Genomic DNA, 230,686 nt, shown 5'->3' with positions numbered 1-230,686 from the left:
CTTGTTGATCTGCAGGCGAAGCTTGCATTTTTTCCGGCATAGTTGTCCGGAATGGTAAATTGTGTATGATCAACTCCAAAATCGTCATCTGTCTGAGGAACGCTGGAAGCAGTATGAATAACTTGTTTGGTTGCTTCCGGGAAAGCTTCTAAATTCACTCCATACTCTTGAGCCCAATGTTGGATCTGTACAATAGTTGCAGATTTTGGATCTTGCATTAACCAAGGTTCTGGTGCTTTTCTCGGATCTACAGGAGCTTTAAGAACCTGAGCTTTAGCAACAGTAAGAGCCAAACGGTGTAATCTTGAAGGCTCAGGAACCATAAACTCAAACATAGTACGTTTACCATAGTTGTAGATCTGGTTCTTCATTTTCTTGTCAATCCATCTGTAAACTCCTGTAATGTGTTTAGGTTGAGCAGCTTCAGCGTTGTCGGTATTAGTTACTTTTCCTCTGTTATCATATTCATGAACATTGGTTTCTGTATACTCTTTGATGATTTTCTGTACCCTTTCTTCCGAAATTTTAGTCAGAACTCTTTCCATTGCTCTTTCCGTAATTTCTTGAGATTTCATCATGGCCTGTCTTGTGCTGTCATGCTGAGCTGTGTTATTGGCATAGTCTGCTCCGATTTCAAACTTCATGGCACTGTCATTTCCATAGCTGAATCTTGTGTAGGCGGAAATACTTTGCTGCTTCTCAATTTCTTTGGCAACTTCGGTCTGCATATCAGTTCTTGAAGTCTTTGAGGTGTCTGACATTTTCTCTGTTTCCTGGGATTTAGATGTAGTATCCGTAATTTCTGAATATTCTCTGGAAACGGAAGACTTATGTCTCAATTCGCTTGCCATAACATTCTCAATATTGGAAACTTCTCCAGGAACATAAGCATGAACACTTTGTACTACTTTCATATAATCTGCAACCCCAAGTCTTTTTATCCCGAAGTTTTTACGTTTCTGGATCGTTACCGGTTCAGATGTTCCCGGGTTTTCGACGGCCGCACGCTTCAAGGTTAGCATTCCGGTAAGGTTTAGATCTTCTTTTGGGTATTGAATGGCAATATCTCCATAGGCCTGGCTTCCGTTATCAAAAATGATTTCTATTTTGAAACTGAAGCTGCTTCTGAACTTGTTTACCAAACATGCCGGTAAAGTAATTTTATTGTCTACCACAGGAATATTGCTGTAATTTTCTTCAAAAGTTCCGGCAGCATCTGTTGTGGCAGTGATCTTAGCGTTGGCAACACTCCACGAAACATCTTCAACCTCAAAAGAAAAATTAACAAATCCTCTGCTTCCGGATACATTGAAAGAACTGTGTGCATATAAACTATATGCCATTGGAGTTCTGGAAGTATTTTGAATAAGAGGAACTGAAGCTCCACCGATATTTGCATACTGCTGTTCCGGAAGAGGGCTGTTTTGCAGAGCGGTCTCCATGGAAGACGTAATATTGCTTTTTACAACCAGTAAGGCATCAGCATAGCTTTGGATTTCATCATCAAGAACAATGGTCTGAGCGCCAATTTTCAAAGTGTCATGTGAAAGGATCTGAAGGCCTTCTGTATCTTCTGCCAGAGAAACTAATCCCATTGTGGATTCACCGAAAAGCTCAACAAAAAGGTCAAAAGATTCCGGAGAAAGCTTTGCCTGCAAATCTTCTAGATTGATTTCATTTTTGTACGTAAATACGAAAGGAGCCACTTCATATTCCTTTAAACTGCTATAAAGACGTTCTTTTTCTTCTTCAGACATGTCCGGAGTGATTTTGCTGTCTACTTCAGCCAGCTTCTTGTCATAAAGTTCTAAACGCTCTTTGTTTTCTTCCATATATCTGGAATACTCATCCTGGTATGTCTGATGTCTGGATTTATGGAATTTTTTCTGAAGTTTTTCCAGTTCGGAATTCAGAGTGCTTAAAGATTCTTTTCTATGGATAGCTTTGCTGGCAACCAATGAAGCTCTGGCTTCAGATTCCAGTCTTTGAATAGTTTTTGCACCCAGAACCGGTTCAGATGCCTTATTAGCTGTTGTAGAAAATGAAAGGGTCTCAGTATCTTCTGAAAATAAGATGGCTGGTAGTATTATTTTTCCATCCATTGCTTTTTCCAATGGATTTTCTCCATTAATCTTGATAATTTCCTGATCGGTAAGATCCTGATTGCTGGCAAATCCAAGCTGGATAGCCATTAAAATGTGGCTGATTGATTCTTTAATGTAGAAATCTCCCTGGGTAACGATTTGATAGATATAGTTATTCCAAAGTAGGGAAAACGTTGCAATTCCTTCTGTGTTAAGCTGTCTATTGGTGTTAACAAGACTTTTGTAATATTCTGTAACAAAAGCCCAGTCATTGCTGTCTAGTGTCGCCTTTTTAGAAAGCTTTCTTCCGACTACTAGAAGGTCTTTAAATGCTCCTTCCTCAATTTTCTTTTCGCTTTCAAATCCAGCATTGTTAAATTCACCGGCAGCTCTTTTCATTGCTGAAAACTTCAGTGTTTTGGCTGGTCTTCCTACGACTGCTGTATCAAAAACACCCGTTACTCCCTTGGGTCTGTGGATAAATCCCAGGTTTTTGTCTTTGGTTTCTGTTAATTGTGGGTTTCTCAGACTTACAAATCTGAAAAGTGATTGTGATGCATTATTAGTTGTATTCATAGTATCTGTGTCTTTATAATTGATAATTCCTTCTCCTACTAAGGATTTTGCGACGGTAAATGCTGATTTCTTATCTGTTGACATTTTGTTTATTTTTTTGTGTATTCAAGAGTTAGAGTAAATGAATTAATAAGAGAATAATTATAATCTGGAACATTTAATAGTTCAATTATAGCTCGTTCTCTTTCGATGGTGATGTAAGCTTTTGTACGCCACTGATTTCCGGCAAATGCTGCCTTTACATCATCCCATTCTGTAAACATTTCATTGGAAATAATGGTTTCAAGATCTGGGAATTCAGTTTTCAAATCAATTTCACCTGTTCTTGGAATCTGATCCAGATACAGGGTTTTCTTGTAAACAGGTTTACCATTGATCCAGTTTCCGCCTGTTAGTTCCTCTTTGGTACTGTAAGAATGTTGCTTATCTGCATACTGTTTCTGGATATAATCATTTTTCTCAGCATTGTCCCCAAAATAAGTTTTAGAGCTTAATCCCCTAGGATTTGCTGCTTCATGCTCTATAAGTACAGGTTCATCCAAGTTCGGACTTGCAAAAATTCCTTTTACTCCTCCTCCGTTTGTCTGTCTTAAAGCTGCACCTACGTCACTCAACATCAAACGAGAGCCATGACCATATGCGAAAACACCACTTTCTTTACTTACAGAAACACTAGAGGCATTGGTTCCATCTAAGTTACCGGAAGACATCATAGCAGCTTCAGGAAATAAGCCGAGAATATTTTTTACGCCATCAATTTCGTTCGTTCTATAAATAATTCTTTCTTCCGGATCTTCGTCTGTAAACTGTATATTGCCTGTCATAGGAGCTCCGGTCTCCGTTCCTGTTAATGGAATGAAATCGGTAAAATCTGATAAGTTTTTATATCCAAATACATTACCGGCATTCATAACAGCTACTTTTGTATAAGTATTGTCGGCCAAAGGAGTTCTCTTTGCAGAAACCACGGCATCAAAATCTAACGTTCTGGCGGCAAAGTCTCCACCAATTAAAGGCGTAACAAAATCATGACGTCTTGCTACCGGATTTGATTCAATAACCAATTTATTGAATGTTGAGCCTCCCAATGGGGCATTACAGCCAATAACAACATTGTTGTCACCCCAAACACCCATGGCATGAGTGGTAGAAGCAGCATTATACCCAATAAATGTATTGGAACCCCACGCCCCTGAAGTAGTAACTTTTCCGTAATTCTGACCGGCATAAGCTCCGATAAATGTATTTTGAACCCCATGAGTAAGCCAGTATCCTGCTCCAACACCCAGAGTGGTATTGTACTTGCCATCAATATTTTTAACCCCTGCTTCATCTCCAACATAGGTACACCCGAGAGCCGATGTGGAGTTTTTACCGGCTTCGGTTCCCACCATTACATTATAGCTTCCGGTCGTTAAAAGCGAACCGCTATTGACGCCAACAAGAGTATTCCAATCTCCGGTTGTTAAATTTGCACCTGCAAAACCTCCTATAGCAATATCACTTAGCCCGGTTGTTAGCTTTGGCAGAGTATTGTATCCGATTCCGATTCCATATGTTCCGGTATGATCTGTATTCATATTTCCGAACCATAAAGAGTAAGTTGTAGGACTGAAATTTATTTCACCTGCTCTGCCTTCGCCCGGTTGGAAAATAATAGGTTTGGTTGTTCCGTTGCCTCTGTCAATTACATTTTGTAAATTATCATTCCCACTAAAAGTTGGTTTATCAGAAAGATCATTATAACTGCCTGTTACAGCTACTTTTTTCAGAGTGACTTTTTCCTGTCCTTCCTGAGATAAGGTCACACTTCCGTCTGAATTGGTAGTCGGGGTGATACTGAATTCCGAAAGATTGATATGAAAGGCTGATCCATCATTCTGGGTAATGGTAATGATGTTTTGAGAGGCATCATATGCTGCATTCTCAATACTGATATCACGGGTTGCCAAACTGCTTAAGTCTACTGATTTACTTTGCTGCACTCCATTCTCTCCCGTATAAAATACCGTTAAGATATTTCCATTCAGCTGTGGAGCCTGAATAGCTGTTTGAGTTTCGATTTTATTTTTCCAAAGCTCAACATTTTGTGGGCTTAGATTGGAAGCATCTGAATCTGCTTTTTGAGACAGATCATAGTCTAACTTATCTGCTGGAATTTTTTCATCTTTGTGCCAATAAGAGTTTTGCCATTCCCAGAATTCTTCTTGCACCGGAATGTCTCCGTTTTCGAAATACTTTTTTAATTCTTCTTTTGTTTTCATTTTTTGTTTTGATTGATAAGTTTAAACAATAGCTTTTTTGAGAAAGTATTGCTGGAATTACATCATTATTCTGTGAACCTGTCCAGAATAGTTGCTGTTGCCGGAATACCTGCTTCGGTAATATCCAATCCCACGGGTTTTGCAACGGTCTGAAGAGAGGAAATAGCAAATGCATTTTTTCCTACAAACTTTACCGAATTGGGAATGTCTAAAAATGTTATAGGACTTCCTGATAATTGAAATGCTCCGTCTTCAATAGTTTCAATGCCATTCTCCAATACAAGTTTTGATACACTGGCAACCCCACTTGCGAAAGCATATGATTCTACGATCTTACAAGATCCGGGAATGGTCAAAGTCCCTTTCAGATATTGTGCATTGAATGCCCTTGTTCTTATTCTTTCCAGAGATTTTGGAAATACAATTTTTGATATACGTTTGATGGGCATTGAAAAGGAAAAACCTCCAATGATTTTGACTCCTTCGGGAAAAACTATTGTAGATTCTGTACCGGTAATCTCTGTATTATCTGTGGGAGAGTAAGAGAAATCGTCGTAAATTATTAAATCCAATGAGGAGTTGTTTAGCCTTTCACTCTTATGCCAATAGGCATCCTGCCATTCCCAAAAATCTTCTTGCTTTGGGATATCTCCATTCTCGAAATAGAGTTTCAATTCTTCTTTTGTTTTCATTTGTTTAAAATTTAATTGATAAGTTGTCCTCCGGTTATTGTAACTTCAGGATCAAAAGAATACATGTGATACTTTGTGTTTTCTCCTAATATTACTTCTGTCAGTTTGTTGCCTGAAAATGCTCCCGACTCAATATTGAGAACACTGTTGGGGATTTGTACCGCCATAAGAAGGTTGTTTCCGAATGCATACTCTCTGATTTCTGTAACACCATCAGGTAGGGTTACGGAAGTAAGTTTATTAGAGCTGAATAAGGATTTTTCAATAATTTTAAGATTCTGGGAAATGATAAGGTCTGTAAGTTCATTGCCCGCAAATGCACCATAGCCAATCACGGATAGATTTTCAGGAAGCCGGAGGGAGGTTATTTTGTTGCCCGCAAATGCCAGGTTCTGAATTTCAGTGACACTGTCAGGGATGGTAATGGAAGTAATTTGTGAACCTGAAAAAGCGTTCTCACCAATACTTATAATTCCTTCTGGTATTTGTATCTCTGTTATTATGGCGCCCATTGTAAAATAATTAGGGATTCTTAAAGCTCCGGATGGTATGATTACTTTTCTTTTTAAAAAAAAGCCCATTGAAGCATTTTTATCTTTATCCATGTCAGCATAAATGATATTGTATGTACCATTTTCAAGTCCCGAGACTTTTCTCATGTCGATTTTCTCGTCTTTATGCCAATAAGAGTTTTGCCATTCCCAGAATTCTTCTTGCACTGGAATGTCTCCGTTTTCGAAATATTTTTTTAATTCTTCTTTTGTTTTCATAAAACGATGTGTGATTTGTTGGTTAATAAATTGATTGTTATATTCTGTTTTTAGTGAAACAGACTCCGCTTTTATACTATATTTTCAGACATAGTTCTGGCTGTCCAGCATTTTGTGAATGGTGAATTCAAAGATGTTGAGAATGTTTAATGAGATTGCTGTGCGCGTATTAATGAGAATTAAAAGTAGTGCTGGACAGCGTCAGAACTTGTCGTGTTTTATTTTATTTAAAAAGTATCTTCTTCAAGTATACCTTCTTCAAAATCTTCTCTGAAGAAGTTTTCAATAGTGTTGAGATAGTTTTCATAATCTATCTCAGCATTTTCGATATCGCTCCATTCTATGGTATAGAGATCTTCATCGAAGAGTATATCTGTTTTATGATCTGGTGTTTCCATGTTTTGTGTTCTAATGTGTTGGTTATATTTTGAACATATTTCAGGCTGTTCAGCATAAGTGGATGTTGAATTCAAAGGCTTTTTAAAAGTTTTTATGGATTGTTATTTTGTGTCTTTCTGATACTCCAAAGGTAGTGGGGCGAAACGACAAAACTTGACGTGTTTAAAAAATATTTTCTAATTTTTAAATATAATCTTCAAAGCTTATATTGGGTCATTATAAGGTTCAAAGCTTATATTTTGTTTTTGATGAGTTTTTGAACAATCTGATTCAAAGTTTCTCTGTTGTCATCAATATAACTCAGCCCGGCCTGTATCAGATTTTCAATATTAGACCTTCTTACGTTATCCATTGCAGGAGAAGCGTTTTTCAGTGAAGGATTCAGACGGTAATAGTTTTTCTGATTTCTCAAACCAAGGGTCTGAAACATCTGTTCCAGCTGATAATCTACTGTTTCTGCATTGGCAGACATTAAAATATCAATAATCGGGCTTACCCAGCCAATTTTTCCTGATTTTTGAAGCCTTTTAAAAGAATAAGGTCTGGCTTCAATTCCTGTTCCGATAGAAACAATAATCATATCATTTACACCCGGTTGGTTGGCTTTCTGATGGTTTTTTAAAACCTCTGCAAAAGGAATTTTTCTTGCTTCTGCATAAGCACAAAGGGCAGGATTATTGGCAAACATCCCTCCATCAATCAGGCTGAAGATCTGTCCATACATAGATTTGATCTGCACCGGACTAAAATAGGTAGGAGCAGCCGAAGTCGCCCTACAGATATCTTTTACATAGAAGTTATCTGTGCTGAGGTTGGCTTTCCATGAGTTGAAAAGCTTTGCCCTTCTGTTCTCAATATCATAACTTGTTATTAAACATGGTTTTATTAATTCTTTTAGTTCTAAATTTCCAAAAAAGTCATTTAAATTCCTTTCAAGTGATTCCTGTGGAATTTTTTCATTCAATAATCCGAATGGATTAACCAGTTTTTCCCAAAAGGAAACCTGGAAGATATCGCCACCCTTTTCCGCATATAATTCTAGTCCTTTCTGAATAGAATATTTTGCTTTTCGGGTTTCGTCGGGACATAGAATAATAGAAGCAATCAGACCTCCGGTACTGCTGCCTGCCACCAGATCAAAATAATCTCCAAGCTTTGCTGTGGGGTTATCATAATACTGGAGCTGTTCTTCTATGTAGCGCAGAATAATACAGGTGATGATTCCTCGTATTCCGCCCCCGTCCAAAGAAAGAATGGTTGTCTTTTTCATGTTATTTTTTTCATTTTTTTAAGAAACATTTAGCAGCTTTAGACAAGTAAAACCAATAGATTTCCGAAAAATATCTATTGGTTTCAGCTTATTATAAGGATTGCTTTTTTGGTGTTTTCTTATAAGCAAATATAGACGGAGGAAGCGACAGAACTTGTCGTATTATAAATAATTTTAAATGATTTTATCAAAAAAGAGGACTTTAAACCAGAGAGTTATGATGCCTGTGTTTTTTAAATTTTAAATCAATAAGAATTAAAAAACAACATAATTCTGCTTATCTCTAGGCATCTTCAAGAGCGTTCTCCAGCTGGTTTTTACAGGACCTTTTTTAGAGGGAATATTCTTTTTTTCGAAATGGGGAAGATCCTTGAAGGTTTTCCAGTTTCCACCCCAGTCCCAGCCATGGCGGGCAAAGATTTTCACACACTCATACCAATCAGCAACTTTATCATTATCCCAGTCTTTTGCCGTATCCCAGCTTGCCGTTTTTCCGCCAATTATCAGGCAGATATCTACGGCCAGACCATAATTGTGGATGCTTTGTCCTGCCTTAGCATTGGTCACTTTTTTTCCTGAGGTAATTCTTCCGATCGCATAAAGCTTTTCCTGCTCTTCAAAAGATCTTAATCCCTGAGTGATTCGTATCTTGGCTTTTCCGCTAAGTGCTTCATCACATTCTTGTATAATCTGCTTTACTTCATCTCTTACCATTGGGTGAAGCTTCTGAATTCGTTCTAAGGTTACTTTGTCCATATTTCTTATTTTGTTATAGGACAAAGGTATAGCGCGGAAGCGACGGAACTTGACGTGTTTTATTTAAATTTCTATAACATTTTACCTGGAGTAAAAAAGATTACAGTCATCTTTTAAGTATAAAAAAAATAAGAAAAAATTGTTTTTAAATTTTTAAAAATCAAATAGAATTAGTAATATGGTGCATAAAAAACACAATTTCAAATGCATACCATCTTACCCTTTTTACTTGCTATGGTAGCGGCTATTGTATTACTCAATATGTGGGCTGCCAGATTAAAAATTGCTTATCCTATTTTACTTGTTGTATTTGGGCTTTTTGTTTCTTTTATACCCGGTTTGCCGGTTGTAAAGATCAATCCGGATCTTATATTTTTTATTTTTTTACCTCCTTTATTATTTGAAGCAGCATGGTCTATTTCTTTTAAAGAGATGAAAAGATGGTGGCGTATTATCGGGAGTTTTGCCTTTCTGGTTGTTTTTTTTACAGCATTGGCGGTAGCTGTAACAGCTAATTATTTTATTCCGGGATTTACTATTGCTTTAGGATTTCTGCTGGGTGGAATAGTGTCTCCTCCTGATGCGGTAAGTACAGGTGCCATTATGAAATTTGTAAAAATACCAACTACTACATCCGCTATTCTGGAAGGAGAAAGCTTGCTGAATGATGCGTCCTCATTGATTATATTCCGTTTTGCTTTGATTGCTGTAGGAACCGGACAATTTGTATGGCAGGAAGCTTCCTTAGACTTTTTATGGATGATTATAGGAGGAACGGGAATTGGTTTGCTGCTGGCCTGGATTTTTGTTCAGGCTCATAAACGTCTTCCTACAGAACCTTCATCTGATATTGCACTCACACTTATTGAACCTTATCTCATGTATTGGGTGGCCGAGCAGTTTCACTGTTCCGGAGTTTTAGCAGTTGTCTGTGGAGGTCTCTATATGTCAGCTAAAAGGATGATATTTTTAAACAGCAGCAGTCGTATAAGAGGATATAGTGTGTGGGAAAGTTTTGTATTTATCCTGAATGGTATTGTATTCTTAATTATAGGACTGGAGCTTCCCGAAATCGTGGGTGGATTACGGTCAGAAGGAATTCCTTTGAAAATTGCTATCCAATATGGCGTTTTAATAACAGCCATTCTGATTGCTGCCAGAATAATAAGTGCATACGCTGCAATGCTGGCCACTTTGATTTTTCGGCCAAGTGTGGCACCGCGGGCATCTTCTGCAAAAAGGCGGTTTCTGATGCCTCTTATGCTTGGATGGACAGGTATGAGAGGAGTTGTTTCATTAGCTGCTGCATTGGCAATTCCTATCACTCTTGAAAACGGGCTTCCATTCCCCAACAGAAACCTTATCCTGTTTATTACTTTTGTTGTGATCTTGCTTACATTACTGGTACAGGGCCTTACACTGCCGTATATTATCAAATATGGGCATGTGTTTGATGACTTTACTGATGAAGAAAAAGATAAACAGGTCAGGGAAGAAATAAAACATAAGCTGAAGCAGCACATCTATCATTTTCTTAAAAGTAAGCATGAAAACGAACTGAACAGTCATGCCGGATTAGAACGGATGCTGAAACACTGGGAAGAAAAAATAGAGGTCAATGATACCGAATGGATGAATGAAAAAACAAAAGATATCTTTTTTGAGATGCTGGAAAGCCAGAGACAGTTTCTTGCAGAACTCAATAAAGATGTTTCTATTGATGAAAGTATTATTCGTCATCAGCTTTATCAGATTGATCTTGAAGAAGAGCGGTTAAAAATGATTTAATCTGTACGATGGTTATTGAATAATAATGTTTTTGAAAACAAAATTAAAGCACTAATACGACAAAACATGTCGTATTTAAAAATTTTATCCATTTGTTTTTCAGGTTGTTAAATATGATGTTAATTATAGTGTAAAAGATTATTTTATTCTTTAAAAGCTCTAATTTTGTATAGATATTTACTATACAATTGTCATGTACGCTCTGGTAGACTGTAACAATTTTTTTGTTTCCTGTGAAAGGACTTTAGATCCTGATCTTGAGGGCAAACCCGTTGTGGTTCTTTCCAACAACGACGGGTGTGTTGTATCCAGAAGTAAAGAAGCAAAAGATCTGGGAATTCCTATGGCAGCTCCGGCATTCAAATACAAGGAGCTTTTTCAAAAACATGATGTGAAAAGTTTTTCTGCAAAATTTGAATTGTATAATTATAAAAGCCAGCAGGTGATCAATATTGCCAAGTCCTATGTTCTTGATTATGAAGTCTACAGTATTGATGAGCTTTTTCTTGATTTAACAGGATTTAAATATATCGATATGTATGAATATTGTTCTAAAATCAAAAAAGAAATTGATGAGAAAGAAAATATTCCTGTAAGTATCGGAATTGCTCCCACTAAGACTTTATGCAAAGTTGCGAACAGAATCGTAAAAGAATTTCCGGATAATTTTAATGGAGTTTATATTATGGATACTCCTGAAAAAATTGAAAAGGCACTGAAGTGGCTTAATATCGGAGACGTGTGGGGAATCGGAAGAAGGCTGGCCGTCAAAATGAATGACTGTGGTGTTCATAAAGCCTGGGATCTTCTTCAGAAACCTGAAATATGGGTTCGGAAGATTATGGGAATTCATGGAGTAAGGATGATCAATGAACTGAAGGGAATTCGTCAGCTGGAACTGGACGCTCCTTCTCCTAAAAAATCTATTGCTGTTACCCGAAGCTTTATGCAGATGCTTACGAAAAAAGAAGAAGTAAGAGAAAGGGTAGAAACTTTTGGAATGTACTGTTCAGAAAGACTAAGAAAGCAGAATACCTGTTGTAAAATGATTACTGTTTTTGTACAGACCAACCGCTTTAGGAAAGATCTTCCTGAATACAGAAATGCAATGACCCGGATTCTTTCCAATCCTACGAATTCATCAATCTTATTAGGAAGAGTGGTGAATGAACTTTTTGAAGCCATTTACAGAGACGGGTTTCATTATAAAAGAGCAGGAGTGATGGTGAACGATTTTGTCCCCGAAGATCAGAGACAAATAAGTCTTTTTGAAGAAGACATACAAAACCAGCATCTTCCCGTGATGAAAGCTATGGATGCTATGAATAGAAAATATGGGAAGGATAAAGTCCGTCTTGGAAGCATGAGTGGTGAAAACACCTTTGGACGTGCAAAACTGTCTCCGGAATATGAAGCTTTCCTGAAAAATAATACACTGCCGGAAGCCAACTTCAGGTTTCATTAAAACTATTCCTGGTTCAAAAATTCTGTTTATTTTAGATACTATAGCTTTAGGATTGCAAAAAGGAAATATCGTTATCTATATTTCAACATATCACTATTCTAAAAGCAATCATTATGACATCATTATTGAAGAACTCGGGACAGGTAAAATATTGAAATCCGGAGAAAAAATATCCTATAACGAACTTATTCATGACCTTCAGTCTTTTTTCTAATGACGCCTCACAATAATATTTTTCTTTAAAAAGTAGAAATTATTTAAAAATTTCTCATAAAACAGAGTGATGGTTTTATTTTAAATAGTAAAATTCCGTATTTTGATAATGTGAAATAAGTGTTTACTTGTCTTGTTTTCAGTGTTTTATGTGTTTGTGGTTTAAAAGCGGCTATTGTAGGTGATGTGCTTTTACATTTATCTTTGGCCGAGAATTGTACACGTTTTAAAACCACAAATTAAATGAAGAATCTAAGTATTTGGATGAAGGGAATACTGATTTCCTTGTGCTTTACCATAAGTCATTCAAAAGCACAAGTTGGTATTAATACCTCAAACCCTCAAACCGCTTTTCATGTGGATGGGGCAAAAGATAATCCCCTATCCGGAGTTCCTTCCAACACACAGGCAGCTAATGATGTTGTCATAACTTCTACAGGAGAAATAGGAATTGGAACATTATCTCCTGCTGTTAAGATAGATACACGGTCTGCAGCTAACACAGATAATTCAATCGGAATAGGAGAGACCAGCCAGCCGGCTTCATCAGCCGGTGGAGGCGCTGTAAGATATAATCCGCTGAATGGCGGAAAAATGCAGTACTCAGATGGCATTGTATGGCAGGATCTTATTTCTTCTCCCACCAAAGCTGTCGTGGTAGCCAATCTTCAGGCAGCGAATTTTGCCGTTAAAATTCCTTATCAGGTTTCTACAGGCATTGCCGGATGGACAGAAATTTCTGATCCTACAGCAAACTTTACTCCCGGAACAGGTGTTTTTACAGCGCCAAGAACCGGAGTATATCTTGTTTCTTTTACCTATGATTTTGTGAGAATCCCTATAGTCTCAGGCTATTTTTCGGAAGCGAGATATGTAGTGAACGGAAACAGTACTGTTAAAAAATGCGTGAAATCTTTCTCCAATATTTCAAAACAGGCACAGGTTGCAGGTTCTTGTGTGGCCGGAGTTCAACTGAATAAAGGCGATACACTTCAGCCCTATATCTACCAGTCTGTTTATAATGGTAATCTAAGCCTTAGAACAGATCTAACTTCTGCAAGCAATGATTATGGCTTTGTAAATCTTTCTATTTTAGAACAATAACACACTTGATATGAGAAAAAAATTAATACTGGCTTTATTTATTGGTTACGGCATGTGGATGCAGGCTCAGGTAGGAATCAATATGTCTGCCCCGGAAGGAACGGTACATATAGATGGACAGAAAAACACAAATGCTTCAATACCTTCCAGTTATTATGATGATGTAGTTATTACTCCCGCCGGAAATGTAGGAGCAGGAACAAAATCCCCAAAAACAAGACTGGACCTTAGATCAAATGAACGTTTAAATGCAATAGGAATTGGAGGAACTTCACAGTCTGCTTCTGCCGCTAAGGCCGGAGCGCTGAGGTATAACTCAGGAACACAGGATCTGAGCTATTCTAACGGAACCTCATGGATCACACTGGCCCATAAAACGTCCAATGATTTTGTAGATGCAGAAAACTCTTCGGTACAAAGCTTTGCTGACGGAGTGCAGGCTCCTGTTACCAACTGGACTAAAAAGACGGATGTGAATAACAGCTTTAATGCTGGGACAGGAACCTTTATAGCCTCAAAAACAGGAGTGTACATTGTATCCTTTACCTTTTCGCTGGCCTCCGGAAGTATTGCAAATGATTCAAGGTATGAGACTTTGATTCAGACCAATTCAACATCTTCCACCACCAATAAAGTGTTCAAATGTGTAGGAAGTTACCCCGGAACCAATAGCATTGGAAACCGTGTTGCGGGAAACTGTTCAGGAATTTTTAACCTGAACCAGGGGGACAATATTACGGTAAGCCTGAATCAGAAACTGGGAAGTTCAAAAACTTTGGATACTGATGCTACACTTACTTCTTTAAGTATTTTCGGATTATAAAAAGACAGATGATGAAAAAAAATTGTTTACTGATTGTAATGACTTTAAGCTTCCACTGTGTATTTTCACAGGTTGGAATCAATACTCCAAATCCACAGGGTATTCTGCATATTGATGGACAAAAAGATAATCCTGTTTCAGGATCGACATTTACTCCGGCTCAGCAGAGTAATGATATTCTTGTGAGCAGCGCCGGAAAAATAGGAGCGGGAACGCTCATCCCGGTCGCGAAAGTTGACGCCAGGAATTCCGGAAATGGAGCCATTGGCTTTGGAACTTCTTCACTCACTGCACCTGCAGCCGATGAAGGAGCCGTACGTTATAACAGCGGAGTGGAATATTCTAATGGAAATGAATGGCTTCCTTTGCTCACAGCACAGCCCACAAATAATAAAGTAATCGTTATTGCAGCCAAAACCAACAATAATGTAAAGCTGGCAACTCCGTCTATTCCAACAATAACTGCAGGTTTACAAAACAGGGCAAGTAATTATCTTGTAGACTGGAGTAAAACTTTTGAAAGTAATTCCGGTACCAATTTCAATGCTGCTACTGGTATCTTTACCGCGCCCCGCAACGGAATTTATGTAGCTTCTTTCACAACAGATCTTGCCCCATTAGCAATTAATTATACTACGGATCCTTTAAATCCTATTCAGATAGAAGCGATCTGGCAGCTTTATGATAATACAACGGGATTAGCCGTCACCAATATTGTAAATACGGTAAAATGTGTCAATACCATGTCCTCAAACAGTGTAGGAAATATTGATGCAGGAAGTAACTGTACCGCCTCATTTTACATGACAGCAGGGCAGAGACTGATGCCTTACATCTGGTTTAATTTAAATAATTCAATCGTTGCCAATTTTTCATTAAATAATACCGGCGGCTATAATAATCTTACAATAGCGGAACAGTAATCAGGAGATTTCATCCAGTGTTTTGATAAACGCAGACGGATGCAGCCCTGTGATCTTCTTAAATTCAAGAGAAAAAGCGCTGTGAGAAGAATAACCCGTGATTTCAGAAAGGTGATTAATCTTGTACTTTCTGTACTGCGGTTCGTTTTTTAGTTGGTTGACAATGTAATTGATTCTCAGGTGATTAATGTATTGGTTGAAATTAAATTTCTTATGTTTTTTAATAACTGCAGAAAGATATTTTGTATTGATATTCAGTGTGTTTGCAAGATTATAACGAGAAATGTTCTTGTTGTTAAACTCAAGACTTTCCTCAAATATTTTTAGTCCGTGTAATATGTTTTCCTCTACTTCAGGCGAAATTTTTATTTCTGTCGGAGTAGGGGAGTTTTTTGTCTGAATATCCTCAGATGCTTCCTGAGGATCTTCTTCATAAACAACTGGAGAAATACCTTCTTTGTAAATTTTGGCAACAGATTCTTTATGCTTTTTACGAAGACGGATAGTATTGAAAATAACAGCTCCTAAAATAATTATTAAAGCAAGGCAGGCTATGATAAGCCCTTTTGAAGTAGAGTGACTTTCATTGAGCTGCTGATGAAAATTTTCTTCTTTTTTGGATAATGTGTTATTGACGGCCATTGCTTTGTTGTAAGCAATGCTGTCTTTTAATTTAAGATTTTCAATTTTATATTTCTCCGTATTGGAATCGTCATGAAGCAAAGCATATGCTTCTTCAAGATTTTTGGTAATCTCAATCTTTTTTTCATTGAAACCATACTGATCTGCAATTGCCAGAGATTTCTTATAATAAAGCACCGCACTGTCCGGCTTATTTTGTCCTGAAAACAAAAATCCAATATCATTAAGGATGTTTGCCCGGAGATAATAATTGCTTTCTCCCACCAAAGAAAGCGCCTGTCCGAAATAATATTTTGCGTCCTTAAATTTCTTTACTTCAGATAAATTATACCCCATATTGGTATAAGCGGAGATCAAAAGTTCATTTCGCCTGGTTACATTTTTAAGCTTCTGAAATTCCTGAATGGCACTTTTAGAGTAATACTCTTTCTCTTTATATTGATTCCTATTAAGAAGGATCAAAAAAGAATTAAAGATCATCCCTTTCAGCTCATGTCCTTCTTCCGTATTATTGTGTTTTACTTCAGAGAGGGCATTTTGGAGGCTTGTAGAAGATTCTTTGAGCAGCCCAAGCTTTGCATATTGAGTTCCCTGCATTCTGTATGCAAGTGCTTTCCCAATATTATAATTGCTTTTGGTAGATATTTTAAGGGCCTTATCTGCAAAATCAAGACTTTTCTCAGCATCAGATTGTAAATAGCTGTTGAAGGATTTCAAATAATAGGCTTTTGCAAGAAATTCAGGGAGATTTTTTTTCTGTGCTGAATCTATAATCCTATTCAAAACGATTTCCGAACTGTCCGGATTCTTGGATGAAAGAGTACGGGCATATTTGTACTGTCCCTCAAAATCAAATGCCTGAGGGAATGCAGAAATCGAAATAATAAGGAAGAAAAAGAGAATAATTTTTTTCTTCATTGTGTTTTTGTGTTTTATTTTTTTTGGTATTTCCAGTTACGGCTTTTACCCTCCGCTATCCACTCCAAAGACTGTTCCAATCTTTTATTCCGGGTTGCTTCGGTTTTTGCTTCTGTTACCCACGCAATATATTCTTTTCTGAAGGATGGTGAAGCCTTTTCAAAAATATCAGAGGCTTTTGAATGAGCATGTAATGCAGACTGAAAATAATCAGGAACTTCCATTTCTGTTTTGGAGGGCGGGGCTTTCTTCATAGTAACACCCATATCCGTAAGTTCCATGGCTTCTTTAATTGCTTTTTTCAGCTGAGGTTTGGAAGGAAGATCTTCAATTCCTGTTACTTTTCCTAAGCTGAACATTGAGCTTCTTTCAGCTGTTGTTTCTATCTCCTTTAGTGTTTTCATCTCCTGATGCAGCCAGAATCCGAGACTGCAGTATTGCTTGAAAGCGGTAATGGAACAAAGAATTTTGCCTTTATACATGAACGTAGGAAACTTCCATTTGATCGCTTCTTCTGCATCGGGGCAGACTTCGTGAATCGTTTCACGGAGATAATGTAAGATAGGTTTTGCAAAATCCGGAGATTTTTCAATGTATTCATCAACTTTTACGCTGTGTTTATCCATAGTGTTTATTGGAATAATTGTACAATTTCGTTCACAAAGAATTTTACCTGATCAGGTCTTCCTCTGTCATTTTTAGGGTTGTTGGAGTAGCTCCCGGTTTTTACAATAACGATATTGTGCTCCGGAACCATAATAATATACTGTCCCTGTAATCCCAGGAAATAATAATGTTTGATGGGGTTGTCATGATTGATCCACAGTCCCATTCCATAAATGCCTTCAGACTTTTCAGTCGGAGTTCTCATCTGTTCAATGAAGTCAGCGTTAAGAATCTGCTGATCCCCGGCTTTTCCATCATTCAGAAAGAGCTGTCCCAGCTTAGCAAAATCTCTTGCATTGGAATGAATGCAGCAATACGTTTTTTCCATACCATAATCGTCTGTACTCCATTTCGCATTCTGTTCCATTCCCAAAGGAATCCAGAATTTTTCTGATAAATAGCTCGCTAATGGTTGGTTCAGAGCTTTCCGGAGGGCAAAACCAAGAAGTTGGGTAGAACCGCTTTGATATTCGAATCTTGTTCCCGGTTCTTCTTTAAATTTTCTTGAGAATACAGCTTTTACAAGGCTTTTTCCATAATAAGCTTTGGCATTGGGAAGAAACGGATTATTGTAATTTTCATCCCAGTCCAGCCCGGATTCCATTTGAGCGAGGTTTTTAAGGGTAACCTCATTTCCGAATGGTTTATTTTTAAATTCCGGATAGAAATCAGAGAACTTTTCATCAATAGTAGGAATAATACCTTCTTCCAACGCTTTTCCCAACAACATGACAGTCACTGCTTTTGCCATCGAAAAAGAATTGGTTTGTGAAAGCTGGTTATAACCATCCCAATATTGCTCATAAAGAATTTTTCCATTTCGTATCACAATAAAAGCGGCTGTTTTGGAGTGTTTTAAATTTTCAACTAAATGTTTAGGTAAATCCTTTTTGTTGTAATCCGGATCTTCTTCCCAGAGTTCAGGTTCTTCTGTGGCAATAGGGTTGCTCGGGAAAAGATTTCCGTCATCAATATATGCACTTGATTTTCCTTTAAGATAAGTTTTTGAAATACCACTAAATAAATAATCATATCCCAGAAAATAAGCCGCTGCAGCACCAGCTACCGCTCCACCTATCATATACTTTAGTATTCTCATTTTTTCACGAATGGGTCTCTAACAAATTTAGAATAATTTGGCTATAAAAATTAAAATGAATCATCAAATAAGTTATTTTTGTTCTTATTGATGAAAACTATGACCAGAAAACTTATTGTATTGGGGTACTTCCTATTTTCAATCATGGGAACAGCCCAGATTTATAAACCGATAGATACCACAGATTATATACAGAGGAAAGCATTTTTAATGAGTTTTGAAGGAAATAATGAAGCGACTGTGAAGAAATTAAAATCGCAGTATTCCGGGAAAACAGGTTCTGAATTATCCAAAATCTATAAAGAATTCGGAACAGACTTTCAAAAGCAGGTGAAGAATAAGGATTTTATCTTTAAATCGGAATTTGAAACCAGCATACAGTCTATGATTCAACGTCTTAAAAAGAATAATCCTAAAATTCCTCAGGACCTGAAAATTCTGATCGCAAAAGATAATACTCCCAATGCTTACTGTCTTGCTGACGGAACTTTTGTTATCAATATGGGGCTTTACAGCTGGCTTAATAATGAAGAGCAAATTGCAGCTGTGATCTCCCATGAACTGGGTCATAAAATAGAAGAACATTCCCTGAAAACCTTTTTAAAAATTATCGAACAGGATAAATTGGATAAAGTATTGGTTGAGAATATAAAATCAACTACCACCAGCCGAACTCAGAGCCAGAATCAGAAAGCTTTCGATATCTTTAAAAATACAGTGTATAAAAAAGGGGTGGAAAAAAGACAAAGCGAAATGCAGGCGGATTCTTTGGGTTATGTTATTTTTAAAAACAGTGATTTTAAGAAGTCTGAATTTGTAAATGCACTTCAAAGACTGCAGGATTTCGATACGATCTCACCAAGAGAGCTGAAAATAGAAACGTATAAAAAACTTTTTAATCTTCCAAAGCAGGCCTTTAATGAAAAATGGATGAAGAAGGAAGATTTTTCCCTGTACAATTATAATTTCTACAAAGAAAAGCTGAACAAGGATTCCCTCGCATCGCACCCTGAAGTGTCCAGAAGAATTGAGATGCTTAAAAAAACATTTGCTGAACTTAAAAGTTCAATTGCTCCGGAAAAACCTTCAGATCTGTTTGTAACATTAAAGAAAACAGCAAGAATGGAAATTTTGCCCAACTATTTCCACTCAGAAGATTATGGGCAGGGAATTTATGCTGCCATGCAGTTTCTGCAGGATGAAGAGGAAGAAAAATATTATAAAAGCTGGCTGGGAAGATGTTTTTCCAAGATATATGAAGCGAGAAAAAGCTATAATCTGAACCGGTATCTGGATAGGATAGAACCTAAAAATCAAAGTGAAAGCTATCAGCAGTTCCTGAACTTTATGTGGAACTTAAGTTTGGATGAAATTAAAAATATTGCAGACTTTTACCAGACCAATGAAAAGATAGTGAAAGCAAACTGATCTTGATATAAGTATTGGAGATATCAATAGGAATGGACTTTAGCCTGTTTTTTAAATAATAAAAATTCCACTGGCTTTAGCCAAAACTTAAAAATAAGAACCCTGATGACTCATCAGGGTTCTTATTTTATACTAGTAATTTAATTTCTCCAAACGGATCTTATTGAATTTTTCTTTTTCGTTATACTCCCGAAGAAGGATATACCCCTCTTTTCCTACATAGGGTGTTACTGCATAATTGTCTTTTTCGGAAATAGGAATGATCTCCTGTTTGAATTTTCCGTCAATAATGGTATTGATGAATAAATTCCATCTTTTCTGCTTTGTTACTTCATCTTTCTGATAGTCGCGGTAGAAAAATACCACGTCTTTTCCACCGTTGAGGTATTGTGAAAAGAGATAATCACTGTTTACCCATTTAGATTTTTCTTTTTCAAAGACCTGTACATTTTTTACTTTGAAATCTTTATCTGTGTATATGTAAACAAGGTCTGTTGTTTTGGGAGCATTATATTGTCCGGCAGGTTTATATTTTTCGGATAAAATACCTACACTTCCATCGTTCATGAAGTACATGTCTTTGGTCTGAAGCATGTAACCACTTTCTACCATACCATTTCTATTGAGTTTTGGAAGGAAAGCTGAGATATTCGGCTCATAATTGATTGTTTTGGTATCTGCAGTAAAGTTTTTTTTGTCTACCAGCATTCTTGCAAATCCTACTGACTCAGAATCATCATAGTTTCTTCCCAGCAGAACTACTTTATCATCGAAATTTTTATCATTATCAATCTTTCTGTAATTGGAGTAGAAGGATTCAATATTGTCTATGGTATCATCAGATAATCCGGTTACCGGCTTGTTGGATGTTTCTTTTCCGGTTTTCATATCAAGAACCAGGAGACTGAATGATTTCTGCTTTTCATTCACTTTCTTCATGATGCAGTACATATAATTTTCATCTCTTTCCAGAACAGATAAAGTAGAATAAATTTTCTTACTTCCGTCAGTATTGTATTTATATCTCCAAACCTCCTTTTTGTTTTCATCAAATCTCATGAGGCTGTTGTTATTTTCATACTTTCCGTAATCTTTATACTCCACGGCAAAGTAGCCGCCTTCTTTCAGCTCACCTACGGCAGAAACATAGTTGTACCCTTTATCTTTTTTCTCATCACGGTTTTCCTTACGCTGTTCTTTCCAGCTCTTCGGTTCGTTGATTTCTTTGAAAGTACCGTTTTCCAGATAGTCATAATAGATTTTTCTGGTAATAGAATTTGTTTTAGGGTCAATCACCATAGAAACAGGAGTAAATACTTCTCGGCTTTTTACCAGAGAATAATCCATCATTGAGGGCTTTAAGATAATCTGCCCTTTAAAATCAACATATCCTAAATAAGAGGCAGCAGTGATATCACCTTCAAATTCTTTATTGGCAACAGGGTTGAGGTTTTTATCTAATATCACATACTCAAACTTTTTGGTCTTATCACCGGATTTTCCGTAAGAATATAGAGAAACGTAACCGTAAAGATTGTCTTTATCATCGAATAAAGCATTCATTCCCACGTGATCCCCAGCGGCAAGTGTTGTCAGATCCTGGGTTTGGGAAAATGCAAATGTCTGGATCAGTCCAAACACTATGAGTGTTATTTTTTTCATGGTTAAAATTTGAGGGATAAAAGTAATAAATTAACCCATATGTTGATAAAAATAAAAAAGCCCTGAGAACAGGGCTTTTTTTATTATAATTGAGAAAGTAAATTTCTGAAGTTCGTTTTTTCATCAATGATTCGTCTCAAATCTGAAACAGGAACTCTTTCCTGCTGCATAGTATCTCTGTCTCTTATGGTTACTGTATGATCAGTAAGAGAGTCGTGGTCAATAGTAATACAGTATGGAGTACCGATAGCATCCTGTCTTCTGTAACGCTTTCCGATGGCATCTTTTTCTTCGTAGAACAGATTGAAATCATATTTCAGATCATTGAAGATATTTTCTGCATACTCTGCTAAACCGTCTTTCTTCATCAAAGGAAGGATGGCTGCTTTAATTGGTGCCAATGCCGGAGGTAAAGATAAAACTGTTCTTTCTGAACCATCTTCCAATACTTCATCTTTTAAGCAGTGAGAGAATATAGAAAGGAATAATCTGTCTAAACCTACTGAAGTTTCCACTACATAAGGAACATAGTTTTCGTTTCTTTCAGGATCAAAGAACTGAAGCTTTCTTCCTGAGAATGTTTCATGTGCCTTTAAGTCGAAATCTGTTCTTGAGTGAATACCTTCCAGTTCTTTAAACCCGAATGGGAAGTTAAATTCAATATCAGCAGCAGCATTCGCATAGTGAGCCAATTTCTCATGATCATGGAATCTGTAATTATCATTTCCTAGACCTAGAGCCAAGTGCCAGTTCAGACGTTTCTGCTTCCACTTCTCATAGAACTCAAGTTCTGTTCCCGGAGCAACGAAGAACTGCATTTCCATCTGTTCGAATTCACGCATTCTGAAGATAAACTGTCTTGCAACAATCTCGTTTCTGAATGCCTTACCAATCTGTGCAATACCGAAAGGAAGTTTATGACGTGAAGTTTTTTGTACGTTTAAGAAGTTAACGAAAATACCCTGAGCCGTTTCCGGTCTAAGGTAAAGATCCATTGCACTGTCTGCAGAAGCTCCCAGCTTTGTTCCGAACATCAGGTTGAACTGTCTTACTTCTGTCCAGTTTTTAGAACCGGTATCAGGATCTGCAATTTCAAGCTCTTCAATTAAAGATTTTACATCAGCAAGATCTTCATTTTCCAGAGATTTCGCCAGTCTTGAAAGAATAGCTTCTCTCTTTGCTCTGTATTCCAGAATTTTTGGATTCGTGGCAACAAACTGATCTTTATCAAAAGCATCCCCGAATCTTTTCGCCGCTTTTTCAATTTCTTTGTTCTCTTTGTCTTCAATTTTAGCGCAGTAGTCTTCCACCAAAACGTCTGCTCTGAAACGTTTCTTAGAATCTTTATTATCAATCAATGGATCGTTGAAAGCGTCTACGTGGCCTGATGCTTTCCATGTGGTTGGGTGCATCAAAATCGCCGAGTCAATACCCACAATATTCTCGTTAAGCTGTACCATAGCTTTCCACCAGTATTGTTTGATATTATTTTTTAGTTCGGCCCCGTTCTGTCCATAATCATACACAGCGGATAAACCATCATAGATCTCACTCGATGGGAAAATAAAACCATATTCTTTAGCGTGAGAAATCACTTTCTTGAAAACATCTTCTTGCTTTGCCATAATTTTTACATCTGATGTGCAAAAATAATGTTTTTTATTGGGAAAATATTAATACCTGTAAGATCCTACATTAGAGATTGTCATTAAGAAGCATCCTCCCACGCCAATGATAAATAAAACACCAGCCAAAATAAACAGTAATATCTTTGCTATTCTGTATTTTTTTAAGGGCACGAAAAGAATTGTAGCAATCGTTATTATAACAGCGATCACGATCAATTTTACAAAAAAACCAAAATAATCTGTCATTTTTTTAAATTAAGGTAAAACCTTTTACTAATATAAACCTTTTATTTGAAGTTTGATAAAGGAGCCGGGAACCTGCTTTTGCTACTCGCTTTTTCTGGTTTTAGGCGGCGGCGAAGCCGCCGCCTAAAACCAGAAAAGAGCTCAAACATACCGCTCAATCAGGGCTAAATCGGTCGAAAATTTCTACTTTTGCACCATGTTAGAAATTCTTTATCGAGACGAGCATATTATTGCCATCAACAAACCCAGCGGATTATTGGTTCATAAATCTTTCTATGCGGGAGAAGCAGATACTTATGCTATTCAGGAGTTGAAGAAACAGATTGGACAAAAAGTGTATCCTGTACACCGGTTAGACCGAAAAACGTCAGGTGTTCTGTTGTTTACTTTAGATAAAGATACTCTTAGAATCATGAGCGAACAGTTTGCATCACGCGAAGTGGAGAAGAAATATCTGGCAATTCTTCGGGGTTGGGCAAAAGAAGAAGAAACAATTGATTATGATTTAGTTAATGAAAATGAAGTCACACAAAATGCCGTTACATACTATCGCCGTCTGCAGACTTCAGAAATAGATTTGCCTTTTTTAAAACATCAGACTTCGAGATATTGTTTGGTAGAAGCAATTCCTGAAACAGGAAGATTTCATCAGTTGAGAAAACATTTTAAACATATTCTTCATCCTATTTTAGGTTGCAGAAAACATGGCTGCAATAAACAAAATAAGTTGTGGCTTCAAACATTTGAGATCAACAAAATGACGCTTCACGCCCATCAACTGATTTTTAATCATCCTGTTTCTAACGAAAGAATTACAGTAAATGCAACTATAGATGAAGAGTTCAAAAGAATAGGGGATATTCTGAACTTTGATCTGAGTTCCTATTCTTAAGTTATTTGTGAATATTTTTTAACGCAATGTTCACTAAGAGTGTATTTAAATGGATACTTTTCGACCGCTGAGGCACTTCGTTCAGCAAAAGCTAATAGCGCATACTTCGCTTAGTGAAACACCTTTGCGAACCGAAATGTTTTCAGGATAGTCGAAGTATTTTGCGATCATAGCGTTAAAATATCTTACTCATTTTGAGAGTACACAGATTGTTTTCCGGCTTATAGATCTTATATATCAAACATTTTGATAAAATATCATAGGTTAACCGAACATTAATTTTAAAATGAGTATTTTTGTAAAACTTTTTTTCAATGTACAAATCGCTCATTCGTCCAATTCTTTTTAAATTTGATCCTGAAGATGTTCATCACTTTACATTTTCAATGCTTAAGAATTTGGGATTTCTTACCAAACTATTTTTCCCAAAACCTATTGAAGACAAACGTCTGGAAAGAGAAGTTTTCGGATTAAAATTCAAAAATCCTGTTGGATTGGCAGCTGGTTTTGATAAAAATGCAGTGTTGTTCAACGAATTGGGAGACTTGGGGTTTGGATTTGTAGAAATTGGAACGGTAACACCAAGGGCACAGGCCGGAAATCCAAGAAAAAGATTATTCCGTTTGATAGAAGATGGAGGAATCATCAACAGGATGGGGTTCAATAACGATGGTCTTGAAGCAGCGATTGAAAAACTGAAATCCAACAAAGGAAAAGTAATTATCGGGGGAAACATCGGAAAAAATACAGATACAAGCCCGGAAAACTATACTCAGGATTATCTGGACTGTTTTGAAGGTCTTCATCCTCATGTAGACTACTTTGTACTCAACGTAAGCTGTCCGAATGTAGGAAGCCACGCCAAACTTGAAGATGTAGAATATCTGAGAGAGCTGATCACAGAAGTGAAGAAAATAAATCTGTCAAAATCTGTACAGAAACCCATCTTACTTAAAATTGCTCCGGATCTTAATAACAATCAATTAGACGAAATCATTGAACTGATTGCGGAAACAAAGATTGATGGTATTGTAGTTTCCAATACATCAGTGAACAGGGAAGGTTTGAAAACCTCTCCGGAAGTTTTAGAACAGATAGGAAATGGAGGATTAAGCGGAAAACCTATCCGTGAAAGAAGTACAAAAATGATCAAGTACCTTTCTGATAAAAGTAACAGAGCATTCCCAATCATTGGAGTAGGTGGAATACATTCTGCAAAAGATGCTATGGAGAAGTTGGATGCAGGAGCTACACTGGTTCAGCTGTATACAGGCTTTATTTATGAAGGCCCGGAACTGATCAACGAAATCAATCAGGAGCTTTTGAAAAGAGCAAGCCGATTACCAAGATAAAAATAGAAAGAGAGTTTAGATAACTCTCTTTTTTATTTTGACTTTATGACTGATGCATTTTCTAAATCTATGGTAAGAGTATAAGCAGGCGCTGTATCAGATTTACCTATTTTATATTGTATCGTTTTTCTGTCCTTGGACTTAGTTTTGGTAACGTCATAAATATTATCCAGACAACTTTCTATCAGAAATTTCTCATAATTTTTATAATTCCAGTCTTTTGTGAAGTAAAGAACCCGGTATCCTTTTTCGCCTTCGCTGGCACCACATCTTCCACATGCATTAAGATTCGAAGAATGTTCGAAATACAGCAATACCCGGTTCCTGTTTTCTCCCGATGTATAGGAAATCAGTTCATTTCCTCCATATTGATTGATAAAGTCGAATGTATTGATTTTTTTATTATTAGGTAAGATTAGATAGTTGTTGTAGCGGTAAATCATATCATTACTGGTAAAAAGTCTGGCAGGATAAGTTTTTTTATCCAGATAAATATTTCCCTGAATTGTATTTTCTTTAGTTTCGTCCTGATTAAAGCTAATATATTCTTTGGGAGTCAGTAACTGTGCTATTTCATTTGTTTTTTCTACCGTTTGTGGTGACGTGATCTTTTCTTTAAATATTTTGGAATTTATTTTTTGCTGAGCACCAAAGTTATATAATGAGAGTTTACCATAATCATAAACCCCCGTTAGCGGAATTTTCTTCTGATACTTATCGTAATAATACCATCCGTCTACAAAATACTGGTAGAGACTGCAATCTGCAATTCCTGCGAAATGAAGCTGCATAGTAATGGGGACTCCTGCAATTTCTCCTTTGAAAATCTGTGAAGAATCGGTTACTTTCTTTAATTCAACTTTTTGGCAGAGAAAAAATGAGAGGGTTAAAGAAAATAATAAAATAAATATTTTTTTCATGGCGGGTAGTCACTAGTTTTTTAGAGGAAGAAATGGGTGATGGTGTAGATAATAAGCCCGACCAGGCCGCCAACCAGTGTTCCGTTGACCCGGATAAACTGTAGGTCTTTTCCCACTTCCAGTTCCAATTTTTCACTAAGCTCTTTTCCCTGCCAGTTTCCAACAGTTGTACTGATGAGGTTCCCGAATTGGTGGGTGTTTTTCAGAATATATTTATAGGCCGTTACCCGAACCCAATGGTCAATTTTGTTCTGAAGGTTTTCATCTGTCTTTAAATTCTGTGCAAATTCATTCAGGTTTTTAGAAAGATAGTTTTTCAATGCAGAATGCTCTTCCTGAAGCTCTTTCATCAGTGTTTTTTTGATAGAAACCCAGATGTCATTGGAATACTCATCCAGTTTATCATTTTTCAGGAGTCCGTTTTTGATGGTTTTAAATTCTTCATCCCATTTCGGATCCTCTTTCAGATCAACGGAGAATTCATGAATTTTCTGTGTAATCAATCCTCTTACTTCATGCTGAGGATCTTCTTCTATTTCTTTAAAAAAATCAGAAAGTCCGTCGGTAATTTTATCCGCAATTTTATTATCTACAAAAGATGGAATGAATGAATAACTGCCTTTTTTTACACGTTCCTGGATCATTTCATCATTTTCAATGATATATTCTTTGATTTGTTTTGAAAGATTGGTGATGATTCTCTGATGATCATTTTTTTCCAGAATATACCCTATCCCGTTTCCAACTACTTTATTAAGTTTGATATCGTCTGTCATCTCAGACACCTTTTTGCTGATAAACTGGCTTACTGTGGAGTTATCCAGTTTATTGAGAATATCAAGAACAATATCTGAAAGATTTCTAATCAAAATTTCCTGACTTTTTTCCTTTGCCAGCCATTCTCCGACAAAATTGGAAACTTTAAGCTTTTGGATGTAAGGACGTATATTCTGAGGAGAAAGAAAGTTCCCCACTACAAAACTCCCAAGGTTGTCTCCAAGTCTTTGTTTACTGTTTTCAATCAGATTGGTATGAGGGATCGGAAGCCCGAGCGGATGGCGGAATAATGCGGTTACAGCAAACCAGTCAGCAAGAGCTCCTACCATAGCAGCTTCAGCAAAGGCCCGCACATAACCGATCCAATGAGAGTTATTAGACTTCTGTAAAATAGTGGTAACAATGAAAATAACAGCCATCAGAACGAATAATCCTGTAGCAAATGCTTTATATTTTCTCAGTTGTTTTCTTTTTGCTTCGTCATTCATATTCTCAAATTTACTAAATTTGGTTATGAAACCGTTTAATCTTGATAAAAGCTTTTAAACCTCAAAACTTTTGGGGTTAAAGAATGAAATTTACGATGAAATTTTTAGTTTCAATCACCTTATTATTTTTTCTGCAGTCTTGTACGCAGAAATATGAACCTATTAAAACCTCTTCTATGGAAAATACAGAAGCAAAAAACAATCCATACTATTCCAGAACTGATACTGCAAAACTTAATATTTCCAACGAAGAATGGAAAAAAATCCTCGCACCGGATTTATATGCAATTGCCAGGGAAGCAGCAACAGAAAGAGCTTTTACAGGAAAATATAACGAATTTGATGAGTTAGGAGAATATTATTGTGCCGTTTGCGGAAATCACCTGTTCCGTTCTACATCAAAATTTTCCAGCAGCTGCGGCTGGCCAAGTTTTTTTGAAGCTGATAAAGAAGGAGTCTATTATATAAGAGATCAGTCTTATGGAATGGATCGGGTAGAAGTGCTTTGTAAAAGATGCGATTCCCATCTGGGACACGTTTTCGATGACGGTCCAAAACCTACAGGATTAAGATACTGTATGAATTCCGTAAGCCTTGAGTTTGTAGCTGATTCTAAGAAGTAAACATGAAATGAAAGAACCGGAGTTGTTTGAGGAACGTAAACTTGTATGGCTGGCGCTTTCTGATTTATATCTGGATATAGAACTTCAGGAATGGCAATTTCAGTATATGACCGGAATTTTTCTTAAAAGTCCTTTTAGTTTTGAAAAGATTAAAAAGATAGATCAATATGAAATTTTTCCCGTTCTTTTTTCTAATCTGCTGAATCCGGCTGGCGAATGGGCTGGCTTTGAAGAAAAAAGATTAGTTAAAAATATTATGAACTGGATGGAATCCCGAAGTGAGCTGGATATTCTTGCTATCAAATGTATTTATCCAATATATGAACAGGTAAATAGAGATTATTGGAAAAGACTTGAAGAAATCTATCATCAGATAGGTTTCTGACTTTCCAATGGAAGGAAACCTTGAGTGTTTATGAGCCTTGATGTATTTCGAATTCTCAAAAATAAGTGCTTTAATTCACAGAATCAGGACGTTAAAGTTTCTTAAATAGCGTTAAACTTTTTAGAGTTATAACCCCTTGGTAATTATGTTTTTATAATTTTGCCCCACTAATTTGGATTTATATAGTATTGAATGAAAGGATTTTATAGCGTATTAGGCCTTGTTTACATGGTGACGACTTCATTCTACATTTCCCCAAGACTAGCGGCGAAAAGTGAGAATGTAAAAACAACGAAAACTGAAAAAGTAGCTGAAACGAAATCTGAGAAGAGCACAACAGCCGTATCTTCATCAGAAGCATTATACCAATCTATTGCATTTGACCCTGAACACGAATTGAATTATGAAGTGTTCTCAAAAGCATTGACGGGTTATGAAAATTTAAAAAAAGCAGGATTGCTTACCCAAGACTCGCATTTATTGACTATCTGCGATTTTTCTATGTCTTCTAACACAAAAAGACTTTGGATCATTGACCTGGAAGACAAGAAAGTTCTGTTCAACTCTTTAGTGGCACACGGAAAAAATACAGGCGAAGAATTTGCGACGAATTTTTCTAACAGGGAAAGTTCGCTGCAGAGCAGCATGGGATTTTATATTACGGATGCAACCTATCAGGGGGACAACGGATATTCTCTGAAGTTATTGGGAATGGATAAGGGCTTTAATGATGCTGCATACAGAAGAGCAATTGTAATGCATGGTGCGGATTATGTAAGTGATGCATTTGCGGCAATGCACAAAAGAATCGGAAGAAGCTGGGGATGCCCTGCTGTCCCAAGAGAGCTGACACAATCTATAATCAATACGATTAAAGGAAAAAACTGTCTGTTCATCTATTATCCTGATCAGAATTATCTTTCTTCCTCAGAATGGTTGAAAGCGTAAAGATAAAAAGAGCAGTCAGATTTGGCTGCTCTTTTTCTTTTAAAATAGTCCTGCAATTCGAAAATAAGAATTAAATTTATATAAGCCTTTTAGCCTTAAAGTATAACAGAATGATGAATGGACAGCATGAAAATCATAAAAATATAAGTGTAGCTCTGGAAACATTGACAGGATTCATTCCAGCCATAAGACTGATTAATAATCCTGATGGCTCATGTACTTTTGAGAAAGGTAAAATGCCCACCCTTAAACATATCAATGCATCGGTTTTCTGGATGAGTAATGAAACTGAAGAATGGGAAAAAAATGATCATCCAGCGCCCAGAAGGCAATATGTTATTACCATCAAAGGGAATATAAGATTTAAAGTAACAGATGGTACTACATTTATTATTAAACCAGGAATCATCCTTTTAGCTGAAGATCTTAAAGGTGCCGGACACAGCTGGGATATGGTGAAAGGTAAGAAATGGGAGAGACTTTATATCCCGATTTTAGAGAATGAAGGTGACTTTTTCATTCCTGATGATGATTTTATATAACAGTTAAAGATAAGTTAGAATAAAAAATCCCTGTATGATTTCATACAGGGATTCTCAATTATTTTAATTCAAATTAGCTGAATTTCTTGAAAATTAAAGTCGCATTATGCCCTCCGAATCCAAAAGCATTACTTAAAGCATAGGTAATATCTTTTTCTTTTGCTTCTCCAAAGACAATATTGATATCTTGTGGGATATTCTGATCTATACTGTGAAGATTGATCGTTGGCGGAATAATTCCGTTTTGAATCGCTTTAATAGAAATTATGGCTTCTACAGCTCCCGCAGCTCCCAACAGGTGGCCTGTCATGGATTTCGTTGCACTGATATCAAGATTTTTACTTCCTTTAAATAATTTATTAATTCCATTGAGCTCAACCAGATCTCCAAGCGGAGTAGAAGTGGCATGAGGATTAATATAATCAATATCATCTACAGTGATCTTTGCTTCGTTAAGAGCCAGCTGCATTGCTTTGATTGCTCCAACACCGTCGGGATGAGGTGCCGTCATATGATAAGCATCCGCTGTCATGGCTGCACCTACCAGTTCTGCATATATTTTTGCCCCTCTTGCTTTGGCGTGTTCATATTCTTCAAGAATCAATGTTCCTGAGCCTTCACCCATCACGAAACCGTCTCTGTCTGCATCGTAAGGACGGCTGGCTGTTGCAAAATCATCATTTCTTGTAGACATAGCTTTCATAATGGAAAATCCACCGATAGAAGCCGGAGAAATGGCAGCCTCAGAACCACCGCTTACGATCACCTTCGCTTTTCCAAGACGGATATAGTTGAAGGCGTCCATCAAAGCTGTATTTCCGGTTGCACATGCTGAAACTGTTGTATAATTAATTCCCTGAAGACCATATTTCATGGAAATCATTCCCGATGCCATATTGGCAATGAATTTCGGGACAAAGAAAGGATTGAATCTTGGTGTTCCGTCACCAGCTGCAAAGTTCATGACCTCGCTTTCAAAAGTCCACATTCCGCCTTGTCCTGTTCCCCAGATAACACCCACATCAAATGGATCCATGTTTTCCAGTTCAAGTCCGGAATCTTTTAAAGCTTCCGCGGTAGAATACATTGCATATTGTGAAAATAAATCACTTCTTTTGATTTCGTTGTGTGTTAAATGGAGTTTTGGATCAAAATTTTTAACCTCACATGCGAAATGTACTTTAAATTTTTCTGTGTCAAAATGGGTGATTGTATTTGCTCCACTCACTCCGTTGATACTGTTTTGCCAAAATTCTTCGACATTGTTTCCCAAAGGCGTCACCGCGCCAAGACCTGTAATGACAACTCTTTTCATACTTAGTTATTGATTTTGAATAAATTCGAGGTTCCTCTTGCGATTAATCGTGTTTTGTCTGCATTCCATATTTCGCATTGAGCGTTTACGAATTGCTTACCTCTTTTAATGATTTTAGTTTCAGCTACAATATTATCATTTTCTTTTGCAGTTGAAAAATAATCTATGACATTATTTATAGTGGTAATGAAAGAATTTTCATTTAAAGAAAACATGGTGGCGCCAATGATATCATCTATAATTGCTGCGGTAACTCCACCGTGAAGATTTCCTATAGGGTTCAGCCACTCCGGTCTTACTGTATATTGAAATTCCAGTTGGCCTTCTTCAACAGAAAGAACAATAGGGTTGAGCCATTTCATAAAAGGAGATGGGGACTGATCAAATTCTTTTCCGATGAATTGCTGTAATTGTGCTAATCTATCCATACTTTCAACTTTTATTTCTCTAAAATCATGGTTACTCCCTGTCCACGTGCGGCACAAATGGATATAAAACCTTTTCCACTGCCTTTTTCATCAAGTAATTTTGCCAGGGTTGCAATAATTCTTCCACCTGTTGCTGCAAAAGGATGGGCTGCGGCCAGGCTTCCTCCCTTTACATTCAGCTTACTTCTGTCAATCTTACCAAGTGCCTTTTCCAATCCGAATTTTTTGGCAAGCTCTTCATTTTCCCAGATTTTTATGGTAGCTAAAACCTGCGCGGCAAATGCTTCATGGATTTCATAGTAATCGAAATCTGAGAGGTTCATACCTGCTTTTTTCAGCATTCTTTCTGCAGCAAAAACGGGTGCCAGAAGTAAATCCTGTTTATTTTCAACATATTCTATTCCTGCCAGTTCTGAAAAAGTAATATATGCTAAAACAGGAAGATTGTTGGCTTTTGCCCATTCTTCACTGGCCAGTAAAACTGCAGAAGCACCATCGGTAAATGGCGTTGAATTTCCCGCTGTTAAAGTTCCGTTTTGCTTATCAAAAGCAGGTTTTAGCTGTGATAATTTTTCAATACTGCTGTCACGGCGCATATTATTATCTTTATCTAATCCGAAGGCAGGCGTAATCATATCATCAAAGAATCCTTCGTCATAGGCTTTTGCCATATTCTGATGACTTTTTAAAGCCAGTTCGTCCTGTTCTTCTCTCGATATTTTGTAGTATTTAGCAGTAATTTCTGTATGTTCTCCCATTACCAGACCTGTTTTGGGCTCCTGTCCTTTGTAAGGAATAGGCATCCAGTCTTTCAGTTTCGGGCTTAAAAGCTGCTTTATTTTTCCAAATGCTGATTTTTCTTTATTGGCTTTTAAGAGTGCTTTTCTTAATCTGGGAGAAGATTCAAACGGGATGTTGCTCATAGCTTCCACTCCGCATGCAATACCACATTCTATCTGGCCTAGCGCAATTTTATTTCCTATATAAATAGCTGATTCAATGCCCGTGTCACATGCCTGTTGAAGATCACATGCAGGAGTTGCCGGATCAAGAGTAGTATTCATCACGGTTTCTCTGATGAGGTTGCTTTCGGAAATATGCTTAATCACTGCACCGCCGGCAACTTCTCCAAGTCTTTTTCCTTTAAGGTGATAACGATCTATCAATCCGTTCAGAGAAGCGAGCAGCAGATCCTGGTTTCCCTGTTCCGAATAAGCTGTATTCATTCTGGCGAAAGGAATTCTGTTGTATCCTACAATTGCCACTTTTTTTGTTTCCATATTTGTATAATTTATGATGGAAGAATATTGAGTTCATGATCAATCATGTAGATGATTTTATCCAAAGCATGATTTAGAAAACTTTGATCACCCATTGTTTTTGAGAGCAGAATCCCACCTTCAATAAGCATGATGAATAGGGACGCATATTGCTCAGCATTTACTTTTTTATCAATTTCACCCTTCTGTTGTCCCTCCAGAATAGCGGCTGATATTTTGGCCATCCACTGTTCAAAAGATTTTTTAACCTGGTTTTTTAAAGCAGGGAAAGAGTCATCAGCTTCTGTTGCCGCATTCATGATGGGACAGCCTCCGTTTGAGAAAACAAACTTCCAGTTTTTCCGGTAAAAATCTACAAAAGCATGAAGCTTATCCAGGGATTTAGGATATTCATCACTAAAAGAGCGGCTGAGGGTTTTGCCCAGCAATCCGGCATTGTATTTATAGACTTCAATGGCTACTTCATCTTTATTTTCAAAATTTCCGTAAATACTTCCTTTCGTTAATCCGGTTGCCTGAGTAATGTCGGACAGCGATGTGGAAATATAACCCTTTGTATTAAAAAGAGTTGCTGTTTTCTCGATGATATGCTGTTTTGTTTTTTCGGCCTTCGACATTATAAATGGTTAAATACTATACAAATATACAAAAATATACCGCTCGGTATATTTTATTTTAAAATTTACGGATACAGATCTTGTGTGTCTTTAAGTTTTGACTAAAGCCAATAGAATTGTTTTAAAATAAAAAACGGGCTAAAGCCCGTTCCTATTGATGTTGAAATTCATATTTTTATTGCTCCAGAGTAGCATTCAATGTAATTTCAAAGTTGAATGCTGCACTTACAGGGCAACCTTCTTCAGCAATCTTAGCAAATTTCTGGAATTCTTCTTCTGAGATTCCCGGAACTTTAGCAGTTAAAGTCAGTTCAGATTTTGTAATCTTTCCAATATTTGGATCAAGAGTAATTACAGAAGTTGTTTTTAGCTCTTCAGGATTGTACCCTGCCTGTGAAAGCTCTGCATCTAATTTCATGGTGAAACATCCAGCATGAGCTGCTGCCAGCAATTCTTCAGGGTTTGTCCCTACACCATCCGCAAAACGGCTGTTGAAAGAATATTGAGTCTGGTTTAAAGTCGTACTTTGAGTAGTTAAGTGTCCTTTTCCTTCTTTGATGGTACCGTTCCAAACGGCTGTTGCGTTACGTCTCATAATGTTTTGTTTTTGTATTTAATGTTGTTTGATTTTGATATTACAAAGGTATGTCGGTGGTAGGGAGTATTCAATAGATAAAAAGACTTAAATATTGTACTTTTTTCCCGACGAGTAATTTTTTTTAAAATTGGAAGGAGTGTTGCCTGTTTTATTGGTAAAAAGGCGGTTGAAATAGGCCGGATCTTCATATCCAAGATCGTAGGCGATTTCTTTAACAGGTTTATCGGTGTAGAATAGTAACCTTTTTGCTTCTAATAAAATTCTGTTGATGATGAACTGATTGGGAGAATCCAGATTTAAATTTTTAAATTTATGGGTTAAGGTCTTTGGGGCAATGTGAAGCAGGTCTGCATAATCTGCTACATTATGTTTTTCTCTGAAATGTATTTCCAGATGTCTGCTGAAGTCTCTGAAAATATCAAGTTCACTGCCTGGTATTCTGAGTGTTTCATTATCTAAATTCTGTTTTTTCCATTTTCGGGTAGCCCGGATGATAATCTGTTTTACATAGGTTCTGATCATTTCCTCAGCAGACGAATCTTTCCATTCAAGTTCATCCTGAATATTCTGAAACAGATCTTTTATAAGAGTCGCTTCGGAAGGATCAAGCTCTACGAAAGGAATCTCAAATACATTATGGAAGAGAAGTCCATCGCACGCTACTTCCTTATCATGAATCTGAATGCAATAAAAATCACGGTTATAGAAAAGCAGAATAGATTCATCTTTTCCTTTTTGTATGCTTAGATGTTGGTTCGTCAAAAAAAACAGTGAGGGTTTCTTTGTTTTGTAATGATTAAAATCTACCGTAAGTTCGTATCCTGAGGGAATAAAAAATACTTTGATATCAGTTCTGAAATGGTTTCCGTTGAAATTTTCCAGTTTTTCTTCTGAAAATATTTCCAGTCCGAGTCTTTTATAGTGATCTTCAAAAATAAGCTGTTGCGGCATACTTTAACTTTAGTTTAAAGATACAAAAAAGCATGATTTGAGCTGTATTAAATTAATGATACCCAAATTTCTGATGTAAGCCATATGGAATTGGAATAAAATAAATCGGAAATATGTTTTTACATTGATATTATTTTATCATTTTTACAAAGATTTGTATTACGGTCTATATTATTAACCTTTTTTCAAAACTGCCTGCATGAGCGAATTAGAAAATATTCTGAGAGAAATAACTCCACTATCTCCTGAGGACAGTTTTCTTGTGTTTGACAGGATTAAAGCATCATTTGATTTTCCATACCATTATCATCCGGAAATTGAAATCAACTTTATCTACAAAGGAAAAGGATACCGGAGAATGGTTGGAGATCACACCGGAGAAATAGGAAACATTGAGCTGGTTTTAGTAGGACCCAATTTACCACATTGCTGGGCCAATTACAGATGCAAAAACAGGAAAACCCACGAAATCACAATACAATTTAACCAGGATTTCTTTCAACAATCACTGATGGAGAAAAATATTCTGAAACCCATCAACAATCTGATGAAAGATTCCATCAGAGGAATTCTTTTTTCTACGGAAACGGCTGAGAAACTAAAAGATTCGTTTCTCAATCTGTCAAAGATGAACAGCTTTGAATCATTCATAGAAATTATGAAAATTCTGAATGAACTGGCAGTTGCAGAAAACAAAACGCTCTTGTCATCGTATAGTATTGAGCTTGAAACTTTTGCAGATAATGATAAAATGAAGGTCGTTCATGATTTTGTACATAAGAATTTTGAAAATAAAATAACTCTGGACAATGCAGCCTCATTGGTGAATATGAGTAATGTAACGTTCAACAGGTTTATTAAAAAAAGAACCGGAAAGACTTTCATTAATTATCTGAATGAAATAAGAATCAGCTATGCCGCACGGTGGCTGATGGAAAAGAATCTTACCGTTTTTGAAATCGCTTTTGAAGCGGGGTTTAATAATATTGCCAACTTCAATAAGGTATTTAAGTCAATAAAAAAGACAACTCCTACTGAATTTAAAGAACAATTCAAAGGGGTGAAAAAAATCGAATAATACTCATTTAAAATTCATTTTTTCTGTATCATCAGTTCAAAATAAAACACAAAACCGGGTAGTTATATCCGGTTTTATTTTGATAAAAAACTAAGATAAATCCTCTTTTTTTGATAGAAATTAATAAGGTGTATTTTGTTGATATATAAAGGTTTAATGGCTTTTAAATAAAATTGCTGAAAAAATAATATCGTTTTATGATAAAATAGTATTATATCAGACTGGTTACAAAATTTAGATTTGTGAATGTGAATTAAATCTTAACAAAACTTTAAATAATTTAATACATAAACGGCAATTTTTTGCTAAGAAAACAATAATTTTTTTTGTATTGAAAAATAAAGCAATGTAATTGATTCTCAATTAAATCTAACGAATCTATACCTTATGAGAAAAGCAGTTATACCTGTTCTGTTCGTTTTTTCACTTTCTGCGAATGCACAGGAGAAAAAATCGGCCGACACTACGAAGACAAACAGTATTGAGGAGGTCGTAGTCACCTCTTTGGGGATAAAAAGGCAGGCCCGCTCTTTGACGTATTCCAGTCAGCAGATTGGTGGAGATGAGCTTACAGAAGTGAAAACTCCCAATCTATTAAATTCAATCAATGGAAAAGTATCCAACGTACAGATCAACAGAACTAATGGTGTAGGAAGCTCGGTAAGGGTGATTATGAGAGGGAATAAGTCTGTCAACAATGCACAGCCATTATATGTAATTGATGGTATTCCTATTATCAATGGAACAGGAAAATCAGCGGATATCGGTCAGTATTCCAATATGCCGGATCCGGGAGATGTACTGAGTTCTATCAACCCTGATGATATTGAAAGCATCAACTTCCTGAAAGGAGCTTCGGCTTCTGCATTATACGGTTCAGCTGGAGGGAATGGTGCTATTTTGATTACGACTAAAAAAGGACGTGCAGGGAAAAGTTCAATTACTTACAGCTCCAGCCTTACAGTTGACAGAGCTTACAGCCTTCCAAAGCTGCAACATAGTTATTTATCTTATGATCCATCTGTATCTGGATCACAACCAGGACAGGCTGTAGACAGCTGGGGAGCAAAAGGATCCTCCAAGGACTATCTTAAAGATTTTCTGCAGACAGGAACGACATGGGTAAACAGCCTTTCTTTTCAGTCAGGAAATGAGAGATCAACAAGCTATTTCTCCATTGGTAATACAACGAACAAAGGAGTGGTTCCGATGTCTTATTTTGATCAGTACAATGTTTCTTTCAGGAATTCAAGTAAGTTTTTGGATGATAAACTGACATTAGACGCTAACTTTATTGGTTCATTACAGGAAAGTAAGAACAGACAGACTCCCGGAGCTTCTTTTTCTCCTTTGACGAGTTTGTACTGGTTACCGAGAGGAGTAGATTTTGATCAATATGGAGCCGATAATTATTCTTATTTAGACAAAACAAGATTTTTGCCGGCTCAAAACTGGTGGGAAGTAAATCCAGACGGAAGTTTCAAAGGAAATCCGGTAACGCAGAATCCTTACTGGATCTTAAACAGAAACCCTGTTACAGTTAGCAATAAAAATACATACGGAGCTCTATCATTGTCTTACCAGATCAATCCTTGGTTAACAGCGAGAGTAAGAGGAAACTATAGCTGGAATATTTCAGATAGCCAGCGTGATATTGCAGCCTTTTCAGCACCAAGTTTACTGGCTAATGGTACTAATGGTAGAATGCTTAAAAATACGTATGAAAATTCTTCTACTTACGGCGATGTTTTGTTAATAGGTAGTCCTAAAATAAGTGAGTCAATCTCTTTAGATTTTACAGTAGGAGGAAGTATCAATACAACAAGAAATAAAATAGGACAAATTGATAATGCTTATCTGGCAAATCCTAACCTTTTCACTTTGAATAACCTTCAGTGGAATGTAAACAGATCGCCAGGAGATGGGTATCATAATATCTATACGAACATGAAAAAACAGGTACAGTCCGTTTTTGCGAGTGCTTCCGTTGGGTATAAAAATATGTTCTATGTAGATATGACCTTCAGAAACGACTGGGATTCTACTTTGGCATTAACAGGAAGAACAGGCTTTGACTACGAATCTGTAGGTGCTAACGCTATCCTATCTTCTATCTTTAAACTTCCGGAAGTGATTAATTTCTGGAAGGTAAGAGGGTCTTATGCAACTGTTGGTTTGGGATTACCTACCAATATTACTAATGCAATGGTTGAATATAGCAAAGGGTATGTATATGGAGTAGACGCAGGAACAATTGTGTATCCTAAAAGTTCTTTTGCTACAGGTGCTGGTTTTGAAGCATTGCTTCCAAAGCCAGAACTTAACAAAACTTTTGAAGCTGGGACAGAGTTAAGATTGTTGAATAACAAATTAAATTTTGATATTACTTATTATAACTCCAATACCAGTAACCAGTTGTTGGAAACTACAATTCCGTCCTATTTAGGAGGACTGGCACCTGGATCATATTATATCAATGCAGGGAAAATCCGAAATACAGGTTTTGAATCTTCATTATCGTATAAAATATTTGGTTCAGAGAAATTTGGATGGACAACTACATTGAATGCATCAGCTAATAAGAATAAGATTGTTGAATTATTTCCTACAAGTATAAATGTTTCTCAGGAGCTTACTTTCCCATTGACTGGTGGAGGTGATTATACAAAACTTAAACTGGGAGGATCTTTTGGAGATCTTTATGGAATCAAGTTTAAAAGAGATGATCAGGGACGTATTCTTGTGAATGAAAAAGGCGTTCCTTTAGCAGAGGGTATTCCTTCTTATCTAGGAAATCCTAACCCTAAATTTATTATGGGATTCAATAACTCATTTAATATTGGTAAATTGGGAATATCATTCCTTATTGATGGTAAATTTGGAGGTAAAGTTCTTTCTCTTACAGAAAAAGCGAATGATATATATGGGGTAAGCCAGTCGACTGCTGACGCAAGAGACGCAGGAGGTGTATCTATTCCAAATGCAGTCTATGCACCTGGGACACCTAATGCAGGACAAGCTTATACTGGATTGACGAATGCAAAAGATTATTATAAAGCAGTAGGAACAACCGAAGGATTTGGAAAAGGAGTTGATGAAGCTTATCTGTATAGTGCTACAACAATACGTCTACGCCAGGCATCTGTTTCATATATGTTTGATGTCAACTCAAAATATTTGAAAAATGCAACGGTAAGCTTAGTAGGAACCAATTTATTTTTCTTCTATAAAAAAGCACCATTTGATCCGGAACAGGTATCAGGAAATACGCCTGGTGGAGTGGGAGTAGACTCATTCGGTCTGCCGGTTACCAGATCTATCGGATTATCATTAAAAGCTAACTTCTAACTTTTACAATTACGAAAATGAAAATTAATACTATTAAAACATTGGTATTTGGAGCAGCAGTGCTGTTTTCCGCATCAGGATGTACCAATGACTTTGATCAATATAACCAGGAAAAGCTGGGAGGCCCTGAAAATTTTTACGCAGATTTTATCGCCGTTGTTAATCCTATGAAATCTATCCAGAGAGGGCTTCAGGCAGATTATCAGCTGTATCCTAACTTAAGTGCAGATATGTACAGCGGAATGTTCAGTACAGCAACACCATTCAACGGAGGGGTAAATAACCTTACTTATTCTATGATGGACGGGTGGAACAACAGGATTATTGCCAGACAACAGGATATCTTTAACTATTCTATCATTATTGATAATGCCGCCAAAAACAATTATCAAGGAGTTGATTTTACAGGAACATTTGCTGTTAAGAAAATTCTTAAAGTGATTACAGCGGCTAGAGTATCAGATAATCACGGTCCGGTAGTTTACAGTAAATATGAAAAACCGAATCCTAATGGAGTTACTGATTTTGATTCCCAACAGGATGCCTACAATTATTTTATCGCTGACCTTAGTACTGCTATTACAGACTTGCAGAAAGTAATGGCAATGCCGGCGACAAAGAACGTAGAAGATAAAACATCATTGAAAAATGCAGATTTAGTGTATGGAGGAAATATGGCTCAGTGGGCAAAACTGGCAAATTCATTAAAGCTGAGGTTAGCAATGAGAATAAGCTATGCTGATCCTGCAAAATCAAAACAATATGCAGAAGAGGCTTTGGCTTCATCAGCAGGGTTGATTACTGATAACGCAGACAATGCTTTGATCAGTGTAGGACAATCAGAATTGAGCTTCATCATTTATTCATGGGGAGATTGTTTAATAGGTGCACCTTTGATGGCTTATATGAACGGATATAACGATCCAAGACTTCCGGCATATGCTATTCCGGCATCAGATGCTGGTTTACAAGGAAAATATATAGGAATACGCCAGGGGATTGATTTACTAAATGGTAAATCAACGTACGGAGGATTCTCACAACCACAGGCAAAATCTGCCAACGGAGATTATTTTTCCGGTACAGATGGTAAAATGAAATTATTCACTGCTGCAGAAACATGGTTCCTGAAGGCTGAAGCTGCTTTGAGAGGATATGCAGGAGCAGGAGATATTCAAACCAACTATACTACCGGAGTTCAGCAGTCTTTCGGAGAATGGGGAAAAAGTGCCAATGTTGCCACTTATCTTGCTGATACAACTTCTACAGAAGCACCTTATCTTGATCCGAAAAATGCAGACAATAACGTACCTGTTGGAAATCCTCAGTTAAGTACTATCACGATTGCATGGAATAACGGAGATACCAACGAAAGAAAATTAGAAAGAATCATTACTCAAAAATGGCTTTCTCTTTATCCAAACGGACCGGAAGCGTGGGCTGAGCAGAGAAGAACTGGATATCCGATTCTCTTCAAAGTAAGAAAAAATGACAGTGGTGGAGCGATCAGTACAGAAGCCATGATCAGAAGAATTCCTTTTACTATTGATACCAAAACTTCTCTCTATAATTACCAGCAGGCTTCACAGATGCTCAACGGACCTGATACCGGAGGTACTAAGCTATGGTGGGATAAGAAATAAAAAATATTCAGAATCACTCATTAATAAAGAGACATCTCAACATCAGATTTTTATTTGACACATTCATTGAGGCGGGAGAATAGAGTAGAATCTCCAAAAAATTTATAGTTTCGTTTTTTTTAGCCTGAATGAATCTTTGAGATGTTCTCTTTTATTTAGAATCTTATTTTTAAATATGGGAAAAAACAACTCCGGAACCCGTCGGATACAGCCAATTCTTTGGATTTCCACATTGTACTTTGCAATGGGTATACCCTTTGTAACTATTAATGCGGTTTCAGGAATCATGTATAAAGATATGGGAGTTTCGGATTCACAGATCACATTCTGGACAGCCCTTATCCTGTTCTCCTGGACGTTAAAGCCGCTTTGGAGCCCGTTCCTGGAGATCTATAAAACAAAAAAATTCTTTGTTGTTTCTACTCAGTTTGCCATAGGAATTCTGTTTGCATTAGTAGCGCTAAGTCTGCCGATGCATGATTTTTTCAAATACAGTATTGCACTTTTTGCTGTAATAGCATTTTGTGGAGCTACCCATGATGTGGTAGCAGACGGAACGTATATTGGCTTTCTTACCAATAAAGAGCAGGCAAAATATATCGGTTGGCAGGGCGCTTTTTACAATCTGGCGAAGATTATCAGCAGTGGAGCACTCGTTTATTTTGCAGGTATTTTAGAAAAAACAAAAGGCGTTACCAATGCCTGGATGATCATTATGGTGATCTATGCATTACTGTTTTTTGTATTGGCTATCTACCACTATTTCATGCTGCCAAAAGAAAACAAAGAAGAACAGAAAGAAGAGAAAACGGCCGGAAATGTTCGTAAAGAACTGTTGGAAGTGATTACCTCTTTCTTTACCAAAAAGAAGATTCTGTGGTGTATACTCTTCATCATCCTATATCGTTTTGCAGAAGGATTTGCAATCAAAATTGCTCCATTATTTTTTAAAGCTCCAAGAACTTCAGGAGGATTGGGGTTATCCACTTCAGACATCGGACTTGTCTATGGAACTTATGGTTCCGGGGCATTCATTTTAGGTTCTGTTCTGGCGGGATATTTTATCTCAGCCCGTGGACTGAAAAAATCTTTGATCTGGTTATGTTGTGCATTTAATATTCCATTTGTGGTATATGCTTTATTAGCGCATTATCAGCCTTCAGATCTATTGCCTGTGGGAATTGCTGTGGTGGTAGAATATTTCGGCTATGGATTTGGTTTTGTAGGATTAATGCTCTACATGATGCAGCAGATTGCTCCAGGAAAACACAAAACTGCTCATTATGCTTTTGCAACAGGAATTATGAATCTTGGCGTAATGATTCCCGGAATGTTCAGTGGGATGATCAGTGATTGGATCGGATACAAAATGTTCTTTATCTGGGTCCTGATTGCTACGATTCCTGCATTCTTGGCCACTTTATTTGTTCCTTTCCCTTATCCGGAAAATCAGAAAGAACAACAAATCAATTAATAATAATTTAAAAATAAAAAGTAAAAAATACTTTATGACAGCTCAATCAGTAATGATCCCCTGGCAGGATCGCCCGGAAGGTTGCAATGATATCATGTGGAGGTTTTCCGAAAACCCGATCATTAACAGATACGCGATACCAACATCCAACAGTATATTCAACAGCGCAGTAATTCCTTTTGAGGATGGATTTGCAGGGGTATTCCGTTGTGATAACAAGGCAGTACAGATGAATATTTTCGCCGGTTTCAGTAAAGATGGAATCAATTGGGACATCAATCATGATCCTATTGAAATGCAGGCAGGAAATACAGATATGATCGAATCCGATTACAAATACGATCCCCGCGTTACTTTTATAGAAGATCGCTACTGGATTACATGGTGTAACGGATACAATGGTCCTACCATCGGAATTGGATATACTTTTGATTTTAAAGAATTTTTTCAGTGTGAAAATGCCTTTCTTCCCTTCAACAGAAACGGCGTTTTATTCCCTGAAAAAATCAATGGTAAATATGCCATGTTGAGCCGTCCTAGTGATAACGGACATACGCCTTTCGGTGATATTTATATCAGCTACAGCCCTGATATGAAGTACTGGGGAGAGCACCGTTGCGTGATGAAAGTAACTCCTTTTGAAGACAGTGCATGGCAGTGTACAAAAATAGGAGGAGGGCCGGTTCCTATCAAAACAGAAGAAGGATGGCTGCTTTTCTATCATGGAGTGATCAATACCTGCAGAGGATTCAGGTATTCTATGGGAGCCGCTTTGCTTGATCTTGAAGATCCTACAAAAGTATTGTACAGAACGAAGCCTTATCTGTTGGCTCCGGCTGAATTGTATGAACTGACAGGAGATGTACCGAATGTGGTTTTCCCTTGTGCAGCCCTTACAGAAGGTGACAAAGTAACAGTATATTATGGTGCTGCTGATACCGTAGTTGCGATTGCCTTTGGATATATCTCAGAAATCATTGATTTTATGAAAAAGAATTCAATTTAATACAGTAATATAAAGTTTAGGAAAATAGGTTAATCATCTTAATTTTCCCGTTTTCTGGGAATTTTATAATGGTTTTCCTATTTTTAAACAAAAAAATCTCCGATACCTCTCTTATCATGAAAAAAGAACTGATTATCTGCTTTTTTACAGCCCTGTTTTCTGTAGCCAGTGCCCAGCAAAATAAAAATGATGTTTTATCTTGGGTAGACCCTTTCATAGGCACAGGAGGACATGGCCATACGTTTCCGGGGGCAACTACGCCTTTCGGGATGATACAGCTGAGTCCGGATCAGAATACAAAAAGTGGCGACTGGGACTGGTGTTCCGGATATCACTACAGCAGTAAAACGATTATGGGATTCAGTCATAACCATCTTAGCGGAACAGGATGGGCAGACCTTGGAGATATTCTGGTAATGCCTACTGTGGGACAGGTAAAAATGGTTCCGGGATCTGAGGAAAACCCTGAAACAGGTTACCGTTCAAAATTCACGCACGATAAAGAAGTGGCATCTCCGGGATACTATTCTGTAATGCTGGACAGCTATGGAATAAAAGCAGAACTTACCGCTTCTCCAAGAGTAGGATTTCATAAATATACTTTCCCGAAAAGTGATGAGTCTAATATCATTATTGATCCAACGAATAAAATCTTCGGAAATATCTACCACACTTTGATAAGTGTAGAAGGCAATAATAAAATCAAAGGTTACTGTTACAGCAATGGTTGGGGAGGTAAACGATTTGCATACTTCGTCATGGAGTTTTCCAAACCGTTTAAGTCTTACGGCGTTTATGCTGACGGAAAAATCAAAAATGATGAAAAAATTGCCCTTGCCAAGGATGCTAAAGCCTTTGTAAGATTCTCTACAGAAGATCAGGAAAGTATTGAAGTAAAAGTATCACTGTCTCCGGTGAGTACAGAAAACGCACAGGAAAATTTCGATACTGAAGCAAAAAATATTGACTTTGCAAAAGCGAAGGAAACAGCTCAAAAGACATGGAGAGATTTGATCGGCAGATTCCAGGTGACTGGAGGTACAGACAGCCAGAGAAAAATTTTCTACACAGGCGTTTACCACACATTCATTGCACCAAATCTTTATATGGATGCCAATGGAGATTATGTGGCCGCTCAGGAAAACATGAATACAAAATGGTTCACGAATTACAGCACCTATTCCTACTGGGATGGATTCAGAGCAACTCACCCGCTGTTGACCATTATGGATCAGAAACACACAAAAGAATTTGCCAATTCCCTGATCAGCAGATATACAGATCGTAAAGACCACATGCCAATCTGGGAACTTTGCGGATATGATAACTTCTGTATGTTAGGGTATCACAGTGCTTCGGTAATTTGGGATGCTATTTCCAAAGGTGTTCCGGGTATTGACGCGGAAAAAGCATTTGCTGCTATGAAAGATGCTTCTTTAACAGATAAAATGAGCAGCAGTGATGGTGGCGGAGGTCTTAATGATTATATTAAATTAGGCTACACCCCATCAGAAAACGGTGCTTCAGTTTCTGCAACACTGGAATATTCATATGATGACTGGTGTATTCAGCAGCTTGCAGAAAAACTAGGGAAGAAAGAGGAATCAGAAGTATATAAAAAACGTTCTATGAACTTCCTGAACACTTTCAATAAAGAAAACAATCACTTCTGGCCAAGACAAAAAGACGGGAAATTCTTAGCAGATTTTACTCTTAACGACTGGAAAAAACTGCAGCCACACTGGGTTTCCGGAAACATCTGGGCTTACGATTTCTTTGTTCCTCATCAGATTGATGAAATGATGAATCTGTATGGAGGGAAAAAAGGATTTGAAGAAAAACTGGATAAAACCTTTACAGAAGCCCTTCATATGGAAGGAGAACAGCATGTTGATATCTCAGGATTTATCGGATCTCTAGGATTTGGTGATGAGCCGGGACATCATGTTCCGTACCTGTACAATTATGCAGGAAGCCCTTACAAGACTCAGAAAATGGTAAAATTTATCCGTGACAATATGTACGCGGCAAAACCGGACGGAATCGTCAATAACGAAGATTGCGGTCAAATGTCGGCATGGTATATTTTCTCTTCATTAGGATTCTATCCTGTGACACCGGGGAAACCTGTTTATGCTATCGGAGCACCACAGTTCCCAAAAGCTTCTTTACAATTGGAGAACGGAAAAACGTTTACCGTGATTGCAGACAAAATATCTGACAAGAATATCTATGTTCAGAAAATGTTCCTGAACGGAAAAGAATACAAAAGCTGGGAATTGAATCACAGTGATATTATGAACGGTGGCGAGCTTAGATTTGTAATGGGCAGCAGACCGGTAAAATAAGACTAATAAAAATAAACGAAACAAAGTATCAATGGAAAGGAGAAATTTTATTAAAACAAGTGCACTGGCAGGAGCCGGATTGCTGTTTACTCAGAATGTTTTTTCAAAAAATTTAGTATTGGACGATTTTCCTGTTGTCCGCGTTCCTAAAGAAAAAAGACATTTTACCAGCGAATCCGTAGAAAATGCTATCGTTGCTTTTAAAAAGAAAGTTAAAAACAAAGAACTCAGCTGGCTCTTTGAAAACAGCTTTCCCAATACATTAGATACTACTGTTTTCTATAGTGAAACCAACGGAACGCCTGATACGTACGTAATCACAGGGGATATTGATGCTATGTGGCTTCGTGACAGTTCTGCACAGGTTTTCCCTTACCTGCAGTTCTCCAAAAAAGATGAAAAGCTGCACAAGCTGATCTCAGGAGTGATTCATAAGCAGACTACTTTTATCCTGAAAGATCCTTATGCAAATGCTTTCTACAACGATGACCAAAAGATCAGTAAATGGAAAGAATATGACCATACCGATATGAAGCCGGGAACCCATGAAAGAAAATGGGAAATAGACTCTCTTTGCTATCCTATCCGTTTGGCCTATCACTTCTGGAAAACAACAGGAGATACAAAACCTTTCGATGCCAACTGGCTGAAAGGAATAAAACTTACTTTGCAGACCTTTACAGAACAGCAGAGAAAAAATGATCTGGGACCTTACAAATTTGAGCGTACAACAGCATGGGCAACAGATGGAGTTCCTATGGGTGGATATGGTTATCCGACGAAACCTGTAGGATTGATCAGTTCTATGTTCCGTCCAAGTGATGATGCTACCATCTACGGATTCCTGATTCCATCTAACCTATTTGCAGTAGTAAGCTTACGCCAGGCTGCGGAAATGGTTTCTCAGATTAAAAATGAAAAAACACTGGCTCAACAACTGAACAGCCTTGCTGATGAAGTAGATACAGCCATCAAAAAATACGGAATTTACAATCATCCTGAATTTGGAAAAATCTATGCTTTTGAAGTAAATGGCTTTGGAAGCTACAACCTGATGGATGATGCGAACTGTCCAAGCTTGCTGGGACTGCCTTATCTGGATGCGGTGAAAGCTGATGACCCTGTGTATTTGAATACAAGAAAATTTGTGTGGTCAGAAAATAACCCGTTCTTCTTCAAAGGAAAGCTGGCAGAAGGAATAGGAGGTCCACATATCGGATTGGATATGATCTGGCCAATGAGTATCATAATGAAGGCACTCACTACCAATGACAAAAGTGAGATCAGATGGTGTATAGATACCTTACAGAAAACGCACGGAGGAACAGGCTTTATGCATGAATCCTTCCATAAAGACGATGCTAAAAAGTTCACCAGAGAATGGTTTGCATGGGCAAATACGCTATTCGGTGAATTGTTATGGAAAACCTTTAACGAAAACCCGGAGCTACTGACATAGCCCTTCCTTTTATATGGTGTATTCATTTGAGATTCCTTCCTGAAAAAGAAGGTGTCAGGGGAATGCTATATAAAATTCAGACACCAAAAACACCTTAAAAAAATTATACAATGAAAAAAAAATCCATCTTTACTGCACTGATTGCCATGATGCTTCAGTCAGGGTCTCTGATTAACGCACAACAGCTTAGTCCTACCGGAATATGCTATGTAGAAGTGAACAACAACAACCTCCTGAATGCAGGAGCGTACAAACTGCAGACATCAAACAGCTATCTGTTCAATGTGGTGAATATTTTTGCGGCTAATATTAATTATGATACCAGCCGTGGAAGAGCGTATCTGTATTCCAATAATAACGTTACCAAGGTTCTTACCAATGCAGATACCTACATAAAGCCACTTCAGCAAAAAGGAATGAAAGTAGTACTGACGATTTTGGGAAATCACCAGGGAGCGGGAATCTGTAATTTCCCTACCCGTGAAGCAGCAAAAGACTTTGCATTACAGCTTGCCAATACAGTGAATACCTATGGTCTTGATGGAATTGATTTTGATGATGAATACTCAGAATACGGAAACAATGGGACAGGGCAGCCTAATGACAGTTCTTTTGTAATGCTTGTTCAGGAGCTCAGAGCACTATTACCGAATAAAATTATTTCATTCTATTATTATGGTCCTGCAGCTTCAAAACTTTCCTGGAACGGAGCCAGAGTAGGGGATAATGTCAATTACAGTTGGAACGCAATGTATGGAACATTCTCCGCTCCAAATGTACCTCCTCTTACTAAAGCACAAATCTCTCCTGCTGCCGTATGGATGGGAAATACTTCCAATTCTACAACCACCAGTCTGGCTACACAGACCAAAAATGGCGGATACGGAGTATTCATGTGGTATGATTTACATGGAACTAATGAAACGTCACAACTTTCAGCAGGAACTCAGACGTTGTACGGAGAGCCAACTGTTTTAAGCGGTACTTTACAGTCATGGACACAAGGGGCAAATTGTGATGCGCCTATTGGGTTGTACACAAGCAATCTTACAGGAACAAGTGCAAAACTGAATTGGTCAGCCGTAGGAACCAATACCTATGATATTGATTATAAACCGGCTTCTTCAACAACTTGGACGAATGCTGTATCAGCAACAGGCTCCACTTCTGTAACCATTTCCGGATTAACAGCCAATACCGAGTATGACTGGAGAATCAGAACGAATTGTAGTGTGAAAAGTGCCTATATGTTTGCTCCAAGATTTACAAGCACTTCAGGAACGGCTCCTACAGGTTCTTACGCATTATCTTTAGATGGAAGCACTGAATCAGGAACTGCCGGAAATCTTACACTAAGCGGTTCTGCATTATCTTTTGAAGGCTGGATCAAACCTTCATCCTTTAAATCAGCTTCTCCTTATATCTCTTCTATCATGGGAACAGAAGTAAGCGACAGCAATTCTGCATTCTTAAGATTAGGAGATGCCAGCCTGGCAAATAATAAGCTTCAGTTTGTTGTAAGTATTAATAATGTACAGCAAAAACTGGCCTCTGCAACAGCTTTGAATGCCAATACTTGGTATCATGTGGCGGCTACCTATGATGGTGCCAACATGAAATTGTATATCAACGGTGTTCTGGATGCAACTAAAGCACAAACCGGAAATGTGAATTCAACAGGAGCATTCAATGTAGGATATTTATATAATACATCAAGAAACTTCAATGGAAAAATAGATGAGGTAAGAGTATGGAAACGTGCATTAAGCCAAACGGAAATCAGTCAGAATATGTGTAATGTAACAGTTCCGGCAACATCATTAGCTGCCTACTGGAAGTTTAACGAAGGCAGTGGTTCTACTGTTCAGGATACTTCAGGAAATGGCGTGACTTTAACATTGACAGGTGTTGATGCTTCCAATTGGGGAACAGATCTGCCATGTACAACAGGAACTTCATTATTAGCAAGAAATGCTTCGATCCAAAAGGCAGTAAATGCAGGACAGATAAATATTAAAAATCAGATAAAATTATATCCTAATCCGGTAAGCAAGTCTTCATCACTTACAGTTTCTGTTTCGGATGAATACAGCAAAGGAAAATTAACGGTTTATGATTTTAATGGAAGAATCGTAGATACGAAATCACTGAACTCCGGAGACAATCAGTATGAATTGACCATAATTTCTGCAGGAAACTATATTCTTCAGTTTGAGTCTCATGATGGAAGCTTAAAACAATCCGAAAAACTAATTGTAAAATAATAACCACAGTCATTGGGCTTCGGCCCAATGATTTTTCTACTACAAAATTGATATACTATGAGAAAAAAATCCTTTTTTATTCCCTTGATGGCCTTAATGCTTCAGGCTGCCCCATTACTCAAGGCACAGCAGCTAGATCCTTTAGGAATCTGCTATGTGGAGGTGAACAACAATAATATGCTGAACGCAGGTTCCTATACTTTGCAGAATACCAACAGACAGCTTTTTGACGTTGCTATTATTTTTGCAGCGAATATCAATTATGATGTTTCTAAAAACAGAGCTTATATTTCAAACAATAATAACGTCACTAAAGTCCTTAATGATGTCAATACCTATGTAAAACCTTTACAGCAAAAAGGAATAAAAGTATTACTGGATCTTTTAGGAAATCACCAGGGAGCAGGAATTTCTAATTTTCCAAACCGTGAAGCGGCTAAAGATTTTGCGTTACAGGTTGCTCATACTGTCTATACTTATGGCTTGGATGGAGTAGACCTTGATGATGAATATGCAGGATACGGAAATAACGGAACGGGGCAGCCTAATAACAGTTCTTTTGTCATGCTTCTGCAGGAATTAAAAGCAGCAATGCCGGATAAACTGATTACATTCTACTACTATGGCCCGGCTACAACCAGACAAACTTATAATGGAGATTTAGCAGGAAACTATATCGATTACACATGGAATGCGATGTACAGTACATACAATGCGCCTGTAGTTCCTCCTCTTAATAAATCCAAAATCTCTGCAGCGGCAACATGGATTCAAAACTCGAATCCAAGCTCAACTTCTGCCACTACACTGGCAAGCTTAGCGACCAGCACAAAAAATGATCAATATGGGGTATTCATGTGGTATGATCTGGCAGGAACTAATGTAGCCAGCTACCTGAGTACAGGCTCCAATATTCTCTATAATGAAAACACACTTTTAAGTGGTCAGTTGTACTCATGGTCTCAGGGACAAACATGTGATCCGCCATTAGGACTCGATGTTTCAAACGTGACAGGAACTTCAGCAAAACTGAACTGGACTTCCAATGCTTCCCAGTCTTATAATATTGATTACAAACCAGCCAATTCTACAGTATGGACGAATGTGGCCAGTAACTATTCAGGAAATAATATTGTCATCAATAACCTTACCCTGAATACCAATTACGATTGGAGAATACAGTCCAACTGCTCACCGACATTAACAAGTACTTATATTTTTGCACCAAGGTTTAACTCCGGAAGTGGCTGCACTACGCCATCAGGATTAACTTCCGGAAGTTTCCTTGGTAATATTGCTCAGCTATCCTGGGATGCAGGAAATGCAACTTCATATACACTGCAATATAAAACTGCAGCAGCTACAACATGGTCTGAAATTCCGAATATTACAACCAATTCTTACGCACTTCAAAATCTTACCCCAAATACAAGTTATGTATGGAAAGTACAGGCGGGATGTGCCGGAGGAACTACAAGTACTTATTCAGGAGAAGGATCATTCAACAGTGGCTTTGCACCTGTTACAAATCCCGGAGCAAGATCTCTTTCTTTCAACGGAAGCACGCACTATCTTAATGCAGGACAGTTTAACCTGAGCGGAAATGCGATGACATTTGAAGGATGGGTAAAAGTAAATGCTTTCAAAACAGGATTCCCTTATATTTCATCAGTAATGGGAGTGGAAGTAGGAGATAATAACTCGGCAATGCTTAGATTCGGAGACGGAAATCTGGCGAATAACAAACTTCAGTTTATCCTGAGCTTCGGTTCATCACAGGTAAAATTGAATACAAATACAGCATTCAATACCAATACATGGTATCATATAGCAGCCACTTATGATGGGGCAGCAATGAAAATTTATGTCAATGGGAACCTTGATGCCAGCTTTGCAGTAACGGGTAACTTTACAGCAAACGGAATTCTGTATTTGGGAAGAAACTATGACAATTCCCGTACAATCAACGGATTCCTTGATGAATTCAGAGTGTGGAAAAAAGCGTTGACTCCTCAGGAAATATTGAGTAACAGCTGTAATGTTCCTGCCAATTCCACTGGCCTTGAAGCTAATTGGAAAATGGATGAAGGAAGTGGTTTAGGTGCATTAGATGCTACGGCAAACACTCATTTTGCAGCCCTGATCAATATGACAGATGCCAACTGGAGAACAGACGTTGCCTGTGCTTCATCTCTTGCCGTGAAAGATATTGAATCGGTAAAAGAGAACAGTACAGTCTATCCAAATCCTGTGAAAAGAGGAAATGATATTCACTTTGCCATCAGCGACAACTCTGCAAGTGAAGTAGCATTGTATGATGTTTCAGGAAAATTATTCAAAAAACAGAACATTAATCAAAATAATAACGCCGTGAATACACAGGATTTAATCAGTGGTACTTATATTTACAAGATTACATCCGCAAACAGTAAAGTAATTTCAACCGGTAAAATTATTGTAAAGTAAGATTCAGATAATGATATAGTTATCAGGATTATAAATATAAAGTCTGAAATACAAAGCAGACAGACAGGATATGTATTCCTGTTTGTCTGTTTTTTCAGTCACAGGATGGCTTGAATTAAAAATAAATAATAATGCAGAATATAGTAGGAATAGATATCGGAGGGTCACACATTACGCTGGCTCAGGTAAATCCGGAAAAACGTGAAATCATTTCTTCAACCTATGTAAGAGAACATGTAGATGCTTTTGAAAGTAAAGAAGTTATTTTTTCAGCATGGGTTTCGGCCATTGAAAAAGTAGCTCACAATCTGGTAAAGGAAGACCTTTTAATTGGTATCGCAATGCCGGGACCTTTCGATTATGAAAACGGAATATCACTGATGCAGCAGGGAAAATTTATTGATATCTATCAGGTCAATATTAAAGAAGAGCTGGCAAAAAGACTGGATATTTCTCAGGAACGGATTCATTTTGTAAATGACGCGGCGGCCTTCATGGAAGGGGAAGTATTCGGAGGTTGTGCTCAGGGATTCGGTAGTGCTTTTGGAGTGACTCTCGGTACAGGATTGGGAACGACCTTCTTTAATGGAGAATTTGCTTCCGATGAAGACTTGTGGGATTCTCCTTTCAGAGATTCTATCTGTGAAGACTATCTGGCAACACGCTGGTTTGTGAATCATTATAAAGAACTGACCGGAGAAGAAATCTCGGGAACCAAAGATTTGTTGGATAAACCCGCAGAAATACAGACCAGAATGTTTGATGAATATGCAGACTCTTTTTCAGAATTTATCGTGAAATATGTAGATCGTTACAAACCGGAAGTTTTAGTTATAGGGGGGAATATTGCCAAGGCATATCCTCATTTTGAGCAAAGATTTATTCAGAATTTAACAAAGAATAATATTAACTTGCAGGTTAAAATTTCTGCCATATTTGAAGATGCCGCCATTCTTGGAGCTGCCAGCTATGCATTAAAAAAGCTTATATAAATTAACAAACGAAAAGATACAATGAAGTTTATATTTTCTACTTGCTTACTGTTATTACAGGCCTGGGTTTTAGGCCAGAATGTATCTCCCGTAGATTATGTGAATCCTTTGATGGGAACACAATCCAAACCCTCATTATCCAACGGAAATACCTATCCGGCAGTCGGACTTCCATGGGGAATGAATATCTGGACACCGCAAACCGGTAAGATGGGCGATGGATGGGCATATACCTACGATGCAGATAAAATAAAAGGATTCAAACAAACCCACCAGCCATCTCCCTGGATGAATGATTATGGCGCATTTGCCATCATGCCGGGAGTAGGAAAAGTGAAATTTAAAGAAGACGACAGAGCGAGCTGGTTCAGCCATAAAGCTGAGGTTACTACGCCTTATTTCTATAGTGTTTACTTAGCTGATATTAATGTTACAACAGAATTTACCCCTACAGAAAGAGCCTCTTATTTTAAATTTGATTTTCCAAAGACAGACAGTGCTTATGTAGTTGTTGATGCACTGAACAAAGGATCTTATATTAAGATTTTACCGAAGGAAAGAAAAATTCTGGGCTATACGACAAGATATTCTACCGGGAAATATGAAAATTTTAAAAACTATTTTGTCATTCAGTTTGATAAAGATTTTGAACTGACAAAAACCTGGAAAGACGATAAACTGGTGAATGATCAGTTAGAAATTACCAGTGATCATACAGGTGCTGTAGTAGGGTTTAAGCTTAAAAATAAAGAAACGGTTTATGCAAAAGTAGCCTCTTCATTCATCAGCTTTGAACAGGCAGAACTGAATTTGAGAAGAGAAATCGGGACCAAAAATTTTGAACAGGTAAAAACGGATGCCAAAAATATATGGAACAAAACATTAGGGAAAATAGACGTAAAAGGAGGGACGGATCAGCAGATGAGAACCTTTTATTCTTCTTTATACAGGACTTTATTCTTCCCACAAAAGTTATATGAAATAGATGCTCAGAACAAAATAAAACACTGGAGCCCTTACAATGGTAAAATTGCAGACGGAAGAATGTTTGCAGGAACCGGTTTCTGGGATACTTTCCGTGCTTTATATCCTTTCCTGAATCTTGTTTATCCAGGTATCAATGTAGAAATGCAGGAAGGATTGGCCAATGCTTACAAAGAAGGCGGTTTCTTACCAGAGTGGAGCAGTCCGGGATATTCTGATATTATGATTGGAAACAATTCTGCGTCTGTAGTGGCAGATGCTTACATTAAAGGACTTCGCGGATATGATACGGAAGCCCTTTGGCGGGCTGTAAAACACGGCGCCAATAATGCAGGTCCTATCGAAGCGGTAGGTCGTGCAGGAGTAGAATATTACAACACTTTGGGCTATGTACCTTACGATGTGAAAATCAATGAAAATGCCGCAAGAACACTGGAATATGCTTATGATGACTTTTCAATTTATCAGCTAGGAAAAGCACTTGGAAAACCCGCTTCAGAGATTGATATTTATAAGAAAAGAGCTTATAATTATAAAAATGTCTTTGACAAAGAAACAGGCTTAATGCGTGGTAAAAACAAAGATGGTAACTTCCAGAAACCTTTCAATCCTTTCAAATGGGGAGATGCTTTTACAGAAGGGAACAGCTGGCATTACACATGGTCTGTCTTCCAGGACATCGACGGTCTGGCAGAACTGATGGGTGGAAAGAAGAAATTCGAAGCCAAATTAGATGAGGTATTCTCATTACCACCGGTTTTTGATGACAGCTATTATGGAGGTGTGATTCACGAGATCAGAGAAATGCAGATTATGAATATGGGGCAGTATGCCCACGGAAACCAGCCGATTCAGCATATGATCTATCTGTACAATTATGCCGGATCACCTTACAAAACGCAATATTGGGCAAGACAGGTGATGAATAAATTGTATCATGCCACTCCGGATGGATATTGCGGAGATGAAGACAACGGACAGACTTCTGCCTGGTATATTTTCTCAGCCCTTGGATTTTATCCGGTAACTCCGGCTACAGATCAATATGTGTTGGGAGCACCATTGTTTAAAGAAGCAACCATTCATCTTGAAAATGGTAAGAAAATTGAAATAAAAGCTCCGGAAAATAATTCCGAAAATTTATATGTAAAATCTTTGAATGTAAATCAGCAGCCTTACTCCAAAAACTGGTTAAGCCATAAAGAACTGATGAAGGGCGCTGTGTTAGACTTTAAAATGGATAGCAAACCTAATAAAGAAAGAGGTTCACAGGAAAAAGATTTTCCATATTCAATGTCAAAAGAAGAATCAAATAAATAATTTTTAATTTAGAAATACAAGCTGTATGAGTACAGAAAAAAAAGAAATATTCGACAGAGTAGAAAGCATGCTGCAGACACAAGGTTTCAATATCGCAGCAAAAGATGATACAAGACCATGGGGAGGTTTCTTTGTGATTGATGAAACACAGGCGCAGGATTTTGCCAACCAGTATTTCGATGGTATTGATGTAGACAACCTGAGAATAGGAGGGAAGCTAAGCCCGAAAATTCTTATCGTTGCTCCGGAAGCAAGATTAAGCTGGCAGTACCACCACAGAAGAGCCGAAATCTGGCAGGTAGTGGAAGGAACTGTAGGAATCAAAAGAAGCAATACCGATGAAGAAGGAGCGTTGGGAGAATATGGTCCAAAAGATCAGGTGAAACTTCAGCAGGGAGAAAGACACAGATTGATAGGTCTTGCAGGCTGGGGAATTGTAGCCGAAATCTGGCAGCATACCGATGTATCCAATCCTTCAGATGAGGATGATATCGTAAGGGTACAGGATGATTTTGGAAGATAAATAGAAAAATCCGCTTCATTGAAGCGGATTTTTTATTGAGTAAGGAAGCTTGAGGCTGGAAGAAGGAAGTTAAGCACTCCCAGCTTCCAGCTTTTAAAACGTTACATCCAGCCCCACATAGACGTTTGCCTTCATAATGGGTGCATATACCATTCCTCCGTCAAAATAATTCCCGAAAGGATTTTTAAAATCAACAATCGCATTTTTCTGATAATAAGAAGTAAGGTTTTCACCACCTACATAAGCTCTGATCTTTTTATTGAAATTTCTTGAGATCTGAGCATTAAGAACGGCATACGATTCCGAATAGGTTGGTAGCTGAAATTCTGCCGGATTGCTTGAAGTATCAGGAAGTCTCTGTTTTCCAACCCAGTTTAAAGTCGTATCAAAACTCCAGAATCCTCCGTTATTATTTTTATTGGTAGAATATGCTAAATTTACAAATCCTCGGTGCTTAGCCATGAAAGGAACTTCTCTTCTTCCTCCGATATAATCTGCCTGTACATCATAATACTTATAAGCAAGTCTCACATCAAAGTTTTTGAAAGGGGTGAAGTCCCACTGGGTTTGGAATGAATTGGCAAATGATTTTCCTTCCAGATTATAGAATGTCAGCTGTTGGGGAGATTTGTCAAGATCCACCAATACCTGATCCTGGAAATCTGTTCTGAAGAAATCGGCAATGATGCTGGATTTTCTTCCGAATAATTTGAATTCCTGCTGTAAACTTGCCCCATAGTTCCAAGCAATTTCAGGTTTTAATCCGTAAATATTTCCTCCGTTGGATAAAATATTGATTGCTCTGTTCGATGCAAAATACTGCTGGCTTTCCGCAAATACATTCGCTGTTCTGAATCCTCTTCCCGCAGAAAGTCTTAAAATAGTCTGAGGCGTAAAATCATACTTGAAATTTAGCCTTGGCGTAAACTGAGTTCCTGCCAGATTGTGAAAATCCACTCTGGTTCCTGCTACTAATGTATATTTTAATCCCGTTAAGGTATATTCAGCAAAAATACCCGGTACAATTTCATTTCTTTTCAGGTCGTTCAATAAATACGTTTCCTTATAACCGTCATATAAGAAACTTGCTCCAGCTTTATACTTATGGTTGGTATTTCCAATAATACTTTCAAAGATTAAATTGGAATAATACGTATGCTGCTGCCCTGCATAATTTCTCAGTCCGAAGAAACTATCCTGCTGATGATACACATATTGGTTCATCCATCCGATACTTTGGTAAGGTTTTCCTTTAAAAACATACCCTGTCTTATTCCAAACCTGAAACCTTGAAATATCAATTCCTACTCCATAAAAAGGCTGTTTGTCCTGAGCCAGTTTTTTATCAAAACCAACTTGTCCTGCAGTTCTTTCATCACGGATAAAGTTAATTCCGAAGTGAGATCCGAATCCTGACTTTTCGAGGTCGTTATAATTCAACAAATACGCGGCATTGATCTGAGTTCCTTTTGGTCTGTCCAGAAAACCGTCATCATTCATATCCGTGTTCCCGAAAGTTCCGTTTCCGTGAAGAAGGAAAGTTTGTGACCATTTATCGTTGATGGGAGAGACGTTGGTAATATTCACTTCAGCTCTTCCATTAAAATCAGAAAAAAGGTTCAGTGACGTCTCAGGAGTCTTCGCATTCTTCAAAAGTTCAGTATTGATCTGTCCTGTGATGCTTTCATAACCATTTGTTACAGTACTTCCTCCCTTAGTAAGCTGAATACTTTCAATCCATCTTCCCGGAATAAAATTTAAGCCATAAGCAGAAGCCAGACCTCTGATTTCGGGTAACTGTTCCTTCGTTAAGCTCGTATATTTCTGATCCAGACCAAGCATTTTCAGCTGTTTTGTTCCGGTAACGGCATTGCTGAAAGAAACATCTACGGTTGCATTCGTTTCGAAACTTTCAGAAAGATTACAGCAGGCTGCCTTTAAAAGTTCCTTTTTATCGATATTAAAAACAAGACCGGCTTCTTTCTTGCTTAAAGAAGTTGCTGCCTTAGAACCTGTTACCACTACACTGTCAATGTTTTTTTCATGTTGGGAATGATCCTCTTTAGCTGATGAGGTTCCGTTCTCTTTATGATCTTCATGCTTTGTAGCTTCTTCATAATGTACTTTTGGATTAGGTTCACCAAAAGTAAAGTCTCTGTCATACAGACAACATCCCGGAAGACCATTGTAAACAGCATCTGAAGCCTTATACTTTTCATTATCATGGCCAGCATCAGCAATAGCTTTTAAAATTTTATCTGATGAGGTTTTTGAGGGGTCAAAATTTAAAGTAACCGTTTGTTTTTCTGCATTCCATTCTGCAACACTGGCTCCGGCATCTTTTGATGCTTTTTCAATTCTGGCTTTACATGAAGCACAGTTTCCTCTCACATAGAACTCATTTTCTTTTTTAGCGGAAACAGAAGCATCTGTGTGATGATCATGGTGTGTTTCTGCCTGAGAAGGCTGCAGGTCTCTGTCATAATGACAACATCCCGGAAGTCCTTCATAGGTTGTATCAGACGCTTTGAATTTCTCATTATCATGACCCGCTTCTGCTACCTTTTTCAGGATGTCTTCGGAAGGTATTTTGTCTGTTTCTAATGTTAATATCTGAAGATCAATAGAGTAAACTGCTGTTTTTGCGCCGGCTTTTTTCGCGGCACTTTCAATTCTTGTTTTGCACATTTCGCAGTTCCCTTTTACCTTGAACTGATTTTTTGAAAGTGTTTGAGCAGATATAAATTGTGTAAATAGGAATAATGCACCAAGTATTAACCTGGAAATAGATAATTTCATTTTATTTAAAAGTTTAAATTAATTAAAAAACAGCTCATTACATAGTATAATGAACTCGTGATATTTTAATTAAGCTATCTTAGGCGGTTGCCAGATTTCCTTTAAACGGTCTGAAATATATGGATCTGAATATTGAAACTGAGGATTCTTATTCGCTTTGTAATAAGATAGTTCCAAACGTAGATTTTTTGAGAAAGGAGTTTCAATAAAAGTATAGCAGGCAACACATGATGAACAGCAGTCATCATTACATGATTTTGTTTTGTCATGTTTGCTGTCTTTTTTTGAAGAATGATTTTTACAGCAGTCCATTTTCTTGGAAGATTCTGCTTTACAGCATGTTTCCTGCATTCCTTGCGCATAGAAGGCATCCTTGGGAATCAAAAAGACTCCCAGGCAAAATACTATTGCAAGTAGATGAAACAGCTTCATATCTGCAAAAATAAGAAATTTATGGCAAAGGATCACCAACTTTTAGAGAACAGCTGTGCCAAGGTTCACCATGTGCTGGGTTTAGCTTTGGTTTTTCTCCCATCGCCAGATTCTGTGCCGCAGGTGCAGGAGCAGGAGCAGTCTGAACTACATTTTGTGCCGATTGAGGAGCTTGTGCAGGTTTACTGTTTAAAGGCTGTCCTACCGGGATGTCACATCGGTGCCCGGGCTGTCCGTGTGGAGGATTCATTCCCGGAGCTGTTTTTGCCTGTTTTCCGTTGTTGTCAAGAGTGATTTTTCCTGGTGATACTGCATTAGGATCAATCTGGACGATATTATTTCCGTTTGCATTTATGTTTTGTGAGGCCGCCGCTGTTGCAGGTTTACTGTTCAGGGGCTGTCCTACCGGAATGTCGCATCGGTGGCCAGGTTGTCCGTGTGGAGGATTCATCCCTGGGGCGGTAGCCATTGGAGCAGGAGTGGAGACAGATGAAATACCTGCCTGGTCCATTAATGTTGTGTTGGAGGTTGTATTAAGAGCAACGCTGGATTGCCCGGCATTGGCTTCTTCTTTTAAATAAGTGGCTTTCTCATCCTTTTTACAAGAGGCAGCTAATAGTGATACGGCGATCAAACCTATAAATGTATTCTTCATATCCATGGGTATGAAACAAAATTAGCAAAACATTTTCAATTGTTTTGCTAATTTTATACTTATAATTTGATTTTTGGATTAATTTTTTACCAAAAGTCTAAATCCTTCTCCGTGAACGTTGATAATTTCCAATCCTTCGTCATCTTTTAATAACTTACGAAGTTTTGCAATATATACGTCCATACTTCTTGCTGTAAAATAATTTTCCTTTTTCCAGATCTTTCTTAAAGCAAGATCTCTAGGCATGAAATCGTTTCTGTGAATACAAAGAAGCTTCAATAATTCATTTTCTTTAGGAGAAAGTTTGTATTCTTTATCACCTACTTTCAATTGTCTCAGCATAGAGTCAAAGAAAATATTGCTAATTTTAAACTGCTCCTGCTCCTCATTTTCCAATGTAGAGCTTCTCTGTAAAATAGCCTTGATTTTATATAAAAGAAGCTCAGTATCAAAAGGTTTTGTGATATAGTCATCAGCTCCCAACTGGTATCCTTTCAAAATATCTTCTCTCATATTTCTTGCTGTAAGAAATATAATCGGTGTATTTTTATCAATCTTTTTTACATCTTCGGCCAATGAAAACCCGTCTTTTTTAGGCATCATTACGTCAAATATGCAGATGTCGAATTCATTTTCTGTAAATTCTTTAAGTCCCTGCTCCCCATCAGTGGCAAGTGTTACTTCAAAATTATTGATTGTCAAATAATCTTTAAGCACCGCCCCAAAACTCTGATCGTCCTCTACTAATAATATTCTGTTGCTCATAATTTTTAATAATTAATAATTAACAATTAAGAATGAACTTCCTCACTCTATCTTCTATATTTTGATATTTGGTTTAATTTTTCGTCAATGATGATTTATCATTCATCAATGATCATTTTATATATTTTATCCCATTGGGAGTTTTATCGTGAACGTACTTCCATCTCCCTTATTAGAGTCTACGATAATCTGTCCTTTGTGCAGTTCTACAATTTTCTTCACGTAGGAAAGACCTAATCCCTGTCCTTTCACGTTGTGAATATTTCCGGTTTCTTCCCTGAAGAATTTTTCGAAAATTTTGGTTTTATTCTGAGTATCCATTCCCATTCCTTTATCAGAAATTTCAATGATATACCAGTGTCCTTCATTTCTTGTTTCCACATGTATTTCCGGCGCTTCAGGAGAATATTTATTGGCATTATCCAGTAAGTTGACCAGCATATTTGAAATATGGAACTCGTCTATTTTAAAATTATAATGGGTGGCATTGAATTTCTGGGTAAGAGAACCGTTCCTTTGCTTCACAATCAGATTGAAAGATTCTGTTGTCCTTTTGATCAATTCTCTTACATTGGTTTCTTTTAAAAACAGCTCTACTTCATTTCGTTCAAGTTTAGACATATTAAGCACGTTTTCAACCTGCTTTTTCATCCTTAAGTTCTCCTGCTTTATCAGTTCTGAATAATATTTTACCTTATCCGGATTGGTGGCAATTTTGTCATTAGCCAAAGAATCCGTTGCTACAGAAATGGTTGCCAATGGTGTTTTGAACTCATGAGACATGTTGTTGATGAAGTCTGTTTTTACTTCAGCAAGCTTTTTCTGTCTCATCATATAATTGATGGAAATAATGTAAATCCCAAGAATGGTAAGCAGAGAAAGAAATGTTCCTAAAAGCATCGGCCAGTTGTTCATCGCCAGAGAGTATTCTTTCTTAGGAAAAACCAATGCGAGGCTGTACAGTGTGTTTTTTTTGTCTGCAAAAAGAGGAAAGCTGTAGATATTACTGTCTTTTTTCTCTTTGTAGGCTTTATTCACGATGCTTGTAAGCTTGTTGTTGCGGTCAAGAACTCCATATCCGAACTTGGCAGATATTCCTCTTATTTTAAGTTCTTTCGCAATGACAGAATCAAGTGTTTTCGGATCCACTCTTTTTGTGATAGGGAGGTTATTTCCATATACTTTCACAAATTCTTTCATGGAGTAATCTCCGGTTTCAATCTCCTGATTGATATCCGTGGTAAGAAGTTCACGGTTGGTGGTATCTCTTTTTATTTTATAGGCTGCTTCGTCTGTATATAAGGTTGTGAGTTTAATAGAATCCCCTTTTTGAGAAATCGGCAGCTGTGTTTTTTCAATAATGTTTTTAGAATAAATAATCTGTCTTTGAGTTCCAGAGTCTTCTACCTGCTGAATTGTAGTTAGAGACGGCTGTTTACTATTGGCAAGAATATTTTTTCTGAAATCCTTATAATCCTCATTCAGATATTTGTCTGCTTCGATCTCTTCAATACTTTTTGAAGTACTTTCCAAAACTGCATACACTTTATTTGAAAAATCCTGTTCCAGTACACCGTAATAGCCTTTCAACCAATAAAATTGGAGCGTCACAAAGACAATCAGTGAGATCGTCATAAACACTGAAATTATTGGGATGAATTTGTTATTCATTATTTAATTATATATGTTTTGGAAAAATGAATGTTAAAATTAATTTTTTTAAGACTACATAAACAAAAAACGAGCCAAATAATTGTTTTTTTTTTCTTAAAAGAGTGTTTTTTAACAATTATTTATGAATTATCCTTTACTTGTCATATGAAAAGTCCCTTTCAATAAATAAAATGCTAACTTTATTAAAAATAAAAATATATGGAATCTAATATCATTTTCAACAAAGATTTTGATGCTGCCAGTACGTATGTCATGAAAATTTATAAAGCTGATGTTTCAACGGTATGGGATCATTTCACCCAATCCGAATTATTGGATCAATGGTGGGGACCTAAACCCTGGAGATGTGAAACGGTAAAACAGGATTTCAGAGAAGGAGGAATCTGGATGTATGCAATGGTAGGGCCAAACGGTGAGAAAGGACCTCTGTATGCTCAGTCTCAGTATGGCGAAATTACAGAACACAGAAGCCTTGACTGGATGAGTGCTTTTTGTGATGAAAAAGGAAATATTAATGAAGATTTTCCAAGATCAAAATGGCTGCTCGGCTTTACAGGAGTGGAAGAGGGTACTAAAGTGACCATCAATATCCACTACCATTCTCAGGAAGTTATGAGAAAGATTTTGGAAATGGGATTTGAAGAAGGATTTAAAATGGGATTGACACAATTGGAAGAACTGATTGGCTCATAAATAATTGGGCATCTGAAAAAAAAGGAAATGAAAGATGTTGCGGATACATTTATAATATAAAAGCAGGATGTCTGAATGAGCATCCTGCTTTTTTTGTTAAATTAATTCTTCTTCCTGAAAGTAATGAATAATCGCCTTTTTCATAAGCAAGCTTTGCTCATTAGGTCTTAACTCAGGCAGATCTTCTATTTTTTCAAAGTGTGGCCAGCCATCTTCGTAATGTGAAAATTTGTAATATCCAAAAGGTTCCATCAATCTGCAAACTGCGATATGAAGGATATTTAATTTATCGTCTTTTGTATATTTCTGTTGGCCGCTTCCCAATTCCTGAAGTCCAATTAAAAATAATATCGTTTCAATCGGTGGATTTTTTTCAGTCTGGAAGTTGTCTTCAAAAAACTGTTCTATTTTTTTCCAATATTCAGATTCGTTCATATGATTATAACTGTCATTTTTTATCGTGACAATGTATTTTATAAATTATTATTTTCTTTGTTTCTAAGATCTTCTTCTCTTGCTTTTTTCAGAAGGTCCTGTAAGTTTTCCTCTTGTTTGGCCTTAAAGTCTTCTCTTTTTTCCATTCTTGTAATTTTCTGTTTTTGTATTAAATAATAGCAATTGAAATAAAAACTAATAATAACATATACTCTGTATTTGAAAATTAATTAAGAGAATGTAAAAGCTATTTTTCATTTATTTTCAAAAGAAAAGCATACTCTAAAGCATCTTCTTTCAATGATTCAAACCTTCCGCTGGCGCCTCCATGTCCGGAGCTCATGTCAGTTTTAAAAACTAAGATGTTATCGTTTGTTTTGAGTTCTCTCAGTTTTGCAGTCCATTTTGCAGGCTCCCAATACTGTACCTGAGAATCATGGAATCCTGTAGTGATCAGCATATGAGGATAATCTTTAGCTTCTACATTGTCATACGGAGAATAGTCTTTCATATAATGATAATACTCCTCGTCATTTGGATTTCCCCATTCATCATATTCCCCGGTAGTCAAAGGAATCGTGTCATCCAGCATTGTGGAAACAACATCTACGAAAGGGACCTGTGCTACAATTCCGTTGAATAACTGAGGTTCATAATTGACCACAGCGCCTACCAACAAACCTCCGGCACTTCCTCCCATCGCATACATATGTCTCGATGATGTATAATTTTCTTTGATTAAATGTTTTCCTGCATCAATAAAATCGAAAAAAGTATTTTTCTTGAATAACATTTTTCCATCTTCATACCATTCTCTTCCCAGGTATTCTCCGCCACGGATGTGGGCAATAGCATAAATGAAACCTCTGTCTAGAATAGACAATCTTACATTTGAAAAGCTGGCATCAACGGTGTGCCCATAACTTCCATATCCATACAGAAGAAGTGGAGTGTCAGCGGATTTTTTGGTGTCTTTGTGGTATACTAAAGAAATTGGAACTTTTACTTCCCCATCTCTGGAGTCTGCCCATATTCTTTCTGAAATATAATTTTCAGGGAAAAATTTCCCACCCAATACTTCCTGTTGTTTCAGGAGCTTGGTGGTTTTGTCCTTCATATTGTACTCGTAAGTGGAGCTTGGCTGTGTAAGAGATGTATAGCCATAACGAAGAATTTCAGTGTCAAATTCAAGGTTAATCCCAATATAGGCTGTATATGTTGGGTCAGAAAAAGGTAAATAATAAGACTCTTGGGTCTTCTCATCAATAATTTTGATCTGAAGCAAACCTCTCTCTCTTTCCTCAAGTACCAGATAATCTTTGAAAATTTCAAAACCTTCCAGTAAAACTTCCGCACGGTGTGGAATAACATCCACCCAGTTTTCCATACTGCAGTTGTCAATCTTTGCTTTTACAATTTTGAAGTTAATTGCATCATCAGCATTAGTGATAATATAGAATTCATCTTCATAATGCTCTACAGAATATTCGAGATCATCTATTCTGGGCTGTATTGTTATCCATTCTGCAAATACGTTGTCAGAGGGAATAAAGCGGTGCTCATCAGAGATAGTACTTGAACTAGCTATGAAAATATACTGTAAAGATTTTGTTTTAAATACATTGACATCAAAAGTGTCATCTTCTTCGTGGAAGATCAGAACATCATCAGCAGAATCAGTTCCTAACTGATGTCTGTATACCTGGAAAGCACGGAGGCTCTTATCTTTTCTAATATAGAAAACATGTTGATTATCATTCGCCCAAACTGCTTTTCCTGTTGTATTTGGAATAGAATCCGGCAGAATTTCCCCGGTTTTTAAATTTTTAAAATTAAGCGTATAAATTCTTCTTCCTACATCATCTGAAGAAAAAGAAGCCAGTTCATTACCGGGGCTCACGGCTACACTTCCTACTTCAAAAAATTCTTTGCCTTCTGCCAGAACGTTCACGTCAAGTACAATTTCCTCCTCGTTGTCAAGACTTTTATGCTTTCTGCAGAAAATAGGATATTCCTTGCCTTCTTCATAACGTACAATATACCAGTATTCATTAAAGAAATAGGGTAGAGATTCGTCATCCTTTTTATAACGGGCTTTCATCTCTTCAAAAAGCTCTTCCTGAAGAACTTCCGTATCTTTCATGATGAATTCTTCGTAGGCATTTTCCTCTTCAATATATTTGATGACTTCAGGGTTTTCCCTTTCATTCAGCCAAAAGTAATTATCGGTCCTTCTATCGCCGTGGGTTTCTAATATTTTTTCTATTTTTTTTGCCTGTGGAGCTTTCATCCGGATATTTTAATTTTTTATTGAGCAGAGTTTGTCTTTATGCTTTTCTTCTGAAAGTAAGCAATTTATGCAGACGTCTCATTCAATGTTAATTTTCGTTCAAATTTAGGTAAAAAAAAACCATCTTTCCTTTATTGAAAAGATGGTTCATGGTATTTTTATAATTAAAGACTATTTATGAAGTGCTTTAATGTACTTTTCAAGGGCCATTGTCATGGAAGGAGTTTCCTTCGTAGGTGCCATTAAATCTACTGTTAATCCAGCTTCTTCTGCGGCAGCCAAAGTCGTGTTTCCGAAAACACCAATCTTGGTTTCATCCTGTTTGAAGCCAGGGAAGTTTTGTTGTAGCGATTTGATTCCTTGCGGACTAAAGAAGATCAACATGTCATAATCTTTAATGTTGATATCTGTAAGGTCGCTGCATACGGTACGGTACATGATTGCTCTTGTCCAGTCTGCATTAGATGCATCCATGGTTTTCACAATATCCGGACTCAAAACATCTGAAGATGGCAGCAGATATTTTTCAGTTGGGAATTTTTTGAAAAGAGGAAGCAGATCTGAGAAGTTTTTCTCCCCAAAGCTGATTTTTCTTTTTCTGTACACAATATGCTTTTGAAGGTAGTTGGCAATTGCTTCCGACTGGCAGATATATCTCATTGTATCCGGAACGGCAAAACGAAGTTCTTCCGCAAGTCTGAAGTAATGGTCAATCGCATTTTTACTGGTAAAAATAATACCGGTATACTGCGTCAGATCTATTTTCTGTGTTCTGAGCTCTTTATTGTCAACCCCTTCAACGTGGATAAATGGACGGAAATCAATCTTTATTTTTTCCTTCTTTGCTATATCCAAATATGGAGAAGACTCACTAGGCGCTGGTTGAGAAACCAATATAGACTTTATTCTCATCATTGACATTTATTAAAAAAATAACAACTTCCAAAGCAATAATAATGGTGCGATTTGGAGGGTGCAAATATACAAAAATTTATAATACCATTTTTCAGGAAGAATCTTGTTCTTGTGAAATAAGTAGAAAAAAACTTTGAAAATGAATACAAAAGAAAAGAAACACAAATAATACAAAAATATTTTATTTCTGTCTATAGGGAAGTAATAATGGGCTACACAAAGAATTATTAGCAAAAATGTAAGAATGAAATAAAATTTTGTGGAGGTAAAATAAAAAATAGTCCATTTTTTTCCGTCTCCTATACTTTGATAAAATAAAAAACCTAATGTTGATTTTATTAAATAAAAAAACAGCACCGCCAGCAAAGTATACCCGAATTTATTAAGCTGATACCCAAAAAGCTGAAGATCGGCAATATATTTCGGTACAATAGGAATATACTGTGAGATCAAAACAGATAAGGTGAGCGTCGTCACACATGAAGTGATAATCCAGCTGGGAAGGTTGTTGCTTGCATCAAAATACTTTTGAAGCAGAAAATCTTTGAGACTGGCATCCCTTTCTATGACGTTCATCATAAAAACATATAAAAATATACAGCCCACGAGGATAAAGATTACCCAGTCGTTATTCTCAGGTATTCTTACATGATTGATGAAGTGTTGTGATGATGGCAAAATTTAAGTTTTTATTATTTATTATTTAACTTCTGATAGCACAATCCGGCACAGAATTTCCTGTCACCTGTTTCATGTATCCGCAGTTAAAATATTTGCTCTCATCGATTTTACGTATTGTTCAGATCTGTTGAATAAAAGTTTCTGTTTCATCCGCTTAATCCCTGAGAAATATTTTTGCAAAATTATAGATTATTTTGTATAAAATAAAAAGGTTAAATAAACTATCTTTGCAAACTGAAATGAAAAAACTCGTTATTATCCCCACATACAACGAAAAGGAAAATATTGAAAATATTATTTCCGCGGTTTTTGCATTGGAGGACGACTTTCATATCTTAGTTGTAGATGATACTTCCCCGGATGGAACAGCCGAGGTTGTAAAAGAAATGCAGAAGAAACATCCGCATTATTTGCATCTTTCAATAAGACATGTAAAAGACGGGTTGGGAAAGGCATATATTCATGGATTTAAATGGGCTATTGAAAATAAATATGATTATATTTTTGAGATGGATGCCGATTTTTCTCATAATCCTAGCGATCTGCCAAAATTGTTTGAAGCATGCAGGAATGCAGACATGGCCATAGGTTCCCGTTACTCAAAAGGAGTGAATGTGGTCAACTGGCCGATGGGAAGAGTACTGCTTTCTTATTTTGCATCAAAATATGTAAGATTTGTATTGGGACTTCCTATTCATGATACTACAGCAGGATTTGTCTGTTTTTCAAGAAATGTATTGGAAGAAATAGGATTGGATAATGTAAGGCTGAAAGGTTACGGGTTTCAGATAGAAATGAAATTCAGAGCCTTTAAAAAAGGGTTCAGAATTGTAGAAGTTCCTATTATATTTACCAACAGAATTTTAGGAGAAAGCAAAATGAACGGTGGAATTATCCATGAGGCCGTTTTTGGAGTGTTAAATCTAAAGTGGAAATCAATCATCAATAGACTATGAAACAAAGCATGAACAATTCTTTTCAGACGGAGGAATATGTATATGCGAAGTTCCATCAGACTATTAAATAAAAAATATAAAAATAAACTGATGAAAAAGCTGATCTTTATTTTCGTTTTGCTGGGCATGTTTTCGTGCAGCGATTATATTGATAAGCCTAAAAATCTGATCGATAAAGGCGTAATGGCAGAAATCATTGCAGATCTTGCGATCAATGATCAGGCGATCTTTGTATATCCTGACAAAAATATGGAAGCCGGTACAAGAGCTGTCCTGAAGTCACATAAAGTAAAATCTGACGACTTTGTAGAAAGCTTCAAATATTATGTGATCAAAGAAGAAATGGATGGGATTACCAATGATGCACAGGAAATACTGCTAAAAAAAGATCCCAAAGCAGATAAATACGTAAAGGATAAACTGAAACAAAACGGGGCTGTAATACCTTTGGTAAGGTAAAACGGTACTGAAGTTTCTAACCTATAAGAAATCACTGATAACAAGGTGAATTAAAAAAGTAGAGAGATGAAATTTTTTAATATAGAAAAAACCTCTGAAGGAAAAGCAAGAGCAGGGGAAATTACCACAGATCACGGGAAGATTCAAACTCCCATTTTTATGCCTGTGGGAACTGTTGCAAGTGTGAAAACAGTTCATCAGAGAGAATTAAAAGAAGACATTAAGGCTCAGATTATTCTGGGAAATACTTACCACCTTTATCTTCGTCCGGGAATGGAGACGATGCAGGATGCAGGTGGTTTACATAAATTCATGAACTGGGATCTTCCTATCCTTACTGATTCAGGAGGCTTTCAGGTATTTTCACTGGCTAGTAACAGAAAAATGACTGAAGAAGGTGCGAGATTCAAATCTCACATCGACGGAAGTTACCACATGTTCTCTCCGGAAAGATCAATGGAGATTCAAAGACAGATCGGAGCCGATATTTTCATGGCTTTTGACGAATGTACTCCTTATCCTTGCGATTATAACCAGGCAAAATCATCTATGGAGCTTACCCATCGCTGGCTGAAAAGATGTATTGAATGGACTAATGATAATCCTGAATTATACGGATACAAACAAAGACTTTTCCCTATTGTTCAGGGATCTACCTATTCCGACCTTAGAAAAATCTCTGCAGAAGTAATTTCTGAAGCAGGAGCCGAAGGAAATGCCATTGGAGGACTTTCTGTAGGAGAGCCTGAAGAAGAAATGTACAGAATCACTGATGAAGTGACAGACATTCTTCCAAAAGAAAAACCAAGATATCTGATGGGAGTAGGAACTCCATGGAATATCCTTGAATCTATCGGACTGGGAATTGATATGATGGATTGTGTAATGCCAACAAGAAATGCAAGAAATGCAATGCTTTTCACATGGCAGGGCGTGATGAACCTGAAAAATGAAAAATGGAAGCGTGATTTTTCGCCTTTAGACGAATTTGGGACCAGTTTTGTAGATCGTGAATATTCAAAAGCGTATCTTCGCCACCTGTTTGTATCTAAAGAATATCTGGCAAAACAGATTGCTTCGATTCATAATCTTGCCTTCTATCTTGATTTAGTAAAAGTAGCCAGAGAACATATTATTGCAGGAGATTTCTACGAATGGAAAAACTCCGTAGTACCGGTTCTTAGACAAAGACTGTAAGAGAATATGCTTAAAATTGTAGACAGATATATCATTAAAAAATACCTTGGAACTTTTAGTTTCATGTTGGTATTATTGTCTATAGTCGTATTGGTAATTGATGTTCAGCAGAAGATTCCAAGAATAGAAAATGCCAAGGCCATTGATCCGAAACTGGATCTGACCTATTTTCTTATCCACTTTTATCCCTTCTGGATTATCAATCTTGTGGTTACCTTCCTTTCCATTCTGGTGTTTATTTCGGTGATTTATTTTACCTCCAGGATGGCGAATAATACTGAAATTGTTGCTATTATTAGTAGTGGGGCCAGTTTTCACAGGTTTTCCAAACCTTATCTGGTAACTTCCATTTTTATTGGATTGATTGCCCTTGTGGTATACCATATGGTTCTTCCATGGGCCAATATCAAGAAAAATGAACTGGAAGCGTATACCTATAATGCGGCCAATAAAGAAAAGATTTTAGGAACTGCTCCAGCCTCTTCACAGCTGAGCAAAACAGAATATATTTTTGTTGATTCCTGGAACAAAAGAGAAAAAAGAGGTTCTAGTTTTGTCTATCAGAAATATGATAAAGACAGAAAAATGACTTACGAGCTTAAAGCAAGCGAAGTGTATTGGGATAAAGCCAAAAAGCAGTTTGTTTTAAATAATTATCTGGAAAAAACAATCAATAAAGACAATACCGAAAAACTCGGCAACGGGATAGAATTAAGGAAAAACTACGGTCACTCACCGGAAGAGCTTTTCCCTAACGAGCTTTTGGGACAAAATAAAACCACTCCGGAACTTTTAAAGTTTATTGAAAGAGAAAAGGCAAGAGGAAACAGTAACCTGAATTCTTATCTGAATGAGCTTCATCAAAGAACATCAATGCCTGTTTCTATTATTATTCTGACATTCCTGGCACTTTCCCTGTCTTCACAAAAGAAAAGAGGAGGATTGGGGATTAACCTGGCAATAGGGATCTCATTGGCCTTTATTTTTGTGTTTTCATTTGAAGCCCTGAAAGTGGTTTCTGAAAATAAAAGTTTGTCTCCAGCTGTAGCAATGTGGCTGCCTAATATGGTGTTTTTGCCGCTTACCCTTTATCTGTATATCAAAAGAGCCAATCAGTAAAGTAGTTTTATTTCCTTGTGATAAAAGGAACGTATTTCGTCTTCCAGTTCAATCCAGAGTTCACCCTTTTCGTCTGCATTTCGGATGATGCCATTTTGTCGCTCTTTTTCAATTTCAAAGACAGAGATCAGGTCTTTTCTGAAAAGGTTTGCATTGAATCCATCCAGAATTTCCTGATCGGAAGGAATGTTTTTCAGTTTCTCAGACAAATATTCATGAAGATTTAATGAAACTTCTTCCAGGTCAAATTGCATGCCTGTCTGTGTCAGGAGGGATCCTGCATTGGATATTTCATCAAATTTGTCCTGAAGGATATTAATTCCTGCTCCGATGATGAAATAATTATTTTGATTAATTTTTTTCTTTTCTATTAAAATTCCAACGATTTTTTTACCTTTAAGGATAATATCATTCGGCCATTTGATTTTTACCTCAGAGTCAGACAATTTGGCAAGGAAATCCCGGATAATCATTGCGGTATAATAATTGAACATAAAGTCGGAGCAAAGGATGTTCTGAGTATTCACTGCCAGCGTATAAGCCAGGTTTTTTCCGGCAGTCTGAGTCCAAACATTTCCATACTGACCACGGCCTTTAGTTTGATTAAAAGTATGAAGCCCTATAAAATTTGAATCTCCGTAAAGTAAAAACTTTGCTATTTCGTCATTAGTAGAAGAACATTCTTTCAGATAGAAGAGTTGGCTCATTTAAGAAAACTTTAAGACATTAAGAGGGTAAAAGTAAGGTTAAAGTAAAGAAAAAACAATAAATTTGCAGATTATAGTAATTTTTTAATGAATAAAACAGCAGAAAAACAAGCGTTAATAGATAAAATCGTTGAAGCTATCCAGGATGTAAAAGGAGAAGATATTATGATCTTCGATCTTTCCAACATCGAAAACTCCGTAGCAGAAACGTTCGTGATATGTAGTGGAAACTCAAATACACAGGTGGCTGCATTGGCAGGAAGTGTTGAGAAGAAAGTAAGAAACGAACTGCAGGACAGACCTTGGCACGTAGAAGGTACTGAAAATGCAATGTGGGTATTGGTAGATTACGTTTCAGTGGTGGTTCATATATTCCAAAAAGATGTACGTGAGTACTACGATATAGAAGAGCTTTGGGGTGACGCAGTCATTACCAAAATTGAAAATGAATAATAAAAATTTTAAAAAGTCTAAATGAATAATAAAGGATTCAACTGGTTCTTTCCAATTGCAATCATAGCTCTTTTGCTATTTTTTGGCTCCAATTTCCTTGGAGGTGATGCAGCAAAATCTATTGATGAAGATGGTTTCTTTAGAGAAATGCAGGCAGGGAAAGTTCAGAATATAATTATATACAAAGACATAGAGAAAGCTGATGTTTTCCTAACAAAAGAAGCAAAATCAGCAATGGTTTCCAAAGCTGGTAAAGAAAACAACCCTCTTTCTGCCTTCGAAATGGCTCCTAAAGCAGATTTTTCTGTAAAATACGGAGACCTTCAACTTTTCCTTCAGAAATTTGAACAGGTCAAAGCCAGCAATCCGGTTATTAAAACAACTAAAGATTACGGAACAGGGAAAAGCGCACTAATGGATATTTTAGTTCCTGCGCTGGTTTGGATTTCCATTCTGGGTTTATTCTACTTCCTTCTTTTCAGAAAGATGGGCGGAGGTGGAGGTCCTGGCGGACAAATCTTCTCTATCGGTAAATCTAAAGCGAAGCTTTTCGACGAAAAAGAAAGAATTCAGGTAACATTTAAAGATGTTGCAGGATTGGAAGGAGCTAAAGAAGAAGTTCAGGAAGTTGTAGATTTCTTGAAGAACTCTGAAAAATATACAAAACTGGGAGGTAAAATTCCTAAAGGAGTCCTTTTAGTAGGCCCTCCGGGAACCGGTAAAACATTATTGGCAAAAGCCGTTGCAGGTGAAGCTAAAGTTCCGTTCTTCTCACTTTCTGGTTCAGACTTCGTTGAAATGTTTGTTGGGGTAGGAGCTTCCAGAGTAAGAGACCTTTTTGCTCAGGCTAAAGCAAAATCTCCGGCGATCATCTTTATTGACGAGATTGATGCTATCGGACGTGCAAGAGGAAAAAATAACTTCTCTGGCGGAAACGATGAAAGAGAAAATACATTGAACCAGCTTCTTACCGAAATGGACGGTTTCGGAACAGATGTCAATGTTATTGTAATGGCGGCTACCAACAGAGCGGATATTCTTGATAAAGCATTAATGAGAGCAGGTCGTTTTGACCGTTCTATCTATGTAGATCTTCCGGAACTTCACGAAAGAAGACAGATTTTCGATGTTCACTTGAAAAAAATCAAGCTTGATGATAATGTAGATAGAGATTTCTTAGCAAAACAAACTCCTGGATTCAGTGGGGCAGATATTGCTAATGTTTGTAATGAAGCAGCATTAATCGCAGCAAGATATAACCATACTTCTGTTACAAAACAGGACTTCCTGGATGCGGTAGACAGAATTATCGGTGGACTTGAGAAGAAAAATATGGCCATCAAGCCATCTGAAAAGAGAAGAGTTGCTTATCATGAAGCAGGTCACGCTACAATCTCCTGGTTGGTAGAACATGCATCACCACTTTTAAAAGTAACGATTGTTCCAAGAGGTCGTTCTTTAGGGGCAGCATGGTATCTTCCGGAAGAAAGACAGCTTACCACTACTGAGCAGATGTTGGACGAAATGTGTGCAACATTGGGAGGTAGAGCTGCAGAGCAGGTGATCTTCAATAATATCTCTACAGGAGCACTTTCTGATCTGGAAACAGTAACGAAGAGAGCTCAGGCAATGGTGACAATCTATGGATTAAGCCCGAACATTGGTAATATTTCTTATTATGACAGTTCAGGACAGTCTGAATACTCATTCGGAAAGCCTTATTCTGAAGAAACAGCTACCAAAATTGATGCAGAGATCAAATTGATTATCGAAAATCAGTACGAAAGAGCAGTAAGAATTCTTGAGGAAAATAAAGATAAACTGGATGCTCTGGCAAATAAATTGTTAGAAAAAGAAGTGATCTTCCGTGAAGACTTAGAAGATATCTTCGGAAAAAGAGCATGGGATCCTGAATTGACAGAGAAACCTGTTACCAATACTATTCCTGAAAAAGATCAGCCGGTAGTAGTGGAAACACCTCAGATCAAAGAAAAAGAAGAAGAAAGCGAAATACAGGCTCCAGAAAGCCCAACACAGCTTTAAGACTCTTAAAAATAAATATTACAAAGACCTGACAACCTCGAGAATTGTCAGGTTTTTTCATATTTAAGGAGATATTTTGGACACTATTGTAATTTATTTTCTATTTTTGTATAAAGTTGACTAAAAATAGATTAAGTTGAATTTATTCAAGAGGATTGTAAGCAAACTTACCAACCAGCCTGAAGAAGAGGACAAACAGAGCCTGGAGAAACTTGGGGATTCGCTGAAAAATGCGGATCTTGACTATAAGTTTGCGCAATTATTTACGCATTCGGGGGGATTTTTTAATTATTGTGCAGATGAAGCGGAGGCTCTACAAACTTTAAATCAAATTATCAAAATAGAAGGTATCCACAACCTTTTCTGTTGGGATAAAGAACTTCAGAACTTTTTGAACGTTGTGAGGTCTGCCTACACTTCAGAACTGCAGCCGTCTAATGATGCTGCATTCATCACATGTGAATACCTGATCGCCTATGATGGCAGGATCATGCTTTCGCATAATAATATTCTTCATTATCATTCTTCAAGACTTCCCGATAGAATTATCATCATTGCCAATGTTTCTCAGATTGTAAACAACCTGAATGATGCTATGGGGAAAATAAAAAGAAACGGAAATATCAAGAACCTTACTTCCATCAGCGGAAGCCAGTCTAAAATGGACAGTTCTTCCAATTCCAATACAAAGCTGTTTTTATTGCTGCTTGAAGATTAAGCAACCACTTCTAAATTTTAAATTTTGGACAAAAATCTCATTCAAAGAACCGTATCAGGTATAGTCTATGTAGCCGTTATTATACTTTGTTCGACTCCGCTGGGAGCGCAATTGCTGAACAGCATTGCTCCTGGTCTTATCAAACAACAGTATCTTTTTTATGGCTTAATGAGTCTGCTGCTGATGGTGGGGACGTGGGAATGTGTTAAAATCATGAAATTTGGAAACGGATATGAAAAATGGGTGGTATATCCATTAGTCATTTTTATATTCTATATTTTTTCCAAAAGATATTTCAACCACGATTTCTTTTTTGATTTCAGGCTCAGTGAAATACTGGCACTGGCGCTTATTGGGATTGCTGTGGTTACTTTATTCAAATTTCCCAGCGAATTATACTTCGACAGCGGGAAACTTATTTTTACTGTTATCTACGTAGCGCTCCCATTCAGTTTTGCATTGGGACTGCCAAAGTTCTCCAGCTATAGTGATGCTTTCTCTTTGGAGATCCTGTTCTTATTTGTTCTCATCTGGAGTAGTGACACCTTTGCCTATCTGGTAGGGAAGTTCTTCGGTAAACATAAAATGGCACCTAAAATTTCCCCTAAGAAAACATGGGAGGGATATGCAGGTGGCGTAGTGTTAACATTGGTTTTATCTTACTTTATTGAACATTATCAGCCTGAACTTAGAGGGAACTGGATGATCGTAGGATTTTTGGTTGCCGCCTTTGCTCCGCTAGGGGATCTGGTAGAAAGCCAATTGAAAAGAAATTTCGGTGTGAAAGACAGTGGAAACATCATTCCAGGACATGGAGGAGTTTTAGATAGATTAGATAGTTTTATTATCTGCGTTCCTGTCGTATATTTGTACTTTATTTTAGAAAAATTTATTTAGTCTCATGAAATTACATAGAGAATCAAAAGGAACAATTACCGTTGCGACCATACTTTTTATCATTTTGGGCGTATTAGCAATTTATTTCCTTAAAATATGGTCCCTGCTGATCATTATGCCTTTGTTGGTTATTTACAGTTTAGTTTTCTGGTTTTTCAGAGTTCCGGATCGTAATATCCTTGATCACAAAGAAAACGTGATAGCTCCGGTGGACGGAAAAGTGGTAATGATCAAAGAAGTGGATGAGGATGAATTTATAAAAGGAAAAGCCATTCAGGTTTCTATTTTTATGTCCCCGCTGAATGTTCACATCTGTAGATATCCGGTTTCGGGTGAAGTGATTTACAAAAAGTACCACCCGGGAAAATATCTGGTAGCATGGCATGAAAAGTCTTCTACAGAGAACGAAAGAACTACTATGGCCGTACAAACTATGACCAATCATAAAGTTGTCTTCAGACAAATTGCCGGGTATGTAGCTAGAAGGATTGTTTTCTACTGTAATGAAGGCGATAAAGCAAAAGCCGGGCATGAGTTCGGATTTATTAAATTCGGATCCAGAATGGATGTATTCCTGCCTTTGGATACTGAGATTATCTGTAAGATCGGAGATATTACAAAAGGAGGTTTGGATGTGATTGCCAAGCTGAAAGAAAATTAAGAATACGTATTGTATATAAAAAAACAAAAGAGAGCCTTTGCAGCTCTCTTTTTTATTTGAAAAAATGATTATTTGAGTTTAACTACGCATGCGTAATATTGCGTATTCAGGGATTAAATCTTTTTCATTAAGATGAATAATTTTGCAGCTACAAAAACACAAGTTATTCACTATTTTAAGCCATAAAATGGATAACTGAATATGTTTTATGGTCTTACCATTAATTTTTTTTTGTCATTGGTTAAATAATTTAATTTGAATTTTTAGTAAATTAGAACAGGGAAAACACAAATCATATTCTTTTATCACTGAAAATTGCAAACAGATATTTTGTTTTGTGAGTTTTTATGTTGCTTAAAAGCTATTAATATTGGAAAATTTATGCTTTCAGTAGTACGAATGCCAACTTGAGCTTGTGAAAACATAAAAACAACACGATGATTTATAAGTTTTTCTTTAAGATGATCAACGATGAAGCTGAGAAAATAAATGATGATTTTGATAGCAATTATCTAAATCTTATCAACCGATATCTGCTTTTATTGTTCTTCATATTTCTGTTTTACTCCATTTTTATTATTACTTTTTTCGGGGATATGTTGATTTCAATATTTCTTACCGTTATTACCTTTTTCTGGCTGTTTTTAATGGCAATAAAAGGGAAAACGAGGCGATTCAGGAGCGTACTGAAAACTTCCATCATTTTTACATTTGTCTTACTAACTTTTATAGTGAGTTTTTTTAATGTGTATACTTTCAAAAATGCTGGAGTTGAGTATTTCTATTTTTGTCTTTTGTTTGCCGTTCCCTTCTTTTTGAATTATAAAAAAGATGCTTTATCTATCTTTTTTATTACGTTCATGATCTGTATCAACTTTATTGTATGCCTTTACTTTGATTTTGATTTCCTGCCAAAAAGCCGATTTATAGAAACCGAAGATTTTAAAACAATAAAGCTGCTTAATATTTTATTTTCTATTGCCTCTTTTCTGATGGATATTGTTTTTATTACCCAGAAAGATGCGCTGATTAATGGTTTGATTACCGATAAAAAAGAGAAAGATTCCACAATCAAGGATCTGGTAAAAACAAATGCAGAACTGATGAAGCATCAGATGTTGATCAATCATCTTTCGGAAGAAAATATCCTGGAGATTTTAAATTTGGCAGAAAATAATTCACCCATGTTTTTTGAGAAATTCCAAGTGTTTTTCCCTCATTTTATTCCTGATATTTTAAAAATAAATCCTAATCTGATTCATTCTGAACTCTATTTCTGTGCTTTGATGAAGCTTGATTTTGATACCAAGAAGATTGCACAGTGTACCAACAACAGTATTCGTGCTGTAGAAAGTAAAAAATACAGGATCCGGAAGAAACTGAATATCTCCTCTGAGATCAATGTCAATAGCTTTTTGATTAAAATATAAACAAAATTCCGATTTTTGTTACTTATACGTAGTGTTGCGTGCCGGTTGATGATGTTTTTTATTTTTCTTGTCAATATTTTTACTTTAAAAACATTGTGATGAATATTAAGAACATTCATATTGGGAGCCTGATCCGAACCAAAGTAGAAGAGCATCAGATTTCAATAGAAAGAATCTCCAGATTTTTGAACGAACCGGAAGATCATGTAGAAATGATGTATCAGGCAAAAAGTATTGATACGGATATGCTGATGAAATGGTGTAAGCTTTTAAAATTTGATTTCTTTAGATTTTATACCGGCCATCTGATTTTGTATTCTCCGCAGTCAAGAATTGATCATGTATTCAAAGAAAAGGGGAGTACCATAGTTTTCAGGAAAAGTATTTATACCCAGGAGGTAAAGAATTTTATACTTGAAAAAATAGAAATGGGAGCAATGACCGCCCATGATGTTGTTGAAAGATATAAGATTCCTAAAACAACCCTGTACAAATGGATGAAAAAACTATAATATGATACCTGATTACAAGCAGATCTATACTGATATTCTCAAGGAAAAGTTTCCGGAAAAATTAATAGATATAACCATTCAAAATAAGCTGGAAAGATTACATTCAGCGATTGATATTCTAAAGTTTAATCAATTGATTTTTGGTGAACCGGAATATGCAGTTGAGTTCAATAATCAAAGACTTCGTTCTTATGATGAAGAATCTATTTTGGAAATTCTCAGATATCAGGAAAAAAACGGATTGAGCAATTTTCAGCTTGGCTGTCATTTTAAAATAAGCAGAAATACAATTGCCAAATGGAAAATGGTTTTTAAAATATAATATTGATGTTTCATTTGTTTTAATTGAATTATTTTTTTTATAAATAAATGATAATGGTTTTTATGTTTTGGTTTCCTGTATTTTTTTGAATTTATTATTGAATTAAATAACTAAACTTTTTGGTTGTGCTTATATGTTATCATAATTTGCTGTGGTTTTGTGAGTTTTACTACGCGTGAGTAGTATTGCGTAGGGAAAAATAATATGTAATTGTCTGTGGGTGATAATTTTGTGACGGTTAAATAAATGACTTAGTTAAAAATTTTACTCATTAAACAATTATAACTTAAAAATGATGGAAACAAAATTTACAATTCCCCCAATCAAAGTCTTGCTGATAGCACTGCTATTTGCCTTTGGAAAATTTTATTCTCAGGCCAATAATGGAGCGGTAGGGATTAATACCACTACCCCTAATGCTAATTCCGTTTTGGATGTCATCTCAGGAAATAACAATAAAGGAATCCTTATTCCCAGATTAACTGAGGCGCAGCGAAATGCTATTACAATCAATCAGTCCAAAGATGATGGTTTGACGATTTACAATACCACAGAAGATTGTTTCAATTATTGGAGTCTTGCAGATAATGAATGGAAAAGTGTCTGCGGACAGATGGGTAAATCTGTTTTTACTATAGACTGTTCCACTTCCAAAGCAATGGGAAGCTATGTAAAAGGAAAAGAACTTACTAGTTCCAATTATCTGAGTATTGCTGTGAATGTAACAAAACCGGGTAATTATACCATTTCCGGAACGACTACCAATGGATACAATTTTTACGGAACCGGAGTATTTCTAAATACAGGAACACAAACGATACAGATTCCGGGGCAGGGAACTCCTCAGAATATCCAGACAGATAACGTGTCACTGGAAGCAAACGGAACAGCTGTTACCTGTACTCCTGCGATCTCTATTACGGTACTAAGCCCTGCAGGAACATATGCCATGAGCTGTGGAAGTGCAACAGTAAATGGGGTGTATAAAGTAGGAACAGCTCTTGCAGCCTCCAATACGATTACATTGCCTGTGAATGTTGCGACATTGGGCAGTTACACTATTACAACCAATACGGTTGACGGAATTTCTTTCAGTGGTTCAGGAGTATTTACTGCAACAGGAAATCAGAATATTACGCTGCAGGGTACAGGATCACCTTCTTCCACGACTGTAAAAACGATAACAATTACTTCGGACAGCCAAGGTGGAGTTTCAACGACATGTACAGTAAATGTGATCGTAGTTGTTCCAAAGAAAAAACTTTTAACAATCGGAACTGGTGCAAACGGTTGTGGATATAATGTGTCAGGAACTTCTCCATCAGGGATGGTAACTAAAGCAGCAGCTAATTTTGGAACATTGGCCAACAGCATCGTAAAATACGAAGGATGGGATCAGATTATAGACGGTACAGACAGCCCGAGTACTGCGCAGCTGACGACGTGGACAACCGGAGCCAATCCTGTAGATATAATTGTAATAGGATATGCATGGGGAATGAGTGCTGCAGATGCACAGGTTCTAAAAAATTATATGGCAAAAGGAGGTGTCATCGTTGCTTATTCTGAAAGTAACAGCGGAATGCAGAATCTTTTCAGAAATATTTTTGACGGATCAGTAAATACCGGAAGTGTAAACAGCGCGGGAGCTATCTATAAACTGCCCATGACAAATGATGAAATTTTGAATGGTCCTTTTGGAGATATAAGAGGATTGCAATGGGGAGAAGATGCTTCTTCTACAACCTATGCAACAGGACTTCCTTCAAGTGAAATTACAGTATATTCAGGAGATACGAACATCTCTACGGCTTCACCATCAGGAACTGTAGGTCGTGTAACTGCATTTAAACATAACACTTTAAACTTCATCTGGGTAGGAGATGGTGGATTCAACTCTCAATGTGGATCAGTTACTTCTCCAAATACCTCAGATACGATATGTCCGTTCTATGCAGATACTAATTATAAGCCAATTGCTAAACCAAATTATGGAAATGGGGTTGCTGCTTATGAAATGAATGTATATAACTCAATATTCTATGCAAATGCTCTTGCCTGGGCAATTAAACAGGCAGAATTCAGCGGAATAAACACACAATGATAAAGTTTTTTAAAGAGGGCTCCGGTACGATGATTCGTGCCGGAGTTTTTTATTTTATATACTTTTTAATCTCTTCTGTAAGGTTTAATATGAATTCTACCGGGAGATCTTCTTCAGTGTCAATTAAGAGGATTTTAAACTTCTTTCTGCCATCCAGAATCAACTCCGGATAATCCAATTTGTCACCGTGGTAAAAGCTGATATAATGTTTCCTGTATTTTTTGCTGTAATAAAAATAACACAGCATTTTCTTTTTGTATTTGATAAACGGAAGCCCAAAACTGAATGTTTCTGTAATATTTTCCGGATCTGAAGCTAAAATAGAATCACGTAAAAATAAAAGAGTACTTCTTTCAGGCTCTTCGATTCTGTAGAAATACTCTTGTATAGGGTTCATTTTAATTGAATTAAAATATTAGTCGAAATTTTGAAGCTCAACAAGCTTGTTATACATTCCTTTTTTCGCGATCAGGTCATGATGTGTTCCTTGCTCTACAATATCGCCTTTTTCCATCACTACGATCCAGTCTGCTTTCTGAATGGTTGAAAGACGGTGGGCGATTACCAGAGAAGTTCTGTTTTCCATCATTTTCTCCAGTGCATCCTGTACAAATCTTTCAGATTCTGTGTCCAGCGCAGAGGTTGCTTCATCCAGAATCATAATTGGAGGGTTTTTCAATACTGCTCTCGCAATAGAAACTCTTTGCTTTTGACCTCCGGAAAGCTTACCGCCATCATCTCCGATATTGGAATCATATCCTTCAGGAAGTGTTGTGATAAATGCATCTGCATTGGCAATTTTTGCGGCAGCAATCACCTCTTCTCTTGTCGCATCAGGTTTACCCATCAGGATATTATTATAAACGGAATCATTAAATAATACAGATTCCTGGGTTACCATACCCAGAAGCTTGCGGTATTCATCTAATTTTAAATGTTTAATATTGGTGCCGTCAATCATGATCTCTCCTTCAGAAACATCATAGAATCTTGCTAAAAGATTGGCAATGGTTGTTTTACCACTTCCACTTTGCCCTACAAGAGCTACTGTTTTCCCTTTTGGAATAGAAAGTGAGAAGTTTTTAAGAATTGTATGGTCTTTATCGTAGAAAAAGCCAATATTATTAAACTCGATAGAATGATTTAATGTTGAGATGGAAACAGGATTTTCTATTTCATCAATTTTCACATCAGCATCTAGAATTGCTAAAACTCTTTCAAGAGAAGCTTCTCCTTTCTGTACATTCGAAATTGACTGAGACAAACTTTTCACAGGAGGTAAAATCTGGAAGAAAATTCCCAGGAAAACCAAGAAATCTGCAGGGGAAATACTTTGTTCTACAATGATTTGTTTTCCCCCATACCAAGCGATAATTAAGAACGTAACCGAACCTAAAAATTCGCTCATCGGAGATGCAAGTTCCTTTTTTCTACCTAATCTTATAGAGCTGTTGATCCATTTCTGCATTGACTGCATAAAACGGTTGTCCATTATTTTTTCTGCACTGAAAATCTTAATCACCTTTGTAGATTTCAATGTTTCATCTACGATTGAGAAAATAGTTCCCATTTCATTTTGGGCTTCATGAGAGTCTTTTTTCAGGCTTTTTCCTATTAAAGCAATCATAGTTCCCATTACCGGCAATACCAGAAGAGAGAAAAGAGTCATCTCTGTACTTAAAAAGAAAAGAGTCACCAATGTGCTTATCAGCATAAAAGGTGCATTGATCAATTCTACTAAACTTCCTAAAATATTACCTTCAACTTCACCTACGTCATTTGACATACGGGACATCAGATCTCCTTTTCTGCTTTCTGTAAAAAAGGAAACGGGTAAAGAAAGAATCTTTCTGTACATCGCTCCACGAAGGTCCTGAGTAACGCCTACACGATAATTGATCAGTAAAAACGAACCTAAATATCTGAAAAGGTTTCTCAGTAAAAACATAAAAGCTGTTATCACACAAAGCCAGGCCAAAACATTAAGTGCTCCGTGCTCAGTTACTAAACTCTGAACATAATAATTGGCATACTCTTTTGCGTAAGAGAAAAAATCTAAAATCTCTCCTGAATAAACAGGCGGGTGGGTGTATTTTTTAGCCTCAATGGTTCCGAAAAGCATTCCCAAAACCGGTAGAATAGTTCCTAAGGAAGCAATCTGAAAAACAGAATACATAAGGTTGAAAAACAAGCTTCCGTAGATGTATTTTTGGTGAGGTCTTGCGAACTTCAGTATTTTAATATATTGGTTCATTCAATGAAAAAATTGGATAGCAAAATTACGTAAAATTAAAAGATAAGACGTCCTTAATCCTGTTTTACTTTAATGGATAAGTTTCAAAAAATGTCTTTTTGTTACAACTCCGTGTTATTAAGCCTTGTTTTTTGAATAAATTAAACCTGATTATGACATAAAAATAGAAGATAAGAAGGTCTTGCTGTTTCATAAAAAAAACCGCTGAAACAGCGGTTTTGATATAATGATTTAATTAAAAATTCACCTGGTCATTATACTTTGGAGCAAAATTTTTAGGATTCAATTTATCCAGAGTTTTCCCAAAGTTATTGATGATCTGTGTCATATTATCAAAATCTACGATGTTGATGTCATCATTTTCGTGATGATAATGAGATGCTTTCGTCATGTCTACGGTAGAGAATGAATGAGCAATGATTTTCTTTTTTACAAAACTTACATTGTCTGAGCGGTAGAACAGCTGCTGTTTCGCATATGGATCTGCATTGAGTTTTAATCCGTTTACTGCATTTTTATTAAAAAGTTCATCAAGATCAGAGAATCCGTCTCCTGTCATATATAATGCATTTTTTCCCCACTGAGATTCTGTAGCTACCATTTCAAAATTGAAAAGCGCGGTCAGCTTATTATAAATGTAATCCAGATTTGTATCCGTTGAAATAGCTCTTGAACCAAGCATTCCTTTCTCCTCTCCATTGAATGCCATGAAAACCATTGAGAATTCAGGCTTTTTGTTTTTTAAATAATCGGCAATACCTACCAGGGTAGTAATTCCGCTGGCATCATCATCTGCTCCGTTATAAATGTTATCACCACTTTTGTCACTGGTTCCAATATGATCAAAGTGCCCTGAAAACCCAAGATACTGATCTGTTTTTCCTTTTTTGATTCCGCAGACATTATATACTGTTTTCCCATTATAATCAAACGGTACCAGATAAGATTTTCCGGTACAGTATTCCAGATTATTTTCTTTGAAAAGCTTGGCGATATAATTGGCTGCATTTTCATTTTCCTGAGTTCCGATTTCACGTCCCTTCATTTCATCCGAAGCGAGAGTGGAAAGGACTGTTTTTATCCTTTCTTTGGAAACCTCCTGAGAAAATGTAAGTATGGAGAATAGTGATAAAGTAAGAAATGTTAGCTTTTTCATTGTCTTTTATTAAAAGTTAGATGATCTGTCGTGTTTTTGATCAAAAAGTTGCAATGAATTTACATAAATTAATTGATGTGAGGGTACAGACTGTATAAATAGGAATATGGCAAATAAAAAACAGCTCCTAAAAAGAAGCTGTTCTCACTCAAAAAATCGTTGTAAGGCTATCGAAGTCTGTCTACAGATTTTACGAGCCTCTCATCTTTACGGATGTAAATGTTTGCAATAAGCAGACAAATTACCGCAATCAATGGGAAAATCGGCTCAATACCCTTCTCAGGAAAATGAATTCCTCCGGATAAGTTTAGTAACCAGTACGCCAATACACCAATCAACAAAACGTTTATAATGATGCTGATAGTATTCAGCAAAATTTGTCTTTTTCTGTTTTTGAAACTAAAAATACTTAATGCTCCAATGATTACAAGCACGATACTGCCCATATTAAGTAAAGGAATACTGTCGGAAATGACAACATCCTGTCCTGTTATAAAAAGGAAAACAGCAGCTAAAACTGCCAATAACGTCCATATAGTTTGTATTCTCTGTAGCATTGAATATTAAATTCTTGGCAAAAATAACATAAATTTTGCACAATTCAAAAATAAGTGTAGATTTGCATTATACAATGTACTTGAAAACCAAAGTCACCGGACTTACTTTTCTTACTCACAATTAATTACATTTTTACATAAATATGTTTAACATAGAAACGTTAAGGTCAAAATCCGTAACGGAACTGACTAAAATCTTAAAAGATTTGGGCGTTAAAGTTGCAAGAACCAGCAATGAAAATGACAAGATCTTTGCTATTCTTGACTTTCAGGCTTCTAACCCTAAAGTTGCAAAAGATTATTTCAACGCCACAGAAACCACCAGTGTAACTACTGAAGAGGCCCCAGCAAATAAACCTGTTAAAGCCCCGGCAAGAAAAGCTGTTCCGAAGAAACCAGCAGCCAAGCCAAAAACAAATACAAACACAAATACAAAAGCTCCGGCAGAAGAACCTAAAGCAGAAGAAAAAGTAGAAGAAAAGGTACCCGCTTCTGAAGAAGTAAAACCGGAAGAACCCACAGCTGAAGTAGCTGCAATAACAGAGGAATCTGCAGCAAGCGCCCAGGCTAAAAAGAAAAGAAAAAGAGTTTCTACCAATGCAGGTAATGCAGAAGTATCTCAGGAAAAAACAGAAGCTCCAAAAAACACAGAATCTCAAGAGCCAGCTCAGGCTGAAGAAAAGCCTAACAATCCTCAACAACAGGCTAACAGACCTCAAAAAGGACACAACCATCCACAGAATAGTGGAAACCAACATAAAAATCAAAACCAGAACCAACAACACCAGCAGCATCAAAACCAAAATCAGAATCAAAACAGACATTCTGAAAAGGCAGAGGAGCAGCACGACCATAAAAAAGAATTCAATTTCGATGGATTGGTAAGCATTGAAGGTGTTTTGGAAATTTTACCGGATAACTACGGATTTTTACGTTCATCAGACTTCAGCTATATCTCTTCTCCAGATGATGTGTATGTATCTACAGCACAGATCAGAAATTATGGTTTAAAAACCGGAGATACCGTTAAAGGAATTGTAAGACTTCCAAAAGAAGGTGAAAAATATTTTTCATTATTAAAACCTACAGAAGTTAACGGACGTGACCTTGCATTTATCAAGGACCGTGTTGCTTTTGAATATCTTACTCCGCTTTTCCCGGAAGAAAAATTCAATTTAGCAGGAAGCGGATCTACCATTTCTACCAGAATTGTAGATTTATTTGCACCTATTGGAAAAGGTCAGAGAGCAATGATCGTTGCACAGCCTAAAACAGGTAAGACGATGTTGCTTAAAGATATTGCTAATTCTATTGCAGCCAACCACCCGGAAGTATACATGATGGTTCTTTTGATTGATGAGCGTCCGGAAGAGGTTACTGATATGGAAAGAAGTGTAAATGCAGAAGTTATTGCCTCTACATTTGACGAAGCAGCTGAAAAACATGTGAAAGTAGCTAACCTTGTTCTTGCGAAAGCACAGAGAATGGTTGAGTGTGGACACGATGTAGTAATCTTACTGGATTCTATTACAAGATTGGCAAGAGCATACAACACAGTTACTCCTGCATCAGGTAAGGTTCTTTCCGGTGGGGTAGACGCCAATGCACTTCACAAGCCGAAAAGATTCTTTGGAGCAGCAAGAAAAATCGAAGGAGGAGGATCTCTGACGATCATTGCAACCGCATTGATTGATACAGGATCTAAAATGGATGAAGTAATCTTTGAAGAATTCAAAGGTACTGGTAACATGGAGCTTCAGCTAGACAGAAAAATTGCTAACAGAAGAATTTATCCTGCTATTGACTTAATTTCTTCCAGTACCCGTAGAGATGATCTTCTTCTTGATGAAGTGACTTCTCAGAGAATGTGGATCTTCAGAAAATATCTTTCTGAAATGAATCCTGTAGAAGCTATGGAATTTGTAAATAAGAACATCAAAGGAACTCTCAACAATGAAGAATTCCTGATGTCTATGAATAAATAAATTTAATTTAATATTGTTAAATGAAAAGCACGGATCATTTGGTTCGTGCTTTTTGTTGGTTGTAAATAAAAAAAATTAAAACTTAATTCATTCTAAATCAATGTATCAATGTTAAAGATTTATTAAAGTAATCTTCAATCCTTGATAATACCTTAAATATTGGCTAATTTTGGAATATAACATTAAAAATAAAGATTATGTCATTTGAATTACCAAAACTAGGATATGCATATGATGCATTAGAGCCAACTATTGATGTAAGAACTATGGAAATCCACCATACAAAACACCACCAGGCATATATTGACAATTTAAATAAAGCAATTGAAGGAACTGAACTAGCAGGAAAAACTATTGAAGAAATCTGCCAGACAGGAACTGACAAACCAGCAGTAAGAAATAATGGAGGAGGACACTTCAACCACTCTTTATTCTGGGAAATTTTAACGCCAGGAGGAAGCAAAGAGCCTGTAGGAAATGTAAAAGCTGCTATCGAAAACTACGGAGGTCTTGAAAAATTCAAAACTGATTTTTCTGATGCTGCTAAAACAAGATTTGGTTCAGGATGGGCTTGGTTAGTAAAAAATGCTGACGGTTCTGTATCTGTTTCTTCTACACCAAACCAGGACAACCCATTAATGCCTGTAGCAGACGTTAAAGGAACTCCGGTTTTAGGATTAGATGTTTGGGAGCACGCTTATTATTTAAACTACCAAAACAGAAGACCTGACTATGTTTCTGCATTCTTTGAAGTAGTAAACTGGGATAAAGTAGAAGAATTATTCAATAAATAATTTTCAACTATTATAAAAATGAAAAGGTTCAGAATTGTTCTGAACCTTTTTTATTGAGTAGTATTTAAAATTTATCTTATGGCATCGCTTCCGGACAATCCATTCAATCTTAGCTTATACTTCCAGTTTACATACACAAAGACCTGATATAACTTATATTCAAACTTGATCCCGTACTTTTCCTGCGGATCATAATCTATTCCGGATTCTATGATATTTCTGTATCTCCCGGAATTATAATAACTGTTCCATTCGTTCACCAGAAATGTATTTTTTGTCTTCAGATATGATTCTGTATACTGGCTGATGGGCTTGGCAACAGCGTTCAAAAAATAATCAAATTGCGTATCAATAACCGTGAGATCCCATTCTCCGTCTTCGTTTTTAGAAGGCTTCATTTCATGTTGTTCTTTATCTTTCTTTGGTGTTTCCTGAGAAAAACAGCTGTAAGGTATCAATGCGATCAATACCAATAAAATAATATTTTTCATGATGAAGGTATTTATATAAAAAAAGCACTCCAATAAGAGTGCCTAACTTTTTTATGGTTCTTTCTGGAGAACTACAAATGCCGGGAAATGATCACTGTAACCTCCTGTGAACTGGTCTCCATTCCAGGATCTGAAAGGATAGCCTTTATAATTTCCTTCTTTATTAACTAAATAAGACGGTGCGAAAATTTCTGTTTTGTACACAGAATATTCTTTAGTTACCTGATCTGAAATTACATTTTTAGAAACAATAATCTGGTCAAACAGGTTCGGTGCATCCTGATAGGCGAGAGATGCCACTCCTTTCTTATATAAAGGATACATCAGATTAAGGTATGGTGTTTCTTCACTTAAATCTTTAGGTGCTGCCTGAGCTTTCAGGTGGTTTTTTAAACTCGGGCTTACAGGATCGTCATTAAAGTCACCCATTGCAAAAAGCTTCGTTGTTGGGTCTGCAGCTCTTATACTGTCCATCTGCTGTTTCAATAAAGCGGCTGCAGCATTTCTTTTAGGTAAAGAAATCGCTTCACCTCCTCTTCTTGAAGGCCAGTGGTTCATAAAGAATGCCACTTTTTCATTATCTAAAAACCCTGTTACAACAAGAATATCTCTTGTATATTCTCTTCTTCCGTTGTCACCGTATATTTTCAGTTCTTTTTTTAATGAATTGGTAGGAGTGAATCTTCTTTTCTGATAAATCAATGCAACATCAATTCCTCTGTAGTCATAAGAGTTGTAATGAATAATCCCGTAATCATATTTCTTTAAAGCGGGTTCGTTGATCAGATCCTGGATGACCTGTCTGTTTTCAACCTCAATTAATCCCACTACTGCAGGAGCTGTTTTGGTATACTGTGCTCCCATTTCAGAAATCACTTTGGCTTCATTGGCCAATTTTGCTTTATAAATCTTAGTCCCGTAGTTTTTTGCACTTTTTGGGGTAAACTCTTCAGAACCACCTTGTTCTCTTACTACCTTTTTACCAATTAAAGCACCGTCACTCCATGGTCCATCATATTTTTCAGCTTCCAGAAGTTTGATAGAATCCATAGGAATACTTCTGTGAAAAGCAGGATTTTTAATGTCCTTGGTTCCATCAATATAATCCGCTGAACGGATAGTGTCCCACAGGTTTTCTACATTTAAAAAACCTACAGTAGCTACTTTTCTCAGTTTTCCTTGTTGCTGCGAAAATGCCATGACCGAAATAATGATGGCAAACAGACTCGAAAATCTCTTCATCTTCTTTGAGTTATTATTAATACTATTTAATTTACAAATTTACTTTTTTTAATTCACTACGTTTTAAATATTTGTAAATTTAAAAGCAATTATCTCAGAATCATTTATATAATGATTCTTAAAAGCTTGCAGTATTAAGGAAAAATATTGTTAAAAAAGTTGTGAATTACAAAATTTGATTAAATTTGTGCCCCCAACTTTTAAACTGTTGAAAATTAACAAGAAAAGTATTTAAAAAAATAAATATACTCATGATTAAAAAACTATCATTGATCTCTTTATTTACTTTGCTGCCTGCGTCATATTATTATGCGCAGACAACAGTGTTTGCGTATCTTAAGGATGCGGAAGGAAAGCCTGTTGAGCAAGCAAGTGTAGATTTAAAAGGAGCAGGAAATGATGCAAAGGCAGACAAGATCGGTTATTTCCAATTTACTGACTTGATGCCGGGACATTATCAAATTATGGTTACAAAGCCGAATTTTGAAACTAAAATTTTTGAATTTGACGTAACTAATAATGAGAAGAGAAAAGATCTTGGAGTAATTACTCTTTATTCTGCATTGAATGGTGCAGATCAGGGTTTAGCTATTGTGGAGGATTCAGGAGAAAGTGATGGTGGCGGCGCACAGCAAACCGCAACTGTAGGATTATTACAGTCTTCTCAGGATGTCTTCAATAGAATTGCAAGTTTCGATTTAGGTCCATACTGGTTCCGCCCAAGAGGAATTGATAGCAGAACAGGTGAGAATATGATCAACGGGATTTCTATGGCCGCTGCAGATAATGGAGATGTAGACTTCAGTACCTGGGGAGGATTGAACGAAATCACCCGTTACCCGGAAATTGCAGCTAACCATGCCCCTTCCGAATATGCTTTCGGAGGAACTACCGGAGTATTTTATAAGAATACCAAAGCCAGCGAGTACAGAAAAGGAAGTCAGCTGACGTACTCTCTGACCAACAGAAACTATACCAACAGATTATCTTACAGATTCTCTTCCGGAATGAATAAGAACGGATGGGCATTTACTGGAATGATCGCGAGAAGATGGTCACAGGAAGGGATTCAGGATGGTACTGCTTATGATGCATACAGTGGATATATTGGTATTGAGAAGAAATTCAGTGACAGTCATACCATGACTTTAAATGCTATAGGTTCCAAATATGAGAGAAGCTCTTCAAGTCCAAGTACTCAGGAAGTTTATGATTTCAGAGGAGTTCATTACAATTCTTACTGGGGATGGCAGAATGGAGATAAAAGGAATGAGAGAGTGAAAAGAGGTTTCCAGCCAATGATCCAGTTACAGGATTTCTGGAAAATCAATAAAAACTCTCAGTTATGGACCTCTGTTTCCTATCAGTTCGGTAAAGAATATAGTTCAAGATTGGACTGGTATAGAGCCAATAACCCGTCTCCAACTTATTACCGTAATTTACCAAGCTATTGGTTAAACTATACAAATCCGTCTCCGGAACAGGCTGCTAACATTGGAATTACAAGAGACTGGTGGACTAATGATGATCAGTCGCACACACAGATCAATTGGGATAATCTTTATAATGCCAATAGAAACGTACAATACAATGCGTTACTTGGAGGAAGAAGAGCGGCTTATTACCTTGTAGATGATGTAAAAGATGATAAAGTATGGAATGTATCTACACATTATACCTATAACTTCACCGATACTTCCCGTTTTATCTTAAACTTATCTTATCAGAATTACAGATCTGAACAGTACAGAGAAGTGAATGACCTTTTAGGTGCTGATTTTGCTCTGAATATGGACCCATTTGCCTCCAATACGACTGCTGGAAGTGTTTGGGGGAAATTTAATACAAGAGAAAGCGATACTGATGTTGCCAAAAGAGAAGGTGATAAAATCGGATACAGCTATATTTTCAGAAGACAGGAATTTAAAATAAATCCTGCATTTAAATTCTCCACAGGGAAATTTGATGTTTTTATTTCCGGACTGTTCGGATATACAACGAACAGCAGAGAAGGTTTATTCCAACATTATCTGTATGAGTCTTCTTATGGAAAAGGAGCAGACCAAAACTTCTGGAATGCAGGGGTTAAAGGTCAGGTTACCTATAAAATCAACGGTAGAAACTTTTTGGTTTATAACGGAGCTTACTTTTCACAGTCTCCTTTCTTAAATGATATTTATTTTAATACAAGAGTAAGTGGTGTTACAACTCCGGGGATCAAGAATGTTGTTATTGATGCAAACGATTTGAGCTATGTAATTTCTACTCCGATTGTTAAACTTAGATTGACCGGTTACCTTGTTAATACTCAAAACGAAACAAGTGTGCAAAGATATTTCGCACAGGGAGTTAAACTCACAAACCTTACTGAGAGCGGAGATCAGGCTCCTGTACAGGATGGTGCTTTCATTACACAGGTATTGGCAGGTGCTAACAAAAGAAATATGGGTATTGAGCTTGGAGCACAGGTGAAAGTTACTCCTACTTTGACAGCCAGCGGATTATTAAGTGTAGGACAATATACTTATACTAATAATCCTACCGTTTATTTTGCATCTGATGCGGTTGGAACATTCAGAGAACTTGACGGAAACGGAAATATTGTATCAAGATCTTATACCAATATGGGAGAGGCTACCCTTAAAAACTACAGACAAGGAGGAACGCCTCAGGAGGCATACACTTTAGGTCTTCGTTACAGCAGCCCTAAGTATTGGTGGGTAGGAGCTACATGGAACTATTTCGGACATTCATTCCTGGATCCGTCTCCGGTAACCAGAACAGAAAGATTCTATACAAATCCTAACACACCTGGAGTACCTTATGATAACGTAACAGAGGAAGAGCTTGCAAGAATTCTTACTCCAACAAAATTACCTTCAGCGTTCTTCTTCAATGTGAATGCAGGTAAATCATGGATGATTGGTAAGTATTATGTGTTAGTGTCTGCATCTGTAAATAACATCCTTAATAACAGAAACTTTATTACAGGTGGATTTGAGCAGACGAGAAACGTTAACTATACTGACTATGCTAATGATTATGACAGCGGAAACATGGTATTCGCTCCTAAATATTGGTATAACCAGGGTAGATCTTATTTTCTTAACCTTCAATTCAGATTCTAAAAAATTAAAATTAAAAATCGAAAAAAATGAAAAATATATATTTTAAAGCGGCGATCTTTACGGCCATTTCAATGCTAGCAATCTCGTCTTGTGTAAAAACTGATGATTATGATGTGCCGGAAATCAAATGTAGTAACAAATTTGCAGCAGCTAATCACCAGTTATCTGAGATTACAACCATAGCAAAAGCAAAACCCGTTGAAGCTGATATCATTAAAGAAGATTTTATCGTAGAAGCTTACGTTTCTTCAAGTGATGAATCCGGAAATCTTTACAAAATGATGTTCCTTCAGGATAAGCCTGAAAACCCAACTCAAGGTATTGAGATTGATATCGACGGTAGCAATCAGTATCTTGATTTCCCAGTTGGGGCTTTAGTAAGAATCAACCTGAAAGGATTGATCGTTCAGGGGGTTAATGGAAACATTAAAGTAGGTTCTTATGATCCTAACTATCCTATCGGTAGAATCAACCCAAATAAAGTTTCTAATTACATGGCAAGAGTTTGCGACGGACAGAAGCCTGTAGTAGCTGCAATGAAACCATTAGAGTTCAACTTTATCTCAGATGCTCTGAAAAATGGTGCGCACGTTAATCAGCTTGTAAAAATAAAAAACGTTCAGTTTGAAGAGCCTGAATTGACAAAGAACTTTGCCGACGAATCAGCTACAGGCGATCGTTATATTACGGATAAAAAAGCAGGCAGATTAGATCTTCGTTTCAGTAACTTTTCAACTTTTGGGAAATCTCCGATCTCTCCTAAATATGAAAAAAGTGGTGATATCGTTCTTATTTTAAGCCGTTTTACAAGCTCAAGTAACGCGACGGTTTTCACAGATCAGGCTTATATAAGGGATCTTAATGATATTAACTTTCCGAACGCCAGATTTACCCCAGGTGAACCGGAGCTTCCATCCGCTAATGCAGTAAATCTTTTCCCAAGCTCTGATTTTGAAAACTGGGCATCTTTCCTATCAAGTTTAAATAGCTTTGGGCTTATGCCTTATGCGTCTCAAGGTATTGGTTTGGGGTATAACGGTACAAATTCCCTTCAGATTAAAGGTACACCTGCCAATAATGATTATGTATTTACAGCGAATGCTGCGTCAGGAATTCCTGCGGCTCCAAAGAGAATTACAATGTATATTAAAGGGACTGCATCCGGAAAATCACTTTCTTTCAATGTATATAGAGCAACACCGCTTCTTCCTAATACATCTGCTTTCTATACATTCAATTTAGGAACATTCTCTACAGGGGCTACTTTAAGTCCGGAAAGCACGAATTCATATACAGGATCTATCAATACGAACGGACAATGGAGACTGGTGGAGCTTACTCTTACAGGTCTTACTGATCTTAATATTACTTCTGGAAAAACTATGTTTGCACTCAAAACCGGAAAAGATGGAGTATATGATCTTCAGATTGACAACATCAAAATTGAGTAATACATTAGAATAAAATATATTTCTAATGCACTTATAAAACTCGGGCAGCTCGTAAGAGCTGCCCGAGTTTTATTTTAATATTTTTTTCAAATCAAAAAAGCAGAGAATTTTATATTTTTAAACTAGGAAATTATATTTAAGATGGAATACTTCATTTATGCTTTGAATCATACTTACACTGATGAATCTCATACAGATACCAAATTTCTGGGCTTTTCAAATAGCCTTGAAGATTTAGAGAAACTAAAAGCAAAAGCCGTTCTTATGTCTGGATTCAGAGATTATCCGGATTGTTTTGTTGCAGATTGTTATATTATGGATAAAATACATTGGAATAATGGCTTTGAGAAGGTAATTGGTGAAATAGGACGTGATTATATAGAAAAAGGTGATGAGATAGATGAGAACTGTATTTCAGTCAAAGAATTAGGATTAAATACTGTTTTCAGTGTCAGCCATTCCTATACAATCCATACTTTTTTAGATGATGAAAGATATATCGGGGTATTTTCAACTTTAGAAAAGGTAGAGAAAGCTATTGAAGAGCTCAAAAATAAACCGGGTTTTAAAGATCATCAAGATGATTTTATTATCTGTGAACTGGATCTTGCAACACTTTTATGGAGCAGCGGATTTGGCAGCGTTTAAAAAACAAAAACCACCGCATCGCAGTGGTTTTATTATTTTCGTTTACTTAACCGTAATTGTTGGATCCCAGTAAAAGTAACCGTACAGAATCTGTTTGTTACTGTCATTCGGATCTAAAATGTAAAGCCCAAACTGTACATAGAAGTTCTCTTTTCCAGTAGATCTTACTTTGGAGTCAATACTAGCAAAGCTAATATCTGCAGAGGTGGCAGGAAGGCCGTTTAAAGAATTTACATCTGGTACAGCGGCTTGCTTTCTTCTCACAGAATTGTATACGAAATTATTAAAAACCTGATCACCTGACCAGTATTTAATATTATAAATAATAACTGCGTCATCCGAATTCTGATAGATTGAAGTTCCTCTGAAAGAAACTGTATCTCCGGCTCTTGCACTGAAATTGAGGTCGGCAGAACCTTGCCCTGAGATGGCATTGGCATTTGAAACAATCATATGCTGGCTGTTATGGTCAATTCCTACAGGTTTATTTGGATCCGTACTGGGGCTTTTATAATTTGCTCGTACATAATCCGTGTCAATTACGATCAGGACATCTATTGCCTGACTCGATGATTTAAGTGTTACGTCGTCCATGATATTTGGTTTTAGTTTGGTGTTTCTTACTCATTTGGCTTTTCAGATTCTGCCCCGTTATTAAAGTGATTCCGGCTTCACGTTGTTGTGGTTGTAATTACTATACAAATGTACATTGCTGAAATTGAATATATTATGGTACAAATGCTGAAATTAGCGATTAGGTATTTGTACGTAATTAATCTCTTTTTAGTGACTTGTTTGGATTTAAACAAAAAATACCCTGAAAAGTTTTACTTTCCAGGGTACCCATTTTATAATGGTTAAATCTAATTCACGTTAAAAAGAAACCTCATTCACCTCTTTTCCTCTTTGGAAGTTCATTGTTTTCTGGCTGCCCTTATAGGCAATATTCACCAGATTGATCTGCTTAGGAAAAGCGCTTAAAAGGATCGTATTTTTAATCTTTAAGGTATTGATATCTGAAACACCTCCGGTTTCAAAATATACCCATACAGTTTCTCCACTGACCTGACTTCCTGTGAAGGTTATCGTTTTAGGAGCCCCATTGACAAATACATCAAAATTATTGTTCACATATTTTTTTACTTCTGCTTCAAATCCGGCCGTGTTAGGGTTGATCTTTATTGCATCAGAGATGTGGCTTGTATTCATTTTTGTGGTAAACTTCAATGTCTTGCTTCCATCAACATAATCCACTTTGGTCATTGAAGAGAAAAAGTCTACATACATAAAACTCATTAACACAAAAAATGTTAAAATTCCTGATATATATAAAAGTTTTTTCATCTTAATTAATAGATTTACAATCATACTTGTTCGTTATAAGTCACAAATAATATGCCAATTAAAAATTTACATTCACAGAATATTTATCATAGAAGGCTTTAATATGTGCTACAGCCTCGTCAGCGGTATCTACCACACGATAAAGATCCAAATCATCTTCAGCAATCATTCCTTCTTTCAATAAGGTTGCTTTGAACCAATCTAATAATCCTCCCCAGAACTCGCTTCCCACCAGAACAATTGGAAATTTTCCTATTTTGTTGGTTTGAATAAGAGTCATTGCTTCAGTAAGCTCATCCAATGTCCCGAAACCGCCTGGCATTACTACAAACCCCTGAGAATATTTTACAAACATTACTTTTCTCACGAAAAAGTAATCAAAATTCATAGAATAGGATTTATTGATGTAAGGATTAAAATGCTGTTCAAAAGGAAGATCAATATTCAATCCGATAGATTTTCCTTTGGCGTTGAAAGCTCCTTTGTTTCCAGCTTCCATAACACCCGGACCGCCTCCGGTGATGATTCCGAAGCCTATTTTGGTAATCTTTTCCGCAATATCGACAGCCATTTCATAGTATTTGTTCTCCGGTTTCAGTCGGGCAGAACCAAATATAGAAACACATGGACCAATCTTGGCCAGTTTCTCATAACCGTCTACAAATTCAGCCATGACCTTGAAGACCATCCAGCTGTCTTTAGCGATTGTTTCGTCCCAGGTTTTTTGTCTGAAACTGTTATGTAGTTTTGTTTCGTTAACGTCAAGTTCCGGATTTATTAAACTTTCATCCCTAATTCCATCAATTTCCATTGCAAAATTTTATTTAAAGTGTTTTTCGGCTTCTATTACAGATGAAGGTCTTCCGACATCGATAAGAATACTGTTGTGTACAAAACCGTGTATATGCTCGGTCTGCATCAGGTCCAGATATTCTTCCATAACAGAAAATTTGCCTGTTCTTTTTATTTTTTCGAAGATCTTAGGATTGATACAATGAATTCCGCTGAAAGCAAGAGCTTTAAAGCCTTTGTTGAATTCCGCCAGCCTTTGTTCACCAGTTTGTACGTTTAGCCAGCCTCTCAAAACCATATCATCATTGAAAAGAAGTTTTCTCGAGCTTTCCCTGTCGGAAACCGCTAAAGTAGCAAAATCTTTTATCTTTTTGTGGTATTCCACCAACGCATTGACGTTCAGGTCGGTGAGAATATCCGCATTCATGATTAAAAAATCTTCTCCGTGATCAAGAAATTTTCTCGCAAAAATCAAGCCACCCCCTGTTTCAAGAAGTTCGTTGGTTTCATCAGAGATTTCAATCCTGCATCCGAAATTATTGTTTTTATTTAAGAAATCAACAATCTGATCTCCAAAATGATGAATATTGATCACAAAATCCTTTATTCCGAAACTTTTCAGGTAAGTGATATTTCTTTCCAGAAGCGGAATTTCGTTTACTTTTGCCAACGCTTTCGGATGGTGATCTGTAAACGGTTTAAGTCTGGTCCCCTTTCCTGCTGCGAAAATTAGAGCTTTCATTTTTTTATAATTGATAAATGATAGTTGATGAATGATAAAACTTTTATAATTAATAAATGATCATTAAAATAACAGTGAAAAATAATCATTTATCAATCATCGCTTATCTTTTATGAATTCAGTTGTGGTTGTTCATCATGGTGAAGGGTTATCTCAGTTCCTTCAGGATATTTTTTCTGGATAAATTCGGCGATTTTTATAGCGGAATATACCGATCTGTGCTGTCCGCCCGTACATCCGAAGTTAATCTGCAGATGTTCAAATCCTCTTTCAAGATAGTTGTCAATATTTATAGAAACAAGGGATTTTACCAATTCTAAAAACTTTGGCATGTCCGTTTTTGTTTCCAGGTATTCCTGAACTCCGATATCATTTCCGGTCTGAATTTTATATTCTTCAATTCTTCCGGGATTTAAAATTCCACGGCAGTCAAAAGCGAAACCTCCGCCATTTCCTGAATTGTCTTTAGGAATTCCCCCTTTCTTGTATGAAAAACTGTGTATCTCGATGTGTAGCATATTCTTTTTTAATTTTTTAAACCATTAAGGTTTATTTAGTTTTTAAGGTAAGTTAAGATTTTGATAAATCAAAATTTAGTCAGGAAGTTCTTTAAAAAAATCATTAATAAAGGGTTTCATTGACTTTGTAATATTGTTCGTAAAAAGTTAATAAGAAGACCTTGTGGCTTTTTAAGAACTTTCATGTAAGTGAGTAGTTGTGCCTCATGTATTGGTAAAACTTCTTCTACAGCTTTTAACTCTTTAATAATTGTATCATTGACGAGGAGATCTACAACAAGCTTTGTTTCAATTTCTATCCCTTCATAATTGATGGGGAAATACAGCTGCTGTTTAACATCATAACCATTTTTAATAAGCTCAATTTTTAAACATTCTTCATAGACACTTTCAAGGAGACCAGGACCAAGAGCCTTATGGACTTTAATAGCAAAGCCTGTAATTTCATATGACAGTTGGGTAATTTCTTTTTTGGTCATAACCTTAATATTCTTAATGACTTAAAGCTTTCTTAATGGTTTAAATTTATAATTTCCTCAATTTTTTGCTTTGCTCTGTCTGATGTCAGCTGCTGAATTACTTTTTCCAGTTCCGGGTAATTTTTCATTTGCTCCCATGAGTTAGCAAATTGTGTAATATTCTGAATTCCTTTTTCAAGGCTGGCCATAAAATGCTGCTTTCTCTGAATCAAACCACGGAATCCATAAGCTCCCAAAACCTGTAGAAATCTCATCATCTGAATAGGCATCACCGCATCTTTTAGTTGAATTCTTGTTTCAGGATTTTCAAACTGCTGAATATAAAATTCCAGCATTTCCTGTTTGAAGTCTTCGGTGAAGTTGGCTTTAGCCTGAAAAAGAAAAGAGATGACGTCGTACATTAGCGGGCCCTTCATTGCAGACTGGTAATCGATGAAAGAAACTTCATTCTTCTCATTTACCATGATATTTCTTGCCTGGAAGTCTCGGATCATGATTCCTTTAGGCTCAATGTTTTCAATGAGTAAAGCAATCTTTTTGAATTCCTTTAAAAGTGTTGATTTGTTGTATTCAAGCTCCAGGACATCTGCTGCAAAGTTTTTAAAATAATAAAGATCATGAATCACAGGAAGTTCATCATAACTTTCGTATTCAAAGGTTTTTGAAAAATCAATTTTCCCCAGTGTCTGTGTCTGCATTTGGAAAAGCCTTTCTAATGTCTGCTGTACCAAAGATCTTACAATAGAAGATTGCTGTTCTTTGGTAATGATCTCCGAAAGGGTGTACTGTCCCAAAAATTCCTGGATGTACATTTTTCTGTCATCAGAAACAGCAAGAATAGAAGGGGTATTGAGTTTCAAATTTGAAAATACCTCGGAATAGTAAAGAAAACTTTCATTTTCCTGGATATTTTCATTATAGGTGATGATGTATTTTTCAGTGCCGGCAGTGGCCAGGAAATTTACCCTCGCAGAGCCGCTTTGAGCTAATGTGACGAATTCGGAAGATTTTTTACCCAAATGGTTTTCAAAAAATCGTTTTGCGTTTTCAGAAGTCATAATATGGAAACAAATATACTAAATTAACATGAGTTGGGAATTATAGTTTAAAGAAGTGAGAATGTGAAAGGAAGAGACCGCTATAATGAAGGAATAAAAGAAGAGTTGAATATTTATTTTACTGCATGTTTTAAAGAAAATTTTTCAGTATTATACACACAATCGCAGGATTTGATTGGTGTTTTTTAAGTTTCTTGATTCAAATTCAGGATATTACAGGCTAATTTTTATCTTTGCAGAATGCTGAAAGACTTTAAACCTGTTTTAGGTATCTTATTGCGTTTCATTATTATTTACCTGGTACTGCTTTTTGCTTATCAGTTCTATCTGAATAGCGGTAAAGATTCCGGGTTGGATTCTTTTTCAAGAATAATTGCCAATCAGGTGGCTGCCCTGCAGAATACCATAGGGTATCCTACGGAACTTTATGATGATGTAAAGAATGAGCAGGTTTGGTTTTATGTAAAACAACGGTATGAGACGAGAATGGTGGAAGGCTGTAATGCTGTTTCTGTTATCATTCTGTTTGTTTCTTTCGTTTTTGCTTTTTATAAAGGAATGAAAACCTTTGTCTTTGTTGGGGCAGGGTTGATTATCCTGTACATCATGAATCTTCTGAGAATTGTAGGATTGAATATCGTCATGACAGATCATAAGGAATACGGTAAAATGTTCCATGATTTTATTTTTCCTGCCATTATTTATGGAACTGTCGTTGTACTTTGGCTGGTCTGGATTAAATTTTTTGCTTTAAAACATGAAAATTCTTAGTTGGCTTCTGGTTATCACAGGAATCTGTGGATTGATAGGGGTAAGGATTCTGGAGAATACTCTTTTTTATGATCCTTTCCTTGATTACTTTCATGAGGCGAATAAAAATATTGAATTCCCTGCATTTGAATGGGGAAGACTGATTGGCGGACATTTATTTAGATTTGTTTTAAATCTTTTGTTTTCCTGCCTGATCATTTATGGTTTCTTTAAAAACAAGCAATGGACATTGCAGGGTGCCGTAATGATGGTTATTGTGTTTATGATCTCTCTTCCGATTTACCTGTACTGTATTCATGATAAATTCGAAATTGGATATCTTTTTTCTTTTTATATGAGAAGATTTGTGATCCAGCCATTGATTATACTGCTGATTGTCCCAATGTTTTATTACAGAAAGCAGATGATGAAAGAGGGTAGATAAGTGAATTTATCTATTCTATGGTATGTTTATCTACACTCGTTACATTTTCAGGAGTCCATTCTACCCGTTTGATAAAATCTTTTTCGCGGACAGGACAGTCTTTAATCTGGCATACCGGGCATGAAATCGGTTTGCAATCATCCATATGGAAATTGAACTCAATACTGCGTTTCATGTTTTTGGCAAGAAGGATAATTACCTTTTCCATTTCGCTATGAGCATCACGAAGGTCATAATACCAGGGAAGTGTAATATGGGCATCAATATGCAGTGAAGAACCGAATTGCTGTATTTTCATATTGTGTACATCAATCCATTCTATTTGTCTGTTTCCTTCAAGAATTCTGATGACCTGATTTAATATTTCAGGATCCTGCTCATCCATAATACCACTTAAAGATTTTCGGACGATTTTATAGCCTACAAAGATGATATAAAGCCCAAAGCTTAATGCTACTGCAGAATCCAGCCAATAAATTTTGGTGAAGTAAACAATAATTAAACTGACAACTACTCCAAGAGTGGTAATGGTATCGGACTGAAGGTGTTTTCCAGATGAGATAAGCACCAGAGAGTTTTCTCTTTCTCCTTTTTTTATAGAAATATATCCCAATAGATAATTGATAATTGCCGTGGCAGCAATAATCCATATCCCAAGATCTATTTTGCTCAGAGTTTTTCCTACAATAAGGCTGTGAACTCCCTCGTAGATAATCATGACGCCGGCAATAGCAATAAGAGCTCCTTCAATACCGGAAGTTACAAATTCTACTTTTCCGTGACCGTATGGATGGTCCTCATCCTTAGGCTTGGCCGCAAGGTGAAGGGAATAAAGTCCCATGAATGCACTGATGACATTAACAATACTTTCCATGGCGTCGGAAAATACAGCATCGGAATTGGTGAGTTTCCAGGCAATAATCTTTCCGATAAAAAGGATAACTCCAAACACTGCAATAAGTTTTTGGAATCCTATTTTCTCTTTGTGGGTATTTTTCTGGGTGTTCATATAGAGTTTGATAAAAAAAAGAATCTCAATTTTGAGACTCTTTTTTATTTTGTTAGTTTATACTAAGTTGTTTGCTACAAGGTATTCTGCAATTTGTACAGCGTTTGTTGCTGCTCCTTTCCTCAGATTGTCAGCTACGATCCAGAGGTTGAGTGTTTTGGGCTGTGACAGATCTCTTCTGATTCTTCCTACGAAGACTTCATCTTTTCCTTCCGAATATAAAGGCATCGGGTAGTGGTTGTTTTTCACATCATCCATTACAATAACACCAGGAGTTTCGGATAAAATTTTTCTTACTTCATCCAGTTCAAATTCATTTTCGAATTCAATATTTACACTTTCAGAATGTCCTCCCTGAACCGGAACTCTTACAGCGGTTGCTGTCAAATTGAAGGTATCATCTCCTAAGATCTTCTTAGGTTCCTTCATCAGTTTGATCTCTTCTTTCGTGTAGTCATCATCAGAAAATACATCACAGTGTGGCAATGCATTTTTGAATATCTGATAAGGATATACTTTTTCGATAGAATCATCTCCGCTGATTTCACCGTTTAATTGGTCTACAGCAGCTTTCCCTGTTCCTGTTACAGATTGGTAGGTAGAAACAATTACTCTTTTTAAATCATATTTTTTGTTCAAAGGTCCTAGAACCATTACCAATTGAATGGTAGAACAGTTTGGATTTGCAATGATTTTGTCTTCTTTTGTCAAAACATCAGCATTGATTTCAGGAACGACCAATTTTTTATCAGGGTCCATTCTCCATGCTGAAGAATTATCAATTACTGTGATTCCTGCTTCTGCAAATAAAGGAGCGAATTCAAGAGAGGTAGAACCACCCGCAGAGAAGATTGCAATATCCGGTTTGGCAGCTATAGCGTCCTTCATGCTTACGATGGTAAATTCCTTCTGTTTATACTTCACCTTCTTGCCTACAGATCTTTCGGATGCTACCGGGATTAATTCTGTTACAGGGAAGTTTCTCTCCTCCAAAACTTTAAGCATAACTTGTCCAACCATTCCTGTTGAACCTACTACAGCTACTTTCATTGATTTAATTAAAAATTTAAGATTAAACTATTTATAAATTATAACACATATAATTTCTTTATCTTTTTTAAGCCCCAAAGACTCTTAGCCAAGGGAACGCGAATGCAAATAAACCTGCTGCAATCAGCCCCATAAACACTACTCCTAAAGAAATAGTATCATTGGATTTTATTTTTTTGTTGACAATAGTCATCAAAACTGCTGCAATTAACATCGAGAACGGATGCTCCACAAATGTTTGTCTGCTGTAAGGATCTTTCATTAATGTCCCTGCATCTAAAGCAGCCTTGAAGCCTGGAGAAAATATGAATAACAAGCATATTCCTAATAAAAACTGAACGTGGAAGAAAATCATTGTGAAGAGCGTCGTCTTCTTCAAAAATTTGTTCACTTTTCCACTGAAGCCAAACATGGTAGCTAAAAGTGCAATGATAAATAATGCAACTAAAAGAAGCTCTAAATAACCGAATCCTTTGTGTGCACTAAGAAAAATCTTGTAAAAATCCATAATCCTATTTTTTTGTACACAAAGATAACAAAAATCCCGGCTCAAAGCCGGGATTGATATTTATAAAATCTAATATTGTGATATTATTAGAAGTTGAATGATAAGGTTGCTGCCCAAGTAGTTCCGAATCCGAAATAAGCACGGTTACCTGTTGCGATACCATTGTACATTCTACCAGCTTCTTCATACGTTTTTCCTTTGTCAGGATCATTGTTTGCTGTGATTTTATCTGTTCCGAAAATACTTGTAGCAGAGTCAGAAATATAAATTTTATCAAACAAGTTATAAACGTTAGCACCAATAGTGAAGTACTGAGCTTCGTTCTGTAATCTGATTTTGTAAGAGAAACCTACATCGAATAAGTTGAAATCAGGTAATTTTAATACTCCTTTTTCCTGAGCTGAAATATTTGTGAATGTTCCCGCATCAATAGTAGAATAAAGCTTACCTACATATCTCCAAGTTCCAAAGATATTAAGATCTTTTACTGGTTTTACAGTAAGTCCTAATGATGCAGTCATCTGAGGAATACTGTTGTTACTTGAACCTCCTACTTTTACTTTATCTAAGTATAGTTCGCTTCCTGATGAACCAGCTAAAGTAACAGGATTGTTGTTATCATCGAAAGAAGCTACACTAGCATTTCCTTTGTAATAGTAATCTCCCCAAGAGAACATCCCTTGAATTTCTAAGAAACGGTTTGGTTTGTAAACTCCGTCAAATTCTACTCCCTGGTGAACTTCAGTAATACCATTGATTTCAGAATAACCTGTAGTAGTAGAACCGTCAGCTAAATTGAAAGTTTGGCCTGTTTTTCTTAACCATCTGTCTTTCCACTGTGTTCTGTATACGTTAACATTTGCAGTGAATTTTGCAGATCTGAATCCATATCCAATTTCAGCAGAAGAAATTTTTTCGTTAGTTAGATAAGGATTAATAAGCTGCTGGTTACTTGGGTAAACAGTGTTAAGGAATGGCTGCTTGCTATAATAACCTAAATTAGCGAAAACGTTATGTTGCTCATTGATGTTATAGTTAGCACCCCCTTTAATGTTATATCCGAAAATATTTTTAAACCCTGTTTTCGTGTTTACTGTTTGTCCTTTTAATGTGCTTCCGTCTACTACGTAGTTATCAATTCTCTGATAACCCTGGTTAGACACGGAACCTTGTAAGAATGCAGATAGATTGTCTTTGTTATATTCTACCTGTGCAAATCCACTGTACCAAAGTACTTCTCCGTCATTGCTGTATCCTACCTGATCTTCAGCTGGAGCTAGTTTTCCTCCGAAAGGATTCCAGGTAAGTTTCTTATAATCATAAAGAGTATTTACGATTCTTGGAGCAGGTAAGTTTTTGTTAGCATTATCTTTGTATCCTGCAGCTCCATAAAGGTCTGTAAGAACCTGATAGTGGTAACCATAGTAATATCTGTCATCTGTACCTATTGAGAAGTTCCAGTTGTCATTGATTTTGTGTTGGAAGTTAGCTAAGATACCATACCAGTTGTGAGAGTTGATATTTGATCTACGAACCAAAGTACTTCCTGCACCTGCGGTATTTAAGTTAACGGCTGCGTTAGCTGCAAAAATAGCATCATAGTTAAAGTGACCTGCTGTATCATAGAAGTCAGTCATTCCTTTTCCGCCTACTCTACCTAAGTCACCTGTTCCACCACCTCTACCGTTAGACATGTATAAAACTGTACTTAATTTAGACTTTTCACTCATAGTCCAGTCCCAGTTCAACATCATTACCGGCTTAGCATAATAATTTGATCTGTTTGCTAAAGCAACTTTGTTCCCGTTAGCATCAGTATAATATCCAAAGTCTGAATTGTATCTTCTGTAAGGAGATCCGTCATGATCCGGGTTATAGTTGATGTAGTTTTGAATTGTTGGAGCAAAAGTCCTTTGATCGTGCCACTGAGGAGCAGAAGTTATTGTAAACTGTAAGTTATGTTTTTTATTGATTTCATAACCTAATGCAAAGAAATATGCATAAGATTCATAATCTGTATTTTCAATATAAGTACCTCCAGCTTGTCTGCTCATTAAGAATGATGCAGATACACCATCTTTAGATTTTCCTGTATTGTAAGAAAATGAAGTTTTTAAATAATCATTGTTACCAACACCTAATCTGATTACCCCTCCTCTTTTCATATCAGCAGAACGGGTAAGGAAGTTTACTGTACCTCCTACAGAAGCAATAGCTAATTTAGAAGAACCTAAACCTCTCTGAACTTGTAATGTACTTGTTACATCAGATAAACCAGTCCAGTTTGAGAAATAAACAGCACCACCTTCCATATCGTTAACTGGCATACCGTTTACCATTACAGCGATGTTTCTAGATTCGAAACCTCTGATTGTAAGACCTCCATCACCAAAACCACCTCCGGATTTTGTAGCGTAAACAGATGGAGTAGTGTTCAAAATCTCAGGTAACTCTTGGTTACCCAATCTTTCTGCAAGTTGTGCTGCTTTAATGGTAGAAGCAGCAACAGGTGTTTTTCTATCTTTAGCGATATCCGTAACACCTCTTAAGATTACCTCGTCAATATCTTTGGACTTAGTCTGCACCGTGTCCTGAACTTGTTGAGCGTAATAAACACTAGCTGTAGATAATGTAATAACCGCAGTTAGTATCGATTTGTTGATTAATTTCATAATCGTTAGTAATAGTTAGATTTAATTTTCTGCAAAATTCGCAAAATAAAATTTAACTATTATTAACTCAATGTTAATTTTTAATCAGTCTTAATAATGTTAATGTGTTAAAAATCAGTATTATGGCTAAAAATTGAATTTTTATATGAAAAAAGTCATGTTATTGAATTTCTAACAAAGTGGGGGTGTTTTTGTTAAAAATTCAACGCTATTTCACTGCTTTGAGACTCAAATCTATATTCTCAGCAGAGTGTGTAAGGGCTCCTACAGAAATAAATGTTACCCCTGTTGAAGCAATTTCTTTAAGCATATCACGGGTAATTCCGCCTGAAGCTTCAGACTCACATGAGCCGTTGATCATTTTTACCGCCTGCTTCATGGTATTTACATCCATATTATCAAGCATGATTCTGTCAACCTTTGCATTGATGGCTTCGCGAACTTCTTCAAGGTTTCTTGTTTCAACCTCTATTTTTAACTTTTTTTTGTTCTTTTTAACGTAATCCTTGGCCATTGCCACTGCATTGGTGATGCTTCCATTGTAGTCGATATGGTTGTCTTTCAGCATAATCATGTCATAAAGACCATATCTGTGATTGGTTCCTCCACCTATCGCAACCGCCCATTTTTCACACATTCTGAAGTTAGGAGTTGTTTTTCTTGTATCTAAAAGTTTGGTTTTTGTACCTACTAATCTTGAGTCCCAGTCGTGGGTAAGCGTAGCAATACCGCTCATTCTCTGCATACAGTTAAGAACGAATCTTTCAGTGGAAAGAATAGATCTTGCACTTCCTGTTACCATAAGTGCTACATCTCCAAATTTACAAGGAGCTCCGTCTTTAATGAAAACTTCCACTTTCAGATTTTTGTCAAAAGTCTTGAAAATGATTTCTGCTAGCTCAACACCTGCAAGAATACAGTTCTGTTTTACTAAAAGCTTAGCACTTTGCACAAGATCCTTTGGAATGGTAGACAAGGTAGAGTGGTCTCCATCCTGAATATCTTCTTCAAGAGCGTTTTTTATAAATGACTTTAATGCTTTATCTGTTACGTATGCTGGTCTTTTCATTTTGTGATGCTTTTAGGCTAAATCTTTATTATAGAATGCCCCCTTATTCTCCGTCATTTCCATAGACTGGGTAATGATGAGGTAGGCAACGGTTGTTAAGTTTCTTAATTCTGATAATTGAGGAGAAAGGATAGAGTAGTGGTAAATTTCATCCACGGCAGCAGCAATTTCCTGATGTTTCTGGAGTGCCATATTCAGACGTTTGTTACTTCTTACAATACCTACCAGGTCGCTCATCATTTCCTGAAGCTGCTTTCTGAGATAGCTTACGATTACCATTTCGTCCATGATTTTCATTCCTTCTTCATTCCATTCCGGAACGGCTTTCAGATCATCAAAGTTGAAACTGTTTTCATTCAGAAGTTCTACGGTTTTCATGGCAGCATTGTGCCCGAAAACCAAGCCTTCAAGTAATGAATTGGAAGCAAGTCTGTTGGCTCCGTGAAGTCCTGAGTTGGTACATTCACCCACAGCAAAAAGATTTCTGATAGAGGACTGTCCGTCTCTGTCAACTTCAATACCTCCCATTAAATAATGGCAGGCCGGTACAACGGGAATTAATTGAGTGAAGGGATCAATTCCTTCGTTTCTGCATTTTTTATAAATATTAGGGAAATGTTCTAAGAATTTTTCATGGTTCATTTCCTTACAGTCTAAACCAACAAATTCGTCTCCGGTAATTTTCATTTCGGCGTCGATGGCTCTTGCAACGATATCTCTAGATGCTAGTTCTTCACGTTCATCATACTTATGCATGAATTTTTCGCCCCTTTTGGTTCTTAATTTCGCTCCGTCTCCACGAACTGCTTCCGAAATTAGAAACAACATTCCGTCCATTTTGCTGTACAGAGCTGTTGGGTGAAACTGATAATACTGCATATTGGAAACCTTTCCTTTCGCGCGGGCTACAAAAGCAATTCCGTCTCCTGTAGCAATGGTGGGGTTGGTAGTGTTTTTATAAACATGTCCTGCACCTCCTGTTGCAACCAGTGTTATTTTAGAAGTAATTTTTTTGATAGTCTTGGACTTTTCATCCAGAATATATGCTCCATAGCAATGAATATCTCCTTCGTTGAGTTCTTTTCCGGGAACATGGTGTTGTGTAATGATATCAATTACATAATGATGGTCAAGAATTTCAATATTTGGGCTGTTATTGGCTGTTTCCAGCAAAGCTCTTTCAATTTCAAAACCTGTAATATCTTTGTGGTGTACGATTCTGTTTTCAGTATGGCCTCCTTCTCTTCCTAAAGCGAATTTGCCGTTCTTCATGTCAAATTGGGCCCCCCATTCTACAATTTCTTTAAATCTTTTTGGAGCTTCCGTAACGACCATTTCTACGACATCGCGTTTGTTCTCACCGTCTCCGGCGCGCATAGTGTCTTCAATATGTTTGCTGAAATTATCATTTTTAGAATCTGTAACTACAGCCAGACCGCCTTGTGCATATTTGGTATTGCTTTCGTCTTCGTCAGATTTGGTTACGATAATGATTTTGGCATCAGGGAGCTGTTCAGAAACTTTAATGGCATAGGAAAGTCCGGAAATGCCGGAACCGATTACTAATACATCCGCTTTTATCATATGCTTGCTTTAGGTACAATCGCTTTAGAACGATTAAATAAATTTAAACAATTTTTCGTTTGGTTTCCTTACTTTTTTCATGTGCTGAAAATGGTCTTCTTCAGAACGGTAGCCTAAAGCGAGGGTAACGGTTACTTTTTCTGTTTCGGGATTGATATTCAGAATTTCTTCTATAAGATCCTGGCGGAAACCTTCCATAGGGCAGGAGTCTATATTTTCAATAGCGGCGGCATACATAAGATTGGCCAATACTATATAGGATTGTTTTTCTGCCCAGTTGAAGATTTCATCCTCTGTTTTCTGGGTGATGTGCTGATTTATACTGTTTCTGAAAGGATCCAGTTTTTCAACAGGAGTATCTCTTACTTCAGAAATATGATTAAAATATCCCCGGATATAGTTCTCTTCAATAATTTTCTTTGAAATAATAACGATAAGATGAGAACAGGTGGAAATCTGAGAAGGATTATAGAAAGCCGGAATCAGTTTCTGCTTCATTTCTTCACTCTCAACAATCACAATTTTATAGGGCTGAAGTCCCAGAGAACTGGCAGACAGCTTTCCTGACTCAAGAATATTGTAAAGGGTTTCCTGAGGAATAATCTGATGATTGAATTTTTTTACAGAATATCTTCTGCTTAAAGCTTCCAAATAATTCATAGGACAAATTTAAGAATTGAATATGAATAAAGAGTCTTTAAAATGAAATATCTCCGCCCTGTTAATACAAAAAATCACCCTGGCTGGCAGGGTGATTCTTTTGATGTGATGGAAAGTGTAATTATTCTCTGTTTTTTACAACAATCCAACCTGAGAATTTTATCGGAGTACTGTTTTTATTATTTTCATTCCATGAAACAGAATACCAGTAATTTCCTGTAGGAACTTTTTTACTTCCATTAGTGGTACCTGCCCATTTGTAGCCATTGGTTTTATCGGCCTGGAACATTTTGTAGCCATATCTGTCGAAGATGCCTATTTCCAGATTCTGTTTATTGGCAAGTGCAGAATAATCAACAAAATCATTAATACCGTCATCGTTAGGAGTGATCACGTTGATCAGATTAGGTACTGTAATATTAACTTCAACAGGAGTACAATTATAACTGTCTCTTACGAATATTGTAGCCTCACCTCTGGCAATATTGGTAAAGATATTGGAATCCTGCCAGTTGATATTATCCATAGAATACTGGTAAGGTGGAGTTCCGCCATTGGCATACACTGTCACTGTGCTTCCTGAAATATCTACAGTAGTAACAACAGGATTATCGGAAGGATATACTGTCACTTTTTGTGTTGCAATACAATCTCCGGTTTTAAGTTTTACCCAATAAGTACCTACTCCCACATTTTTGATAGATTGAGTGGTCGCTCCCGTGCTCCATTCATAGCTTTTGAAACCAGCTCCTGCATCTAATGTGGTTGTATTTTCTATACAAATAGTCTGATCAAGTAAAGTTCTTGAGAAAACTGGAGGGATGACCGTTAATGTAACTTTAGCAATTGAATAACATCCGTTTGCGCCAAATACTTTAATGTAAATGACTCCGTTCGGAGCAATGTATGCCGCCGGAGTAGAGATTGCATTAGTTCCACTGATTGCATCTGCTAATGATGGGTAATATTCTTTTGTAAGTCCGCCTTGGGAAACGATGGCTCCTGTAAGATTAAAAGAGGCCATAGATGGATTGGTTTCTATAAAGCAGGATTTTATTTCGGTATCGTTGACAACCACAACAGGGTAAATGTTCAGCGTAACTTTAGCTGTACTTACACAACCCTGGGGAGTTGTTACCCTTACATATAGTGTAGCTGCTGCAGAAGCATAAGCTGAAGGGTTTGTAATTTTGTTGGTGTCATTATTAAGATCATATAATGTAGGATAGAATTCCTTTGTAACTCCGGCAACAGTTGTTACAGCAGCAGAATTAAGATCAAAGGTCGCTGTTCCTGCATTGTTGTTATTGCATCCGGAAAGGGTGGCGTCCGTTGCTGCAAAAGGAGTAGGGTTAAGCTGAATAACACCGTCACCATTATCACAAAGAGTGGAAGTAGGGTCTTTTATAACAACCTTGATGGTGGTATTTCCTGAATATTGGAAACTTGCAGGATTGGCAATAGGTGTAGAGCTGCCCAATACATAATAACTGAAAAGATAGTTTCCGGGATTATTCACAAATTGAGAGTTGAAAGAAGTAAGATCCACGACACCATTTCCGGTAGCGGGATTTGTACATACAAAAGGAGTTACCGTATTGCTTAAAATAGGAACTTTATCTACGAATACTTTAACATCTTTAATAGAATGTCTTGCGCTGGCACCTCCGGTTGCTGCAGAGAAACCGAAATATCCCTGTGACATTCCTACTGCACCTCCGGAAGGAGCAAAAGACTGATCTACGATAAGCACACCGTTGATTCTTACTTTGATGATCCAGTTTGTTGGGTTGGTAAGGTCTGTTTCTCCGTTTACTTCAACATGTCTGTAAGTATCTCCTACAAACGGTTGAGTAGCGATAAGATCAGGAGAATGGTATGTACTTCCAGGAGTAGTGTTGAATTCAATATTGTTACCAGCTGTATTATTGGTGCCATAAAGAATATGAACTTTACTCATCTGACCTTCCGTAGTGTTATTGAAAATATCAAAACCAACCATTAGCCCTGAAGCATTCGCCGGGATACCAAGTCCTCCTCCTGAAACGAATCCTGTGGGTGGATTGGCAAGATACCAGAAGGTAAAGCCATCTCCTTTTCCAAACTGAGTAGTTCCATTTCCGTCAATTCTGAAATCAAATTCCACTTTCCATTTATCACAATAGCTCAGGGTGATAGGTGTGGATAATTTTACAGCTCCATATCTGCTGGTCTGATCGGTTGTAAGCCTTACAAAGTCTCCGCTTACTACAGCATCAGAGACAAGGTCCCAGCCCGTTGTATTTACGGGGTTTCCGGTAAGTTGGTAGGTTTGCGAAAATAGGCTTCCCGGCAAGCATAATAAGATAGTCAGTACAAAAATGAGTATATCTTTTTTCATAGTGGATGGATTGTGATGTTATACTTTTTCTTAGAAATAAAATTGTTTTTTTAATGTTTGAATTGATCATAAAACAATATCTGATCCCAATCTCTGATTAAGCAGGTCTTGTTTTAATACCGAAACTACCCCAAATGAGGTAGTTTCTGATAGTAAAATTTATTCTCTGTTTTTTACCAATACCCAGCCTGAGTATTTAGTTTCAGTATTGTCTTTATTGTTTTCGTTCCATGAGATGGTGTACCAGTAAGTACCTGTAAGAACTTTTTTACCGGAAGCAGTTCCATCCCAAGTAAAGTTTCTCATCTTTCCGGCTTCATACAATTTATTGCCATATCTGTCGTAGACGATGAATACTAAGTTTTTTTTGTAAGCGAGTGCAGAGTAGTCTATGAAATCGTTTACGTTATCACCGTTCGGAGTGATGGCATTAATCAGGTTTGGTACAGTGATCTGAACTTCAACAGGAGTACAGTTATAGAAGTCTTTTACATATACTCTTACTTCTCCTCTTGCCAGTCCGGTGAATATGTTGCTGGTCTGCCAGTTGACTCCATCCAGAGAGAATTGATACTGAGGTTTTCCTCCTGCTACATTTACGGTGATCGTGTTGTTGTCAATATCAATGCTGGAAATCACAGGATTTGCAGATGCATTTATTTTTACAATCTGTGTCGTGATACAGTTGCCGGTTTTAAGCTTCACCCAATAAACACCTACTCCAAGGTCTTTAACAGATGAGGTAGTGGCTCCGGTGCTCCATTCATAGCCATCAAATCCAGGACCTGCATCCAGATCTGTTTTTTCACCAATACAAATGGTTTTGTCTTTCAGAACAGAAGAAGGAACAGGTGGTAATACAATAAGGTTGATTTTAGCAATATTAAAACATCCGTTGGCATCTGTTACTTTTGCGTAAACGGAAGTACTTGTGGATAAGTACTGAAGAGGGTTCATGATTTCATTGGTTCCATCTAAAGCATTAGCAATGGAGGTGTAGTATTTTTTTGTCACTCCAGAAGTTAATGTAGTGACATCAGCAGTGGTCAGATTAAAAATAGCACTGGTAATATTGTTTTCAATAAAACATGATCTGAGTGTGGCTTCTTTCACAGGTGTGTCAGGATAAAATGCCAGCGTGATTTTTGCCGAACCTGTACATCCCTGAGGAGTTGTCACTTTTACATACACGTCTCCCGGAGCAGATATATAGTTGCCGGGATTTTGAATCTCATTAGTATCTGCGTTGAGATCTGCTAACGTTTTATAATATTTTTTAACCGCTCCCAGAACACCTGTTACATTTGCTGTATTCAGGTTGAAAGCGGCCGTTCCGGCTTTGTTATTATTACATACAGTAATGGTTTTATCCTCGGCTTTAAAAGGAGCGAGAACGAGTAAGATTTTACCATCCGGATTATCACAGAGCAGTCCTGCATTATCTTTAATAACAACCGTAACTGTTGTATTTGTATTGAATTGGTAGTTGGCAGGGTTGGCAATAGGGATAGAACTTCCCAGTGGATAATACGTAAATGTATAATTTGAAGTATTGTTGACGAATTGCGAATTGAAAGATGTCAGGTTTACAGATCCATATCCGGTAGTCGGATTAGGGCAGAAAGACTGAGTAGCCGAGTTTTGTAAAATAGGAACTTTATCAGTATAAATTTTTACATTTTTAATAGAATGTCTTGATCTTGCACCTCCTGTGGAAGCTGAAAATCCAAAATATCCTACAGTCATTGCGGCAGCCGTTCCGGAAGGAGCAAAAGACTGATTACAGATTACATTGCCGTCTATTGTTATTTTTAATATCCAGCTGGTAGGATTCGCTGGATCTACCTGTGCCGTTACTTCAACATGCTTAAAGGTGGTTCCCTGAAAAGGCTGGGTAGTATTCAGATCTGGTGAATGGAAAGAGCTTCCTGCAACATTAAAGAACTCAACATTATTCGTATCACTTGTATTTTGAACTTGTCCATAAGCAACGTGAACCTTGCTCATTGTAGCGGTTGTAGTATTGTTATAAGTGTCAAAACCTACAACAAGGCCTACTGCATTTTGAGATACCCCCAGACCGGATCCCAATACGCTGGCGACAGGTGGATTGGCCAGATACCAGAAGGCAATTCCATCTCCGTTAGAGGTTTGGTTGGAATCCATTCTGAAATCAAATTCCACTCTCCATTTGTCACAATATTTTAAATTGATAGGGTCATTCAGTCTGATAGAACCGGATTGGTTGTTGGTATCCGGGGTAAGCTGAATAAAATCTGTGTTTACCTGAGTAGGGGAAACCATCGTCCATCCAGTAGTAGCCACTGGGTTTCCAATAAGCTGATAAGTCTGGGCAAAGGACTTCCCGGCTATACAAAGTAAAAAAACAGATAAATACAATAATAGATTTTTATTCATTTAAATGGGACTTTGATTAATGTGTAAAGATATTAAATCCCGATCAAACAATATGTATTTAATGTTAATTTTGTTAAAAAATTTAATTATTTTTTAATAAATCTTGTTTCTTCTGATGAAATGGTAAATATGAAGCTGGGGCTTTAGAATAGTTTTAATTAAGATTAAAATAGAGAATTATTATCAAGATTTTCGAAATAAGTGTCAATTTCGAGATCGGAAGAATTGGCTGCTGCAACCGCTAATTTGTCGCAAAGTTCGTTTTCAAAGTGTCCTGCATGGCCTTTTACCCAATGCATTTTAGGGGTGTGTTTATTGTATAGCTCAACAAATTTTTTCCAGAGGTCGGGGTTTTTTACATTCTTCCAGCCTCGCTTGATCCATCCGGCAATCCAGTTTTGGTTGATTGCATCAGATACATATTTACTGTCAGTATATACATGGATCTCATTTTCTGTAGATTTCAGCTTTTCCAATGCAGTGATGACTGCCAGAAGTTCCATTCTGTTATTGGTGGTTTTCCGAAACCCTTTGGAAAATGTTTTCTGATAATTTTTTTCAGGAACGCGCATGAGAATTCCATATCCGCCTTTTCCCGGATTTCCGCTGCAAGCTCCGTCGGTATAAATTTCGATTCTCAAATCTGTTTTTTAAAAAATTGAATTATGGATTGTGAATTTAAACTGAATTAGGTTTAAGCCTTCACTTAAAAAGGAAAATCGTCATCATCATCAAAGTCATTCATTGATGAGCCGGAAAGTTTTGAGCTGTCCGGAAGGTCAAATGCTGCCCCTGGCTGAATAGTCGTTTTGATCTTGTCAAAGCCGCTTGGTTCTCCAAAGTTGGAAGGATATCCTCCTCCGGCTCCATCCATTGCTGCTTCGATATCACCAAATTTTGCAAAATGTTTTAAGAAAGATAGTCGGACGTCTGCCGTAGCACCATTCCTGTGCTTTGCTATAATCAGTTCGGCCTGGTTTTCAGTAGAAGTTTCCTGTCCTTCTTCATCATTATCCCAAACGGTAATTTTATAATATTCCGGTCTGAAGATGAAAGATACAATATCGGCATCCTGCTCAATCGCTCCGGATTCCCTAAGGTCAGAAAGCTGAGGTCTTTTCCCCGGACGCGCTTCCACACTTCTTGAAAGCTGGGAAAGAGCAATCACCGGAACGTTAAGTTCTTTTGCAATCGCTTTTAATGAACGTGAAATCATGGAGATCTCCTGTTCACGGTTTCCAACTCCTTTTCCACCGCTGCTTCCTGCTGTCATCAGCTGAAGGTAGTCGACCATGATAATTCTTACACCATGCTGCATGACAAGTCTTCGGCATTTTGCACGGAAGTCGAATATGGAAAGGGAAGGGGTTTCGTCAATATATAAAGGAGCATTTTCCAACTCAGATACATTGGAGAATAGTCTCTGCCATTCTTCATCATCCAGAGTTCCTTTTCTTAATTTCTCAGAAGAAATTCTTGTTTCGGAAGCAATCATTCTGGTGATCAGCTGTACTGATGCCATCTCGAGAGAGAAAAGAGCCATAGGAACTTTGTGTCCTACTGCAATATTTCTTGCCATGGAAAGAAGGAATGCCGTTTTTCCCATCGCGGGACGTGCAGCAATAATGATAAGGTCAGAATTCTGCCACCCACCGGTTTCCTTATCTACGTCTCGGAATCCTGAAGGAACCCCTGAAAGACCTTCTTTATCTTTTAAAGATTTAATAGTGTCAATAGCCTGTTTTACTAACGAATTGGCAGTATCGAATCCCTTTTTGATCGTTCCGTTGGTAATCTCAAAGAAAGACTGTTCAGCTTTATCCAGAAGTTCAAAAACGTCGGTTGACTCTTTGTATGAGGAATCAATGACATTGGCAGAAACATTGATAAGGCTTCTTAAAATATATTTTTCAAGAATCACACGTACATGGTATTCAATATGGGCAGATGAACTTACTCCCATTGTCAGGTCAATAATGTAGTGATCACCACCTGCCTGGCTTAGCTTATCTTCTTTTTTTAATTCCTGAATAATGGTCATTAAGTCTACCGGATGGTTGCCTTCATAAAGCTTTAAGATGATAGAAAAGATGACCTGATGTCTCGGATCATAGAATACTTCTGAAGTAAGAAGGTCAATAGAATGGTCAAGCCCTTTTTTGTCAATCAAAAAAGTTCCGATAACAAGTCTTTCGAAATCCACTGCATTGGGAGGCATTTTTCCATCCGCAATAGACAATTCTTTTGCAAAGTTTCCGTGTGTCAGGGATGATAATGTTTCTTTCTGCGCCATGGTGCAAAGATAGTTTATTTAAAAAATAATAAAAAAATAGTATTCAACAAATTATTAGCAGTCTTTCGGAAAATGCTGTAAACAGGAGGTTGATCTTGTTGATAAAAAAAATCACCTCAGTCTGAGGTGATTTTTTCAAAAAGATTAAGTATCGTTTATTCTTTATTTTTTACCAATACCCATCCTGAATATTTGGTTTCTGTATTGTCTTTATTGTTTTCGTTCCATGAGATCGTGTACCAGTAAGTTCCTGTCAGGATTTTCTTACCGAAAGCAGTTCCGTCCCAAGTGAAATTTCTCATTTTGTTGGCTTCATGAAGTTTGTTTCCATATCTGTCATACACAACGAAGATAAGATTTTTCTTGTACGCCAGTGCAGAGTAATCAATCACATCATTTACGTTGTCTCCGTTTGGAGTGATAGCGTTAATAAGGTTAGGAACAGTAACCGTTACCTGAACAGGAGTACAATTATAAGTGTCTTTTACATACACTGTATTTTCACCTCTTGGAAGTCCTGTGAATGTATTAGAATCCTGCCAGTTGATACCATCTACTGAGAATTTATATGGAGGAACTCCACCTGTAGCAGTAACGGTGATGTTATTATTTGATATTTCTATCCCAGAAATCACCGGCTGAAGGCTTGCATGTACACGTACTTCCTGAAGCGTGAAGCATTTTCCAGTCTGAAGTTTTACAAAGTAAACTCCTACGCCTACGTTATTGATAGATTGTGAAGTTTCTCCGGTGCTCCATTCGTAGCTGTCGAATCCAGGTCCTGCATCCAAAGTGGTTTTGGCTTCCGCACAAATCGTTTTATCTTTTAATACCGCTGATTTTACCGGAGGTAATACTACCAGTTCTATTTTAGCAATTGAATAACATTGTTTATCATTGTCTACTCTTACATATACCGTTTTGCTTTCTGAAAGATAATTAAATGGCATTGTAATAGGATTGGTCTGGGCTTTTGCATCAGCTACCGATGTATAATACTTGATGATAGTTCCTGTAGGGGTTGGTACAGGTACTCCGATATCTGCTTTGGAAAGATCAAATGTTGAACGGGTAACATCATTATCAATATAACAATTTTGAAGTACTGCATCTTTTAATACCACTGTAGGGTAGAATAATAGTCTGATGGTAGTGGTTGCTTTACACCCGAAAGTAGAAATTACTTTTGCGTATATAGTTGCTTCCGGAGAGATATAGTTGGCAGGATCCGTAATTTCGTTGATTTCCGCATTCATATCATCAACCGTAGTATAATACTTAATAGTTGCTCCGCTTCCGCCGAATATATTGGCTGTTGTCAAATTATATTTAGCAGTACCGGCTCCATTGTTATTACAAGAATATAGAGTGGCTGTATTGGCTGAGATGCCTACATTCACAAACTTAAATTTCCCGGTTATAAAACATCCGTTGATAGGATTGGTTGGGTTGTTCGGGTCTTTATATACTACTCTGTAATAGTAGGTTGTTGTTCCATCTACAGTTGCTATGGTAAGAGGGTTTTCTCCTGTAAGGGCATCGTTGGTAGTTTTATGATAAGTAACCTTGAAATTAGGGCTGTTACCGTTTACAATAGCAGCAGAAAGTGTTGTAAAGTCAAACTGGCTAGGTAATGCACAAACCATTACCTGGTTAGGATCGTTAGGAGTAGCTCCTGGAATTCCCGGAGGAATGAATGGGTTAGGTGAAAGAACAGGATCATTAAATGCAGAACTTAAGCTCGCAGTACCTGACCATTCCATAGAAAAACCATTAACGGATCTACTGAAGTTATCAATGACTAAATAATAGGTTTGTCCTACTAATACATCCATATAAGGACTCCATTTACCATTGTTCATACTGGCTGTAGTGCCAGGAGGATTGGTAGGGAATACTGCAGGTGGAGCAAGAGTAAGATCCAGACCTGTATCTCCCGGAGTACCGCTATAGTTACATCTTATAGGCTGTATGAAGACATGATCTGCATTCTGTAAAGAAGCACAGCCGTTTGCTGTTGGTCCATAAACTGCAAAATCATAATCATCACCTTGATCGTTTGGCTTTATTTTAAATGCAAGTGTACCTGATGTAGATACAGTGAAAGTGTACCAAACGGTATATCTTTCATTGGTGCTAAGGCATCCTCCGTTTGCATTAAGAATTTCTATAATATTTCCAGGTCCTGAAGGAGTGTAAGAAATATCAGAGTTACCACAGATGGGAATTGCCGTGATACAATCTGACTGTGAGTAGACTATTTGTGTTATCAATAAAATAAAAAGAAGTAGTATTTTTTTCATTGTTGAAACGATTTTTGTTAAACAAAATTGGGATCAATTAATTTTATCATGATTTGTTAAAAGAAAAAGCCGCCAAAGCGGCTTTCTCGTATTGTATTAGTTTTATTCTCTGTTTTTTACAACAATCCAACCTGAAAACTTAAATGGAGTATTCTTCTTGTCATTCTCATTCCATGTTACAGAATACCAGTATGTACCTGTCGGAATCTTCTTCCCTGCAATGGTTCCGTCCCATTTGTATCCATTGGATTTATCTCCCTGGTGGATTTTTGTTCCGTATCTGTCAAAGATACTCAATACAAGGTTTTGTTTGTCTGCAATTGCAGAATAATCTACAACATCGTTCACACCATCTCCGTTCGGTGTAATCATATTGATCAGGTTAGGAACCACTATTGTAACTTCAATAGGCTCACAGTCATAAGCATCTTTTACATATACTTTATAGGTGCCTCTTGCCACATTAGAGAATGTATTGGAGGTCTGCCATATGATTTTATCCATAGAATACTGATAATCCGGAGTTCCTCCTATAACATTGATCGTTAATGTAGTGTTAGAAACATCAATATTTGTTACAACCGGCTGATCAGCAGGATATACTGTTACTGTTTGAGTAGTGATACATTCCCCTGTTTTTAATTTTACCCAGTAGATTCCTACTCCTACATCTTTTATAGACTGAGTTGTAGCTCCCGTGCTCCACTCATAGCTTTTGAATCCAGGCCCGGCATCTAAAGTTGTTGTGTCTTCTATACAGATGATTTTGTCTTTCAGAACACTGGATGTTACCGGAGGGATAACTGTTAAACCGATTTTTACAACTACAAAACATCCTCTGGTATCAGATACTCTTACGTATACCAAACCGTTTGGTGCAATATAATTAGCATTTAAAATCTCGTTGGTTGCATCTATTGCATCTGTAAGTGAAGGGAAGTATTTTTTCGTGATACCTGCCTGTGGCGTGATTACAGCGGCGTTATCAAGGTTGAATAAAGCTGTAGAAGGATTTGCTTCAATAAAGCATGATCTTAATTCTGCATCTTTTGCAATGATTGCCGGATAGAACTTAAGGGTAATTTCTGCAATATCGGTACATCCGAATACAGAAGTTACTTTTACATATATTTTACCCTCTGCCGAAACAAACTGATAGATATTGGTGATCTCATTAATTGAGTTATTCAGATCATATAAAGTATAATAATATTTTTTTGTAGCCGTAGGATCTGCAAAAACAGCTGCTGTTGTAAGGTCATAAGTTGCCGTACCCGCATTGTTGTTGTTACAGCTTGTTAAAGTAACGCTTGTTGCCTTGATGGTACCATCTTTAAATTTAAATTTACCAGTCTGTCTACATTTATTAATAGGACTGTCCGGATTAGTAGGATCGGTATAGTTGATACTATAGAAATAAACACCTACAGGAGTAACTGTTTGAGGGCCAATAAGAGGATTGTTACCTGTTAATGCATCATTTTGGCTTGTATGATAGCTAATACTGAAGTTCGGGTTACCGTTCAGAATTCCTGCTGTTAATGAAGAGAAATCAAAAGTTGCAGGATTTGCACACACCACTACTTCTCTAGGGTCTGTAGGGCTTGCTCCTGGAATTCCTGGTGGAATGAACGGATGAGGCTGTATATTCGGATCTGTAAATGGAGAAGATAAAGTAGCTGTCCCACCCCATGATAATTTGAATCCGTTAGCGGTCTCTCTGTGGTTATTTACAATTAAATAGTACGTCTGGCCAGGTAATACATCAAGGTATTTCACCCATTTATCTCCTGAAGCATCCTCACTAAGGTCTGTAGCCGTCATGTTAAGGCCTGTGTTTCCACTTGTTCCGGAATAAGAACAGCGGATTGGCGTTCCAAGGCTGCCACATGATTTGTTAGGACCATATACCCCGAAGTCATAGTCATCACTCTGATCATTAGGAATGATTTCGAAAGTTAAGGTTCCGGCTGTAGCTACCGTAAACGAGTACCATACAGAGTACTTTTCATCGGAAGATAAACATCCGCCAAGGTCTTCTGCAATGTCTCCGTGCCCGCCCGGAGTATAGGAAATATCCGAGTTTCCGCAGACTGCCATTGCAGTAGGACAGTCAGACTGGGCAAATAAAAGATGTGAAAATATAATTGAGAAAACAAGTAATGCTTTTTTCATAAGAGATGATTTTAAAAACAAATAGTAAAATTGTTTAATTACTAAAAAAATGCGGTGCTTTATCGGATACAAAAATGTTTCTGCGAACTATTAAAGTCTTGTGTATCAAAATAAAAACTGACCGCCCAATTTACTCAGGAGATCATGCATTTTCTTACTGTTAATTTGTTCCGATCAGCTGTCTTCCCCAGTTTGGTGAACCGGATGAAGCGTTTGATGTTTCGAATTCTTTGACTGCTTTTTGATAAAATTTGATAGCTTCTGTCTTATTGCCTTGCTTTTCAGCCATTTCAGCTTTTAAGAAAGAAAGTCTTGGATTGTTCTTTACAGTTGTTTCCGCTTTTGTCATAAAGCTTGTAGCGGTCTTTAGTTCCTTTTGAGGATCTGCAGCTGTTTTTATCCTGATTTTCTGAAAATGGATAAGACCAAGAAGAATATTTACTTCTCCATTATTCTTCTCAGAAGCAAGAGCCTGCATAGCCAGTTTTCTTGCAGTTTCGTTAGTTTCTCCAAGAGGACTGTTCGGGCTGTTCTTTAAAAGGAAATTTGTTTTAAGATACAATGCTGCAGCGGCATAATAATTCGCCTGCCATTTTTCTGAAGTTTTAGCCTCTGAAAACTTAGAAAAAAGAGTATCATAGTCGTTTTCTGTTTTTGCATTATTCAGCTGCAAAACAGATTGCTGTAAGGTTTGATCTGAAAAAAATTGGGCATTCATCAGCGAACCTGTGACGAAAAAACTCAAAATTAGTAAAAGTTTATACATAGGGGGATATTTTATAGAGCAAATATAAAAAATTATTAACGTTAAATTAAAGATTTTGAGATATATTTAAAGAAAGTAATATATTGATTTTTAATATTGTATTTTATTTTTTAAGTGAAATTATATAGAGATCGCAAAGATTTTAATGATTTCACTGAATATTTGGGATTTAATCCTTTGAATGATTTTGAAAAAGCACCTATAAAAGTAAAATCAGAATAGAAAACGTTCTATTCTGATTTTAAGTATTTCGGATTACGGTTTTTACCGTATAAGTTTTGAAATGAATTGATAAATAATAGGTTAATATTGCATTTTTCTTAGTTTAGGATTGGTGCTTCCCACAAGTAAAGCAACAAGAACAGTCATGCATCCTCCAAATACTACAGAGCGTACAACCCCCAGTAATTTAGCCATAACACCACTTTCAAACTGTCCCATTTCATTGCTGGACATAATGAAGATTGAATTTACACTGAGAACACGTCCTCTTATATGGTCTGGTGTCTTTAACTGTACAATGGTACCCCGGATGACCACAGAAATTCCATCAAGCATTCCACTCATCACAAGGAACATGAAAGACAGCCAATACAATTTGGATAAACCAAACCCAATAATACAAAGCCCGAATCCGGTGACAACAACAAGTAGTATTTTCCCCTGATTTTTTCGAAGAGGAACAATGGATAAAATAGTAATGATACACATTGAACCGATATCAGATGCTGCATTCAACAATCCGAAACCTTCAGCCCCTGAATTTAAAATATCAGTAGCAAATACCGGGATCATGGCCACTGCACCCCCAAAAAGTACAGCAAACATATCAAGACACAGTGCTCCCAGAATCTCTTTGGTTTTAAAAATATAAGAAATTCCTTCACGCATACTCTCCACCACATTTACAGTTTCCTTTTTGTACTTCGAATACTGTTTGTGAAGTTGCCAGAAAAACAGTGAAGCAACAAATATTAATGCTAAAATAGCAACCAACGTCCATTTTACGCCTATAAAGCCAATAAGAATACCACCTACCGCATGTCCACACACAGAAGATATAAGGAAAGTAGCCTGGTTCAGAGTAACAGCGTTGGGAAGGTTTTCTTTCTTTACAATTTTAGGAATCATGGAAGGTACAATAGGACCTATGAACGCTCTTGCTATTCCGGTAAAAAAGATGACTCCATAAATATAATAGGTAATCTGATGACCTGTGAAATGCATCTCCACATCAAAAAAGGCAGGAATCAGCAGCAGCCCGATCAGGAAAATATATGTATAATTACAGATGAGAAGCAGTCTCTTTTTCTCATTCATATCAATAACGTGCCCGGCATACAGCGCACAGCTTACAGCAGGAATTACCTCCGATAGCCCGATAAGACCTATTGAAAAAGGATCTTTTGTTAATTGATATACCCACCATCCTAATAAAGTGGCCAGCATTCTGAAAGCTAAAACAATAAAAAATCTCCCGGTAAGAAGATTTCTGAACTCAACATTTTGTAATGTTTGTAACGGGGTAAAGGAAATCATGAACAAAAATAGCCCTAAAAATCTATTTAGGACTATTCATATGTTGATTTTTAAAAGATATATTAAATATATCCTGAAAGATAAAATCTATTTTAGTCTGCTCTTGAAGAACTGATTACGATGGCAGCAACACCCGCAGCCCCAATAATAGTAGCTCCGGCAGCAATTCTTGCCTTTCTTCTGTCTTTTACAGCCGCTACATTTGATTTCGGGATCACTACTTCTGTACTGTCTTTTTTACCCGCTGTACCTACAAGATTGTCACCAACAACGTTTCTGAATAAGATGGTTTGTTTAGGAGAACCGTCTCTCATAGTTACTTTGTATACCTTTCCGGCTTCAAGATTAGAGTAATTGTTTTTTGAAATATCTTCGCTGTATTTTGTAGTAGCACAAGATGTAATAACAAATAAAGATGTTAGTAAAGACGATTTCAACAGTACAGATGCTTTCATTATTTTCTTTTAGTTTTTCAAATTTATAATTTTTTTTGAATATACGTTTTTGGAATTGAAAAAATATGATTAATTTTTGTAAATTTCTAAGAGATCTGCAATGTTTCTGTCATTAGCCAATCTCGGAGTCTTATTTTGGCCACCCAGTTTCCCCTGAGATTTGGCATATTCCTGAAAGGCATTCTTTTTTAAGGTGGTGATATGCAGCTTCTGTAAAATATTCCCGGAAATAAGATCATCATAATACGTATTTCTTGCCCTCAATTGCAAATCTAGTTCATCTCTGAATGTATCTAAATTCTCCGGTTCCTTTTCAAATTCGATCAGCCATTCATGATAAGGAAGTCCTTCGCCAGGATTTACCTGTGGGGCAAGATGGAATTCTGTAATCTGTGCCGGATGTTTTTCAAGAGTAGCTTTCATCGCTTCTTCAACTTCAAAAGCAATCACGTGTTCCCCAAATGCCGAAGTGAAATGTTTGGTCCTGCCACTTACTAGAACTCTGTAAGGATCTTTGCTGATAAACCGCACAACATCTCCGATAGAATACGCCCAAAGTCCGGAATTCGTTGTAAGAATTAAGGCATAATCTTTATGAAGTTCAATTTCTTTTAATGTTAATCTTCTTGCTCCCGGCTTACCATATTCTTCCAAAGGAATAAATTCATAGAAAATTCCATGATGGGTCAATAGCAGAAGACCTTCTTTTGTGTAATCATCCTGAAAAGCAAAAAAGCCTTCAGAAGCAGGAAATGTCTGAATAATATCTACTTTTCCACCCAGCAGATCTTCCATTTTATCGCGGTATGGTTCGTAATTGACCCCTCCTGTAACGATAAGCTGCAGGTTTGGGAAAAGCTGTTTGATTTTTTTGCCGTGTCTTTCTGTTAACTTTTCAAAATACATGATCAGCCATGGCGGAATTCCTGAGATCAGGGTCATGTTTTCATGTTCCGTTTCTTCAATGATTTTATCTACTTTGGCTTCCCAGTCTTCCATGATATTGGTTTCCCAGCTTGGCAGACGGTTTTTTTGCAGATAATTAGGAATATGGTGCGCTACAATACCGGATAATCTTCCTGTTTTTATTCCAAAAACTTCCTCCAGTTCAGGACTTCCCTGCAGAAAAATCATTTTTCCGTTCACAAAGTCGGCATTATTCTTTTTACTGATGTAATGAAATAAGGCACTTTGTGCACCGGCAATCTGAAGCGGCATTCCTTCTTTGGAAATAGGAATATATTTTGATCCGGAAGTTGTTCCCGAAGTTTTAGCAAAATATTCAGGAGTTTCTGTCCATAAAATATTGGACTGTCCTTTTTTTACCCGTTCTATATAAGGTTTAAGATCTTCATAATCTGCTACAGGAACTCTGTCTTGAAAATCTTTCACCGAATGGATGTTTTCAAAATCATGTTCCCGGCCAAAAAGTGTTTTTTGAGCCGTACTGACTAGAGAAAGTAATAAGTCCTCCTGGTTTTTCTCTGCATTTTTTTTGAATTCCTCCGCTTTTTGAACATGTTTCTTTGCCCAGATCAGCGCTGCATTTTTCTTGAAGAAGTTTAACATGGGTCAAATTTATAAATAAGTAGAGAATATGGAGTCATTTTTTACGAAGCTTCACATAAAAAAACCGATAGAACTAGTTCCACCGGCTTTTCGAAATTTGATTATGAAAATAACAACTATATGTTAATGTTATGCTTATTTGTTCACCTTATACCTTTTATCAGGAGTACCATCTTTTTTCAGGTGCTTGTTTTCTTTATATCTCTTATCAGGAGTACCGTCTTTTTTCATTTTGGCAGCCGGTTGTGAAGGCTTCGCAGCTTTTGCATCCATTGCTGGTTTTGCAGCTTTTACTTCTGCAGGTTTAGCGGCTTTCACTGTAGTTTTTACAGGTTGATGAGGCTGAGCGCTGGTAGCGGGAGCAGTCTGCTGAGCAGTTGCAAGTCCTAATCCAAGGATCAATGACATTGCAGATAATAGTTTTTTCATAAGAATATTATTGTTTGTTTTTGTTGAATAAAGATATACAAAAAGCAGGCTAGAAAATTTGGATTTTCAACCTTAACTAAAGTTTATTACTGCTTAAAAAAAAATTAAAACAATTCATTTACAATAGAAAAGCCTGTCTTCAGATGAAAACAGGCTTGCAATAATATATAAATAGACAGGAGGTTAGCGCGTACAGTTGGCTGTCCACGTTTTACCGTCCTTTGCGTATAGGATTTTTAACGTATTGTTGTCAATTCTGATATAAGAGGTTGCTGTAGAACCAATCATAACAAGAGTGTGATCTCCTTCCTGATTAAACTCTATTCCGTTAAGATCCGGAATGCTGTTTGAGAAACCGAAATTATACTTGGTACCGCTGGCAATCTTCGTTACAAAAACACTTCCGTTATCTGTGCTTACATTAGTAGATCCGCCATCGTTATAAGAAATACTTCCTTTGTATGTTCCCGCAAAGAACTCATTGTTTACCGGATCATCATCCTTGCTGCACGACGAAAACGATAATGCTGTGAATACCAGCATCATCATAACTCCTAAAATTTTAATTGCTTTTTTCATAATACTTAAATGTTTGGTTAGACTTAAAAGCCCAAACACTATGCCATGAGGGAATAATTGGTTTTTTTTAACGGGTTATTAAATAAATTTGTAAAAAATTAAGATTTATTAGGCTAAGTCATTCATTTTAAATCCGAAAGTCAGCTGGTTTTTTAATGAAAGAAAAAAATATCCGTACCTTTGTATACCATAAACGGTTTCGGAAAACTCCCGAAATCGCTTTTGTCGTTTATATCAATACTATTTATGCAATTAAAATCCATCAAAGAAAAGTTTCTTCCAGATCTGATGCAGAAAGAGTTTGGGAAAGAAATTTTCACCCAGTTAGAAAACAGCCAGCATATTGCCGTAAAGGGAAGTGCGGGATCTTCAGTTTCTATTTTTGTGGCTGAACTTTTTTTAGTTCAAAAGAAAAATATTCTTTATCTGGTAGATGATAAAGAGGATGCATTGTATGCCAATACTGAAATGGAAGATCTTATTGGCAAAGATAAGGTGTTGTATTTTCCAGCCACCCATCTTGAGCCTTATCAGGTAGAAAAAACACAAAATGCCAATCTGGTTTTAAGAACTGAAGTTTTAAATAAAATCAATTCAGGGAGATCTCCGAAAGTTATTGTAGCTTATGCCGGAGCTTTGTCTGAAAAGGTTTTGAAAAAAGAAGATTTTAAAGCCATCTCTCATCATATAAAAGTAGGTGACCAGCTGGACTTCGATTTTGTAGACGAATTGCTCACCCATTACCATTTTCAGCAGGCCGATTTTGTTTCAGAACCGGGAGAATTTTCTGTAAGAGGGGGAATTGTAGATGTATTTTCTTATTCATACGAAAAGCCATATAGGATTACATTCTTTGGGAATGAAGTGGAAAGTATTAAAACTTTTGATATCGAAACCCAGCTTTCTATAGATAAAGTAAAGGATTTTCAATTGGTTTCCAATATGAATTTCTCTGTGACAGGAAGCAGAGTGTCATTGTTACAGCTGTTGCCAAACGAAAGTTTTGTAGTTTCTAAAAATGGAATGATAGGAATGCAGAAGATCAGAACGTTCTATGAGAAGTCCCTGGAAAAATATGATACTTTAAGTAAAGATATTGCTCACAGAACTCCTCAGGAACTTTTTATTTCTGATCAGGAGTTTTTATTCGATTATAAAAAATTCAGAACAGTTGATTTTGGTGGGGCAGTAATTGAAGGATTGAAGGAAATTACTGAAGTCAAAATGGAGCAGCTCCCTCAGCCGTCTTTTCATAAAAACTTTGAACTGCTGATTGAAGATATTGAAGAAAAACAGAACAGCGGATTTGATACGTGGATTTCCTTTTCAACAGAAAAACAGAAAGAAAGACTCGAATCTATTTTTGAAGAACTTGAACATGAACTTCCTTTTAAGAGCTTTAAATCTGAGCTGCATGAGGGATTTGTGGACAACGGTCACAAGCTTCTTGTTTATACTGACCACCAGATCTTTGACCGTTATCAGAGATATAAGGCAAAGAATACTTTTGCAAAATCAGAGCAGCTTACCCTGAAAGACCTGATGTCTTTGAAAATAGGTGACTATATTGCCCATATTGACCACGGGATCGGAAAATTTATGGGGCTGGTAAAAGTAAATAATGATGGTAAGATTCAGGAATGTTTTAAACTGACTTATAAAAACGGAGACTTATTATATGTAAGTATTCACTCTTTGCATAAGATTTCGAAATACAATGGACCGGATGGAAGAGAGATTGTGCTGAGCAAACTTGGTTCTCCAACCTGGAAATCTTTGAAACAAAAAACAAAAGCGAAGGTAAAGCAAATTGCTTTTGATCTTATTCAATTATACGCACAGCGAAAGACGGCAAAAGGTTTTGCTTATACACCGGATTCTTATCTTCAGAATGAACTGGAGGCCAGCTTTATCTACGAGGATACTCCGGATCAGGAAAAAGCAACCGTAGATGTAAAGAAAGATATGGAGGCTGATACGGTTATGGACAGGCTGGTTTGTGGTGATGTAGGTTTCGGTAAAACGGAAGTTGCAATCCGTGCAGCATTTAAGGCGGCCACAGACGGTAAACAGGTTGCAATATTAGTTCCCACAACTATTCTTGCTTTTCAGCACTACAGGAGTTTTAAAGAAAGACTTAAAGATTTTCCTGTAAATGTTGGTTATATAAACCGATTCAGAACAGCGAAGCAAAAATCAGAAACTTTAGATGCTTTAAAGAATGGAAAAGTAGATATTATCATTGGGACACACCAGCTGGTAAGCAGTTCTGTGAAGTTTAAAGATCTGGGCCTGCTGATTATTGATGAAGAACATAAGTTTGGAGTTTCAGTAAAGGATAAGTTGAAAACACTTAAAAGTAATGTTGATACGCTTACCCTTACAGCGACTCCTATTCCAAGGACTTTACAGTTTTCATTAATGGCGGCAAGGGATTTATCTGTCATCAAAACACCACCACCTAACAGACAGCCTGTAGATACGCAATTGATCGGATTCAATGAAGAGATTCTTCGTGATGCCGTTTCTTATGAGCTTCAGAGGGATGGTCAGGTTTATTTCATTAATAACAGAATAGAAAACCTTAAAGATATTGCCGGACTTATTCAGAGACTGGTTCCGGATGCAAGAGTGATCACAGGACATGGTCAGATGGAAGGAAAGCAGCTGGAGAAGAATGTTCTGGATTTTATGGAAGGGAAATATGATGTTCTAGTGTCCACGACAATTGTAGAAAGTGGTGTGGATGTCCCGAATGCCAATACCATTTTCATCAATGATGCACAGCGGTTTGGAATGGCAGATCTGCATCAGATGAGAGGAAGGGTAGGACGTAGTAACAGAAAGGCATTCTGCTATCTGATTACACCACCTTATGATATGATGACTTCCGATGCCAGAAAACGTCTGGAAGCCATTGAGCAGTTTTCTGATCTGGGAAGTGGTTTTCAGATTGCAATGAAAGACCTTGAAATCCGTGGTGCCGGTGACCTTTTGGGTGCTGAACAAAGCGGGTTCATCAATGAAATGGGGTTTGAAACATATCAGAAACTAATGCAGGAAGCGCTGGAAGAACTGAAAGATGATGCTGACTTTGAAAGTCTGTTTGAAAACGAGGAAGACAGACAAAAGCTCTTCAAATCTGTAAAAGATGTCAATATCGATACTGACCTGGAATTGATGTTACCTGATTTCTATATTTCCAATACCGAAGAAAGATTACTGCTGTACCAGAAAATTGCAGAAATTAATAATGAAGTTGATCTTCATCAGTTTGAACTTGAGCTGATTGACCGTTTTGGAGCATTGCCGAAAGAAGCCGTCAATCTATTGAAAAGCGTTTCTCTGAAATGGTTAGCCGCAGATATAGGTTTTGAGAAGATTGTTATGAAAAATGGAGTATTCTTAGGATACTTCCCAGGGAATCCTCAGGATAAATTCTACCAGACAGATAGATTCAGACATATTATTAATTATTTAACCCGAAATCCTGCCGAAGCCCAGCTTAAAGAGAAGTCCGGAAAAGAAGGTAATCAGCTGATGATGAGGAAGGAAAGGGTGAAAAATGTGGATGAGGTTAATATATTGTTAAAAGCTATTATTGAACATAATTAAATTATAGGTTTTGTTTTTTGTAAACAAATTTGTAAAAAATGTGAAAAGCGTATAAAATCTTAAATTTTATACGCTTTTTTGTGATTGTTATCATGTTTTTTCTGAGTAATATTCCTTGAGAGGAGAATTAAGCCTGTTTTGAAGGGTCTGATATCACTTTGTTATGACTAAAAATATCCTGTAGATTCCCGTACAGTAAGGGTTTGAGACCTTACTAGATTTTTTTTAAACATAAAAAGTGGAGTTATGTAGAAATAATTCTACTTTTATGTGTGATTAATTCTATGTTGTAATGTGTTTATTTCTATAGGTTTATGGATGTATAACTGGAATTTTTAGGACTTCATTGTGTACCTTTGCAGTCCTTATTATGAAAAAAATTATATATTGCTGCGCAGCTGGACTTCTATCACTCTGCGCTAATGCGCAGGTGGGAATAGGTACTGCAAAACCTAAATCTGTTCTTGATGTGAATGGAAAAACCACCTTAAGAAAAGAACTTAGAGTAGGCGGAACTTCAACTCAGGCTGGAGATGCCGGGTTAAACGGCCAGGTTTTGGTTTCTCAGGGTGAGGGTTTGCCTCCCGTGTGGAAGTCTTTGAACATTTCCTTTATGGAAGAGGGACAGTATAAGTTGATCAACTCTTATCTGTCGTCAGATCAAACGGGTATTATCTCACTTACCAATGGTATTGCTGGTGATGGTATTTACAAAAACAGTGTTGGAGATAATATTACTGATGCTGCTAAAGGAACATGGAAAAAGATTGATGGACTTACAAATACCTTTACAATCAAAAATGGAAAAAATAGGCTTACCTATCAGTTCCAGACAGGAATCGAAATAAAAGCACCTACATCTACGACGATAGAAAGTGTAAGATTTACCTGTGGTGTTTTCAGAAACGGAACTTTGGTAGCGGTACGTCCGGATAGAGTTGCGTCTAATAACAACAGCGGAAAAAATGGTCTTCAGGACTATATCTTTACCCTTAATTATACCGAACAGAATGTTCCCGTTGGAGCTCATACGATTGAGATTGCATGCAGAAAGATTGATACTTCAAATTCTACCTCACAATTTGCCATCGGACGCAATGTACAGGCTTCAAATGGAGCTTCCAGTGCATTTACTTTGGAGTCTACAATGAAAATGGACGTTATTGAATACGTGAGCTATAAAACTAACTAATGATGAAAAAACTATTATCAACCCTATTTCTGACCATAGGACTTTTGGTGTCGGCTCAGGTAGGAATAAAAACAGATACTCCAAAAGCAACTCTTGATGTAAACGGAGATTTGAACTTCAGAAATAAAATTGCAGTCCTTAATGCTACTGATAATTCAATTTCTCAGGGAAATAACGACCAATTACTGGTTTCTCAGGGAGAAGGCTATGCCCCAATCTGGAAATCACTTCGTATTCCTGAATATGAGCCTAATAAATTTTATCTGATCTACAACAACTCTTTTTCAGATAAAGTAGGGATTTCATTTACTTCTTCTGATGATTCTTCGGTAGGTTTGGCCTCAAGAGGGGGAACTTTTACCAAAGGAAAAGAGATCAGCAGTCTTACTAATTTTAAAAAAATCAACAATCTTTCACAGGTAATCAGTGTATTCAGTACTCAGAGTAAAGCTTACTTCCAGTTTGAAACGGTTGTACAGGCAGACTTCGGAGGTGCTGGGACTACAGATACCTCAATAGATTATGCCTGTGGGATTTTTGTAGACAATAAACTGGTGAATCTGAGACAGAGAAACTTAAAAGCAATCAGTACTTCATATCCTTTCCTTACCCATACTCAGATTGGTATTGTAGATAATCTTGCGAAAGGAGATCATACAGTAGATGTTGCCTGTACAAGATTGGGTTCTTATGGAGCGGGGAGCAATACCCTTACGATAGGAACCAATGTATACTCTAATATTAATGGCTTTATTTCACAGTCATCCCTTAAAGTAGATGTATATGAAGTTCCAGAAGTGTTTAACACCATTATAAACTAAAGCGGATTATGAAAAAAATATTATTTGTAACATCACTTCTGTTAACTGTTGCAGCTACTGCCCAAGTGGGTATTAATACTCCTAATCCGACTAATATGCTGGATGTAAACGGAGACCTGAATGTTGGAAAAGAATTAAGAACAGGAGGTACAGATGTACTGAGAGGATCTGCCGGAGCAGCAGGTGATATATTTCACAATAACGCAGACCTGACTACAAACGACTGGAAGGCAATAAAAATTGCAGACGGACAAGGAAGTATGTCAGTTTTTTCAATCAATACGGTTGCTGATAAAACAGGAGTTACTTTTGTTGCGCCAAACGGAGCTACTACTCCTTATAACGATGGAGATGCTTTAGCTGGGAACTGGACTGTGCTTCCCGGGGCAGTGGATACATTCTCTGTAACCAATATGGTGAATAAAGCTACATTCTCTTTTCAGACGACTGTTCAAAAAACAGGAACAAGCTCAGCGAGTTTTGCCTGTGGTATTTTTATAGATGACAAACTTAGAGCGGTAAGAACAGATGTTTTATTAGGAGATAGCGGGGCCTACAAGATTTTTAATCTTAATGCTACTCTTGCGAATCTTACTCCTAAAAACCAATATAGCGTTAAAGTAGCCTGCATCAAAAGAGCAATCTCAGGAACAAATCTGGGAATAGGAAAAGCTGTTGATGCTACTTATCTTAATAGCGATATGTCACAATCTGTTTTGACGACATCTATATTGCAACCTTATTAATTTTTATGATAATACAATAATTAGAAATCTAAAAACGTTATGTTTTTAGATTTTTTTTGTTTATTAACTCTATTTCTTGTGAATTTGTCCATATAAATTGAAGTGTATTATCGAAAATTGAATTATATTTGGGCAAGCTAAAAAAATTCTATATGGTAAAAAACTATTTTTTAAAAATATTTGCCGGTATTGCTTTTCTTGGGCTGCTGGCAGCATGTACTACTACCTCAGATCCCATAGAATCTATCCCGAATCCGGATGATGGACCGCCGCCTAAAAAGGTTTTAGCAAAGGTGAGTGCTAATAATATTTCCCAGGAAGAATATGTTACGGCAGCAGTAACCGGAGATTTACAGACTGCAGTTTCTAAGGATGAATCTGCTCCGGGTGCTTTTTATACGGGAACGGTAACGTATACCAACAAGAATATCACAAAAATTAAATATGTAAGTTCAGCAGCATCCAGTCTTGTTTATGAATTTAATATTGTTCCTGATGCTACAGGTAAAAAGATTTACAACGCCACTTCTACTACAACGGGTGCCACTCCATCAGTTTCTGTTATAAGTGACTATACTTTTACTTATAATCCAACGACGAATAAACTTACTAAGATTCTTGAGAAGAGAAAAGAAGGAGGAATCAGCGCTTATAACAAATTTATAGATTATAGTTTTGTATATACCGGAGATAATGTTATTCAGGTAGTTTCTTCCAAAGGATTATTAGATATCAATGGAAACCCGAATATGGGTACTGCAGTAGTAAGCAAGTACAGCTTTCAGAACTATGATGCTCAGAAAAGCCCTTACTCTACACTTTCACCGGTTTATTTTATAACACGAAGTCTGATAAATCCAGCTCAATTCTATAAAATTTCTCCGAATAATCCTACTTCAATGTTTATAGAATTGCCTTCACCAGCGGCTCCGGTAAATACAGCTCAGAGCTATTCTTATGATAATCAAGGGTATGTGGTTGTAGAGAAAAACCAGAATGTTACTTTTACCTATAAAAATTTATAGGAGAGAGATAGTTATTAATCTTACCAGAATATAAAATAATCATATAATTTTTAGGTAAAAAAAATTATATTTGTCAAAAAAATAATCAATTACAAGGAAATGAAGCAAATTTTCTATTTTATTTTACTAATCGCAGGTTTTTCTTCAATACATTCCTGCAAGAGTTTACTAGATGAAGATGGGAATCCATTATTGGATCTTAATAATACAGGGGGATTAAGCGGCCCCAGAGCATTATACAGAGAAATTACAGATAAAGATACTATCGCAGAATATCAGTACAGCGGACTTCTTGTGACTAAAGTACTTACAGATAGTGCTTCAGTGACTAATATTATGTATAGTGGTGATAAAATCAGCCAGATTAATTTCAATGGCTTTTTGGATCTTGACGGAAACGGAAAACTAGATAAGGATAGTGTATCATACACTCAATTATTCACTTACGCAAATAACAATAAGCTGCAGACGATTTCTGAAAACCGTTCTATTTTCAGAAGACCTCCGCCTGTACCACCGGCAACTACTCCAGGTCCACAGACATTACTGAAAAAAGAGAAGAGCCTTTACAATATTAAATATAGTACTGCTACAGGGAAGCTGGATTCTATCATTATGAGGAATGGTCCGGATGTAGTAGGAGTGCCGCTTGCTTTCACAGATTACTCTAAAACGGCTTACACATATGTAGGCGATAACGTATCTAAAGTAACAAGAAACTATGGAACAATGACAGGAGGAGCATTCGGTGCTGTTACAGGAAAATATAGCTATGAATACTATGCATATGATGATCAGGTGAGCCCGTTCACATTATTGCCACACGTATATAAGATTTCAAGACTATTATCTACAGTAATCAATGATAAAGAAAGTCTTATTCTATCTCCAAACAACCCTAAGAGATGGTCGGTGACAGATCTTTCGCCACCTATTCCAACTCCAATTGTAAAGAGTACCAATTACGTTTATGATCCTCAGACTTATATGACAAAAGGATACGGCGTTAATTATATCTACAAACCACAATAGAAGACTTTTTTAATAATATTGAAACTCAATCTTTCCTAAGATTGAGTTTTTTATTTTTTATCCCTTAATTTTGCAAAAAATTTCTGATGAAATATTTAATTGTCGGGCTTGGTAACAAAGGCTCAGAATATGAAAATACACGACACAATATAGGCTTTAAAGTAGCTGAAAAAATAGCTGAAACTCTTGAGGTATCATTCAATACCTCTAACTTTGGCTGGATGGCAGAAGGAAAACATAAAGGCAGAAAAGTTTTTATCCTTAAACCAGATACGTATATGAATCTTTCCGGAAATGCGGTGAAATACTGGATGCAGAAAGAAAATATTCCTTTGGAAAATGTACTGATTGTTACTGATGATCTTGCTTTACCTTTCGGAACATTAAGGTTGAAAGGGAAAGGCTCTGATGCTGGCCACAACGGACTCAAAAATATTAATGAAGTATTGCAGACCCAAAATTACGCAAGGCTTCGTTTCGGAATCTCTGCTGATTTCTCTGCAGGACGACAGGTAGATTATGTATTAGGAACCTGGAATGAAGAAGAGACAGCAAAGCTTACTGAGAGAATTGAAACTTTTTCAAAAGCGAGCCTTTCTTTCGTATTTGCAGGATTGAATAATACGATGTCTGCATTTAACGGGAAATAATAGAAAGACAGAAAGTAAGAGAGTATAGGAGCAGGTAATAAGGAGTAGACTTTTATTGCATGACAAAAAATAAATGCCACCGGATTCCGATGGCATTTTCTGTAAATTATAATTGAAATTTAATGAGTTTATCTTTTATAACCAACTTACTGCACCAGTTTCAACATCATAATTGGCACCAACAATTTTAATTTTTCCTTCTTCTTCAAGTTTTTTAAGTGTTGAGCTTTGCTTACGGATGTCTTCAATAGCGCTTTTTACGTTTTGCTGATTAAGCCTTTCCAAAAGAGAACTGTTTTTTGATGAACGCTCTTCATTTTCTTCAATGATGTCATTGATGATAGGGTTGAAATGGTTGATCAGGTGGTTAAGATTATCCATTCCCAATCCTTCAATCTGTGCAGCATCAAGACCTCCTTTCAAAGCACCGCATTTTGTGTGGCCTAAAACTACAATAAGTTTAGAACCGGCAACGTTGCAGCCAAATTCCATCGATCCAAGAATGTCCTGATTAACAAAATTACCGGCAATTCTGATACTGAAAACGTCTCCCAATCCCTGGTCAAAGATAAGCTCCGCAGAAGTACGGCTGTCTATACAGCTTAGAACTACAGCAAAAGGCCACTGTCCTTCACGGGTAGCATTCACTTGCTCAAGAAGGTCTCTGTTTGCTTTAAGATTGTTTACAAATCTTTGATTTCCTTCTTTTAAGAATTCTAATGCTTTCTCTGGAGTGATAGTAGACTGTGTTTCGTATGTATGTGCTTTCATATTTTTATTGTTTTCGAATTTAAAGTTAAAAAAATTAATTATAAATGGAGATTACATGGCTCTTTTGTGAGTAACCAGAATATGGGAATCCTCACTTCTTTCGTAATCTCTGTATGAAGTTTTAAAGCCTAAAAGTTCTACGTTGATGTCCTGTTCCTTTGCACGGATATTGGCAAAATCCTGAATCATTTCCAGTACATCTGTTGCGATGTATGAAGTGCTTCTGGCATCAATGATGACCGTTGAACTTGGTTTTATATTTTTAAGTGTTTTTTTGATAGCAGCTTTATTTAAAAATGAAACTTCTTCAGCTAGTTTTATGTTGATTCCATCTGCATCATCCAGCCTTTCTCTGCTCAAATAATAAGCTCTTTTCATATTCCCCTGAAGGATATAGAAAACAGAGATAGTAAGACCAATTCCGACTCCTTTTAATAAATCTGTTGCTACAACAGCTACCACCGTTGCTACAAACGGAATAAACTGGAATTTTCCTAAATGCCAGAAATGCTTGAATGTAGCCGGCTTTGCCAATTTATATCCCACTAAAATTAATACCGCAGCCAATGTAGCTAATGGAATTAAATTTAAAATAACAGGAATAGAAAGTACACAGATCAATAAGAATATTCCGTGAATAATGGCTGAGATTTTAGAAGTTGCTCCGGCGTTAGCATTGGCAGAACTTCTTACGACAACAGACGTCATTGGAAGACCACCGATAAATGAGCTGATAAGATTTCCGATTCCCTGAGCCTTAAGCTCAAGATTGGTATCCGTAATTCTTCTCTGTCGGTCTAATCGGTCTGATGCTTCAATACAAAGTAACGTCTCAATTGAGGCTACAATAGCAATTGTTGCACCTACAATCCATACTTTAGGATTTGTGAAACCATTAAAATCCGGAGTGGTAATCAGGTTCTTGAAATCATCAAAAGACTGAGGAACAGGCAAAGAAACCAAATGCTGGGTTTCGATAGCCAGAGAACTTCCGGACATCTTGAAGAGTTGATTCAGAAGAATACTTACAATTACTGCAACCAAAGCTCCAGGAAGCATTTTCAGTCTCTTCAGAACGTGGATTTTATCCCATGCTATAAGAACTGCTACTGAAATCAAAGTAATAACAATAGCCCCAGGGTGGATAGCCCCAAATAATTCTGTAAAATATCCGAAGTTTAAACCATTATCAAAAATAGATTCATGACCTTCATAATCTTTATCAAATCCTAAAGCATGCGGAATCTGTTTTAAAATAATAATGATTCCTATGGCAGCAAGCATTCCTTCAATAACGTTGTTGGGAAAGTAGTTGGAAATACTTCCGGCTCTTACAAACCCTAAAATCAATTGAATAAGTCCTGCAATAATCCCTGCACAAAGGAAAAGCTCAAATGCGCCAAGATCTGTTATAGCTGTTAAAACAATTGCCGTTAAACCTGCTGCAGGCCCGGAAACTGAAATATTAGAATTACTGATTGTTCCTACTACCAGGCCGCCTATAATACCGGAAATAATACCGGATAATGGGGGAGCACCTGATGCTAAAGCAATTCCTAAACACAACGGAAGTGCTACTAAAAATACCACGAGTCCTGAAGGAAAATTCTCCTTGATTCCTCCTATTAATGATGTCTTTTTCATAATGTGAAGCTGTAAAGTATAACCGGCTTATTTTTTTTTAAATAAGTCAATTACAAAAAGTTGAGAAAAAATAATTTTTAAAGTACATGTGTGTCCGATATCAAAAAATGATATGGAAATAGTATCAAAAAAATCTAACTATAAGAGTTACGCTTCCGGAGGGGGAGAAAATATAGTAAGTAAAGGTGAAAGATGAAAAGAATCATCTATCAGTACAAAAGAAACGCCCTGAAAATCAGGTTCGGAAAACTTCAGATAGTCGAAAACGTCCAAAGGTTTCGGAATGGTCTTTTCATAAACAATAAATGAGGACGGATGAGAATGTGGTTCTTCTTCGTTGATTATTATATTCGTTCTTGCAATATCCCAGCCCGCTACCGCAGCAATGCCTGGCAGCGCCGTAAAATTCAGAAAAAACGTTAATACAATAATACTCCAGAATTTCATTTTACATTCTTTTTAGAAAAACTACTTAGTCTTTCTGCTCATTACCCAATCTGAACTTGTAAGATTGTAGATCTTTTGGATGTCTTTTAAGGTTTTCTCAAAATCAATCTCCAGATCAATGATCTTACCTGTTCTAAGGTCAAATACCCAGCCGTGTACAATAGGTTGTTCCTCTAAAATATACCTTTCCTGTACGCAGGCCATTTTGATCACGTTGATGCACTGCTCCTGAACATTAAGTTCAACAAGTCTGTCATAACGCTTGTTTTCGTCTTCAATAGAATCCAGCTCTACCTGATGTAATCTGTAAACGTCACGGATGTTTCTCAGCCAGGGATTCAACAATCCCAGATCCTGAGGAGTCATCGCTGCTTTTACACCACCACAGTTGTAATGTCCGCACACAATAATGTGTTTCACTTTCAGATGTTCTACAGCATATTGAATAACGGCTGTGGAACTCATATCTAAAGTATTGACTACATTAGCAATGTTTCTGTGAACAAATACTTCGCCCGGCTTTGCTCCCATCAATTCTTCTGCGGTGGCTCTGCTGTCTGAACATCCGATATAAAGAAATTCAGGATGCTGAGTTTTTGCAAGTTCCTTAAAGAAATTCGGGTCTTCAGCTATTTTGGATTCTACCCATTTTTTGTTGTTTTCGAAAATAACCTCGTACGATTGTGACATAATTTTAAATTTTTAAAAGTTTATAATTATTTATTTCGTTTAAATTATTTCCAAAATCAATAGACTAAATCAATAATTATGCAAAAATATACTTTTTGTTAAAAAGTAAATCACTTTTAACAAAGTTTAATATTAAAATATGCTTAAAATCATATCTAATATTCCGATATAGTTTGCTTTACAGCCATCAGGCTCTATAGGGTAATCCAAACGTTTAAAACCATGATAAAATTACGAAGTATAAATTAAAAATTGAGATTTGTGAATTAAAATATTCTTAATTTATTTGTCTCATCACATGTTGCTTCACAAGAGTTCATTAAAAAGCTGTCATATGTGTCAAAAAATGAATAATTTAACACCTTGATTAATCTATCCATTTGATGTCTGATCTTGGTCTGCAATCTTTATCACCACTATTTTATTGGGCAGGAATTTTTATTGCCTTTTTTTCATCTTTTCTGATCTTGGGAAAATCCAAGAAGGTGACCGCAGATTATGTGTTGGCAATATGGTTTATGATCATAGGAATTCATCTTATTTTCTTTGTTTTATTTCATGCAGAAGGATATTTGCGTTTCCCTTCTCTCATTGGTTTCGAGATTCCCTTTCCTTTTATGCATGGGCCAATGCTGTATTTGTACATTTTGTATGTCACCAGCCAAAATTCAGGCAAAAAGATCTGGCTGCTGCATTGGATTCCGGTTTTAATGATCTATATCTCTTTGTTTCAGTTTTTGCTGCTCCCTCCGCAAGAGAGAGTAGAGGTATATCAGAATAAAGGAAAAGGGTATGAAACATTGAGCCAGGTGATTAAATTTCTTATGATTCTCTCGGGAATTCTGTATGTAGGATTAAGTTTTCTTGCAGTAAGAAAATATAAGAAAGCAATTTCCAATCAATATTCAAATACTGAGAAAATCAATCTGAACTGGGCATATTATCTGATTACCGGTATTGCGCTGATTTGGATTGCCGTTATGATCAGGAATAATATTCTTATTTTTTCAATGGTTGTTTTGTTTATTATGGTTGCTGCTTATTTCGGGATCAGCCGGGTGGGCATTCTGGATTATTCAGTGGTAAAAACTGAAGGCGATACGGAAAATAGTACAGTTGAAAACAGTCCTGAAGTTCCAAAATATGAGAAAACCTTTGCCGGAAAAGAAGCAATACAGGATATCTATAATAAGCTGGTGATTCAGATGGAGAAGGAAAAATTGTATACAGATCCTGAATTGAACCTGAACTATGTTGCAAAACTTTTGGATGTTCATCCGAATACACTTTCCCAAACCATTAATTTTGTTGAAAACAGAAACTTTTATGACTATATCAACCGTCAGCGGATTGAAGAATTTAAGAGAATAGCAGTGTTACCTGAAAATGGAAAGTTTACGATTCTTTCACTGGCATTTGAGAGTGGATTTAATTCAAAAACCTCTTTTAACCGGAATTTTAAGAAATATATGAACTGCTCACCAAGAGAGTTTCTAAAAAGCCAGAGTATTACTATGGAATAACTTATTTATTAATTTGTTTTAGTATAAGTTATTCTTTTTGAGTTGTTTAAATGTTTGTTCCACCTTTCATTTTGGAACAGATGAAGCGTTTATAATCCTCATTTTTACAAAAAAATTGAATCAGACTTTTATGAAAAAATTACTATTTGTAATCATGTGTGTGCTGGCATTGCTTATTGGCGCTTATCCTCTTATGTATGCTTTTGTGGAGCAGAAACATACTTTTTTAGGTTCCAAATCTCCTGAAGTGCTTCATAATATCATTTGGAAAACAGCATTTTTTGCCCATATTATTTTCGGAGGGCTGGCGCTTTTTATGGGCTGGCGTCAGTTTGGCAGCTCATTCAGGAATAAATATATCAAGATTCATAGGAAACTTGGAAGTATCTATGTCATTGCAGTGGTCATAAGTTCTGTTTCAGCTGTTTATATGGGCTTTTATGCCAATGGCGGACTGATCTCCGCAATAGGATTTATCAGCTTAGGATGTGTCTGGCTGATGACAACTCTTATGGCGGTTGGGCAGATAAGAAAAGGGAATGTTGTGATGCATCAACAGTTCATGATTTACAGTTATGCCTGTACTTTTGCTGCCGTGACACTGAGATTGTGGTATCCTTTGCTAACCAATATTACCGGTGATCCTGAAAACTCTTATACTGCTGTTGCCTGGCTGTGCTGGGTTCCTAATTTATTGACTGCCTATTTTATCAATAAAAGAATAGCTGTGATATAGATTTCCCTTCACAAAAGAGATTATATTCTACTCCGGCAGCTTTCCATACTCCATACTTTTCATCTCTAAGTTTAAATATTTATTTCCTTCATTTTTATAATGCTGAGGAGGCTGAAGACCCATGTATTTCATAATCAGAGGATAGATATAAGTCGTTTGGGTCTGTTTAGTTTCATGTCCGGTAATTCTATATGCTGCAGGAACTTTATCACCAAACCATACAAAAAATGGCACCTGAGTAGATTCTTTAGAGTCTATATGCAGTAATTTGTCACCCTGTATTTTAAGTCCATGATCTGAAGCATAGATCACTACGGAATTGGTGTTTTTCAACGTACGGAAAATATTATTGAAGACATAATCTGTATATTTTATGGAGTTGTCATAGCAGTTTAGATTCTCAGAATTCCAGTTGGGAGGAAGTCTGTTGCATGGATTGGGGTGGCTTCCCATGATGTGGAGAACTACAAATTTATCCTCTTTTTTCTGAATGACCTTCTCCAGTTCAGGGACAATCACTTCATCGTAGCCGTTTACCCATTTTTTATTTTTAGACATTGAAGCAATGGCTGTTATTCCTCTTGCGCTTGCCTGTGTGCTGAGCCAGAAAGAATTGTATCCGGTTTGGTTAGCCAGATTGATGATATTGTAGGATAGCTTGTCATAACGGTACCTGAATTCATCAGGATGAATGCTGGACAGCATTAAAGGCACACTCAGGTTGGTAATTCCTGCAGGAGAAACTGCATTGTCAAAAATCATCATGTTTTCAGCCTGCTGATCTGTATAGGGTGTTGTTTTTTTATGATAGCCATACAATGACATGTTTTGCTTTCTTTCGGATTCTCCAATAATAAAAATTACATTTTCAATCCCTGGCTGTATTTTTTTAATATTGAAAACAGGAACATTCTTTTTTATTTCATTGATATCTCTCTGGATATTCAATGCTGTATTGAAATCGGATAAATGGTAGTATACATTCTTTATCATTTTTCCTCCCCCTTTATTGCTTACATATGTGTGTTTAAGATGATATCCAAACGGTAGAATAAGCCACAGTAATGCAATGATGATAAACTTAGCATCAAAACGGACAACATTTTTTTTAAGGTAGTTCACAGAATATAGTAACATTCCCAGAAAAATCAAAAACAAAATACCCGGAAGGATAAACATGTAAGACATGCTCATTGCTTCATCTGGATTAGATTCAAGAATACTGATGGCCATTCCTACATTAAATCCGGAATGATAGATAAGGAAGCACGATGCTGATATTAGAAAATTAATGCTTAATAATAAGCACAGAATAACAGCAACGACTGAAGTATATTTATTTTTTAAAAGAAGCGCATTGAATACAAGGAAAGAACAAAACATAATTCCATATTCAAAAATACTCCGGATGCTTTCCAGCTTCTCTGACCCGAATAAATTATCAAAAATATAAGGGAAAGAAAGAAGAAAACCTGTGAGATAGATTAAAATAAGAAAAATCGGAATTATTTTTTTGAGCATGGTTGTATATATGTTTTCGGGGCTGTTAAGATCATTTTTTATAATCTTTCTTAAGAGTCTTCCGGGAGAGAGCCTGCTGAATATCAGAATCGTGTGTTGCTTGAGAAGAATTAATATCAGTTAATAATTCTTAGGGATTACAGATATTATATCAAGTCAAAAAAGAATCTTTTGAAAGATAAATTGCTACAGTTGTACGGAGCGTTGTTTCTGTCCGTTTAGATTTTCAATGATTGTAGAAAACGTAACTATAGAGCTGATATTGCAGATAAAGAATGGGAATAATGAGGGTGTGTTTCTTTCATCAAAAAATATATTTTTTTAATTAATAATAAGCCTGGGTTGTGTTTTTAATATTAAGCGATTTTTTCAGAACAAGGAGCATTGAAGAATTGATGCCATCGGGATTTTCAAACCGAATAATCATATCGTTATTTCATAACTAAACAATGCCTTTTTTACAAATGTACACGAAATTACCGATAAATGCAAGTAGAATTTTTACTATAAGTGGCTGGGATTACTACACTTTACGGTTGATATAGTCCATTGTGGCATTAGGAGTTGGGATGATTTTTGCCGGGTTTCCTATGACAACAGAATTGGACGGAACGTCAAAGTTGACATAAGAATTAGGAACAATCAATACATTATTTCCAATAGTAACAGCTCCTACAATAACAGCATTGGTACCTATCCATACTTCATCACCAATGATTGGAGAACCTTCATTTTTTCCACGGTTTTGCTGGCCGATGGTGACTCCCTGTGCGATATTACAGTTCTTTCCAATGACTGTTTTCGGATTGATAACAAGACTTCCCCAGTGCCCCAGATAAAAACCTTCCCCGATCTGGGTTTCAGGATAAATCTGAAATCCGTATTTGATCTGATAATGTCTTAATACAATTCTCCAGAAAGTATTCAAAAGAGGATTCTTCTGATACTTCTGAGCCTTTCTCAAAATGTAAACAAAATGAAGATTGGGATTGATGCATTTTTTCCAGATCTGAAATGTTGAAAGCCACTTTCCGCTTTCCCGGTAAAAGTCTTTTTGAATGATAGAATAATCAGCCATTGTTAATGTTTTTATACTTCATCAATTATTTTCTGAAGATGTTCCACAGATTTTTCCAGTACAAACGGCAGCTCTGTTGCTGAGATCTGTTTTTTGTATTCTTCAGTTATATTTTTATCGGTAAGAAACTTTTTCATTCCTTCATAAATTCCCTCTTCGGAATTTGCAGTAATATTGCCCAGTTTTCCGTCCTGCAGAAGATCTCTGATACCGGAAATATCCGTTGCAGAAATAGGTTTGTTGAGAATAAGTGCTTCTGCTATGATGGTTGGAAATCCTTCATGCCTTGACGACATAATATAGAAATCCGCCTTTTTCATATATGGGTACGGATTACTGCTGAAGCCCAGCATTTTTGCAGTATCCTGAAGTCCCAGTGTATTGAGCTGATCCTGGGTTTTTTCAAAATCATAGCCGTCACCAATGATCAAAAGCTGATGCTTTAATCCTTCATCGATCAGTTTTTTATGAACATTCAGCAATCTGTCATACCCTTTCTGAGGATATACGGTTCCCACTGTCACAAAAGTAGGAAGATCACTGTTGAAAGGATAATCATTGATCTCAATATCTGCCTTTCTTAAGGTATCATTCTTATCAATTGGATTAAAAATCTTGATCACAGAAGCCTTTTCAGCCTCATTTTTGGCCAAATTATGCATTCCTTCCTGCAGCTTGTTGGAAATCACAAGGATTCTGTCAAACTTAAAAAACTGTCTGATGACTTCAGGAGTGTATTCTTTCAAATTGAAAATGTCATTTTGTACCCAGATGATTTTTTTGGAATCCTTTTGAGGACTTGACAGTATTTCCTGATGCATTGCATGGATGGCAGCAATCTCTACATCGTATTTTTTATTTTTTAAAATAAATTTATAAAGAAGAGAAGGAAACCAAAGAAACATTTTCTGATAAAGAACCCTGTACGCTTTCACAGGAATATCCTGCGGCCTGTTAGTCGTTATCATTTCTCCTTTTGTTAAATAGTATAAAGTCACCCATGACGGAACCTCTTTAATATATAACCCTGAATAGAGGTTGACCAGAAGATCTACTTGATATTTATCGGAGGGAAGATTTTTCAAAAAGTTGATTAATACTTTTTCTGCACCGCCATGACGTAATGAACCTATACGAATGAGGAGTTTTTTCTTTTTCAATTTGTTTCTTTTATGATTTTACAAGATTAAATTTATTTAATTTTTCTTGCTTTTTTATACTTGTGAGGAAGATTTTCTTTGATATAGGCATCCAGTTTTTTTCTGTCCTTCTCCAATTCACGGGGATATTCCGGATTGTTTTTAAGGACAATATCACCATAATCTTCAATGGTACACAGAAACTGTGCCGGGTTTCCGATAAAAACAGTGTTGTCTGGCATAGACTGTGACAACACAGAGTTGGCTCCCAGAATACAGTTGTTGCCAATCTGTACATCCTGCATGATTACAGCATTGAGACCAATTGTACAGTTGTTTCCAATCTTTATTCTTCCAAGAATCCTTGCATCTTCATATCCGGGAAGTCTTCTCAGCAGGGTAGTAGTTCCGCCGTGGTTTACAAATCTTACGTCTCCGGCAATATTCACATTGTCGCCAATTTCGATAAGGTAAGGTTCGGTTCCAAAATACACTTTATCAGGCATATTAAAGTTTTTTCCTACCTTCATACCTCTATATTTAGCCACTTCAAGACTGCCTCTATTCAAAAAAGAATGATAGAGAGCGTCTATTTTTAATAGGATTCTGAATATAAAAATCATCACAAGTGTAAAGTTGTTTTCGTTACTTTTGCAAAGAAAGAGAATTTATTAATATGATGAAAATTTCAAAAATAGAATATTATCTGCCTCAGCAGGTGTTAACTAACGAGGGTCTTGAAAAATTGTTCCCCGAATGGAGTTCCGAACGCATCAAGGAGAAAGTAGGTATTTCTCAACGTCATATTTCTTCAGACAACGAAACGGTGCTGGATATGGCTGTACAATCTTCAGAGAAAATCTTCGAAAATTATGACCGGAACAAAGTAGATTTTATTTTGTTCTGTACCCAAAGTCCGGAGTATTTTCTACCTACAACGGCCTGTATTTTGCAGGACAGATTGGGTCTTAGAAAAAATATCGGAGCGATAGACTTTAATCTTGGCTGTTCAGGGTTTGTGTATGGGCTGGCTTTTGCGAAAGGATTGATTGCTGCAGGAATTGCAAAGAGCATTCTTTTGGTTACTTCAGAAACCTACACCAAACATATTCATGCTGATGATAAAGGAAACCGAAGTATATTCGGGGACGCTTCCGCTTCCGTAATTGTTGAAAAAGCAGAGGGCAATGATTATCAGTTCTGTCTGGGAACAGACGGGAGTGGTGCTGAAAATCTTATCGTGAAGAAAGGGGCTTTCAAAAAAGACTTTGAACTGAATCCCGAGCATGAATTCAGCCCTGAAAATATTTATATGAATGGTCCTGAGATTTTTAATTTTACCATTGAAAATATTCCGGGATTGGTAAAAGAAACCCTTGAAGTAAACGGAATGACAATGGATGATATTGACCATTTTGTTTTTCACCAGGCCAATTCTTTTATGCTGAATTATTTAAGAAAGAAAACAAAAATACCGGCTGAAAAGTTCTATATTGATATGGAAAAAACCGGAAACACCGTTTCTGCAACCATTCCTATTGCCCTTAAAAATATGATGGATAAAGGAATGCTGAAGGAAGGAGATAAAGTTTTAATGGCAGGATTTGGCGTAGGATATTCATGGGGAGCCACTATTATGGAAATTTAGAACAACAAACATTTAAAATTATAGAATATGAAAACATCCGTTTTTTTAGAAAAACTACAGGAAGAATTGGAGGAAGATGAAACATTGACCACTGAAACGAATTTAAAATCTTTGGAAAGCTATGATTCTATCAGTTTACTTTCTGTTATTGCTTTTGTAGACGAAAATTTCAGTAAGAAAATTGATACCAAGCATTTTAAAGATATCGAAACTGTTTCAGATCTGATGAATGTTATAGGAAAAGAAAATTTTGAAGATTAATGGATGCTTTCTCATTAAAAAATAAAATTATCCTCATTACAGGCGCTTCTTCCGGGATCGGGAGAAGCTGTTCTGTAGAATGCAGTAAAAGCGGTGCAGATCTGATTCTTGTGGGAAGAAACCAGAACGAACTGTTGAAAACCGTTTCTCTGCTTAATTCTGAAACAAAAGTTGAGATCATTGCCGAAGACATTACCCAATCTGATAACCTTGAAGGAATCATTGCGGATAAAGTTTCAGCTTTAGGCAAAATTTCAGGATTTATACACTGTGCCGGTATAGAAAAAACACTGCCGTTAAAAAAGCACAATCCTCAGCTGTACCACGATATATTTGCAGTAAATGTGATTGCCGGACTTGAAATTGCTAAAATCCTGTCTTTAAAAAAGTATAAAGACGAGACTTCCAGTTTTGTATTTATTTCTTCCGTTGCGGGAATGGTAGGAGAGGCTGGGAAAGCTGCTTATTCTGCAAGTAAGGGAGCCGTGATTTCCGGAGCCCGTTCGTTGGCAATGGAACTTTCCAGAAGTAATATCCGTGTCAACAGCATCAGCCCTGCGATGGTGAATACCCCGATTCTGGAAAAAATGTTTGAGGATATTGGTGAAGAAGCTTCATCAGAAATCATAAAAAAGCATCCGCTGGGAATAGGTGATCCTAAAGATGTAGCGAATGCTTGTATTTTTCTATTGTCCGATGCTTCAAGATGGGTCACAGGGACCAACCTTGTTATTGACGGAGGATATTCCGCACAGTAATTTATTTTTTGTACAGCGTTTCTATAATATTTTCTACACTGTCAAATATTTTCTTATTGTCGAACTGACTTTCAATATTTTTAAGATTTTCTCTGATATGGAGAACAATGCCGGGATCTGTAAAGAATGTCTTCATTGCCGAATACATTTCATCAACCTCATAGCTGATGAGATACCCGGTTTCCCGGTCTTTGATCATCAGCCCTACATCACCTACATTTGTTGCAATAATAGGCTTCTGAAGGATTAATGCTTCAGCAATTACCAAAGGCCATGCTTCAGATTCTGAAGGAAGGATAAAGTAGTCCGCCTTTTTAATGTATGGATAAGGATTCATCTGATTTCCGGCTAAAATAAATGTCTTTTCAACATTGTTTTTTGCGACCTGAGCCTTAAGGTTCTTCATTTCGTCACCATCACCAATGACAATGATGCTGTGATGAAATCCTTCGTTGATAAGCCTTGTATGTGCTTCTATAAGCTTATGATATCCTTTTCTTGAATGAAGCCTTCCAATAGAAGCGAAAACAGGTCCTTCAGGGAACGTATCAAGCTTTTCTTCGGCCTTACGTTTTATTTCTTCGATAGGAATAGGATTGATAATAACACTCTCAGCCGGATAACTGAGATCCGGATAATACTGATGCATCATATCCTTTATTTTGTGAGAGCAATACACTATATGATCAAACTGAGGAAAACTCTTTAAAATATCAGGAACCAAAGGTTGAAATTTAGGAACATTGATTTCAGAGTGAAACCATCCGATTTTTTTTGAATTCGTATGGGTAGAACTGAGAATAGCATCATAATCCCTGTAATCCATCCCTATTTCTATATCAAAAGTATCATTGATAAGCCGGTCTGCAATCGCTGGGTTGTTTTTCAGTTTACGAAGCTTTAACCTTCTTTTGACAAGCTGAACTTTCTGTAAGAGAGTGTTGTCGGAAAAATCCTCTTTTCCATCGGTAAGATATATTTTTCTGATATGTTTCGGAAGTTCATCACGCAACTTGCCCTGGTTAAGGGTAAGGCATACCGTCATTTCAAATTTGTCAGGATCCAGGTTGTTGAGAAGTCCCAACAGTACTTTTTCTACACCTCCCATTTCCATGGAGCGGTGTCTGAACAAAATTTTTATTTTTTTTTCTAACATTATCCGAAGATTGATTGTAAAGTAATTGTTATTTTTTTCTTGATACGGAAAGGAAGTTTATGCTGATATTGCAGCAGACTGAATATTTCATCTACACCCGGATAATGATCAGGAATTTTCTGGCCATTGATGGTGGTAAGTCCTCTGCGTTTCATGGTATTGAAAATCACCTGAGCAAAATACTCATGGGATTTCTTTTTATTGTCATTCTGGGAAATTCCCCCTTGATGAGTTCTGTAAAGGTAGTTGGTGTCATTAATGAACTGAACTTTTCCTTTTTCATACATTTTAAGGTAGAGATCCTGATCTTCCCCGATTTTCAAATCCGGATTCATTTTTTCTGTCTGTTCATATACTGCCTTTCTGAAGGTTACAAAATGAGCGATCTGAATAGGGAAATTAAAAAAATAAGGATCATCGTTCGGTACCTGCATTGCAGATCTGAACGGAGAAATTGGTTTCAGATTCTGATCACAGGTCATAAACCTGGAATAGGTAAGGACTGTGTTTTTTTTAGCCTGAAAGATCTCCATACATTTTTGAATGGCTGTTGGGTTTATAGCATCATCAGGATCTAAAAATCCACAGATTTCCCCTTCTGCCAGCTCAATCAGTTTACTTTTTGTTACACCTACACCGGAATTTTTTTCATTTTCGAAAAATTTAAACCTTTTATCACTTGAAATCATTTCCCGGATCATTTTCTTCTCGCTTTCAGAGGAGGCGTCATCCAGAATGATGGCTTCCCAGTCTGTATACGTCTGCTGAAGGATGCTTTCAAAACAGTCTTTGAAAAAATGAGCGTTATTATAATGGGCTATAAGGATAGAAAACTTCATTAATGTTCCTTAAATATTAATTCCTGATGATTGATTACGGTTGTATTGGGAGGAACATCTTTGTAAATTGTACATCCTGCTCCAATAATACAGTTGTCTCCGATAGTTACCCCTTTTAGGATGGTAACATTGCTTCCGAGCCAGCAGTTGCTTCCGATTTTGATGGGAGCTGTGGTGAACTCAGCGTGAGACAGTTTAAAATCCGGATGAGTCTGATAGGCATGGTTGTGGTCATACAGTTTTACATTTTCTCCGAATAATGTATTATCCCCTATTGAAATACTGTCCAGACAGTTGATGGAACAGAAGTTATTCATGAAAAAATTGTTCCCGATTTCTAAAGTGGCATTCTGCTGCACAAGAACATGTACATAATTTCTGAAACTGACCCCATTACCAATTGTCACTTTCTTTACATTTTCATGCAGAATAAAATGATCACTGATCCCAAGCTTTATCCCCTTGAAAGAAACATGAGGATGTTTTTTGAGAAGAGAAATCTGGCTTTTCCGTTGAAGTTTTGCTAAAATTTCATAAAGCATACCTAAATTTATTTTCACATTTGTAGCCTACAAATATAATTTGTTTTACATAATTATAATAATAAATCTTATTTTTGTGCCTTAAAATTAACACTTTATAGTAATAAAAACAGTACTCCGTGTTGAGTTTGCTGTATTTTGATAAAGTAAAGCATTTTGCGGTTCTGTGAAGATAAGTCAGATTACATTTACCAGGTTTATTGCCGCTATGGCAATTGTCATTTCCCATTTCAATAAAGATCTGTTTTTATATAAGATAGATTACATTTCCAATCTTTTTTTGAGAGCGAATGTCGGGGTAAGCTATTTCTTTATCCTTTCAGGGTTTATTATGATCATTGCTTATCATAAAAAGGATAAGATTGATTATCTGGAGTTTTATAAAAACAGATTTGCCAGGATCTATCCGCTTTATATGCTGGGACTTCTGCTGTATTTCATGACGAGATATGAAATGTTTGATTGGTATAAGCTGGTTTTATACGGATTAGGCATTCAGAGCTGGATACCTGGAGAAGCCATGATTTTGAATTTTCCGGGATGGTCTATCTCTGTAGAGTTTTTCTTTTACCTGATTTTCCCGTTTTTATATAATTATTTTTACGCGAAAAAAAATAAAATGATCTGGGTATTTGCTATTGGACTGTGGCTGATTACTCAGGTGTTTTCAAACCTTTATCCGGTATATGGAGCGTATGAGGGGCCACATACGAAAAGTCATGAATTCCTTTATTATTTCCCTTTCTGGCATCTTAATGAATTTCTGATCGGAAATCTTGCGGGAATATTTTTCGTGAGAAATTATAAGCAAAAAAATTACGATCGTCAGGTGATTGCCGTCTTTTTACTGATCCTTGTGTCGCTGATGTTTGTTCCGCTTTTTTATCACAACGGTTTGATGGCTTTATTTTTTGTGCCTGCAATTCTCCTTATTTCGGCGAATAACGGAAGAATAAGTAAGCTCTTTTCATTAAAGCCTCTGGAATATCTTGGAGAAATAAGTTATGGTATATATATCACACATATTCCTGTTCTTTATCTTGTCCGGGAGTTTTTAAAATGGCAGGAATACACGTTTAGTATTGATCTTGTATTTGTGATTTACATTATTGTTATGCTGTTCAGTTCTGCAGTTTTTTATCAGTGTATTGAAAAACCAATGCGTGATCTTTTAAGGAAGATACATTTTTCCAAACAATAAAATTAAAGCACTGTTTTTAAACTAGACACTTAGTTTAATTATACTATTAGAACAAATCGTTCCTGAAATTAATATTATAGAGCCCTGAACGTATACTTTTATAATCCGTAAGCAGATACTTCGTTATCATTCCCCATTTTTTGAAAAGAGGAGCATTGGCAATTTGGAAACTTCTGTAGACTCTTTTGATATGAAGCTTCATATCATTGGGAATGGTATTTTCATTTTCTGCCCAATGGTTGACTTCCTTCCACAAGATAACTCTTGTTGAGGCCGGTTTAACTTGTCTGGAATCTATTTTGGTAATTCTGTTGTTTTCGTGAACCCCTCTTACCGCTACTGCCTTATCAAGAATTCCCGGATATAAACTCAGATAGTAGGAGAGTCTGAATAGAAATTCAGTATCCTGATGAAGCTTTAAATGTGTTTTGAAGAAATACTCCATGTTTTTCAAAGAACTTTTACGGATAGTCAATGCATCAATGCTGAAAAGCCCGAAAGTTCCTATCATGTTAAGCTGTCCCGGAAATACATCTCTTGGAGGATGTTTCTTGTAAACTGTAGTAAGGCGGTCCCCAAAGACCTTGTAATATTGTTCTTTTGCTTTCTCCGAATAATAGTGAACCCCGATTGCACCATAAACTCCGTCAACATCTTTGTTGGAAAACAGTTCTTTTTCTGCATCAAAACGGTTGGGAAGGTAGTAATCATCCGCATCCAGAAAAGCGATAAAATCTCCTTCCGCTTTTTCCAGGCCTAAATTTCTGCTGGCACCGGCTCCATGATTGCCTTTGTCAGGATGCTGAAAAAGCTTTACTCTATCATGTTTTTCAGCGAGTTCCTTACAGACCTGTAATGCATTGTCCGGAGACTTGTCCTCTACCAATACCACTTCATATACCTCTTCGAACTGAAGCGCAGAATCTACAGCCTGAGAAACATATTTTTCGGCATTGTAAACGGGAATAATTACTGAAATTTTCATTTGTATCGGATTATGCTTTTAATTTAATTTTTAAATAATTGGTTACTCTTTTCTCAACAAAATAATACAGAAGTGATGCCACTATAATGACCATGGCAATCTTAAATAGAAAAAAAGGATAGCTGAGGTAGCCTTCAACTTTAAATCTTTTTAAAGCAATTTCTACAAAAGGATGCGACAGATACAGTGAATAGGAAATGTCTCCCAGAAAAATAAAGGCTTTGTTTCCTTTAAACTGAAATACATAATCAAAAGTTAAGAAAGAAAAGACGAACAGGGAGATAATGGCCAGCTTTATCATATCATTATCTGTAGGGATAATGCTAAGCAGCACCAATATAAATAATGCGATTCCTGTTACAGAAAGTAACGCTGCCCAAATCTTTGAAATTGTAAATCTGTTCAATAGAAGTGAAAAAAGAATTCCTACAACAAAATATAGGTTCAGAGAATGGGTTACCATTCGTAAATACGGACTTTCAAAATGGATAAAATATCCCAGAATTGAAGTAAGGATGAAAAACCCTGCGATGAAGTAATATCTTTTTTCTTTAAAGAATAATGAAAGTCCAAATATGAGATAAAAGAACATTTCAAAATTTAAAGACCAGCCCAAGAAAAGGACCGGAAATTCTTTCTTTGTGGGAAGAAATAATAATGAATGGATAAGCTCATAAAGTCCTGCTCCGTGAAAATAGAGGAAAAAACTGCCTCCGGGTATCATCGCAGCAAAGGTCAAAAGATAATACAGCGGAACAATTCTGATCACCCTTCTTTTGTAAAATAAAGTGATCTGCTGAAAAGAATCTTTACTGAAATTTATTTTTTGAGTGGTGAAAGCCATGATAAACCCACTGATAATAAAAAATACGGGAACACCGATACTTCCTTTTTTAAAGAGAATATCGCCAAGATTCAGCCCGGGCAGGTTTATTGTTTCACGGAAATGAAAGCAGCATACCAATAAGGCTGAAATCCCTCTTAATATCTGGAGGTTGTTAAGCTTCATGACTGGAGGAATCTTATTTTTTAAATATCTTTTTTATAATAAGTCCCATCACAAAAGGAACTCTGGCAATATTATGCTGAAACGTCTTGAACCCGTCTATGGTAAATTTGGTATCTTCTGTCATTCCGTATTCTGAAAAATCTACTTCAGGAACAGCCTTATGTTTAAAGGTTACATTCATCAAGTTGTACTGATGGATAACCTGGATGTACATCTCTTTACTGTCTTCTACAGAAAAATTCGGGTAATGGCGATAGCTGTTGTGAGCTCTTTCCTTTAGCATCGTTTTGAAGTTGTCTACACTTTCTGCTAAGCTTACAAATGGGTTTACTACAGCGTTATAAACATTTACTACCGCTTTACGGTCTGGCAGCATGGTAAGCTGATATCCTCTTCTTAAATCTATTACCAGGTCATGAACCGGTTTGAAATGTTCCTGAACTGTTTTTATATAATCCTGATGAAGCATGTCATCATTATCCAGCTCACTGGTGATCACAAATTTTGTATCAGGAGTGAAAAACTGAGGAATTATTTCTACAGCTTTCGTTTTCATAACATCAAAATCTTCTACAAATACCGCTTTGAAAGTTGGGTATTCTGTTTCAATTTCTTTAATGATTTTTCTAAACTTATCAGATGTATTGGTGTCGAAAAAGGTAAGCCAGACGTAGTTTTGGTTGGTCTGATTTTTATAAGAAGGAAGCACGTAAGTTCTGAATAACTTGAACCGGTCATCCAGCCATTCTTCAGTAAGCGGTTTATATCCTGAACGTGTTTCGTTCCAGCCTTTTGTAGGAACATTGAATCTTGTCATTATTACGTGTACAAATTGACTCATCTAAATAAATTTATTTAAAGTTATATAATTTACAAGGGTTTCTGCTGTATATCTGCTTGGCGGCACCCACTCATTTGTGTAGTTTTTATGGAAATATAGTTGTCCGAAGTATATTATACTTCAAATTTAGCCATCTACTTTTTTTCTGAAAAGCTTGTAATAAAACCTTTTGAAAGAAAGATATTTTGCGACCACGGCCAGGGGAATCATTTTTTGAAATTCGCGTCTTTGCTGTATAAGCTGGGTGGTACGAACATCTATGATATGGTAAGCCAGTTTGTCGTGTACCTCTTCACCATAAAGTTTTTTTAAGGTTGGTAGAATTTTAAGGCGCTGCTTCATGATTTTGATCGGATCGGCAGACATATTATCGTTGACGTCTTTTCGGTAATGGGCAAGAGCTTCATTGATCAAAAGGGCATCAGGATGATCCTTGGTGATATAAATCCACATTACCCAGTCTTCACAGCTGGTAAGGGTAGTGTCAAAAAGAAAACCTTCCAGAAGTTTTTTGCCTATCAAGGCACAGTGTATCGGGATAGAAAATTTAAGATCCCAATCGTATACAATTCCATCAAAGGTCAGGAAACTCTGCTCAACATTTTTATAGCCAGGAAGATGGGTTTGGTTTCTGTAGATGGTGTACTGACTTACAATCAACGGATATTCTTTGTCTCCGGAAAGGCTTTTGGAAAACTTTTCACGGTGTATCAGATCATCCGAATCCAAAAACTGTATATAATCTCCGGTAACAATTTCCAGTGCTGCATTTCTTGCAGAAGACAGACCTCCGTTTTCTTTATAAAGATACTTAAAACGGCTGTCCTTTTTTACCCATTTATCAGCTACTTCATCAGTATTATCAGGCGATCCGTCATTGACAATGATACATTCCCAATTTTCATAAGTCTGATCCATTATAGACTGCAGACATTCATCTAAAAACTGAGCCTGTTTGTAGCAGGGGACAATTACGGATATTTTGGGATTCATTTTCATTTTTTATTCAATAGGTTTAATGTGTTTTTTTATTCTTCAGTTGGTCATAAAAACCACTACTTTTTAATTGCTTTTTCTTGGCCTGAATAATATCTGAAGCTTTCTGGTCGAAGGTACAAAAATTATTTTTTCCGGTACAGAATGGGATCTTTCGGGAGCGGCCATGTATTGTCTTTTATAAATAAGATGAATAGAGTTTCTTAAGGTATTCATCAGGAGACAGACCTTCGAAAAAATCTTCTGTAAGGCTGTTGAACTCTATATTATAAAAGGAACCTTCGTTCACAGTTTCATAATCTGCATTTTTTGCAAGATGATTCTCCAGCTGAGATAAAATCTCCGGTAATGAGTACTGGTAAGGGTAAGCAAGATTGACGATCTCATTGTTGAGGTCCTGCATATACTTCCCGACAAATGATGCAATATCATCCGTACCAATCAGAATTCTTCTTGCATTGCTGTAAATGGTTAGCTTATTTTCAGATAAGATTGAATTTTTAAGAAAGTTGATCAGCGTATTGGGATTTCCTCCACGGCCTACAGCATTCCCTACCCTGAAAATAATAAAGCTGAAGCAATGCTCTGCAATTATTTTTTCAATAGCAAGTTTATGCACTACATAAGGGCTGTCGGTTTTACTGGGATCATAAATACTGCATGTGGAAAAATAGATCAGCTTTTTATCCGGATTTTGGCTAATAACTGATTTCAGAAGGGATATTTCTCTTTCAAATTCAGCAGGATTCTTTTCCAGTGAATTGGAAACCCCTGATGCAAAAAAAATAACATCCTCTTTATCATAAAGTTTTACGGCATTTGCCAGAATTCCACTACCAATAATCATATGCTTCTTTTCTAATTAAGATGTTAGTTTTAAATCTTTTAAGAACATCAATAGATTTAAAGTTTTTTAAAGATTTTAAAAAGTCCAAGTGTATTCCCCAATTTTGCCCATCTTGAATTTTTTACATGATTCAATTGGTTGAGGGCCTGGTCATATTTCTTTTTCGGAACATAGCTCTGAATAAAAAGATCTTCAATACTTATGTTTCTTCTTTCTGCCATTTTGATCATAGCAACCCAGTGCCAGAATAATGCTTTTTCTGCATTTTTGGTCGTAGAGATCCCACTGTCATGGATTCTGTATAAGTATAAATCCTCATCAATATATTTAACAGGGGCTGTTTCGCACATTTTCATGTACCAGTCTTTATCTTCAGCAATTTTTAAGAAAGAATCAATGCCGGACGTCTGCTCGTAAATCTTCTTTTTGAATGTGACGAAATGTGAAATCTCTGCATTGAAGTTAAAGTAAGACTGATCCAGTTCTGTGATTTGTTTGGCTTTATGAACAGACAGAGGATTAAGATTTTCATCACAACGGACAAAATTTGAATATACCAGGCCTGCTTCCGGATATTCGGAATGTGTTTTTAAAACAATTTCCAGAGCATGAGGAGCCAAAGCGTCATCCGGGTCTAAAAAACCGCATATTCCTGCTTCAGCAAGACCTATTAATCTTTTTTTTGTATAGCCAATTCCTCTGTTTTGGTCATTCTGGTGTATTTTAAACCGGGAATCGTCACCTGTGATTTTTTTTATAACTTCTAGAGAGTTATCGGTAGAGCCGTCATCCAGAATTACAGCTTCCCAATCCGTTTCAGTCTGCGCAACTAAGCTTTGGCAGCATTTTTCAAAAAAATGGCCATTGTTATAATTGGCAATAAGTATACTGAATTTACTCATTTCGACTGTGTTTATTCAAGATTTTTTTTAATGCATTCAGATATCCGAAACCATATTTTCTGTCCGGTTCCAGAATATTTCCTTCTGCCCATTCGTTCCAGGATTTAACAATTAAAAACTGTTCAGGATAATCTTTTTTATCCTCAAGATATGTTGCGGCTTTTTCAACCTGCTGTTCAAATATTTCCGGAGAATTATTAGCAAGTATAATGCCTCTGTATCCACTTCTTGGAGTATTGTCCCAATTAGGCAGGATACATGGATAGGTAGGAACGTTGCTTTCTTCAAACTTTAAGTCATTGACTACCGCCTGGGCGTCCTGAATTCTGACTTTAGGCTGTTCTTTTTTCTTAATTCCGATTAATCCTTTTATTCTGTTTTTATAATATTGAGAATGGGAGATGTATTCTTTTTTGTCAATATGAGGTACCCATGCTTTCTGAAAGGCATTGGAAATCTTACTGTCATATCCCATAGATTTAAAATCAAGATCATCACGAAGTTTATTGGATGCCATGACATATAAGCCATCAAATCCGTTTTCTTTTGCAAGCTCTCTGAATCTGGAAATATAATGAGGATCTCCATCATTCAAATGGTTGGGATCGTAGATAATCAAAAGAGGTTTATTGTCCACTTTTATATACCTCTCGTCCTTGAAGAAAGGAAGAAGGTATTCGAAATGGGCAATTAAGTCCTGTTCATTAGGGTAAACCTGTTGAGCCAGAATTTTTTCTGATAATCCGTGCCATATGCCTGACCATGTTTCATTGGCCCAGCAGAAGCAGAAAGGGAAATCTGGTTTTCCTGATTTCAGCACATCGTTGGCAACACGTTCCAACAATTGTTTGCCATTACCAAACCAGTAATGATAGTAGATAAATCCGTGTACACCATAGTCTTTAGCCATCTGAGCCTGCTGTTCTCTTACTTCTGGAACCCGCAGATCATAATATCCCAAATCTCCAGGGTATATAGGCTGTTCATGTCCTTCAAATAAAGGTTGGGCTTTTCCTACATTCGTCCATTCTGTAAAACCTTTTCCCCACCATTCGTCATTTTCAGGGACAGGATGGTATTGAGGGAGGTAGAATGCAAGGGGCTTTATTTTTTTCATCATTAACTTATTTCGTTCGATAGAGGATCTTATTTTTTAATACAATAAAAATAGGAGGAATCAATAATTTGAGCAGCTTTCTTCCTTTTTTTTCTTGAGGTTTTTCTGTTTTTGGGGCAGGTTTGCCATAAGTTTCCACGTATTTTGGACTGGAATAACAGATGGAAAGAAATAATTCATAGTTTTGATTCATTTTTGCAGTATCTCTCATCATACTGCTGTCATGAAGTCTTATAAGCGTTTTTGTATTGCCTTCATAGCCAATATGCTGAAATTTAAAATCATTCAAAACACATCTGAGATTAAATTCCCAATCTTCTAAAGACTTTAAACGCTCATCAAAGAAACCAATTGTTTTGAAAATATCTTTATGATATAACGGAGCAGATATTACAAAAGGGTTTTTAATCTTAAAAAGCTGCTTAATATCAGTAGTATCATCAAAATTTAAGTATACTTCCGGAAGAAAATTATTTCTTCCAAAAATCCTTTTATAGTTGACTCCTTCTGAGCTTTCAAAATATCGGTATCCGGAAATAATGATATCAATATTTTGATTAAAAAACCTAGAATGAGCTTCTAATTTTTTATTTTCTATTATATCATCGCAATCAAGGAGAAGCAGCCATTCTCCATTGGCCGTTTTTATTCCTGCATTTCTGGCAGACGATAAACCACCATTATCTTTATAGAGATAGTGAAAACGGCTGTCTGTTTCCAGCCATTTTTTTGCAATATTTTCTGTGTTATCCGGTGATCCATCATTCACAATGATGCATTCCCAATCCTGAAACGTCTGTTCTAACACAGATTGTAGGCATTCATCAAGAAAATGAGCCTGATTATAACATGGGACGATTATTGAAATTTTTGGATTCATTTTTAAATCATTTTATTTAAAAATTTATACAACGGAACCGGAATTTTATACTGTATTGCAATACTTAATCTTTTTACATTGAAAGGGTATTTCTTGTAGGCTTCAGTGTATTGTGAAGGCAGTTTTTCTCCAGAAAAATAATATTTCTGTGTGATACCATTTATTTTATTTTTTAGATCACCTTCTTTATCAAACATCATTTGAAGCATCACGTTTTCAATTTCAATTCTGTCTGCTTTTATTTTTGAAATATTTTCCTGGTGTAATCTGTAATATGCCAGTTTTTCAGGGATGTAACCAATTAAATACTTTTCATTTATTTTTAACCAGCGATAATAATCTTCAGCAATAAACATTGAATCATATTCGCCGGTTTCAATAATTGCTTCTGTTCTTATCAATGTAGTCAGACCTGCAATTCTGTTATTTTTTATCAGTTCTTTTCTGAAAATATAGGGATCAACTTCTCCTAATGCATCATAATCTGCTATATCTTCTCCAATACGGCTGTTTTCATCTATTATATTGGTATTGGTATGAATCATGGCATATTCTTTTCCTAAAGATTCAATTTTAGCAACAGTCTTTTCTAAGAACTCAGGATGCAGGTAATCATCTGCTGAAATGATTTTTATATATTTTCCTTTTGCAAGCTTAATACATTCATTCAACATTGTTGCCAGACCTGTGTTTTTGGTATGGAAGTTTTTTTCTGCAGAATAACTATTATCATTTAACCAACGCTCAAAAACTTCAACGGAATTATCAGGCGAGACATCATCACCCAGAATAAGCTGAATGTTTTTATAGGTTTGATTTTTTACACTATCTAAATTTTCCTTGATATATTGGGAATGATTATAGGCTGTGACAATAACTGTAACTAAAGGCTGTTCCATATTAATACTCATTTAAGGCATTAATGATGTTTATCACTTCATGCTCTTCTAACACAGAAGATATAGGTAAGCTCAGTACTTCCTCATGTATCAGTTCACTGATAGGAAAAGAAAGTTCATTCATTTCTTTGTAAGCTTCCTGTTGATGGGGAGGAATAGGGTAGTGAATGATAGTCTGAATACCTTTTTCTGTTAAATAGGTTTGAAGTAGATCACGGTTTTCTGTTCTTATGACAAAAACATGCCATACATGCTCTTTTTCATCTGAAGGGTTTTCAGGAAGGATGATTTTGGAATTTTTTATTCCTTCGATAAATAATTTTGCAATTCTTCTTCTTGCTTCATTTTCATCTTCAATATATTTCAGCTTAACATCTAAAACAGCTGCCTGAAGTTCATCTAATCTGGAATTTAATCCTTTGTAAATATTAATATATTTTTGGTTTGAGCCATAATTTCCTAAAGCACGGATCGTTTCGGATAATTGTTTGTCATTTGTTGTGACTGCTCCTGCGTCTCCCAGAGCTCCCAGATTTTTTCCGGGATAAAAACTGAACCCTGCGGCGTCTCCAAGATTTCCTGATTTAATGTTATTCCATTCGGCACCTATAGCCTGGGCATTGTCTTCTACAATTTTTAATTTATATTTTTCAGCAATACTTTTCAGTTTTTCTGAGAAAACAATTCTGCCCTGAAGATGAACTATTAAAATGGCTTTTGTCTTATCAGTAATCTTTTCTTCTATTTTTGAAATATCAATATTGTAAGTATTAAGCTCGGGTTCTACTAAAACGGGAACTAATCCATTGTCTGACAAAGCCAGAATGGAAGCAATATAGGTGTTGGAAGGGACAATTACTTCGTCACCGGGTTTCATATAACCCTGTTCGATATAAGCCCGAAAAATAAGACGAAGCGCATCCAGTCCGTTTGCTACCCCTATTGCATATTCTGAACCAATATAACCGGCTAAATTGGTTTCAAAATTTTTAATTTCGTTTCCTAATAAATACCATCCGCTTCTGAACACTTCCAGAAGTTTGTTTTCTATTTCCTGTTGGTATTTCAAATTTACTTTTTGAAGATCTAAAAACTTAATCATTTCTTTTTATTTTGAACATGCCACATATATTTCAGCGCAATGGTGAGGAAATTTTTTTCCTAATTTATAAAATCCGTCTATCATAGCTTCATTCCAATTATTTTCAATTTGTCCATTTGAAACAGGTTTAAAGAAAATGCCGCCCTCATCCACTATTTTATAACCGGCCTTTGTAATGTCATCTTTTAAAGTATCCAAATCATATACTCTGTAGTGTCCTAATTCATGGTCTCTTTGATTCAATTCATATTCGCTGTTTAATAATCCCATCTCTACTGCGGCTAATCTGTGGATAGACTTTGCGTTAGGCACTGAAATTAAAAATACACCACTATCGGATAACCAGGAAGATATAATTTTTAAAACTTCAACAGGATTTTCAATATGTTCGAGGACATGGCTCATTATTATAGTATCAAACTTTTTATCTGTTTTAAACTCTTCAAAATAGGAGTTATGTTTTGTAATATTTGGATAATCAGGAATTTGATTTAATAAATCTTGAGAGCCTTCAACCAAATCCAAAGATGAAAAGTCATTAATCAGATATTTGGTCATATGTCCTAAGGCAGGTCCTAATTCCAAAGCAGATTCTCCTTTAAAATAAGGTTTTAAACTTAAGTAATTCAATTCTGTTAACTTAAAATCAAAATTAAGAAAAGAGCTGTTATAGAATTGTGCTGAATCCTGCACTTTATTTTTATAATTTTCCATTTGTAATTTTATCTATTTTTAAATCGAGAACAGTATTTATAATTATGTCTGGCTGATAGGGGAGTAAGCTTTCTTTACTTAGAAAACCGGAAAGTACGGCGGCTGTTTTCATCCCTAATAATTTGCCTGTTTGAATATCTTTTCCTGTATCTCCAATAAACCAGTCTTCAGGAGTTATCTGAACTGCATTTTTAATTAAATCATGTTTTTCCTGTTGCTGTTGGGTTACTAAAACTTTCGTGAAAATATTTTCCCAACCGAATGATTTTACCTGTTCCAGAGCAATGCTTTCAGACTGACGGGCTGTAACAACAAACAGGGTATAGTTTTTAGACAGGTTTATGAGTAAGTCTACTATTCCTTCAAAAGGAGTATCTAATTTCAACCATTTTTCTAATTCAATTTCCGACATCCATTTTTTCTCAAAATCGCTGTATCGCTCGCTGGAATAATTAAATTTAGAAAGTAGAATTTCTTTATGACTTTTTTTACCCCGCTTTAAAGTCCAATATTCATCAAAAGACAATTCCGAAGTGGGAACTAATGACTGAAACAAGTGGTATAGCCTAGGCCGGGAATCAATTAAAGTACCATCAAGGTCAAAAAAAATATTCATATTATTTTTTATTTTTTTTCATGTACTCAAACTCTTCTTTTAGCCCTTCTTCAAGAGAGGTTTCTTTTTGTAGCAAAAATTCATTCATTTTTGAACTGTTGAATACAAAGTCTCTTCCTTTTTTTTCAGCAGGTATTTTTTCTATTGTTACGTCTTTGTTAGAAATGAGTTTTATTGTATTTACCAAATCATTGATAGAAATAGAACGATTTCCGACTAAGTTTATAACTCCTACATCTTTTAGTTGAATAGAATCTACAATAGCTTTAACGATATCTTTAATATAAATAAAAGAGCGCAATTCTTCTCCTGTGCCCCAGATCTGAATTGGCTTTTCTGCTAAAATATTATGTATTGTTGCAGGAATTATTTTCTGATAAGCCTCTTCTCCCGGACCGTACACATGGCCTATCCTTAAAATTTGAACGGATTTATTATGCTCTTTTCCCCAACTTTCCACCATCTTTTCTGAATATAGCTTAGAATGGCCGTACAATGAAGCCGGTTTTTCTAAAGTACTCTCAGAAATAATGTTCTCATTATCATAGACATCAAGTGTACTAAGGTAAATGAATTTTTTTATATGAGGTAAAGTAGCACTTAATAGTTTGTCTGTGTTAAATATATTTGAATTGGATAATTGAATATTATTGGCTTCACTTCCTTTTTTGGGGGTGAAAGCTCCTGCATGAATTATTGTTTCAATATACTGAAACCCATTTTTCAAAAAAAAATCGCTTTCGAACTGATAGTTGTTGTGTAACAAATATCTACATTCTGATATAGGTTGAGAAGTTAGACACACAACATTATCCCTACCGTATTTTTCAATCAATAGCGGAAGTAAATGTTTTCCTATAAATCCCGAAGCTCCCGTTAAAAGTAACATTTATAAATTTTTTATTCGTTGCTGTATCTGAATATCGGTCATTAATTTGGGTTGAGTGTCCATCCCCCTTAACCACATTAGCCCATCCTGTAATGGATTTATTTTTTTACTTAATTGGGGAAATTCATTATATAAAGCAATGTCTTTAAATATCTCAGGCATGTTTAATCCTGCTTCGGTAAAAAATAATACCGTTGTAAAGAATCTTGAAATATTGATTTCTGTAGGATTAGGTACTCCATTTTTGTCATAAGCCATATCTACCCCGAAAATGCCATGAGGCTTATCAGAAACTGCCTTTATGGTAGCTATTGATATTCTGTCTATTTCAGGATCTGAGTAGGTCTGGCCTACTTTTGTAACACCTGTAACCCCGGAAACAGTTCTGTTTCCATGAGTCCATCCTTTTCTTAATCTTGTCTGAGCGACTACCAATTCGCCTTCATGCCAAATGGAGAGCCATGTTACCGTGTCTGGAGTAAGCATTTCTGCTGCGACAAAGTCTCCCCATCCGTTATATCGGTCAATCCACCCTTTGGCAAACGAAAAATCATTAGTAGGCAGGGCGCCTTTACCTCCTCCTCCAATAGATGAAGCTCTTAGCCATATGTTTCCATCCTTATCTCCTAAATCTGAAAACGCTTTTTTTAGATCTTCTTCATTATTGATCATGATGTTTTCTGGAACTGTTACACCGGCTTCCCTGCATTTTAAATAGGTTTTATATTTATGAACACAGGTGTCTATTACTTCATGCGATGGCATAAACGTTTTAGTGCCGGTAGAATGAATGTCTTCTCTGATTATGGAGGCATGATAAATCTCCAGATCATTTTGAAAATGTATTAAATCAGGTTTTTCCTGATTCAGTATTTGTAATAATGACGCTTTATAATCTGGCTGATTGGCATAAGGTATATAGGATACTTCATGTGCATTGGAGAGTATCAGATCTGTAGGCTCACTGCCCATCCCAATTATTCTCTCCTTTTTCGAGCTTAGAAGAAGTGAGTTGATGACTCCTTCAGAGGGAGCGCCGCCTGCACCGGCAATTAATATTTTAATCATTCTATGAGTTTTTGAAATTCGTGGTAATCCCTTATATAATCGTCTTCAGTATATGGCAGAGATGCTAAACATAAAAGCACTGCATTATGTGAAAACTTGATATCTCTCCATACCAATTTGGGGATGTATATACCTTTAGATGGGTTATTCAGAACAAAACTTTCTTTATGTCCATCTTTATTTTCTGTGTTAAATTCTATAATACCTGAAACAGCGAATATTAATTGTTCAAGATTTTTATGAGCATGACCTCCTCTTATTACATCCTGAGGTGTATAATAAGTCCAGTATACACGCTTAATTTCAAAAGGTATATTTTTTAAATTTTCAGCGACTGTAATGAAGCCTAATGAAGAATCACCTATTTTTTCTAAATCAAAATATTGAACTTTTTCCATTAAATAATTTATTTTACGATGTAATTAAAATCAGGTCTGATAATTCCGGGTAATACATTGATATTTTTACCCATTTTTACATTTTCAACTTCAAAACCTATTATTTCGTTGGCTACAAAAAGAGGGATTCTTTGATCTTCTCCAAACATGAGTTTGAAATAATAATTACCCGTATTGAGTAAGTGTGGTGGGATTTCGAATTCTACAACATATTCTTTTTTCTGAGAATCATTTTGAGTAGTAATGGGAGCCCCTGTATGGAAAACTACCGCTTCTTCATATGTTCTCAGCTCAAAAGTTGTATCAATATTGATATTTTCTTTGAAATTATAAAATCTAAGAAGGATTTTAATCCCTGATTCTATATCTAAAAACTGTCCTTTTGTAGGTTTAACAGAAAATTCTAATATTTTGATATTTTCATTTCCTAAAGCTGTTTCCAACGGCCCTTCATGAAGGTAAATTGATTGCTTCTCAGAGCTTTTCTGATATTCTGCAATGGTATCTAAAATACCTCCGCTATATGTTAACTGCCCTTGGTGAAGTAAAATTCCGGATGAACAAAGCTCTTTTATTGCAGTCATATTATGGCTTACAAATAAGATGGTTCTTCCTTCTCCTTTGGTGACATCATTCATCTTTCCAAGGCATTTTTTCTGAAAGTCTGCATCACCCACTGCTAAAACCTCGTCAACGATTAAAATCTCAGATTCTAAGTGAGCTGCTACAGCAAACGCAAGGCGAACATACATTCCCGAAGAATATCTTTTAACAGGAGTATCAATATATCTCTCAACACCAGAAAAATCTACAATTTCATCAAATTTTCTCTTGATTTCTTTTCTTGTCATTCCTAAAATAGCACCATTGAGAAAAACATTTTCCCGTCCTGTCATTTCAGGATGAAATCCTGTTCCTACTTCCAATAGAGAAGCAATTCTTCCATTGGTATAAATCTTACCTGTCGTAGGTTTTGTAACTTTACTTAAAACCTTTAACAGTGTTGATTTTCCTGCACCGTTTCTTCCGATAATTCCTACAGCATCTCCCTTTTCGATTTCAAAATCGATATCACGGAGAGACCATACATATTCAGAGTCTCCCTTGGTTGTTCTGTCATTGGTTTCTCCAATTTTCAAATAAGGATCTTCCTTTCCTCTTATTTTATACCAGAACCTGTTGAGATCATGAGACAGTGTTCCTGTACCGACTTGTCCCAGACGGTATTGTTTAGATATGTTTTCTGCTTTTAAAGCTAGCATGTTTTTTTAATTTAAATTTTTAAACAGGAAATAATTACACCGTATCCATAAAGGTTTTTTCAACTTTATTGAATACAACAATTCCTATCATCAAAAGGATAAGAATAATAATAGTACTAATTCCCAGCATAGCGGGAGAAAAGTCTCCAACACCGATCCAAGCGTATTTAAAACATTCAAAAATACCGGTTAAGGGGTTGTAATATGCTAATTTTTTGAAGAATCCTGGTAATGAGGAGGCAGGATATATTACTGGAGTTGCATACATATACAAGCTTACCCCAAAACCTAATAGCATTGCCAAATCTTTATATTTCGTAGTGAGTGAAGAAAATATCATTCCAACACCTAATGCAAAAAGAGCCATCAGGAATATAAGAAAAGGGGTTGCAAGAATCCAGATGTTAGGATGGGCTTCTCCTTTATAGTAATAATAAGCCCACGCAAGGATGAATAGAATAAACTGTACTCCAAACCTCATAAGGTTAGAGATGACGATTGACAATGGGGTAACCAGTCTTGGAAAATATACTTTTCCGAAAATTCCGGCATTTCCTGTAAAAGTGGAGGATGTAGCCAGTAAAGAGGCAGAAAAATAATTCCAAAGAGTAACGCCGGCCAGATAAAAAAGAAGAGGTGGTGCTCCATCTGTTGGGAGTTTCGCAATTCTTCCAAAAATAACCAGATATACGATGGTTGTTAGAATGGGATTGATAAAAAACCATATAGGTCCTAAAATAGTCTGCTTAAAACTGGATATAAAATCTCTCTTTACAAACATATAGACAAGATCTTTGTATTTCCAGACTTCTTTTAGCTTCAAGTCAAATAACGAATGATTTGCACCAATCGTCTCAGTCCACTTCTGTTGTGGTTCATTCATCTGTGTAAGTTTTTGCAAATTTATAATAATTAATTCTTACCGTATCTTTTCGTTTATAAATTTTCATGATAAATAAAACTAAAAATCAACAACTAATATATTGATAATTGATGGTATGAACAAAAACTATTGGCCATAAAGCCAATAGTCTATGATTTTTATAAATTATTTTTGTTATTTCCCGATAAGTTGTTTCAGATATTCACCATAGCCGCTTTTGCCATATTTTACCGCAGTTTCAAGCAGTTTTTCTTCATTAATGAATTTATTCCTGAACGCTATTTCTTCAATACAGCCGATTTTAAACCCTTGTCTTTTTTCTATAACACTTACAAATTCTGAAGCGTCATGAAGAGAGTCAAAAGTTCCGGTGTCCAGCCATGCAGTACCTCTGTCAAGAACTGCAACCTCAAGCTTTTCATTTTTTAAATAGACGTTGTTGATATCAGTAATTTCCAACTCGCCTCTTGCAGAAGGCTTGATGTTTTTAGCAATTTCTACCACATCGTTATCATAAAAATAAAGACCCGGTACTGCATAATTTGACTTAGGATTTATAGGTTTTTCTTCAATAGAAACTGCCTTTAAATCTTTATCAAATTCTACAACCCCATATCTTTCGGGGTCAGCAACGTGATAGGCAAAAACAACTCCTCCATTCGGGTTGGTTTTATTTTTCAGTAAAGTTCCCATTTCGGAACCGTAGAAAATATTATCACCTAATACCAGTGCAGCAGAATCATTGCCGATAAACTGGTCTCCCAAAATAAATGCCTGCGCTAAACCATCAGGGCTTGGCTGTACAACATATTCTATATTACAGCCAATTTGAGAACCATCTCCCAAAAGTTTGATAAACCCGGCCTGGTCGTGTGGGGTAGTAATGATTAGGATATCCTTGATTCCGGCTAAAAGAAGTGTGGAAAGCGGATAATAGATCATTGGTTTGTCATAAACAGGCATCAGCTGCTTGCTTACGGCAATGGTTAGAGGGTAAAGTCTTGTTCCGGAACCTCCGGCTAATATTATTCCTTTCATTTGGTGGTGCGTATTACGCTTATTTCTTTTGTGTTATAAATTGATTTTATTTTGCTATTTCTGGATTGTCCCTTCAATAGCTAAGACCTTTAGCTGTATTGTTTGTTGTAGTAATCCTGATAATTTCCTGAAGTTACATTTTCAAGCCATTCTTTATTTTCAAGATACCAGTCAATCGTTTTTCCCAGCCCTTCTTCAAAAGTTACCGAAGGTTTCCAGCCTAAGTCCTTATTTAGTTTCGTGGCATCAATAGCATAGCGCTTGTCATGGCCAGGTCTGTCCTTTACAAAAGTGATCAGTTTTTCAGAATAGCCTTCCGGTTTTTCTAGTTTAGCATCCATTTGCTTGATCAGTTCTTTTACAAGATCAATATTCTGCCACTCATTGAATCCTCCGATATTGTAAGTCTCACCAGTTTTTGCTTCATTGAAAATCTGATGAATTGCTTTGGCGTGATCAATTACAAATAACCAGTCTCTCGTATATTTCCCATCACCATAAATAGGAAGAGGTCTTTCGTTGATAATATTTGAGATGCAAAGAGGAATAAGTTTTTCCGGAAAATGATTGGGTCCATAATTGTTTGAACAATTAGAAACGATGAACGGCATTCCGTAAGTATTTCCATAAGCTCTTACCAAATGATCAGAAGCTGCTTTTGAAGCAGAATATGGAGATTGAGGGTCGTATGAAGTTGTTTCTAAAAAGAATCCGGTTTCACCCAAACTTCCATATACTTCATCAGTGGAAATATGGTAGAAAAGGTTGGTTCTTTTTTCATCCGGGAATCTGCCATGGGTGTGGTCAGGGTTTAATGTCCAGAACTCTTTACAAAGATTCAGAAGATTGGCTGTTCCGTTTACATTGGTGTTAATAAACGCCATTGGATCTGTAATACTTCTGTCTACATGACTTTCTGCCGCCAAATGTACTACAGCATCGGGATTATATTTTTCAAAAACCTTTCTGAGTTCTTCCGGGTTTGTGATGTCTGCTTTTTCGAAAACGTAATTGGGTTCATTTTCAATGTCCTTTAAGTTTTCAAGATTTCCGGCGTAGGTGAGGGCATCAAGATTGATGATCTTTGTATCCGGATTGTTTTTTACAAATTCTCTTACAACATGGGAGCCGATGAATCCGGCACCTCCTGTAATGATAATGTTTTTCATTTATTTATTTTGAGATGGTCTTTCTTCCTATACTTTTATAATGAAATCCGTTTTGTTCAGGGATTTCCAATGGATACATATTTCTGCCGTCGAAAATGGCTTTGTTTTTCATTTTTTTAGCCATAAGCTCAAAATTAGGATTTTTAAACTCCGGCCATTCGGTGGCGATAAATAATGCATCAACGCCTTCCAATGCGTCATACATTCCTTTGGCATATTGTATTTTGCTGCCAAGGAGTTTCTGGACATTGCTTTCGGCAACGGCGTCATAAGCTATAATCTCTGCGCCCTTTTCTAATAAAAGAGCAATGTTGTCTAAAGATGAAGCCTCTCTGATATCATCTGTATTTGCTTTGAAGGCAAGTCCCCACATGGCAATTTTCTTTCCTTTTATAGTACCACCGAAATACTTTTCGATTTCAGACACTAAAATTACTTTTTGTGTGGTGTTTACATTTTCAGTAGCTTCCAGGATCTGGAAATTAAAATCTTCCTGTTTCCCGGATTTGATAAGAGCTTTTACATCTTTAGGAAAACAGCTTCCTCCATATCCGATTCCCGGGAATAAGAATCTATGCCCAATTCTGTCATCACTACCCATTCCCAGTCTTACCTTATCTACATCTGCACCTACTTTTTCGCAGTAGTTTGCAATTTCGTTCATAAAGGTAATCTTTACGGCTAAAAATGAGTTCGCAGCATATTTTGTAAGCTCCGATGATTTCTCATCCATAAAGATGATTGGAATTCCCGTATTGGTAAAAGGCTGGTAGATTTTAGACATGATGTCTTTTGCTTTTTCTGAGCTGGCACCTACAACTACTCTTGAGGGATTCATAGAGTCTTCAACGGCAAAACCTTCTCTTAAAAATTCAGGATTTGAAACTACATCAAAAGGGAGGTTTGTTTTGGAAGCGATTGTTTCTCTTACCCTGTCCGCTGTTCCTACGGGAACAGTACTTTTATTGACAACAACTTTGTATTCTGTCATCATCTCACCAATGTTGTTGGCTACCTGAAGTACATAAGATAAATCTGCAGAACCGTCTTCTCCCGGAGGAGTTGGTAATGCCAGATATATGACTTCGCTTTTATCTAAGGCTTCTTTAAGATCGGTGGTGAAAAATAATCTTTCAGACTGAATGTTTCTTAAAAACATCTCTTCAAGGTTAGGCTCATAGATGGGAACAATGCCGTTTTTCAAACCTTCTACTTTTTTTTCATCAATATCAACACAGTATACTGAATTGCCAAGTTCTGCCAGAGTAGTTCCTGTAACTAGCCCCACATAACCTGTTCCTACAATCGTTATATTCAAAATGTTTGTTTTTAAATTCTAAAGACAAAAGTAATAAAAATCCTGTGACATATTCTTTTAATTTATTGTAAATGAATCTGTCGCTATTTGCTTGATACTTAAGATAATTTTGTATTTTTGGAAAAAATGCGTATATTTGCAATGGATTTACGGGAAAAAATGGGAAGGCTTCGGAAGAAAGCCTTTTTTCGTACTGTAAATCAAGATAAAATTATATGGAGTTTAGAAAAAGAATTGACGAATTGTTAAATGAATTCCTTGAGACCAGAAAAGATCTGTTTCTTATTGATCTTAAAATTTCTGCAGGGGATGATATTACAGTGATTTTAGATGGTGATAACGGAGTTTCGCTGCAGGACTGCCTTGATGCAAGCCGTGCAATAGAATTCAATATGGATCGTGAAGAGCATGACTTCAGTCTTCAGGTGATGTCTGCGGGATTGAGCGAACCATTATCCACACCAAGACAGTTCGGTAAAAACATTGGAAGAGAGATTGAGGTAATGCTGGAAGATTCTTCCAAAATAGAAGGAGAATTGTCAAAAGTAGATGATGAAAAGATCACGCTTACTTTGCGTTATCGTAAGCCGAAAGATATCGGAAAAGGAAAAGTAGATGTAGAAGAGGAGAAGGAGATTCCTTACTCCGAAATCAAGAAAGCATTAGTAGTAATTAAATTTTAAAAAGAAAAAAGAATAGATGGATAATATAGCGTTGATTGAATCCTTTGGTGATTTTAAAGACGAAAAGGGGATCAGTAAAATTGATCTTATGGCAATTATTGAAGATTCACTGAAGACTCTTTTGAGAAAAAGATTTGATTCGGATGATCATTTTGATGTGATTGTAAACCCAGATAAAGGAGATTTTCAGATATTTTTAAATAAAACAATTGTAGAGGACGAAATGTCTGAAGATGATGATTTGGAAATTGAAATTTCTGAAGCAAAGAAGATTGATCCTACCTTTGAAGTAGGTGAGGACTTTACAATGGAAATTCCTGTTGCACAGTTGGGAAGAAGAAATATTCTTACCCTTAAGCAGATTCTGGCTACAAAACTTCAGGAGCACAATAATGCAATGCTGTACGAGCAGTTTAGAGATAAAATTGGGGAAATAGTTGTAGGAGAAATCCACCATATCCGTCATAAGCACGTGATTTTGCTGGATGATGAAGGAAATGAATTTATTTTACCAAAAGAAAACCAGATCCCATCCGATTTCTTTAAAAAGGGTGAGAATATCAGAGCTATTGTTGAAACAGTAGACTTTAAAGGTTCTAAACCACAGATTATTATTTCCAGAACTGCACCTAAATTCCTTGAGAAATTATTAGAGCTGGAAATTCCTGAGATCCAGGACGGAACAATTATGCTGAAAAAGGTAGTAAGAATTCCTGGTGAAAAGGCGAAGATTGCAGTAGATGCTTATGATGACAGAATTGATCCGGTAGGTGCCTGTGTAGGTGTTAAAGGATCCAGAATTCATGGGGTTGTAAGAGAGTTGAGAAATGAGAACATCGATGTTATTCAGTGGTCTAAAAACCCTGAAATTTTGGTGAAGAGAGCTTTAGGAAATGTTACTGTCAATAAAATTGACATCAATGAGGATCAAAACTATGCATTAGTATATACTCCTGTTGAAGAGATTTCTAAAGTAATTGGAAAACAAGGACAGAATATTAGACTGGCTTCTTGGTTGTCAGGATATGAAATTGATGTATACAGAGAGTCCAGCGAGGATGACGATGTTGAATTGAGAGAATTTAATGACGATATCGAGCAGTGGATTTTGGATGAGTTTAAGAAAGTAGGACTTACAACTGCAAAATCAGTATTAGATAAAGAAACTGAAAGTCTTTTAAATATGGTAGACCTTGAAGAAGAAACAATCGAAGAGGTAAAACGTATTTTGAGAGAAGAATTTGAAGATTAAGATTTAAATAAATTTTAATAAACAGTAAAAAGGAAATACTTTAATTTTAAAAATTAAAAAACAGTAAATAATATAGATGCCAAAAATTAGATTAAATAAAGCGGTTAAGGAATTCAACATTTCGATGTCCAGATTAGTAGAGTTTTTACAATCAAAGGGTATTGAAGTTGAAAGCAATCCTAACGCTCAATTGGAAGAATCGGCATATTCTGCATTGGAGGCTGAGTTTGCTAAAGACGGCGAACAACGAAAGGCTTCCCATGAGGTGGTGATCACTAAAGTTCCGGAAGAAAAACTGGAAATTGAAGAGAAGAAAACCCCTGAAGTGATAAGAGCTAAAGCAAATAAACCAGAAACTAGAATTTTAGGTAAAATAGATCTAGAACCTAAGAAGCCTGAAGTTGAGGAAGCTCCTGCAGCTCCTGTGGCTCCTGTTGCAACACCGGTTGAAGAAAAGAAAGAAGAAATCGTGAAAGAAGAACAGCCGGAAGTAAAAGCAGCTCCTGAAAAACAGGAATTCAAAGTTTTGGATAAGATTGATTTGTCTCAAATAGAATCTAGAAACAGACCTGTGAAAAAAGACAAGCCAAAAATGGAGGAGAAAAAAGAAGAAGTGAAACCTGTGGAAACAGTAAAAGAAACTCCAAAACCAGCTGTTGTGGAGGAGAAAAAAGTGGAAACTCCAAAAGCGGCTGAGGCTGAACCTGAATCTCAGGAGCCTCAGAAAATTGAGACAGTATATCAGAAACTTGACGGTCCTAAGATCGTTGGAGAAAAGATCGACTTGACTCAATTTGCACCAAAACCAGGTTCTGGAGCAAAAAAGAAAAGAAAGAGAATTGAAAAACCTGGTGGCCAAAACAACCAACAAGGTCAGGGGAATAATCAAAACTCAGGAAATAATAACAACAACCAAGGTGGTCAAGGCCAAGGTGGAAACCGTCCGCATAACAACAATGGTGGACAGGGTGGCCAAGGTGGAAACCGTCAGGGTCAAGGTGGCCAAGGAAACCGTCCACAAGGTCAAGGTGGTCAAGGAGGAAACCGTTTTGGAAACAACCAAGGTGGAGGAAACCGTCCTCAAGGTCAAGGTGGTGGTGGCTTCAAGAAAGGAGGCCAGAACAATAGACCTGGACAAAGAGTTATGCCAGTTGAGCTGACTGACGAGCAAGTTAAGAACCAGATCAAAGAAACACTAGAAAAACTTACTAATAAAGGAGGTAAATCTAAATCTGCAAAACACAGAAAAGACAAAAGAACTTTCCGTAGAGAGCAGGATGAGCGTCAGCAGGAGCTTGAGGCACAAGACAGAACTCTTAAAGTAACAGAATTCATCACTGTAGGTGAATTGGCAAGTTTGATGAATGTTTCTCCAACTGAAGTAATTTCTGCTTGTTTCTCACTAGGTGTAATGGTTACCATGAACCAAAGACTTGAAGCTGATACTTTATTATTGGTAGCAGATGAGTTTGGTTATAAAATTGAATTCTCGGATGCTGACCTTGAAGAAAGTGACAGCGAAGATGAAATCGACAGTGAAGAAAGCTTAGTATCAAGAGCGCCAGTAGTTACTGTAATGGGACACGTTGACCACGGTAAAACTTCATTATTGGATTATGTTAGAAAAACTAACGTAATTGCAGGTGAATCTGGAGGTATTACTCAGCACATCGGTGCTTATAACGTGAAACTGGAAAACGGTCAGAGAATTACATTCTTAGATACTCCTGGTCACGAAGCCTTTACAGCAATGAGAGCGAGAGGTGCACAAATCACGGATATTGCAATTATTGTAATTGCTGCTGATGATGATGTAATGCCACAAACGAAAGAAGCAATTGCTCACGCCCAGGCTGCACAGGTACCAATGATTATTGCAATCAATAAAGTTGATAAGCCAAATGCAAACCCTGATAACATTCGTCAACAGCTTTCAGGCTTAAACCCTCCGGTTTTAGTTGAAGAATGGGGTGGAAATGTTCAGGCGCAGGAAATTTCAGCTAAGTTTGGTAATAATGTAGACGTATTATTGGAAAAAGTTTTATTACAGGCTGAAATGCTTGAACTAAAAGCGAATCCTGATCGTTCTGCAAATGGTGTTGTTATTGAAGCATCTTTAGATAAAGGTAGAGGATATGTTGCTACCATGTTAGTACAAACCGGAACATTAAGAGTAGGAGACTATGTAGTAGCTGGTAAAAATCATGGTAAAGTAAAAGCGTTACTTGATGAAAGAGGTAAAAACCTTAATGAAGCTGGACCTTCAATTCCTGCAACAATCTTAGGTTTAGATGGAGCGCCAACTGCTGGTGATAAATTCCGTGTATATGCTGACGAAAGTGAAGGTAAGGCTATTGCCAACAAGAGAGAACAGCTTCAGAGAGAACTTTCTATCAGAACGAAAAAACATACAACGCTTGAAGAATTAGGTAGACGTATTGCTTTAGGAGAATTCAAAGAATTGAATATTATTCTTAAAGGTGACGTGGATGGTTCTGTGGAAGCACTTTCTGATCAGTTACAAAGATTGTCAACAGAGGAGATCAGCGTAAAAATCCTTCACTCAGGTGTAGGACAGATTACGGAATCTGATATCAATTTAGCAGCAGCATCAGATGCGATTATCATTGGATTTAATGTAAGAGCAGGTGCTAATGCCAAAGAGCTTGCAGACCGTGAGGAAATTGAAATCAGAACCTACTCTGTAATCTATAAAGCAATAGATGAGGTAAAAGAAGCAATGGAAGGAATGCTTTCTCCGGAAATTCAGGAGCAGGTAATTGGTAATGTTGAAATCCGTGAGGTATTCAAGATTTCTAAGGTTGGTTCAATTGCCGGATGTATGGTTCTTACCGGAAAAGTTACAAGACAATCGAAAGTACGTCTGTTAAGAGATGGTATTGTTAAATTTGACGGTGAACTTGAAAGCTTGAAGCGTTTCAAAGACGATGTTAAAGAAGTCACAAAAGGCTACGAATGTGGTCTGAACCTGAAAGGTTATAATGATATCGAAATCGGAGATATTCTTGAAGTTTACGAAGAAGTAGCTGTTAAGAAGAAACTGAAATAAATATATCCTAAATATGTGAAAACCACTTTTTTATAAAGTGGTTTTTTTATTTTTAGCACCCGTCTAATTTATAATGATTCTAGATAATTTTTTTTAAATTATTAATAATTAGTTAAAGTGAATTTAGTTGATAAAAAAAATGTTTTTTATTAAATAAAAACTGTCTATTATTATTGAATCTTATTTGATTTACATAATTTTTGAATGAAACATTAAAAAAAACAAGTGTTTAAACATTAGTTTAATTTGTGGATGTTAATATTTATTAACATATTTGCTCATTAAATATATTAAAATTTGTTAATATGAATGTTAAACTAAGTGTATTAACGGCTGGTGTCTTGTTTTTTTCAGGACAAGCTGTATTTGCTCAAACTGACACGACTAAAAATACCAAACAAATTGAGGAGGTAGTTGTTTTAGGATATAGCAAAAAAAGTACTAAAGCTAAGTCTACTGCTGCATCAGTAACAATTGACTCTAAGGCTCTTGAGAATCGTCCAAATGTTTCGTTTATCAATTCTCTTCAAGGAAATGCTCCTGGTATTAGTATTAATTCAACTTCTGGATCTCCGGGTTCTGGAAAGATTAATGTTATGGTACGTGGTCTATCTTCAATCAATGCATCGACAGACCCTCTTTACGTTATTGATGGATTAATTACTTCTGCATCTCAATTTAGAAACTTGAATCCAGAGGATATTGATAATATCAGTATTCTAAAAGATGCACAAGCTACTGCTATCTATGGTAACAGAGGTGCTAATGGTGTTGTTGTTATCAATACCAAAAATGCCAGATACAATAGTGGATTAAGAGTAACATATGATATGCTTACTTCATTCTCTGTATTACCTAAAACTAAATACAATATGTTAGGTGCAAAAGATTTATTGAATCTGGAACACCAATATGGAGTTGGGGATGGTGGAGATATGACTCAAGATGAAATTAATGCTTGGAAAACTGATACAGATTGGAATAAGCAATTTTTCCAAACAGCTATGCTACAACAACATACATTGGGTATTAGTGCTGGAGGAAAAAATATTAATAATTATACATCTTTAGGATACTTAAATACTGATGGAACATTCAAGTCCACAGATTTCCAAAGATTTACTTTAAGAAATAACTTAAGTGGTAAATCAGATAATGGAAAGTTAACTTTCGGGATGCAATTAGCTGTGGGTTATTCTAAGCGTCATCAGCTAGATCAGGAAACCAATGATAATATTTCTGCAAATATTATTCAAAACCCATTATTTGGTTCTTTAAGAACACCAGGTTACCTAGAACCATATCCATTTATTAATGGACAGGATATGTTTAACCAGATTGGTGGAGCAGGATCAAATTACCCAGGTTGGGTTCTTGCTGATATTGTAAGAGGAGGAATTGTGAATTTGTTCACTGAGACTTCAGTACTAGCAAATGCAAACGTAAACTATAAAATTACAGATTGGTTATCTGTAGGAAACAGAACGGGTATGGACTTCAGAGAAAGTGATCGTACTTTTGCACGTAACCCTACAGGATATCTTTCCCTTGCTGCTAGAGCGGCAGGAGCTCAATATGGAGGTTTTGAGCAGATGACAAATACAAAAGATTTGACATTTAACTCTGTAACCAATATTACATTTGATAAAAAATTTGGCGAGCATTCATTAACAGTTGCAGCTTATTTAGATTATCTGAAAGCACATTATCTATTTAAAAGTAATCAACAAAATGGATTAGATCCATTTAACTGGGCATTTGGTGCGGGGACAGGATATATTCCATTTAATCCGGCAACACCATCTTTATATGTGCCACAAGTATCTGCAGGTAAAATTAATGCAGGAACGTTGGCTGTAATCGGAACATTAGAATATGATTATGCTGGTAAATATGGAGTTAGTGCAACAGTGAGAAGAGATGGATCTTATAGATTCCCTAAAGAGAATAGATGGGAAACATTTTGGTCAGTCGGAGGACGTTGGAATCTTGAAAAAGAAAGCTTCCTTGAAGGATCTACTGCAGTAAACATGTTAAAGCTTAGAGGATCTTATGGTACTACAGGTAACCAGAACTTAATACAACCAGCTAATAATGGTAACCCTCTATTTGTTGGCACAAACATCTATACCGATCTAATAGCTAGTAATACAGGGTATATGAACTCTGTAGGTTACAATGCTATTATAGGTAACCCAAATGTTAGATGGGAAAAAGTAAGCCAGGCTAATATTGGAGTAGATTTTGGTTTGTTTAGAAATTTTGTAGAAGGTACTGTTGATATCTATAGAAAAAAGACAGAAAGATTATTTAATTCTATTACATTATCAGCTGTTACAGGACAATATACAATCAATGGTAACAATGGAGAACTTGAAAATAAAGGTATTGAAGCATCATTAAAATTCAATATTCTGAAAAATAAGGACTATAGTGTGTCTATATTTGCAAATGGTGCTTATAACAAAAACAAGATTTTATCATTCGAAGGAGCGGATCTTTCAGATGATAATGTAAATGCTGCGGGAGGTCCTATCGGACAATGGAATCTGTATCATTATGTAGGTGTTAATCCAGCTACAGGTGAACAGCAATTCATTGGAAAAGACGGTCAGATGACAGAATCTCCTTCTCCAGATGATAAAGTATTAACTGGAAAGTCTTATGTTCCTAAATTTACTGGAGGATTTGGTGTAAATGCTAATTATAAAGGTTGGTTTGCTGATGTATTATTTAGCTACCAAGCTGGCGGATGGATGTATGATAACGTTTATTCTTGGTTAATGGATCCTAGTTCATTAGGTACTGGAGCAAATTTTGCCGGAGATATTTTAAACTCTTGGACTCCTGATAATACGAATACAAATATTCCAGCTTTAACTGCAAATAACTCAGGATTGGAAGGTTCTTCTGATAGATATCTTTTCAAAACTGACTTTATCCGTTTGAAGAATATAACTTTTGGATATAACTTTAGTAAGGATTTATTGAAAAATCTTCCAATTACTGGAATTAAAGTATTTGTTCAAGGGGAAAATTTAGCAACATTTACAAAATGGAAAGGATATGATCCGGAACCAATGTTTGCATATTCATTAGGTGTTTATCCAAATCCAAAAACGATTTCAGTAGGACTTAATGTGCAATTTTAATAATAAGTTGAAATGAAAAAATTAATTTTAAATATATCTATAATTGGTTCTGTTTTAGTTTCTTTAGGGACGTTACAGAGCTGTAATGATGCAATTGAGACGAATTTGCAGCCAGGAACGGTTGAAGATAATGGAGCTCCATTTAAAACTACCGATGCCCTATATAATTATATGATGGGGAACGTGTACGGGACATTAGAACCTCAGTACCCAATTCATGTTTCTGCAGTACTTTCAGATGAAGTGAAACCAGGAGCATCTAGTGGGGGACAAGAATTTCAGTTACACCGTTACTTTCTAACTTCACAAGAGCCTAGAGTTGCAGAAATTTGGCAAAATAATTACGCTGTAATTAACCACGTTAATCGTTTAATTAGAGGTTCTGCCGGAATAACACCTGTTAGTACAGCAGATGCTACAAGATTAAAACAAATTATAGCTCAGGCAAGAGCCATGAGAGCATACGCATATCTACAACTAGAATCACTATTTTCTCCAAATATGGCAGATCCTAATGCATTAGGGGTGATCTTAGTTAAAGACGTGCCGGATTTAAGTACAAAATTGCCAAGATCAAAGAATTCTGATATTTATACATTTATTGAGGAAGATTTAACAGCGGCTAGAAGTGTTCTAACAGCTGAAGGAACTAATCAGTATTTTATTGGTAAAAGTGCTGTTAATGCAATTTCTGCTAGATATTTCCTATATAAGGGAGATTATGCACAAGCTAAAACTTACGCACAAGCTGTAGTTTCATCTGCTGCTGCTGGAGGATTTGGATTGGCTATGGCTACACCTATTACATTTAATGATCCTAACGGTAATCCATATCCTATTGACAGCCCAGGGGCATGGCGTAATGATTTTTATGGACAATTATCTACAAACGTAGGAACTTCATTTAATCCTTATCGTAAGATGTGGGTTGATCAAAATAGAGGTGAATCTATCCTTTCTTTAGGGCGTATTGCACTAGGCGGAAATGGGTTAGCTATTGGTGCTGTTTGGAATACGAATAGTTCTTCACTTTCAGGTGCTCCAATGTGGTTCTGGGGAAGAAATTTATACAATTTATTTGTAAATGATTACTCTAATGGTGACATTAAATTCCTTACTAATAGAGATCCTTCTACTTCTCCTAACCCAAATTATGCTACTTTGTATCCTAATAACTTAGGTCAGACAAGATCTACGGACCGTTTAGTTGTTGATAAGTATCCTGGTAAAGTAGGAACTAATACCAGAAATGATATTAAGCTTTTCAGACTTTCAGAAATGTACTTTATTTTAGCTGAATGTGCAATTAACGATGGTCAACTTTCGACTGCTGCTGGTTACATCAAAAATGTAAGGGATGCAAGAAATTTTGTAGGACCTGTTGCAGCTCCGACTTATGGTAGTGCACAAACTGCATGGGCTGATGTTTTAAAGGAAAGACGTGTTGAGCTAGCTCTTGAAGGGCATCGTTATATTGACCTTAAGCGTCTAGCTGTTAAAGCTGGGACAAAAATGGATAGAAATAATACGGATGATATTGTCTTAACTTCTAATCTTGAGAATGGTGATTACAGATATACATTGCCGATCCCATTATCTGAAATTTCGGCAAATCCGACTGTTCAGCAAAACACAGGTTATTAATCATACAATAATCTATTGATATAGAACCCCTGCTCAAAGCAGGGGTTTTTTATGTCCTTTTATTTCTTATTTTTGCTGTACAATAATGAATAATGAAGTACATCCTTTTCATACTCTTCTCTTTAAGTTTTGTAGCCAGGGCTCAGGTCGTTAATAAAGCTGAGACCAAGCCTCAACCCAAAAAAGAAGACACTCTTGTGATAGATTCCGGGAAGAAAGATTCCCTGAAAATCTTTAAGCCTACTATTAATGATTACCAGTATCAGACTCAGTTTTCTGAAAAGAAAGTTTTTGATACCGTAATGACTTTTGATAAAACCTACATCTTTTCACAACAAAATAATAAAGATAACTTCGGTAGAGTACAGACTGCCAATATAGGATCTGGATTCAATCCTCTGGTATTTGAGGTGAATGATGAACAGAATCTTTCCTTACTGCCATCCAATAAATCTTATATGATTATTGGAGCAAATGATGTGAAATACTATGATGTAAAAACACCTACCGCTACATTTGTATACCATAATGCAATGCGAAACGGGGCGGCGCTAACCTCTACTTACACTCAAAATATTGGGAAAAGATTCAATTTTGCTCTTGAATATATGGGACTTCGCTCTCAGGGACTTTACAGAAACTCATTAGCGGCAAATAACAATACCTTATTTTCAGGTCATTATACTTCAAAAAGTGGAAACTATGAAATTTTCGCTCACTATCTTCACCAGAATGTAAACAATCAGGAAAGTGGAGGTATTACAGAAGATAATCTGTTTATGAATGGTGACAGTAATTACAGCAACAGACAAAATGCTCAGGTAAACCTGGCATCAAGCAGCTCACAGTTTTCTTACAGAAGATACTACCTGAGTCATCAGTTCAGCCCATTCAATTCCGGGAAATTTCCATTCAGTATAAGACATATTATTTCTCATCAGGGGAATAAATATTACTATAATCAAACAGCTTTGGAGCCTTATTGGTATGATGCTCCTACTGAGTTGGTTAACGGCTTTCCACTCACCACAAAAAAATATTCTGAAAACTTCAGCAATACAGTTAGCTTGATTTTTAATAATGAAAAATTCAAACTGGATGCTGGTGTGCGTTATCAGATGATCAAATTGGGAATAAGAGATGTTGTTGCCCTTAATGGCGTTCCTTTTCCTGGTGAGCTTAAAGAAAACAGAATCGGAGCTGTAGGAAATCTACAGGTAAAACTTTGGGATAAAATTCAATTGAACTCATTCCTGGAATTTTCAAACGGAAGCCAGTTTAAAAGCTACCTGAAAACAACCAATAATCTGAAGTTCGAACCTATTAAAGATTATTTCGTTAATGCTAAAGTAAATTTCCAAAGTGCCTATCCATCATTCAATTACTTATTGAATACTTCTGTTTACAATAATTTCAATTATTATCTTGAAAATGCAAAGAACCAGTCTGTAATGGAAGTGGGGGGAAGTATCAATTTGAAATGGTTTAAAACAGAGATTTTTGCCAATTATTTCAGAATAGATAACTATACTTATTTTGACAGCAATGGAAGCCCGAAACAAAGTAATAATTCTGTGAATATCTCTCAGATCGGAGGTGATGCTACATTCAGCTTCAACAAATTCCACCTGAATACAAGGGTGCATTTCCAAAATACTTTAACGAATAAAGAATTGCTTCCTATGCCAAGCTTTATTGGTAGAGCTAATTTCTTTTACCAGACACAAGCATTCAAAAAAGCAGCGGAAATTCAGGCAGGTATTAAAGTTTATTACTTCTCTAAATTTGCTTCAAGAGATTATTTCCCTGTTCTTAATGAATATATCCTTCCCAGAGCAGATTCATTTTCAATTGGAGGGCAGCCTATCGCCGATATCTATATCAATATGAAGGTGAAAAAAATGTTCTTTTTCATAGAAGGTCAGCAGATAGGAACTGTTATTTCCAATAACAAAGCATATGCATTTCCACATTATCCGGTATATGATTTCAGATTGAACATCGGAATTGTGTGGTATTTGTTCAACTAAAAACTGTACAGGTTGAAAACAATAAATAAAATATCATTCAACGATATAGAAAGCATTCCTCAATTGGTAAAAGATTTTTTAAATCAGAAAATTGGGGGTTTTGAAAATAATACATTTTCTTTAGATCATTTTAAACAACAGATTCATTTGAAAAAAGACTCTTTTTCATTAAGGAAGAGAGAAATTTTATCAGAGGTATTTGAAGACCAGCTTTCAAGTCTTTCCCTTTCTTCAAAACAGAGAGAAAATCTTGAGAATCTTAAACAGCCCAATACATTTACTATTACAACGGGACATCAGCTGAACCTGTTTTCGGGACCTGTTTTCTTTGTTTATAAAATTCTGCAGACCATAAAGACATGTACCTATCTGAAAGAAAATTTTCCGGATTTTAATTTTGTTCCGGTATATTGGATGGCTTCAGAAGATCATGATTTTGCTGAGATCAATCATTTTAAAACCGAGAATAATTATTATGAGACCAATGAGAAATCCGGTGGTCCGGTAGGAAGAATTGAGATCAGTGACACCTATTTTATTTCTGAATTTGAAAAAGAATTCAAAGATTCCATTTTTGGAACCGAGCTGATCTTAATGATGAAGGAAGCTTATAAAACAGGAAACACTTTAACGGACGCGATTAAGATTCTTGTCAACCGTCTTTTTTCAGAATTCGGACTTTTGATTCTGGATGGAGATTCTAAAGAACTTAAAAATCAGATGAAGGAGATCTTTAAAGATGAACTTCTTCATTTCAGTTTACAGAAAACATCTAAGAGTAAAGTAGATTTTCTGACGGAAAAATACGGGAAAGTTCAGGTAAATCCCCGTGAAATAAACCTTTTCTATTTTTCTGAAACCAGAGACAGAATTGAATTTAACGGACAGAAATACATTATCGTAGATAAAACGATTCAGTTTACAGAAGAAGAAATACTTGCTGAATTGGAAAATCATCCGGAAAAATTCAGTCCCAATGCTTTAATGCGTCCCGTGTATCAGGAAAATGTATTACCGAATCTGGCTTATATTGGAGGAAATGCTGAAATTATGTACTGGCTTGAACTTAAAGATTATTTTTCAAAAATTACTATTCCGTTCCCTATACTTATTCCAAGAAACTCGATGCTCTTCCTGAAAGAAAAAACATTAGGGAAAATTGAGAAACTGGATCTTAAAATAGAAGACTTTTTCCAGAATTTTACCGTACTCACCAATCATAAAATTTTAAAAGACAATCCGATTTTACAATTACTCAACGAGAAAGAGGATTTGCTGATCAGCAGTTTTTCAGCGTTGAGAGCTTCGGCAGAAACCACTGAGAAGTCATTTGGAAATATGGTGAAGGCAGAAGAAGTGAGACAATTGAAGTCTTTCAAAAGAATGAAAAAACGTCTGCTCCATGCTGAGAAAATAAAACAAAATGAGTTACTGGAAAGACTTGAAAATCTGTTTTTAGATGTTCATCCAGCTAAAACATGGCAAGAGAGAGTCTATAATTTTAGTGTATTCTTTTCAGATTATGGTTATTCGTGGCTTGAAAATTGTTTGGAAGAAATGGTGGTTCAAGATTCCAAATTAATAATTGTTGCCATTTAATTTTAAAGAAGTATTTTTGTAAATTATAATTATCGAATATGATAAAGAGGTTTTTTATTCTATCCAGTTTATGTATGGTTTTGGGAGTTTCAGCTCAGAAATCACATACGGTTGTGCAAGGTGATAATCCTTACAACATTGCCAAAAAGTATGGAATGACTGTAGATGAATTGCTGAAGCTAAACCCAAAACATAAAGATGGCAAGCTGGCTATCGGAGATGTTTTAACTATAAAATCAGAGAAAGCAGCCACTCCGGTTGTCACAAAAACAGCTCCAGTAGAAAAAGTAACTTCAAATACAAGTACTTCTTCCATGGGTAAAATTGTTTTGCAGCCAAAGCAAACGATCTATGGCATCACAAAACAATACAGAATTTCTGAAACTGATTTGAGAAAACTGAATCCTGACCTGGATTCCCACATGAAAATCGGAGATGAAATCACCTTACCTCTTGCAAGCATTAAAAAGTATGGTGGTACTCAACAAGCTGTGACAGTAGAAAAACATGCTGAAGCTCCTGTAGAAAAAACAATAACAACGATTACACCTACAGTTGTTACTACTTCTGTAGAGGGAGAATCCTATTTGATTCAGTCTAAAGATAATTATTACAGAATTACAAAACAATTTGGAATCAGCCAGCAGGATCTTTTTGCTTTAAATCCAGGATTGGAAGAAAAAGGACTTAAACCTGGTGAAACCATTAAAATAAAAACATCCAATAATAACACACATACTGATAGTGTTGCTGAGACCGCAAATCCAAAAGCAAAAATGGATTCTGGGAACGAAAAATCAACTACCTCTACCAATGTTGTTGCAGGAGATGATTATGTAACCTATACCGTTCAGCAGGGAGATACTGTATTTTCCATCGTGAATAAATTCGGTGTTTCTATAGATGAGCTTATTGCTCTTAACCCGGACCTTTCTCATGGGTTGAAAACCGGAATGGTTTTAAAGATCAAAAAACAGGATGCAGCATATAGTAAGAAAAATGGTGATGCCCTTAGTGTGATCCTAATGCTTCCATTCGGGTACAGCACAAACGAAACGCAGTACAGAGCAATGGCACTTGACTTTTTAACAGGAGCTAAGCTTGCTATTGAAAGGAATGTCAGAGGAGGACAGAAACTGGATGTCAAAATAGTAGATTCTGGAAATGAAGCATCATTCAAAAACTCTTTGACACAGATTAACCCTGATAATACAGATCTTATTATCGGACCTTTCTTTAAATCTAATGTAATTGATGTTCTTGATTTTACAAAAAATCAGAAAATCCCGATTGTAGCACCATTTGCCAACACTCCGGAATTATATAACTATAATAATCTTATTATCGTTGAAACCAACAATCAGACGTATGCTGATAAGATTGTAGAAGAAGTAAAAGGAATTTATTCTGACCAGAAAATATATGTAGTGGCAGATGCCAAAAAAGAAAATGCCAATTACATCAAAGCTGGGCTTGAAAAAGCTGTGAAAAATCCTAATATCATTATTGTCAACTCTCCGGCGGATATTCAGCCTGATCAGAATATGATGACAGGTCAGTCTGCACCGGTTATTGCTATTCTTGCTAATGATGATAATGCAGCAGGAGATGCTTTTGCCAACAGAATTATTGCTATTTCTAAGGAAGTACAGGGCGTGAAAGCGTTCAGTATGTTCTATTCTCCAACTTTTGAGAAAAAAGTTGATGAGCTGAGCCAGGCTAGTTTGGTCTATCTGATGGATAGAAAGATCAATACAGACGGTACCTTTGAAAAAGAAATACTGGCTGCTTACAAAAGCAAATACTGTAAAACTCCACCAAAATATGCTATCGTAGGTTTTGATGTTGTCAATGACATGTTAACCAGAGAGAATAAAAAAGGTGAAATCTTTAAACAGATGAATAAAGTTCAGACTCAGCTTGCTACAAAATTTGAGTTTGTAAAATCTAAAGCTAACGGTGCTTATGTAAACACGGGTTACAGAGTAATCAGACTGGTACCTTAACATGATTTATTGTTCTTTAAAAGAATATTGTTAACATTATAGTTATATTTGCATAATATTTAATTTAATACATGAAAGCACTTGTATTTCCAGGGCAGGGTTCTCAGTTCGTAGGAATGGGAAAAGAATTGTATGATTCTAGAAAAGATATTAAAGATCTGATGGAATCTGCCAATGAAATTTTAGGTTTCGACATTCTTTCCATTATGTTTAACGGAACGGACGCGGATCTTAAAAATACAGAGGTTACCCAGCCTTCAATATTTATACATTCAGTAGCAGCATTAAAAGCCGTAAACGGTCTTGGTGCTGAAATGGTTGCAGGACACTCTTTAGGAGAGTTTTCAGCATTGGTTGCCAACGGAGTTCTATCCTTTGATGACGGTTTGAAATTAGTTTCCGAAAGAGCAAAAGCTATGCAGGCTGCTTGTGATGCCAATCCAAGTTCTATGGCTGCTATTTTAGGATTAGATGATGCTAAGGTTGAAGAAATCTGTGCGCAAATCAGTGGAATTGTTGTTCCTGCAAATTATAACTGCCCGGGACAATTGGTGATCTCAGGAGAAACACCAGCAGTAGAAGAAGCTTGTGCAAAACTGAAAGAAGCAGGTGCTAAAAGAGCATTGTTACTACCAGTAAATGGAGCTTTCCATTCACCATTGATGCGGCCTGCACAAGAAAGACTGGCAGCAGCTATCGAAAAAACAAAATTCAGAAAAGCAACTATTCCTGTATATCAGAATATCACTACAACAGCGGTAACGAATCCTGACGAAATCAAACAAAACCTGATCGATCAGCTTACCGGTCCTGTAAAATGGACGCAGTCTGTTCAGAATATGATTAAAGATGGGGCATCCAACTTCGTAGAAGTAGGACCAGGAAAAACCCTTCAGGGACTGATCAAGAAAATTGACGGATCAGTAGATGCTGCTTCTGCAATCTAACTAAAAATATATGAACGCGATATTTTCACCGGGCAAGCTTATGCTTACTTCAGAATATTTCGCAATCGACGGAGCTCTTGTCTTAGCGGTACCTACCAAGCTGGGACAAGAGTTTTTCTTTGAAGAAAAAGAAGATGAGAGGTCACTTATTCTTTGGGAGGCTTATCATCAAAACAAATTATGGTTGAAGGCGGTCATTGATTATAAAAACTGGCAGGTCTTAGAAACCAATATTCCATCAAGCGCTGAATTTATTGTCAAAACATTAAAGAATGTTCAGAAGCTTTCTAATACTAAATTCAAATTCAATCTTACTTACCACTTAAAAACTAATCTTCAGTTTCCTGCAGACTATGGTCTTGGTAGCAGTTCTACTTTGATGAACAATCTTGCAGAATGGGCTGGGATTGATCCTTTTCATCTTAATGCAATTAGTTTAGGAGGAAGCGGATATGATATTGCAGTGGCAAAAGAAAAATCTGCAGTTCTATTTCAAAGCAAACCTGAGATTAAATATGAGAAGGTAAATTTCAATCCTTCATTTAAAAATGAGCTGATTTTTATTCATTTAAATCAGAAGCAGGATAGCAGAGAAGGGATCAACTTTTATAAATCAAAAAAGAAGTCTCCTGAATTGATTGAAGAATTTTCAAATATCACAAAAAAAATAATGTTATGCAGTGAATTGGAAAAATTTTCCGAATTAATGATGATTCATGAGCGTAAAATTGCTGATTTTCTTGAAATATCCACAGTTAAAGAAAAAATATTCTCAGATTGCCCTTCTTTTGTCAAAAGTTTAGGCGCATGGGGGGGAGATTTTGTAATGAGTGCCAAATTTGGGGACTACAAGAACTATTTTTGGGAGAAAGGTTTTACAACTATTTTTGAATGGGAAAATATAATTGATTTATAATCAAATCATTACGATCCTGTTTTTTTATTTGTCATTCTGACTTATATCAGTATATTTAAACCACCTTTAACAAATAATTAATATTATTTTTGTTGAAGTCAATAAAGAAATAGAAAATATAAGTAAAATGAAAAACACTAAAATCATCCAGGATTTAGAGAAATTAGGGATTAAAGGAAACTATGAAGTAGTGTACAATCCTTCTTATGAAGAATTATATCAGGCTGAAGTTTCTTCTGAAAATCAGGGATTTGAGAAAGCTGAACTTACAGAATCTGGCGCGGTATCAGTAAAAACAGGGATTTTCACAGGTCGTTCACCTAAAGACAGATATATTGTTCAGGATGATGTTACAAGAGATACAATTTTCTGGGATGGTAAAGTAAATTTACCTACATCAGCAGAAATTTTCGGTTCTTGTAAGGAACTAGTGATGAACCAGCTTTCTGAAGCTAAGAAGATTTATGTAGTAGATGCTTTTTGTGGAACAAATGCAGATACAAGACTTAAAGTAAGATTTATTGTTGAAGTAGCATGGCAGGCACATTTCGTGACAAACATGTTTATTCGTCCTTCTCACTACGAACTGGAAAACTTTGGTGAGCCGGATTTCACAGTAATCAACGGATCAAAAACAACAAACCCGAACTGGGAAGCTCAGGGATTAAACTCTGAGAACTTTATCATGTTCAACCTTACAGAAAAACTACAGATCATCGGAGGTACATGGTATGGAGGTGAAATGAAGAAAGGAATGTTTGCCATGATGAACTATTACCTTCCATTAAAAGGTATGGCTTCAATGCACTGTTCTGCAAACGTAGGAGAAAAAGGTGATGTTGCTTTATTCTTTGGTCTTTCAGGAACAGGTAAAACTACTTTATCGGCAGATCCTAAAAGATACCTTATCGGTGACGATGAGCACGGATGGGATAACAACGGAGTATTCAACTATGAGGGAGGATGCTACGCGAAAGTAATTGACTTATCAGAAGAAAAAGAACCGGATATTTTCAGAGCAATCAAGAGAGATGCACTTCTTGAAAACGTTGTAGTGAACAATGGAATAGCAGATTATACTGACGGATCTATCACAGAAAATACTAGGGTTTCTTATCCAATTTACCATATCAACAAAATTGTATTGCCTTCTAAAGCAGGTCATGCTAAGAAGATTGTTTATCTTTCTGCAGATGCATTCGGGGTACTTCCTCCGGTTTCCATCTTAAATGAAGATCAGGCTCAATACCACTTCCTTTGCGGTTATACATCTAAATTGGCCGGAACAGAAAGAGGAATCACAGAGCCTCAGCCATCTTTCTCACCTGCATTTGGTGAAGCATTCCTTACATTGCACCCAACAATGTATTCTAAAACATTGATCGGTAAAATGCAGGAGCACGGTGCTAAAGCTTATTTAGTAAACACAGGATGGAACGGTAGCGGAAAGAGAATTTCTCTGAAAGATACCAGAGCGATCATTGATGCAATCATTGACGGTTCTATTGATAATGCTCCTAAAACTCAGGTTCCAATCATGAACCTTGAAATTCCTACTGAGTTACCAAACGTTTCTACAGGTATTTTAGATCCTAGAGATACTTATGAGAACGCTTCAGACTGGGAAGAAAAAGCAAAAGATCTTGCTTCAAGATATATCAAAAACTTTGAGCAATACTGTGATACTGAAGAAGGTAAGAAATTAGTTGCTTCAGGACCTCAATTACAAGAACAAACTATCTAATAGTTATTTATAACATACAGAAAAGCCTCATCATCGATGAGGCTTTTTTATTTCTAATTTTTCGCAGATATTATTTGAAAATTACTTTAAGCTTAATATAGCCAATCTATATCCATCCATTCCAAAGCCAGATAAAACTGCATCCGTATTGGCAGCTGTCACAGACTTCTGTCTGAATTCCTCTCTTTTATAGATGTTGCTGATATGAACTTCTACTTTGGGTTTTCTGATATTTTTTAGACAATCAGCAATCGCATAGGAATAATGGGTGAAAGCTCCCGGATTAATTACTACGGCATCAAAATCATCTTTCTGAAGCCTGTTGATAAGCTCTCCTTCAATATTTGACTGATAATATTTTAATTCATGAGATTGAAACTCGGATTTTAAAATTTCCAAATAGTTTTCCATAGAGATATTTCCATAGATTTCCGGTTCTCTGGTACCTAACAGGTTGAGGTTAGGTCCGTTTATAATCAAAACTTTCATACTATAAAATTAAAAACTTTTTTTAATTAAATGCTCAAAAATTTCCGCACAAATTAACGTTCGTTCAATTGTATTATTAATAATGATATTTATCATGTTTGATAAAATGGTAATGATTGCAACTCCTTACAGTAATGGGTTTTATTAAAATCTTATGTTAATTTTTGAAAATTTATCATGAAAAATAATAAGTCTACTTGTTTTGTAGACTAAAAGTTTTTAGCTTTGCAACCATATTTCGATCGGCTTATAAAGAAAGATGGAGGGAACTGACCCTGTGAAATCTTGACAACCTACCCATTGGGCAAGGTGTTACGTTCAGCCTTTTAAGGAAAAATAAGCATTTGGTTTATCGTATTTATCGATGCCCTTTGCTGATTTTTCTGCAAAGGGAAAAATTTTAATATATGATAAATGAAATTGATTATGATTAGCAAAAATTTATTCGCTTCTAAAACTTGGATACCTCCGGTTGCTGCATTTTTTCTGGGAGTAACCAGTGTACATGCACAGAATTCTAAGCCGGAAAAGGACAGCCTTCATGAAAAAGAAATTGACGAAGTTGTAGTTGTAGCCTATGGAAAAGCAAAAAGAAACAGCTATACCGGTTCCGTTGCTACCATTTCCAGCGATAAGATCAACAACAGACCTGTAACCAATATTACCAAGGCATTGGAAGGACAGGTTGCAGGGATTCAAACGACGAGTGCATCAGGACAGCCAGGAGCGGTTTCTACCATCCGAATTAGAGGGATTGGTTCTATAAGTGCTTCCAGTGATCCTTTATACGTAGTAGACGGAATCCCTTTTGATGGAAACCTAAATTCTATCAGTCCAAGTGATATTGAATCTATCAGTGTTTTGAAAGATGCCACTGCGAGTGCGTTGTATGGATCAAGAGGAGCAAACGGGATTATCATCATTACCACAAAATCAGGTAAAAAAGGAGAAGCTAGAGTTAATTTTAATATCAGCCAGGGATTCTCCGGAAGAGCCGTAAAAGATTACGAACAGGTAAATACAGATCAATACTTTCAATTATATTGGGAAGCCTTGAGAAACGGATATCAGTCCGGAAAAGTGTCTTCTCAACAGGCTGCACAGATGGCAACAGATAATCTTGTTTCTACACTTGGGATCAATCCATATGGAACAGGATATCCAAAACCGGTGGGAACCGATGGGAAATTATTACCCGGAGCATCACCACTTTGGAATGACGACTGGAGGGATATTTTGCAGAGAGTTGCTTCAAGAAATCAGGTAGATCTTGATATCAGCGGAGGAAGTGAGAAGAGCAATTATTTCTTTTCATTGGGCTATCTTGATGATAAGGGAATGGCTATTGAATCAGGATATAAAAGATACAATACCAGGTTAAAGATCAATTCTGAAGTAAAAAAATGGCTGAATGTTGGGGTAAACTTAAGCTATACAAACAGTATTCAGCAGGCGCCCACTTCTTCAGATTCCAATTCAAGTAATATCATCAATGCTGCAAGATTTATTCCTTCATTCTATCCTTATTACGAAAGAAATGCAAATGGAAGCTATATTTTGGGTGCAGATGGAAACCCGATTTATGATTTCGGAAAATACAGACCAACAAGTGCGCTTCAGAATCAAAATGCCGCGGCAACACTGCCATTAGACAAAAACGAAAATAAAGAAGATAACTTCTCAGGAAAAGGATTTATGGAATTCACTTTCTTACCGGAGTTGAAATTCAAGACAAGCTTTTCTGTTGATTTGGTGAATTATAACGGACATTATTATTCAAATCCATTGCTGGGACAAGGCGCTGAGATTGGAGGTTCAGTAACGAAAACCAATACCAGAACACTTTCTTATACAACCAGTAATATTCTGACATACGATAGGAAATTTGGGAAACACCATGTAAATGCTTTAGCAGGACATGAATTCTATAAATATGACTATCAGACGATTTCCGGAACAAGAAGCCAGTTTTCTCTCCCTTATTATTATGAACCGGATGCTGCTTCTTTACTGGGAAGCTTCAGTGGGAACAGTAATAAATTGAGCTTATTGAGTTTCCTTGGAAAAGTAGAGTATGACTACAATAATACTTATTTCCTGTCTGCATCAGGAAGAGCAGACAGTTCTTCAAGATTTGAAAAGGATAACAGATGGGGGAGATTCTGGTCAGTTGGAGGTTCATGGAAAATTTCCAATGAAGAGTTTGTAAAAAGCCTGAATGTCTTTAATCAGTTGACATTACGTGCCAGTTACGGAGGTCAGGGAAATGATAAATTACTTCGACCAAACGGACAGCCGCTTTATTATGCTTATCAGGAGCTGTACAGATTTATCAGTCTTGGTGGAGAACCGGGAACAACACTTGAAAAAACGGCTACCAATAATGTGAAATGGGAAACCAACCTTAATTTAAATGTAGGATTAGAATTCGCTGTTCTGAATAACAGAATTAAAGGAAATATTGAATATTTCAAAAGAAAAAGTCAGGATCTTCTATTTAACATGCCAGTGGCACCATCTCTGGGAATTAGTGATTATCCTGCCAATATTGGAACTATCCAAAATACAGGATTTGAATTTTCATTATTCACAACCCCAATTAAGAATGATAATTTCCAGTGGAATGTAGATGTAAACCTAAGCACCTTAAACAATAAAGTTACCAAGTTACCTTCAGGGCCACTTGTAGTGGGACAAACCAAGCTATTAACGGTAGGAGGTTCCGTATATGATTTCTATATTCCGGAATGGGTTGGGGTAGATCCAAGCAATGGAAAGCCATTGTGGAAAACGGTTTCTACAGATGCGAGCGGAAATTCAGTAGAAGGAACTACCTCAGAATATTCAAAAGCAACAAAACTCTTGCAGGGTTCTGCTTTGCCTAAACTGACCGGAGGAATCAGTACCAGCATTACCTACAAAAATTTTGATTTTTCAGGATTGCTGACATTCAAAATTGGTGGAAAAATTCTGGACAATGATTATACTTCCATCATGCACAACGGAAGTCTGGGAGGACGTGCATGGAGTGCTGAAATGTTAAACAGATGGACGCCTGATAATCCTAATACGGATGTTCCGGGCTTGAGTACAACAACAAATAACTGGACGTCAAACTCATCCAGATTCTTATACTCAGGGACATATGCAAGACTTAAAAATGTAAGCTTAGGATATACACTTCCTGAGGATTATTTTGAGAAAATCGGACTTAAAAAGTTCAGAATTTATATTCAGGCAGAGAATCTTTTAACCTTCTATAAACATAAGGGAATGGATCCTGAACAGGCTTTGGATGGAACCACCTATTACAGATACCCTGCAATGAGAACAATCACTTTTGGTCTTCAGGCAATACTATAACGTTTAAAATTGAAACAATGAAAAAATTAAAATATCTATCGTTTGCACTTATCGGATTTTTAGCGTTGACAAGCTGTGAAAGCGATCTGGACACTGCTCCGACTGATCAGGCTAACAGTGTGGAAGTTTTCAAAACTGCTGAAAGTGCAGAAACTGTAGTAAACGGTACCTGGGCAAAATTTAATAACGATGGAACTACCTATGCTAATATTGGATATTCCACTGTTTTAAGAGCCAGTGATGCAATGGGAAGCGATGTAGCTGTATTAACCAATAAGTATGGATTTGCTTCTACTTACGCTTTTACAGAAATGGTAAACAGTACGGCTTCTCGTCCGTTATTTATCTGGACCATGTTGTATTCTACCATCAATAATATGAATAATGTTATTACAAGAATTGACGGGACAGAAGGAAGTCAGGAGAAAAAAAATCAGGTGAAAGGACAGGCAAAAGCATTACGTGCCTTCTGTTATTTGAACCTTGCCAGCTTTTATCAGTTCAGCTATCTGAAAGATAAGTCAGCTTTGACGGCTCCCATTTATACTGAACCTTCTACAACAAGCACTGTAGGAAAGAAAAGAGCAAGTCTTGAAGAGATTTATGCTTTGATTAAAAGTGATCTTACCGATGCTGATAATCTATTGAAGAGCTATACAAGAAATAATAAAGATAAAATCAACCGTGCTGTGGTCAACGGACTTCTTGCCAGAACTTATTTGAATACCGGTGATTGGAGTAAAGCTTCAGCATCTGCAAAAATAGCAAGAGAGGGTTTTCCTCTGATGGCTCCGGAAAAATATAAAGATGGTTTTAATGATATCAACAATGCGGAATGGATCTGGGGTCATGGACAAACACAGGAACAGTCTGATGCAAGTTATGCATTCCATTATCTGGATGTGTCTTCATCAGGAAGTTATTATTACAGCTTTATGGCGGATCCTTATTTTAAAGACCTTTTTGATGCCAATGATATCAGATCCCAGTTATTTTCATGGGACGGGCAGAAAGGAAGAGAGGGATTGCTGAGATATGCTAAGTTTAAATTTAAACCAACCCTTATTGCAGATATCGTTTACATGAGAGCTGCAGAAATGTACCTGATTGAAGCTGAAGCTGAAGCCAGAAATGGAAATGTTCCTCAGGCGGTAGCCGTTTTGAACCAGTTGAAATCTGCCAGAAATGCCAATATTTATAGTGGTTCATTATCACAGAACGATGTGGTAGCAGCTGTTTTAGTCGAAAGAAGAAAAGAATTATTTGGAGAAGGTTTCTCTCTATCAGATATTATCAGAACGCAAGGAACAGTGGTAAGAAAACCATTTGTTGATGCTGAAGGTAAGCCTGTAAAAGTTCAGATCACTACACCGGATGGAACAGTGAAAACCGTAGATGGTAGAGGTCATTCCGTTCTTGATTTTCCGGATAAAACGGCTTTTACTCCTAACAGTAATTATTATTTATTCAGTATTCCACAAAGAGAAGCTGAAAATAACCCGAATTTATAAGAGGACATACTTATAATTAGATTTGATTTTTAGCCACAGCGTCTGCGGTGGCTTTTTTGTTGGGTTCATTATGAATTTTGAAACAGCATAATGGGTATATTATTTTCGTTAGACCGAAATTCAGATTTCCTGTCAGGGAAAGAGAAAGGATATGTTCCTGTTTTTTTACTTAATTACATTGAAAAAGCCGGCTCAAAACTAATGACTGAGCCGGCTTTTCTGAATTAATTTACTTATTATTTTAAAATTATTTTAATGTAATTGGATTCAACCGAAGTAGGATACAATGAAACATTATCTTTTAAGTTTATAATACCTTCATTTATATATTGAGCATTATACACTAATTTGAATTGTACAGTTTTCCCTTTATATCTATTTTTAATCAAATAATAGTTCTGATATTGCTCATAAGCAGATTTGTTTTTTTCTAAAAATATGAGCAAAGGAAAAGCAAATTCGTAAGATTCATTAGGGCTGAGGATGAAGAAATTACTTTTTACTTTTTCATAATCTACCGGATAGTTATGGTTTTGATCTAATTTAATATTTTCTATTTTATATCTATCCTGTTTAAATAGGGTAATATCTTCAAGATCAAAACCGTTATTAAGTGTTGTATTCATCGTTTTACTGTATTGGTACAATAAAATTTTTTCTTTGCACTTACTTGTAAATCTCACATTGAGACTATCATTTTTATCTTTATGAATCGTCATCTGTATGCAGTTTTTCTGAGAAAAAATAACGATAAACTGAAAAATTAATAGCAATGATAATATTCTTTTAGTATCCATTTTTTTTAAGCCAATCTTGATATTGTTGTTTTTGAATTAAATCTCCTGCTTTGGCACCATTTCCATAGGCTCTTTCTTCCATTAAGCGATCCGTTTCACGCTTACCTAATTTACTAAGTTTTCCTTCAAAATAACCGCTTATATAATCAATAGCATGAGTAAATTCGTGAACAAATGTACCTGCCAGATTAAGATATGAGGTAAAAGCTTCTTTAAATATGGTAATTTGAGTTACTGTTGTTTTAACTTCTGTTTTGATGACTTTCCCAAGTTGTATATACTTAGTTTTATCAGTTTTATATGCGGTGTTAGCCTTAGTTTCATTACCAGAGCTGCCACCATCCTTAATAGGGATATATCCTGTTTTTTTTGCTAAATTAGTGATTGTTTTTAACTTTCTCATTTTTGCTACTTCAGCTTCAAAATTGGAGTAATCTGGAACTCCTGCCGGATCTATTTTACTTTTTTCCATGTCGTCTATTAAATTATCAGTCGTAGGTGGTTTATGTTTAAGATAGTTAAAGGCTGTTACCATAAGTCCTTGTCCAGCTCCCACCCAGAAATTTCCACCTCCAAGTACAGAACCTACACCTCCGCTGACAGCACCGTTAAGCAAAGCAAAACCATCACTTCTTAAAATGCTGTTATCACCTACATTATTTGTAGCGAAATTCAATAAATCATTAGAAACACTTGCAAAAGCCCCACTTAATAATCCACTCCAGAAATTTCCTCCTTGTACAAGAGATAATGTGCCCTGTGCTATTGCATGGGCCCCAGCTCTGGCGATAATAGTTCCTGTTTTTCCGAGGGCATTTGCGACTTCACCTCCCGCTTTGAAAATATCTCCAATACCATTGCTGATACCCATAGACATCATAGACATTGCGACAGATTGGAACATGCTGCCAATATTAATTGGCCTGTTTAAATAATAATCTGTAGCTACAGAAGTAAATATAGCAATTCCTATAGCAATAAGGGCATCATCCCATCCCATGATCTCTCCGGTAAAGTCATTAAACATCAATGGGTTGTTCATTACATACCCGTATTTGTTGTAGTTTTGGGTATTATAAGGATCCTGAATAAATTCATCGGCATTTAAGAATCTTCTCAATAACGGGTCGTAAAGTCTTCCATTCATGTGAATGATTCCTACTTCCATAAAATGCTCATGAGAAGTATACCCTCTTTCCAATAGCAGACCTCCATTGTTTACAATTTCTTTTATTTTGTTAATGTTAGTTTCTACTGCTCCGCTTCCTATTTGAAGATGGGTGAAATTCCCCCATGCATCAAAATGTCTTTGTTCTAATTTATTTCCGCTTTCGTCACTTATTGCTAAGATGCTGCCTAAATAATCTTTGTGCAGGAATTTATAGGATCCGTTTTCCTCAGTATAGTTTTTTAAATATATAATATTACTTTCATAAGGAGAACCGTCAATATAAAGGATGTGTTTCTCTTTACCTGTGGTATTATCTCTTACGATTTCATAGCTGCCATCTTCATTGTAATATTTTGTAAACTTTCCATCTTTATCCGTATCAAAATTTCCACCATAAGTTACTCTTTGTCTCATCGAGGCCAAACCATACTGGAAGGCTACATCTCCTTTCTCTCCATCAATAAAAACAGGATCATTATTTTCATTATAAGAAATACTTTGGATAAGGTCATTCTGATAATTTTGTTCTCCGGCAGGATTCAGGGTCATCCCGGTTGCCTGATAAATTTTGGTAGAATTTTCAAATTTAATTTTTCCAATCTGATTATTTTCCAGGATTCTCCCTTTGCTGTCATAGACGTTAGAGTTTTCCTGTCCGTTTGTAGGATTTGTCCATGAGATTAATCTATTGTTGTCATCATATTTGAAAAGCTCATTGATATTGAAATCTCCTCCTGTAATTCTACTGTCAAGTTGGTTTTTTAATGCATCAAACTGATATTTGATATGTAAAAGATTAGACTTAACAGGCGACCCATGTTTGGTTTCCTTTAGAACATTAGTAGTAAGATCATAATCATTAATAATTTCTGTTGTTCCCAGTTTGGATTTTAATACCTGGCCTTTTGCATTGATTTCGTTCAGTTGCCAAAGTATTTTACCGGAATTTTTATCCTTTATCTGATAAAGTTCACCACTCCAGTCGCTGTAAATATTTTCAATGTTTACTTTTGTCAGAATACCTGAAGAATACAGCTGTTTTTCATAAAAAACAACTCTTGCCTTGTCGTCATAAACAATTCCTTTCTGTATAAAATATTTACCGTTACTGCTTTCTGATGATGAAAGTAGTCTTCCTTGTGGATCATATACAATACTGGAACTGTAATTTTTCCCGTTTGAGGTACCGGACTTTGAAATAAGCCTTCCCTTGTTGTCATAACTATAAGAAATAACTTTATTAGTAGCCTGGCCGCCATCTGTAGTTGAAATTTCCTTTTGAGAGGTTAGCTGTCTTTGATTGTTATAGGTATATTCTTTTGTTCCCTTTGGACTTGTAACTTTTTTAAGTTGGCCCATCCCATGATACTCATATTTGTATAATCCGTTGGAAGGATCATTAAATTCTGATTTTCTACCCCATGTGTCATACTTGGTAGTAACAATATTCTCATTATATTTAGCTTGAATCTGTTCTCCAGCGGCATTATATGAAAATTGGATTGTTCCTCCTTTATCGGTGGTGGAAATAACATTTCCTAAGGCATCGGTGGTTTTGGTGGTTATCCTTTTATTTCCGTTAATTTCTTCTTCTGTTGTTGTGTTGCCGGAAACTGAAACTTTTACCTGTTTCCCATTAAATGCTGTTGTTGTTATCTTGGCTGGGAATACTGAGTCATCGAAAGAAATGGTGTTCCATTTATTAGAACTTTGTCCTTCAAAATAAGGCTCACTTTCAGCTGTTTTTCTTCCAAGTACATCATATATTATGTCACGAGAAATATATTGTCCTTGTTTAAATGCTTTGGAGGATTCTTTATACTCCTGTCCCCATTTGTTGGTGTATTTTTTTGAAATATCTCCATCCGGATCATATTCTATAACAGTTGAATTATATAAGTTATCTTTTACATATTCATAGGTGGTAACTCCGGAAATGTTTGTTTTGGATTTCATTAATTTACCCCACGCGTCATACTCATTTTCTAAAGTATTCCCCAGAGGATCAGTCTTTTTAGTGACTAATCCCAAATCATTGTAAAGGGTATTGGTCTCTAATCCTAGGTCATCTGTAGATTTAATAACAAATCTACCTTTATCATCATATTGATAATTGGTAATTTGCTTCTGAGAGTCAACACTATTTAAATTTACTTTCTGAATTACATTTCCAAAATTATCATAATTGTATATTTCAGTTAAAGCCCCTGTATTATCCCTATTACTTATTTTATAGATTTTGAGAAGATTATTGTTGTAAATGTATTCCTCTTTTGTTGATTTGGTGTCACCATAAGCCTTAACAGTTGTTGTTTTGGTCTTAGGTTTTCCTATGCTATAATTGGTTCCTGTGGTTGTGTCATGAGGGAAATATTCTAATTCTGACGTTGAAATAGAAAATCCATCATTAATATTTACGGTAGATTTTTTAGGAAGATATAAATTATCATACTCTTCTACAGTATGTACCGTTTTGATGTTCTTTAAAAAGTCTTTTGATGTAGTGATGTACGGATTGATCGCAAGAACAGCCTTAGATTTTTCCGTATCGGGAATTACCGGAACTACAGCTCCGTTCAAAAGTTTATCTATTTTGTAGTCATACTGTTTAAATGATAATAATTGAGTATTGTTCAATGAAATATCCGCAGGGAATATTTTTGATTCATCTGCTGTACGTATACTCCAGTCTTTATAAGGTAATCCTTCGTTGGCAGGATTGATTTCAAAGCCGTTCCAAACTTTGGTATTGACTAATGCATCACTGAAAAACGTTGATCTGGCTGTTTGTCTGAAACCAATCATTCCTTTTCCATGAAGGTTTCCAATTAAGTCCCTGTATCTGAATTCCTGTTTACGATCCCCTTGAATCAATCTTGAAACAACAAAATAACTATAGTTTTCGGTGATGTTGATGTAAGGGTATGCAATCGGATTCGTAGTATAGAATGACTGATAGATGTTTCCTGAATTTGTTAAAGGAGAATATTCTACAACGGTTTTTATTCCGGCCTGACGTATTGACTTAATTTTGGAAATTACATTAAGTTTGCTTCCCAAATCCCAGGTAATCATTTTCGTTCTATGGATAATGGCAAAATCAGTATTGAGCTGAGCTATACGAAACGACCCGAATAGAGGTCTGAATTGCTCGCCATACATAGAATAATTGCCTATTTCTCCATCCCAGTTTAATTCTACTGGAGCAAGACTGTGAGCATTATTAAATATAGGTTTACCATTACTGTCAACACCATCATTTCTCAGGAAATTAAAGCCATAACTGGAATCAGGATTGTTCCAATCGGTCCAGCCGTCTCTGTTCCACCTTTGGGATTCAAAAATTAAGAGATCACTTTTTCCATCTTTATTTAAGTCAGAGGTAGTATATGTTCTTTGAATCTGTCTGTTCTTTCTTAAACTTCCCTCCCACCAAGGTTCATACAGGAAAAGATTAGAATAATAGTGTTTTACAAACCCTGCGCCTGTAGACAGATACATTCTCCAGTCTGAGGAACCATCAGCGATAGGAGCCATGATATCTGTTTTTCCGTCTCCGTTAAAATCACCCAGATAAATAACATCATTGAAGGATTCTTTTGTAGTGGAAAAAGCCTGTACAAATTTGTTCTGTGTGTTTAATTCATAGATGTAAATATTATTATCCTGAATTTTAAGCAAATTCGATTTACCTTCGCCTTTAAAGTCGGCTATTTTAAATTTTTCAAACTCATCACTATCTTGTTTTTGCAGAACTCCGGTTCTGGTATTGTAATAGAACGTTTCTGAAAGATACAGTGAATCAAAATATTCAGACCATTCTCCAGGGCCATTTGGATACCCATATGCTACATTTTCAATGCTTAACAGAAAATCTGAAACTCCATCCCCGTCAAAATCAGCCTCTTTGATTTTGCATTTAAGATCATTGTATTCGATGATGAGGTTGTTATACAGTGTTCCTCTGATTTCTGTGAATAGTTGAGGATAGCTGCTTAGATCAATTTTTTTTGAGGATATCAACTCAGCCTTACCATCAATTACTTCATAGGTTCTTATCAAAACATTTTTTTCTTCAAATGAAGTCTGAGAAGTAAAAAATACACTTTTGTTGAGCAGGATATTGTTTTTAATTCCTGTTCCAACACCTAAAAACTTGCCTTGATAGGTTAAATTATAAAACAGTCCCGAATTCTCCAATCGGTTAATCATTAAGGTCTTGTCCTTTATGAAGTCCAGTTTTCCGTCCCCGTTAAAATCTCCGGAAATAACCTCCTGATAACGGTCATAAAGGTCATCATATCTGCTGTCTTGCCAAAGAGTATTGGTAGCAGAAGGATCCTGCTGATATTGAATGTTTATTGGGTTAGCATTTGCCCCGGCAGAATTAGATTCAGTAATTTTACTTAAAAACTGATAGTTTGTTTTATTTTGAATGTACTCAAGTGAATATTTCTTAAACAGATTTCCGTTTGAATTTACTTTGATCTCAGATAAGATCATACTTTGAGTATACGTTAACCCTTTTATGTAGGTTTGTTCTTTTAAAATTCTGTCAGCATAGGTAAATTCAATGGAGTTAAAATGGCTTTTATTCTGCTGTTCATTACCACCCCATGCTATATTATGTATGGTAGTAACTCCTTTTCCCTGTACATAGTTGTAAGAAATATAATTTCCTTGTGCATCTTTCCATTTGCTGATATTATATTCAGCTGAAGTTCTTGCATCGGCATTAAGACCATACCATGCTTTTGAACCGTCTTCAAATGTAATTTCAAAATAAAGCGGTCCATTCTGTTCAGGATTTACCCCTACAGATTTTATTTTAATATTAGAATATTTTGCAGGAACATATTCTGCTCCGTCTTTGCCGTATTCACCTGATTTCAAAACTAATCTCTCTCCATTGAAAGAATAATAATCAGTATAATCCCATTGGATTCCCTGAGGTTTCCCATCTTTTTCAATAGTTTTTCCGACTCTGGAAATTGATGTTAATCCGGATAAATTCCAACCATATCCGGCAATTCCATTTCCGGAACTGCTGGTATACACCAGATTTGTTTGGGGTGCTACGGTTTTTATCCCGGGAGGCAGCGCGATAGGTAAGGTGAATTGTAGTTGGCCGCCTCCATTTACCTCTATGTTTCCTTTCGTATCATGGAATTTGATACTATCTATTTCTACGGTTCTGGAAGGATTATTAATACCTGCCTGTGAATTTGTTGGTCCGCCACCCGGATTATCTGTTGCAGGACCTATTTTAGCCAGAAACGGATTCGATATGTTTGATTTAGCATGAAATCCTTGTGCCATAATCACCGATTGCGGATCCTGGACGGTCCTTGAGGTAGATTCTGTCTGGTAAAGTATGGTCTGTGAAAACCCCCATACTGAGCACAGGAATAACATCAATGATGAAAATAATTTCATTGTTTTATTAGTTATTTTTAATGATTGTTGAATAATAATAGATAGATTGAAATCAGGTTAAATAAAATGATTATAAATCTTTCAATGCTTTAATTTCTGAATCCCTCTTCCTATTTTTTATCTTTTGGTTACGTTTCTGCTAAAGACTCTTCCGTCTTTTAGAGTAAATCGGAGAATGTAGACACCCCAGTCATATCCGGTCATATTGATTTTGATCTGATTGTTCAGACCTGGAAGATTTTGCTGCTGGAATTTCCAATGAACATTACTGTGTTGATACAATGAAACGGACTCAATCAGTCCGTCTACTTCTTCGGTCCAATCGATGGTTAAATAGTCATTTACCGGAACCGGGTAGAGTCTGATTTGTTTCCAGAACGTTTTTTCATCAATGGCAGTTGCTTGCTTATTGACTGCAGGGACCTTTGCTTCCTCCTGTAATTGTATTTCTTTTGGAACAGACTGTTCAGCTTTTTTACCTGCCGCGTTAGTTCCTCTGTATCGCTGATTTCCAGCTTCGTCATATTTGAAATAGACTTCTGTTTGTGAATAGCCTAGAAAACTAATCAACAAAGAAAAAACGGAAAGTAGTTTTCTTTTCATTGGTATTTATTTTTGAGAGGATAAAAGTTTTTGAATTTGTTTTTCTAATTGTTCAATTTTCTCAGACTGATATTTTAAAACTTTGCTTTCTTCCTGAAGTTGTTTATTTTGTTGTATCGAATAAAGAGTCAATTCTTCAATCTTTTCAAGAAGCCTTGCATCCATTTCCCCTAAATTAATTCCGTCTTGTTCCACTTCTTTGGCTGACGGAATATTGGGTAAATGTCCTTTTTCTGAAATATGTTTTTCTACCTCTTCTAAAGAACGAAGCTTATAGTCTTTTTTGAATACATAATCTGCCCATCCATTAGCGGCAGGATTTTCAACTTTTATCTGTTCTGCTTTGATTCCTTTGCTTACATAGAAAATAAAGTTAGGGTCACTGTCATATTGATCTGTTCCCACGGTTACTTTTCCCGTATTGAAAAGCACCATTAAGCTTTTATGTACAGCATCTGAAAAACGGACTCTTGAAATCCCTGATGAATTGGGAGTACTGGTATCCGAATTGGGATCAATAACATTATTATTGTCCATATGAATATTCAGATTATGCCCTCCCAATAACCTCATAACTGCATCATTAGGTTGTGCCCAGCCGGAATAGCAGCTATTGCAGGGAGAAAGAGCCAGTTGTAGATTTCCGGTACCGGGAACTCCACTTCCGAGATTGATGCTCTGTCCCTCGAGTTTAAACATCTGCTGATTATTCAGTTTAAAAATCAGCGGTTTGTTATCTGTCGTTCCAATGAAATGAGTAGGAGGGTTGGTTCCTGAATTTCCGGTAGTATTCCAGCTTTGTGCAAAAATACTCGTGGTAGCCATTGCAAAAGCAAATAGTAATGTACGTTTCATAAGTAATGTATAAATTAGATTGTAAATATTTTAAAGTTGAAAGAAATAAGGATATTTCTAAGTAATTGTGAATTGTTTTATCTCTTAAAGTGGTAATTAATCTATTGCAAAGATAATAAATAGACACCTTAAGGTGTCTTAAATTGTTTTTTATTCCAGTTTTGAATGGAGTTCTTGATTTGTGAATTATAATGAAGAATACATCAAAAATAATAGCATTTCTTTTAAATAATAAATAATGATTTTTGTGAAAATATGTTTTTTGGAAAAAATGCATGACAGAAGAATATCTTGATTTTTATCATATATTTAAAATCACGGAATTCATCCATTTTAGAAAAAATCTCTACCTTTGTCACAATGAACCTCTTAAGATGGATACTGGCGATTTACTTCCTGGCATTATCATTAATGCCATGTGAAGACACGTCCCATCCATTGAATACAGGCGATAATAAGATTGCAGTAAGTATTAATGGTGCTCATTCTACAGAGAAAGGAGATATCTGTTCTCCGTTGTGTGCGTGCAGTTGTTGTCAGATGACAGTTTCAGCATTTAAAATGGATGCTTTATTAGAAATTCCGGAGCAGATTCCGGCTTATTTTTCTAAGAAGATCTTATTTCACAAAAACGACTTTGCTTACCAGATTTACGATCCTATCTGGCAGCCTCCTAAAATTTAATTTTTATTGATTTTTAGAAAGTTATACTTTCTAATGATAAACTGTGCTTGAAACTTTGCAATACCATTGCAGAGGTTTTCAGGATATTTTTGCTGCAGTATTTTATACTGTGTGCATTCACTTTTCAATAAAAATTACATATCAATCGTGTTAGATAAAATCATAAAATTCAGTATTAAAAATAAGGTGATTATTGGCTTGATGACCCTGGTACTGATCATCTGGGGAACATGGAGTGCCACCAGATTGCCAATAGATGCTGTACCGGATATTACCAACAACCAGGTGCAGATCATTACCGTATGTCCCACTTTGGCAGGACAGGAAGTTGAACAGCTGGTTACCTTTCCCATTGAGCAGAGTATTGCCAATGTTCCCGATATTCAGGAAACAAGAAGTATTTCGAGATTTGGACTCTCTGTCATTACAGTGGTGTTCAAGGAAAATGTTGATGTTTACTTTGCAAGACAGCTCATTAATGAACAGCTGAAAAGTGCAGTGGAAGAAATTCCAAAAGGAGTGGGAACTCCGGAGCTGGCTCCCGTAAGTACAGGTCTTGGAGAGGTGTACCAGTATATTCTTCACCCTAAAAAAGGAAGCGAAAAGAAATACAATGCCAAAGAACTCCGAACCATGCAGGACTGGATCGTCCGAAGACAACTGAACGGAACTCCCGGAGTTGCTGAGATCAACAGTTTCGGAGGTGAATTAAAACAATATGAAGTGGCTATTGATCCCAATCGTTTAAAAGCAATGGGAACAAGCATCACTGAAATATTTACAGCGCTTGAAAAAAACAATCAAAATACAGGAGGAGCTTATATTGATAAAAAGCCCAACGCTTATTTCATCCGTGGAATAGGATTGGTAACTTCTCTCGAAGATATTAAAAACATTGCTGTTAAAAATGAAACAGGAAGCGTTCCTATCTTCATAAAAGATGTAGCTGATGTTCGTTTGGGAAGTGCTGTTCGTTACGGAGCATTAACGTATAATGGAAAAGTCGATGCTGTAGGTGGAGTAGTCATGATGTTAAAAGGTGCCAACAGTAATGAAGTGGTCAGCAATATCAAAACAAAAATTCCGACTATACAGAAATCTCTTCCGGATGATGTTATTATAGAACCATTTCTGGACAGAACAGACCTTGTAGACAGAGCGATCAATACCGTACAGAAAAACCTCATCGAAGGAGCTTTGATCGTTATTTTCGTGCTTGTAGTTTTCTTGGGCAATTTAAGAGCCGGGCTTATCGTAGCTTCGGCCATTCCGCTTTCCTTGTTATTTGCATTAGGAATGATGAATGTTTTCGGGGTAAGTGCCAACCTGATGAGTCTTGGAGCGATAGATTTCGGATTGATTGTAGATGGTGCGGTTATCATTGTAGAAGCCACATTACACCATTTGGGAGTAAGGAAATCTGTCCGCGCATTAACGCAGTCTGAAATGGATGAAGAAGTATTCCTTTCCGCATCAAAGATCAGAAGCAGTGCTGCATTCGGGGAAATCATCATTCTTATTGTATACATCCCGATTCTTACATTGGCTGGTGTAGAAGGAAAAATGTTTACCCCAATGGCAAAAACAGTAGGATTTGCTATTCTGGGAGCTTTGATTTTATCCCTGACTTACATTCCAATGATGAGCGCTTTGTTTTTATCCAAGAAAATTTCCCATAAAGAAACATTCTCTGATAAAATGATGAACAGCCTGCAAAAGGTATATCAGCCATTATTACAGAAAGCAATAAAAGTAAAATATATCATCGTTTCAGCAACCGCTGTCGTTTTTCTTCTCTCAGCATTTATCTTCAAAAATATGGGAGGTGAATTTATCCCGCAGCTGCAGGAAGGTGATTTTGCATTTCACTGTATTTTACCACAGGGAAGCTCATTGAGCCAGAGTATAGAAACCTCTATGCAGGCATCAAGAATTATCAAACAGTTTGATGAGGTGAAAATGGTTGTCGGGAAAACTGGTTCTGCTGAGGTTCCTACAGACCCGATGCCTCCCGAAGCTACAGATATGATCGTGGTATTAAAACCGCAGAGCGAATGGAAAACTAAGAAATCCTACAACGAACTGGCGGATGAGATCAGTGAAAAGCTTGAAACAATTCCCGGAGTGTTCTTTGAGAAAAATCAGCCTATTCAGATGCGTTTCAATGAACTGATGACCGGAATCAGGCAGGATGTTGCCGTAAAAATTTTCGGAGAAAACCTGGATTCCTTAGCAGTATATGCAGATAAAGTAGGAAAAATCATTCAGACAGTAGACGGAGCTACAGCCCCTCAGATTGAAAGAGTGAGTGGTCTTCCACAGATTAACGTGCAGTATGACAGAACAAGAATTGCTAATTATGGATTAAATATCGAAGATGTCAACAATGCAGTAAGTACAGCCTTTGCAGGAAAAGCTGCCGGACAGGTTTTTGAAAATGAAAGACGTTTTGATCTGGTAGTCCGTCTGGACAGTCTTCACAGAACTGATATTTCAGATGTGAATAACCTGATGATCACCTCTAGTACAGGAGTCCAGATTCCATTATCGCAGGTAGCGAATATCAGTTACAAACTTGGGCCTGCACAGATCAGCCGTGAGCAGGGAAAACGTAGAATTGTTATTGGATTCAATGTAAAAGGCCGTGATGTGGAAAGTGTGGTGAAAGATATTCAGGCAAAACTGAACAAAGTGAAACTTCCTTCAGGATACTATTTTACTTACGGAGGTCAGTTTGAAAATCTGCAGGAAGCAAGCAAACGTCTGATGATTGCTGTTCCGGTATCATTGCTTCTTATTTTTATGCTGCTGTATTTTACCTTCCGCTCATTCAAACAGGCAGCGTTGATTTTTACAGCGATTCCTATGAGTGCGATCGGTGGTGTATTTGCGCTTTTAGTGAGAGATATGCCGTTCAGTATCAGTGCCGGGATTGGATTTATTGCTCTTTTTGGAGTTGCAGTGCTTAACGGAATTGTTTTGATCGGAACATTCAACCAATTAGAAAAAGAGGGTGAAACCGATATTCTGAAGAGAGTATTTGAAGGAACGAAAACCAGATTGAGACCGGTATTAATGACGGCAACAGTAGCCTCACTGGGATTTTTACCAATGGCTATTTCTACAGGTGCCGGTGCTGAAGTACAGAAGCCTTTGGCAACTGTAGTGATTGGTGGTCTGGTAACAGCTACATTCCTTACACTATTTGTTTTACCGATGCTGTATATCATTTTTAACACGAAAATTTTGAAAAGAAAAAGTAATAATACGGGAATGTTTACGGCGGTTCTTGTTGTAGGATTTATGATGCTGGGACAGACTTTTAAAGCACAGTCCAGACCTATTTCTGTAGAACAGGCGGTAGAGCAAGCAGTGAATAATAATTTAACCCTGCAGTCAAAAGACTTAAGTATTAAGTCTGCTGAAGCTTTAAGGGCAACCGCAAAAGAACTCCCGAAATTAAGCCTTGAAGCTCAGCTTGGACAGTATAATAGCCCAAAGTTTGACCAGTCGTTTGCAATCTCACAGAGTATTCCTTTTCCAACACTTTTTAAAGCAAGAAAAGACTTAATCAATGAGAATATTAAAAGCAAACAGATTGATAAGGAAATTACAGCGAATGAACTAGTAAAACAGGTGCGTACTTACTATTATCAGATTGAATATTTACAGTATAATAAAGCTCAGTTGACGAGGCTGGACAAATATTATGAGGAATTCATCAGAATTGCAACCGTAAGATTCAAAGCGGGTGATATTAAAAAGATAGAAATCAGTACTGCAGAAACCCAAAAAGGAGAAATTGATCTGCTGCTCAGACAAAATGAAGTCTTTCTGAATAATGCCTATAAGAATTTAAAGACCCTTATGAATACGTCAGAAAATCTTGAAGTTCCGTTTAACAAAGATTATGTTCCTTTAAAAGCAGAAAATGTACTCGACAGTGCAGTGGTAGCCAACAATCCGTCTGTAAGAGCCTTTTACCAGGAAATGGAAATTGCTGAGAAAAATAAGAAAGTTGAAAAATCTCTTGGACTCCCTGATTTCAGCTTAGGATATACCAACCAGTCTTTGATTGGTCTTCATACCATCAACGGGCAGGAGAATTTTTATAACTCAGGGAAACGTTTTCAGTCGGCAACGGTAGGAGTGGCTATTCCTTTGACTTTTGGAGCGACAAAAGCTAGGATTCAGGCTCTGGAATATGACAGACAGGTTGCAGAAACCAATGCGAAAATGCGGCAGAAACAACTTTCCGCACAGTTGGACAATGCGTTCAGTCAATACCAGCAGGATATTCAGCAGTATGATTATTACATAAGTCAGGCGTTGCCAAATGCTGAGAAAATTGTAAAAGCGGCCCAGTTAGGTTATAAAACAGGAGAGATCTCCTATGTCGAATATCTTTTTGCCCTGCAGACGGCTACAAACATTCAGCTGAAATATCTGGAATCTATCCAGCAGGTGAATCAATCTGTAGTAACTATTAATTCAATCATTAATAAATAATATAAAAGCGCTGAAATACAGTATCAGACAAAATACATTCTTAGATATGAAACTCAAATATAATATCATACCCCTTATCCTCATTTCACTATTACTGACAAGTTGTGGAAAAAAAGAAGCTTCAGAAGAAAAAGCTCCTGAGAAAACAGAACAGAAAGAACAGGCACATGAAGAAGCTCCACAAACTATAGCCTCACTCACGGAAGAACAGATGAGGTCTGTAGGAGTGGCTTTGGGAACCGTAGAAATGAAAGAGCTGACATCAACGATAAAAGCCAACGGTTTGCTCAGTGTACCGAACAGTAATAAAGCAACCATCACTTCCCTGTACGGAGGAATTATCAAAACCATCAATATCCAGGTAGGAAGTATCGTGAAAAAAGGACAAGTCATTGCAACCATTGCCAACCCGGAATATATCCAGCTTCAGGAAGATTATCTGACTACCAACAGCAGAATAACCTATGCAGAACAGGAATACAGAAGACAAAGAGAGCTTTTTGATAATGATGCAGGAGCCAAGAAGAACCTTCAGAGTGCCGATGCAGAACTGAAAACCTTAAGAACAAAAAGAGCTTCCCTGTTGAAACAGCTTCAGATGATGGGAATAAGCCCTGGAAAAGTAAACAATGGAAATATGAAATCCGGTCTGGTGATCACAGCACCTATCAGTGGAACGATCAGCAGTATTACAGCACAGATCGGAAGCTATGTAGATATCTCTTCTCCCGTAGCTACAGTGATTGATAACGGCTCCATCCATCTCGATCTTCAGGTGTTTGAAAAAGATCTTCCTAAAATGAGAGTGGGGCAGATTGTTCATTTTAAACTGACCAACAATCCGGAAACCGAATATGATGCAAGAATTTACAGCATAGGATCTTCTTTTGAAAATGAAAGTAAAACTATTTCCATGCATTGCGAAGTGATCGGAAACAAATCCGGACTGATTGACGGAATGAATATCACCGGAATTGTAAGCCTTGATAAAAGTACAACCCCGGCAGTTCCTACAGAAGCCATTGTAGAAGCAGACGGGAAATATTTTGTATTTGTTCAGACCGATAAAAAAGCGGAAGAAGAGCATGAAGAAAAAGGCAAACCACATCCGAAAACCTTAAACTTTGAAAAAATAGAAATAGTGAAAGGAACATCTGATATGGGATATACCGCGATAACCCCGGTGGGGAATATTCCTGACAATGCAAAAATAGTAGTGAAAGGAGCATTTTTCGTGAATGCCAAACTGGTTAATTCAGGAGAACACGAACATTAATGAAAGTAGCCGGAACTAGTAAAATATCGATTTTTATCCTTAAATTAGAGCTGTTTACGTAATTTTTATTGAATGAAAACGGTTGGGGAAAACTCAAGATAACCTCACCGAATTTTAATAAATAACCCAATTATGTTATTAAACAAAAAAATATCAGTCTGGTATTTCATCCGTGAAATAAAAAGCCAAATCCTGTTTATCGGAATGTTTGCCATAGCCATTGGCCTTTTGGACGAACTGCCATGGTTTCGCAAGATCTCACTGCCGTTGAATATTCCTGCTTTGCTGGGAACGGCTGTATCATTGCTTCTGGCATTCCGTACTTCCCAGTCCTATGAAAGATGGTGGGAAGCCAGAACTGTTTGGGGGGCAATTGTTAACGATTCCCGGACTTTTGTAAGGTTGATTATTCAGTTTATGCCGGTGGGAAATGACAAAATAATAAAAGATTTTGCCGAAAGACAAATTACCTGGACGTATGCACTTGGGGAATCTTTGAGAAAACTGCCGTTTTCTGAAAAAGTTCAGCAATATTTGGATCAGCATCAGATCAAAGGAACCAATATTCCCAATGCAATTCTGGACGAACACTCCAGACAGCTGAAAGAAATTGCAGCTTCCAAAGGATTGACCGATTTTCAGCAGATGCAGCTGAATGATATCATCACAAGGCTCTGCGACAGTATGGGGAAATGTGAAAGACTGAAGAATACGGTTTTCCCACGTTCTTACAGTGTTTTAGTTCATATTTTAATCTATGTTTTTGCGGCAATTCTTCCCTTTGGACTTGATGATTCACAGCTGTTGGTAGAAATTGCCATTACTTTCCTGGTTCCGGTGACATTCATTGCTATTGAAAAAACATCCATCATCATGCAGGATCCGTTTGAAAATGGTCCTGTAGACACTCCGATGACTTCCCTGGCGCAGACCATAGAAATCAATATCAGGCAAATGATCGGTGAGCAGAATGTTCCCCCTAAAAAAGAAAATACATCTTATTATGAAATGTAATTAAACCATACACCATATGGAAAGCACACCAACACAAATTGTTTCTGCAGGAAGCAGACATAAAAAGAACCTCCTGATCGTACTCTGCCTTAGCGGAACCTATCTCATTGCTGAGGTAATAGGAGGAATTGTTACCAACAGTCTGGCGTTATTGGCTGATGCAGCCCATATGCTGACAGACGTTGTAGGATTGTTACTGGCATTTATCGCCATCAAAATTGGAGAAAGAAAAGCAGATCCTTCAAGAACATATGGGTATTACAGGACAGAAATATTGGCAGCCGTAATCAATGCGGTGGTTTTACTGGCTATTTCGATCTATGTTTTATTTGAAGCTTACAAGCGGTTTCAAGATCCGCCGGAAGTACAAAGTAAATCCATGCTGATTGTAGCAGGAATCGGATTAATCGTCAATATTGTCGGAATGATGATTCTGAGAAAAGACTCAGAAAGCAGCTTAAATATGAAAGGCGCGTATTTTGAAGTACTTTCAGACATGCTGACCTCTGTAGGAGTGATGATAGCAGGAGTGATTATGCTCACAACAGGCTGGTACTACGCCGATCCGTTGATCTCAGCCGCAATTGGATTACTGATCTTCCCAAGAACATGGAGACTGTTGAAAGAAGCCATTAATGTGTTGCTTGAAGGAACTCCTAAAGAAGTGGATATTCATGAACTTCGTAAATCTCTGGAACAAGCTCCGGGAGTGAAAAATATTCATGACCTGCATGTATGGTCACTGACATCAAGCGTCAATGCTATGAGTGCTCATGTGGTAAAAGAAGCAGCATATTCTCAGAATCAATTGTTAAAAATATTGACGGATACTACTGTGAATAACTTTAAAATCAGTCATACAACTTTTCAGATAGAAGATGAAGGCTATGAAGAAAATGAAGTCCATCTGTAAAAAATTAAAAACTTACAATGAAAAAAGATATAGAACACAAACTCATTGATAAAAATACCAAACCTACCAGTATGAGGATTTTGGTATATGATTTTTTAAGCTCTCAGGAAGCGGCTTTATCCCTTTCTGAAATAGAAAATTATTTTGACAATGCTGACAGAATTACCATCTACAGAACATTGAAAACCTTTGAAGAAAAAGGAATTGTTCACAGCATTCAGGAAAATACAACCACAAAATACAAATTATGCGAAGACGATTGCGATGAAAAAACACATAAAGACTGGCACCTGCATTTCTATTGTAAAATATGCAAACAAACCACCTGCAAAGAAGATATTTCCTTTCCTGAAAACATACAGACCAATTTCAGGATTGATGAAATACGACTCTTTGCCAAAGGAATCTGCGAAAACTGTCTTGAAAGTTTGCAATAGCATTGCATCAGTCTCACGTTTAAATTTGTATAAAAATATCAGTTATGGAAAAATGCTGTAGTACAACCCCGGAAAAGCCCGATACAAAAGGGCACAAACATAACCATTCAGAAGGAGATGGACATGACCACGATGGCCATGATCATTCTCACGATTCCGCAGATCAGACGGTCTTTCAGATGTTTCTTCCTGCCATTATATCCTTTGCGATCTTATTATTGGGAATTGCCTTTGATAACTATATAAAACCCTTATGGTTTACTGGCTGGGTACGTTTGGTATGGTTCCTGGCGGCTTATATTCCCGTAGGATTCCCTGTATTGAAAGATGCCTATAAAAGTATCATCAAAGGAGATGTGTTTTCAGAATTCTTTCTGATGAGCATTGCAACCATTGGGGCTTTTGTCATTGGAGAATACCCGGAAGGAGTAGCGGTAATGCTCTTTTATGCCGTAGGAGAAGTATTTCAGTCTATGGCAGTGACCAGAGCCAAAGGAAATATAAAAGCACTATTGGATCAGCGTCCTGATGAGGTAACCGTGATGGAAAATAATCAGCCTAAAACAATGAAAGCTAAAGAAGCTAAAATTGGAGATATTATTCAGCTGAAACCCGGTGAAAAACTGGCTCTGGATGGAGAACTGCTTTCAGATTCAGCTTCATTCAACACGGCGGCCTTAACAGGAGAAAGTAAACCTGATACCAAAAATAAAGGCGAAGTCGTTCTTGCCGGAATGATAAACATGAACAGTATTGCTTTGGTTAAAGTAAATACGGCCTATGAAGACAGTAAATTGAGTAAAATTCTGGAACTGGTTCAGAATGCCACAGCGCAGAAAGCTCCTACCGAATTATTCATCAGAAAATTTGCTAAAGTATATACCCCTATTGTAGTATTTCTTGCCATAGGAATCTCTTTACTGCCCTATTTCTTTGTGAGCGATTATCAATTCAGAGACTGGCTGTACAGAGCATTGATTTTCCTTGTCATTTCTTGTCCTTGTGCATTGGTAATCTCTATTCCGTTAGGGTATTTCGGAGGAATCGGAGCCGCAAGCCGAAACGGAATTTTATTCAAAGGAAGTAATTTCCTGGACAGCATTGCAGAGATTCAGAATGTCGTGATGGATAAAACAGGAACGATGACAGAAGGTGTATTCAAAGTTCAGGAAGTAAGCATGAACCCTGAATTTAACAAAGAAGAAATCCTTCAGATGGTCAATGCCCTCGAAAGTAAAAGTACCCATCCGGTAGCAACAGCTATTCACAATTATGTAGGAGATATCAATCACGCCATTCCTTTAGAAAATGTAGAAGAAATTGCCGGTCACGGACTGAAAGCGACTGTTAACGGTAAAGAACTTCTGGTAGGGAATTTTAAGCTGATGGATAAATTCAGTATCAGTTACGATACCAACCACTCCAGTATTGTTTACACCGTGATCGCAGTAGCTTATGACAAAAAGTTCGTAGGGTATATCACGATTGCTGACAGCATAAAAGAAGATGCTAAAGAAACCGTAGACAATCTGCATAAAATGAATGTAAAAGCTACGATGCTGAGCGGTGATAAAGGAACCGTGGTGAAATATGTAGCAGATCAGCTGGGAATTGACAATGCATTTGGAGATCTGCTGCCTGAAGATAAAGTAAATAAGGTTAAAGAAATCAAAGCTAAAAACCAAACGGTAGCTTTCGTAGGAGACGGAGTGAATGACGCACCTGTAGTTGCTTTAAGTGATGTGGGAATTGCGATGGGAGGTTTAGGAAGTGATGCCACTATTGAAACAGCTGATGTCGTGATTCAGGATGATAAACCGAGTAAAATTCCAATGGCAATCAACATCGGGAAACAAACGAAAAAGATCGTTTGGCAGAATATCATTCTTGCCTTCGCGGTAAAAGCAGTTGTTCTTATCCTTGGAGCAGGAGGGTTGGCAACCATGTGGGAAGCTGTTTTTGCAGATGTGGGAGTCGCATTGCTGGCAATTTTAAATGCAGTGAGAATTCAGAGGATGAAATTTTAAAAAGCAAATAATAAGCACAACTAAATTATATTCAATAAAGGCTCTGCTGAATTTCAGCAGGGCTTTTGTTTTAAATTATACATCATACCAGCCATTCCATTGAGATCCATATTATGCTATTGAGACTCCTACGAAGTGACAAGGAGACTGCCTTCGCTTTCCGTATAAACTATGACTGACAATTACAACTAGTATAAAATGATACCCATAGTTTGTCATTCTGTAAGAATCTAATGATCAGTCTCATTATTATCAGTTTTAAATTTTATTGCAGATAAAATCTTCGCGCCTTAAAACAGCAAGTATTTTAAAAAAAACTTGCGTCTTTGCGTTTCCAACATCACATCAAAACTTAATTTAGAAAGGTAATAGGTTTTTTGTTGGATAAACGCAAAGGTGCAAAGAAGATAAAAATTGTGTTGTTTTTAAGGGCGCAAGAAAATCAAAGATTTTCAGCTAGTTTACTTCTTAATTGAATGTCTTATTCAAAAACATTAAGTATTCGGAAACATTTTTAGCGCCTTTATGATTTCAACAAAATAAAAAAGCTCTGCCAAAAACATCAGCAAAGCTTTTATCAACAAGATTAAATTGAATATAAAGAACTAAATTTTAGTTTAGGTCTAAAGTTTCAATCAAAGTTCGGGATAATATTATATCGGTGACAGGCACAGTTTTGTAATTTTTATGGGTAACAGTAAACAACCATAATGACATTCATCATAAATCTATTATAAAACAATTTTGAAGTAGTATATTTGTAACAGAGAACTAAAACGTTGAGGTTATTCATTTCCATATTCATCATTTTTACCGTTGCAGTACGTCCCGTTTTGCCATTGGTAAACTATGCTGTGAACTATGATTATATTGTGAAAAACCTTTGTGAGAACAGAAACGTACCCCAATCAACATGTAAGGGAAAATGCTACGTGGAAAAAGAACTGTCAAAAACAGAAAAACAGTCCAATAGCTCCCAAACAATAAAGATTGCAGGATTAGATGTTTTTATTTCTCATGATATCCTTTCTTTTTCTTCTCTTTTGAATTCGGAATCTCTTTCTGAAATTCCTGATTCAAGCTATTTTAATTCTCATTCTTCAGAATATTTTTCCAGGATATTCCATCCTCCGTTGGCTTAATTTTTATTATAAACTATGTTTTTAGTTGATAAAATAGAAGTGCTTAAAACTTTTATTAATAAGTCATTAAAGATATATTCTACAATTAAAATGAATAATTGTAAGCTGTTAGAATACACTATTTCTTTTTGAAGAATTCTGTGTTTTTTCAGACTTATGCATTGTGCCATAATTTTATTTAACATTATTAATTTCAATTTAACATTAAAATGAAATCTCTCATTATTATGACTGCCCTGCTGTCCATATCAATACTGTCGTGTGCCAAGGAAACGCCTCAGGTAAAGCATGCAAGCCATATGGACTCTTCAGGAAAGAAAATAGAAAATATACTGGTCGTAAATGAAGAAGATCCGATCTGTCACATGAAGACTGCCGGATCTCTTAAAGATACAGCAGTATATAAAAATAAAACGTATGGTTTTTGCAGTGTTTACTGCAAGGATGAATTCAAAAAAAGCCCTGAGAAATATGCCCAAAAATAAAAAAACCAATAATAAAAGTAAGGTAATCATACCGATCGCATTATTTGCATTGCTTTTTCTGGGAATAGGGATAGGAATGGGGTATTTTAAAAAGAACCTTTATACCGTGATGAAAGTTCCCGATTTTGAACTGACGGATCAGAACAGCAAAAAAATCACTAATAAAGATATGTTGGGTAAGGTATATCTTGTAGAGTTTTTCTTCAGCAAATGTCCTACAATATGTCCGGTGATGAATACCAATATGAAGGCTATTCAGAACCAGGTCAATGATCCCAACTTCGGCATCATTTCCATCAGCATTGATCCGGAAAATGATACCCCTGAAGCTTTAAAAGAACATGCTAAAAGAATAGGGGCGACATCTCCCAACTGGCATTTCCTGACAGGAAACCGTACATACATTGGTGATCTTGCTGATAAATTTAATATCTACGTAGGTGACAAGGAAGATGAAGGAGAAAGCCTGAACCACAGCGGAATGATTGCCCTGGTAGATCAGAATGGAAATATCAGATGCAGATATAACAAAGAAAATATGCCGATTCTGTATTATTCAGGATTAAATTATGGAGATCCGGAAGGTAAAACACCTCTGCTGACGGGAAAGTATCACCCTGACAGAGAAATCCTGATTGAGGATATTAAGAAATTATTGAAATAAGGGAGATGGGAGCGCGAAGCTGGAAGCTGGAAGTTCTTCCAGACGGTAAAGCTGTAGCGGTTTTTAGATAGCTATAGAAGTAAATAGAAGTTGAAGGATTTATACTTTAATGCCAATTACTTCCAGCCTCCATCTCCCATCTTCCAGCTTAGCAAAAAAACATTGTTCAACCATAAACAAAAACGTTATGAAGATTTTGAAAATAGCTGCTGTAACTGCAGTTTTCGCGGCCCAGTTTACACTGGCTCAGTTTAAGCAGACACCTCTGCCATACGCTTATAATGCTCTGGAAGGAAATATTGATGCCCAGACTATGGAAATTCATTATTCAAAACATGCGGCAGCATATGTAGCTAACCTGAATAAAGCAATTACAGGAACTCCACAGGAAAAGGAAACGTTGTTTCAGATTCTTTCCAATGTTTCAAAACTGCCTGTTGCAGTAAGAAATAATGCGGGAGGACATTATAACCATGAACTGTTCTGGACTGTTCTGACCCCTCAAAAAAATACACAGCCTTCTGCAAAATTAGCAAAAGCCATCACTGAAACTTTCGGAAGTATAGATGCTTTTAAAGAAAAAATGGCTAAAGCCGGAGCGGATCGTTTCGGTTCAGGATGGGCCTGGCTTTCTGTAGGAAAAGATGGAAAATTGTTTGTTTCCTCTACTCCTAACCAGGACAACCCTTTGATGGATGTGGTAGAAGAAAAAGGAACTCCTATTTTCGGAATTGATGTCTGGGAACATGCTTATTATTTAAAATATCAGAACAAAAGAGCAGATTATCTTACCGCTATCTGGAACGTGACGAACTGGAAAGAGATCAGCAGAAGATATGACGAAGCTTTAAGTAAGAAATAGTCTGATGAAATTATTTTACAGCATACTTTTTACTTTATATATGGTGCTAAGACCTTTGGTGCCAGTGGTAGAGTATGCTGTAAATTATGATTATATCATTAAAGTTCTCTGTGTGAATAAATCCAGGCCAGAAATTCACTGCAATGGAAAGTGTTACTTGAGCAAAGAGCTGGCAAAAGCCAATAACGAGACAGAGTCTACTCCTTTCAATAAAATAAAAAACTCAGGACAGAAAATTCTTGATATATATACATTGCCTGAGATAACAGAGGTTATCATTACTGGAAAAATTATACTTTCCAATTTCAACTTTATCTATGAAACAGCATATTCTTTTCTGTTTCTGACTCATATTTTCAAACCACCGGTTTTTTAAGTTAAACCATCACTATTCAACCACAAAAGTCACAAAGCTTACATCAATTAAAAATCAAAGATTTAAAAAAGTGTAAGTGTTCTTATTGTGCATAAAATCTATCACTTAAAAACTTAAGTGTAGGAACTTTTGTGCCTTTTGTGGTAAAAAAGAATGTTTTCACATTACATAATTAGTATTCAACTTAAAAAATCAACAATGAAAATCTATAAATTTTTATCACTATTCTTTATTGCCTTTACTTTATTCTCTTTTGCAGCCTGCGAAAGCAGCAGGGATGACGAAAATCCACAGGATACCACACCCGGAAAACTTCAGATCAAATTTGAAAACGGATTTAATAATGTAGGAGATGTTGTTTTAAATCAGACGGTTCAGACTTCTTCTCAGGGACAAAAACACAATTTTTCGGCTTTAAAATATGTCATCAGTAACATATCACTGATAGACGAAAACGGAAATGAATTTAAATACAATGAAAACAATCCTGATAAAGGCGCTTTCATAGTAGATCAGGCGGATGCGGTAGCCGGAATTATATACCTGAATCTGGATGGTATTCCGAAAAACAATTATAAGAAAATAAAATTCGGATTGGGAATCAGCCAGAAAGCCTACTTACTGGGACAAGATGGTCAAGCGGAATTCTGGACAAAAGCCAAGCAGAAAGGGCTGACGTGGTCATGGGCTGCCGGGTATATTTTTGTGAAACTGGAAGGGAAATATGGAAATGATGCCCCTTCAAAGGAATTTATGAATCATACAGGAAATATGGGAAATGTTACCGCTAATGAACAGGCTGACCTATACCGTGAAATCACATTGAATCTTCCGACAACAGCAAGAGTGACGGGACAAATTCGTCCTTCTGTCCATATTCTTGCGGATCTGAATCAGTTTTTGAGTGGAGATAAAGCGCTTACCCTTACTACAACTAATGATATGTTGATGGGCTCAAACCAGCATTTGGTAGACGTTACCAATAACCTTACCAAAATGTTTAAAGTAGACCACGTTCACAATGATTAATTTTCTTATTAAAAGGATGTTGGTTCTGCTTGTATTGATTATGAGCTGTATTTCCTGTTCTGATGAGGTGATTCAGCCACTGGAAAAAGATGAAGCATACAATCTGCAGTTTCCTTCTTATTTTCCGGAAATGACTTTCGATAAATCAATCAATCCGGTAACCAAAAACGGAGTAGAGCTGGGCCGAAAATTATTCTATGAAGGAAGACTTTCCCGAAACAATACCATTTCATGCGGCTTCTGCCATATTCAGGAAAATGCTTTCACCCATCACGGACATACCGTAAGCCATGGTGTGGATGACAGAATAGGAATCAGAAATGCGCCACCCATTCAGAATATGGCTTTTTTGAAAAGATATATGTGGGACGGTGTTATTCATAACCTCAATGAACAACCGATAAGCCCTATTACAGATGTCAATGAGATGGACAGTTCTATACCGGAAGCCATTTCAAAAATAAAAGATGATCAGAAATATAAAAAACTTTTCAGGGAAGCGTACGGAGATGAAACCATTACCGGAGAAAGAATTCTAAAAGCACTGTCACAGTTTATGGCTTCTTTAATTTCTGCAGATTCAAAATATGACAGGTTCAGGCAGGGAAAAGAGCAGTTTACTTCTACAGAATCTCAGGGAATGGCTTTGTTCGGACAGAAATGTGCCTCTTGCCATAGCGGAGAATTATTTACCGATGAAAGCTTCCGTAATACAGGAATGTATTATAACACCGAGTTCAAAGATGCAGGGCGTTACAGAGTTACTCTTAATCAGGTAGACTGGATGAAATTCCGTGTTCCAAGTTTGAGAAACGTAGAATATACAGCACCTTATATGCATGACGGAAGGTTTTACACATTAGATGCTGTACTCAATTTCTATTCAGAACAGGTGGAAGATAATGCGAATCTTGATCCTCAGCTGAAACAGAATGGTCATACAGGAATAGCCATGAATAGTCAGGAAAAACAGTCGATTATTGCTTTCCTGAAAACATTGTCCGACAAAAGTTTTATATCCAATCCAAAATTTGCAGAATAAATTATAGAAAACATGAAGAAGATTATAGCAATACTATGTTTAATGGTATTTAGCCTGAGCCAGGCAAATCTGGTTAGAGACAGTATGTATATTGCTCAGAATGGCTTTAGCAGAATTGATTTTGATGATGACTGTGATGCATGCGGTTGTGCGGCCGGTAACGGATCATCCGGTTTTGAATCTTTGCTGAATCCACAGTTTATCGGAATCAAATATTTTGCACAGCATTACAAAGCAAAAGAAAATTTATTTGTAAAAGATCTTACACAGGATCAGTATTTTAATACCTTACAGCTTTGGGGAAAAATTCCATTGACTAAAAAACTAAGTGTATATGCAAGTCTGCCATTTCATTTTCATGAAAAAAGGACTATGCAGGGAGATATCAAAATCAACGGAATCGGAGATCTGAACCTGATGGGAATCTATCAGCTAATGAGCTCTAAAGATAATTTCCATCACGTGAGCGGAGGTTTGGGCGTGAAAATTCCTTTGGGAAAGTTTGATGAAAAAGGAGCATCCGGAGTCAATCCGAGTTTTCAGTTGGGAACAGGAAGCTGGGATTATCAGGCGGCTTTGAATTATAAATTTCAAAAGAATAAAGTAGCTGTATTGGTCAATACAGACTATACAATCAAAACGGAAAATAAGAAGAATTACCATTTCGGAAACCAGTGGAACTACGCTGCAACAGGATTTTATCAGGTTGCAGGAAATGAAAAATCTATCTTTTCTGTAAAAACCGGAGTGCAGGGAGAAGTGTATGCTCAGAACAAGCAGTTTGATGAAGCCCTGCCCAATACAGCCGGAAGTGCATTGTATGGGAAGATTGGGTTTGAAGCCTCTTATAAAAAACTGAGCCTGGGAAGTGAACTCATGCTTCCTATGTATACCCATTTGGCTGGTGGTGATATTGAAGCAAAATCCAGATTTAGTATTTTCCTGAATATCGGAATTTAAATAAAACCCCTTTTTAATCATGTTAAAGCTCCTTCGGGAGCTTTAATTGTTTATGAATCATGATTTTAATTGGGGGTTAGGAATAATTTTTTATCTTTGCCGAAATTTGGTGAGCCCTAAAAAGCTCTTAAAAGGGAATCCGGTGAAAATCCGGAACAGACCCGCTGCTGTAAGCTCCGCACCAAGATTTTTGAAGAATATATCCACTGTTTTTTAATGGGAAGGATTTCAAAAATGGAGTAAGTCAGAAGACCTGCCAGAAAATAATCGTTTGACGCTTTCGTGGAATAAAGCTTAGGACATCAATGATTCTGTGCAGTGACAGCTGTGCTTTGTCGTTGTATTCTTATATCCATTAGCGTCTTCATTATCCTAAATGAGCTAATGGCGGCAAAATTAACTATATCTGCAATTCATAAAGCTGTTTTCACAATACTGGTGTTAACATTTCATCTTTTGTCTTCTCAAACCAAAAAAGACAGTGTTCAGGAAGAATCAATCAAAGGGATCAACCTTTACAAGAAAAACTTCAAAGAAATTCTTCCGGCACAAACCCTGCAGGGCGAGCAGCTGGAAAGACTGAACAGTCATTCTGTAGCAGATGCTCTTCGGTATTTTTCCGGTGTTCAGATCAAAGACTATGGAGGGATTGGCGGATTGAAAACCATTAATGTCCGAAGCCTCGGAAGTCAGCATGTAGGCGTTTTCTATGATGGAATTCAACTGGGAAATGCACAGAACGGACTGGTAGATCTGGGAAGATATTCTTTGGATGATCTGGAAGAAATATCATTGTATAACGGGCAGAAAAGCGAGATTTTTCAGCCGGCAAAAGATTTCGGTTCTTCGGGATCTATCTATTTACAGCCTAAAACGCCTGTATTTAAAGGAATAAAGAAAACCAATCTTGTGATAAGAGCAAAAAGTGCCTCCATAGACCTTTTTAATCCGTCATTCCGATTGGAACAGAAAATTTCAGACAGAACTTCTGCCAGCTTCAGTGGAGAATTTCTGCAAAGTGATGGGATTTACAGATTTCGGTATGCCAAGAAATATCCTGATGGACAGCAGGCTTATGATACGATTGCAAAGAGGCAGGACTCAGATATCAAAGCGAAACGTTTTGAAACTTCGTTAAACGGAACTTTAAATAACGGAAGCTGGAATGTAAGAGGCTATGGTTATATTTCAGACCGTGGAATGCCGGCTCCTATTGTGAATGGCCGTTTTGGAGGAAGAGGAGCAAGACTTTCTGATGAAAATTATTTCGTGCAGGCCAATCTTCGGAAAAAACTGTTTCCCAGATTTGAAACTCAGCTGAAAGCAAAGTTTGCCTACGATTACACTCATTTTATGGATACTGTTCGCTCGCAGTCTATTATTCATACCGATAACACCTATATCCAACGAGAGCTCTATCTTTCCTCATCCAATATCTATTCTATCACATCCAATTGGGATGTCAGTCTGAGCGGGGATTTTCAGTACAATAATCTGGATGCCAATCTGGATAACTTTTCTTATCCTACACGTTACACTACATTGGTTGCATTGGCAACAACGTATCAGTGGAACAGATTCAAGATCCTGGGCAGCCTTTTAGGAACTTTTACTTTTGAAGAAGTAAGAAAAAATAAAAGACCCGGAGACAGCAGAGAATGGACCCCCGCTGTATTTATGAGCTACCAGCCTGAAATAATTCCTGAACTTACTTTAAGAGCTTTCTATAAAAGGATTTTCCGACTGCCAACCTTCAATGATCTGTATTACACTAATATCGGAAATACTTACCTGAAGCCGGAATTTACCAATCAGTATGATGTAGGATTTACGTATCAGAAGAATTATAAAAACCGATTCTTTACATCCTTTTATGCTAAAGTAGACGGTTATTACAACAAAGTACAGGATAAGATTGTTGCAGCCCCTAACGGAAGTATGTTCCGCTGGCTGATGATGAACCTTGGACGGGTTGAAATCATAGGTGCTGACGTGAATGTTCAGGCAGAAATGCAGTTAGGAAAAGTAAAACTGAGACCCTTGCTTTCCTACACTTACCAAAGTGCAAGAGATATGACAGATCCGGAGGATACATTCTACCAAAATCAGATTCCTTACACACCATGGCATAGTGGCTCCTTCACCCTGATGGCGGACTATAAAGACTGGAGTTTCAATTACAGTGCGATGTATGTAGGAGAAAGGTATGATGTGAACCAGGACAACATTCAATACAATTATGTACAGCCTTGGTATACCCATGATCTGTCTGTTCAGAAAAAATTCAACTGGGCGAATCATCAATTTAAAGTAAACCTTGAGATGAATAATATTTTCAACCAATATTATGATGTAGTGATCAATTATCCGATGCCGGGAAGAAACTTTAAACTTATTCTAAACTTTACCTTATGAGAAAACTAAACTTTTACTTTTTATTTCTTGTCTTAGCTTTTCTTAGTTCATGCCGTACGGATGATATTATTGTCCGCCAGGAAGTGGTAGAGGGACTTCCATCAGAAAATACAGCAATCAAAGGTTTCTACATGCTGAATGAAGGAAATATGGGAAGCAACAAATGTACCTTGGACTTTTTTGATTATACCAAAGGAACCTATTACAGGAACATCTACGCGGAGATTAATCCGAATGTTGTGAAAGAACTGGGAGATGTTGGAAATGATATTAAGATCTACGGAAGCAAGCTGTATATTGTTGTCAATGTTTCCAACAAGATTGAAGTGTTGGATGCCAAAACAGCCAAACGTATTACTTCTATTCCATTACAGAACTGCCGTTATTTAACCTTTAAAGGAGGGAAAGCTTATGCCAGCAGCTATGCAGGTCCGGTAGCGGTTAATCCAAAAGCACCCAAAGGAAAAATTGTGGAAATTGATACAGTTTCTCTTTCCATCCAGCGTGAAGTGGTAGTAGGGTATCAACCGGAAGAAATGGAAATTGTAGGGAATAAATTATTTGTGGCCAATTCCGGAGGATACAAAGCTCCTGATTACGACAATACCGTTTCTGTAATAGACCTGAACACTTTTACTGAAATCCAAAAATTAAATGTTGCGATTAATCTTCACCACATTAAAAAAGATAATTACGGTGATCTGTACGTGAGTTCAAGAGGAGATTATTATAACGTTCCTTCCAGCCTATACCTTATAGATGCAGCAACAGGAATTGTTAAAAAAGATTTCCACCTCGCAGTGAGTGAAATGACAATCGTTAATGATAAACTCTATTTCTACGGAAATGAATTCAATTACAACACGCACAGCTATAAGAAGAGCTTTGGGATCATTGATGTAAAAACAGAACAAATTATTGCCAACAGCATTTTTGACAAAGAATACGAAACTGCGATTAAAACACCTTACGGAATTGCTGTAAACCCAATCACAGAAGATATCTATATGACAGATGCCAGAAATTATGTTTCTATGGGATTTGTCTATTGCTTTGATAAAAACGGACATTTTAAATGGAAAACAGAAGGCGGAAATATCCCTGCCCACTTTACCTTTTTATACAAATAACCAAACTTTAAGAAATGAAGAGAAATACCTTTACTTATTTAAAAATCGGAGTTTTATCATGTTTCCTGGCAGGTGTAATAGCCTGTAAGCACGATGATGAAGAGGAGTTTACCTTTAACGGTCTTGATGATTCTTATTCCATTGAACGTTTAAAGGTTTTGAGTATTCCAACCAATGCTTCAGGATCGGTTACGTGGAGTATCAATGATTCTATTATCTCTCAAAATTCAGAACTTGAATTTATCAGCCCAACAGCAGATGCTTATCCGCTGACTTTAAAAATTAATAACAAAGGAAACGAACAGGTTTATCATTCTAAAATCATTGTTACCAAAGAGAAAACACCTTACAGTAAATATATTGCTAAAGTATTGGAATTCCGTCCTGCTGTAGGACAGTTCATGAATGAAATTCCGGAATATATGCCTGGAAATACCGCTGCAAATATGCTTCAGAAAGCAAACGAATCGTTGGTGGGAGGTAATTCTACCATGATCAGTCTGGGCGGATATGGCGGATATGTGGTTTTCGGTTTTGATCATACCATTCCGAATTTGAACGGAAGGGATTTTAAAGTGTTAGGAAATGCATTCTTTGGAAATGATGCCAGTGATCAACGTTCAGGATCATGTGAGCCGGGAATTATTATGGTAGCCTACGACAGAAACAAAAACGGAAAACCTGATAATGATGAATGGTATGAAATTGCAGGCAGCGAATATTTTAAAAACGCAACAGTAAAAGATTACAGTATAACGTACCATAAACCTGATGAAAATAAAACACCTGTAGCCGGAACCGAATTCTGGCAGACCGATGTAGAATATATCAAGTGGAATGATAATCTGGGGAATCAAGGTTTTAAAACAAAAAATACGTTCCATGCACAAAGCTATTATCCTTTATGGTTTACCGATAGTTCTTACGGCTTTTCGGGAACAAGACTGGCAAACAATTTTTACGATCAGAATGGTGACGGATCGTATTGGGTAGGAAAGTCATATGATTTCGGATACGCTGATAATGCTCCGAATAATGACGAAGCTTCCAATATTGATATTTCATGGGCTGTAGACAGAAACGGAAAATATGTGAAACTTCCCGGGGTAGATTTTATGAAAATATATACAGGAGTCAATCAGGAAGCTGGCTGGCTGGGAGAAGTTTCTACAGAAGTGGCAGGAGCCTACGATTTACATTTCAAATAATAATTCAATCTATTTAAATTAATAAAAAATGAAAAAGTTTTACCTTTTTATGATGCTTTTTCTGTTTGCATGTCTATCAAATGCACAGATAAAAGTTCAGGGCGTACCCAGAAATGATATTTCGGGGATCAGCAAGCTTAATACCACCACAATCAGTTTTTCTGATATTCAGTATTGGGTAGGATCAGGAGCTAACCAAGCTGCTTTTGTAGTGCAGTGGAACGACAGTAAAAACCCTGACGCTATGGTTTGGGGATTCAAATGGGACGGGAATGCTACAGGTGAAGATATGCTTAAAGCTATTGCTAAAGCAGATCACAGACTTTACACATTGCTGTATCAGGGAACACAATTTGGGTCAGCAGTAGGAGGAATAGGTTTTGACATAAACGGTCAAGGTACCAATGCACTGATCAAAAGCGGAAATGCCACTTATCCGTTATATCCGGTGAATGGTTTCGTTAATACAACAGCTTATGATTTTGACAGTTATACCATCGTAGATGCTGCCAACGATCACTGGCAGTCCGGATGGACGGTTAACGGGTATTGGTCTTATTGGGTAAAAAACCCTGCAGATGCTGATTTCGGATATTCCAGCGTAGGAGCTTCTTCACGTGTATTAGAAAACGGCTCATGGGATGTCTGGAACTTTAACGTAGGCTTTAATTCTACCCCAATTTCATCTACGCTTACCCCTGTTTCTCCTTATGTAGCATCCAATAACTTTACCAACGGATATTTCATGGTGAACGAAGAATGGTTTGGTCATACCAACGGTTCTGTGAACTTTATTGACAATAACGGTCAGATCAATTACCGTGTGTACAGTAATGCAAACAACAACCAGGCTTTCGGTGCAACTACACAATATGGAACCATCTATGGAGACAAATTCTATTTTGTATCAAAACAGGCTGCCGATGGAGGAGATACTCAATATACTCCGGGAGGAAGACTTGTTGTAGCTAATGCACAGACTATGCAGAAAATTGCCGGGTTTAATAACATTGGAGGCGGTGATGGAAGGTCATTTGTAGGAGTAAATGAGCACAAAGGATATATTGGTACTTCTACCGGAGTTGTTCTTTTCAACATTGATAATTTACAGGTAGGTTCTTTAATTGCCGGAACTGGCGGCAGCGGACAGATTGGAAATATGATCCGTACTTCACAATATGTATTCGCAGTGAAGCAAGGTGTAGGAATTTTAGTAATTAATCCTAATACAGATACGGTAGTGAGTACCATTGCCGGAGGTTTCTATTCTGTTGCTCAGGCTAAAGACGGAAGCGTATGGGGAATTCAGGATCAGAAGCTGATCAGCATCAATCCCACTACTTTTGCCACACAGGTTTACAATATCCCAACAACGAAATACATTGGAGACTGGGGAGCATGGAATGCTGGTAAATTTTCAGCAAGTAATAAAGAAAATGCCTTATACTGGATCAATTCAATCAGCAGCTGGAGTTCAGGAACACAGATTGTAAGATTTGACGTTACAACGAAAACATTTAACGAAAACTTTGCCGCAATTCCAGGGCAGACAGGACAATTTAAGCAGATTCCTTACGGTGCAGCTCTTCGTGTAAATCCTGTTACCGGTGAACTTGTTCTGAACACAACAGAAAGCGGATACGGAGCACACTATCAGAAGAACTGGATCCATACTTATAATATGGCCGGAGCTCTTATCAGTACAAAAACTTTGAATGATTACTATTGGTTCCCGGCATTAACGGTATTTACCAATAACTCAGCTCCTGTTGTGAGTAACGTTTTACCTTCACAGGTTACAGCAGGAAATACTACTGCGATTGATTTGAAATCAATAGTTTCTGATGCAGACAATATGACTGTTTCGGTTGTAAAATCCATCAAATCAAACAGTAATCCTACAGTAGTTTCTGCAGTAATTAATGATAATGATGAGCTGGTTTTAACACCACTTGTTGCAGGTACATCTGATATCGTGATCAGGTTTAACTCAAATGGTAAGTTAGTAGAAAAAACGCTTACAGTAAACAGTACTACTTCAACTTTGGCAACTGCTGAGGTTAAGAAACTTGAATTTGGTATTTATCCGAATCCGGTTACTGATATTCTTACCATCAAAACACAGGAGAAAATCCAGAATGTTTCTATGTATGATGCTTCAGGAAGAATGGTTAATGCGCAGCTGAACAACGGACAAATCAATGTAAGCGCGCTTCCAAAAGGTATTTATATTTTGAAAGCCATTACAGATAAAGCGGTATATCAGCAAAAAGTAATTAAAAACTAATACTATTTTAGATAGCAAGTCTTGTTAATATAACCCTGGCCAGTTTTGGTCAGGGTTTATTAATGAAGTGATAGAGATTTTTTTATCATGAAAAATAGTAACACATTATTCCTAATAAAAAACCCGGCAAACTTGAAAAGCCTGCCGGGTTTGATCTGTTGTGGATATTTTATTTGATGATTACCTTTTTAGAGTAGGTTTTTCCTTCTTTCGTAGTAAGGTTCATGATGTATACTCCTTGTGGCTGCTTTGTTTCAAATGTATTTGATGTCAGCTTGGAACGGAATACTTCTTTTCCTGAAGTATTGGTAAGACTAACCTCCGAACCTTGTGTAGAAATATTTTTGTCAAGAGTAAACTGTCCATTCTGACTGTGAGCCATGAAATTGATGAACGGATCTTTGTACTGATATCCATAGTATACTCTAAGCTCACCACCAATATTTAGTAATCCTGAATTCACATTGATTTTGATACGGTCAAAAGGAATGTTCATGGTAAGTTCAATCTCACCTTTGCTTGGGTCTCCAGCTCCAAGGTTGAGCAGGCTGGTACTAAGATTTTGGCGATCGTTGTTGGAAACATCTCCATTGAATGTCTCAATTGATACACCTCCCAATACCTGAGCAGATAGTGGAGTACCATTTGAACCAATTCCAATGACAAGCTTATTGGTGTTATTGGCGATATTGGTCGTTGGGAAGATCAATGTCTGTTCCGTTCTCGCCAAAAGGCCTACTGAAACCTGGATAGTAGAGTAGTCAGTTTCGTTACTTCCTACTGCATTTTGAGGATTCAATACTCCGCAGCCTAAGCATACTCCCAATACCTGGTTGGTTTGGCTGCTTACATAGGTTTTCACAATCTGTGCAAAAGACATTGTGCTTGTTAAAAATAGGAATGATGCCAAAACTGCAGCTTTCATGGTGCGTTGGCCAAGTAATAAATAAGTTTTCATATGTAGAAAAATTTTGGGTTTTAGTTTCGTGTAAATTTATAAATAAAATGATTATGTTGCTTATTTTATTTCATATTTATGTGATTTGTTAATAATTTATTGATATTTATAATTATGAATTTATTTTTACTTAATAATTTGTTTTTGTATTTCGCTGAAAATGAATGCAAAAAAATACGGTAGCTTAAAAGTCTACCGCATGTATCATATCGCTTATTTTATTATTTAATTAAAATTTTTCTGGAATATGTTTTTCCTTCTTTAGTCTGCACATTCATTATATAAACTCCTTCAGGCTGTCTCGGTTCAAAAGTGTTTGATTGTAATGTAGAACGAAATACTTCTTTACCAGAAGTGTTGAATAATGTGACTTCTGAGCCTTCTGCCGGAACATTTCCTCCAAGTGTAACCTGTCCGTTTTGACTGTGGGCCATAATGCTGATCAATGGATCCTGATAAGCATAATAAATTCGGAATCCGCCGCCAAGACTCAGTACACCTCCCGTTAAGCCTATTCTTATTCCGTCATAAGGTTTTGTCGGCTTGAATTCTACTGTTCCTCTGTTTGGTATTGCTCCCAGTTTAAGAAGACTTACATCTATCGTTCTGCGGTCCTCATTAGAAGTGCCTCCATTCATAGTTTCAAGAGTTACTCCACTTAATAACTGTACAGATAATGGAATGTTGTCTGTACCAATTCCTACAACCAGTCTTGTGTCTGATCTTAGGTCAGGAAAAATCAGTGTTTGTTGAATTCCACCCAACAAAGCTGTTCCCAATACCATTGTTGAATAGTCATCTTCGTTATACCCAACTGCATTCAAAGGATTCTCGATGTGACATCCCAGGCAGGCTACACCAAATACACCTGAGCTTTGAGCGTGTGCATAAATTCTGTTTTGTGCAAAAGATAATGTGCTGGTTGAAAATAGAAATAAAGCCATTAATCCGGCCTTAAAAGAGAATCGGTTTCCCAGAAGTAAATTAATTTTCATGTTATTTATTTTTATTGTGAATAGTTTTAGCCAAATTTAAGGATTAATAGACCAAGTAAAAAATAATATTTCCATTATTGGTGATGTTTTTAATGAAATTTAATATGGTCTTGTTATCGGATGACAAAGACTATTGATTCTTTGGATTGTATAAGAGGAAGATGCAAAAATTGAAGAGTATCTTTTGTTGGGTATAATTCAATGGAGGATTCCCAAAATGATAGGGTAGTGTGGTAATTTAGGAGATCCGGTGATTAAATAAGTAAGATACTGCCGGGTAAAGATGGTCCGAATGTATGTATAAAACAAAAAAAGGACTTTCGAAAAAATCCTTTTGTAGCCCGTAGGGGAATCGAACCCCTCTTACCAGAATGAAAATCTGAGGTCCTAA

Annotated in this window: 191 protein-coding genes and 2 riboswitches (1 of these 193 running past the window's edge); of the genes, 91 read left to right on the top strand and 100 right to left on the bottom strand. The window is 36.6% G+C overall.

Annotation, left to right across the window (positions count from 1 at the left end; all coding sequences use genetic code 11):
* The 7 genes from ACTJIP_RS16065 to ACTJIP_RS16035 all read right to left on the bottom strand — a co-directional run.
* Positions 1-2,744, bottom strand: partial view of a hypothetical protein gene (locus ACTJIP_RS16065; RefSeq protein ID WP_228408595.1) — the 5' portion only. 1,054 nt of this gene lie to the left of the window's left edge; 2,744 of the gene's 3,798 nt are visible here — the first part of the coding sequence; it begins with the start codon at positions 2,742-2,744; the stop codon falls past the left edge of the window.
* A gap of 5 nt (positions 2,745-2,749) precedes the next feature.
* Positions 2,750-4,924, bottom strand: a complete 2,175-nt coding sequence (locus ACTJIP_RS16060; protein WP_077413401.1) for a hypothetical protein — start codon at positions 4,922-4,924, stop codon at positions 2,750-2,752.
* A gap of 65 nt (positions 4,925-4,989) precedes the next feature.
* Entirely contained in the window at positions 4,990-5,616 is a 627-nt protein-coding gene (locus ACTJIP_RS16055) for a leucine-rich repeat domain-containing protein (RefSeq protein ID WP_180564946.1), read from the bottom strand.
* Positions 5,617-5,627: 11 nt separating this feature from the next.
* Entirely contained in the window at positions 5,628-6,386 is a 759-nt protein-coding gene (locus tag ACTJIP_RS16050) for a leucine-rich repeat protein (protein WP_440704837.1), read from the bottom strand.
* 227 nt (positions 6,387-6,613) lie between these two features.
* On the bottom strand, positions 6,614-6,784 hold the full coding sequence (locus ACTJIP_RS16045) for a hypothetical protein (RefSeq protein WP_175627173.1): 171 nt from the start codon (positions 6,782-6,784) through the stop codon (positions 6,614-6,616).
* Between the two features lie 233 nt (positions 6,785-7,017).
* Complete coding sequence (locus ACTJIP_RS16040; protein WP_077413405.1) at positions 7,018-8,055, bottom strand: patatin-like phospholipase family protein; 1,038 nt, start codon at positions 8,053-8,055, stop codon at positions 7,018-7,020.
* A gap of 255 nt (positions 8,056-8,310) precedes the next feature.
* A complete protein-coding gene (locus ACTJIP_RS16035) occupies positions 8,311-8,811 on the bottom strand; it encodes a M15 family metallopeptidase (protein WP_077413406.1) in 501 nt (166 codons plus the stop codon).
* 204 nt (positions 8,812-9,015) lie between these two features.
* On the opposite strand from ACTJIP_RS16035, the gene ACTJIP_RS16030 reads away from it, so the two are divergent.
* From ACTJIP_RS16030 to ACTJIP_RS16005, 6 genes are all read left to right on the top strand, one after another.
* Positions 9,016-10,599, top strand: a complete 1,584-nt coding sequence (locus ACTJIP_RS16030; protein WP_440704836.1) for a Na+/H+ antiporter — start codon at positions 9,016-9,018, stop codon at positions 10,597-10,599.
* A 193-nt stretch (positions 10,600-10,792) separates the two neighbouring features.
* Positions 10,793-12,064 (top strand): Y-family DNA polymerase, encoded by a 1,272-nt coding sequence (locus ACTJIP_RS16025; RefSeq protein WP_426481120.1) that lies wholly within the window; start codon positions 10,793-10,795, stop codon positions 12,062-12,064.
* A gap of 52 nt (positions 12,065-12,116) precedes the next feature.
* Entirely contained in the window at positions 12,117-12,278 is a 162-nt protein-coding gene (locus tag ACTJIP_RS16020) for a hypothetical protein (protein ID WP_426481119.1), read from the top strand.
* A 242-nt stretch (positions 12,279-12,520) separates the two neighbouring features.
* Complete coding sequence (locus ACTJIP_RS16015) at positions 12,521-13,381, top strand: hypothetical protein (protein ID WP_139348451.1); 861 nt, start codon at positions 12,521-12,523, stop codon at positions 13,379-13,381.
* A 10-nt stretch (positions 13,382-13,391) separates the two neighbouring features.
* The gene (locus tag ACTJIP_RS16010) at positions 13,392-14,204 is read left to right on the top strand and encodes a hypothetical protein (protein ID WP_428168579.1); all 813 of its coding nucleotides are present in this window, start codon (positions 13,392-13,394) and stop codon (positions 14,202-14,204) included.
* 11 nt (positions 14,205-14,215) lie between these two features.
* The gene (locus ACTJIP_RS16005) at positions 14,216-15,127 is read left to right on the top strand and encodes a hypothetical protein (protein ID WP_077413412.1); all 912 of its coding nucleotides are present in this window, start codon (positions 14,216-14,218) and stop codon (positions 15,125-15,127) included.
* Here ACTJIP_RS16005 and ACTJIP_RS16000 read toward each other — a convergent pair whose 3' ends face one another.
* Genes ACTJIP_RS16000 through ACTJIP_RS15990 form a run of 3 tightly spaced genes read right to left on the bottom strand, consistent with a single transcriptional unit; the run spans position 15,128 to position 18,452 of the window.
* On the bottom strand, positions 15,128-16,687 hold the full coding sequence (locus ACTJIP_RS16000) for a tetratricopeptide repeat protein (RefSeq protein ID WP_440704835.1): 1,560 nt from the start codon (positions 16,685-16,687) through the stop codon (positions 15,128-15,130). It abuts the gene before it with no gap.
* A 14-nt stretch (positions 16,688-16,701) separates the two neighbouring features.
* Positions 16,702-17,313, bottom strand: coding sequence for a YdeI/OmpD-associated family protein (locus ACTJIP_RS15995; RefSeq protein ID WP_180564952.1), 612 nt, complete (start codon positions 17,311-17,313; stop codon positions 16,702-16,704).
* Positions 17,314-17,318: 5 nt separating this feature from the next.
* On the bottom strand, positions 17,319-18,452 hold the full coding sequence (locus ACTJIP_RS15990; RefSeq protein ID WP_440704834.1) for a serine hydrolase domain-containing protein: 1,134 nt from the start codon (positions 18,450-18,452) through the stop codon (positions 17,319-17,321).
* 99 nt (positions 18,453-18,551) lie between these two features.
* Between ACTJIP_RS15990 and ACTJIP_RS15985 the strand changes: the two genes are divergently transcribed.
* Complete coding sequence (locus tag ACTJIP_RS15985) at positions 18,552-19,880, top strand: M48 family metalloprotease (RefSeq protein WP_440704833.1); 1,329 nt, start codon at positions 18,552-18,554, stop codon at positions 19,878-19,880.
* Positions 19,881-20,012: 132 nt separating this feature from the next.
* On the opposite strand, the gene ACTJIP_RS15980 is transcribed toward ACTJIP_RS15985, so the two are convergent.
* On the bottom strand, positions 20,013-21,542 hold the full coding sequence (locus ACTJIP_RS15980; protein ID WP_077413417.1) for a hypothetical protein: 1,530 nt from the start codon (positions 21,540-21,542) through the stop codon (positions 20,013-20,015).
* 83 nt (positions 21,543-21,625) lie between these two features.
* The gene (locus tag ACTJIP_RS15975) at positions 21,626-23,167 is read right to left on the bottom strand and encodes a glycine--tRNA ligase (RefSeq protein ID WP_077413418.1); all 1,542 of its coding nucleotides are present in this window, start codon (positions 23,165-23,167) and stop codon (positions 21,626-21,628) included.
* A 445-nt stretch (positions 23,168-23,612) separates the two neighbouring features.
* Here ACTJIP_RS15975 and ACTJIP_RS15970 point away from each other — a divergent pair, with 445 nt between their 5' ends.
* Both ACTJIP_RS15970 and ACTJIP_RS15965 read left to right on the top strand, forming a co-directional pair.
* A complete protein-coding gene (locus ACTJIP_RS15970; protein ID WP_180564956.1) occupies positions 23,613-24,308 on the top strand; it encodes a pseudouridine synthase in 696 nt (231 codons plus the stop codon).
* 314 nt (positions 24,309-24,622) lie between these two features.
* Entirely contained in the window at positions 24,623-25,660 is a 1,038-nt protein-coding gene (locus ACTJIP_RS15965) for a quinone-dependent dihydroorotate dehydrogenase (RefSeq protein WP_180564957.1), read from the top strand.
* A gap of 32 nt (positions 25,661-25,692) precedes the next feature.
* On the opposite strand, the gene ACTJIP_RS15960 is transcribed toward ACTJIP_RS15965, so the two are convergent.
* Positions 25,693-26,580, bottom strand: coding sequence for a hypothetical protein (locus tag ACTJIP_RS15960; RefSeq protein ID WP_219072054.1), 888 nt, complete (start codon positions 26,578-26,580; stop codon positions 25,693-25,695).
* Positions 26,581-26,600: 20 nt separating this feature from the next.
* The gene (locus ACTJIP_RS15955) at positions 26,601-27,845 is read right to left on the bottom strand and encodes a DUF445 domain-containing protein (RefSeq protein ID WP_077413422.1); all 1,245 of its coding nucleotides are present in this window, start codon (positions 27,843-27,845) and stop codon (positions 26,601-26,603) included.
* Positions 27,846-27,940: 95 nt separating this feature from the next.
* Here ACTJIP_RS15955 and msrB point away from each other — a divergent pair, with 95 nt between their 5' ends.
* From msrB to ACTJIP_RS15935, 4 genes are all read left to right on the top strand, one after another.
* Positions 27,941-28,468: a peptide-methionine (R)-S-oxide reductase MsrB gene (msrB, locus tag ACTJIP_RS15950; RefSeq protein WP_440704832.1), complete on the top strand. Its 528-nt coding sequence runs from the start codon at positions 27,941-27,943 to the stop codon at positions 28,466-28,468.
* A gap of 7 nt (positions 28,469-28,475) precedes the next feature.
* Complete coding sequence (locus ACTJIP_RS15945) at positions 28,476-28,853, top strand: DUF7079 family protein (protein ID WP_440704831.1); 378 nt, start codon at positions 28,476-28,478, stop codon at positions 28,851-28,853.
* Positions 28,854-29,045: 192 nt separating this feature from the next.
* The gene (locus ACTJIP_RS15940) at positions 29,046-29,801 is read left to right on the top strand and encodes a murein L,D-transpeptidase catalytic domain family protein (protein ID WP_077413424.1); all 756 of its coding nucleotides are present in this window, start codon (positions 29,046-29,048) and stop codon (positions 29,799-29,801) included.
* Positions 29,802-29,911: 110 nt separating this feature from the next.
* Positions 29,912-30,343: a hypothetical protein gene (locus ACTJIP_RS15935; RefSeq protein ID WP_440704830.1), complete on the top strand. Its 432-nt coding sequence runs from the start codon at positions 29,912-29,914 to the stop codon at positions 30,341-30,343.
* Between the two features lie 73 nt (positions 30,344-30,416).
* On the opposite strand, the gene fabF is transcribed toward ACTJIP_RS15935, so the two are convergent.
* The 6 genes from fabF to ACTJIP_RS15905 all read right to left on the bottom strand — a co-directional run bounded on the left by fabF (position 30,417) and on the right by ACTJIP_RS15905 (position 35,532).
* Complete coding sequence (fabF, locus tag ACTJIP_RS15930) at positions 30,417-31,658, bottom strand: beta-ketoacyl-ACP synthase II (RefSeq protein ID WP_077413425.1); 1,242 nt, start codon at positions 31,656-31,658, stop codon at positions 30,417-30,419.
* A gap of 2 nt (positions 31,659-31,660) precedes the next feature.
* The gene (locus tag ACTJIP_RS15925) at positions 31,661-32,086 is read right to left on the bottom strand and encodes a PaaI family thioesterase (RefSeq protein WP_180564958.1); all 426 of its coding nucleotides are present in this window, start codon (positions 32,084-32,086) and stop codon (positions 31,661-31,663) included.
* A gap of 11 nt (positions 32,087-32,097) precedes the next feature.
* Positions 32,098-33,366, bottom strand: a complete 1,269-nt coding sequence (locus ACTJIP_RS15920; protein ID WP_077413426.1) for an acetyl-CoA C-acetyltransferase — start codon at positions 33,364-33,366, stop codon at positions 32,098-32,100.
* 11 nt (positions 33,367-33,377) lie between these two features.
* Positions 33,378-33,983, bottom strand: a complete 606-nt coding sequence (locus tag ACTJIP_RS15915) for a TetR/AcrR family transcriptional regulator (RefSeq protein WP_077413427.1) — start codon at positions 33,981-33,983, stop codon at positions 33,378-33,380.
* A 175-nt stretch (positions 33,984-34,158) separates the two neighbouring features.
* Positions 34,159-34,578 carry an OsmC family protein gene (locus ACTJIP_RS15910; RefSeq protein ID WP_077413428.1) on the bottom strand — a complete coding sequence of 140 codons (420 nt, stop codon included), beginning with the start codon at positions 34,576-34,578 and terminating at the stop codon, positions 34,159-34,161.
* A gap of 87 nt (positions 34,579-34,665) precedes the next feature.
* Positions 34,666-35,532, bottom strand: a complete 867-nt coding sequence (locus tag ACTJIP_RS15905) for a helix-turn-helix domain-containing protein (RefSeq protein ID WP_077413429.1) — start codon at positions 35,530-35,532, stop codon at positions 34,666-34,668.
* 199 nt (positions 35,533-35,731) lie between these two features.
* Between ACTJIP_RS15905 and ACTJIP_RS15900 the strand changes: the two genes are divergently transcribed.
* The 12 genes from ACTJIP_RS15900 (at position 35,732) to ACTJIP_RS15845 (ending at position 56,437) form a co-directional block, all read left to right on the top strand.
* Positions 35,732-36,610, top strand: a complete 879-nt coding sequence (locus ACTJIP_RS15900; protein WP_077413430.1) for an AraC family transcriptional regulator — start codon at positions 35,732-35,734, stop codon at positions 36,608-36,610.
* A gap of 387 nt (positions 36,611-36,997) precedes the next feature.
* Positions 36,998-39,958 (top strand): SusC/RagA family TonB-linked outer membrane protein, encoded by a 2,961-nt coding sequence (locus ACTJIP_RS15895; protein WP_077413431.1) that lies wholly within the window; start codon positions 36,998-37,000, stop codon positions 39,956-39,958.
* Positions 39,959-39,975: 17 nt separating this feature from the next.
* A complete protein-coding gene (locus tag ACTJIP_RS15890; protein ID WP_077413432.1) occupies positions 39,976-41,601 on the top strand; it encodes a SusD/RagB family nutrient-binding outer membrane lipoprotein in 1,626 nt (541 codons plus the stop codon).
* A gap of 175 nt (positions 41,602-41,776) precedes the next feature.
* Positions 41,777-43,075 carry an MFS transporter gene (locus tag ACTJIP_RS15885; RefSeq protein ID WP_077413433.1) on the top strand — a complete coding sequence of 433 codons (1,299 nt, stop codon included), beginning with the start codon at positions 41,777-41,779 and terminating at the stop codon, positions 43,073-43,075.
* 34 nt (positions 43,076-43,109) lie between these two features.
* Positions 43,110-44,081, top strand: a complete 972-nt coding sequence (locus tag ACTJIP_RS15880) for a glycoside hydrolase family 130 protein (protein ID WP_047376309.1) — start codon at positions 43,110-43,112, stop codon at positions 44,079-44,081.
* Between the two features lie 116 nt (positions 44,082-44,197).
* Positions 44,198-46,429 (top strand): GH92 family glycosyl hydrolase, encoded by a 2,232-nt coding sequence (locus tag ACTJIP_RS15875; RefSeq protein WP_077413678.1) that lies wholly within the window; start codon positions 44,198-44,200, stop codon positions 46,427-46,429.
* 31 nt (positions 46,430-46,460) lie between these two features.
* Positions 46,461-47,888: a glycoside hydrolase family 125 protein gene (locus tag ACTJIP_RS15870; protein WP_440704829.1), complete on the top strand. Its 1,428-nt coding sequence runs from the start codon at positions 46,461-46,463 to the stop codon at positions 47,886-47,888.
* 110 nt (positions 47,889-47,998) lie between these two features.
* Positions 47,999-50,152: an endo-beta-N-acetylglucosaminidase H gene (locus ACTJIP_RS15865; protein WP_428168586.1), complete on the top strand. Its 2,154-nt coding sequence runs from the start codon at positions 47,999-48,001 to the stop codon at positions 50,150-50,152.
* Between the two features lie 57 nt (positions 50,153-50,209).
* Complete coding sequence (locus ACTJIP_RS15860) at positions 50,210-52,618, top strand: endo-beta-N-acetylglucosaminidase H (protein WP_440704828.1); 2,409 nt, start codon at positions 50,210-50,212, stop codon at positions 52,616-52,618.
* Between the two features lie 131 nt (positions 52,619-52,749).
* Positions 52,750-53,610, top strand: coding sequence for an ROK family protein (locus ACTJIP_RS15855; protein WP_180564965.1), 861 nt, complete (start codon positions 52,750-52,752; stop codon positions 53,608-53,610).
* 21 nt (positions 53,611-53,631) lie between these two features.
* Positions 53,632-55,914: a GH92 family glycosyl hydrolase gene (locus tag ACTJIP_RS15850; RefSeq protein ID WP_077413438.1), complete on the top strand. Its 2,283-nt coding sequence runs from the start codon at positions 53,632-53,634 to the stop codon at positions 55,912-55,914.
* A gap of 25 nt (positions 55,915-55,939) precedes the next feature.
* Positions 55,940-56,437, top strand: a complete 498-nt coding sequence (locus tag ACTJIP_RS15845; RefSeq protein WP_077413439.1) for a phosphoheptose isomerase — start codon at positions 55,940-55,942, stop codon at positions 56,435-56,437.
* 93 nt (positions 56,438-56,530) lie between these two features.
* On the opposite strand, the gene ACTJIP_RS15840 is transcribed toward ACTJIP_RS15845, so the two are convergent.
* The 5 genes from ACTJIP_RS15840 to ACTJIP_RS15820 all read right to left on the bottom strand — a co-directional run bounded on the left by ACTJIP_RS15840 (position 56,531) and on the right by ACTJIP_RS15820 (position 62,759).
* Complete coding sequence (locus ACTJIP_RS15840; RefSeq protein ID WP_440704827.1) at positions 56,531-59,236, bottom strand: TonB-dependent receptor domain-containing protein; 2,706 nt, start codon at positions 59,234-59,236, stop codon at positions 56,531-56,533.
* A gap of 69 nt (positions 59,237-59,305) precedes the next feature.
* Positions 59,306-59,668, bottom strand: coding sequence for a hypothetical protein (locus ACTJIP_RS15835; protein WP_232539042.1), 363 nt, complete (start codon positions 59,666-59,668; stop codon positions 59,306-59,308).
* 19 nt (positions 59,669-59,687) lie between these two features.
* The gene (locus ACTJIP_RS15830; protein ID WP_228408601.1) at positions 59,688-60,323 is read right to left on the bottom strand and encodes a hypothetical protein; all 636 of its coding nucleotides are present in this window, start codon (positions 60,321-60,323) and stop codon (positions 59,688-59,690) included.
* A gap of 78 nt (positions 60,324-60,401) precedes the next feature.
* Positions 60,402-61,088, bottom strand: a complete 687-nt coding sequence (locus ACTJIP_RS15825; protein WP_002982671.1) for a response regulator transcription factor — start codon at positions 61,086-61,088, stop codon at positions 60,402-60,404.
* 126 nt (positions 61,089-61,214) lie between these two features.
* Positions 61,215-62,759, bottom strand: a complete 1,545-nt coding sequence (locus ACTJIP_RS15820) for a sensor histidine kinase (protein WP_077413442.1) — start codon at positions 62,757-62,759, stop codon at positions 61,215-61,217.
* Positions 62,760-62,960: 201 nt separating this feature from the next.
* Between ACTJIP_RS15820 and ACTJIP_RS15815 the strand changes: the two genes are divergently transcribed.
* Positions 62,961-63,455, top strand: coding sequence for an SRPBCC family protein (locus ACTJIP_RS15815; RefSeq protein WP_180564968.1), 495 nt, complete (start codon positions 62,961-62,963; stop codon positions 63,453-63,455).
* Positions 63,456-63,551: 96 nt separating this feature from the next.
* On the opposite strand, the gene ACTJIP_RS15810 is transcribed toward ACTJIP_RS15815, so the two are convergent.
* From ACTJIP_RS15810 to ACTJIP_RS15795, 4 genes are all read right to left on the bottom strand, one after another.
* On the bottom strand, positions 63,552-63,890 hold the full coding sequence (locus ACTJIP_RS15810) for a hypothetical protein (RefSeq protein WP_077413444.1): 339 nt from the start codon (positions 63,888-63,890) through the stop codon (positions 63,552-63,554).
* Positions 63,891-64,137: 247 nt separating this feature from the next.
* Complete coding sequence (locus ACTJIP_RS15805) at positions 64,138-66,180, bottom strand: S9 family peptidase (protein WP_077413445.1); 2,043 nt, start codon at positions 66,178-66,180, stop codon at positions 64,138-64,140.
* Between the two features lie 171 nt (positions 66,181-66,351).
* Entirely contained in the window at positions 66,352-67,092 is a 741-nt protein-coding gene (locus ACTJIP_RS15800) for a uroporphyrinogen-III synthase (RefSeq protein WP_077413680.1), read from the bottom strand.
* Positions 67,093-67,104: 12 nt separating this feature from the next.
* Complete coding sequence (locus ACTJIP_RS15795) at positions 67,105-67,773, bottom strand: DUF4271 domain-containing protein (protein ID WP_077413446.1); 669 nt, start codon at positions 67,771-67,773, stop codon at positions 67,105-67,107.
* A 242-nt stretch (positions 67,774-68,015) separates the two neighbouring features.
* On the opposite strand from ACTJIP_RS15795, the gene ACTJIP_RS15790 reads away from it, so the two are divergent.
* The 4 genes from ACTJIP_RS15790 (at position 68,016) to ACTJIP_RS15775 (ending at position 71,507) form a co-directional block, all read left to right on the top strand.
* Positions 68,016-68,732 carry a polyprenol monophosphomannose synthase gene (locus tag ACTJIP_RS15790; protein WP_077413447.1) on the top strand — a complete coding sequence of 239 codons (717 nt, stop codon included), beginning with the start codon at positions 68,016-68,018 and terminating at the stop codon, positions 68,730-68,732.
* A 90-nt stretch (positions 68,733-68,822) separates the two neighbouring features.
* Complete coding sequence (locus tag ACTJIP_RS15785; protein ID WP_077413681.1) at positions 68,823-69,191, top strand: DUF4296 domain-containing protein; 369 nt, start codon at positions 68,823-68,825, stop codon at positions 69,189-69,191.
* A gap of 66 nt (positions 69,192-69,257) precedes the next feature.
* Entirely contained in the window at positions 69,258-70,388 is a 1,131-nt protein-coding gene (tgt, locus tag ACTJIP_RS15780; RefSeq protein ID WP_047380269.1) for a tRNA guanosine(34) transglycosylase Tgt, read from the top strand.
* A gap of 6 nt (positions 70,389-70,394) precedes the next feature.
* Positions 70,395-71,507: an LptF/LptG family permease gene (locus ACTJIP_RS15775; protein ID WP_047376356.1), complete on the top strand. Its 1,113-nt coding sequence runs from the start codon at positions 70,395-70,397 to the stop codon at positions 71,505-71,507.
* Here the strand turns inward: ACTJIP_RS15775 and ACTJIP_RS15770 are convergent.
* Positions 71,501-72,214 (bottom strand): biotin--[acetyl-CoA-carboxylase] ligase, encoded by a 714-nt coding sequence (locus ACTJIP_RS15770; protein WP_440704826.1) that lies wholly within the window; start codon positions 72,212-72,214, stop codon positions 71,501-71,503. The two genes, ACTJIP_RS15775 and ACTJIP_RS15770, sit on opposite strands and share 7 nt — an antisense overlap.
* Before the next feature lie 87 nt (positions 72,215-72,301).
* Between ACTJIP_RS15770 and rsfS the strand changes: the two genes are divergently transcribed.
* The 9 genes from rsfS to ACTJIP_RS15725 all read left to right on the top strand — a co-directional run bounded on the left by rsfS (position 72,302) and on the right by ACTJIP_RS15725 (position 81,354).
* Complete coding sequence (gene rsfS, locus ACTJIP_RS15765) at positions 72,302-72,667, top strand: ribosome silencing factor (RefSeq protein WP_047380272.1); 366 nt, start codon at positions 72,302-72,304, stop codon at positions 72,665-72,667.
* Positions 72,668-72,688: 21 nt separating this feature from the next.
* A complete protein-coding gene (gene ftsH / locus ACTJIP_RS15760; protein ID WP_047380273.1) occupies positions 72,689-74,710 on the top strand; it encodes an ATP-dependent zinc metalloprotease FtsH in 2,022 nt (673 codons plus the stop codon).
* 136 nt (positions 74,711-74,846) lie between these two features.
* Entirely contained in the window at positions 74,847-75,428 is a 582-nt protein-coding gene (locus tag ACTJIP_RS15755; RefSeq protein ID WP_175627176.1) for an LUD domain-containing protein, read from the top strand.
* Positions 75,429-75,452: 24 nt separating this feature from the next.
* Positions 75,453-76,325 (top strand): phosphatidate cytidylyltransferase, encoded by an 873-nt coding sequence (locus tag ACTJIP_RS15750; protein WP_180564972.1) that lies wholly within the window; start codon positions 75,453-75,455, stop codon positions 76,323-76,325.
* 4 nt (positions 76,326-76,329) lie between these two features.
* Positions 76,330-76,986, top strand: a complete 657-nt coding sequence (locus ACTJIP_RS15745) for a phosphatidylserine decarboxylase family protein (protein ID WP_077413451.1) — start codon at positions 76,330-76,332, stop codon at positions 76,984-76,986.
* Between the two features lie 437 nt (positions 76,987-77,423).
* Positions 77,424-78,416, top strand: coding sequence for a helix-turn-helix transcriptional regulator (locus ACTJIP_RS15740; protein WP_077413452.1), 993 nt, complete (start codon positions 77,424-77,426; stop codon positions 78,414-78,416).
* Positions 78,417-78,514: 98 nt separating this feature from the next.
* Complete coding sequence (locus ACTJIP_RS15735; protein WP_077413682.1) at positions 78,515-78,928, top strand: transposase; 414 nt, start codon at positions 78,515-78,517, stop codon at positions 78,926-78,928.
* Between the two features lies 1 nt (position 78,929).
* Positions 78,930-79,250, top strand: a complete 321-nt coding sequence (locus ACTJIP_RS15730; RefSeq protein ID WP_077413453.1) for a transposase — start codon at positions 78,930-78,932, stop codon at positions 79,248-79,250.
* 292 nt (positions 79,251-79,542) lie between these two features.
* Positions 79,543-81,354 (top strand): hypothetical protein, encoded by a 1,812-nt coding sequence (locus ACTJIP_RS15725; RefSeq protein WP_219072063.1) that lies wholly within the window; start codon positions 79,543-79,545, stop codon positions 81,352-81,354.
* A gap of 49 nt (positions 81,355-81,403) precedes the next feature.
* Here ACTJIP_RS15725 and ACTJIP_RS15720 read toward each other — a convergent pair whose 3' ends face one another.
* The 4 genes from ACTJIP_RS15720 to ACTJIP_RS15705 form a co-directional block, all read right to left on the bottom strand.
* Entirely contained in the window at positions 81,404-81,751 is a 348-nt protein-coding gene (locus ACTJIP_RS15720) for a DUF1801 domain-containing protein (RefSeq protein WP_077413455.1), read from the bottom strand.
* 18 nt (positions 81,752-81,769) lie between these two features.
* Positions 81,770-83,608, bottom strand: a complete 1,839-nt coding sequence (locus ACTJIP_RS15715) for an ABC transporter ATP-binding protein (RefSeq protein ID WP_077413456.1) — start codon at positions 83,606-83,608, stop codon at positions 81,770-81,772.
* Positions 83,609-83,843: 235 nt separating this feature from the next.
* A complete protein-coding gene (locus ACTJIP_RS15710) occupies positions 83,844-84,764 on the bottom strand; it encodes a M28 family peptidase (protein WP_077413457.1) in 921 nt (306 codons plus the stop codon).
* 167 nt (positions 84,765-84,931) lie between these two features.
* Positions 84,932-85,321 (bottom strand): DUF4293 domain-containing protein, encoded by a 390-nt coding sequence (locus ACTJIP_RS15705; protein WP_077413458.1) that lies wholly within the window; start codon positions 85,319-85,321, stop codon positions 84,932-84,934.
* A gap of 143 nt (positions 85,322-85,464) precedes the next feature.
* On the opposite strand from ACTJIP_RS15705, the gene rho reads away from it, so the two are divergent.
* Complete coding sequence (rho, locus tag ACTJIP_RS15700) at positions 85,465-87,306, top strand: transcription termination factor Rho (RefSeq protein WP_440704825.1); 1,842 nt, start codon at positions 85,465-85,467, stop codon at positions 87,304-87,306.
* A 197-nt stretch (positions 87,307-87,503) separates the two neighbouring features.
* On the top strand, positions 87,504-88,100 hold the full coding sequence (locus tag ACTJIP_RS15695) for a superoxide dismutase (protein WP_440704824.1): 597 nt from the start codon (positions 87,504-87,506) through the stop codon (positions 88,098-88,100).
* A gap of 71 nt (positions 88,101-88,171) precedes the next feature.
* Here ACTJIP_RS15695 and ACTJIP_RS15690 read toward each other — a convergent pair whose 3' ends face one another.
* Together ACTJIP_RS15690 and ACTJIP_RS15685 are read right to left on the bottom strand one after the other, a co-directional pair.
* Positions 88,172-88,591, bottom strand: coding sequence for a DUF6146 family protein (locus ACTJIP_RS15690; protein ID WP_077413460.1), 420 nt, complete (start codon positions 88,589-88,591; stop codon positions 88,172-88,174).
* 51 nt (positions 88,592-88,642) lie between these two features.
* A complete protein-coding gene (locus ACTJIP_RS15685) occupies positions 88,643-89,833 on the bottom strand; it encodes an endonuclease/exonuclease/phosphatase family protein (RefSeq protein ID WP_077413461.1) in 1,191 nt (396 codons plus the stop codon).
* 251 nt (positions 89,834-90,084) lie between these two features.
* Here ACTJIP_RS15685 and ACTJIP_RS15680 point away from each other — a divergent pair, with 251 nt between their 5' ends.
* The 3 genes from ACTJIP_RS15680 (at position 90,085) to ACTJIP_RS15670 (ending at position 95,060) form a co-directional block, all read left to right on the top strand.
* The gene (locus tag ACTJIP_RS15680) at positions 90,085-92,961 is read left to right on the top strand and encodes a carboxypeptidase regulatory-like domain-containing protein (protein WP_440704823.1); all 2,877 of its coding nucleotides are present in this window, start codon (positions 90,085-90,087) and stop codon (positions 92,959-92,961) included.
* A gap of 26 nt (positions 92,962-92,987) precedes the next feature.
* A complete protein-coding gene (locus ACTJIP_RS15675; protein ID WP_219072067.1) occupies positions 92,988-94,412 on the top strand; it encodes a DUF5689 domain-containing protein in 1,425 nt (474 codons plus the stop codon).
* Between the two features lie 141 nt (positions 94,413-94,553).
* Positions 94,554-95,060, top strand: coding sequence for a DUF7336 domain-containing protein (locus ACTJIP_RS15670; protein WP_077413464.1), 507 nt, complete (start codon positions 94,554-94,556; stop codon positions 95,058-95,060).
* A 42-nt stretch (positions 95,061-95,102) separates the two neighbouring features.
* On the opposite strand, the gene ACTJIP_RS15665 is transcribed toward ACTJIP_RS15670, so the two are convergent.
* From ACTJIP_RS15665 to ACTJIP_RS15635, 7 genes are all read right to left on the bottom strand, one after another.
* On the bottom strand, positions 95,103-95,654 hold the full coding sequence (locus ACTJIP_RS15665) for an inclusion body family protein (RefSeq protein WP_047380290.1): 552 nt from the start codon (positions 95,652-95,654) through the stop codon (positions 95,103-95,105).
* A gap of 279 nt (positions 95,655-95,933) precedes the next feature.
* Positions 95,934-96,404 (bottom strand): DUF6702 family protein, encoded by a 471-nt coding sequence (locus ACTJIP_RS15660; protein WP_228408605.1) that lies wholly within the window; start codon positions 96,402-96,404, stop codon positions 95,934-95,936.
* A 58-nt stretch (positions 96,405-96,462) separates the two neighbouring features.
* Positions 96,463-97,215, bottom strand: a complete 753-nt coding sequence (locus ACTJIP_RS15655; protein WP_077413465.1) for a TIGR00730 family Rossman fold protein — start codon at positions 97,213-97,215, stop codon at positions 96,463-96,465.
* A 9-nt stretch (positions 97,216-97,224) separates the two neighbouring features.
* Positions 97,225-97,938, bottom strand: a complete 714-nt coding sequence (locus tag ACTJIP_RS15650; RefSeq protein ID WP_077413466.1) for a nucleotidyltransferase family protein — start codon at positions 97,936-97,938, stop codon at positions 97,225-97,227.
* Positions 97,939-98,048: 110 nt separating this feature from the next.
* Positions 98,049-98,456, bottom strand: coding sequence for a RapZ C-terminal domain-containing protein (locus tag ACTJIP_RS15645; protein WP_077413467.1), 408 nt, complete (start codon positions 98,454-98,456; stop codon positions 98,049-98,051).
* Positions 98,457-98,572: 116 nt separating this feature from the next.
* Positions 98,573-98,935, bottom strand: coding sequence for a GxxExxY protein (locus ACTJIP_RS15640; RefSeq protein ID WP_228408607.1), 363 nt, complete (start codon positions 98,933-98,935; stop codon positions 98,573-98,575).
* 32 nt (positions 98,936-98,967) lie between these two features.
* Entirely contained in the window at positions 98,968-99,993 is a 1,026-nt protein-coding gene (locus ACTJIP_RS15635; protein WP_077413468.1) for an aminoglycoside phosphotransferase family protein, read from the bottom strand.
* A 240-nt stretch (positions 99,994-100,233) separates the two neighbouring features.
* On the opposite strand from ACTJIP_RS15635, the gene xrtF reads away from it, so the two are divergent.
* Positions 100,234-100,764, top strand: a complete 531-nt coding sequence (xrtF, locus tag ACTJIP_RS15630; protein ID WP_077413469.1) for an exosortase family protein XrtF — start codon at positions 100,234-100,236, stop codon at positions 100,762-100,764.
* Positions 100,751-101,188 carry an exosortase F system-associated membrane protein gene (locus tag ACTJIP_RS15625; protein ID WP_077413470.1) on the top strand — a complete coding sequence of 146 codons (438 nt, stop codon included), beginning with the start codon at positions 100,751-100,753 and terminating at the stop codon, positions 101,186-101,188. Before xrtF ends, ACTJIP_RS15625 begins: the two co-directional genes overlap by 14 nt.
* 10 nt (positions 101,189-101,198) lie before the next feature.
* Here the strand turns inward: ACTJIP_RS15625 and ACTJIP_RS15620 are convergent, their stop codons facing one another.
* The 19 genes from ACTJIP_RS15620 to ACTJIP_RS15530 all read right to left on the bottom strand — a co-directional run bounded on the left by ACTJIP_RS15620 (position 101,199) and on the right by ACTJIP_RS15530 (position 126,646).
* Complete coding sequence (locus tag ACTJIP_RS15620) at positions 101,199-102,197, bottom strand: cation diffusion facilitator family transporter (RefSeq protein ID WP_077413471.1); 999 nt, start codon at positions 102,195-102,197, stop codon at positions 101,199-101,201.
* Between the two features lie 57 nt (positions 102,198-102,254).
* Positions 102,255-103,247, bottom strand: a complete 993-nt coding sequence (locus tag ACTJIP_RS15615) for an aspartate-semialdehyde dehydrogenase (RefSeq protein WP_077413472.1) — start codon at positions 103,245-103,247, stop codon at positions 102,255-102,257.
* 67 nt (positions 103,248-103,314) lie between these two features.
* Positions 103,315-103,755, bottom strand: a complete 441-nt coding sequence (locus tag ACTJIP_RS15610) for a hypothetical protein (RefSeq protein ID WP_077413473.1) — start codon at positions 103,753-103,755, stop codon at positions 103,315-103,317.
* 86 nt (positions 103,756-103,841) lie between these two features.
* On the bottom strand, positions 103,842-106,427 hold the full coding sequence (locus tag ACTJIP_RS15605) for a TonB-dependent receptor (RefSeq protein WP_077413474.1): 2,586 nt from the start codon (positions 106,425-106,427) through the stop codon (positions 103,842-103,844).
* Positions 106,428-106,635: 208 nt separating this feature from the next.
* Positions 106,636-107,496 carry a carboxylating nicotinate-nucleotide diphosphorylase gene (nadC, locus tag ACTJIP_RS15600; protein WP_077413475.1) on the bottom strand — a complete coding sequence of 287 codons (861 nt, stop codon included), beginning with the start codon at positions 107,494-107,496 and terminating at the stop codon, positions 106,636-106,638.
* Positions 107,497-107,508: 12 nt separating this feature from the next.
* Positions 107,509-109,080, bottom strand: coding sequence for an L-aspartate oxidase (gene nadB, locus ACTJIP_RS15595; protein WP_077413476.1), 1,572 nt, complete (start codon positions 109,078-109,080; stop codon positions 107,509-107,511).
* A gap of 33 nt (positions 109,081-109,113) precedes the next feature.
* Positions 109,114-109,740, bottom strand: a complete 627-nt coding sequence (locus ACTJIP_RS15590) for an NAD(P)H-dependent oxidoreductase (RefSeq protein ID WP_440704822.1) — start codon at positions 109,738-109,740, stop codon at positions 109,114-109,116.
* A gap of 121 nt (positions 109,741-109,861) precedes the next feature.
* Complete coding sequence (locus ACTJIP_RS15585) at positions 109,862-112,120, bottom strand: gliding motility-associated C-terminal domain-containing protein (protein WP_440704821.1); 2,259 nt, start codon at positions 112,118-112,120, stop codon at positions 109,862-109,864.
* 159 nt (positions 112,121-112,279) lie between these two features.
* Positions 112,280-114,538, bottom strand: coding sequence for a T9SS type B sorting domain-containing protein (locus ACTJIP_RS15580; RefSeq protein WP_440704820.1), 2,259 nt, complete (start codon positions 114,536-114,538; stop codon positions 112,280-112,282).
* 164 nt (positions 114,539-114,702) lie between these two features.
* Entirely contained in the window at positions 114,703-115,179 is a 477-nt protein-coding gene (gene rnhA / locus ACTJIP_RS15575) for a ribonuclease HI (RefSeq protein WP_077413479.1), read from the bottom strand.
* Positions 115,180-115,244: 65 nt separating this feature from the next.
* Complete coding sequence (dnaB, locus tag ACTJIP_RS15570) at positions 115,245-116,831, bottom strand: replicative DNA helicase (RefSeq protein WP_047380329.1); 1,587 nt, start codon at positions 116,829-116,831, stop codon at positions 115,245-115,247.
* Positions 116,832-116,986: 155 nt separating this feature from the next.
* Positions 116,987-119,134: a T9SS type B sorting domain-containing protein gene (locus ACTJIP_RS15565; RefSeq protein ID WP_440704819.1), complete on the bottom strand. Its 2,148-nt coding sequence runs from the start codon at positions 119,132-119,134 to the stop codon at positions 116,987-116,989.
* 102 nt (positions 119,135-119,236) lie between these two features.
* On the bottom strand, positions 119,237-121,309 hold the full coding sequence (locus ACTJIP_RS15560; protein WP_440704818.1) for a T9SS type B sorting domain-containing protein: 2,073 nt from the start codon (positions 121,307-121,309) through the stop codon (positions 119,237-119,239).
* 160 nt (positions 121,310-121,469) lie between these two features.
* Positions 121,470-122,075 (bottom strand): tetratricopeptide repeat protein, encoded by a 606-nt coding sequence (locus ACTJIP_RS15555; protein WP_139348453.1) that lies wholly within the window; start codon positions 122,073-122,075, stop codon positions 121,470-121,472.
* Between the two features lie 303 nt (positions 122,076-122,378).
* On the bottom strand, positions 122,379-123,614 hold the full coding sequence (locus ACTJIP_RS15550; protein ID WP_180564990.1) for an MFS transporter: 1,236 nt from the start codon (positions 123,612-123,614) through the stop codon (positions 122,379-122,381).
* Positions 123,615-123,706: 92 nt separating this feature from the next.
* Complete coding sequence (locus ACTJIP_RS15545) at positions 123,707-124,069, bottom strand: hypothetical protein (protein WP_047380343.1); 363 nt, start codon at positions 124,067-124,069, stop codon at positions 123,707-123,709.
* Positions 124,070-124,138: 69 nt separating this feature from the next.
* Positions 124,139-125,638, bottom strand: a complete 1,500-nt coding sequence (locus ACTJIP_RS15540; protein WP_440704817.1) for a GH3 auxin-responsive promoter family protein — start codon at positions 125,636-125,638, stop codon at positions 124,139-124,141.
* A 135-nt stretch (positions 125,639-125,773) separates the two neighbouring features.
* Positions 125,774-126,067: a hypothetical protein gene (locus tag ACTJIP_RS15535; RefSeq protein WP_077413486.1), complete on the bottom strand. Its 294-nt coding sequence runs from the start codon at positions 126,065-126,067 to the stop codon at positions 125,774-125,776.
* A gap of 183 nt (positions 126,068-126,250) precedes the next feature.
* Positions 126,251-126,646: a hypothetical protein gene (locus ACTJIP_RS15530; RefSeq protein ID WP_077413487.1), complete on the bottom strand. Its 396-nt coding sequence runs from the start codon at positions 126,644-126,646 to the stop codon at positions 126,251-126,253.
* 246 nt (positions 126,647-126,892) lie between these two features.
* Between ACTJIP_RS15530 and mfd the strand changes: the two genes are divergently transcribed.
* The 7 genes from mfd to pth all read left to right on the top strand — a co-directional run bounded on the left by mfd (position 126,893) and on the right by pth (position 135,727).
* Complete coding sequence (gene mfd / locus ACTJIP_RS15525) at positions 126,893-130,261, top strand: transcription-repair coupling factor (protein ID WP_428168759.1); 3,369 nt, start codon at positions 126,893-126,895, stop codon at positions 130,259-130,261.
* 370 nt (positions 130,262-130,631) lie between these two features.
* The gene (locus tag ACTJIP_RS15520; protein WP_219072075.1) at positions 130,632-131,453 is read left to right on the top strand and encodes a hypothetical protein; all 822 of its coding nucleotides are present in this window, start codon (positions 130,632-130,634) and stop codon (positions 131,451-131,453) included.
* Positions 131,454-131,455: 2 nt separating this feature from the next.
* Positions 131,456-132,274, top strand: coding sequence for a hypothetical protein (locus ACTJIP_RS15515; RefSeq protein ID WP_232539043.1), 819 nt, complete (start codon positions 131,456-131,458; stop codon positions 132,272-132,274).
* Positions 132,275-132,282: 8 nt separating this feature from the next.
* On the top strand, positions 132,283-133,020 hold the full coding sequence (locus ACTJIP_RS15510) for a hypothetical protein (RefSeq protein WP_077413491.1): 738 nt from the start codon (positions 132,283-132,285) through the stop codon (positions 133,018-133,020).
* Between the two features lie 152 nt (positions 133,021-133,172).
* The gene (locus ACTJIP_RS15505) at positions 133,173-134,045 is read left to right on the top strand and encodes a hypothetical protein (RefSeq protein ID WP_180564994.1); all 873 of its coding nucleotides are present in this window, start codon (positions 133,173-133,175) and stop codon (positions 134,043-134,045) included.
* Positions 134,046-134,144: 99 nt separating this feature from the next.
* Entirely contained in the window at positions 134,145-135,077 is a 933-nt protein-coding gene (locus tag ACTJIP_RS15500; protein ID WP_077413493.1) for a hypothetical protein, read from the top strand.
* Between the two features lie 86 nt (positions 135,078-135,163).
* Positions 135,164-135,727: an aminoacyl-tRNA hydrolase gene (gene pth, locus ACTJIP_RS15495; protein ID WP_077413494.1), complete on the top strand. Its 564-nt coding sequence runs from the start codon at positions 135,164-135,166 to the stop codon at positions 135,725-135,727.
* A 135-nt stretch (positions 135,728-135,862) separates the two neighbouring features.
* Here pth and ACTJIP_RS15490 read toward each other — a convergent pair whose 3' ends face one another.
* From ACTJIP_RS15490 to ACTJIP_RS15475, 4 genes are all read right to left on the bottom strand, one after another.
* A complete protein-coding gene (locus ACTJIP_RS15490) occupies positions 135,863-136,498 on the bottom strand; it encodes a carbonic anhydrase (RefSeq protein WP_047380366.1) in 636 nt (211 codons plus the stop codon).
* A 51-nt stretch (positions 136,499-136,549) separates the two neighbouring features.
* On the bottom strand, positions 136,550-138,142 hold the full coding sequence (locus ACTJIP_RS15485) for a SulP family inorganic anion transporter (protein WP_077413495.1): 1,593 nt from the start codon (positions 138,140-138,142) through the stop codon (positions 136,550-136,552).
* Positions 138,143-138,289: 147 nt separating this feature from the next.
* Entirely contained in the window at positions 138,290-138,589 is a 300-nt protein-coding gene (locus ACTJIP_RS15480) for a hypothetical protein (RefSeq protein WP_047380370.1), read from the bottom strand.
* A gap of 21 nt (positions 138,590-138,610) precedes the next feature.
* Positions 138,611-139,279 carry a carbonic anhydrase gene (locus tag ACTJIP_RS15475; protein WP_219072076.1) on the bottom strand — a complete coding sequence of 223 codons (669 nt, stop codon included), beginning with the start codon at positions 139,277-139,279 and terminating at the stop codon, positions 138,611-138,613.
* 383 nt (positions 139,280-139,662) lie between these two features.
* Between ACTJIP_RS15475 and ACTJIP_RS15470 the strand changes: the two genes are divergently transcribed.
* Positions 139,663-140,802: a helix-turn-helix domain-containing protein gene (locus tag ACTJIP_RS15470; RefSeq protein ID WP_077413497.1), complete on the top strand. Its 1,140-nt coding sequence runs from the start codon at positions 139,663-139,665 to the stop codon at positions 140,800-140,802.
* 130 nt (positions 140,803-140,932) lie between these two features.
* Positions 140,933-141,538, top strand: a complete 606-nt coding sequence (locus tag ACTJIP_RS15465; protein ID WP_077413498.1) for a DUF2306 domain-containing protein — start codon at positions 140,933-140,935, stop codon at positions 141,536-141,538.
* A gap of 27 nt (positions 141,539-141,565) precedes the next feature.
* Here ACTJIP_RS15465 and ACTJIP_RS15460 read toward each other — a convergent pair whose 3' ends face one another.
* The 4 genes from ACTJIP_RS15460 to ACTJIP_RS15445 form a co-directional block, all read right to left on the bottom strand.
* Positions 141,566-143,059, bottom strand: coding sequence for a phosphoethanolamine transferase (locus tag ACTJIP_RS15460; protein ID WP_180564999.1), 1,494 nt, complete (start codon positions 143,057-143,059; stop codon positions 141,566-141,568).
* A gap of 523 nt (positions 143,060-143,582) precedes the next feature.
* Complete coding sequence (locus ACTJIP_RS15455) at positions 143,583-144,137, bottom strand: serine O-acetyltransferase (RefSeq protein WP_047380379.1); 555 nt, start codon at positions 144,135-144,137, stop codon at positions 143,583-143,585.
* Positions 144,138-144,148: 11 nt separating this feature from the next.
* Positions 144,149-145,297 carry a glycosyltransferase gene (locus ACTJIP_RS15450; protein WP_440704816.1) on the bottom strand — a complete coding sequence of 383 codons (1,149 nt, stop codon included), beginning with the start codon at positions 145,295-145,297 and terminating at the stop codon, positions 144,149-144,151.
* A gap of 32 nt (positions 145,298-145,329) precedes the next feature.
* Positions 145,330-145,806 (bottom strand): acyltransferase, encoded by a 477-nt coding sequence (locus ACTJIP_RS15445; protein WP_228408609.1) that lies wholly within the window; start codon positions 145,804-145,806, stop codon positions 145,330-145,332.
* 146 nt (positions 145,807-145,952) lie between these two features.
* Between ACTJIP_RS15445 and ACTJIP_RS15440 the strand changes: the two genes are divergently transcribed.
* Genes ACTJIP_RS15440 through ACTJIP_RS15430 form a run of 3 tightly spaced genes read left to right on the top strand, consistent with a single transcriptional unit; the run spans position 145,953 to position 147,943 of the window.
* Positions 145,953-146,924 carry a 3-oxoacyl-ACP synthase III family protein gene (locus tag ACTJIP_RS15440; RefSeq protein ID WP_198424134.1) on the top strand — a complete coding sequence of 324 codons (972 nt, stop codon included), beginning with the start codon at positions 145,953-145,955 and terminating at the stop codon, positions 146,922-146,924.
* Between the two features lie 27 nt (positions 146,925-146,951).
* A complete protein-coding gene (locus ACTJIP_RS15435) occupies positions 146,952-147,185 on the top strand; it encodes a phosphopantetheine-binding protein (RefSeq protein WP_047380387.1) in 234 nt (77 codons plus the stop codon).
* Complete coding sequence (locus tag ACTJIP_RS15430; RefSeq protein ID WP_440704815.1) at positions 147,185-147,943, top strand: SDR family NAD(P)-dependent oxidoreductase; 759 nt, start codon at positions 147,185-147,187, stop codon at positions 147,941-147,943. The genes ACTJIP_RS15435 and ACTJIP_RS15430 overlap by 1 nt, the downstream gene beginning before the upstream one ends.
* 1 nt (position 147,944) lies before the next feature.
* Here the strand turns inward: ACTJIP_RS15430 and ACTJIP_RS15425 are convergent, their stop codons facing one another.
* The 3 genes from ACTJIP_RS15425 to ACTJIP_RS15415 are packed head-to-tail and all read right to left on the bottom strand — an operon-like array spanning position 147,945 to position 150,480.
* On the bottom strand, positions 147,945-149,099 hold the full coding sequence (locus ACTJIP_RS15425) for a glycosyltransferase (protein ID WP_440704814.1): 1,155 nt from the start codon (positions 149,097-149,099) through the stop codon (positions 147,945-147,947).
* The gene (locus ACTJIP_RS15420) at positions 149,099-149,938 is read right to left on the bottom strand and encodes a glycosyltransferase family 2 protein (protein ID WP_219072079.1); all 840 of its coding nucleotides are present in this window, start codon (positions 149,936-149,938) and stop codon (positions 149,099-149,101) included. The genes ACTJIP_RS15425 and ACTJIP_RS15420 overlap by 1 nt, the downstream gene beginning before the upstream one ends.
* Positions 149,938-150,480, bottom strand: a complete 543-nt coding sequence (locus tag ACTJIP_RS15415; protein ID WP_077413506.1) for an acyltransferase — start codon at positions 150,478-150,480, stop codon at positions 149,938-149,940. Before ACTJIP_RS15415 ends, ACTJIP_RS15420 begins: the two co-directional genes overlap by 1 nt.
* A 166-nt stretch (positions 150,481-150,646) precedes the next feature.
* Between ACTJIP_RS15415 and ACTJIP_RS15410 the strand changes: the two genes are divergently transcribed.
* Positions 150,647-151,681, top strand: a complete 1,035-nt coding sequence (locus ACTJIP_RS15410; RefSeq protein WP_440704813.1) for an acyltransferase family protein — start codon at positions 150,647-150,649, stop codon at positions 151,679-151,681.
* Between the two features lie 46 nt (positions 151,682-151,727).
* Here ACTJIP_RS15410 and ACTJIP_RS15405 read toward each other — a convergent pair whose 3' ends face one another.
* The 20 genes from ACTJIP_RS15405 to ACTJIP_RS15310 form a co-directional block, all read right to left on the bottom strand.
* A complete protein-coding gene (locus ACTJIP_RS15405) occupies positions 151,728-152,666 on the bottom strand; it encodes a glycosyltransferase family 2 protein (protein WP_077413507.1) in 939 nt (312 codons plus the stop codon).
* Positions 152,667-152,676: 10 nt separating this feature from the next.
* Positions 152,677-153,675: an acyltransferase family protein gene (locus ACTJIP_RS15400; RefSeq protein WP_077413508.1), complete on the bottom strand. Its 999-nt coding sequence runs from the start codon at positions 153,673-153,675 to the stop codon at positions 152,677-152,679.
* A 13-nt stretch (positions 153,676-153,688) separates the two neighbouring features.
* Positions 153,689-154,516 carry a glycosyltransferase gene (locus tag ACTJIP_RS15395; protein ID WP_077413509.1) on the bottom strand — a complete coding sequence of 276 codons (828 nt, stop codon included), beginning with the start codon at positions 154,514-154,516 and terminating at the stop codon, positions 153,689-153,691.
* A gap of 126 nt (positions 154,517-154,642) precedes the next feature.
* The gene (locus tag ACTJIP_RS15390) at positions 154,643-155,509 is read right to left on the bottom strand and encodes a glycosyltransferase family 2 protein (protein ID WP_077413684.1); all 867 of its coding nucleotides are present in this window, start codon (positions 155,507-155,509) and stop codon (positions 154,643-154,645) included.
* Between the two features lie 181 nt (positions 155,510-155,690).
* Positions 155,691-156,359 carry an NAD-dependent epimerase/dehydratase family protein gene (locus ACTJIP_RS15385; protein ID WP_077413510.1) on the bottom strand — a complete coding sequence of 223 codons (669 nt, stop codon included), beginning with the start codon at positions 156,357-156,359 and terminating at the stop codon, positions 155,691-155,693.
* A gap of 56 nt (positions 156,360-156,415) precedes the next feature.
* On the bottom strand, positions 156,416-157,261 hold the full coding sequence (locus ACTJIP_RS15380; protein ID WP_077413511.1) for a glycosyltransferase family 2 protein: 846 nt from the start codon (positions 157,259-157,261) through the stop codon (positions 156,416-156,418).
* Positions 157,254-158,378 carry a glycosyltransferase WbsX family protein gene (locus ACTJIP_RS15375; RefSeq protein ID WP_077413685.1) on the bottom strand — a complete coding sequence of 375 codons (1,125 nt, stop codon included), beginning with the start codon at positions 158,376-158,378 and terminating at the stop codon, positions 157,254-157,256. Before ACTJIP_RS15375 ends, ACTJIP_RS15380 begins: the two co-directional genes overlap by 8 nt.
* Before the next feature lie 7 nt (positions 158,379-158,385).
* Positions 158,386-159,258 carry a glycosyltransferase family 2 protein gene (locus ACTJIP_RS15370; RefSeq protein WP_180565006.1) on the bottom strand — a complete coding sequence of 291 codons (873 nt, stop codon included), beginning with the start codon at positions 159,256-159,258 and terminating at the stop codon, positions 158,386-158,388.
* A 2-nt stretch (positions 159,259-159,260) separates the two neighbouring features.
* Positions 159,261-160,157, bottom strand: a complete 897-nt coding sequence (locus tag ACTJIP_RS15365; protein ID WP_175627177.1) for a glycosyltransferase family 2 protein — start codon at positions 160,155-160,157, stop codon at positions 159,261-159,263.
* A gap of 1 nt (position 160,158) precedes the next feature.
* Positions 160,159-161,259: a DegT/DnrJ/EryC1/StrS family aminotransferase gene (locus ACTJIP_RS15360; RefSeq protein WP_077413514.1), complete on the bottom strand. Its 1,101-nt coding sequence runs from the start codon at positions 161,257-161,259 to the stop codon at positions 160,159-160,161.
* Positions 161,260-161,265: 6 nt separating this feature from the next.
* A complete protein-coding gene (locus ACTJIP_RS15355) occupies positions 161,266-161,973 on the bottom strand; it encodes a class I SAM-dependent methyltransferase (RefSeq protein WP_077413515.1) in 708 nt (235 codons plus the stop codon).
* The gene (locus ACTJIP_RS15350) at positions 161,960-162,589 is read right to left on the bottom strand and encodes an HAD family hydrolase (RefSeq protein WP_440704812.1); all 630 of its coding nucleotides are present in this window, start codon (positions 162,587-162,589) and stop codon (positions 161,960-161,962) included. The genes ACTJIP_RS15355 and ACTJIP_RS15350 overlap by 14 nt, the downstream gene beginning before the upstream one ends.
* A gap of 1 nt (position 162,590) precedes the next feature.
* On the bottom strand, positions 162,591-163,478 hold the full coding sequence (locus ACTJIP_RS15345; protein WP_440704811.1) for an NAD-dependent epimerase/dehydratase family protein: 888 nt from the start codon (positions 163,476-163,478) through the stop codon (positions 162,591-162,593).
* Complete coding sequence (locus ACTJIP_RS15340; RefSeq protein ID WP_077413518.1) at positions 163,479-164,546, bottom strand: carboxylate--amine ligase; 1,068 nt, start codon at positions 164,544-164,546, stop codon at positions 163,479-163,481.
* On the bottom strand, positions 164,543-164,944 hold the full coding sequence (locus ACTJIP_RS15335) for a sugar 3,4-ketoisomerase (protein WP_077413519.1): 402 nt from the start codon (positions 164,942-164,944) through the stop codon (positions 164,543-164,545). The genes ACTJIP_RS15340 and ACTJIP_RS15335 overlap by 4 nt, the downstream gene beginning before the upstream one ends.
* 8 nt (positions 164,945-164,952) lie before the next feature.
* Positions 164,953-166,206 carry an ABC transporter ATP-binding protein gene (locus ACTJIP_RS15330; protein ID WP_077413520.1) on the bottom strand — a complete coding sequence of 418 codons (1,254 nt, stop codon included), beginning with the start codon at positions 166,204-166,206 and terminating at the stop codon, positions 164,953-164,955.
* Between the two features lie 34 nt (positions 166,207-166,240).
* Positions 166,241-167,089: an ABC transporter permease gene (locus ACTJIP_RS15325; protein ID WP_077413521.1), complete on the bottom strand. Its 849-nt coding sequence runs from the start codon at positions 167,087-167,089 to the stop codon at positions 166,241-166,243.
* 174 nt (positions 167,090-167,263) lie between these two features.
* On the bottom strand, positions 167,264-168,127 hold the full coding sequence (gene rfbA / locus ACTJIP_RS15320) for a glucose-1-phosphate thymidylyltransferase RfbA (protein WP_077413522.1): 864 nt from the start codon (positions 168,125-168,127) through the stop codon (positions 167,264-167,266).
* Positions 168,128-168,216: 89 nt separating this feature from the next.
* Positions 168,217-169,296, bottom strand: a complete 1,080-nt coding sequence (gene rfbB / locus ACTJIP_RS15315; protein ID WP_180565011.1) for a dTDP-glucose 4,6-dehydratase — start codon at positions 169,294-169,296, stop codon at positions 168,217-168,219.
* A 4-nt stretch (positions 169,297-169,300) separates the two neighbouring features.
* Entirely contained in the window at positions 169,301-170,614 is a 1,314-nt protein-coding gene (locus tag ACTJIP_RS15310; protein WP_219072087.1) for a UDP-glucose dehydrogenase family protein, read from the bottom strand.
* Positions 170,615-170,829: 215 nt separating this feature from the next.
* On the opposite strand from ACTJIP_RS15310, the gene rimP reads away from it, so the two are divergent.
* From rimP to pckA, 11 genes are all read left to right on the top strand, one after another.
* Positions 170,830-171,297, top strand: coding sequence for a ribosome assembly cofactor RimP (gene rimP / locus ACTJIP_RS15305; RefSeq protein ID WP_077413525.1), 468 nt, complete (start codon positions 170,830-170,832; stop codon positions 171,295-171,297).
* A gap of 16 nt (positions 171,298-171,313) precedes the next feature.
* Positions 171,314-172,549: a transcription termination factor NusA gene (nusA, locus tag ACTJIP_RS15300; protein WP_047097519.1), complete on the top strand. Its 1,236-nt coding sequence runs from the start codon at positions 171,314-171,316 to the stop codon at positions 172,547-172,549.
* Between the two features lie 76 nt (positions 172,550-172,625).
* Entirely contained in the window at positions 172,626-175,619 is a 2,994-nt protein-coding gene (infB, locus tag ACTJIP_RS15295) for a translation initiation factor IF-2 (protein WP_180565012.1), read from the top strand.
* A 305-nt stretch (positions 175,620-175,924) separates the two neighbouring features.
* Positions 175,925-178,771, top strand: coding sequence for a SusC/RagA family TonB-linked outer membrane protein (locus ACTJIP_RS15290; RefSeq protein WP_077413527.1), 2,847 nt, complete (start codon positions 175,925-175,927; stop codon positions 178,769-178,771).
* Between the two features lie 12 nt (positions 178,772-178,783).
* On the top strand, positions 178,784-180,415 hold the full coding sequence (locus ACTJIP_RS15285) for a RagB/SusD family nutrient uptake outer membrane protein (RefSeq protein WP_077413528.1): 1,632 nt from the start codon (positions 178,784-178,786) through the stop codon (positions 180,413-180,415).
* 92 nt (positions 180,416-180,507) lie between these two features.
* A complete protein-coding gene (locus ACTJIP_RS15280; RefSeq protein WP_440704810.1) occupies positions 180,508-182,445 on the top strand; it encodes a putative porin in 1,938 nt (645 codons plus the stop codon).
* Positions 182,446-182,457: 12 nt separating this feature from the next.
* Positions 182,458-184,044, top strand: a complete 1,587-nt coding sequence (gene bshC, locus ACTJIP_RS15275) for a bacillithiol biosynthesis cysteine-adding enzyme BshC (RefSeq protein ID WP_440704809.1) — start codon at positions 182,458-182,460, stop codon at positions 184,042-184,044.
* A 38-nt stretch (positions 184,045-184,082) separates the two neighbouring features.
* The gene (locus tag ACTJIP_RS15270) at positions 184,083-186,050 is read left to right on the top strand and encodes a LysM peptidoglycan-binding domain-containing protein (protein ID WP_440704808.1); all 1,968 of its coding nucleotides are present in this window, start codon (positions 184,083-184,085) and stop codon (positions 186,048-186,050) included.
* 71 nt (positions 186,051-186,121) lie between these two features.
* Positions 186,122-186,997, top strand: coding sequence for an ACP S-malonyltransferase (gene fabD, locus ACTJIP_RS15265; protein ID WP_440704807.1), 876 nt, complete (start codon positions 186,122-186,124; stop codon positions 186,995-186,997).
* Positions 186,998-187,007: 10 nt separating this feature from the next.
* Positions 187,008-187,913, top strand: a complete 906-nt coding sequence (locus tag ACTJIP_RS15260; protein WP_440704806.1) for a GYDIA family GHMP kinase — start codon at positions 187,008-187,010, stop codon at positions 187,911-187,913.
* Between the two features lie 127 nt (positions 187,914-188,040).
* A complete protein-coding gene (gene pckA / locus ACTJIP_RS15255) occupies positions 188,041-189,657 on the top strand; it encodes a phosphoenolpyruvate carboxykinase (ATP) (RefSeq protein WP_077413534.1) in 1,617 nt (538 codons plus the stop codon).
* A gap of 81 nt (positions 189,658-189,738) precedes the next feature.
* Here pckA and ACTJIP_RS15250 read toward each other — a convergent pair whose 3' ends face one another.
* Positions 189,739-190,146, bottom strand: coding sequence for a type II 3-dehydroquinate dehydratase (locus tag ACTJIP_RS15250; RefSeq protein ID WP_077413535.1), 408 nt, complete (start codon positions 190,144-190,146; stop codon positions 189,739-189,741).
* Between the two features lie 244 nt (positions 190,147-190,390).
* A riboswitch (SAM riboswitch) is annotated at positions 190,391-190,489 on the top strand.
* 83 nt (positions 190,490-190,572) lie between these two features.
* Here ACTJIP_RS15250 and ACTJIP_RS15245 point away from each other — a divergent pair.
* Positions 190,573-193,509: a SusC/RagA family TonB-linked outer membrane protein gene (locus ACTJIP_RS15245; protein WP_440704805.1), complete on the top strand. Its 2,937-nt coding sequence runs from the start codon at positions 190,573-190,575 to the stop codon at positions 193,507-193,509.
* Between the two features lie 17 nt (positions 193,510-193,526).
* Positions 193,527-195,020, top strand: coding sequence for a RagB/SusD family nutrient uptake outer membrane protein (locus ACTJIP_RS15240; protein WP_077413536.1), 1,494 nt, complete (start codon positions 193,527-193,529; stop codon positions 195,018-195,020).
* A 236-nt stretch (positions 195,021-195,256) separates the two neighbouring features.
* Here the strand turns inward: ACTJIP_RS15240 and ACTJIP_RS15235 are convergent, their stop codons facing one another.
* The 4 genes from ACTJIP_RS15235 to ACTJIP_RS15220 form a co-directional block, all read right to left on the bottom strand.
* Complete coding sequence (locus ACTJIP_RS15235) at positions 195,257-195,817, bottom strand: hypothetical protein (protein WP_139348456.1); 561 nt, start codon at positions 195,815-195,817, stop codon at positions 195,257-195,259.
* Complete coding sequence (locus tag ACTJIP_RS15230) at positions 195,807-202,424, bottom strand: RHS repeat-associated core domain-containing protein (RefSeq protein WP_440704804.1); 6,618 nt, start codon at positions 202,422-202,424, stop codon at positions 195,807-195,809. Before ACTJIP_RS15230 ends, ACTJIP_RS15235 begins: the two co-directional genes overlap by 11 nt.
* 117 nt (positions 202,425-202,541) lie before the next feature.
* Positions 202,542-203,027 carry a hypothetical protein gene (locus ACTJIP_RS15225; protein WP_440704803.1) on the bottom strand — a complete coding sequence of 162 codons (486 nt, stop codon included), beginning with the start codon at positions 203,025-203,027 and terminating at the stop codon, positions 202,542-202,544.
* A 6-nt stretch (positions 203,028-203,033) separates the two neighbouring features.
* Positions 203,034-203,882 (bottom strand): hypothetical protein, encoded by an 849-nt coding sequence (locus tag ACTJIP_RS15220; protein ID WP_077413540.1) that lies wholly within the window; start codon positions 203,880-203,882, stop codon positions 203,034-203,036.
* 360 nt (positions 203,883-204,242) lie between these two features.
* On the opposite strand from ACTJIP_RS15220, the gene ACTJIP_RS15215 reads away from it, so the two are divergent.
* The 19 genes from ACTJIP_RS15215 to ACTJIP_RS15125 all read left to right on the top strand — a co-directional run bounded on the left by ACTJIP_RS15215 (position 204,243) and on the right by ACTJIP_RS15125 (position 228,342).
* Positions 204,243-204,566 carry a DUF6660 family protein gene (locus ACTJIP_RS15215; protein ID WP_077413541.1) on the top strand — a complete coding sequence of 108 codons (324 nt, stop codon included), beginning with the start codon at positions 204,243-204,245 and terminating at the stop codon, positions 204,564-204,566.
* A gap of 147 nt (positions 204,567-204,713) precedes the next feature.
* Entirely contained in the window at positions 204,714-209,075 is a 4,362-nt protein-coding gene (locus ACTJIP_RS15210) for a CusA/CzcA family heavy metal efflux RND transporter (protein ID WP_440704802.1), read from the top strand.
* Between the two features lie 46 nt (positions 209,076-209,121).
* Entirely contained in the window at positions 209,122-210,351 is a 1,230-nt protein-coding gene (locus ACTJIP_RS15205) for an efflux RND transporter periplasmic adaptor subunit (RefSeq protein ID WP_428169224.1), read from the top strand.
* A 132-nt stretch (positions 210,352-210,483) separates the two neighbouring features.
* On the top strand, positions 210,484-211,365 hold the full coding sequence (locus ACTJIP_RS15200; protein WP_180565029.1) for a bestrophin family protein: 882 nt from the start codon (positions 210,484-210,486) through the stop codon (positions 211,363-211,365).
* 16 nt (positions 211,366-211,381) lie between these two features.
* A complete protein-coding gene (locus tag ACTJIP_RS15195; protein ID WP_180565030.1) occupies positions 211,382-212,278 on the top strand; it encodes a cation diffusion facilitator family transporter in 897 nt (298 codons plus the stop codon).
* 17 nt (positions 212,279-212,295) lie between these two features.
* Positions 212,296-212,715, top strand: a complete 420-nt coding sequence (locus ACTJIP_RS15190; RefSeq protein WP_077413546.1) for a Fur family transcriptional regulator — start codon at positions 212,296-212,298, stop codon at positions 212,713-212,715.
* 44 nt (positions 212,716-212,759) lie between these two features.
* The gene (locus ACTJIP_RS15185; RefSeq protein ID WP_077413547.1) at positions 212,760-214,742 is read left to right on the top strand and encodes a heavy metal translocating P-type ATPase; all 1,983 of its coding nucleotides are present in this window, start codon (positions 212,760-212,762) and stop codon (positions 214,740-214,742) included.
* A gap of 779 nt (positions 214,743-215,521) precedes the next feature.
* The gene (locus ACTJIP_RS15180) at positions 215,522-215,884 is read left to right on the top strand and encodes a hypothetical protein (protein WP_077413548.1); all 363 of its coding nucleotides are present in this window, start codon (positions 215,522-215,524) and stop codon (positions 215,882-215,884) included.
* Between the two features lie 209 nt (positions 215,885-216,093).
* Complete coding sequence (locus ACTJIP_RS15175; protein ID WP_440704801.1) at positions 216,094-216,369, top strand: YHS domain-containing protein; 276 nt, start codon at positions 216,094-216,096, stop codon at positions 216,367-216,369.
* On the top strand, positions 216,356-217,033 hold the full coding sequence (locus ACTJIP_RS15170; RefSeq protein WP_440704800.1) for an SCO family protein: 678 nt from the start codon (positions 216,356-216,358) through the stop codon (positions 217,031-217,033). Before ACTJIP_RS15175 ends, ACTJIP_RS15170 begins: the two co-directional genes overlap by 14 nt.
* Positions 217,034-217,220: 187 nt before the next feature.
* Positions 217,221-217,895, top strand: a complete 675-nt coding sequence (locus tag ACTJIP_RS15165) for a superoxide dismutase (protein WP_317169702.1) — start codon at positions 217,221-217,223, stop codon at positions 217,893-217,895.
* A 4-nt stretch (positions 217,896-217,899) separates the two neighbouring features.
* Positions 217,900-218,271, top strand: coding sequence for a hypothetical protein (locus ACTJIP_RS15160; protein WP_175627179.1), 372 nt, complete (start codon positions 217,900-217,902; stop codon positions 218,269-218,271).
* 198 nt (positions 218,272-218,469) lie between these two features.
* Positions 218,470-219,300, top strand: coding sequence for an MbnP family protein (locus tag ACTJIP_RS15155; protein WP_219072097.1), 831 nt, complete (start codon positions 218,470-218,472; stop codon positions 219,298-219,300).
* A 16-nt stretch (positions 219,301-219,316) separates the two neighbouring features.
* Positions 219,317-220,342, top strand: coding sequence for a cytochrome-c peroxidase (locus ACTJIP_RS15150; protein ID WP_440704799.1), 1,026 nt, complete (start codon positions 219,317-219,319; stop codon positions 220,340-220,342).
* A 12-nt stretch (positions 220,343-220,354) separates the two neighbouring features.
* Entirely contained in the window at positions 220,355-221,302 is a 948-nt protein-coding gene (locus ACTJIP_RS15145) for a transporter (RefSeq protein WP_219072099.1), read from the top strand.
* A gap of 90 nt (positions 221,303-221,392) precedes the next feature.
* Positions 221,393-221,577: riboswitch (cobalamin riboswitch) on the top strand.
* Positions 221,578-221,686: 109 nt separating this feature from the next.
* Positions 221,687-223,717, top strand: coding sequence for a TonB-dependent receptor plug domain-containing protein (locus tag ACTJIP_RS15140; RefSeq protein WP_440704798.1), 2,031 nt, complete (start codon positions 221,687-221,689; stop codon positions 223,715-223,717).
* On the top strand, positions 223,714-224,847 hold the full coding sequence (locus ACTJIP_RS15135) for a YncE family protein (RefSeq protein WP_180565033.1): 1,134 nt from the start codon (positions 223,714-223,716) through the stop codon (positions 224,845-224,847). Before ACTJIP_RS15140 ends, ACTJIP_RS15135 begins: the two co-directional genes overlap by 4 nt.
* A gap of 14 nt (positions 224,848-224,861) precedes the next feature.
* A complete protein-coding gene (locus ACTJIP_RS15130; protein ID WP_440704797.1) occupies positions 224,862-226,055 on the top strand; it encodes a cell surface protein in 1,194 nt (397 codons plus the stop codon).
* A 28-nt stretch (positions 226,056-226,083) separates the two neighbouring features.
* The gene (locus ACTJIP_RS15125; protein WP_440704796.1) at positions 226,084-228,342 is read left to right on the top strand and encodes a DUF5074 domain-containing protein; all 2,259 of its coding nucleotides are present in this window, start codon (positions 226,084-226,086) and stop codon (positions 228,340-228,342) included.
* Positions 228,343-228,511: 169 nt separating this feature from the next.
* On the opposite strand, the gene ACTJIP_RS15120 is transcribed toward ACTJIP_RS15125, so the two are convergent.
* Both ACTJIP_RS15120 and ACTJIP_RS15115 read right to left on the bottom strand, forming a co-directional pair.
* Positions 228,512-229,300, bottom strand: coding sequence for a T9SS type A sorting domain-containing protein (locus tag ACTJIP_RS15120; protein WP_077413559.1), 789 nt, complete (start codon positions 229,298-229,300; stop codon positions 228,512-228,514).
* Between the two features lie 221 nt (positions 229,301-229,521).
* Entirely contained in the window at positions 229,522-230,295 is a 774-nt protein-coding gene (locus tag ACTJIP_RS15115; RefSeq protein ID WP_077413560.1) for a T9SS type A sorting domain-containing protein, read from the bottom strand.
* Between the last annotated feature and the right edge of the window lie 391 nt (positions 230,296-230,686).

Origin of the sequence: Chryseobacterium sp. 22543, assembly GCF_052044565.1 — a bacterium.
Taxonomy (GTDB): domain Bacteria; phylum Bacteroidota; class Bacteroidia; order Flavobacteriales; family Weeksellaceae; genus Chryseobacterium.
This window is presented reverse-complemented; position numbering and strand designations above follow the sequence as displayed.

Coding starts and splice junctions, on each gene's coding strand:
- ACTJIP_RS15185 (WP_077413547.1), top strand. CDS start 212,760: ATGGAAAAATGCTGTAGTACAACCCCGGAAAAGCCCGATACAAAAGGG.
- ACTJIP_RS15425 (WP_440704814.1), bottom strand. CDS start 149,099: ATGTTAGAAAAAAAAATAAAAATTTTGTTCAGACACCGCTCCATGGAA.
- ACTJIP_RS15415 (WP_077413506.1), bottom strand. CDS start 150,480: ATGCTTTATGAAATTTTAGCAAAACTTCAACGGAAAAGCCAGATTTCT.
- ACTJIP_RS16050 (WP_440704837.1), bottom strand. CDS start 6,386: ATGAAAACAAAAGAAGAATTAAAAAAATATTTCGAAAACGGAGACATT.
- ACTJIP_RS15800 (WP_077413680.1), bottom strand. CDS start 67,092: ATGAGAATAAAGTCTATATTGGTTTCTCAACCAGCGCCTAGTGAGTCT.
- ACTJIP_RS16035 (WP_077413406.1), bottom strand. CDS start 8,811: ATGGACAAAGTAACCTTAGAACGAATTCAGAAGCTTCACCCAATGGTA.
- ACTJIP_RS15665 (WP_047380290.1), bottom strand. CDS start 95,654: ATGGACGACGTAACACTTAAATCATCGAGTCAGGCAATAGATGTCCTG.
- ACTJIP_RS15565 (WP_440704819.1), bottom strand. CDS start 119,134: ATGAAAAAAATACTACTTCTTTTTATTTTATTGATAACACAAATAGTC.
- pth (WP_077413494.1), top strand. CDS start 135,164: ATGAAATATTTAATTGTCGGGCTTGGTAACAAAGGCTCAGAATATGAA.
- ACTJIP_RS15325 (WP_077413521.1), bottom strand. CDS start 167,089: ATGAATGAACCACAACAGAAGTGGACTGAGACGATTGGTGCAAATCAT.
- rfbB (WP_180565011.1), bottom strand. CDS start 169,296: ATGAAAAACATTATCATTACAGGAGGTGCCGGATTCATCGGCTCCCAT.
- ACTJIP_RS15620 (WP_077413471.1), bottom strand. CDS start 102,197: ATGAACACCCAGAAAAATACCCACAAAGAGAAAATAGGATTCCAAAAA.
- ACTJIP_RS15745 (WP_077413451.1), top strand. CDS start 76,330: ATGAAATTACATAGAGAATCAAAAGGAACAATTACCGTTGCGACCATA.
- ACTJIP_RS15440 (WP_198424134.1), top strand. CDS start 145,953: ATGATGAAAATTTCAAAAATAGAATATTATCTGCCTCAGCAGGTGTTA.
- ACTJIP_RS15610 (WP_077413473.1), bottom strand. CDS start 103,755: ATGGATTTTTACAAGATTTTTCTTAGTGCACACAAAGGATTCGGTTAT.
- ACTJIP_RS15355 (WP_077413515.1), bottom strand. CDS start 161,973: ATGGAAAATTATAAAAATAAAGTGCAGGATTCAGCACAATTCTATAAC.
- ACTJIP_RS15540 (WP_440704817.1), bottom strand. CDS start 125,638: ATGTTAAACTTCTTCAAGAAAAATGCAGCGCTGATCTGGGCAAAGAAA.
- ACTJIP_RS15485 (WP_077413495.1), bottom strand. CDS start 138,142: ATGAAAAAGACATCATTAATAGGAGGAATCAAGGAGAATTTTCCTTCA.
- rfbA (WP_077413522.1), bottom strand. CDS start 168,127: ATGAAAGGAATAATATTAGCCGGAGGTTCCGGAACAAGACTTTACCCT.
- ACTJIP_RS16030 (WP_440704836.1), top strand. CDS start 9,016: ATGCATACCATCTTACCCTTTTTACTTGCTATGGTAGCGGCTATTGTA.
- ACTJIP_RS15330 (WP_077413520.1), bottom strand. CDS start 166,206: ATGCTAGCTTTAAAAGCAGAAAACATATCTAAACAATACCGTCTGGGA.
- ACTJIP_RS15365 (WP_175627177.1), bottom strand. CDS start 160,157: ATGGAACAGCCTTTAGTTACAGTTATTGTCACAGCCTATAATCATTCC.
- ACTJIP_RS15735 (WP_077413682.1), top strand. CDS start 78,515: ATGAATATTAAGAACATTCATATTGGGAGCCTGATCCGAACCAAAGTA.
- ACTJIP_RS15695 (WP_440704824.1), top strand. CDS start 87,504: ATGTCATTTGAATTACCAAAACTAGGATATGCATATGATGCATTAGAG.
- ACTJIP_RS15785 (WP_077413681.1), top strand. CDS start 68,823: ATGAAAAAGCTGATCTTTATTTTCGTTTTGCTGGGCATGTTTTCGTGC.
- ACTJIP_RS15965 (WP_180564957.1), top strand. CDS start 24,623: ATGTACAAATCGCTCATTCGTCCAATTCTTTTTAAATTTGATCCTGAA.
- ACTJIP_RS16000 (WP_440704835.1), bottom strand. CDS start 16,687: ATGAAGAAAAAAATTATTCTCTTTTTCTTCCTTATTATTTCGATTTCT.
- ACTJIP_RS15845 (WP_077413439.1), top strand. CDS start 55,940: ATGAGTACAGAAAAAAAAGAAATATTCGACAGAGTAGAAAGCATGCTG.
- ACTJIP_RS15125 (WP_440704796.1), top strand. CDS start 226,084: ATGAAAAAGTTTTACCTTTTTATGATGCTTTTTCTGTTTGCATGTCTA.
- tgt (WP_047380269.1), top strand. CDS start 69,258: ATGAAATTTTTTAATATAGAAAAAACCTCTGAAGGAAAAGCAAGAGCA.
- ACTJIP_RS15360 (WP_077413514.1), bottom strand. CDS start 161,259: ATGATTAAGTTTTTAGATCTTCAAAAAGTAAATTTGAAATACCAACAG.
- ACTJIP_RS15920 (WP_077413426.1), bottom strand. CDS start 33,366: ATGGAAACAAAAAAAGTGGCAATTGTAGGATACAACAGAATTCCTTTC.
- ACTJIP_RS15955 (WP_077413422.1), bottom strand. CDS start 27,845: ATGAATGACGAAGCAAAAAGAAAACAACTGAGAAAATATAAAGCATTT.
- ACTJIP_RS15855 (WP_180564965.1), top strand. CDS start 52,750: ATGCAGAATATAGTAGGAATAGATATCGGAGGGTCACACATTACGCTG.
- ACTJIP_RS15585 (WP_440704821.1), bottom strand. CDS start 112,120: ATGAAAAAAGATATACTCATTTTTGTACTGACTATCTTATTATGCTTG.
- ACTJIP_RS15220 (WP_077413540.1), bottom strand. CDS start 203,882: ATGAAACGTACATTACTATTTGCTTTTGCAATGGCTACCACGAGTATT.
- fabD (WP_440704807.1), top strand. CDS start 186,122: ATGAAAGCACTTGTATTTCCAGGGCAGGGTTCTCAGTTCGTAGGAATG.
- mfd (WP_428168759.1), top strand. CDS start 126,893: ATGCAATTAAAATCCATCAAAGAAAAGTTTCTTCCAGATCTGATGCAG.
- ACTJIP_RS15135 (WP_180565033.1), top strand. CDS start 223,714: ATGAGAAAACTAAACTTTTACTTTTTATTTCTTGTCTTAGCTTTTCTT.
- ACTJIP_RS15520 (WP_219072075.1), top strand. CDS start 130,632: ATGAAAAAAATTATATATTGCTGCGCAGCTGGACTTCTATCACTCTGC.
- ACTJIP_RS15995 (WP_180564952.1), bottom strand. CDS start 17,313: ATGGATAAACACAGCGTAAAAGTTGATGAATACATTGAAAAATCTCCG.
- ACTJIP_RS15885 (WP_077413433.1), top strand. CDS start 41,777: ATGGGAAAAAACAACTCCGGAACCCGTCGGATACAGCCAATTCTTTGG.
- nadB (WP_077413476.1), bottom strand. CDS start 109,080: ATGATAAAAGCGGATGTATTAGTAATCGGTTCCGGCATTTCCGGACTT.
- ACTJIP_RS15240 (WP_077413536.1), top strand. CDS start 193,527: ATGAAAAAATTAAAATATCTATCGTTTGCACTTATCGGATTTTTAGCG.
- ACTJIP_RS15580 (WP_440704820.1), bottom strand. CDS start 114,538: ATGAATAAAAATCTATTATTGTATTTATCTGTTTTTTTACTTTGTATA.
- ACTJIP_RS15250 (WP_077413535.1), bottom strand. CDS start 190,146: ATGAAAGTTTTGATTATAAACGGACCTAACCTCAACCTGTTAGGTACC.
- ACTJIP_RS15960 (WP_219072054.1), bottom strand. CDS start 26,580: ATGAAAAAAATATTTATTTTATTATTTTCTTTAACCCTCTCATTTTTT.
- ACTJIP_RS15740 (WP_077413452.1), top strand. CDS start 77,424: ATGATTTATAAGTTTTTCTTTAAGATGATCAACGATGAAGCTGAGAAA.
- ACTJIP_RS15475 (WP_219072076.1), bottom strand. CDS start 139,279: ATGTCACAATCGTACGAGGTTATTTTCGAAAACAACAAAAAATGGGTA.
- ACTJIP_RS15170 (WP_440704800.1), top strand. CDS start 216,356: ATGCCCAAAAATAAAAAAACCAATAATAAAAGTAAGGTAATCATACCG.
- ACTJIP_RS15430 (WP_440704815.1), top strand. CDS start 147,185: ATGGATGCTTTCTCATTAAAAAATAAAATTATCCTCATTACAGGCGCT.
- ACTJIP_RS15460 (WP_180564999.1), bottom strand. CDS start 143,059: ATGCTCAAAAAAATAATTCCGATTTTTCTTATTTTAATCTATCTCACA.
- ACTJIP_RS15925 (WP_180564958.1), bottom strand. CDS start 32,086: ATGGATAGATTAGCACAATTACAGCAATTCATCGGAAAAGAATTTGAT.
- fabF (WP_077413425.1), bottom strand. CDS start 31,658: ATGAAAAGAGTTGTCATTACAGGTCTTGGCGCGGTGACGCCTTTGGGA.
- ACTJIP_RS15205 (WP_428169224.1), top strand. CDS start 209,122: ATGAAACTCAAATATAATATCATACCCCTTATCCTCATTTCACTATTA.
- ACTJIP_RS15370 (WP_180565006.1), bottom strand. CDS start 159,258: ATGAATCCAAAAATTTCAATAATCGTCCCATGTTATAATCAGGCTCAT.
- ACTJIP_RS15590 (WP_440704822.1), bottom strand. CDS start 109,740: ATGAATTATTTGGAAGCTTTAAGCAGAAGATATTCTGTAAAAAAATTC.
- ACTJIP_RS15725 (WP_219072063.1), top strand. CDS start 79,543: ATGATGGAAACAAAATTTACAATTCCCCCAATCAAAGTCTTGCTGATA.
- ACTJIP_RS15505 (WP_180564994.1), top strand. CDS start 133,173: ATGGTAAAAAACTATTTTTTAAAAATATTTGCCGGTATTGCTTTTCTT.
- ACTJIP_RS16055 (WP_180564946.1), bottom strand. CDS start 5,616: ATGAAAACAAAAGAAGAATTGAAACTCTATTTCGAGAATGGAGATATC.
- ACTJIP_RS15445 (WP_228408609.1), bottom strand. CDS start 145,806: ATGAAGGTAGGAAAAAACTTTAATATGCCTGATAAAGTGTATTTTGGA.
- ACTJIP_RS15560 (WP_440704818.1), bottom strand. CDS start 121,309: ATGAAAAAAGCATTACTTGTTTTCTCAATTATATTTTCACATCTTTTA.
- ACTJIP_RS15270 (WP_440704808.1), top strand. CDS start 184,083: ATGATAAAGAGGTTTTTTATTCTATCCAGTTTATGTATGGTTTTGGGA.
- ACTJIP_RS15655 (WP_077413465.1), bottom strand. CDS start 97,215: ATGGAAATTGATGGAATTAGGGATGAAAGTTTAATAAATCCGGAACTT.
- ACTJIP_RS15375 (WP_077413685.1), bottom strand. CDS start 158,378: ATGAAAAAAATAAAGCCCCTTGCATTCTACCTCCCTCAATACCATCCT.
- ACTJIP_RS15790 (WP_077413447.1), top strand. CDS start 68,016: ATGAAAAAACTCGTTATTATCCCCACATACAACGAAAAGGAAAATATT.
- ACTJIP_RS15770 (WP_440704826.1), bottom strand. CDS start 72,214: ATGAGCCAACTCTTCTATCTGAAAGAATGTTCTTCTACTAATGACGAA.
- ACTJIP_RS15915 (WP_077413427.1), bottom strand. CDS start 33,983: ATGTCGAAGGCCGAAAAAACAAAACAGCATATCATCGAGAAAACAGCA.
- ACTJIP_RS15905 (WP_077413429.1), bottom strand. CDS start 35,532: ATGCCGCAACAGCTTATTTTTGAAGATCACTATAAAAGACTCGGACTG.
- ACTJIP_RS15605 (WP_077413474.1), bottom strand. CDS start 106,427: ATGAAATTAATCAACAAATCGATACTAACTGCGGTTATTACATTATCT.
- ACTJIP_RS15880 (WP_047376309.1), top strand. CDS start 43,110: ATGACAGCTCAATCAGTAATGATCCCCTGGCAGGATCGCCCGGAAGGT.
- ACTJIP_RS15385 (WP_077413510.1), bottom strand. CDS start 156,359: ATGATTATTGGTAGTGGAATTCTGGCAAATGCCGTAAAACTTTATGAT.
- ACTJIP_RS15165 (WP_317169702.1), top strand. CDS start 217,221: ATGAAGATTTTGAAAATAGCTGCTGTAACTGCAGTTTTCGCGGCCCAG.
- ACTJIP_RS15625 (WP_077413470.1), top strand. CDS start 100,751: ATGAAAATTCTTAGTTGGCTTCTGGTTATCACAGGAATCTGTGGATTG.
- ACTJIP_RS15820 (WP_077413442.1), bottom strand. CDS start 62,759: ATGAATAACAAATTCATCCCAATAATTTCAGTGTTTATGACGATCTCA.
- ACTJIP_RS15720 (WP_077413455.1), bottom strand. CDS start 81,751: ATGAACCCTATACAAGAGTATTTCTACAGAATCGAAGAGCCTGAAAGA.
- rho (WP_440704825.1), top strand. CDS start 85,465: ATGTTTAACATAGAAACGTTAAGGTCAAAATCCGTAACGGAACTGACT.
- rsfS (WP_047380272.1), top strand. CDS start 72,302: ATGAATAAAACAGCAGAAAAACAAGCGTTAATAGATAAAATCGTTGAA.
- xrtF (WP_077413469.1), top strand. CDS start 100,234: ATGCTGAAAGACTTTAAACCTGTTTTAGGTATCTTATTGCGTTTCATT.
- ACTJIP_RS15400 (WP_077413508.1), bottom strand. CDS start 153,675: ATGAAGCTTAACAACCTCCAGATATTAAGAGGGATTTCAGCCTTATTG.
- ACTJIP_RS15775 (WP_047376356.1), top strand. CDS start 70,395: ATGCTTAAAATTGTAGACAGATATATCATTAAAAAATACCTTGGAACT.
- ACTJIP_RS15175 (WP_440704801.1), top strand. CDS start 216,094: ATGAAATCTCTCATTATTATGACTGCCCTGCTGTCCATATCAATACTG.
- ACTJIP_RS15115 (WP_077413560.1), bottom strand. CDS start 230,295: ATGAAAATTAATTTACTTCTGGGAAACCGATTCTCTTTTAAGGCCGGA.
- ACTJIP_RS15890 (WP_077413432.1), top strand. CDS start 39,976: ATGAAAATTAATACTATTAAAACATTGGTATTTGGAGCAGCAGTGCTG.
- ACTJIP_RS15395 (WP_077413509.1), bottom strand. CDS start 154,516: ATGAGTCAATTTGTACACGTAATAATGACAAGATTCAATGTTCCTACA.
- ACTJIP_RS15685 (WP_077413461.1), bottom strand. CDS start 89,833: ATGAAGAGATTTTCGAGTCTGTTTGCCATCATTATTTCGGTCATGGCA.
- ACTJIP_RS15900 (WP_077413430.1), top strand. CDS start 35,732: ATGAGCGAATTAGAAAATATTCTGAGAGAAATAACTCCACTATCTCCT.
- ACTJIP_RS15350 (WP_440704812.1), bottom strand. CDS start 162,589: ATGAATATTTTTTTTGACCTTGATGGTACTTTAATTGATTCCCGGCCT.
- ACTJIP_RS16025 (WP_426481120.1), top strand. CDS start 10,793: ATGTACGCTCTGGTAGACTGTAACAATTTTTTTGTTTCCTGTGAAAGG.
- ACTJIP_RS15710 (WP_077413457.1), bottom strand. CDS start 84,764: ATGAAAAAGCTAACATTTCTTACTTTATCACTATTCTCCATACTTACA.
- ACTJIP_RS15510 (WP_077413491.1), top strand. CDS start 132,283: ATGAAAAAAATATTATTTGTAACATCACTTCTGTTAACTGTTGCAGCT.
- ACTJIP_RS15130 (WP_440704797.1), top strand. CDS start 224,862: ATGAAGAGAAATACCTTTACTTATTTAAAAATCGGAGTTTTATCATGT.
- ACTJIP_RS15555 (WP_139348453.1), bottom strand. CDS start 122,075: ATGTATAAACTTTTACTAATTTTGAGTTTTTTCGTCACAGGTTCGCTG.
- ACTJIP_RS15810 (WP_077413444.1), bottom strand. CDS start 63,890: ATGAACGAATCTGAATATTGGAAAAAAATAGAACAGTTTTTTGAAGAC.
- nusA (WP_047097519.1), top strand. CDS start 171,314: ATGGATAATATAGCGTTGATTGAATCCTTTGGTGATTTTAAAGACGAA.
- ACTJIP_RS15285 (WP_077413528.1), top strand. CDS start 178,784: ATGAAAAAATTAATTTTAAATATATCTATAATTGGTTCTGTTTTAGTT.
- ACTJIP_RS15830 (WP_228408601.1), bottom strand. CDS start 60,323: ATGAAGAATACATTTATAGGTTTGATCGCCGTATCACTATTAGCTGCC.
- ACTJIP_RS15850 (WP_077413438.1), top strand. CDS start 53,632: ATGAAGTTTATATTTTCTACTTGCTTACTGTTATTACAGGCCTGGGTT.
- ACTJIP_RS15985 (WP_440704833.1), top strand. CDS start 18,552: ATGACCAGAAAACTTATTGTATTGGGGTACTTCCTATTTTCAATCATG.
- ACTJIP_RS15970 (WP_180564956.1), top strand. CDS start 23,613: ATGTTAGAAATTCTTTATCGAGACGAGCATATTATTGCCATCAACAAA.
- ACTJIP_RS15215 (WP_077413541.1), top strand. CDS start 204,243: ATGAACCTCTTAAGATGGATACTGGCGATTTACTTCCTGGCATTATCA.
- ACTJIP_RS15420 (WP_219072079.1), bottom strand. CDS start 149,938: ATGAAGTTTTCTATCCTTATAGCCCATTATAATAACGCTCATTTTTTC.
- ACTJIP_RS15940 (WP_077413424.1), top strand. CDS start 29,046: ATGAAAGGATTTTATAGCGTATTAGGCCTTGTTTACATGGTGACGACT.
- ACTJIP_RS15530 (WP_077413487.1), bottom strand. CDS start 126,646: ATGAAAAAAGCAATTAAAATTTTAGGAGTTATGATGATGCTGGTATTC.
- ACTJIP_RS15145 (WP_219072099.1), top strand. CDS start 220,355: ATGAAGAAGATTATAGCAATACTATGTTTAATGGTATTTAGCCTGAGC.
- ACTJIP_RS15490 (WP_047380366.1), bottom strand. CDS start 136,498: ATGAAAGCACATACATACGAAACACAGTCTACTATCACTCCAGAGAAA.
- ACTJIP_RS15225 (WP_440704803.1), bottom strand. CDS start 203,027: ATGAAAAGAAAACTACTTTCCGTTTTTTCTTTGTTGATTAGTTTTCTA.
- rimP (WP_077413525.1), top strand. CDS start 170,830: ATGGAGTTTAGAAAAAGAATTGACGAATTGTTAAATGAATTCCTTGAG.
- ACTJIP_RS15140 (WP_440704798.1), top strand. CDS start 221,687: ATGGCGGCAAAATTAACTATATCTGCAATTCATAAAGCTGTTTTCACA.
- ACTJIP_RS15895 (WP_077413431.1), top strand. CDS start 36,998: ATGAGAAAAGCAGTTATACCTGTTCTGTTCGTTTTTTCACTTTCTGCG.
- ACTJIP_RS15290 (WP_077413527.1), top strand. CDS start 175,925: ATGAATGTTAAACTAAGTGTATTAACGGCTGGTGTCTTGTTTTTTTCA.
- ACTJIP_RS15835 (WP_232539042.1), bottom strand. CDS start 59,668: ATGAAGCTGTTTCATCTACTTGCAATAGTATTTTGCCTGGGAGTCTTT.
- ACTJIP_RS15480 (WP_047380370.1), bottom strand. CDS start 138,589: ATGAAATTCTGGAGTATTATTGTATTAACGTTTTTTCTGAATTTTACG.
- ACTJIP_RS15990 (WP_440704834.1), bottom strand. CDS start 18,452: ATGAGAATACTAAAGTATATGATAGGTGGAGCGGTAGCTGGTGCTGCA.
- ACTJIP_RS15155 (WP_219072097.1), top strand. CDS start 218,470: ATGAAAATCTATAAATTTTTATCACTATTCTTTATTGCCTTTACTTTA.
- ACTJIP_RS16045 (WP_175627173.1), bottom strand. CDS start 6,784: ATGGAAACACCAGATCATAAAACAGATATACTCTTCGATGAAGATCTC.
- ACTJIP_RS15150 (WP_440704799.1), top strand. CDS start 219,317: ATGTTGGTTCTGCTTGTATTGATTATGAGCTGTATTTCCTGTTCTGAT.
- ACTJIP_RS15515 (WP_232539043.1), top strand. CDS start 131,456: ATGAAAAAACTATTATCAACCCTATTTCTGACCATAGGACTTTTGGTG.
- ACTJIP_RS16040 (WP_077413405.1), bottom strand. CDS start 8,055: ATGAAAAAGACAACCATTCTTTCTTTGGACGGGGGCGGAATACGAGGA.
- ACTJIP_RS15160 (WP_175627179.1), top strand. CDS start 217,900: ATGAAATTATTTTACAGCATACTTTTTACTTTATATATGGTGCTAAGA.
- ACTJIP_RS15405 (WP_077413507.1), bottom strand. CDS start 152,666: ATGAAAATTTCAGTAATTATTCCCGTTTACAATGCCGAAAAATATGTT.
- ACTJIP_RS15635 (WP_077413468.1), bottom strand. CDS start 99,993: ATGACTTCTGAAAACGCAAAACGATTTTTTGAAAACCATTTGGGTAAA.
- ACTJIP_RS15120 (WP_077413559.1), bottom strand. CDS start 229,300: ATGAAAACTTATTTATTACTTGGCCAACGCACCATGAAAGCTGCAGTT.
- dnaB (WP_047380329.1), bottom strand. CDS start 116,831: ATGGCGCAGAAAGAAACATTATCATCCCTGACACACGGAAACTTTGCA.
- ACTJIP_RS15335 (WP_077413519.1), bottom strand. CDS start 164,944: ATGGAAAAAGTTCAATATTTTGATTTAGAAAAAATAGGTGATTCTTCA.
- ACTJIP_RS15500 (WP_077413493.1), top strand. CDS start 134,145: ATGAAGCAAATTTTCTATTTTATTTTACTAATCGCAGGTTTTTCTTCA.
- ACTJIP_RS15815 (WP_180564968.1), top strand. CDS start 62,961: ATGGAATCTAATATCATTTTCAACAAAGATTTTGATGCTGCCAGTACG.
- ACTJIP_RS15730 (WP_077413453.1), top strand. CDS start 78,930: ATGATACCTGATTACAAGCAGATCTATACTGATATTCTCAAGGAAAAG.
- ACTJIP_RS15280 (WP_440704810.1), top strand. CDS start 180,508: ATGAAGTACATCCTTTTCATACTCTTCTCTTTAAGTTTTGTAGCCAGG.
- ACTJIP_RS15715 (WP_077413456.1), bottom strand. CDS start 83,608: ATGAACCAATATATTAAAATACTGAAGTTCGCAAGACCTCACCAAAAA.
- pckA (WP_077413534.1), top strand. CDS start 188,041: ATGAAAAACACTAAAATCATCCAGGATTTAGAGAAATTAGGGATTAAA.
- ACTJIP_RS15680 (WP_440704823.1), top strand. CDS start 90,085: ATGATTAAAAAACTATCATTGATCTCTTTATTTACTTTGCTGCCTGCG.
- ACTJIP_RS16015 (WP_139348451.1), top strand. CDS start 12,521: ATGAAGAATCTAAGTATTTGGATGAAGGGAATACTGATTTCCTTGTGC.
- ACTJIP_RS15935 (WP_440704830.1), top strand. CDS start 29,912: ATGATGAATGGACAGCATGAAAATCATAAAAATATAAGTGTAGCTCTG.
- ACTJIP_RS15260 (WP_440704806.1), top strand. CDS start 187,008: ATGAACGCGATATTTTCACCGGGCAAGCTTATGCTTACTTCAGAATAT.
- ACTJIP_RS16060 (WP_077413401.1), bottom strand. CDS start 4,924: ATGAAAACAAAAGAAGAATTAAAAAAGTATTTCGAAAACGGAGACATT.
- ACTJIP_RS15455 (WP_047380379.1), bottom strand. CDS start 144,137: ATGGCTGATTATTCTATCATTCAAAAAGACTTTTACCGGGAAAGCGGA.
- ACTJIP_RS15705 (WP_077413458.1), bottom strand. CDS start 85,321: ATGCTACAGAGAATACAAACTATATGGACGTTATTGGCAGTTTTAGCT.
- ACTJIP_RS15675 (WP_219072067.1), top strand. CDS start 92,988: ATGAAAAATATATATTTTAAAGCGGCGATCTTTACGGCCATTTCAATG.
- ACTJIP_RS15470 (WP_077413497.1), top strand. CDS start 139,663: ATGTCTGATCTTGGTCTGCAATCTTTATCACCACTATTTTATTGGGCA.
- ACTJIP_RS15980 (WP_077413417.1), bottom strand. CDS start 21,542: ATGAAAAAAATAACACTCATAGTGTTTGGACTGATCCAGACATTTGCA.
- ACTJIP_RS15945 (WP_440704831.1), top strand. CDS start 28,476: ATGAAAGAACCGGAGTTGTTTGAGGAACGTAAACTTGTATGGCTGGCG.
- ACTJIP_RS15840 (WP_440704827.1), bottom strand. CDS start 59,236: ATGAAATTATCTATTTCCAGGTTAATACTTGGTGCATTATTCCTATTT.
- ACTJIP_RS15230 (WP_440704804.1), bottom strand. CDS start 202,424: ATGAAATTATTTTCATCATTGATGTTATTCCTGTGCTCAGTATGGGGG.
- ACTJIP_RS15640 (WP_228408607.1), bottom strand. CDS start 98,935: ATGACCAAAAAAGAAATTACCCAACTGTCATATGAAATTACAGGCTTT.
- ACTJIP_RS15535 (WP_077413486.1), bottom strand. CDS start 126,067: ATGAAAAAACTATTATCTGCAATGTCATTGATCCTTGGATTAGGACTT.
- ACTJIP_RS15650 (WP_077413466.1), bottom strand. CDS start 97,938: ATGAAAGCTCTAATTTTCGCAGCAGGAAAGGGGACCAGACTTAAACCG.
- ACTJIP_RS15860 (WP_440704828.1), top strand. CDS start 50,210: ATGAGAAAAAAATCCTTTTTTATTCCCTTGATGGCCTTAATGCTTCAG.
- ftsH (WP_047380273.1), top strand. CDS start 72,689: ATGAATAATAAAGGATTCAACTGGTTCTTTCCAATTGCAATCATAGCT.
- ACTJIP_RS15690 (WP_077413460.1), bottom strand. CDS start 88,591: ATGAAAAATATTATTTTATTGGTATTGATCGCATTGATACCTTACAGC.
- ACTJIP_RS15545 (WP_047380343.1), bottom strand. CDS start 124,069: ATGAAAGCATCTGTACTGTTGAAATCGTCTTTACTAACATCTTTATTT.
- ACTJIP_RS15910 (WP_077413428.1), bottom strand. CDS start 34,578: ATGAGACGTAACGCAACAGCCGTTTGGAACGGTACCATCAAAGAAGGA.
- ACTJIP_RS15380 (WP_077413511.1), bottom strand. CDS start 157,261: ATGAGTAAATTCAGTATACTTATTGCCAATTATAACAATGGCCATTTT.
- ACTJIP_RS15195 (WP_180565030.1), top strand. CDS start 211,382: ATGGAAAGCACACCAACACAAATTGTTTCTGCAGGAAGCAGACATAAA.
- ACTJIP_RS15390 (WP_077413684.1), bottom strand. CDS start 155,509: ATGAATCCCAAAATATCCGTAATTGTCCCCTGCTACAAACAGGCTCAG.
- ACTJIP_RS15975 (WP_077413418.1), bottom strand. CDS start 23,167: ATGGCAAAGCAAGAAGATGTTTTCAAGAAAGTGATTTCTCACGCTAAA.
- ACTJIP_RS15865 (WP_428168586.1), top strand. CDS start 47,999: ATGAAAAAAAAATCCATCTTTACTGCACTGATTGCCATGATGCTTCAG.
- ACTJIP_RS15660 (WP_228408605.1), bottom strand. CDS start 96,404: ATGAAAAAACTTTTATATATATCAGGAATTTTAACATTTTTTGTGTTA.
- ACTJIP_RS15435 (WP_047380387.1), top strand. CDS start 146,952: ATGAAAACATCCGTTTTTTTAGAAAAACTACAGGAAGAATTGGAGGAA.
- ACTJIP_RS15875 (WP_077413678.1), top strand. CDS start 44,198: ATGAAAAAAGAACTGATTATCTGCTTTTTTACAGCCCTGTTTTCTGTA.
- ACTJIP_RS15825 (WP_002982671.1), bottom strand. CDS start 61,088: ATGAGCAACAGAATATTATTAGTAGAGGACGATCAGAGTTTTGGGGCG.
- ACTJIP_RS15670 (WP_077413464.1), top strand. CDS start 94,554: ATGGAATACTTCATTTATGCTTTGAATCATACTTACACTGATGAATCT.
- ACTJIP_RS15645 (WP_077413467.1), bottom strand. CDS start 98,456: ATGCTACACATCGAGATACACAGTTTTTCATACAAGAAAGGGGGAATT.
- nadC (WP_077413475.1), bottom strand. CDS start 107,496: ATGAAAAGACCAGCATACGTAACAGATAAAGCATTAAAGTCATTTATA.
- ACTJIP_RS15190 (WP_077413546.1), top strand. CDS start 212,296: ATGAAAAAAGATATAGAACACAAACTCATTGATAAAAATACCAAACCT.
- msrB (WP_440704832.1), top strand. CDS start 27,941: ATGAAATTTTTAGTTTCAATCACCTTATTATTTTTTCTGCAGTCTTGT.
- ACTJIP_RS15245 (WP_440704805.1), top strand. CDS start 190,573: ATGATTAGCAAAAATTTATTCGCTTCTAAAACTTGGATACCTCCGGTT.
- ACTJIP_RS15465 (WP_077413498.1), top strand. CDS start 140,933: ATGAAAAAATTACTATTTGTAATCATGTGTGTGCTGGCATTGCTTATT.
- ACTJIP_RS15235 (WP_139348456.1), bottom strand. CDS start 195,817: ATGGATACTAAAAGAATATTATCATTGCTATTAATTTTTCAGTTTATC.
- ACTJIP_RS16010 (WP_428168579.1), top strand. CDS start 13,392: ATGAGAAAAAAATTAATACTGGCTTTATTTATTGGTTACGGCATGTGG.
- ACTJIP_RS15870 (WP_440704829.1), top strand. CDS start 46,461: ATGGAAAGGAGAAATTTTATTAAAACAAGTGCACTGGCAGGAGCCGGA.
- ACTJIP_RS16005 (WP_077413412.1), top strand. CDS start 14,216: ATGAAAAAAAATTGTTTACTGATTGTAATGACTTTAAGCTTCCACTGT.
- ACTJIP_RS15345 (WP_440704811.1), bottom strand. CDS start 163,478: ATGTTACTTTTAACGGGAGCTTCGGGATTTATAGGAAAACATTTACTT.
- ACTJIP_RS15805 (WP_077413445.1), bottom strand. CDS start 66,180: ATGAAAGCTCCACAGGCAAAAAAAATAGAAAAAATATTAGAAACCCAC.
- ACTJIP_RS15550 (WP_180564990.1), bottom strand. CDS start 123,614: ATGATTTCCTTTACCCCGTTACAAACATTACAAAATGTTGAGTTCAGA.
- infB (WP_180565012.1), top strand. CDS start 172,626: ATGCCAAAAATTAGATTAAATAAAGCGGTTAAGGAATTCAACATTTCG.
- ACTJIP_RS15340 (WP_077413518.1), bottom strand. CDS start 164,546: ATGATTAAAATATTAATTGCCGGTGCAGGCGGCGCTCCCTCTGAAGGA.
- ACTJIP_RS15200 (WP_180565029.1), top strand. CDS start 210,484: ATGTTATTAAACAAAAAAATATCAGTCTGGTATTTCATCCGTGAAATA.
- ACTJIP_RS15615 (WP_077413472.1), bottom strand. CDS start 103,247: ATGAAAGTAGCTGTAGTAGGTTCAACAGGAATGGTTGGACAAGTTATG.